The 213,714-nt window shown below is 66.6% G+C and carries 245 protein-coding genes, 1 tRNA gene and 1 riboswitch (1 of these 247 only partly in view); of the genes, 96 read left to right on the forward strand and 150 right to left on the reverse strand.

The window, feature by feature from the left end:
* From AC1RJ5_RS07265 to AC1RJ5_RS07280, 4 genes are all read right to left on the reverse strand, one after another.
* A protein-coding gene (locus AC1RJ5_RS07265; protein WP_184169491.1) for a 3-oxoacid CoA-transferase subunit B crosses the window boundary here: on the reverse strand, positions 1-645 show its 5' portion. Its footprint begins 6 nt before the window's first position; the window shows 645 of its 651 coding nt (coding positions 1-645); its start codon is at positions 643-645; its stop codon lies off the left edge, out of view.
* Positions 645-1,712, reverse strand: coding sequence for a 5'-nucleotidase, lipoprotein e(P4) family (locus AC1RJ5_RS07270; protein ID WP_493112512.1), 1,068 nt, complete (start codon positions 1,710-1,712; stop codon positions 645-647). The genes AC1RJ5_RS07265 and AC1RJ5_RS07270 overlap by 1 nt, the downstream gene beginning before the upstream one ends.
* The gene (locus AC1RJ5_RS07275; protein WP_269574477.1) at positions 1,709-2,425 is read right to left on the reverse strand and encodes a CoA transferase subunit A; all 717 of its coding nucleotides are present in this window, start codon (positions 2,423-2,425) and stop codon (positions 1,709-1,711) included. The genes AC1RJ5_RS07270 and AC1RJ5_RS07275 overlap by 4 nt, the downstream gene beginning before the upstream one ends.
* A gap of 101 nt (positions 2,426-2,526) precedes the next feature.
* The gene (locus AC1RJ5_RS07280; RefSeq protein ID WP_493112514.1) at positions 2,527-2,808 is read right to left on the reverse strand and encodes a hypothetical protein; all 282 of its coding nucleotides are present in this window, start codon (positions 2,806-2,808) and stop codon (positions 2,527-2,529) included.
* Positions 2,809-3,022: 214 nt separating this feature from the next.
* Between AC1RJ5_RS07280 and AC1RJ5_RS07285 the strand changes: the two genes are divergently transcribed.
* Together AC1RJ5_RS07285 and AC1RJ5_RS07290 are read left to right on the forward strand one after the other, a co-directional pair.
* The gene (locus AC1RJ5_RS07285; protein WP_269574476.1) at positions 3,023-3,541 is read left to right on the forward strand and encodes an outer membrane protein; all 519 of its coding nucleotides are present in this window, start codon (positions 3,023-3,025) and stop codon (positions 3,539-3,541) included.
* Positions 3,542-3,736: 195 nt separating this feature from the next.
* A complete protein-coding gene (locus tag AC1RJ5_RS07290) occupies positions 3,737-4,165 on the forward strand; it encodes a hypothetical protein (protein WP_493112517.1) in 429 nt (142 codons plus the stop codon).
* Here the strand turns inward: AC1RJ5_RS07290 and AC1RJ5_RS07295 are convergent.
* Positions 4,162-4,923 (reverse strand): glutathione S-transferase family protein, encoded by a 762-nt coding sequence (locus tag AC1RJ5_RS07295; RefSeq protein WP_493112519.1) that lies wholly within the window; start codon positions 4,921-4,923, stop codon positions 4,162-4,164. The genes AC1RJ5_RS07290 and AC1RJ5_RS07295 overlap by 4 nt on opposite strands.
* A 29-nt stretch (positions 4,924-4,952) precedes the next feature.
* Positions 4,953-5,570, reverse strand: coding sequence for an SMI1/KNR4 family protein (locus tag AC1RJ5_RS07300; RefSeq protein WP_493112521.1), 618 nt, complete (start codon positions 5,568-5,570; stop codon positions 4,953-4,955).
* Positions 5,571-5,749: 179 nt separating this feature from the next.
* On the opposite strand from AC1RJ5_RS07300, the gene AC1RJ5_RS07305 reads away from it, so the two are divergent.
* The gene (locus tag AC1RJ5_RS07305; RefSeq protein ID WP_493112523.1) at positions 5,750-7,402 is read left to right on the forward strand and encodes a thiamine pyrophosphate-binding protein; all 1,653 of its coding nucleotides are present in this window, start codon (positions 5,750-5,752) and stop codon (positions 7,400-7,402) included.
* Between the two features lie 76 nt (positions 7,403-7,478).
* Positions 7,479-7,718 carry a hypothetical protein gene (locus AC1RJ5_RS07310; protein WP_184169507.1) on the forward strand — a complete coding sequence of 80 codons (240 nt, stop codon included), beginning with the start codon at positions 7,479-7,481 and terminating at the stop codon, positions 7,716-7,718.
* A gap of 15 nt (positions 7,719-7,733) precedes the next feature.
* Here AC1RJ5_RS07310 and AC1RJ5_RS07315 read toward each other — a convergent pair whose 3' ends face one another.
* Positions 7,734-8,216 carry a winged helix-turn-helix transcriptional regulator gene (locus tag AC1RJ5_RS07315; protein ID WP_342250395.1) on the reverse strand — a complete coding sequence of 161 codons (483 nt, stop codon included), beginning with the start codon at positions 8,214-8,216 and terminating at the stop codon, positions 7,734-7,736.
* Between the two features lie 75 nt (positions 8,217-8,291).
* Between AC1RJ5_RS07315 and AC1RJ5_RS07320 the strand changes: the two genes are divergently transcribed.
* Positions 8,292-9,098: an SDR family NAD(P)-dependent oxidoreductase gene (locus tag AC1RJ5_RS07320; protein WP_493112526.1), complete on the forward strand. Its 807-nt coding sequence runs from the start codon at positions 8,292-8,294 to the stop codon at positions 9,096-9,098.
* Positions 9,099-9,195: 97 nt separating this feature from the next.
* Here AC1RJ5_RS07320 and AC1RJ5_RS07325 read toward each other — a convergent pair whose 3' ends face one another.
* Together AC1RJ5_RS07325 and AC1RJ5_RS07330 are read right to left on the reverse strand one after the other, a co-directional pair.
* Positions 9,196-9,891 (reverse strand): ankyrin repeat domain-containing protein, encoded by a 696-nt coding sequence (locus tag AC1RJ5_RS07325; RefSeq protein WP_493112528.1) that lies wholly within the window; start codon positions 9,889-9,891, stop codon positions 9,196-9,198.
* Between the two features lie 88 nt (positions 9,892-9,979).
* Positions 9,980-10,183 (reverse strand): CsbD family protein, encoded by a 204-nt coding sequence (locus AC1RJ5_RS07330; protein WP_269574468.1) that lies wholly within the window; start codon positions 10,181-10,183, stop codon positions 9,980-9,982.
* Positions 10,184-10,274: 91 nt separating this feature from the next.
* Between AC1RJ5_RS07330 and AC1RJ5_RS07335 the strand changes: the two genes are divergently transcribed.
* Entirely contained in the window at positions 10,275-10,871 is a 597-nt protein-coding gene (locus AC1RJ5_RS07335) for a class I SAM-dependent methyltransferase (RefSeq protein WP_493112530.1), read from the forward strand.
* Positions 10,872-10,967: 96 nt separating this feature from the next.
* Here AC1RJ5_RS07335 and AC1RJ5_RS07340 read toward each other — a convergent pair whose 3' ends face one another.
* Both AC1RJ5_RS07340 and thiS read right to left on the reverse strand, forming a co-directional pair.
* A complete protein-coding gene (locus AC1RJ5_RS07340) occupies positions 10,968-11,744 on the reverse strand; it encodes an alpha/beta hydrolase (protein WP_493112532.1) in 777 nt (258 codons plus the stop codon).
* Positions 11,744-12,748 (reverse strand): sulfur carrier protein ThiS, encoded by a 1,005-nt coding sequence (gene thiS / locus AC1RJ5_RS07345; protein ID WP_493112534.1) that lies wholly within the window; start codon positions 12,746-12,748, stop codon positions 11,744-11,746. The genes AC1RJ5_RS07340 and thiS overlap by 1 nt, the downstream gene beginning before the upstream one ends.
* An 80-nt stretch (positions 12,749-12,828) precedes the next feature.
* On the opposite strand from thiS, the gene aroQ reads away from it, so the two are divergent.
* The 3 genes from aroQ to accC are packed head-to-tail and all read left to right on the forward strand — an operon-like array spanning position 12,829 to position 15,145.
* The gene (gene aroQ, locus AC1RJ5_RS07350; protein ID WP_269574464.1) at positions 12,829-13,263 is read left to right on the forward strand and encodes a type II 3-dehydroquinate dehydratase; all 435 of its coding nucleotides are present in this window, start codon (positions 12,829-12,831) and stop codon (positions 13,261-13,263) included.
* Positions 13,264-13,298: 35 nt separating this feature from the next.
* On the forward strand, positions 13,299-13,784 hold the full coding sequence (gene accB, locus AC1RJ5_RS07355; RefSeq protein WP_184169532.1) for an acetyl-CoA carboxylase biotin carboxyl carrier protein: 486 nt from the start codon (positions 13,299-13,301) through the stop codon (positions 13,782-13,784).
* A gap of 5 nt (positions 13,785-13,789) precedes the next feature.
* Positions 13,790-15,145 (forward strand): acetyl-CoA carboxylase biotin carboxylase subunit, encoded by a 1,356-nt coding sequence (gene accC, locus AC1RJ5_RS07360; RefSeq protein ID WP_269574463.1) that lies wholly within the window; start codon positions 13,790-13,792, stop codon positions 15,143-15,145.
* A 35-nt stretch (positions 15,146-15,180) separates the two neighbouring features.
* Here accC and AC1RJ5_RS07365 read toward each other — a convergent pair whose 3' ends face one another.
* Complete coding sequence (locus AC1RJ5_RS07365; RefSeq protein WP_269574462.1) at positions 15,181-16,014, reverse strand: hypothetical protein; 834 nt, start codon at positions 16,012-16,014, stop codon at positions 15,181-15,183.
* 65 nt (positions 16,015-16,079) lie between these two features.
* On the opposite strand from AC1RJ5_RS07365, the gene arsC reads away from it, so the two are divergent.
* From arsC to AC1RJ5_RS07380, 3 genes are all read left to right on the forward strand, one after another.
* Complete coding sequence (arsC, locus tag AC1RJ5_RS07370) at positions 16,080-16,418, forward strand: arsenate reductase (glutaredoxin) (protein ID WP_342251606.1); 339 nt, start codon at positions 16,080-16,082, stop codon at positions 16,416-16,418.
* A 186-nt stretch (positions 16,419-16,604) separates the two neighbouring features.
* Positions 16,605-17,687, forward strand: a complete 1,083-nt coding sequence (locus tag AC1RJ5_RS07375) for a GGDEF domain-containing protein (RefSeq protein ID WP_493112538.1) — start codon at positions 16,605-16,607, stop codon at positions 17,685-17,687.
* 179 nt (positions 17,688-17,866) lie between these two features.
* Positions 17,867-18,745, forward strand: a complete 879-nt coding sequence (locus tag AC1RJ5_RS07380) for an AraC family transcriptional regulator (protein ID WP_493112540.1) — start codon at positions 17,867-17,869, stop codon at positions 18,743-18,745.
* Between the two features lie 69 nt (positions 18,746-18,814).
* On the opposite strand, the gene AC1RJ5_RS07385 is transcribed toward AC1RJ5_RS07380, so the two are convergent.
* On the reverse strand, positions 18,815-19,252 hold the full coding sequence (locus AC1RJ5_RS07385; protein WP_493112542.1) for a PAS domain-containing protein: 438 nt from the start codon (positions 19,250-19,252) through the stop codon (positions 18,815-18,817).
* Positions 19,253-19,538: 286 nt separating this feature from the next.
* Between AC1RJ5_RS07385 and purL the strand changes: the two genes are divergently transcribed.
* The 7 genes from purL (at position 19,539) to bfr (ending at position 25,486) form a co-directional block, all read left to right on the forward strand.
* Positions 19,539-21,758 (forward strand): phosphoribosylformylglycinamidine synthase subunit PurL, encoded by a 2,220-nt coding sequence (gene purL, locus AC1RJ5_RS07390; RefSeq protein ID WP_493112544.1) that lies wholly within the window; start codon positions 19,539-19,541, stop codon positions 21,756-21,758.
* Positions 21,759-21,796: 38 nt separating this feature from the next.
* Entirely contained in the window at positions 21,797-22,204 is a 408-nt protein-coding gene (locus AC1RJ5_RS07395; RefSeq protein ID WP_269574456.1) for a hypothetical protein, read from the forward strand.
* 67 nt (positions 22,205-22,271) lie between these two features.
* The gene (locus AC1RJ5_RS07400; RefSeq protein WP_342250098.1) at positions 22,272-22,943 is read left to right on the forward strand and encodes a nitroreductase family protein; all 672 of its coding nucleotides are present in this window, start codon (positions 22,272-22,274) and stop codon (positions 22,941-22,943) included.
* A 32-nt stretch (positions 22,944-22,975) separates the two neighbouring features.
* A complete protein-coding gene (locus tag AC1RJ5_RS07405) occupies positions 22,976-23,419 on the forward strand; it encodes a hypothetical protein (protein ID WP_342250097.1) in 444 nt (147 codons plus the stop codon).
* A complete protein-coding gene (locus AC1RJ5_RS07410) occupies positions 23,420-24,667 on the forward strand; it encodes a DUF418 domain-containing protein (RefSeq protein ID WP_269574453.1) in 1,248 nt (415 codons plus the stop codon).
* 56 nt (positions 24,668-24,723) lie between these two features.
* Complete coding sequence (locus AC1RJ5_RS07415) at positions 24,724-24,894, forward strand: (2Fe-2S)-binding protein (RefSeq protein WP_184169560.1); 171 nt, start codon at positions 24,724-24,726, stop codon at positions 24,892-24,894.
* Between the two features lie 109 nt (positions 24,895-25,003).
* On the forward strand, positions 25,004-25,486 hold the full coding sequence (gene bfr, locus AC1RJ5_RS07420; RefSeq protein WP_184169562.1) for a bacterioferritin: 483 nt from the start codon (positions 25,004-25,006) through the stop codon (positions 25,484-25,486).
* A 541-nt stretch (positions 25,487-26,027) separates the two neighbouring features.
* Here bfr and AC1RJ5_RS07425 read toward each other — a convergent pair.
* From AC1RJ5_RS07425 to panB, 5 genes are all read right to left on the reverse strand, one after another.
* Complete coding sequence (locus tag AC1RJ5_RS07425; protein WP_269574452.1) at positions 26,028-26,438, reverse strand: Hpt domain-containing protein; 411 nt, start codon at positions 26,436-26,438, stop codon at positions 26,028-26,030.
* A 107-nt stretch (positions 26,439-26,545) separates the two neighbouring features.
* Entirely contained in the window at positions 26,546-27,919 is a 1,374-nt protein-coding gene (gene der, locus AC1RJ5_RS07430) for a ribosome biogenesis GTPase Der (RefSeq protein WP_342250096.1), read from the reverse strand.
* Positions 27,920-28,028: 109 nt separating this feature from the next.
* Positions 28,029-29,354 (reverse strand): outer membrane protein assembly factor BamB family protein, encoded by a 1,326-nt coding sequence (locus tag AC1RJ5_RS07435; RefSeq protein ID WP_269574450.1) that lies wholly within the window; start codon positions 29,352-29,354, stop codon positions 28,029-28,031.
* Positions 29,351-30,061, reverse strand: a complete 711-nt coding sequence (locus tag AC1RJ5_RS07440) for a tetratricopeptide repeat protein (RefSeq protein WP_269574449.1) — start codon at positions 30,059-30,061, stop codon at positions 29,351-29,353. The genes AC1RJ5_RS07435 and AC1RJ5_RS07440 overlap by 4 nt, the downstream gene beginning before the upstream one ends.
* A gap of 76 nt (positions 30,062-30,137) precedes the next feature.
* Entirely contained in the window at positions 30,138-30,995 is an 858-nt protein-coding gene (gene panB / locus AC1RJ5_RS07445) for a 3-methyl-2-oxobutanoate hydroxymethyltransferase (protein ID WP_493112549.1), read from the reverse strand.
* 124 nt (positions 30,996-31,119) lie between these two features.
* Here panB and AC1RJ5_RS07450 point away from each other — a divergent pair, with 124 nt between their 5' ends.
* From AC1RJ5_RS07450 to AC1RJ5_RS07465, 4 genes are all read left to right on the forward strand, one after another.
* The gene (locus tag AC1RJ5_RS07450) at positions 31,120-31,536 is read left to right on the forward strand and encodes a hypothetical protein (RefSeq protein WP_269574447.1); all 417 of its coding nucleotides are present in this window, start codon (positions 31,120-31,122) and stop codon (positions 31,534-31,536) included.
* Positions 31,537-31,538: 2 nt separating this feature from the next.
* Positions 31,539-31,958: a hypothetical protein gene (locus AC1RJ5_RS07455; protein ID WP_184169577.1), complete on the forward strand. Its 420-nt coding sequence runs from the start codon at positions 31,539-31,541 to the stop codon at positions 31,956-31,958.
* Positions 31,951-32,163: a helix-turn-helix transcriptional regulator gene (locus AC1RJ5_RS07460; protein WP_342250094.1), complete on the forward strand. Its 213-nt coding sequence runs from the start codon at positions 31,951-31,953 to the stop codon at positions 32,161-32,163. The genes AC1RJ5_RS07455 and AC1RJ5_RS07460 overlap by 8 nt, the downstream gene beginning before the upstream one ends.
* Positions 32,164-32,251: 88 nt before the next feature.
* Positions 32,252-32,698: a surface-adhesin E family protein gene (locus AC1RJ5_RS07465; RefSeq protein ID WP_493112552.1), complete on the forward strand. Its 447-nt coding sequence runs from the start codon at positions 32,252-32,254 to the stop codon at positions 32,696-32,698.
* A gap of 56 nt (positions 32,699-32,754) precedes the next feature.
* On the opposite strand, the gene AC1RJ5_RS07470 is transcribed toward AC1RJ5_RS07465, so the two are convergent.
* Positions 32,755-33,102 (reverse strand): ArsC family reductase, encoded by a 348-nt coding sequence (locus AC1RJ5_RS07470; RefSeq protein WP_269574445.1) that lies wholly within the window; start codon positions 33,100-33,102, stop codon positions 32,755-32,757.
* A 70-nt stretch (positions 33,103-33,172) separates the two neighbouring features.
* Here AC1RJ5_RS07470 and AC1RJ5_RS07475 point away from each other — a divergent pair, with 70 nt between their 5' ends.
* Positions 33,173-33,583, forward strand: coding sequence for a DUF1801 domain-containing protein (locus AC1RJ5_RS07475; RefSeq protein WP_493112554.1), 411 nt, complete (start codon positions 33,173-33,175; stop codon positions 33,581-33,583).
* A 204-nt stretch (positions 33,584-33,787) separates the two neighbouring features.
* Here the strand turns inward: AC1RJ5_RS07475 and AC1RJ5_RS07480 are convergent, their stop codons facing one another.
* From AC1RJ5_RS07480 to rplO, 20 genes are all read right to left on the reverse strand, one after another.
* Complete coding sequence (locus AC1RJ5_RS07480; protein ID WP_493112556.1) at positions 33,788-34,198, reverse strand: GNAT family acetyltransferase; 411 nt, start codon at positions 34,196-34,198, stop codon at positions 33,788-33,790.
* Positions 34,195-34,449 carry a CBU_0592 family membrane protein gene (locus tag AC1RJ5_RS07485; RefSeq protein WP_184169594.1) on the reverse strand — a complete coding sequence of 85 codons (255 nt, stop codon included), beginning with the start codon at positions 34,447-34,449 and terminating at the stop codon, positions 34,195-34,197. Before AC1RJ5_RS07485 ends, AC1RJ5_RS07480 begins: the two co-directional genes overlap by 4 nt.
* Positions 34,446-35,078 carry a hypothetical protein gene (locus AC1RJ5_RS07490; protein ID WP_493112558.1) on the reverse strand — a complete coding sequence of 211 codons (633 nt, stop codon included), beginning with the start codon at positions 35,076-35,078 and terminating at the stop codon, positions 34,446-34,448. The genes AC1RJ5_RS07485 and AC1RJ5_RS07490 overlap by 4 nt, the downstream gene beginning before the upstream one ends.
* Positions 35,079-35,134: 56 nt before the next feature.
* Positions 35,135-35,707, reverse strand: a complete 573-nt coding sequence (locus AC1RJ5_RS07495) for a DNA-3-methyladenine glycosylase I (RefSeq protein ID WP_493112560.1) — start codon at positions 35,705-35,707, stop codon at positions 35,135-35,137.
* Positions 35,704-36,867, reverse strand: coding sequence for a winged helix-turn-helix domain-containing protein (locus tag AC1RJ5_RS07500; protein WP_493112562.1), 1,164 nt, complete (start codon positions 36,865-36,867; stop codon positions 35,704-35,706). The genes AC1RJ5_RS07495 and AC1RJ5_RS07500 overlap by 4 nt, the downstream gene beginning before the upstream one ends.
* A gap of 65 nt (positions 36,868-36,932) precedes the next feature.
* Positions 36,933-38,489: a glutamine-hydrolyzing GMP synthase gene (gene guaA, locus AC1RJ5_RS07505; RefSeq protein ID WP_269574439.1), complete on the reverse strand. Its 1,557-nt coding sequence runs from the start codon at positions 38,487-38,489 to the stop codon at positions 36,933-36,935.
* Between the two features lie 80 nt (positions 38,490-38,569).
* Entirely contained in the window at positions 38,570-39,172 is a 603-nt protein-coding gene (locus AC1RJ5_RS07510; RefSeq protein WP_269574438.1) for a hypothetical protein, read from the reverse strand.
* A gap of 66 nt (positions 39,173-39,238) precedes the next feature.
* The gene (locus AC1RJ5_RS07515) at positions 39,239-40,009 is read right to left on the reverse strand and encodes a hypothetical protein (RefSeq protein ID WP_493112565.1); all 771 of its coding nucleotides are present in this window, start codon (positions 40,007-40,009) and stop codon (positions 39,239-39,241) included.
* Between the two features lie 133 nt (positions 40,010-40,142).
* Positions 40,143-42,281, reverse strand: a complete 2,139-nt coding sequence (locus AC1RJ5_RS07520; protein WP_493112567.1) for a prolyl oligopeptidase family serine peptidase — start codon at positions 42,279-42,281, stop codon at positions 40,143-40,145.
* Positions 42,282-42,578: 297 nt separating this feature from the next.
* Positions 42,579-43,001, reverse strand: a complete 423-nt coding sequence (rplQ, locus tag AC1RJ5_RS07525; protein ID WP_184169824.1) for a 50S ribosomal protein L17 — start codon at positions 42,999-43,001, stop codon at positions 42,579-42,581.
* 171 nt (positions 43,002-43,172) lie between these two features.
* Entirely contained in the window at positions 43,173-43,775 is a 603-nt protein-coding gene (locus tag AC1RJ5_RS07530; protein WP_493112569.1) for a hypothetical protein, read from the reverse strand.
* 595 nt (positions 43,776-44,370) lie between these two features.
* Positions 44,371-45,444: a DNA-directed RNA polymerase subunit alpha gene (locus tag AC1RJ5_RS07535; protein WP_184169829.1), complete on the reverse strand. Its 1,074-nt coding sequence runs from the start codon at positions 45,442-45,444 to the stop codon at positions 44,371-44,373.
* A gap of 101 nt (positions 45,445-45,545) precedes the next feature.
* Complete coding sequence (rpsK, locus tag AC1RJ5_RS07540; RefSeq protein WP_010545745.1) at positions 45,546-45,935, reverse strand: 30S ribosomal protein S11; 390 nt, start codon at positions 45,933-45,935, stop codon at positions 45,546-45,548.
* Between the two features lie 15 nt (positions 45,936-45,950).
* Entirely contained in the window at positions 45,951-46,319 is a 369-nt protein-coding gene (gene rpsM, locus AC1RJ5_RS07545; RefSeq protein ID WP_184169832.1) for a 30S ribosomal protein S13, read from the reverse strand.
* Positions 46,320-46,725: 406 nt separating this feature from the next.
* Complete coding sequence (locus AC1RJ5_RS07550) at positions 46,726-47,412, reverse strand: response regulator transcription factor (protein WP_342250088.1); 687 nt, start codon at positions 47,410-47,412, stop codon at positions 46,726-46,728.
* A gap of 396 nt (positions 47,413-47,808) precedes the next feature.
* On the reverse strand, positions 47,809-48,324 hold the full coding sequence (locus tag AC1RJ5_RS07555) for an SRPBCC family protein (RefSeq protein WP_493112573.1): 516 nt from the start codon (positions 48,322-48,324) through the stop codon (positions 47,809-47,811).
* A 28-nt stretch (positions 48,325-48,352) separates the two neighbouring features.
* The gene (locus AC1RJ5_RS07560) at positions 48,353-49,369 is read right to left on the reverse strand and encodes a polysaccharide deacetylase family protein (RefSeq protein WP_493112575.1); all 1,017 of its coding nucleotides are present in this window, start codon (positions 49,367-49,369) and stop codon (positions 48,353-48,355) included.
* Between the two features lie 289 nt (positions 49,370-49,658).
* Complete coding sequence (locus AC1RJ5_RS07565) at positions 49,659-50,312, reverse strand: adenylate kinase (protein ID WP_269574431.1); 654 nt, start codon at positions 50,310-50,312, stop codon at positions 49,659-49,661.
* Positions 50,313-50,351: 39 nt separating this feature from the next.
* Positions 50,352-51,713 carry a preprotein translocase subunit SecY gene (gene secY, locus AC1RJ5_RS07570; RefSeq protein WP_184169846.1) on the reverse strand — a complete coding sequence of 454 codons (1,362 nt, stop codon included), beginning with the start codon at positions 51,711-51,713 and terminating at the stop codon, positions 50,352-50,354.
* A gap of 166 nt (positions 51,714-51,879) precedes the next feature.
* On the reverse strand, positions 51,880-52,431 hold the full coding sequence (gene rplO, locus AC1RJ5_RS07575) for a 50S ribosomal protein L15 (protein ID WP_184169849.1): 552 nt from the start codon (positions 52,429-52,431) through the stop codon (positions 51,880-51,882).
* Between the two features lie 166 nt (positions 52,432-52,597).
* Here rplO and AC1RJ5_RS07580 point away from each other — a divergent pair, with 166 nt between their 5' ends.
* Complete coding sequence (locus AC1RJ5_RS07580) at positions 52,598-54,289, forward strand: ATP-binding protein (RefSeq protein WP_269574430.1); 1,692 nt, start codon at positions 52,598-52,600, stop codon at positions 54,287-54,289.
* 7 nt (positions 54,290-54,296) lie between these two features.
* Here the strand turns inward: AC1RJ5_RS07580 and AC1RJ5_RS07585 are convergent, their stop codons facing one another.
* From AC1RJ5_RS07585 to rpsJ, 21 genes are all read right to left on the reverse strand, one after another.
* The gene (locus tag AC1RJ5_RS07585) at positions 54,297-54,578 is read right to left on the reverse strand and encodes a hypothetical protein (RefSeq protein WP_493112578.1); all 282 of its coding nucleotides are present in this window, start codon (positions 54,576-54,578) and stop codon (positions 54,297-54,299) included.
* A gap of 118 nt (positions 54,579-54,696) precedes the next feature.
* Positions 54,697-54,876 carry a 50S ribosomal protein L30 gene (gene rpmD, locus AC1RJ5_RS07590; protein WP_044333362.1) on the reverse strand — a complete coding sequence of 60 codons (180 nt, stop codon included), beginning with the start codon at positions 54,874-54,876 and terminating at the stop codon, positions 54,697-54,699.
* 6 nt (positions 54,877-54,882) lie between these two features.
* Complete coding sequence (gene rpsE / locus AC1RJ5_RS07595; protein WP_269574428.1) at positions 54,883-55,620, reverse strand: 30S ribosomal protein S5; 738 nt, start codon at positions 55,618-55,620, stop codon at positions 54,883-54,885.
* Positions 55,621-55,622: 2 nt separating this feature from the next.
* A complete protein-coding gene (rplR, locus tag AC1RJ5_RS07600) occupies positions 55,623-55,982 on the reverse strand; it encodes a 50S ribosomal protein L18 (RefSeq protein ID WP_184170695.1) in 360 nt (119 codons plus the stop codon).
* Complete coding sequence (rplF, locus tag AC1RJ5_RS07605; protein WP_184169861.1) at positions 55,982-56,515, reverse strand: 50S ribosomal protein L6; 534 nt, start codon at positions 56,513-56,515, stop codon at positions 55,982-55,984. Before rplF ends, rplR begins: the two co-directional genes overlap by 1 nt.
* The gene (gene rpsH, locus AC1RJ5_RS07610) at positions 56,515-56,910 is read right to left on the reverse strand and encodes a 30S ribosomal protein S8 (RefSeq protein ID WP_086128654.1); all 396 of its coding nucleotides are present in this window, start codon (positions 56,908-56,910) and stop codon (positions 56,515-56,517) included. Before rpsH ends, rplF begins: the two co-directional genes overlap by 1 nt.
* Before the next feature lie 11 nt (positions 56,911-56,921).
* A complete protein-coding gene (gene rpsN, locus AC1RJ5_RS07615) occupies positions 56,922-57,227 on the reverse strand; it encodes a 30S ribosomal protein S14 (RefSeq protein ID WP_137861460.1) in 306 nt (101 codons plus the stop codon).
* A 19-nt stretch (positions 57,228-57,246) separates the two neighbouring features.
* The gene (gene rplE, locus AC1RJ5_RS07620) at positions 57,247-57,828 is read right to left on the reverse strand and encodes a 50S ribosomal protein L5 (RefSeq protein WP_184169864.1); all 582 of its coding nucleotides are present in this window, start codon (positions 57,826-57,828) and stop codon (positions 57,247-57,249) included.
* The gene (gene rplX / locus AC1RJ5_RS07625) at positions 57,821-58,138 is read right to left on the reverse strand and encodes a 50S ribosomal protein L24 (protein ID WP_269574427.1); all 318 of its coding nucleotides are present in this window, start codon (positions 58,136-58,138) and stop codon (positions 57,821-57,823) included. The genes rplE and rplX overlap by 8 nt, the downstream gene beginning before the upstream one ends.
* Positions 58,138-58,506 (reverse strand): 50S ribosomal protein L14, encoded by a 369-nt coding sequence (gene rplN / locus AC1RJ5_RS07630; protein ID WP_086128650.1) that lies wholly within the window; start codon positions 58,504-58,506, stop codon positions 58,138-58,140. Before rplN ends, rplX begins: the two co-directional genes overlap by 1 nt.
* Positions 58,507-58,566: 60 nt before the next feature.
* Positions 58,567-58,839, reverse strand: a complete 273-nt coding sequence (rpsQ, locus tag AC1RJ5_RS07635; protein ID WP_086128649.1) for a 30S ribosomal protein S17 — start codon at positions 58,837-58,839, stop codon at positions 58,567-58,569.
* An 11-nt stretch (positions 58,840-58,850) separates the two neighbouring features.
* A complete protein-coding gene (gene rpmC, locus AC1RJ5_RS07640) occupies positions 58,851-59,054 on the reverse strand; it encodes a 50S ribosomal protein L29 (protein WP_086128648.1) in 204 nt (67 codons plus the stop codon).
* 4 nt (positions 59,055-59,058) lie between these two features.
* Entirely contained in the window at positions 59,059-59,490 is a 432-nt protein-coding gene (gene rplP / locus AC1RJ5_RS07645) for a 50S ribosomal protein L16 (RefSeq protein WP_086128647.1), read from the reverse strand.
* A gap of 15 nt (positions 59,491-59,505) precedes the next feature.
* Entirely contained in the window at positions 59,506-60,216 is a 711-nt protein-coding gene (rpsC, locus tag AC1RJ5_RS07650) for a 30S ribosomal protein S3 (protein ID WP_269574426.1), read from the reverse strand.
* Positions 60,216-60,593 carry a 50S ribosomal protein L22 gene (gene rplV, locus AC1RJ5_RS07655; protein WP_184169872.1) on the reverse strand — a complete coding sequence of 126 codons (378 nt, stop codon included), beginning with the start codon at positions 60,591-60,593 and terminating at the stop codon, positions 60,216-60,218. Before rplV ends, rpsC begins: the two co-directional genes overlap by 1 nt.
* On the reverse strand, positions 60,593-60,871 hold the full coding sequence (rpsS, locus tag AC1RJ5_RS07660) for a 30S ribosomal protein S19 (protein ID WP_269574425.1): 279 nt from the start codon (positions 60,869-60,871) through the stop codon (positions 60,593-60,595). The genes rplV and rpsS overlap by 1 nt, the downstream gene beginning before the upstream one ends.
* Positions 60,872-60,874: 3 nt before the next feature.
* Positions 60,875-61,726 carry a 50S ribosomal protein L2 gene (gene rplB, locus AC1RJ5_RS07665; protein ID WP_269574424.1) on the reverse strand — a complete coding sequence of 284 codons (852 nt, stop codon included), beginning with the start codon at positions 61,724-61,726 and terminating at the stop codon, positions 60,875-60,877.
* The gene (locus AC1RJ5_RS07670) at positions 61,726-62,046 is read right to left on the reverse strand and encodes a 50S ribosomal protein L23 (protein ID WP_184169878.1); all 321 of its coding nucleotides are present in this window, start codon (positions 62,044-62,046) and stop codon (positions 61,726-61,728) included. Before AC1RJ5_RS07670 ends, rplB begins: the two co-directional genes overlap by 1 nt.
* Positions 62,039-62,653 carry a 50S ribosomal protein L4 gene (rplD, locus tag AC1RJ5_RS07675; protein WP_184169881.1) on the reverse strand — a complete coding sequence of 205 codons (615 nt, stop codon included), beginning with the start codon at positions 62,651-62,653 and terminating at the stop codon, positions 62,039-62,041. Before rplD ends, AC1RJ5_RS07670 begins: the two co-directional genes overlap by 8 nt.
* On the reverse strand, positions 62,654-63,412 hold the full coding sequence (rplC, locus tag AC1RJ5_RS07680; RefSeq protein WP_184169884.1) for a 50S ribosomal protein L3: 759 nt from the start codon (positions 63,410-63,412) through the stop codon (positions 62,654-62,656).
* A gap of 387 nt (positions 63,413-63,799) precedes the next feature.
* Complete coding sequence (gene rpsJ / locus AC1RJ5_RS07685) at positions 63,800-64,111, reverse strand: 30S ribosomal protein S10 (protein ID WP_029936463.1); 312 nt, start codon at positions 64,109-64,111, stop codon at positions 63,800-63,802.
* A 236-nt stretch (positions 64,112-64,347) separates the two neighbouring features.
* Here rpsJ and AC1RJ5_RS07690 point away from each other — a divergent pair, with 236 nt between their 5' ends.
* Entirely contained in the window at positions 64,348-65,376 is a 1,029-nt protein-coding gene (locus AC1RJ5_RS07690) for a substrate-binding domain-containing protein (RefSeq protein WP_493112585.1), read from the forward strand.
* A gap of 379 nt (positions 65,377-65,755) precedes the next feature.
* Here AC1RJ5_RS07690 and tuf read toward each other — a convergent pair whose 3' ends face one another.
* From tuf to rpsL, 4 genes are all read right to left on the reverse strand, one after another.
* Positions 65,756-66,952: an elongation factor Tu gene (tuf, locus tag AC1RJ5_RS07695; RefSeq protein WP_269574422.1), complete on the reverse strand. Its 1,197-nt coding sequence runs from the start codon at positions 66,950-66,952 to the stop codon at positions 65,756-65,758.
* 106 nt (positions 66,953-67,058) lie between these two features.
* A complete protein-coding gene (gene fusA, locus AC1RJ5_RS07700; protein ID WP_269574421.1) occupies positions 67,059-69,152 on the reverse strand; it encodes an elongation factor G in 2,094 nt (697 codons plus the stop codon).
* Between the two features lie 101 nt (positions 69,153-69,253).
* Complete coding sequence (gene rpsG / locus AC1RJ5_RS07705; protein WP_184169897.1) at positions 69,254-69,724, reverse strand: 30S ribosomal protein S7; 471 nt, start codon at positions 69,722-69,724, stop codon at positions 69,254-69,256.
* Positions 69,725-69,787: 63 nt separating this feature from the next.
* A complete protein-coding gene (gene rpsL / locus AC1RJ5_RS07710) occupies positions 69,788-70,159 on the reverse strand; it encodes a 30S ribosomal protein S12 (protein ID WP_086129340.1) in 372 nt (123 codons plus the stop codon).
* Positions 70,160-70,429: 270 nt separating this feature from the next.
* On the opposite strand from rpsL, the gene AC1RJ5_RS07715 reads away from it, so the two are divergent.
* Positions 70,430-70,996: a hypothetical protein gene (locus AC1RJ5_RS07715; protein ID WP_342250083.1), complete on the forward strand. Its 567-nt coding sequence runs from the start codon at positions 70,430-70,432 to the stop codon at positions 70,994-70,996.
* A 5-nt stretch (positions 70,997-71,001) separates the two neighbouring features.
* Positions 71,002-71,490: a bactofilin family protein gene (locus AC1RJ5_RS07720; protein ID WP_184169905.1), complete on the forward strand. Its 489-nt coding sequence runs from the start codon at positions 71,002-71,004 to the stop codon at positions 71,488-71,490.
* Between the two features lie 70 nt (positions 71,491-71,560).
* Here the strand turns inward: AC1RJ5_RS07720 and AC1RJ5_RS07725 are convergent, their stop codons facing one another.
* On the reverse strand, positions 71,561-72,160 hold the full coding sequence (locus AC1RJ5_RS07725; protein ID WP_493112586.1) for a DUF4142 domain-containing protein: 600 nt from the start codon (positions 72,158-72,160) through the stop codon (positions 71,561-71,563).
* Positions 72,161-72,261: 101 nt separating this feature from the next.
* Between AC1RJ5_RS07725 and AC1RJ5_RS07730 the strand changes: the two genes are divergently transcribed.
* The gene (locus tag AC1RJ5_RS07730) at positions 72,262-72,717 is read left to right on the forward strand and encodes a GFA family protein (RefSeq protein WP_493112588.1); all 456 of its coding nucleotides are present in this window, start codon (positions 72,262-72,264) and stop codon (positions 72,715-72,717) included.
* 138 nt (positions 72,718-72,855) lie between these two features.
* Here AC1RJ5_RS07730 and AC1RJ5_RS07735 read toward each other — a convergent pair whose 3' ends face one another.
* From AC1RJ5_RS07735 to AC1RJ5_RS07770, 8 genes are all read right to left on the reverse strand, one after another.
* On the reverse strand, positions 72,856-74,103 hold the full coding sequence (locus tag AC1RJ5_RS07735; RefSeq protein ID WP_493112590.1) for a dienelactone hydrolase family protein: 1,248 nt from the start codon (positions 74,101-74,103) through the stop codon (positions 72,856-72,858).
* A 100-nt stretch (positions 74,104-74,203) separates the two neighbouring features.
* Positions 74,204-74,548, reverse strand: a complete 345-nt coding sequence (locus AC1RJ5_RS07740) for a DUF3140 domain-containing protein (RefSeq protein ID WP_493112592.1) — start codon at positions 74,546-74,548, stop codon at positions 74,204-74,206.
* A 75-nt stretch (positions 74,549-74,623) separates the two neighbouring features.
* Positions 74,624-76,033 carry a hypothetical protein gene (locus AC1RJ5_RS07745; protein ID WP_493112594.1) on the reverse strand — a complete coding sequence of 470 codons (1,410 nt, stop codon included), beginning with the start codon at positions 76,031-76,033 and terminating at the stop codon, positions 74,624-74,626.
* A 13-nt stretch (positions 76,034-76,046) separates the two neighbouring features.
* Complete coding sequence (locus tag AC1RJ5_RS07750) at positions 76,047-76,415, reverse strand: hypothetical protein (RefSeq protein ID WP_269574415.1); 369 nt, start codon at positions 76,413-76,415, stop codon at positions 76,047-76,049.
* A gap of 63 nt (positions 76,416-76,478) precedes the next feature.
* Positions 76,479-77,876: a dihydrolipoyl dehydrogenase gene (gene lpdA, locus AC1RJ5_RS07755; protein WP_493112596.1), complete on the reverse strand. Its 1,398-nt coding sequence runs from the start codon at positions 77,874-77,876 to the stop codon at positions 76,479-76,481.
* A gap of 41 nt (positions 77,877-77,917) precedes the next feature.
* Positions 77,918-78,316 (reverse strand): acyl-CoA thioesterase, encoded by a 399-nt coding sequence (locus AC1RJ5_RS07760; protein WP_184169929.1) that lies wholly within the window; start codon positions 78,314-78,316, stop codon positions 77,918-77,920.
* Positions 78,309-78,533 carry a hypothetical protein gene (locus AC1RJ5_RS07765; RefSeq protein ID WP_269574413.1) on the reverse strand — a complete coding sequence of 75 codons (225 nt, stop codon included), beginning with the start codon at positions 78,531-78,533 and terminating at the stop codon, positions 78,309-78,311. Before AC1RJ5_RS07765 ends, AC1RJ5_RS07760 begins: the two co-directional genes overlap by 8 nt.
* 17 nt (positions 78,534-78,550) lie before the next feature.
* Complete coding sequence (locus AC1RJ5_RS07770; RefSeq protein WP_493112599.1) at positions 78,551-79,855, reverse strand: pyruvate dehydrogenase complex dihydrolipoamide acetyltransferase; 1,305 nt, start codon at positions 79,853-79,855, stop codon at positions 78,551-78,553.
* 130 nt (positions 79,856-79,985) lie between these two features.
* Between AC1RJ5_RS07770 and AC1RJ5_RS07775 the strand changes: the two genes are divergently transcribed.
* Positions 79,986-80,441 carry a universal stress protein gene (locus tag AC1RJ5_RS07775; protein WP_493112601.1) on the forward strand — a complete coding sequence of 152 codons (456 nt, stop codon included), beginning with the start codon at positions 79,986-79,988 and terminating at the stop codon, positions 80,439-80,441.
* Positions 80,442-80,619: 178 nt separating this feature from the next.
* A complete protein-coding gene (locus AC1RJ5_RS07780; RefSeq protein WP_493112603.1) occupies positions 80,620-81,891 on the forward strand; it encodes a M20/M25/M40 family metallo-hydrolase in 1,272 nt (423 codons plus the stop codon).
* A 353-nt stretch (positions 81,892-82,244) separates the two neighbouring features.
* On the opposite strand, the gene AC1RJ5_RS07785 is transcribed toward AC1RJ5_RS07780, so the two are convergent.
* From AC1RJ5_RS07785 to AC1RJ5_RS07805, 5 genes are all read right to left on the reverse strand, one after another.
* Positions 82,245-83,264 carry an RcnB family protein gene (locus tag AC1RJ5_RS07785; RefSeq protein WP_493112605.1) on the reverse strand — a complete coding sequence of 340 codons (1,020 nt, stop codon included), beginning with the start codon at positions 83,262-83,264 and terminating at the stop codon, positions 82,245-82,247.
* A gap of 114 nt (positions 83,265-83,378) precedes the next feature.
* Positions 83,379-83,864: a GAF domain-containing protein gene (locus AC1RJ5_RS07790; RefSeq protein WP_269574408.1), complete on the reverse strand. Its 486-nt coding sequence runs from the start codon at positions 83,862-83,864 to the stop codon at positions 83,379-83,381.
* 123 nt (positions 83,865-83,987) lie between these two features.
* Complete coding sequence (arfB, locus tag AC1RJ5_RS07795; protein WP_184169950.1) at positions 83,988-84,389, reverse strand: alternative ribosome rescue aminoacyl-tRNA hydrolase ArfB; 402 nt, start codon at positions 84,387-84,389, stop codon at positions 83,988-83,990.
* Positions 84,382-85,032 (reverse strand): RluA family pseudouridine synthase, encoded by a 651-nt coding sequence (locus AC1RJ5_RS07800; RefSeq protein WP_184169952.1) that lies wholly within the window; start codon positions 85,030-85,032, stop codon positions 84,382-84,384. The genes arfB and AC1RJ5_RS07800 overlap by 8 nt, the downstream gene beginning before the upstream one ends.
* Before the next feature lie 54 nt (positions 85,033-85,086).
* On the reverse strand, positions 85,087-85,785 hold the full coding sequence (locus AC1RJ5_RS07805) for a mannan-binding protein (RefSeq protein ID WP_493112608.1): 699 nt from the start codon (positions 85,783-85,785) through the stop codon (positions 85,087-85,089).
* A 155-nt stretch (positions 85,786-85,940) separates the two neighbouring features.
* Here AC1RJ5_RS07805 and AC1RJ5_RS07810 point away from each other — a divergent pair, with 155 nt between their 5' ends.
* Positions 85,941-86,708 (forward strand): M15 family metallopeptidase, encoded by a 768-nt coding sequence (locus tag AC1RJ5_RS07810; RefSeq protein ID WP_493112610.1) that lies wholly within the window; start codon positions 85,941-85,943, stop codon positions 86,706-86,708.
* On the opposite strand, the gene wrbA is transcribed toward AC1RJ5_RS07810, so the two are convergent.
* Both wrbA and AC1RJ5_RS07820 read right to left on the reverse strand, forming a co-directional pair.
* Positions 86,639-87,265 carry an NAD(P)H:quinone oxidoreductase gene (wrbA, locus tag AC1RJ5_RS07815; protein WP_184169961.1) on the reverse strand — a complete coding sequence of 209 codons (627 nt, stop codon included), beginning with the start codon at positions 87,263-87,265 and terminating at the stop codon, positions 86,639-86,641. The two genes, AC1RJ5_RS07810 and wrbA, sit on opposite strands and share 70 nt — an antisense overlap.
* An 18-nt stretch (positions 87,266-87,283) precedes the next feature.
* Positions 87,284-87,982 (reverse strand): pirin family protein, encoded by a 699-nt coding sequence (locus AC1RJ5_RS07820; protein ID WP_493112612.1) that lies wholly within the window; start codon positions 87,980-87,982, stop codon positions 87,284-87,286.
* A gap of 99 nt (positions 87,983-88,081) precedes the next feature.
* Here AC1RJ5_RS07820 and AC1RJ5_RS07825 point away from each other — a divergent pair, with 99 nt between their 5' ends.
* Together AC1RJ5_RS07825 and ctrA are read left to right on the forward strand one after the other, a co-directional pair.
* Positions 88,082-89,014 (forward strand): LysR family transcriptional regulator, encoded by a 933-nt coding sequence (locus AC1RJ5_RS07825; RefSeq protein ID WP_269574404.1) that lies wholly within the window; start codon positions 88,082-88,084, stop codon positions 89,012-89,014.
* A 152-nt stretch (positions 89,015-89,166) separates the two neighbouring features.
* Positions 89,167-89,880 carry a response regulator transcription factor CtrA gene (gene ctrA, locus AC1RJ5_RS07830; RefSeq protein ID WP_184169970.1) on the forward strand — a complete coding sequence of 238 codons (714 nt, stop codon included), beginning with the start codon at positions 89,167-89,169 and terminating at the stop codon, positions 89,878-89,880.
* A gap of 57 nt (positions 89,881-89,937) precedes the next feature.
* Here ctrA and AC1RJ5_RS07835 read toward each other — a convergent pair whose 3' ends face one another.
* Positions 89,938-90,603, reverse strand: a complete 666-nt coding sequence (locus tag AC1RJ5_RS07835) for an HPP family protein (RefSeq protein WP_493112615.1) — start codon at positions 90,601-90,603, stop codon at positions 89,938-89,940.
* 1 nt (position 90,604) lies between these two features.
* Positions 90,605-92,260, reverse strand: a complete 1,656-nt coding sequence (locus AC1RJ5_RS07840; protein WP_493112617.1) for an amidohydrolase — start codon at positions 92,258-92,260, stop codon at positions 90,605-90,607.
* Positions 92,261-92,392: 132 nt separating this feature from the next.
* Here AC1RJ5_RS07840 and AC1RJ5_RS07845 point away from each other — a divergent pair, with 132 nt between their 5' ends.
* Together AC1RJ5_RS07845 and AC1RJ5_RS07850 are read left to right on the forward strand one after the other, a co-directional pair.
* A complete protein-coding gene (locus AC1RJ5_RS07845) occupies positions 92,393-93,637 on the forward strand; it encodes a threonine ammonia-lyase (protein WP_269574401.1) in 1,245 nt (414 codons plus the stop codon).
* A 411-nt stretch (positions 93,638-94,048) separates the two neighbouring features.
* Positions 94,049-94,834: an arginyltransferase gene (locus tag AC1RJ5_RS07850; RefSeq protein WP_184169982.1), complete on the forward strand. Its 786-nt coding sequence runs from the start codon at positions 94,049-94,051 to the stop codon at positions 94,832-94,834.
* Between the two features lie 120 nt (positions 94,835-94,954).
* On the opposite strand, the gene AC1RJ5_RS07855 is transcribed toward AC1RJ5_RS07850, so the two are convergent.
* From AC1RJ5_RS07855 to AC1RJ5_RS07875, 5 genes are all read right to left on the reverse strand, one after another.
* On the reverse strand, positions 94,955-95,767 hold the full coding sequence (locus AC1RJ5_RS07855; protein WP_493112620.1) for a transglutaminase family protein: 813 nt from the start codon (positions 95,765-95,767) through the stop codon (positions 94,955-94,957).
* Positions 95,767-96,702, reverse strand: coding sequence for an alpha-E domain-containing protein (locus AC1RJ5_RS07860; protein WP_269576581.1), 936 nt, complete (start codon positions 96,700-96,702; stop codon positions 95,767-95,769). Before AC1RJ5_RS07860 ends, AC1RJ5_RS07855 begins: the two co-directional genes overlap by 1 nt.
* Positions 96,703-96,712: 10 nt before the next feature.
* On the reverse strand, positions 96,713-98,149 hold the full coding sequence (locus tag AC1RJ5_RS07865) for a circularly permuted type 2 ATP-grasp protein (RefSeq protein ID WP_342250952.1): 1,437 nt from the start codon (positions 98,147-98,149) through the stop codon (positions 96,713-96,715).
* Positions 98,150-98,232: 83 nt separating this feature from the next.
* Positions 98,233-98,847, reverse strand: a complete 615-nt coding sequence (locus tag AC1RJ5_RS07870; RefSeq protein WP_493112622.1) for a redoxin domain-containing protein — start codon at positions 98,845-98,847, stop codon at positions 98,233-98,235.
* A 32-nt stretch (positions 98,848-98,879) separates the two neighbouring features.
* Positions 98,880-100,871, reverse strand: a complete 1,992-nt coding sequence (locus AC1RJ5_RS07875; protein ID WP_493112624.1) for a protein-disulfide reductase DsbD family protein — start codon at positions 100,869-100,871, stop codon at positions 98,880-98,882.
* 111 nt (positions 100,872-100,982) lie between these two features.
* On the opposite strand from AC1RJ5_RS07875, the gene AC1RJ5_RS07880 reads away from it, so the two are divergent.
* Positions 100,983-102,638 carry an alkaline phosphatase family protein gene (locus tag AC1RJ5_RS07880; protein ID WP_493112626.1) on the forward strand — a complete coding sequence of 552 codons (1,656 nt, stop codon included), beginning with the start codon at positions 100,983-100,985 and terminating at the stop codon, positions 102,636-102,638.
* A 142-nt stretch (positions 102,639-102,780) separates the two neighbouring features.
* Here AC1RJ5_RS07880 and AC1RJ5_RS07885 read toward each other — a convergent pair whose 3' ends face one another.
* The 8 genes from AC1RJ5_RS07885 to AC1RJ5_RS07920 all read right to left on the reverse strand — a co-directional run bounded on the left by AC1RJ5_RS07885 (position 102,781) and on the right by AC1RJ5_RS07920 (position 111,130).
* A complete protein-coding gene (locus AC1RJ5_RS07885; protein ID WP_269574395.1) occupies positions 102,781-103,716 on the reverse strand; it encodes a right-handed parallel beta-helix repeat-containing protein in 936 nt (311 codons plus the stop codon).
* Between the two features lie 87 nt (positions 103,717-103,803).
* A complete protein-coding gene (gene mmsB, locus AC1RJ5_RS07890) occupies positions 103,804-104,679 on the reverse strand; it encodes a 3-hydroxyisobutyrate dehydrogenase (protein WP_493112628.1) in 876 nt (291 codons plus the stop codon).
* A 122-nt stretch (positions 104,680-104,801) separates the two neighbouring features.
* On the reverse strand, positions 104,802-105,578 hold the full coding sequence (locus AC1RJ5_RS07895; RefSeq protein WP_493112630.1) for an enoyl-CoA hydratase: 777 nt from the start codon (positions 105,576-105,578) through the stop codon (positions 104,802-104,804).
* Positions 105,579-105,662: 84 nt separating this feature from the next.
* Positions 105,663-106,706 (reverse strand): enoyl-CoA hydratase/isomerase family protein, encoded by a 1,044-nt coding sequence (locus AC1RJ5_RS07900; protein WP_493112632.1) that lies wholly within the window; start codon positions 106,704-106,706, stop codon positions 105,663-105,665.
* The gene (locus tag AC1RJ5_RS07905) at positions 106,703-107,845 is read right to left on the reverse strand and encodes an acyl-CoA dehydrogenase family protein (protein ID WP_184170011.1); all 1,143 of its coding nucleotides are present in this window, start codon (positions 107,843-107,845) and stop codon (positions 106,703-106,705) included. The genes AC1RJ5_RS07900 and AC1RJ5_RS07905 overlap by 4 nt, the downstream gene beginning before the upstream one ends.
* Positions 107,842-108,810: a polysaccharide deacetylase family protein gene (locus tag AC1RJ5_RS07910; RefSeq protein ID WP_493112634.1), complete on the reverse strand. Its 969-nt coding sequence runs from the start codon at positions 108,808-108,810 to the stop codon at positions 107,842-107,844. Before AC1RJ5_RS07910 ends, AC1RJ5_RS07905 begins: the two co-directional genes overlap by 4 nt.
* Positions 108,811-108,908: 98 nt before the next feature.
* Entirely contained in the window at positions 108,909-110,405 is a 1,497-nt protein-coding gene (locus AC1RJ5_RS07915) for a CoA-acylating methylmalonate-semialdehyde dehydrogenase (RefSeq protein WP_493112636.1), read from the reverse strand.
* Positions 110,406-110,509: 104 nt separating this feature from the next.
* Positions 110,510-111,130, reverse strand: a complete 621-nt coding sequence (locus AC1RJ5_RS07920) for an ATP-binding cassette domain-containing protein (RefSeq protein WP_269574389.1) — start codon at positions 111,128-111,130, stop codon at positions 110,510-110,512.
* Positions 111,131-111,289: 159 nt separating this feature from the next.
* On the opposite strand from AC1RJ5_RS07920, the gene AC1RJ5_RS07925 reads away from it, so the two are divergent.
* Positions 111,290-112,594 carry a methyl-accepting chemotaxis protein gene (locus AC1RJ5_RS07925; RefSeq protein ID WP_493112638.1) on the forward strand — a complete coding sequence of 435 codons (1,305 nt, stop codon included), beginning with the start codon at positions 111,290-111,292 and terminating at the stop codon, positions 112,592-112,594.
* Here AC1RJ5_RS07925 and AC1RJ5_RS07930 read toward each other — a convergent pair.
* From AC1RJ5_RS07930 to cpdR, 3 genes are all read right to left on the reverse strand, one after another.
* Positions 112,591-113,418 carry a class I SAM-dependent methyltransferase gene (locus tag AC1RJ5_RS07930; RefSeq protein ID WP_493112640.1) on the reverse strand — a complete coding sequence of 276 codons (828 nt, stop codon included), beginning with the start codon at positions 113,416-113,418 and terminating at the stop codon, positions 112,591-112,593. The genes AC1RJ5_RS07925 and AC1RJ5_RS07930 overlap by 4 nt on opposite strands.
* Before the next feature lie 86 nt (positions 113,419-113,504).
* Positions 113,505-113,579, reverse strand: a tRNA-Val gene (locus tag AC1RJ5_RS07935).
* A gap of 69 nt (positions 113,580-113,648) precedes the next feature.
* Positions 113,649-114,023 (reverse strand): cell cycle two-component system response regulator CpdR, encoded by a 375-nt coding sequence (gene cpdR, locus AC1RJ5_RS07940; protein ID WP_269574374.1) that lies wholly within the window; start codon positions 114,021-114,023, stop codon positions 113,649-113,651.
* A 116-nt stretch (positions 114,024-114,139) separates the two neighbouring features.
* On the opposite strand from cpdR, the gene AC1RJ5_RS07945 reads away from it, so the two are divergent.
* On the forward strand, positions 114,140-114,982 hold the full coding sequence (locus AC1RJ5_RS07945; RefSeq protein ID WP_269574373.1) for an N-formylglutamate amidohydrolase: 843 nt from the start codon (positions 114,140-114,142) through the stop codon (positions 114,980-114,982).
* A gap of 3 nt (positions 114,983-114,985) precedes the next feature.
* Here the strand turns inward: AC1RJ5_RS07945 and AC1RJ5_RS07950 are convergent, their stop codons facing one another.
* The 4 genes from AC1RJ5_RS07950 to AC1RJ5_RS07965 form a co-directional block, all read right to left on the reverse strand.
* Complete coding sequence (locus AC1RJ5_RS07950) at positions 114,986-115,168, reverse strand: hypothetical protein (RefSeq protein ID WP_269574372.1); 183 nt, start codon at positions 115,166-115,168, stop codon at positions 114,986-114,988.
* A 214-nt stretch (positions 115,169-115,382) separates the two neighbouring features.
* The gene (locus tag AC1RJ5_RS07955; RefSeq protein WP_269574371.1) at positions 115,383-115,928 is read right to left on the reverse strand and encodes a cytochrome b; all 546 of its coding nucleotides are present in this window, start codon (positions 115,926-115,928) and stop codon (positions 115,383-115,385) included.
* A 2-nt stretch (positions 115,929-115,930) separates the two neighbouring features.
* Positions 115,931-116,713 (reverse strand): SapC family protein, encoded by a 783-nt coding sequence (locus AC1RJ5_RS07960; RefSeq protein WP_269574370.1) that lies wholly within the window; start codon positions 116,711-116,713, stop codon positions 115,931-115,933.
* A 52-nt stretch (positions 116,714-116,765) separates the two neighbouring features.
* Positions 116,766-118,214 (reverse strand): FAD-binding oxidoreductase, encoded by a 1,449-nt coding sequence (locus AC1RJ5_RS07965; RefSeq protein WP_269574369.1) that lies wholly within the window; start codon positions 118,212-118,214, stop codon positions 116,766-116,768.
* Between the two features lie 74 nt (positions 118,215-118,288).
* Here AC1RJ5_RS07965 and AC1RJ5_RS07970 point away from each other — a divergent pair, with 74 nt between their 5' ends.
* From AC1RJ5_RS07970 to AC1RJ5_RS07985, 4 genes are all read left to right on the forward strand, one after another.
* Complete coding sequence (locus tag AC1RJ5_RS07970) at positions 118,289-118,771, forward strand: hypothetical protein (RefSeq protein ID WP_269574368.1); 483 nt, start codon at positions 118,289-118,291, stop codon at positions 118,769-118,771.
* Positions 118,772-118,861: 90 nt separating this feature from the next.
* Positions 118,862-120,283: a DEAD/DEAH box helicase gene (locus AC1RJ5_RS07975; RefSeq protein ID WP_342250939.1), complete on the forward strand. Its 1,422-nt coding sequence runs from the start codon at positions 118,862-118,864 to the stop codon at positions 120,281-120,283.
* On the forward strand, positions 120,280-120,798 hold the full coding sequence (locus AC1RJ5_RS07980) for a thioredoxin family protein (RefSeq protein ID WP_493112645.1): 519 nt from the start codon (positions 120,280-120,282) through the stop codon (positions 120,796-120,798). Before AC1RJ5_RS07975 ends, AC1RJ5_RS07980 begins: the two co-directional genes overlap by 4 nt.
* On the forward strand, positions 120,795-120,983 hold the full coding sequence (locus AC1RJ5_RS07985; protein ID WP_269574365.1) for a DUF1289 domain-containing protein: 189 nt from the start codon (positions 120,795-120,797) through the stop codon (positions 120,981-120,983). Before AC1RJ5_RS07980 ends, AC1RJ5_RS07985 begins: the two co-directional genes overlap by 4 nt.
* A gap of 140 nt (positions 120,984-121,123) precedes the next feature.
* Here the strand turns inward: AC1RJ5_RS07985 and AC1RJ5_RS07990 are convergent, their stop codons facing one another.
* The 3 genes from AC1RJ5_RS07990 to AC1RJ5_RS08000 form a co-directional block, all read right to left on the reverse strand.
* The gene (locus AC1RJ5_RS07990; protein WP_342250936.1) at positions 121,124-121,366 is read right to left on the reverse strand and encodes a hypothetical protein; all 243 of its coding nucleotides are present in this window, start codon (positions 121,364-121,366) and stop codon (positions 121,124-121,126) included.
* A gap of 79 nt (positions 121,367-121,445) precedes the next feature.
* Entirely contained in the window at positions 121,446-122,084 is a 639-nt protein-coding gene (locus tag AC1RJ5_RS07995; protein ID WP_493112648.1) for a glutathione S-transferase family protein, read from the reverse strand.
* Between the two features lie 61 nt (positions 122,085-122,145).
* Positions 122,146-122,991 (reverse strand): dienelactone hydrolase family protein, encoded by an 846-nt coding sequence (locus AC1RJ5_RS08000; RefSeq protein WP_269574362.1) that lies wholly within the window; start codon positions 122,989-122,991, stop codon positions 122,146-122,148.
* 135 nt (positions 122,992-123,126) lie between these two features.
* Between AC1RJ5_RS08000 and AC1RJ5_RS08005 the strand changes: the two genes are divergently transcribed.
* On the forward strand, positions 123,127-123,936 hold the full coding sequence (locus AC1RJ5_RS08005) for an arylamine N-acetyltransferase family protein (protein ID WP_342250933.1): 810 nt from the start codon (positions 123,127-123,129) through the stop codon (positions 123,934-123,936).
* On the opposite strand, the gene AC1RJ5_RS08010 is transcribed toward AC1RJ5_RS08005, so the two are convergent.
* From AC1RJ5_RS08010 to AC1RJ5_RS08025, 4 genes are all read right to left on the reverse strand, one after another.
* Positions 123,933-124,625 carry a DUF1013 domain-containing protein gene (locus AC1RJ5_RS08010; RefSeq protein WP_269574360.1) on the reverse strand — a complete coding sequence of 231 codons (693 nt, stop codon included), beginning with the start codon at positions 124,623-124,625 and terminating at the stop codon, positions 123,933-123,935. The two genes, AC1RJ5_RS08005 and AC1RJ5_RS08010, sit on opposite strands and share 4 nt — an antisense overlap.
* Positions 124,626-124,777: 152 nt before the next feature.
* Positions 124,778-125,800 carry a glycosyltransferase family 4 protein gene (locus AC1RJ5_RS08015; RefSeq protein ID WP_269574359.1) on the reverse strand — a complete coding sequence of 341 codons (1,023 nt, stop codon included), beginning with the start codon at positions 125,798-125,800 and terminating at the stop codon, positions 124,778-124,780.
* Positions 125,801-125,823: 23 nt separating this feature from the next.
* Positions 125,824-126,702 carry a UDP-2,3-diacylglucosamine diphosphatase gene (locus AC1RJ5_RS08020; RefSeq protein ID WP_184170069.1) on the reverse strand — a complete coding sequence of 293 codons (879 nt, stop codon included), beginning with the start codon at positions 126,700-126,702 and terminating at the stop codon, positions 125,824-125,826.
* 127 nt (positions 126,703-126,829) lie between these two features.
* A complete protein-coding gene (locus AC1RJ5_RS08025; protein WP_269574358.1) occupies positions 126,830-127,450 on the reverse strand; it encodes a glutathione S-transferase family protein in 621 nt (206 codons plus the stop codon).
* 180 nt (positions 127,451-127,630) lie between these two features.
* Here AC1RJ5_RS08025 and AC1RJ5_RS08030 point away from each other — a divergent pair, with 180 nt between their 5' ends.
* Positions 127,631-128,089, forward strand: a complete 459-nt coding sequence (locus tag AC1RJ5_RS08030; RefSeq protein ID WP_493112652.1) for a hypothetical protein — start codon at positions 127,631-127,633, stop codon at positions 128,087-128,089.
* Positions 128,090-128,213: 124 nt separating this feature from the next.
* On the opposite strand, the gene AC1RJ5_RS08035 is transcribed toward AC1RJ5_RS08030, so the two are convergent.
* From AC1RJ5_RS08035 to AC1RJ5_RS08045, 3 genes are all read right to left on the reverse strand, one after another.
* Positions 128,214-129,920: a flotillin family protein gene (locus AC1RJ5_RS08035; protein WP_493112654.1), complete on the reverse strand. Its 1,707-nt coding sequence runs from the start codon at positions 129,918-129,920 to the stop codon at positions 128,214-128,216.
* 37 nt (positions 129,921-129,957) lie between these two features.
* The gene (locus tag AC1RJ5_RS08040) at positions 129,958-130,575 is read right to left on the reverse strand and encodes a YqiJ family protein (protein ID WP_269574355.1); all 618 of its coding nucleotides are present in this window, start codon (positions 130,573-130,575) and stop codon (positions 129,958-129,960) included.
* 270 nt (positions 130,576-130,845) lie between these two features.
* Complete coding sequence (locus AC1RJ5_RS08045) at positions 130,846-131,844, reverse strand: NAD(P)H-quinone oxidoreductase (protein ID WP_269574354.1); 999 nt, start codon at positions 131,842-131,844, stop codon at positions 130,846-130,848.
* A 77-nt stretch (positions 131,845-131,921) separates the two neighbouring features.
* On the opposite strand from AC1RJ5_RS08045, the gene AC1RJ5_RS08050 reads away from it, so the two are divergent.
* The 7 genes from AC1RJ5_RS08050 (at position 131,922) to AC1RJ5_RS08080 (ending at position 140,288) form a co-directional block, all read left to right on the forward strand.
* Positions 131,922-132,119 carry a DUF1192 domain-containing protein gene (locus AC1RJ5_RS08050; RefSeq protein ID WP_184170085.1) on the forward strand — a complete coding sequence of 66 codons (198 nt, stop codon included), beginning with the start codon at positions 131,922-131,924 and terminating at the stop codon, positions 132,117-132,119.
* Between the two features lie 140 nt (positions 132,120-132,259).
* Positions 132,260-134,581 (forward strand): ATP-dependent Clp protease ATP-binding subunit ClpA, encoded by a 2,322-nt coding sequence (gene clpA, locus AC1RJ5_RS08055; protein WP_269574353.1) that lies wholly within the window; start codon positions 132,260-132,262, stop codon positions 134,579-134,581.
* 336 nt (positions 134,582-134,917) lie between these two features.
* Positions 134,918-136,096, forward strand: coding sequence for a hypothetical protein (locus AC1RJ5_RS08060; protein WP_493112658.1), 1,179 nt, complete (start codon positions 134,918-134,920; stop codon positions 136,094-136,096).
* Positions 136,097-136,374: 278 nt separating this feature from the next.
* A complete protein-coding gene (locus AC1RJ5_RS08065; RefSeq protein WP_493112660.1) occupies positions 136,375-137,919 on the forward strand; it encodes a sensor domain-containing diguanylate cyclase in 1,545 nt (514 codons plus the stop codon).
* A 65-nt stretch (positions 137,920-137,984) separates the two neighbouring features.
* Complete coding sequence (locus tag AC1RJ5_RS08070) at positions 137,985-138,191, forward strand: hypothetical protein (protein WP_184170095.1); 207 nt, start codon at positions 137,985-137,987, stop codon at positions 138,189-138,191.
* A 31-nt stretch (positions 138,192-138,222) separates the two neighbouring features.
* Positions 138,223-139,923, forward strand: coding sequence for a long-chain-fatty-acid--CoA ligase (locus AC1RJ5_RS08075; protein WP_493112662.1), 1,701 nt, complete (start codon positions 138,223-138,225; stop codon positions 139,921-139,923).
* A complete protein-coding gene (locus AC1RJ5_RS08080) occupies positions 139,920-140,288 on the forward strand; it encodes a plastocyanin/azurin family copper-binding protein (protein ID WP_493112664.1) in 369 nt (122 codons plus the stop codon). The genes AC1RJ5_RS08075 and AC1RJ5_RS08080 overlap by 4 nt, the downstream gene beginning before the upstream one ends.
* A 42-nt stretch (positions 140,289-140,330) precedes the next feature.
* Here AC1RJ5_RS08080 and AC1RJ5_RS08085 read toward each other — a convergent pair whose 3' ends face one another.
* On the reverse strand, positions 140,331-141,716 hold the full coding sequence (locus AC1RJ5_RS08085; RefSeq protein ID WP_493112666.1) for an NAD-dependent succinate-semialdehyde dehydrogenase: 1,386 nt from the start codon (positions 141,714-141,716) through the stop codon (positions 140,331-140,333).
* A gap of 110 nt (positions 141,717-141,826) precedes the next feature.
* On the opposite strand from AC1RJ5_RS08085, the gene AC1RJ5_RS08090 reads away from it, so the two are divergent.
* Together AC1RJ5_RS08090 and AC1RJ5_RS08095 are read left to right on the forward strand one after the other, a co-directional pair.
* On the forward strand, positions 141,827-142,072 hold the full coding sequence (locus tag AC1RJ5_RS08090) for an exodeoxyribonuclease VII small subunit (RefSeq protein ID WP_184170104.1): 246 nt from the start codon (positions 141,827-141,829) through the stop codon (positions 142,070-142,072).
* Positions 142,073-142,080: 8 nt separating this feature from the next.
* Entirely contained in the window at positions 142,081-142,980 is a 900-nt protein-coding gene (locus AC1RJ5_RS08095; RefSeq protein WP_269574347.1) for a polyprenyl synthetase family protein, read from the forward strand.
* Between the two features lie 264 nt (positions 142,981-143,244).
* On the opposite strand, the gene AC1RJ5_RS08100 is transcribed toward AC1RJ5_RS08095, so the two are convergent.
* Positions 143,245-144,186 carry a hypothetical protein gene (locus AC1RJ5_RS08100; protein ID WP_493112668.1) on the reverse strand — a complete coding sequence of 314 codons (942 nt, stop codon included), beginning with the start codon at positions 144,184-144,186 and terminating at the stop codon, positions 143,245-143,247.
* On the opposite strand from AC1RJ5_RS08100, the gene coaD reads away from it, so the two are divergent.
* The 3 genes from coaD to queA are packed head-to-tail and all read left to right on the forward strand — an operon-like array spanning position 144,173 to position 146,513.
* Entirely contained in the window at positions 144,173-144,682 is a 510-nt protein-coding gene (gene coaD, locus AC1RJ5_RS08105) for a pantetheine-phosphate adenylyltransferase (protein WP_269574345.1), read from the forward strand. The two genes, AC1RJ5_RS08100 and coaD, sit on opposite strands and share 14 nt — an antisense overlap.
* 57 nt (positions 144,683-144,739) lie before the next feature.
* Entirely contained in the window at positions 144,740-145,480 is a 741-nt protein-coding gene (locus AC1RJ5_RS08110) for a peptidylprolyl isomerase (protein WP_493112671.1), read from the forward strand.
* Between the two features lie 4 nt (positions 145,481-145,484).
* Positions 145,485-146,513 carry a tRNA preQ1(34) S-adenosylmethionine ribosyltransferase-isomerase QueA gene (queA, locus tag AC1RJ5_RS08115; RefSeq protein ID WP_342250844.1) on the forward strand — a complete coding sequence of 343 codons (1,029 nt, stop codon included), beginning with the start codon at positions 145,485-145,487 and terminating at the stop codon, positions 146,511-146,513.
* Between the two features lie 21 nt (positions 146,514-146,534).
* Here the strand turns inward: queA and AC1RJ5_RS08120 are convergent, their stop codons facing one another.
* Both AC1RJ5_RS08120 and AC1RJ5_RS08125 read right to left on the reverse strand, forming a co-directional pair.
* Positions 146,535-148,922 (reverse strand): TonB-dependent receptor, encoded by a 2,388-nt coding sequence (locus AC1RJ5_RS08120; RefSeq protein WP_493112674.1) that lies wholly within the window; start codon positions 148,920-148,922, stop codon positions 146,535-146,537.
* A gap of 147 nt (positions 148,923-149,069) precedes the next feature.
* Complete coding sequence (locus tag AC1RJ5_RS08125; RefSeq protein WP_493114657.1) at positions 149,070-150,866, reverse strand: sulfotransferase family protein; 1,797 nt, start codon at positions 150,864-150,866, stop codon at positions 149,070-149,072.
* Positions 150,867-150,970: 104 nt separating this feature from the next.
* On the opposite strand from AC1RJ5_RS08125, the gene AC1RJ5_RS08130 reads away from it, so the two are divergent.
* From AC1RJ5_RS08130 to AC1RJ5_RS08150, 5 genes are all read left to right on the forward strand, one after another.
* Positions 150,971-151,510: an EF-hand domain-containing protein gene (locus tag AC1RJ5_RS08130; protein ID WP_184170125.1), complete on the forward strand. Its 540-nt coding sequence runs from the start codon at positions 150,971-150,973 to the stop codon at positions 151,508-151,510.
* Positions 151,511-151,551: 41 nt separating this feature from the next.
* Positions 151,552-152,502, forward strand: coding sequence for a cation diffusion facilitator family transporter (locus tag AC1RJ5_RS08135; protein WP_269574341.1), 951 nt, complete (start codon positions 151,552-151,554; stop codon positions 152,500-152,502).
* Positions 152,495-153,142, forward strand: a complete 648-nt coding sequence (locus AC1RJ5_RS08140; RefSeq protein WP_269574340.1) for an HAD hydrolase-like protein — start codon at positions 152,495-152,497, stop codon at positions 153,140-153,142. Before AC1RJ5_RS08135 ends, AC1RJ5_RS08140 begins: the two co-directional genes overlap by 8 nt.
* A 46-nt stretch (positions 153,143-153,188) precedes the next feature.
* Complete coding sequence (locus tag AC1RJ5_RS08145; protein WP_269574339.1) at positions 153,189-154,262, forward strand: calcium:cation antiporter; 1,074 nt, start codon at positions 153,189-153,191, stop codon at positions 154,260-154,262.
* Positions 154,263-154,401: 139 nt separating this feature from the next.
* Complete coding sequence (locus AC1RJ5_RS08150) at positions 154,402-155,334, forward strand: bifunctional helix-turn-helix transcriptional regulator/GNAT family N-acetyltransferase (protein WP_493112677.1); 933 nt, start codon at positions 154,402-154,404, stop codon at positions 155,332-155,334.
* Here the strand turns inward: AC1RJ5_RS08150 and AC1RJ5_RS08155 are convergent.
* The gene (locus AC1RJ5_RS08155; protein ID WP_269574337.1) at positions 155,303-155,620 is read right to left on the reverse strand and encodes a cupin domain-containing protein; all 318 of its coding nucleotides are present in this window, start codon (positions 155,618-155,620) and stop codon (positions 155,303-155,305) included. The genes AC1RJ5_RS08150 and AC1RJ5_RS08155 overlap by 32 nt on opposite strands.
* 45 nt (positions 155,621-155,665) lie before the next feature.
* Between AC1RJ5_RS08155 and tgt the strand changes: the two genes are divergently transcribed.
* The 3 genes from tgt (at position 155,666) to AC1RJ5_RS08170 (ending at position 158,603) form a co-directional block, all read left to right on the forward strand.
* The gene (tgt, locus tag AC1RJ5_RS08160) at positions 155,666-156,796 is read left to right on the forward strand and encodes a tRNA guanosine(34) transglycosylase Tgt (RefSeq protein ID WP_493112679.1); all 1,131 of its coding nucleotides are present in this window, start codon (positions 155,666-155,668) and stop codon (positions 156,794-156,796) included.
* 21 nt (positions 156,797-156,817) lie between these two features.
* A complete protein-coding gene (locus AC1RJ5_RS08165; RefSeq protein ID WP_269574335.1) occupies positions 156,818-157,447 on the forward strand; it encodes a cation efflux transmembrane domain-containing protein in 630 nt (209 codons plus the stop codon).
* 118 nt (positions 157,448-157,565) lie between these two features.
* Complete coding sequence (locus tag AC1RJ5_RS08170) at positions 157,566-158,603, forward strand: cell wall hydrolase (protein WP_493112681.1); 1,038 nt, start codon at positions 157,566-157,568, stop codon at positions 158,601-158,603.
* A gap of 239 nt (positions 158,604-158,842) precedes the next feature.
* Here the strand turns inward: AC1RJ5_RS08170 and AC1RJ5_RS08175 are convergent, their stop codons facing one another.
* Positions 158,843-159,217 carry a hypothetical protein gene (locus tag AC1RJ5_RS08175; RefSeq protein ID WP_269574333.1) on the reverse strand — a complete coding sequence of 125 codons (375 nt, stop codon included), beginning with the start codon at positions 159,215-159,217 and terminating at the stop codon, positions 158,843-158,845.
* Between the two features lie 237 nt (positions 159,218-159,454).
* Between AC1RJ5_RS08175 and AC1RJ5_RS08180 the strand changes: the two genes are divergently transcribed.
* Both AC1RJ5_RS08180 and AC1RJ5_RS08185 read left to right on the forward strand, forming a co-directional pair.
* Entirely contained in the window at positions 159,455-159,736 is a 282-nt protein-coding gene (locus AC1RJ5_RS08180; RefSeq protein WP_184170153.1) for a TM2 domain-containing protein, read from the forward strand.
* A gap of 69 nt (positions 159,737-159,805) precedes the next feature.
* Positions 159,806-160,621, forward strand: a complete 816-nt coding sequence (locus tag AC1RJ5_RS08185) for a hypothetical protein (RefSeq protein WP_493112684.1) — start codon at positions 159,806-159,808, stop codon at positions 160,619-160,621.
* On the opposite strand, the gene recN is transcribed toward AC1RJ5_RS08185, so the two are convergent.
* On the reverse strand, positions 160,618-162,279 hold the full coding sequence (gene recN / locus AC1RJ5_RS08190; RefSeq protein WP_493112686.1) for a DNA repair protein RecN: 1,662 nt from the start codon (positions 162,277-162,279) through the stop codon (positions 160,618-160,620). The genes AC1RJ5_RS08185 and recN overlap by 4 nt on opposite strands.
* Before the next feature lie 48 nt (positions 162,280-162,327).
* Positions 162,328-163,143, reverse strand: coding sequence for an outer membrane protein assembly factor BamD (locus tag AC1RJ5_RS08195; protein WP_184170162.1), 816 nt, complete (start codon positions 163,141-163,143; stop codon positions 162,328-162,330).
* 154 nt (positions 163,144-163,297) lie between these two features.
* On the opposite strand from AC1RJ5_RS08195, the gene AC1RJ5_RS08200 reads away from it, so the two are divergent.
* Both AC1RJ5_RS08200 and AC1RJ5_RS08205 read left to right on the forward strand, forming a co-directional pair.
* Positions 163,298-164,122 carry a class I mannose-6-phosphate isomerase gene (locus AC1RJ5_RS08200; RefSeq protein WP_342250852.1) on the forward strand — a complete coding sequence of 275 codons (825 nt, stop codon included), beginning with the start codon at positions 163,298-163,300 and terminating at the stop codon, positions 164,120-164,122.
* 95 nt (positions 164,123-164,217) lie between these two features.
* Positions 164,218-164,751, forward strand: a complete 534-nt coding sequence (locus tag AC1RJ5_RS08205) for a glycine zipper 2TM domain-containing protein (RefSeq protein ID WP_269574329.1) — start codon at positions 164,218-164,220, stop codon at positions 164,749-164,751.
* A gap of 211 nt (positions 164,752-164,962) precedes the next feature.
* Here AC1RJ5_RS08205 and AC1RJ5_RS08210 read toward each other — a convergent pair whose 3' ends face one another.
* Both AC1RJ5_RS08210 and AC1RJ5_RS08215 read right to left on the reverse strand, forming a co-directional pair.
* Complete coding sequence (locus tag AC1RJ5_RS08210) at positions 164,963-165,184, reverse strand: hypothetical protein (protein ID WP_269574328.1); 222 nt, start codon at positions 165,182-165,184, stop codon at positions 164,963-164,965.
* A gap of 46 nt (positions 165,185-165,230) precedes the next feature.
* Positions 165,231-165,824 (reverse strand): SOUL family heme-binding protein, encoded by a 594-nt coding sequence (locus AC1RJ5_RS08215; RefSeq protein WP_184170171.1) that lies wholly within the window; start codon positions 165,822-165,824, stop codon positions 165,231-165,233.
* 149 nt (positions 165,825-165,973) lie between these two features.
* On the opposite strand from AC1RJ5_RS08215, the gene AC1RJ5_RS08220 reads away from it, so the two are divergent.
* The 7 genes from AC1RJ5_RS08220 (at position 165,974) to AC1RJ5_RS08250 (ending at position 170,716) form a co-directional block, all read left to right on the forward strand.
* Positions 165,974-166,708, forward strand: coding sequence for a hypothetical protein (locus AC1RJ5_RS08220; protein WP_493112689.1), 735 nt, complete (start codon positions 165,974-165,976; stop codon positions 166,706-166,708).
* Between the two features lie 170 nt (positions 166,709-166,878).
* Positions 166,879-167,256, forward strand: a complete 378-nt coding sequence (gene crcB, locus AC1RJ5_RS08225; RefSeq protein ID WP_493112691.1) for a fluoride efflux transporter CrcB — start codon at positions 166,879-166,881, stop codon at positions 167,254-167,256.
* Positions 167,253-168,554: an RluA family pseudouridine synthase gene (locus AC1RJ5_RS08230; protein WP_269574324.1), complete on the forward strand. Its 1,302-nt coding sequence runs from the start codon at positions 167,253-167,255 to the stop codon at positions 168,552-168,554. Before crcB ends, AC1RJ5_RS08230 begins: the two co-directional genes overlap by 4 nt.
* Positions 168,554-169,156 carry an FMN-binding negative transcriptional regulator gene (locus tag AC1RJ5_RS08235; protein WP_493112693.1) on the forward strand — a complete coding sequence of 201 codons (603 nt, stop codon included), beginning with the start codon at positions 168,554-168,556 and terminating at the stop codon, positions 169,154-169,156. The genes AC1RJ5_RS08230 and AC1RJ5_RS08235 overlap by 1 nt, the downstream gene beginning before the upstream one ends.
* On the forward strand, positions 169,153-169,812 hold the full coding sequence (locus AC1RJ5_RS08240; protein ID WP_493112695.1) for an HAD-IA family hydrolase: 660 nt from the start codon (positions 169,153-169,155) through the stop codon (positions 169,810-169,812). Before AC1RJ5_RS08235 ends, AC1RJ5_RS08240 begins: the two co-directional genes overlap by 4 nt.
* Positions 169,809-170,042, forward strand: coding sequence for a hypothetical protein (locus tag AC1RJ5_RS08245; RefSeq protein ID WP_269574321.1), 234 nt, complete (start codon positions 169,809-169,811; stop codon positions 170,040-170,042). Before AC1RJ5_RS08240 ends, AC1RJ5_RS08245 begins: the two co-directional genes overlap by 4 nt.
* On the forward strand, positions 170,039-170,716 hold the full coding sequence (locus AC1RJ5_RS08250; RefSeq protein WP_269574320.1) for an ATP12 family chaperone protein: 678 nt from the start codon (positions 170,039-170,041) through the stop codon (positions 170,714-170,716). The genes AC1RJ5_RS08245 and AC1RJ5_RS08250 overlap by 4 nt, the downstream gene beginning before the upstream one ends.
* Here the strand turns inward: AC1RJ5_RS08250 and AC1RJ5_RS08255 are convergent.
* The 6 genes from AC1RJ5_RS08255 to fumC all read right to left on the reverse strand — a co-directional run bounded on the left by AC1RJ5_RS08255 (position 170,713) and on the right by fumC (position 174,307).
* Positions 170,713-171,051, reverse strand: coding sequence for a DUF1428 domain-containing protein (locus tag AC1RJ5_RS08255; protein WP_269574319.1), 339 nt, complete (start codon positions 171,049-171,051; stop codon positions 170,713-170,715). The genes AC1RJ5_RS08250 and AC1RJ5_RS08255 overlap by 4 nt on opposite strands.
* Positions 171,051-171,611, reverse strand: a complete 561-nt coding sequence (locus AC1RJ5_RS08260; RefSeq protein ID WP_493112698.1) for a hypothetical protein — start codon at positions 171,609-171,611, stop codon at positions 171,051-171,053. The genes AC1RJ5_RS08255 and AC1RJ5_RS08260 overlap by 1 nt, the downstream gene beginning before the upstream one ends.
* A 23-nt stretch (positions 171,612-171,634) precedes the next feature.
* Entirely contained in the window at positions 171,635-172,285 is a 651-nt protein-coding gene (gene gmk, locus AC1RJ5_RS08265; RefSeq protein ID WP_184170200.1) for a guanylate kinase, read from the reverse strand.
* A 36-nt stretch (positions 172,286-172,321) separates the two neighbouring features.
* Positions 172,322-172,537, reverse strand: a complete 216-nt coding sequence (locus AC1RJ5_RS08270) for a hypothetical protein (RefSeq protein ID WP_269574317.1) — start codon at positions 172,535-172,537, stop codon at positions 172,322-172,324.
* Positions 172,534-172,728 carry a hypothetical protein gene (locus tag AC1RJ5_RS08275; RefSeq protein WP_269574316.1) on the reverse strand — a complete coding sequence of 65 codons (195 nt, stop codon included), beginning with the start codon at positions 172,726-172,728 and terminating at the stop codon, positions 172,534-172,536. The genes AC1RJ5_RS08270 and AC1RJ5_RS08275 overlap by 4 nt, the downstream gene beginning before the upstream one ends.
* 190 nt (positions 172,729-172,918) lie before the next feature.
* Positions 172,919-174,307 carry a class II fumarate hydratase gene (gene fumC, locus AC1RJ5_RS08280; protein ID WP_269574315.1) on the reverse strand — a complete coding sequence of 463 codons (1,389 nt, stop codon included), beginning with the start codon at positions 174,305-174,307 and terminating at the stop codon, positions 172,919-172,921.
* A gap of 157 nt (positions 174,308-174,464) precedes the next feature.
* Here fumC and AC1RJ5_RS08285 point away from each other — a divergent pair, with 157 nt between their 5' ends.
* The gene (locus AC1RJ5_RS08285; RefSeq protein ID WP_493112700.1) at positions 174,465-175,145 is read left to right on the forward strand and encodes a PilZ domain-containing protein; all 681 of its coding nucleotides are present in this window, start codon (positions 174,465-174,467) and stop codon (positions 175,143-175,145) included.
* Positions 175,146-175,269: 124 nt separating this feature from the next.
* Here AC1RJ5_RS08285 and AC1RJ5_RS08290 read toward each other — a convergent pair whose 3' ends face one another.
* On the reverse strand, positions 175,270-175,758 hold the full coding sequence (locus AC1RJ5_RS08290; protein WP_269574313.1) for an SspB family protein: 489 nt from the start codon (positions 175,756-175,758) through the stop codon (positions 175,270-175,272).
* 71 nt (positions 175,759-175,829) lie between these two features.
* Here AC1RJ5_RS08290 and hisB point away from each other — a divergent pair, with 71 nt between their 5' ends.
* The 10 genes from hisB to AC1RJ5_RS08340 all read left to right on the forward strand — a co-directional run bounded on the left by hisB (position 175,830) and on the right by AC1RJ5_RS08340 (position 182,891).
* Positions 175,830-176,417, forward strand: coding sequence for an imidazoleglycerol-phosphate dehydratase HisB (gene hisB / locus AC1RJ5_RS08295; RefSeq protein ID WP_184170212.1), 588 nt, complete (start codon positions 175,830-175,832; stop codon positions 176,415-176,417).
* On the forward strand, positions 176,414-177,019 hold the full coding sequence (gene hisH, locus AC1RJ5_RS08300; protein ID WP_342251126.1) for an imidazole glycerol phosphate synthase subunit HisH: 606 nt from the start codon (positions 176,414-176,416) through the stop codon (positions 177,017-177,019). The genes hisB and hisH overlap by 4 nt, the downstream gene beginning before the upstream one ends.
* Positions 177,020-177,027: 8 nt before the next feature.
* Entirely contained in the window at positions 177,028-177,756 is a 729-nt protein-coding gene (gene hisA, locus AC1RJ5_RS08305) for a 1-(5-phosphoribosyl)-5-[(5-phosphoribosylamino)methylideneamino]imidazole-4-carboxamide isomerase (RefSeq protein WP_342251141.1), read from the forward strand.
* Positions 177,753-178,511, forward strand: coding sequence for an imidazole glycerol phosphate synthase subunit HisF (hisF, locus tag AC1RJ5_RS08310; protein ID WP_269574311.1), 759 nt, complete (start codon positions 177,753-177,755; stop codon positions 178,509-178,511). The genes hisA and hisF overlap by 4 nt, the downstream gene beginning before the upstream one ends.
* 53 nt (positions 178,512-178,564) lie before the next feature.
* The gene (locus AC1RJ5_RS08315) at positions 178,565-179,641 is read left to right on the forward strand and encodes a L,D-transpeptidase (RefSeq protein WP_493112704.1); all 1,077 of its coding nucleotides are present in this window, start codon (positions 178,565-178,567) and stop codon (positions 179,639-179,641) included.
* A 38-nt stretch (positions 179,642-179,679) separates the two neighbouring features.
* Positions 179,680-179,883, forward strand: a complete 204-nt coding sequence (locus tag AC1RJ5_RS08320; RefSeq protein WP_493112705.1) for a hypothetical protein — start codon at positions 179,680-179,682, stop codon at positions 179,881-179,883.
* 45 nt (positions 179,884-179,928) lie between these two features.
* A complete protein-coding gene (locus AC1RJ5_RS08325; protein ID WP_269574308.1) occupies positions 179,929-180,246 on the forward strand; it encodes a phosphoribosyl-ATP diphosphatase in 318 nt (105 codons plus the stop codon).
* A gap of 207 nt (positions 180,247-180,453) precedes the next feature.
* Positions 180,454-180,831, forward strand: coding sequence for a histidine triad nucleotide-binding protein (locus tag AC1RJ5_RS08330; RefSeq protein ID WP_493112708.1), 378 nt, complete (start codon positions 180,454-180,456; stop codon positions 180,829-180,831).
* A gap of 1 nt (position 180,832) precedes the next feature.
* Entirely contained in the window at positions 180,833-181,210 is a 378-nt protein-coding gene (locus AC1RJ5_RS08335) for a hypothetical protein (protein WP_493112710.1), read from the forward strand.
* A gap of 139 nt (positions 181,211-181,349) precedes the next feature.
* Positions 181,350-182,891, forward strand: a complete 1,542-nt coding sequence (locus AC1RJ5_RS08340) for an amino acid permease (protein ID WP_269574305.1) — start codon at positions 181,350-181,352, stop codon at positions 182,889-182,891.
* Positions 182,892-183,071: 180 nt separating this feature from the next.
* Here the strand turns inward: AC1RJ5_RS08340 and AC1RJ5_RS08345 are convergent, their stop codons facing one another.
* Complete coding sequence (locus AC1RJ5_RS08345) at positions 183,072-184,070, reverse strand: adenosine kinase (protein ID WP_269574304.1); 999 nt, start codon at positions 184,068-184,070, stop codon at positions 183,072-183,074.
* A 56-nt stretch (positions 184,071-184,126) separates the two neighbouring features.
* Here AC1RJ5_RS08345 and AC1RJ5_RS08350 point away from each other — a divergent pair, with 56 nt between their 5' ends.
* Positions 184,127-184,822, forward strand: a complete 696-nt coding sequence (locus AC1RJ5_RS08350) for an EI24 domain-containing protein (RefSeq protein ID WP_493112712.1) — start codon at positions 184,127-184,129, stop codon at positions 184,820-184,822.
* Complete coding sequence (locus AC1RJ5_RS08355; protein ID WP_493112714.1) at positions 184,819-185,205, forward strand: hypothetical protein; 387 nt, start codon at positions 184,819-184,821, stop codon at positions 185,203-185,205. The genes AC1RJ5_RS08350 and AC1RJ5_RS08355 overlap by 4 nt, the downstream gene beginning before the upstream one ends.
* Here the strand turns inward: AC1RJ5_RS08355 and queG are convergent.
* Entirely contained in the window at positions 185,183-186,253 is a 1,071-nt protein-coding gene (gene queG / locus AC1RJ5_RS08360) for a tRNA epoxyqueuosine(34) reductase QueG (protein WP_493112716.1), read from the reverse strand. The genes AC1RJ5_RS08355 and queG overlap by 23 nt on opposite strands.
* Before the next feature lie 42 nt (positions 186,254-186,295).
* Here queG and AC1RJ5_RS08365 point away from each other — a divergent pair, with 42 nt between their 5' ends.
* The 4 genes from AC1RJ5_RS08365 (at position 186,296) to msrB (ending at position 190,420) form a co-directional block, all read left to right on the forward strand.
* Positions 186,296-187,222, forward strand: a complete 927-nt coding sequence (locus AC1RJ5_RS08365) for an ABC transporter ATP-binding protein (RefSeq protein ID WP_269574300.1) — start codon at positions 186,296-186,298, stop codon at positions 187,220-187,222.
* Positions 187,219-188,451 carry an ABC transporter permease gene (locus AC1RJ5_RS08370; RefSeq protein WP_493112718.1) on the forward strand — a complete coding sequence of 411 codons (1,233 nt, stop codon included), beginning with the start codon at positions 187,219-187,221 and terminating at the stop codon, positions 188,449-188,451. The genes AC1RJ5_RS08365 and AC1RJ5_RS08370 overlap by 4 nt, the downstream gene beginning before the upstream one ends.
* A 116-nt stretch (positions 188,452-188,567) precedes the next feature.
* Positions 188,568-189,809: a cytochrome P450 gene (locus AC1RJ5_RS08375; RefSeq protein WP_269574298.1), complete on the forward strand. Its 1,242-nt coding sequence runs from the start codon at positions 188,568-188,570 to the stop codon at positions 189,807-189,809.
* A gap of 128 nt (positions 189,810-189,937) precedes the next feature.
* Positions 189,938-190,420, forward strand: a complete 483-nt coding sequence (msrB, locus tag AC1RJ5_RS08380) for a peptide-methionine (R)-S-oxide reductase MsrB (protein WP_269574297.1) — start codon at positions 189,938-189,940, stop codon at positions 190,418-190,420.
* A 93-nt stretch (positions 190,421-190,513) separates the two neighbouring features.
* On the opposite strand, the gene AC1RJ5_RS08385 is transcribed toward msrB, so the two are convergent.
* The gene (locus AC1RJ5_RS08385) at positions 190,514-191,083 is read right to left on the reverse strand and encodes a CHAP domain-containing protein (RefSeq protein ID WP_269574296.1); all 570 of its coding nucleotides are present in this window, start codon (positions 191,081-191,083) and stop codon (positions 190,514-190,516) included.
* 434 nt (positions 191,084-191,517) lie between these two features.
* Here AC1RJ5_RS08385 and AC1RJ5_RS08390 point away from each other — a divergent pair, with 434 nt between their 5' ends.
* Positions 191,518-192,069 carry a hypothetical protein gene (locus AC1RJ5_RS08390; protein ID WP_269574295.1) on the forward strand — a complete coding sequence of 184 codons (552 nt, stop codon included), beginning with the start codon at positions 191,518-191,520 and terminating at the stop codon, positions 192,067-192,069.
* A 17-nt stretch (positions 192,070-192,086) separates the two neighbouring features.
* Here AC1RJ5_RS08390 and AC1RJ5_RS08395 read toward each other — a convergent pair whose 3' ends face one another.
* The 16 genes from AC1RJ5_RS08395 to AC1RJ5_RS08470 form a co-directional block, all read right to left on the reverse strand.
* Entirely contained in the window at positions 192,087-192,821 is a 735-nt protein-coding gene (locus tag AC1RJ5_RS08395) for an extensin-like domain-containing protein (RefSeq protein WP_446746011.1), read from the reverse strand.
* Complete coding sequence (locus tag AC1RJ5_RS08400; protein ID WP_493112722.1) at positions 192,818-193,561, reverse strand: NUDIX hydrolase; 744 nt, start codon at positions 193,559-193,561, stop codon at positions 192,818-192,820. Before AC1RJ5_RS08400 ends, AC1RJ5_RS08395 begins: the two co-directional genes overlap by 4 nt.
* A gap of 127 nt (positions 193,562-193,688) precedes the next feature.
* Complete coding sequence (locus AC1RJ5_RS08405; RefSeq protein ID WP_493112724.1) at positions 193,689-194,705, reverse strand: SMP-30/gluconolactonase/LRE family protein; 1,017 nt, start codon at positions 194,703-194,705, stop codon at positions 193,689-193,691.
* A 12-nt stretch (positions 194,706-194,717) separates the two neighbouring features.
* Complete coding sequence (locus tag AC1RJ5_RS08410) at positions 194,718-195,812, reverse strand: Gfo/Idh/MocA family protein (protein WP_493114660.1); 1,095 nt, start codon at positions 195,810-195,812, stop codon at positions 194,718-194,720.
* A 410-nt stretch (positions 195,813-196,222) separates the two neighbouring features.
* Positions 196,223-197,248 (reverse strand): sulfotransferase, encoded by a 1,026-nt coding sequence (locus AC1RJ5_RS08415; RefSeq protein WP_493112726.1) that lies wholly within the window; start codon positions 197,246-197,248, stop codon positions 196,223-196,225.
* Positions 197,232-197,603 (reverse strand): hypothetical protein, encoded by a 372-nt coding sequence (locus AC1RJ5_RS08420; protein WP_342251137.1) that lies wholly within the window; start codon positions 197,601-197,603, stop codon positions 197,232-197,234. Before AC1RJ5_RS08420 ends, AC1RJ5_RS08415 begins: the two co-directional genes overlap by 17 nt.
* Positions 197,600-197,806 (reverse strand): hypothetical protein, encoded by a 207-nt coding sequence (locus tag AC1RJ5_RS08425; protein WP_269574289.1) that lies wholly within the window; start codon positions 197,804-197,806, stop codon positions 197,600-197,602. The genes AC1RJ5_RS08420 and AC1RJ5_RS08425 overlap by 4 nt, the downstream gene beginning before the upstream one ends.
* Positions 197,797-199,167 carry an arylsulfotransferase family protein gene (locus AC1RJ5_RS08430; protein WP_342251139.1) on the reverse strand — a complete coding sequence of 457 codons (1,371 nt, stop codon included), beginning with the start codon at positions 199,165-199,167 and terminating at the stop codon, positions 197,797-197,799. Before AC1RJ5_RS08430 ends, AC1RJ5_RS08425 begins: the two co-directional genes overlap by 10 nt.
* Positions 199,168-199,256: 89 nt before the next feature.
* Positions 199,257-200,588 carry a sensor histidine kinase gene (locus AC1RJ5_RS08435; RefSeq protein ID WP_269574287.1) on the reverse strand — a complete coding sequence of 444 codons (1,332 nt, stop codon included), beginning with the start codon at positions 200,586-200,588 and terminating at the stop codon, positions 199,257-199,259.
* Positions 200,585-201,310, reverse strand: coding sequence for a response regulator (locus AC1RJ5_RS08440; RefSeq protein ID WP_184170282.1), 726 nt, complete (start codon positions 201,308-201,310; stop codon positions 200,585-200,587). Before AC1RJ5_RS08440 ends, AC1RJ5_RS08435 begins: the two co-directional genes overlap by 4 nt.
* A gap of 56 nt (positions 201,311-201,366) precedes the next feature.
* Complete coding sequence (locus AC1RJ5_RS08445) at positions 201,367-201,753, reverse strand: OsmC family protein (protein ID WP_269574286.1); 387 nt, start codon at positions 201,751-201,753, stop codon at positions 201,367-201,369.
* Positions 201,754-201,935: 182 nt separating this feature from the next.
* Positions 201,936-203,342 (reverse strand): efflux transporter outer membrane subunit, encoded by a 1,407-nt coding sequence (locus tag AC1RJ5_RS08450; RefSeq protein ID WP_493112730.1) that lies wholly within the window; start codon positions 203,340-203,342, stop codon positions 201,936-201,938.
* A gap of 95 nt (positions 203,343-203,437) precedes the next feature.
* Positions 203,438-206,632, reverse strand: a complete 3,195-nt coding sequence (locus tag AC1RJ5_RS08455) for an efflux RND transporter permease subunit (RefSeq protein WP_342250785.1) — start codon at positions 206,630-206,632, stop codon at positions 203,438-203,440.
* Positions 206,633-206,706: 74 nt separating this feature from the next.
* Positions 206,707-207,981 (reverse strand): efflux RND transporter periplasmic adaptor subunit, encoded by a 1,275-nt coding sequence (locus AC1RJ5_RS08460; protein WP_184170294.1) that lies wholly within the window; start codon positions 207,979-207,981, stop codon positions 206,707-206,709.
* Entirely contained in the window at positions 207,978-208,367 is a 390-nt protein-coding gene (locus tag AC1RJ5_RS08465) for a hypothetical protein (RefSeq protein WP_184170297.1), read from the reverse strand. Before AC1RJ5_RS08465 ends, AC1RJ5_RS08460 begins: the two co-directional genes overlap by 4 nt.
* Positions 208,368-208,810: 443 nt before the next feature.
* Positions 208,811-209,422 (reverse strand): TetR/AcrR family transcriptional regulator, encoded by a 612-nt coding sequence (locus AC1RJ5_RS08470; protein WP_184170300.1) that lies wholly within the window; start codon positions 209,420-209,422, stop codon positions 208,811-208,813.
* Between the two features lie 239 nt (positions 209,423-209,661).
* Between AC1RJ5_RS08470 and AC1RJ5_RS08475 the strand changes: the two genes are divergently transcribed.
* Together AC1RJ5_RS08475 and AC1RJ5_RS08480 are read left to right on the forward strand one after the other, a co-directional pair.
* Positions 209,662-211,137, forward strand: a complete 1,476-nt coding sequence (locus AC1RJ5_RS08475; protein ID WP_493112732.1) for a PAS domain S-box protein — start codon at positions 209,662-209,664, stop codon at positions 211,135-211,137.
* Positions 211,134-211,745, forward strand: a complete 612-nt coding sequence (locus AC1RJ5_RS08480; RefSeq protein ID WP_269574282.1) for a response regulator transcription factor — start codon at positions 211,134-211,136, stop codon at positions 211,743-211,745. Before AC1RJ5_RS08475 ends, AC1RJ5_RS08480 begins: the two co-directional genes overlap by 4 nt.
* A 272-nt stretch (positions 211,746-212,017) precedes the next feature.
* Here the strand turns inward: AC1RJ5_RS08480 and AC1RJ5_RS08485 are convergent, their stop codons facing one another.
* On the reverse strand, positions 212,018-212,590 hold the full coding sequence (locus AC1RJ5_RS08485; RefSeq protein ID WP_269574281.1) for a TMEM165/GDT1 family protein: 573 nt from the start codon (positions 212,588-212,590) through the stop codon (positions 212,018-212,020).
* Positions 212,591-212,601: 11 nt separating this feature from the next.
* Positions 212,602-212,786: riboswitch (yybP-ykoY riboswitch) on the reverse strand.
* 63 nt (positions 212,787-212,849) lie between these two features.
* Positions 212,850-213,380 carry an alpha/beta hydrolase gene (locus AC1RJ5_RS08490; RefSeq protein ID WP_269574280.1) on the reverse strand — a complete coding sequence of 177 codons (531 nt, stop codon included), beginning with the start codon at positions 213,378-213,380 and terminating at the stop codon, positions 212,850-212,852.
* Positions 213,381-213,714: the final 334 nt, after the last annotated feature.

Below are 213,714 nucleotides of genomic sequence, written 5' to 3' on the forward strand. Positions count from 1 at the left end.
CGTCGCCAGCGCCACTTCGTACTTCGCGGTGGTCTTCGCCGCGACGTCTTCCTCGCTCACGCCCGGTGCCAGCTCGATCAGGCGGAAGGGCGAGCCGTGATCGGGGCGCTGGAACACCGCGAGATCGGTGATGATCATGTCGACCACATTCTTGCCGGTAAGCGGCAGGTCGCAGCTCGGCACGAACTTGGGCGCGCCATCCTTGGAGTTGTGCTCCATCACGACGATGATCTTCTTGACGCCGGCGACCAGATCCATCGCGCCGCCCATGCCCTTGATCATCTTGCCCGGGATCATCCAGTTGGCAATGTCACCGGTCTCGCTGATCTCCATCGCGCCGAGCACGGTGAGATCGATATGGCCGCCGCGGATCATCGCGAAGCTCTGCTCCGAGCCGAAATAGACCGACTGGGGCAGCTCGCTGATCGTCTGCTTGCCGGCGTTGATCAGATCGGGATCGACTTCGTCGTCAAAGGGAAACGGGCCGATGCCGAGCATGCCGTTCTCCGACTGGAGCGTCACCTCGACCCCTTCCGGGATATGGTTCGCCACCAGCGTGGGGATGCCGATGCCCAGATTGACGTAGAAGCCGTCCTGCAGCTCCTTCGCGGCGCGCGCCGCCATCTCGTCACGGGTCCAGGCCATTATTTCTTCTCCTCGGCCGGATCGGCCCATTGCTTGTCCTTGGGAAACACCTCGTCCATCCCGCCCTTGAGGCCGGAGCCGTAGACCGGGTTGGGCAGGATGAACCAGCCGCGCCCCCAGAGCGGGGCGATCAGCGTGTTGCCGGTGGTGTTGCGTCGCGCCGGCGTCGACAGGTCCCTGGCGTTGAACAGGTCGCTGAAATCACCGAGCTGGTCGCCGCCCATCGCGACGATGCAGTAGCGCTCGGCGATCTTCCAGCGCCGCTCGTCCTTGCCGCTCGGCGCACTGTCGTCGCGCAGGATCAGCGTGTCGCCCAGGGTCACCGGGCCCAGCCCGGCCTTGTTCAGCGCATCGATCGTGAAGGCCGCGGTGCTGGCCGAGCGATTGGTGTTGTAGATCACGGTGATGCCGTCGCCGCGGATCGCGGCGATCGTCTCGGCGGCGCCGGGCACGGCCTCCACCTTGTCGGCGCCGGTCTCTTCCCAGCGCGTCCAGCGGCCCTGGTCATAGCCGGGCCCACGCCTTGCCGCATCGCTTTCGAAGCCAAGGTTGAGCAGCACGGTCTCATCGACATCGAACACCACGGCAAGCGGGCGCTTGCCGCAGGTATCGAACTTGGGCGAGGTCAGGGTGGAATCGCGCGTCATCACCACCGAGCTGATCTGGCTCTTGTCGCGGCGGAAGCGCAACTCGTCATGCAGATAGCGCCACAGCGCGGCATAGGCCTGGAGGCTGAGCGCCGACGCCTCGCCCGAGCCATAGAGGAACTGCATTTCCGGCGGGACCTTGCCGGGCGCGACGGCTGCCGCGGTGGGCCCGCCGCTGGGCGGCGGCAACGCCGTCAGGCCGGTGACCTGCGCCTTCTTGCCGTCCTCGGTGACATAGACATCCCCGGCACGCGGCACGGCCTGCTTCTCGCGCTTGCTCTTCTTGCGCGCCTTGCCGTCCTGCGTGGTCTTGACCACCTGCGCACCGGCCATGAGCGGCACCGCGGCCACTGCCGCGACACAACCCGAAAGGCCGGTCGCGGCAAGCGCCAGGCCGGCTATCGCCAGGCGGCTGGTCACGCCTGCTGCGCCTCGGGGCGCGGCCGGGTGGTGCGGAACTCGATCTTCTTGTCGTAGGGCGCGCCCACGATCAGCCGCTTCACATAGATGCCGGGCAGATGGATCGCGTCATGATCCAGGCTGCCCACCGGCACCACTTCCTCCACCTCGGCGACGCAGATCCTGCCCGCGGTCGCCATCGGCTGGTTGAAGTTGCGCGCGGTCTTGCGGAAGATCAGGTTGCCGCTCTCGTCGGCCTTCCAGCCCTTGATGATCGACAGGTCGCTGCGGATGCCGCGCTCGAGGATATATTCCTCGCCGTCGAACACCTTCACTTCCTTGCCCTCGGCCACCAGCGTGCCGACGCCGGTCTTGGTGTAGAAGCCGGGGATGCCCGCCCCGCCCGCGCGGCAACGCTCGGCCAGCGTGCCCTGGGGGCAGAATTCCACTTCGAGTTCGCCCGAGAGATACTGGCGCTCGAACTCCTTGTTCTCGCCGACATAGGACGAGATCATCTTCTTCACCTGGCGGGTGCGCAGCAGTTTGCCGAGCCCCTCGCCATCGATGCCGGCATTGTTGGAAGCGATCGTCAGGTCCTTGGTGCCCGCATCGCGGATCGCGTCGATCAGCCGCTCGGGGATGCCGCACAGGCCGAACCCGCCCGCGCAGATCGTCATGCCATCGAACAGCAGCCCTTCCAGCGCTGCTTCTGCGTTGGGATAGAGCTTCTTCATCGGCGATTCTCTCCTGACTTCGCCGGGGCGATAATCCGGGCGCAGCCTGCCGGTCAAGCAAACCTGAACCGACTTTCAACTTCGTGGTGCAGCGGCGGCGCTCAGGGATCGTAGGGCCAGGGGTTGGACCGGGCGCGCGAGCCCTGGCGGATCAACTCCTCATTGGGATCGCCTTCCGTCGGGACGTACCGGCCCTGCCCTTCGTCCCAGCGCTCGGTCGGAGCACGGCTGCGGCGCTCTTCTTCCTCTTCCGCTCTGCGCCGGCTTTCGGCTGCGGTGTGCGCGTTGACCCGGCGCATCTGGCGCCACATCGCCCGCATCAGCAGGAAGGTGAGGCCAAAAACGATGGCCACCCCGGCAAAGGCTGTCAGCTGTTCCCCCATGCGGGCATGCTAGCAAGCCCGTCATGCGCCGCAAGGGCGGCGAGGCTTCTCGGCCAACCTGAACAGAACATGATCGAGAATGGCGGTGTGGCACAAAGGCAACACGCCGAAGTTGTAATTAAATTGCCATATTGCACTGCGGAATCGGAGGCCTACGTAGAGCCCCGGATGGCCATCCGAACCTGAGTAAATAAGTCCAAAGTTAGGAAATATAATGCGAATTCTCGCAGTGTCCGCGTTCGCCCTCGTGGCAGCCACCGCAACTCCCGCTTTCGCGCAGGACAGCGCCGCGCCGTTCAACGGCCCGCGCATCGAAGCCGAAGGCGGCTGGGATCACGTCGGCTCCGAGGGTGATGGCCGTTCGGGCTTCGTCTATGGCGGCGCCATCGGCTACGACAAGCAGTTCAACAACATCGTGATCGGCGCCGACGCCGAGATCACCGGCGCGACCACCAAGGAAGGTGGCGTGGAAGCCGGCCGTGACCTCTATGTCGGCGGTCGCGCAGGCTTCGTCGTCGGCGGTTCGACGCTGATCTACGGCAAGGCCGGCTACACCAATGCCCGCATCAGCGTCGGCAACGACGGCATCAACAACGACGGCTACCGTCTGGGCGCCGGCGTCGAGAAGAACTTCGGCCGCTTCTTCGGCAAGGTCGAGTATCGCTACTCGCGCTACGAGAAGATCGACCTGAACCGCGACCAGGTCGTCGCCGGCCTCGGCGTTCGCTTCTAAGCGAACCGATCAAATCCGGACAGCAAGGAGGGCCGCGCGGGCAACCGCGTGGCCCTTTTCCGTTCGGGAGATGCGGCAGGGACAAGCCCCATAACGGCCGCATGTCGGCATTGCCCGTCCCACATACTTCGGGCACGCTCCGGCCGTGCAGTTGCGCCGGCCCACCCTTTTCCGGTTCACCCTCCTGGCACTGGCTTGGCGGGCGCCCTCGGCGTCGCCTGGCTTTTGCTGCCGCCGGCAACCGCGGATGAGCGGGCGGTCCTCGAAAAGGTGGCGAAGGCACAGCCCGTAACGACCTGCCTGGCGCTCAAGACCAGGCGGCCCTCAGGCTATCACATCCCCTGGCGTGACAAGGTGAGGGACGCCGCGATCCTTCGCGCGGACGAACTTGCCCAATCCAGGGACGTGAGCCTCGCGCTCGACCTGGAAAGCCTCATCGACAATGCGCTGAAACTGGATTGCAGGACCAGGGCCACGCTTTCCACGCCAGCTTTTTCCGGGAGCTTCGCATTCGTCGAAGTGGCCGATAAAAACTCGCGCGATGCGATCGTTCTGCAAAAGAGCGGCAAGGGATGGGAGTTCGTCAGACATTATCCGGCCCCGATCCAGAGCGTGATAGTCTAGCTTCCTCCGACCGCTGGCCCATCTTCCAGCATGATCGAGCGCTGCGCCGTCCGGTCGCCATAGCTGTGCTCGGCCACTTTCGCGCCCGCCGCCTGCAGCGCCTCCGCCCGGTCCGCCGAGCGCACCCCGAAGATCGCCGCCTCAAGCGGCATCGTCCCCGCGAACGCCGGCACCGCGCGGACCCGCTCCAGCCAGTTCGCGGTTCGCGGCCAGCGTTCCGCATCTACCTCGAACCCGGCGAGCGAAGCGTTGCGGAAGAAGCAGGCATAGGTGAAATCAGCGGTGCAGACATGATCGAACAGGAAGCCCTCGCCCGGCGCCCGCGCCTCGATCCAGTCGAGCGCCTCGGGCAGGTCCTGCGTCACCGTCTTCTCGACCAGCGCATGGTCGATCTCGCGCTTCCACACATAGGGGACGATCGTCTTCTGGTAGAAGAGCCGCCAGATGATCAGGTCGCCCAGCCGGCTGTCGGCAAACTCCTCCATCCAGCGCGCCTTTGCCCGGTCGGCGGCGGCGCGCGGCATCAGCGGCGGCTCGGGCCAGCGCTCATCGACATATTCGGCGATCACCGTCGAATCGTTGAGCAGCAGATCGCCGTCGATCAGCACCGGAATCCGGCGCAAGGGACTTACCCGGGTGAATTCCTCGGTTCCGAAGAACGGCACGATCGGATCGATCTCATAGTCGACGCCCTTGTGATCAAGCGCGACGAACACCTTGCGGGCATAGGGCGAGACATGGTTGCCGATGATGAGCATGAGGCCTCCGCACTATCGCCGTTCCTGGATCAGAGCTCTATCTCGAAAAAGCGCAGCGGACCATCGCCCTCCTCCCAGACCGGCTCGCACTGGGCCGCCGCGACAAGGAATGCCGTGAGCCCCGGCGCCAGCACCTGGCGCTCGTCCTCGTCGCTGCCGATCACGATGATCTGCCCATGGCTACCGCCCGGAACCGGCGCGAGATCGACCGCATAGGCATTTCCCCCGCCATCGATCGCGAACGGAAACCAGCCGCGCCGGAAATATTCGCGCGCGACCGGCGGATCGCCCGCGCGCAGCGTGATCCATTCGTTCGGGTCGCTCTCGTCGCCCCATTCGTGGATGACGTCCACCCAGGTCCGATAATCATCGAGCGCGCGGGAGAGCGAAGCGAATTCATATCCGCCGAACAGGGGCGTCACGATCGTACCGGGCGTGGGATCGATCGGCTCATGGAAGCGCTTCTGCCCGTCCGCCCGCAGGTAGAGTTCCCGCAGGTCGTCGGGGAGGCGGAAGCCGATTTCCGCTTCCACCGCCATGATCGCCGCCCTGGTCGCCGGAGGGTTGAGCTGCGCTTCTGCGACGAAGCCGAGATCGTTCAGAAAGACGAGCCACGCATCGAACGCGGACTTGAAATCGCCAGCCATATCCGTTCCCCTTTCGTACCGTTTTCTATCGTGGGACGGGGACGCCGAACAGCATCGGACTGGGCAGAAGACTCCGGATCGGACATAGTTCGCGGCGGTTCGCGCCATTGCCGCAGCCTATACGCCGGTAACAATCGCACGGGTTGGTCTGGCCGCGCGGCCTCGCTAGACAAGGCGCCATGACCGCGAAACGTACCGGGGGCCGGATCCTCGTCGACAATCTGGTTGCGCAGGGCTGCGACCGCATCTTCCACGTGCCGGGCGAGAGCTTCCTCGCCGTGCTCGACGCGCTGCACGACACGCCGCGGATCGACGTGGTGACCTGCCGCCAGGAAGGCGGAGTCGGCTTCATGGCCTGCGCCGATGGCGCGATGACCGGCAAGCCTGGCGTCGCCTTCGTCACCCGCGGCCCGGGCGCGACCAATGCCTCGATCGGCGTGCATGTCGCGATGCAGGATTCGCAGCCGATGATCCTGTTCATCGGCGATGTCGACCGCGGCATGCGCGACCGCGAAGGCTTCCAGGAAGTCGATTTCCCCGCGATGTTCGCGCCGCTCGCAAAATGGGCGACCAAGATCGAGGACGCGCGCCGCATCCCCGAATATGTCGCCCGCGCCTATGCCGTGGCCATGTCCGGCCGACCGGGCCCGGTGGTGATCGCCCTGCCCGAGGACATGCTGTGCGACGAAGTCGAGGCTGTCGACCGGCCCGAGCTCGCCCCGCCGCTCCAGGCGCCCGACGGCTATGACCTCGACCAGATGTATGCGCTGCTGGAACAGGCCAAGCGCCCGGTCGCGATCGTCGGCGGCGCCGGCTGGGATGCCGAGACCGGCGAGGCCTTTCTCAAGTTCGCCGAGCGCATCGCCCTGCCCGTCGCCGGTGCCTTCCGCCGCCAGGACGCGATCCCCAACGCCTCGCCGGTCTGGGCCGGCAATCTGGGCTATGGCCCGAACCCGAAGCTGGTCCAGCGGATCAAGGATGCCGACCTGCTGCTGGTGGTCGGGGCACGCCTCGGCGAGGCGACCACCGACGGCTATACCTTGGTCACCCCCGATCATCCCGGCCAGACGCTGATCCACGTCCATCCGGACCCGAACGAGCTCAACCGCGTCTATCTCGCCGACCTGCCGATCTGCGCCAAACCGTTCGAGTTCGCGGCGACGCTGGCCGCCGATGAGGACGTCGAGCTTCCGAGCTTCGACGCCGAGCAGGCACATGCCGAGTGGCTCGACTGGTCCACCCCCAAGCCCCGCGACGGCGTGGCGCTCGATCTCGGCCAGTGCGTCGCGGCGATGCGCGCGGCGATGCCGGCGGACACGATCATCTGCAACGGCGCGGGCAATTTCTCGAGCTGGTGGCATCGCTACTGGCCCTATGCCGCCCACCCCTCCCAGCTCGCCCCCACTGCCGGGGCGATGGGCTATGGCGTGCCCGCGGCGGTGGCCGCGGCGATCCGCTTCCCCGATCGCACCGCGGTCGCGCTCGCCGGCGACGGCGACTTCATGATGAACGGCCAGGAGCTTGCCACCGCCGTCCAGCATGACGCCAACCTGATCGTGCTGCTGATCGACAACTCGACCTATGGCACGATCCGCATGCACCAGGAGCGCGAATACCCCACGCGCCTCTCGGGCACGACGCTGAAGAATCCGGATTTCGCCGCGCTCGCCCGCGCCTATGGCGGCTGGGCCGAGACGGTGGAGACGACCGAGCAGTTCGCCCCTGCCCTGGCCCGGGTGCTGGAGCGCGACGGCCTGCGCCTGCTCCACCTCAAGACCGATATCGAGTTCATCACCCCGGGGCTCACCGTCTCGGGCCTGCGGAGCAAATAAAGGCGGCCAGGTGCCGATTCGAAAGGTCCCTGCCCGCTATAATGCTGAAACAGGGATTCAATCGAAGAGGCATGATATGGGCTGGCGGCACCTGCACGTCGGGCGCAAGGGCGACAATCTGACCATCCAGAACCGTCAGGTCTGGAAGGAAGAATGGCGCTGGATCAACGCGGAGACCGTCCGCCTGCCCGATCCGATGGTGCCGGTCGATATCCTCTCGCACATGATCTGCGAGATCGGCCCGAAGACCCGCCCGGTCCGCTTCGCCGCCCACAAGCTGCAGAGCGACCTGTGGAGCTTCTACATCCCGGATTGATCCGGGAGCACAGCCTCAGTCCAGCAACCACGAGCGCTTCGGCGCCGCGCCGGACACCAGCGGATCGTCCGGCTGCGCCAGGCGCAGCTTCGCATCGGCCAGCGGCTTGCCGGTCAGCCGGTCGATCACCATCGGCTCGACCAGCGCATCGGTCTCCATATCGACCAGCCGGCTGGTGCCGCCTTCGCCATTGTGGCGCCGGCCCCATTCGCCGATCACGTGCAATACCGGCAGGAAATCGCGCCCGGCCTCGGTCAGCACATATTCGTCCCGCGGCGGGCGCTCGCTATAGCGCCGTTTCTCCACCAGCCCCGCCTCGCCCAGCGCGCGCAGCCGCGCGGTGAGGATGTTCGGCGCGATCTTCAGGCTCACCCGCAACTCCTCGAACCGGCGCAGGCCAAGCGAGAGATCGCGCAGGATCAGCATGCTCCACGCATCCCCGACCTTTTCCAGCCCACGGGCGACCGGGCAGCAGGTCCGATTTTTTTCTTCGCTCATATCCATTGCATAATGATAGTGACTCACTATTAAATTGCAAGCGACTCGATCTCCGGGCCGCTTCGGAGACGACCCATGACTGATTCCACCCTTGGCACCGCCCTGATCACCGGCGCTTCCACCGGCATCGGCGCCGTATATGCAGACCGGCTGGCGAAGCGCGGCCATGACCTGATCCTCGTTGCCCGCGATACCGCACGCATGCAGGCGCTGGCCGAGCGCCTCACCGCCGAGACCGGCCATACCGTCGAAGTGTTTCCCGCCGACCTCACCGATGGCGACGATCTCGACCGCGTCGCTAAGCGCCTCGCCACCGACGAAGCGATCACCCTGCTGGTCAACAATGCCGGCATGTCGCTGAACGGCGGGCTGCTCGACAATGAGGGGCCGGCGATCGAGCGGCTGATCGCACTCAACATCACCGCCCCCGCCCTGCTCGCTTCGGCCGCCGGCAAGGCGTTCAAGGCACGCGGGCGCGGTGCGATCATCAACGTCGCATCGGTGCTCGCCTTCGTGCCGGAGATGTATGACGGCACCTATTCGGGCTCCAAGGCCTTCCTGCTCAACCTGTCGCTCTCGCTCGCCGGCCAGCTCGAGCCGCTCGGCGTGCGCGTCCAGGCGGTGCTGCCCGGCGCTACCCGCACCGAGATCTGGGAGCGGTCGGGCAAGGACGTCGACAGCTTCCCGGCCGATTTCGTGATGGGCGTGGACGATCTGGTCAACGCGGCGCTGCTCGGTTTCGACCGGGGCGAGACCGTGACGATCCCGCCGCTCGCCGACGAGGGGTTGTACACCGCCTATACCGAGGCTCGCCTCGCCATGGGCCCGCACCTTTCGAAGCGCGACGTCGCGCCGCGTTATCGCGAGGTTGTGGAGGCCTGAGCGCACCACCAACCTGTTCCCCGGCGAAGGCCGGGGTCCAGGGTTGCTCCGCCGTCGCGCTTGTGGCTCTGGGCCCCGGCCTTCGCCGGGGAACAGGTCAGCGGGAGGAGAGGCTCACCAGCCCCTCGGCGATTCCCTTCCACACCGGATCGCGCTTCCGCCGCAGCAGCGCCACCGCCGTCCGCCCTTCGGCATCGGCAATATCCCCCCGCGCGCCGGCAGCCACGAACATCGCGAAATGCCCGGCCGCGCTGCCCTTCCTGAGCATCAGGTGCAGCGCGGTCCGCCCCTTGCCGTCGCGCGCATCGGGATTGGCGCCGCCATCCAGCAATTCCTCCGCCGGACCGAACTTGCTCCAGCCCACCGCCCCGAGCAGCGGCGTCTCGCCGCGGCCCGCGCCTTCCTCGATATCCGCGCCATGCGTCAGCAGCAGCCGAATCGTCGCACGATCCTCGTTCCAGGCGGCGGCGAACAGGCAGAAATCGGGATTGCAGCCACGCTTCAGCAGATATTCGGCCAGCGGATAGTTCTGGCCGCGCGCGATGGAGAACCAGAGCGGCGTGGCCCGCCATTCCCCTTCGGTGAAAGCGGCCTCGTCCAGTCCCAGGCCCAGGCCGAGCAGCAATTCCGCCATCGCGATCGGCGTGCCGGGCACCGAACAGGCCAGATGGAGCCAGTTCCGCCCCCGCTCGTCGCGGTGGCCAAGCAGGTCGGGACGCAGCGCCAGCCCCTCGCGCACCGCCTCCACCCGGTGGCCACGCACGCTTTCCGTGAGGCTGGTCTTCGAAACCATGGCCGCATCCTAAACGCGAGCACCCGCCATACAAAGAGGCCGCCCCGGTTTCCCGGAGCGGCCTCACCCGAGTATCCGCCTGGGCGGATCAGATATCGTCGCCGAGCGCGCCCTTCACCTTGCCGATGAACTGCTGGCCCTTCCCCTTGAGCTCCTGGGCCTTGCCCTCGGCATCCAGCTTGTCGTCGGCATGGGTGCGCTGCGGGTCGGCGGGATCGCCGGCCACGGCCTGCTTGGCCTTGCCCACCAGCTCGTTGACGTTGCCCTTGATCTTGTCGGTAAGTTCGCCCATGATTCCAGTCTCCTAGCCGCGGATTGGCGCTTGGCCGCGCTTGTCATCCGTCCGACTGAAACAACGGTCCGCGCTGGAAATGGGTTCCGTCATGCCTGAGCGGATTGCCGAACATTATGAAAGACATGCGCACGCGTTCGACCATGAGCGGCGCAAGCGCTTCGCCGAACGCGCCTGGCTCGACCGATTCCTGCTGGGGGTAGCGAAGGGTGCGCCGGTGCTCGATCTCGGCTGCGGGGCGGGCGAGCCGATCGCCCGCTACCTGATCGCCCATCATCATCCGGTCACCGGCGTCGATGCCTCGCACGAGATGATCGCGCTGTGCCGCACCCGCTTTCCGCGCGAGCGCTGGATTGTAGCCGATATGCGCAGCGTGCCGCTCGACACCGCCTATGGTGGGATCATCGCCTGGGACAGCGCCTTCCACCTGCCCGCCGACGACCAGCTTGCCCTGATCGCGCGTCTAGCGCCCTGGCTGGCGCCGGGTGGCACCTTGCTGTTCAACACCGGCCCGGCACGCGGCACCGCAATGGGCTGCCAGTTCGGCGAGGAGCTCTTCCACGCCAGCGCCGATCCGGCCGAATATCGCGCGGTGTTCGCGAAGACTGGCCTGTTCGAAGTCGCCTACAAGCCCGAGGACGCCGCTACCGGCGGCCGCTCGGTATGGCTGGTGCGGCGGCCGCATTAGCCCCCCCTCTATCGTCACCCCGGCCTCGAGCCGGGGTCCCGCTACCTTACCCAAGCGAAGAAGCGGGATCCCGGCGCCAGGCCGGGATGACCGAAGCTAGGGCGCCACCTTCTGCAGGAACGCCAGCACCGCCGTCCAGGCCGGCTCGGACCCGTCGGGATTCTTCGCGCGCAGCAAGGTCGAGGAACCGTGCACCCCGCCCAGCTTGGGCACGAACTGCTCCTTGGCACCGGGCACCGCGGCGAGGATGTCGCGCGCCGCGTCGATCTCGTGCCCGTCCTTGGCGGAGGTCGCGAACACCGGCACCCGCACCTTGGCCGCAGCCTTCGCCACCAGCGTCTTGTCGTCGAAATATTCGCCCGGCGAGAAGGCCATCACCGCCCGCAGCTCGGGATGCTCGGCCGCGAGCAGAAATACCAGCGATGCCGAATAGCTGCTGCCCCACAGGATCACCGGCAGCTTCTTCGCCTCGGCCCAGGCAAGCGCGGCCTCCAGATCCGGCTTCGCCGCCAGATATTCGGCCGGAGTCGCGACATGGCCCGGCTTCACGCCCACGCCCTTGGCGGTCGCGTTTCCGCCGAACAGCTCGCCGCCGGCACGCTGGTCGATCCGCAGCGAGGCATAGCCCCAGGTGGCGAGGCGCGGCGCGATCGTGGCGTATTCGTCCTTGCCCGATTCGGCCTGGTGGAAGAGCAGGATCAGCGCCTTGGGCTTCTCCACGCCGGTATGGACGCCGGCGATCTTCACGCCGTCCGCCGCGGTGAGCGTCACCGGCTCGGCCGAGATCGAGCGTGCCTCCTTGGGCACGTTGGCGGGCTTGGGATGGCAGGCCGAGAGCGCCAGCAACGCAAGCGCCGCAGCAGCGCCCCGCATCAGATCAGGCCTGCCAGCGGGCTCGACGGATCGGCATAGCGGCGCTTGGCCATGCGCCCGGCACGATAGGAAAGCCGGCCGGCTTCCACTGCCGCCTTCATCGCAGCCGCCATCAGGATCGGGTCCTTGGCCTCGGCGATCGCGGTGTTCATCAGGATGCCGTCGCAGCCCAGCTCCATGCCGATCGCGGCGTCGCTAGCGCTTCCCACGCCGGCATCGACCAGCACCGGCACCTTGGCGCCTTCCACGATCAGCCGGATCGTCACCTGGTTCTGGATGCCCAGGCCCGAGCCGATCGGCGCGCCCAGCGGCATGATCGCCACCGCGCCCGCATCCTCCAGCCGCTTGGCGGCGATCGGATCATCGACGCAATAGACCATCGGCTTGAAGCCTTCGTTCGCCAGAATTTCCGTGGCCCGGAGAGTCTCGACCATGTCCGGGTAGAGAGTCCGCGCCTCGCCCAGCACTTCGAGCTTCACCAGCTCCCAGCCGCCCGCCTCACGTGCCAGGCGCAGCGTGCGGATCGCCGATTCGGCATCGAAGCAGCCGGCGGTGTTGGGCAGGTAGGTGATCTTCTTGGGATCGATATAGTCGGTGAGCATCGGCGCGTTCGGATCGCTGACGTTCACCCGCCGCACCGCCACGGTGACGATCTCGGCGCCCGAAGCAGTCACCGCTGCCGCGTTCTGCTCGAAATCCTTGTACTTGCCGGTGCCGACGATCAGCCGCGAGCGGAAGGTCTTGCCGGCGACGCTCCACGTGTCTTCGTCCACCGGCTTGCCATGGTCGCCGCCACCGACGAAGTGGACGATCTCCAGCTCGTCGCCATCCTCGACGACCACCTGGTCCAGTGTCGAGCGCGGAACGACCTCAAGGTTGCGCTCCACCGCCAGCTTGGCGGGCACCAGGCCGAGCTCCTCGGCCAGCTGGGCGATGGTCAGGCCGGCCGTCACCCGCTTGTGCTCGCCGTTTACGGTGATGGAGACGGTGCCGTCGCTGTGCATGAACTGTCCTTGGAAATTGATCGGAAGCGCGGGCTCATATAGGGAAGCCGCTCCCGCGCCCGCAACCGAAAGGCTTGGCCTTGGCCAACACGATCTACGTCCTCAACGGTCCCAACCTGAATCTGCTGGGGCTGCGCGAGCCGGAGATCTACGGTTCGGACACGCTCGACGACATTGCCGGCCGGCTGGAAGACCGTGCCAAGGAGCTCGATCTCGAGATCGACCTGCGCCAGTCCAACCATGAGGGCCATCTGGTCGACTGGCTGCACGAGGCCCAGGCGCGCGGTGCAAAAGCCGTCTTGCTGAATGCCGGTGCCTTCACCCATACCAGCCTGGCGCTCTACGATGCGATCCGCTCGATCAGGACGCCGGTACTCGAAGTCCATCTCTCCAACCCGCTCGCCCGGGAGGAGTTTCGCCACCACAGCTATGTGGGCATGGCCGCCAAGGGAACCATCTCCGGTTTCGGGGCGCTGTCCTACATGCTTGCGCTTGAAGCCGCCGCGCTCCTCTGACAAAGGGCGCGGTTTCATCGGAAGAACGAGATCAAATGGCAGACAAGAACGACAAGGCGGGCGCCATGCAGGTTGATATCGAGCTGGTGCGCCAGCTCGCCGCAGTGCTCGACGAAACCAATCTGACCGAAATCGAGGTCGAGGACGCCGACCGCAAGGTCCGCGTCGCCCGCACCGTGCAGGCTGCGCCCGCGATCATGCAGGCGCCGATGGCCGCGCCCGTGGCCGCCCCGGTTGCCGCGCCCGCCGCTGCGGCTCCGGCCGCCGAAGCCGCGCCGGTCGCCGCGCTCAACGCCGTCAAGTCGCCGATGGTCGGCACCGCCTATCTCGCGCCGAACCCGGAAGCCGCGAACTTCATCGCAGTCGGCCAGTCGGTGAAGGCCGGCGACACGCTGCTGATCATCGAGGCGATGAAGGTGATGAACCCGATCCACGCCACCTCGGCCGGCACGGTCAAGGCGATCCTGGTCGACAACGGCCAGCCGGTCGAGTTCGACCAGCCCCTCGTGGTGGTCGAGTAAGCGCCTTGCCCGAGATCAAGAAGCTCCTGATCGCAAATCGCGGCGAGATCGCGCTGCGCATCCATCGTGCCTGCCACGAGATGGGCATCAAGACCGTCGCGGTGCACTCCACCGCCGATTCGGACGCGATGCATGTCCGCCTCGCCGACGAGGCGATCTGCATCGGGCCGCCGGCTGCCGCCGAGAGCTATCTGAAGATCGACCGGATCATCGCCGCGGCGGAGATCTCGGGCGCGGATGCGATCCACCCGGGCTATGGCTTCCTCTCGGAGAACGCCAAGTTCGCCGAGATCGTCGAGGCGCACGGCATCATCTTCGTCGGCCCCAAGCCCGAGCATATCCGCACCATGGGCGACAAGATCGAGGCGAAGCGCACCGCCGGCGCGCTCGGCCTGCCGCTCGTCCCTGGCTCGGACGGCGCGATCAGCGATGTCGAGGAAGCCAAGAAGATCGCGGAAGCCGCCGGCTATCCGGTGATCATCAAGGCCGCGTCGGGCGGCGGCGGCCGCGGCATGAAGGTCGTGACCAACCCGGCCGATCTCGAAGCGCAGATGCTCCAGGCGGGCAGCGAGGCCAAGGCCGCCTTCGGCGACGCCACCGTCTATCTCGAAAAGTATCTCGGCAACCCGCGCCACATCGAAGTGCAGGTGTTCGGCGACGGCAATGGCAACGCCATCCACCTCGGCGAGCGCGACTGCTCGCTCCAGCGCCGCCACCAGAAGGTGCTCGAGGAAGCCCCCTCGCCCGTCCTCTCGTCCGAGGAGCGCGAGCGCATCGGCGGGATCTGCGCCAGGGCGATGGCCGACATGGGCTATCGCGGCGCCGGCACGATCGAGTTCCTGTGGGAAAATGGCGAGTTCTACTTCATCGAGATGAACACCCGCCTGCAGGTGGAGCATCCGGTGACCGAGGCGATCACCGGCCTCGATCTCGTCCGCGAGCAGATCCGCGTCGCCGAGGGCCATGGCCTGACGCTGCGCCAGGAGGACGTCGTCTTCCGCGGCCATGCGATCGAGTGCCGCATCAACGCCGAGGACCCGCGCACCTTCGCCCCCTCGCCGGGCCTGGTGAAGGGCTATCACGCGCCGGGCGGCATGAACGTCCGCGTCGATTCGGGCCTCTACGCCGGCTACAAGGTGCCGCCCTATTACGACTCGATGATCGCCAAGCTGATCGTCTACGGCACCACCCGCCAGGGCGCGCTGCGCCGCCTGCGCCGGGCGCTGGAGGAGTTCGTGATCGACGGGATGAAGACCACCATCCCGCTCCACCAGGCGCTGCTCGACGACCCCGAGTTCCAGAAGGGCGAGTACACGATCAAGTGGCTCGAAGAGTGGCTGGCACGCCAGGACGAGGCCTGATCCCATCCGGGATCAGGTCCGCCTGAAAGGATTCGTTACAAGTAGATCATCATCCCCATCGCTCGATTTCGGAACGTCATCGACGCCCGAACGCCGGACTTTACCGAAGCCGACTGAATGAGAAGAGATTTACTGGTATCGAATCCCATCAATTGTAGAGAGAAGCCAAAAATCTCGATTCGCCCCGGCCCGGCATCGACAGTAACTGCCGTCGGAACCGACAAAGGGCCTTCAGTCCGATCATAATCAAACCAAAAGGCAATATTGGAAGACTGGCCAGCAATCTTTGCCCGCTTGCCGCCCCAGCGCAGGTCGGCCTCCCCTGCCGGCCCCTCGTGATAGTCAACTGGCGAATAAGAAATTGGTGATGGCAGCGCCTCAATTTGCTTATGCCGTACCCCAATCACATTTCCCTTCTTACTCACGGCCATGCCGTCGGGATTGATCGAGGTGAACGCGACTTTCTGAATTCCGTCGAATTTTCCGTCGGCATTGCTGTCGATTAGGCAGGCCCCAGCCATGCCGATTCCGCTTGCGCGCAAAGGCACGCAATAGCGCCCGCTACGATTCTCGGTTGCGATTAGCACCACACCCCGGCGCAATGGCGCGCTTGGGTCGATGGACGCGCGCATAGCTAAATCGCTATTTAGCCCAACGTCTTCATCCAGCTTAATCGCAAAGGGGGCATAGGTCTTCAATTTGAGGATCGAATCTCCAGCGTGCACTGATCGCACAGCAATGTCCGCAGTTTCGACTGCTTCGACGATCACAAACCCTTCGGGCGCTTGCTGCGCTGACGCTGGACTAATAAAATTCAGCCCCCACACGACCAGGACGGCTGCCACAAGACCAAAGTGAATTTCTCGCATAGCCCCCCTCAAACCCAACGATTGGTATCACAACTTCTTCGTTTCAAGACAATCAAGGCACAAGCATGAAGGCCACGATCTACCACAATCCCCGCTGCTCCAAGTCACGCGAGGCGCTGGCGATCCTGAACGAGACGCCGGGCATCGAGGTCGAGATCATCGAGTATCTCAAGACCCCGCCGAGCCGCGACACGCTGAAGGACCTCTATGCCCGCGCCGGCATGACCCCGCGCGAAGGCCTGCGCATCGCCGAGGACGCCGCCAAGCCGCTCAAGGGCGCGGACGACGACACCATCCTCGATGCGATGGCCGCAAACCCGATCCTGATCGAGCGCCCGCTGGTCGTCACCGAGAAGGGCGTTCGCCTCGGCCGCCCGCCGGAGAATATCCGATCCATCCTATAATTTTCGGCCCGGACGCCCGGTTATCCACGGCTTTCCGAGCTTTGGTGGCCTGAAAATTAACGATCCGCCGCGTAGCATTCTCGTCGAAACGGGGGTGGAAATGCCGGTAAGGTTCAGGAATTACAGGAAAGGTCCGAAACGGGAGGCCGTGCGACTCAGCACCGGCCGAATTGGCGAGTCGCGGGCATGAACGCGCCTGTCTCGCTCCATTCCCCGCTCGACCGCCTCACCTCCTGGTTCCGGCGCAGCGACGGCACCGAATCCGATCGGGTCGCGCAGTATCGCCTGCGCTACGAGCAGGTCGGCGCCCTGCTGTTTCAATATGGTCTCGAGCCGACCACGACCAATTTCGACTTCGCCAGCCGCTTCCTCGACGGCAATGATACCGCGCTGATCCAGGCGGCCCAGACGGTTCTCGAATTCAAGGGCAAGCTCAGCGACCGCGACGTGGAGCGGATCGTCGAGCGCTGCACGCCCAACGACACGCCCGACAAGCTCGACAAGCTCACCCGCCAGCTCGAGGCCAAGGTTGCCGAATGCCTTGGCGCCGTCGGCGATGCCTCGGCTTCGACCAGTGCCTATTCGACCGCGCTCGGCGAAGCCGCCGGGCAGATGGAGAAGGAGCCGGCCGAGGCCTATCGCCGCCTGCTCGCCGCAACGCTCGACGTCGCCGAGACCACACGGCGGATCGGCGGCCGGCTGGAGAGCACCCGCGAGGACACCAAGCGGCTGCGCGCCGATCTCCAGCGCGCGGTGCGCGAGGCGGAAGAGGATCACCTCACCTGCCTGCCCAATCGCCGCGGCTTCTTCACCCGGATGGAAGAGGCGCTGGCCCGCACCGACGCCGCGCCCTTCGCGCTGGCGCTGTGCGACATCGACAATTTCAAGGCGATCAACGACCGCCACGGCCACCAGACCGGCGACCGGGTGCTCCGCTTCGTCGGCCGCACGCTGAGCGAGTTCCTCGGTCGCCGGGTGACGGTCGGCCGCTATGGCGGCGAGGAGTTCATCTGCCTGTTCGAAGGCAGCGATGCCGAGGATGCGGCAGACACGCTCGACGCCTGCCGCGCCAGGCTGCGCGAACGGATGCTGCGCGACCAGACCACCGACATGCCGATCGGCCGGATCAGCTTCTCCGCCGGCGTCACCACGGTCACCGGCGATCCAAGCGAAGCGCTGCGCATCGCCGACGAACTCCTCTATGCGGCCAAGCACGCCGGCAAGGATCGGGTGGTCACCTCCACCAGCGCGATCGCCTCGGCGGCCTGACCCTGACAGCTCCCCGGCGAAAGCCGGGGCCCAGGGTCACAAGCGACACGGCATAGAAACCCTGGGCCCCGGCGTTCGCCGGGGAACGGCGCTTTTCCAAAGCCCCCCAACTCCGCAAGAACCGTCAGGCGCCCCACCACCCCTTGCGGCATCCCCTCCCCTCAGGGAGACCAGGAACCGTGAAGCCAGACGCAAGCCAGCACTATCTCGCCCGGATGGGCCGCGTGCTCGATCATATCGACGCGCATCTCGACGCCGATCTCGGCACCGGGGCGCTGGCGCGCGTCGCGGCCTTCTCGCCCTTCCATTTCCACCGCCAGTTCGCCGAACTCTTCGGGATCAGCGTCCACCGCTATGTCCAGCTCGCCCGCCTGAAACGGGCCTCGCTCGCCCTCGCCTACCGGAAGCAAAGCGTGCTCGACATCGCGCTCGACTCCGGATTCGGCGGGCCTGAGGCCTTTGCGCGCGCGTTCCGGCAGCGGATCGGACAAAGCCCGAGCGAATTCCGTGCCGGCCCGGAATGGGCTCCCTGGAACGCGGCCCTCGCGCCGCTCGAACAGGCAAGGAGCCAGCACATGACGCCCACCTTCACCGATGCCGATGTCACCATCATCGATTTCCCCGACACGCCGGTCGCACTGGTCGAACATCACGGCGATCCCGTCGCGATCGGCGACACGATCCGCCGCTTCATCGACTGGCGCCGCGCCAATGGCCTGCCGCCGGCGAAGAGCGCGACCTTCAACATCCTGCACAATGATCCGGAAAGCGTGCCGGCCGAGGATTACCGGCTCGACATCGCCTGCGCGGCGAACCGCGTCGCGCCCAATCATGCCGGCGTCACCGAAGGCCTGATCCCTGCCGGCCGCTGCGCCCTGATCCGGATGACGGGCCCGGGCGACAATCTCCGCCCCGCCGCCCACTTCCTCTACGCCGACTGGCTCCCGCGCAGCGGCGAGGAACTGCGCGACTTCCCGATGTTCGCGCAAAGGGTGAAGTTCTTTCCGGACGTGCCGGCCAGCGAGGCCGTGACGGACGTGTTCCTGCCCTTGAATTAGCCGCCCCCGGTAACCGTCCTTCCCGCCTTCGCGGGGAGGACGACGAAAGAGATGCGCGTTAGCCCAACTTCACTGCTTCAAATGGGTGATGTCCTGCTTGAGCCCGTACAGATACGCCGCCCGACCATCGCGGACCTCGACGTCGGCGGTAATCCGCATCCAGCGCGCCTCTCCATTCGGGCGCCGGATTTCGGCCTCGAAGGTGAAGCTCCCGCAGGTCGCGATCGCGTCATCGCGTAGTCGCTTGAGCTCCGCCTGCGATTCGGCGCTGTACATCGCCACCGCGTCTTCACGACGCAGCGGCACGTCCGGTGGCAGCCCGAATATCTCGAACACCCCGGGCGTCCAGCGCAGCGAATCGTCGGAAAGGTCGCATTCCCAGGCGGCAGGCATCGGGGCGAGCACGCCGGGCGCTTCGTCGGGCACGACATGCAGCCCGTTCGCCCAGCCCATCGGCACGCGGCCCGATGCCGGCTCCGCTACCCGATCTATCCAGTGACGCGACAAGCTACCACCCGAGATCCTGCTCCCTATGTCCCTTTGCTACGCCTGTAGTGGTTAATGTCCAGTCCCATCGAACAGCGACGAATCGGTCTTTTAATGTAGGATTCCATCTGCTTGGCTGCCCGGCGATGCCGATCCGCCTCTCCTCCCCCGCTACGCTGCCCGCCAATCCGGTGCCGATGTTTTCCGGCGCCGCGCACCCGCGTTGGGGATTCAAGAGATTCAACATTTCTGCTTCCGCCCCGCTCGGGGGTGACGCGGGCGAACACCCTCGCTATGGGCTGCGCCCATGAGCCAGATCACCCCCGAAACCGTCGCCGAACACGGCTTCACTCCCGAAGAATATGAGCGCGTGCTCAAGGCAATGGGCCGCGAGCCCAACCTTACCGAGCTGGGCATCTTCTCGGTGATGTGGTCCGAGCATTGCAGCTACAAGTCTAGCCGCATCCACCTCAAGAAGCTGCCGACCACCGGCCCCCAGGTCATCTGCGGCCCGGGCGAGAATGCCGGCGTGGTCGATATCGGCGATGGCCAGGCGGCGATCTTCAAGATGGAGAGCCACAACCACCCGTCCTACATCGAGCCCTATCAGGGCGCGGCGACCGGGGTGGGCGGCATCCTGCGCGACGTCTTCACCATGGGCGCGCGCCCGATCGCCAACATGAACGCGCTGCGCTTCGGCCGGCCGGATCACCCCAAGATGAAGCACCTCATCGCCGGCGTGGTCCATGGCATCGGCGGCTATGGCAATTGCGTGGGCGTCCCCACCGTCGGCGGCGAGGTCAATTTCCACAAGGCGTATGACGGCAACATCCTCGTCAATGCGATGACGGTCGGCATCGCCGATACCGACAAGATCTTCTATTCGGCCGCGAGCGGCGTGGGTAACCCCATCGTCTATGTCGGCTCGAAGACCGGCCGCGACGGCATCCACGGCGCGACCATGGCCTCGGCCGATTTCGGCGAGGACAGCGAGGAGAAGCGCCCCACCGTCCAGGTCGGCGATCCCTTCACCGAGAAGCTGCTGATCGAAGCATGCCTCGAACTGATGTCATCGGACGCCATCGTCGCGATCCAGGACATGGGTGCCGCCGGCCTCACCTCCTCGTCGGTCGAGATGGCCAGCAAGGGCGGGGTCGGCATCGAGCTGATCATGGACGATGTCCCCCAGCGCGAAACCGGCATGACGCCGTACGAGATGATGCTGTCGGAGAGCCAGGAGCGCATGCTCATGGTGCTCAAGCCCGGCCGCGAAGCCTTTGCCGAAGCGATCTTCCGCAAGTGGGAGCTCGATTTCGCCGTCATCGGCCACGTCACCGATACCGGCCGCATGGTGCTCAAGTGGAAGGGCGACACCGTCGCCGACATTCCGCTCGCTCCGCTCGCCGACGAAGCGCCGCTCTATGACCGTCCGCATGTGCCGACGCCGAAGCCGGCCGAGCTGGCGAACGTGCCGGAGAGCGTGGATCCGGCCGCGGACCTGCTCAAGCTGGTCGGCACCCCCGACCTCGCCTCGCGTCGCTGGATCTGGGAACAATATGACCACATGGTCGGCGCCGACACCACGCAGCGCCCGGGCGGCGATGCCGCAGTGGTCCGCGTCCATGGCTCGGGCAAGGGCCTGGCGATCACCACCGACTGCACGCCGCGCTATTGCTTCGCCGACCCGGTCGAAGGCGGCAAGCAGGCCATTGCGGAGGCATGGCGCAACCTCTCGGCAGTCGGCGCGACGCCGCTCGCCGTGACCAACTGCCTCAACTTCGCCAATCCGCAGCGCCTGGAGATCATGGGCCAGATCGTCGGCTGCCTCGAGGGCATGTCGGAAGCCTGCATCGCGCTCGACTTCCCGATCGTCTCGGGCAACGTCTCGCTCTACAACGAGTCCAAGGCCACCGGCGGCGGCTCGGCGATCCTGCCGACCCCGGCGATCGGCGCGATCGGCCTGCTCAAGGACTACAGCAAGAGCGCGACGATCGCGTTCAAGGGCACCGGCGACATCATCCTCGCCGTGGGCGAGCGCTCGGGCCATCTCGGCCAGTCGATCTGGCTGCGCGAGCTGCATGGCCGCGAGGAAGGCCCCGCCCCGGCGGTCGACCTGATGATGGAGCGCCGCACCGGCGCCTTCATCCGTTCGGCGATCAACACCGGCTGCATCACCGCCTGCCATGACGTCGCCGATGGCGGCCTCGCCGTGGCGCTCGCCGAAATGGCGATGGCCTCGGGCATCGGCGCGATCATCGACCAGCCCCAGCCGTTCGGGATTGCGGGCTCGTTCTTCGGCGAGGACCAGGGCCTGTATGTGGTCACGGTGCGCGACGAATCGCTCGCCGACTTCCTGGTCGCCGCCGACAAGGCCGGTCTTGCGGCCGACCCGATCGGTCGCACGATCAAGGACCGGATCATCTTCGAGCTGGAAGAAGGCGATTTCTGCGTGAGCTTGACCGATCTCAAGGCGGCGCACGAAGCTTTCTTCCCAGAACTGATGGGGGAAGACGCCGCCCTGGCATGAGGTGACGCGCCGGGCCGGCAATGGAAGGAGGTCGTTCGATGACCGAAGGCTATTCCGGCACGCCGCTCGCCCAGAAGCTGGGGTTGAAGCCGGGCATGCGCAGCTGGTTCTGCGGCATGCCCGACAGCGTCCGCGACGAGATCGATCCCGAAGCGCTGGGGATCGAGGAATATGAAGTCGCCTGCACCGGGCTGCAGGCCGCGCACCTCTTCGTCACCGAACGGGCGAAGCTGGAGCGGGAACTGGACGCGCTGCTGGCGCTGATCGAGCGCAACGGCTTCATCTGGGTATCCTGGCCCAAAAAGGCCGCGAAGGTGGAAACCGACATCACCGAGGACGTGATCCGCGAGGTCGCGCTGCCCAAGGGACTGGTCGATGTGAAGGTGTGCGCGGTCGATCCCGTCTGGTCCGGCCTCAAACTGATGATCCGCAAGGAAAATCGCTGAGGACCTAGGGAAGAATCCTTAGTGCCCGCCGGAGGGCACCGGTGACATGCTGCGGTCAGGGATTCCTATGACCGAGCATGAAGCGCTGCCCTGGCAGCCCTATCCGGAACTGAGCGACGAATCGCGGATCGAGCGAGCCCGGGCCTTCCTCGCGGAAATGGCCACACGCCGCAGCTGCCGCGCCTTCAGCGATTCGCCCGTGCCCCGCGAAGTGATCGAGGCAGCGCTCCGGGCCGCCGGTTCCGCCCCCAGCGGCGCCAACCGCCAGCCCTGGCATTTCTGCGCCATCGAGGCTCCCGAGGCCAAGGCGGCGATCCGCGTCGCGGTAGAGGAGGAAGAGCGGCATTTCTATTCGGGACGTGCGCCGGCCAACTGGATCAACGCGGTCCGCCCGCTCGGCACCGGCGCCGACAAGCCCTATCTCGAGGTCGCGCCGTGGCTGATCGCGATCTTCGCCCAGCGCCATGCCACCGAAGAAGAAGAGCGCCTCCGCAACTATTATGTCGTCGAGAGCGTCTGCATCGCCGCCGGTCTGCTGCTCGCAACGCTCCATGCCGCGGGCATCGCCACCCTGGTCCACACGCCGCACCCGATGCGCTTTCTCAACCTCGTCTGCCGCCGGCCGGACAATGAGCGCCCGGTAATGCTGATCGTCGTCGGCCATCCCGCGCCGGGCGCCACCATGCCTGCCAATGTGATCAGCAAGAAGCCGCTGGAGGAGATCAGCTCCTGGCTGTAGCGTCCTGCGCAGAACGCGGCAGGGGACGAGGCATGGCAAGGGCTGGACAGCGCATTCTGGTCGCGACGCTGGTCGCCGGCACGCTCGACATCGCCGCGGCGGCGTTGCTCGCGATCCAGGCCGGGCGCACGCCCGACAAGATGCTGCGCGGCGTTGCCAGTGGACCGTTCCCAGATGCGGTCCATTGGGGCCTTGGCGGGGCTGCGCTGGGCCTGCTTGTTCATTTCGCGATCATGGCGGTGATGGCCGCCGTCTATATCCTTGCTGCTGATCGGCTGCCCGTGCTCAAGGCGCAGCGCCTGCTGGCCGGCATCCTTTATGGCATAGCCACCTGGGCGGTGATGAACCTGGTCGTGCTGCCGCTGCGCTGGCCCACTGTCTTCCCGCATCTCGACCTGCAGAGCGTCGCTACCCAACTCTTCTGCCATATCGTGCTGGTCGGCTTGCCCATCGCGCTGATCGCGGCGCGGCGCTGAATGAACCGCCCCGCCGGCAGCGCCCGGCTTGCCTCGCTGGATACGGTCCGCGGTGTGGCGGTGCTGGGCATATTGCTGCTCAACATCCTGTCCTTCGCGATGCCCGAGGCCGCCTATTTCAACCCGCGCGCCTATGGCGGCTGGCACAGCGCCGACCTTGCCACCTGGGCGGTCAACTTCATCCTGTTCGACGGGAAGATGCGCGGGCTGTTCTCGTTCCTGTTCGGCGCATCGACCCTGCTGGTGATCGAGCGAGCCGAAGCCGGCGGGCTAAGCCCTGCCGAGGTCCATTACCGGCGCATGGCCTGGCTGCTGGTCTTCGGCATCGCCCATCTGTTCCTCGTCTGGCACGGGGACATCCTGGCCCATTATGCGCTGGTGGGCATGATCGCCTTTGCGATGCGGGACATGCCGGTTTCGCGGCTGATCATCCTTGGCATCCTGCTGGGCCTGGCAGGGGCGGTGCTGTTTGCGACGATCCCTTTGGGTATCGTCGCGGCGATGGGGAGGGATTCGAACCCTCAGGCGCTCCATGACTATAGTCTCATGTTCGGGGTGCCGAACGCGGCCGATATCGCGCGGGAACTGGCGCTGCACCGGGGCGGCTACGGCCCGATCCTGCTCGACCGGCTGCAGCATGACAGCGGCGCGCTGACCGGGCAGCTGATCTTCTTCGGGCCCGAGACCCTCGCCTATATGCTCTTCGGCATGGCGGCGCTGCGCAGCGGCATGCTGCGCGGCGAATGGGCCCCGGCACGCTATCGCCGCTGGCTCGTCGCCTGCTGGAGCATCGCGCTGCCCGCCTATGCGCTGCTGGCCTGGTGGCAATGGGCATCGGCCTTCGACATCCGCGTGGTCGCCGCGATGATGCCGCTGACCGCGCTGGCCCGCCCGCCGATGATCGCCGGCTGGATCTGCCTGATCCTGCTCCTCGCCCGCCCCGGCGGCCGGCTGACCGCCCGGCTGGCGGCGGCGGGGCGCATGGCCTTCACCAACTATCTCGTTACCAGCCTGATCTGCACCACGCTCTTCTACGGCTATGGCCTGGGCTGGTACGGCCATCTGAGCCGCTGGCAGCTCTACCCCGTAGTTTTCGGGATCTGGGCAGCGATCCTGACCTGGTCCAGTCTCTGGCTCCACGCCTTCCGATTCGGCCCGTTCGAATGGCTGTGGCGCAGCCTTGCGCGCTGGGAGCTGCAGCCGCTCCGCAACACCAGCCTACGTAATAATGCGACTGCCTCGCAATAGTCTTGCGAATCAGTGTCAATAGCCCTAGATCACCCGCAGCGAGTTGCGAGGGTTCGATGGTCGTTTGCGTTTGCAATGCTCTGCGGGAACGGGAAGTGCGCGAAGCCGCGCGTGGCGGCGCAACCAGCGCATGCCAGGCCTATCGGGCGCTCGGCTGCCAGGCCAAGTGCGGACAATGCGTGCCATTCGCACGTGAGATCATCGCCGAGGAACGTGCTGCTGCGTAACAGTCGCAACAGCCAAAAACCGCAGAAATCCGCCATTTTTTGACTGTTAAACGCGGCCGTCCGCGCCTATTCTGCTGCCCGAAATTCAATCAGAAAACAGGTGGCAGCAATGAAGGGCGACCCCAAGGTCCTCGACTATCTCAACGAGGCGCTCAAGAACGAGCTCACCGCGATCAACCAGTATTGGCTGCACTATCGCCTGCTCGACAATTGGGGCGTGACCAAGCTCGCCGAGCTGGAGCGCCACGAATCGATCGACGAGATGAAGCACGCCGACAAGCTGGCCGAGCGCATCCTGTTCCTTGACGGCCTGCCCAATTTCCAGCTGCTCGGCCGGCTGCGCATCGGCGAGACGGTGGAAGAGATCCTCAAGGCCGACCTGGCGATCGAGATGGAAGCCATCCCGCTGCTGCGCGACGCGATCCAGCATTGCGAGAGCGTGCGCGACTATGTCTCGCGCGACCTGTTCGCCTATATCCTCGACAGCGAGGAAGAGCATGTCGACACGCTGGAGAAGCAGTTCGACATGATCGCCCGCATGGGCCTGGAGAACTATATCCAGCTCAACAGCAAGCCTGTCGAAGGCAGCTGAGCCGCATCGGCATCAGGCATTCGGAGCCGGGCCCTTTCCCAAGGGTCCGGCTTTTTCGTATCCGGCACCGGACACGGTTGTTGCTCAACGGCGTCAAGGAGCGGCCGGCGATCCGGCTGGGGCGAGCGAAGCAGGCGAAATCCTACATTGCAAGGCGGGTTGGGTGCGGAGCGCCTGCCCCGGGGGAGCGGAATGTGGATTCCCAGCCCGCGCCCGTGGGCACGGAAATCAGCCCCAGGCTGGTGGCGGGGTAATCCGCGAGCGATGTCGCGCGTGGCACGCTACCCCTCCACCACCAGCTTCGCTGGCGGTCCCCCTCCCCCTCCGGGGGAGGATGGTGGTGCCAGCACCAAGAAGCACTGCGATCCGGCCCTCGCGGGGATGACGACAGTAGCGCGGCGATGTCGGTGGGTGGGTTCAGGCGCCCTCGCCAGTGCCCGAGACTGGGCCCCGGCCTTGGCCGGGGAACCGGAAGGAAGCTGCCGCGCGAAGAAGCCTCACGAAATCCCGGCGGCCGGCGGGATAACGCGAACGGGCAGCCTCAGCCCGCGAGCGAGCGGCGGCCGAAGACCGGGCGGCGTTCCACCAGCGGATTGGATTCGCGCTCAAGCAGCGCGAGCGTGGCTTCGAAGAGCGGGCGCAGCGCCACGACATGTTCGAGGACATTGGTGGGCGTATCCTGGCGCTCGACGCAGGAGCGCGCGGCCATCTCGATCGTCTCGGCCAGATCGGCCAGCGGATCGGCGCCGAACTGGCGCGCCTCGCCCTTGAGCGTGTGCGCGGGAATCACCATCGACGCGGCATTGTTCGCGCGCATGGCTTCCTCGATCCGCGCGACCGACTTCACGCCGTCTTCGCGGAAATAGCCGAGAATCCGCACGAAATTGGCGCCGAGCTCGGTCCGCGCCTGCGAAAAACTGTCCCAGTTCACCAGCTGCTCGCTGCCGGTCATCGCTTCATTCCCCTACTCCGCACCCCAGAGCACGGGAGGAGATTAAAGCCGGTTCGTAAACACAGGGTTGATTTAGGCTAAGGGTCGTTACGGAAGCGTCTGGATTCTCAACCCTTATCGCGATCGAACGGGTTCTTCGGCGCACGCAGATTGAGCCGCACCGGCACCGCCCCGAAATCAAACTCCTTGCGCAAGCCGTTGATCAGATAGCGCTGGTAGCTCATCGGCAGCAGATCGACCCGCGTGCCGAACAGCACGAACGTCGGCGGGCGCGTCTTGTTCTGCGTGACGTAGCGCGGCTTGATCCGCTTGCCGCCGGGCGCGGGCGGCGGGTTCGCTTCGATCGCGCGCTCGAACCAGCGATTGAGCTGACCGGTCGAGACGCGGCGCGACCAGGATTCACGCGTCTTGAAGGCGACGTCGATCATCGTGTCGAGGCCCTTGCCGGTCACCGCGGACACGGTGAGCAGCGGCACACCCTTCACCTGGGCGAGACCTTCGTCGAGCGCCTTCTTCACGCCGTTGAACAGGCTGGAGGCATCTTCGGCCACATCCCACTTGTTAAGCACGATGATCAGCGCGCGCCCTTCCTGGAGCACACGATCGGCGATCTTGAGGTCCTGGACTTCCAGCCCGCGCGTCGCATCGAGCAGCAGCACCACGACTTCGGCGAAGTCGATCGCGCGCAGCGTGTCCATCACGGAGAGCTTCTCCAGCTTCTCCTCGACCTTCGCCTTCTTGCGCATGCCGGCGGTGTCGATCAGGCGGACCCGGCGCATATTGCCGTCGAAATCCTCCCATTCCCAATCGACCGAGATCGAATCACGGGTGATCCCCGCCTCCGGCCCGGTGATCATCCGGTCCTCGCCGAGCAGACGGTTGACCAGAGTCGACTTGCCGGCGTTCGGACGGCCGACGATCGCCAGCTTGAGCGGGGCGTTGGGGTTGTCGGGATCTTCCTCCTCGACTTCCTCCTCGCCCTCCCGCTCGACGTGCGGCAACAGCGCCTCGAACAGGTCGGCCAGGCCTTCGCCATGCTCGGCGGAGAGCTGGACGGGCTCGCCGAAGCCGAGCGCCATCGCCTCGATCACGCCGGTTTCGCCTGCGCGGCCCTCGGCCTTGTTGGCGACGAGGATGATCGGCCGGTCGGTCGAGCGCAGCCAGCGGGCGATCTCCTCGTCGAGCGGTGTCACACCGGCGCGGGCATCGACCAGAAACAGCGCGACATCGGCGTCCTGCACCGCTGCCTCGGTCTGCTGGCGCATGCGGCCGGGCAGCGTCGCCGCGTCCTCGTCCTCATAGCCGGCGGTATCGAAGATGCGGAACTCGAGCCCGAGCAGGTTCGCCTCGCCCTCGCGGCGATCGCGGGTCACGCCCGGCTGATCGTCGACCAGCGCGAGCCGCTTGCCGACGAGCCGGTTGAACAGCGTCGATTTGCCGACATTCGGCCGGCCGATAATGGCGACGGTGGGCAATGGCATGGCGTTGAAACTCTTGTCGGCGTGGTTCGATCAGAAAGAAGCAGCTTGGCCCAAAAAGCAACGGGCGAGGTCTTGCGACCCCGCCCGCCTGCCATGGCCGGGACAGATATCAGCGGAACGCGGTGAGGCGGCCCTTCTCGTCCAGAACGTAGAGGGTGTTGTTCACCACCACCGGCTGCAGCGAGATCGGATCCTTGAGATCGATCGTCGAGCTGATGCTGCCATCGGCGGGCGAGACGAACACCAGCTCGCCGCGGGTGTTGCCCAGGATCAGCTTTCCGCCGGCGAGGACCGGGCCGACCCAGCTATAGGGGTTCTTCGGCTTCTTGGCGTTCTTGTAGAGCTTGAGCTGCGAGATCCAGCGGACCTTGCCGCTGGTGCGCGACAGGCAGAGCAGGCGCGCATCGTCGGTGACCACGAACAGCCACTCGCCCGCCACCCAGGGGGTGGAGATGCCGGCGATGTTCTGTTCCCACATGCGGTTGCCGGTGGCGATGTCCATCGCGACCATGCGGCCGCCCTGGCCCACGGCGTAGACGCGGCCCTGATCGATCACCGGCTCGGCATCGATGTCCGACAGCGACGAGACCGAGGTGGTCATGCTGCTGCGCGACAGCACGTCGCTCCACAGCTGGCGGCCATTCTCGTAGCGATAGGCGTTGAGCTCACCCGAGGAGAAGCCCGCGACCAGCGTGCCCTGGGCCGAAGCCGGGGCAGCGACGCCGAACACGCCCTGGGTCTCGAGGCTGGCCGATGCGGTCCAGCTGACGTCACCATTCTCCTGCTTCATCGCGAAGAGCTGGTTGTCCTGGGTGACGACATAGAGATTGTCGTTGGCCAGCGTCGGCGCGCCGCGCAGCGGGCCGCCCGGGCGCTTGCGCCACACCTCGGTGCCGTCGGCGACGTTGAGCGACACGACATCGCCCAGGCCGTTGGTGGCGAAGACATGCTCGCCCGCGACGCTGACGCCGCCGCCGAAGCGCGCGGTCTTGTTGCCCTCGGCCTTCACGGTCGCGGCGGTCCACAGCTCGTTGCCGCTGTCGGCGGACATCGCATGGACGACACCGTCGGTGTCCATCACGAACAGCTTGCCGCCCGCGATCACCGGCGACGCGGCGAGGCGCTCGCGCTTCGAGGTCTTGGCGACCTGCTTGCTCCAGACGCGCGACGGCGAGGCCGAAAGCGCGAGATGGCCCATCGACTTGGCGGCGTTGCCGCCCGGCTGCGTCCAGTCCTCGTTCACGGCCGCTTCGGGCACGAGCACGTCGACATTGGCCAGCGACTTGTCGCTGGTGATGTCGTTCTCGGACATCAGGATGGGAACGCGCTCGCCGAGCACGGGCGTCTTCTTGCCGCCCGATCCCTTGAAGACCCCGCAGCCGCTAACCAGCGCGAGTGCCGCAAGGGCCCCAGCCACCCTCAGCTTATTGTTCATTTAGCCTGCTTTTCCTTCGACTGATCGAGGACGTCGATCCCCAATACGCTCGCCAGCTGAACCGCGCGTTGCCGCGTCGTATCCGGCACGTTCTCGCCCCCCTGGGCAATCTGCTGGAGCAGCTGGCCGGCCTCGGCCCGCTTGCCCAGCTTGATCTGTGCGGCCGCCACCATCTCGCCGGCGCTGCCGAACCAGGCCGAATCCGGCTTGGCGAGCGCCTGGAGGCGCGAGACCACCACGTCCGGCTTCAGCGTGTCATACTCGACCGTGGTCTGGCGGAGCAGCGCATAGTCGCGATAGGGCTTGGCGAAGCCGCTGTTGCTGGCGACGGTCGCGAACTTGGCGGCGGCGCCCTTCAGGTCCTTCTTCTGGACGAGGAGGTTGCCCTCGACGATCGCCGACATGGCGGCGAAGCCGTTGGTGCCGCTGGCGGCCAGCTTGGCGAGCTCGGGCGCTGCCTTGTCGCCCTGGTTCTGCTCGATCTGGCGGAGCGCCGCGTCATATTGCTCGCCCTTCTGGCCAGCCGCGGAATCGCTCTGGTGCTGCCAGAACAGGAAGCCGCCGAGCGCCGCGAAGGCGATGACGATGCCGCCGATGATCAGCCGCCCATATTTCTGCCAGATGCCAAGCACCTGCGAGCGGCGATATTCCTCGTCGACTTCGCGCAGGAAGGCTTCGTCTGTCGTGCCGGAGGGGGGAAGCGCCAAAATCTACCTCATGCGTCTCTTGCGGGCGCGGACCTATAGCCGCGCCGTGCGGGAATCGATAGCGCTCGGTAGCCCGTCAATCCCGCGGCGCATAGACCTGATCGGGTCCCGGAAAGGACCGCGACCGAACATCGGCGGCATAGGTTTCAACCGCGGCGGAAATACGGCCAGCCAGATCGTCATATTTCTTCACGAAACGGGCGGTGCGCTCGAACATGCCGAGCATGTCGTCGATGACGAGGACCTGGCCGTCGCATTCGGCCGAGGCGCCGATGCCGATCACCGGGCAGGAGACAGCGGCGGTGATCTCCTTCGCCAGCGTCTCGACCACGCCCTCGACGACGATGCCGAAGGCGCCGGCGACGGCGATGGCGCGGGCATCGTCGATGATCTGGGCGTGCTCGGCATTGCTGCGGCCGCGCGCGCCATAGCCGCCGAGCGCGTTGACCGCCTGGGGCGTGAGGCCGACATGGCCGACCACTGGAATGCCGCGCTTCGTCAGGAACTCGACCGTGGGGGCAAGCGTCTCGCCACCTTCGAGCTTGACGCCGGCGGCGCCGGTTTCGGCGAGGACGCGCGAGGCCGAGGCGAAGGCCTGTTCGGGGCTGCCCTCATAGCTGCCGAACGGCATGTCGACGATCACCAGCGAATGCCAGCTGCCGCGCACCACCGCGGCACCGTGCGCGATCATCATGTCGAGCGTGACCGGCAGCGTCGACGGCAGGCCGTAGATCACCTGGGCCAGGCTGTCCCCGACCAGCAGCACGTCGCAATGCGGATCGAGCAGCTGCGCCATCCGCGTGGTGTAGGCGGTCAGCATCACGATCGGGTCCTTGCCCTTGCGATCGCGGATGGCGGGAACGGTCAGGCGCTTCATCGGCGCCGGGGTCGGGTTAGCGCGGCTCGTGGCCGTGTCCATCGTGACGTGCGACATGCCGAGCTCTCTAGCCGCTCCGAACCGCGCCCGCCAGCACCGAGCGGCATGCAAGTTCGCCGCGCTTGACTCAATGTTATATATTTCTAACATAAGGTCATGTGATTCGAACTTGAGGTGAAGAATGCCATTCAAGGAAAAGATCGCCTGGATCTCGGTGGTCACCACGATCCTGGTGTGGGGCGGCTATTTCGGCTTCGGACTGGCGACCGGCTGGCAGATGCACGGCATGGTCTATGTCACGGGCTTTGTCGGCGCGGTGATCGTCCAGACGATCCTGGTGGTGGTGGCGAGCATCGTCACCGCCGCGCTTGCCCCCCGCGACGCCAGCGCGGGCAGCGACGAGCGCGACCGCGACATCGCCCGGCGCTCCTATGCCTTCGCCTATCCGGTGCTGCTGACCCTGGTCCTGTGCGTCGCGGCGAGCATGCACTTCGGCGTCAGCAAGATCGGCATGGCCTATGGGATCATGGGCGCGATCGTGATCGCCGAGATCGTCCACTATGCCGCGCAGATCGCCGGCTATCGCCGGGGATATTGAGCATGGCCTATCGCGAAAAGACCGCCTGGCTGACGCTGATCTGCATGATCGTGGCGTACGGCATCTACTTCCCGATGATGGCGCTCCGGGACACACAGCCCACGCTGTTCGACATCCTCTGGGCCTTCGGCATCATCGCCGGGCTGCAGGCAGTGGCGGTGATCATCGGCAGCATCGTCCTCGCCATCCAGACCGAGCCGACCGCGCGCCGCGCCGACGAGCGCGACAAGGCGATCGCCCGGCGCGGCGCCTCGGCCGGCTTCTATGTGCTGATGGCCGGCACGATCCTGGTCGGCGTGGTGATGCCCTTCACCGAACCGGCGCCCAAGATCGTCAACACCACCCTGCTCGCGCTCGTCATCGCGCAGGCGGTGAGCCTGGTCCTGGTCCTCATGAGCTATCGGAGGGGCTGGCATGGCTAAGGGACGCGTCATCAACCAGGTCCGCACGCTGCGCTTCCTCGCCGGCGAGATGACCCAGGCCGAGCTGGGCGACAGGATCGGCCTTACCCGCCAGACCGTGGCGGCGATCGAACAGGGCAAATATTCGCCGACGCTCGAGGCAGCATTCCGCATCGCCCAGGTATTCGGCAAGCCGCTGGAGGAAGTATTCAGCTGGGAGGAATAGGCTTCAGCTACCCATTTTGGCAGAGCCGGCACTTGCACGGATCGGCAACCACGCTAGCGTGGTTGCCACCAGATTGGGGGGAATCAGGATGCGTCTCGCACTGCTCGCGCTTGCCGCGCTCATTACACCGCATGCGGCCTCGGCCCAGTCCTGGCGCCTCGCCGCCTATTCGAACCAGGCGCCGCAAATGGCCTATTTCGTCGACGTCGATTCGGTGCGCCGCAATGGCAACGTCGTGACGTTCAAGCAGCAGACCATCTACGAGACGACCAGCCCGACGCGCGACTTCGACCGCTCGATGCTCACCCGCCAGGCCGACTGCTCGGCGATGACCTCGTTCATGCGCGACAGCAGCTTCTATGTGCGCGGCACCTATCTGGACACCGAGGCCGGCCCCAGCGACCCGACGCTCGCCAAGCCGGGCACCGTGCTGCTGACCATGCTCAACACGGTGTGCGGCCGCGGCGACTATTTCTCGCCGGTGGTCGCCAATCCGGAAATCTGGGTGCTCGAGAAGTTCCGCAAGGGCTTTTGAGCGTCAGCTGTTCCCCGGCGAAAGCCGGGAAAGCCGTTTACCGTGTGCGCCTGCCCTTACAGCAGCGTCCTGGCGTAGATCTCCGGCTTGAAGCCGACCAGCACACCGCCCGGATATTCGAGCACCGGCCGCTTGATCATCGAAGGCTGGGCCAGCATCAGCGCCGCCGCCTTGCCGGCATCGATTCCCTCGCGATCGGCATCGGGCAGCTTGCGGAAGGTGGTGCCGGCCCGGTTGAGCAGCACTTCCCAGCCGACCATCCCGCTCCAGCGCGCCAGCCGCGCGGCATCCACGCCCTGCGTCTTGTAGTCGTGAAAGGCGAACGGGATGCCATGCTCGTCGAGCCAGGTCCGCGCCTTCTTGATCGTGTCGCAATTCTTGATGCCGTACATGGTGATGGTCATTGCGCGCTTTCCTGATCGGGTCTGATATCCCCATATTGCCTGGACCAGGGAGCACAAGCGGAGGTGCGGCATGCGCGACGTAAAGCTGCTGGCGGGCGGCAACCCGCAGATCCCCAAGGGCGAGGGCGATGCGCCGGTGCAGGCCTATCTCGCCGCGATGCCGGGCTGGAAGCAGCGGATCGGACGCACGGTCGATGCCTTGGTGACGACCACCCTGCCCGGCGTGCGCAAGGCCGTGAAGTGGAACTCGCCCTTCTATGGCGCGGCGGACCAGGAAGGCTGGTTCCTGTCGTTCCATTGCTTCGACCGCTATGTGAAGCTGACCTTCTTCCGCGGGACCTCGCTCGATCCGGTGCCGCCGGGGCCGTCGAAGCAGAAGGATGTGCGGTATCTCGACATCCGCGAGGAGGATGCGATCGACGAGGCGCTGCTGGCGGCATGGTTCCGGCAGGCGAGCGCTTTGCCGGGGGAGAGGCTGTAGGATGTAGCCTGTGCTCTCCCCGTCATCCCCGCGAAGGCGGGGATCCATTGTCGCTGAAGAGAATGAGACTCACGCCGGTCAGCCAGAATGGATCCCCGCCTTCGCGGGGATGACAGAGGTAGGCGCGAGGACAGAGGTAGGTGCGAGGACGGAGGTAGGTGCGAGGACGGAGGTAAGTGTGGGAATGACGAAGGGTAGGTTTTCCTAGTCCTTCAGGAACCGCCCCAGCGTGACCACGCCCTGCGGCTCCAGCCCCAGCGCGGCGTAGAAGTCCAGCGCCTCGGCATTGGTGTCGCGCACCATCAGCTGGATCTTGGGGCAGCCGCGGGCACGCAGCCAGTCTTCCGCCGCCGACATCAGCTGCCGGCCGAGACCGGTGCGGCGGGCGCTTTCCGCCACGGCGAGATAATAGACCCAGCCGCGATGGCCATCGTCGCCGATCATCACGCTGCCGATAACCCCGCCCTCGCCTTCCGCGAGCAGCACGATCGAGGTCTCGCCTGCCAGCGCCCGGGCAAAATCCTGCGCGGGATCGTTCCAGGGCCGGGTGAGCCCGCAGGCATGCCACAGCGCGATCACCGCATCGGCATCCGCGATCAGAGCTTCGCGGGTCATGCCGGCTTCCGGGCGATGCGCCACAACGTCACGCCGCCGATCAGCAGCCACACCACGTTGAGCGCGGCCGAGGGAATCGCGCCGTTCCATCCGCTGTTGACGATGAAGCAGGCCGCGCCGGCGACGTTCATCCATTGATAGAGGCGCGACTGGCCGGTCACCTTGCCCGAGGAGAGCAGCAGATAGGCCACGAGGATCAGTCCGGCGCCGGTCCAGCCGACGACCTCGATCAGCACCCGCTCGACAGTCATCGCGCGATGCAGGTCGTGCCGGCCCAGAGATTGGTGACCTTGCCATCGGGCGCGGGCGTGCTGAGCAGGCCGGAAAGCCCGCCCATCATGAATTCATTGCCGATCGAGGTCTCGCCGACATCGACTGCGCTGCCGGACGCTTCCAGCTCCTTGCGGGTAGTGCCGATGCCGACGCCATTGCCGGTGGTGAACTTGCCGTTCTCGCGCCCGTCCAGATCCCAGCCGGCGAACTTGCCGTCGTCGAAATAGAGCGACAGGCCGTTGCGGAAGGCGGCATAGCCCAGCGCGCCGGCGCCGCAATCCTGGTTGACGGCTTCCTCGATCGGGCTGCCCAGCGCGGCGCTGATCATCTTCACCGCTTCCGCCTTGGCCATGCCGAATCCGACATGGCGCGAAGAGCCATTGGGCAGGACCAGGGTCAGTTCGTCCGGCGCGAGATTGACGCCCACCCCTGCCGCTTCCTCGCTGGCATTGGCGATATTCACCTCGGGCGGCGCGGAGGGGACGATGATCTCGGCCTCGTTCGCCGCGGCGTTGTTGGTGACGGGCTTCTCCGCCTCGGGCGAGCAGGCGGCGAGCAGCCCCAGCGCGGTGAGCGCGGCCGGCAGCAGCTTGATCGTCATCGTCATTCCCCCATCCCGATACAGCGCCATTGTCCCATTATCGCCGGTCGCCCGCAATGATTTCAGGCAAGCGCGGCGACGGGTTCGCGGCGAAAACAGCCGAGTTGATGATCGTTGACCAGCCCGACTGCCTGCATCCAGGCATAGACGATCGTCGGGCCGACGAACTTGAAGCCGCGGCGCTTCAATTCCTTCGAGATCTCTTCGGACAATGGCGTGGTCGCGACGAAGCCGTGGCCGGGGCGCTGGATCGGCTTGCCGTCCACGAACGCCCAGCAGAACGCGGCGAAATCCTCGCCGCGATCGCGCATCTCGCACCAGATCCGCGCGCCCTTGATCGTCGCCTCGATCTTGGCGCGGGCGCGGACGATGCCGGGATTGGCCATCAGCCGCTCGACATCCCCGGGCCCGAAGGCGGCGACCTTCACCGGATCGAAGCCGGCAAAGGCTTCGCGGAACGCCTCGCGCTTGCGCAGGATGACGATCCAGGCGAGCCCGGCCTGGAAACCTTCCAGCATCAGCGTTTCCCACAGCTCGCGGGAATCGCGGACGGGCACGCCCCATTCGGCATCGTGATAAATGCGATTGAGCGGATCGCCGGCCGCCCAGGCGCAGCGCTGCGGTTCGTCGGTCATTGGCTTCCCCTGATTGTCTCGCCGATTCGCACCTCGCCGAGCCCGAGCCAGCCGGCCATGCGCGCCAGCTCGACCGCCAGCCGCTCAAGCGTGTCGGGCGGCGCGTCCGGCTCCAGCGTGATCCGATGGGCGAGCAGCCGCCCGGCCTGACGATCGGCCTTGAGGTCGACGCGCGCGGTCAACGCCTCGTCCTGCAGGAAGGGCAGCACGAAATAGCCGTGCGTGCGCTTGTCGGCAGGGACGTAGATCTCGATCCGGTAGCGGAAGCCGAACAGCCTTTCGGTACGGCTTCGTTCCCAGATCAGCGGATCGAAGGGCGCGAGCAGCGCATCGCCGCGCACCCGGCGGGGCAGTTTCGCATCGCGGTGGAGCCAGGCCTTCTGGCTCCAGCCCTGCACCGCCACCGGGACCAGCACGCCTTCCTCCTCCAGCTCTGGGATGGCGTGGTTCGCTTCCTCGGGCTTCAAGCGGAAATAGTCGCGCAGATCGGTCGCGGTGGCGACGCCGAGCGCGCGGGCGCTGCGCTCGATCAGCGCGCGCTGGGCGGTGGCGGCATCGGGCGTAGGCAGATCGAAGACGGCGCGGGGGATCACCCGCTCGCTCAGGTCATAGACGCGCTCGAAACTGCCGCGCCGCGTCGCCGTGGTGATCTGGCCGGACCAGAACAGCCATTCGAGCGCGAGCTTGGCTTCGCTCCACTCCCACCAGCCGCTCTTGCTGCTGCCATTCTCGAAATCGGAAGCGGCCAGCGGCCCTTCCGCGGCGATGCGGTCGAGCACCGCCTTCGCCTCATGATTGCGCTCCTGCGCGAACAGGCGGAGATGACGCCAGCCGATCTCGCCGCGCTCGGCCCGGGCCATGCGCCAGCGGAAATGGGGGTGAAGGTCGATCGGCAGCAGCGAGGCTTCGTGCGCCCAATATTCGAACAGCCGGCGGCTGCGCTTCGGGCCCCAGGCATCGCGCTCGAGCAGCATGCGATCATAGCTGCCGAGCCGGGAGAAGGCGGGCAGATAATGCATCCGCGCCAGCACGTTGACGCTGTCGATCTGGTGGAGCCCCAGCCGCTCGACCGTGCGGCGGAGGTGCGGCGCGCCCACCGTTTCCGGATGGCGCGCGCCGAAACCCTGGGCCGCGAGGAAGATGCGACGCGCCTGCTTCAACGATAGGCTCGTCACTATTCCCCCTCCAGGCACTCGCGGAACATAACGAGTACCTTAGCGGGTTTTTATTCCCATTCAATCGTGCCGGGCGGCTTCGACGTATAGTCGTAGGTCACCCGGTTCACGCCGCGCACTTCGTTGACGATGCGGGTCGAGACGCGGGGCAGGAAGCCGGCAGGGAACTCGAAGGCCTCGGCGGTCATGCCGTCGATCGAAGTGACCGCACGCAGCGCCAGCACCGAATCATAGGTGCGGCCATCGCCCATCACGCCGACCGACCGGACCGGCGTCAGCACCGCGAAGGCCTGCCAGATCGTGTCGTAGAGACCGGCGTTGCGGATCTCCTCGAGATAGATCGCGTCGGCCTTGCGCAGGATGTCGCAGCGCTCCTTGGTGACTTCGCCCGGGATGCGGATGGCGAGGCCCGGCCCCGGAAAGGGGTGACGGCCGACGAACGCCTGGGGCAGGCCCAGCTCGCGGCCGAGCGCACGGACTTCGTCCTTGAACAGCTCGCGCAGCGGCTCGACGAGCTTCATGTTCATCCGCTCGGGCAGGCCGCCGACATTGTGGTGGCTCTTGATCGTCACCGACGGGCCGCCGGTGAAGCTGACGCTCTCGATCACGTCTGGATAGAGCGTGCCCTGGGCAAGGAAATCGGCGCCGCCGATCTTCTTCGCCTCTTCCTCGAACACGTCGATGAAGGTCTTGCCGATGAACTTGCGCTTGGCCTCGGGATCGGTGACCCCGGCCAGGCCGTTCAGGAACAGCGCCTCGGCATCCACATGGACGAGCGGGATATTGTAGCTGTTGCGGAACAGGCTGACGACCTGCTCGGCCTCGCCCGAGCGCATCAGGCCGTGATCGACGAACACGCAGGTCAGCTGGTCGCCGATCGCCTCGTGGATCAGCACCGCGGCAACCGCGCTGTCGACACCGCCCGACAGGCCGCAGATCACCTTGCCGCTGCCGACCTGGGCGCGGATCTCGTTGATCTTGGTCTGGCGGAACTCGGCCATCGTCCAGTCGCCGGTCAGGCCGCAGACATGGCGGACGAAGTTGGCGAGCAGCTTGGCGCCGTCGGGCGTGTGGACCACTTCGGGGTGGAACTGCATCGCATAGTAGCGACGGTCGTCATCGGCGATCACCGCGAAGGGCGCGCCCGAGCTGTGGGCGACCGGGCGGAAGCCGGGGGCGAGGTTGGTCACCTTGTCGCCATGGCTCATCCACACCTGGTGGGTCTCGCCTTCGTGCCACATGCCGTCGAACAGCACGCAGCCATCGTCGATGTCGATGAAGGCACGGCCGAACTCGCCGCTGTCGCCCAGCTGCACCGTGCCGCCGAGCTGGTGCATCATCACCTGCTGGCCGTAGCAGATACCGAGCACCGGCAGGCCGGAGTCGAAGATCTCCTGCGGCACGCGCGGGCTGCCGTCTTCGAGCACCGAGGCCGGCGATCCCGAGAGGATGATGCCCTTGGGCTTCATCCGGGCGAACGCCTCTCCGGCGGTGGTGAAGGGAGCGATCTCGCTATAGACCCCCGCCTCGCGCACGCGGCGCGCGATCAGCTGGGTTACCTGGCTGCCGAAATCGACGATGAGGATGGAATCTGCATGCTGGTCCATGCCCAGCGCGCTTAGCCAGAAGCAGCGCCGGGGGGAAGGCCGGGCGCGAGATTATTCTTCGCGCCCTCCCCCGTTCCGCTTCAGAGCGACTGCAGCCCCTCGATCGTCACGATCGGATCGCTGCCCCGGCGCAGCGCGCAGCGGAAGCCGTGGCTCTGCTTCGTGGTGTCGCGGTAGCTGGCGGCGAGCTCGACCTGACCCTTGATCACCCAGCTCTTGCCGTTCCACACCGTGCTGGTGACGTTCGAGACGCGGGCGAGCCGGGCATAGCGCTCGCCAAGGCTCTCGGCTTCCATCGCGCAGCGATCCGCCGCGGCGTCTTCGTCGTACAGCCCGTCGAAGCGCGCCGAATCGGGTGCCGGCATCTCGGCGATGGGACCGCTGCCCGGCTGGGGTGCCTCGCCATAGCGGCTGTCGGCGACGGGGCCGGTATCGATCGGCACGCGATCCTCGGGGGGAGGCGCGTCCTCGAGCGCCTCGACCGGGCGCGGCTTCTTCTTGCCGCTGGAGACGAGCGCGAGCAGGCCGCCGACCACGAGCCCGCCGACGATCGCGTCGCCGACATCGAACTTGTCCTCGTGATGCTTGCGCTCGGGGCGCCAGCGCTGGGCCTGGGCGGGCATCGCCATGCCGACGATCGCAACCACGGCGATCGCGCCGCCTCCGAGCTTCAGAACACCCATCGCCGCCTCCGTTGCTTTTGTGGAACGAAATCTAAATCCACCAATCTGTCAGGTGGCTGAATGACATCAATCAGGACGCGGGTGGCGCAACACGACCAACCTGGTGATTTCAACATGCAGCGAGCCACCCGAGACTTGCCAGATCCTGGCTTCGACATCGTCCTTGCCGACGAACCTGTAGCAGGTCGCCCCTTCCTCCGTCGCGCAATTCCACATGCTTTCGAGCGGGCGCGCGACGAATGCCGACAATGCTTCGACGCAGGAGCCGGTGGCAGTATCGCAGCGGGGGAGCTTCCCGGCCTGCGCTTCGGCTGCCGCACGCCGGAGCAGGGCATGGCCTTCGCGTGCCGCCTCCTCGCTCACCGCGCGGAAGAAGCGCGGATCGTCCTGCCCAAGCCTCGCGCAGGGGCCGTTCCATTTGTCGTCGAACACGTCCCCCCGCTCTTCCGGCAGCAAGGAGAGCACCAGGAACCGCTTGCTGCTCTCCAGGCCATAGGCACGCATTGGCGTGACCGCATCGGCATCGCGCAGCAGGCCCTGCGTCGGCGCCAGCTTCATCACCACCACATCCATACGACAGAGGCCGGAAGTGCCGAACGCACCGGCGGGATAGGGTGTGGTGACGAGGCGCTCGCCCGTGAGCGGCTGGGTTGGCTGCGTCGGGCTGCGGCGATCGGCCTTGCGGAAGAGGCCCCATAGCTGGTCCCGCAACTGCGCGTCGGTGATCGAGGGATCCTGCTGCCGGACTTTTGCCTTGGAGATAGTCTGCTGGGCACTTGCCGGCACCGGTAACATCAGCGCTGCCAGCACCAACATCGCATAGGCCCGAATACGCATCACCCCTCCCGAACACCGGCTCTGCCCAGACATAGGAGCCGTGCCCATCGGGCGATATCGAATGTTCGGCATTCGCGCCGAATTGGATGCGAACGCGGCGCCATCCCAAAGTCAGGAGGGCGCCGCGTGCCGGTTACTTGCTCTTGATCTCCAGCCCGGTCCACTTGGCCGTGAAGGCATAGAGGTCGGAAGCTTCCTCGATGATCTTGTCGGTCGGCTTGCCGGCGCCGTGGCCGGCGCGCGTCTCGATGCGCACGAGATGCGGCTTGTCACCGATATCCGCATGCTGGATCGCGGCCGTGTACTTGAACGTGTGCCCCGGCACGACGCGGTCGTCGGTATCCGCCGTGGTCGCCAGGATCGCCGGATAGGCTACACCCGACTTAACATTGTGGTACGGCGAATAGGCATAGAGCGTCTTGAAATCGGCTTCCTTCGACGGATAGCCATAATCATCGACCCAGTAGCGCCCGGCCGTGAACCGGTCGAAGCGCAGCATGTCCATCACGCCCACCGCCGGCAGTGCCGCGGCGAACAGGTCGGGGCGCTGGTTGACCACCGCGCCCACCAGAAGCCCACCGTTCGAGCCGCCCTGGATCGCCAGCTGGTTCTTGCCGGTGATGCCTTCCTTGATGAGATACTCGCCCGCGCCGATGAAATCGTCGAACACGTTCTGCTTGTTCGCCAGGCGCCCGCCGTCATGCCACGCCTTGCCATACTCGCCGCCGCCACGGATGTTGGCGAGGACGAACACGCCGCCCTGCTCCATCCAGGCGATCCGCGAGGCGGAGAAGCTGGGCGTGTACGAGACGTTGAAGCCGCCATAACCCCAGAGCAGGGTAGGCGCCGGGCCGGTGGTGGTCTTCTTGCGGACGATGAACATCGGCACCTTGGTGCCGTCCTTCGACGCGAAGAAGCGCTGCTCGACCCTATAGTCCTCCGGCTTGAACAGCAGCTTGGGCTGGGCCCAGGGCGTGCTGGCGCCGGTCGCCATGTCGTAGCGGTAAATAGTGGTGGGCTCGTTGAAGCTCGTGAAGGCGTAGAAAGTCTCGGGATCGTCCGGCTCGCCGCCAAAGCCCGATGCGGTGCCGACGCCCGGCAGCTTGACCGCGCCCAGCGCCTCGCCGTCCAGAGTGAAACGGCGCACTTCGGTCTTGGCGTCGACCAGATAGCTGGTGACCAGCTTGCCACCGACGATCGCGGCGCCTTCCAGCGTCGCCTTGTCCTCGGGGACCAGATCGGTGGTGGCGAGGTCGGCGGAAGCCACGTCCATCGTCACGATCTTGTGCTTCGGAGCGCCCTTGTTGGTAACCCAGTAGAACTTGCTGCCGATATTGCCGGCCAGACCCCAGCTGTTCTCCAGCGCGGGGATCAGCACCCGCGGCTTCATCGCCGGATCCTTCAGGTCGATCAGCGAGATCCGGTACCGATCATCGGTGCCCTCGCTGGTGGTGACCACCATCCAGCGGCCGTCATCGGTTACCTGGGCATAGTGGCTCCACTTGGGATGGTCCGGCGTCTCGTAGACCAGCCTGTCCTCGCTCTCGGCCGTGCCGAGCTTGTGGAAATAGACCTTGTGGTTCTCGTTCAGCGCCTGAAACTTGGCATCGGCGGCCACATCCGGATAGCGCGAATAATAGAAGCCGCTGCCGTCCTTCGCCCAGGAGGCGCTCAGCGTGAACTTCATGCCATGGACGGTGTCAGGCAGTTCCTTGCCGGTGGCGACATCGAGCACCTTGGCGAAGCGCCAGTCGGTGCCGCCGTCCTGCACGGCGTAGAGCAGATACTTGCCATCGTCCGAAGGCGCCCATTCGGAAAGTGCCGTGGCGCCATCCTTCGACCAGCCATTGGGATCGATCAGCACGCGGCCCTGGCCATCCAGCGTATCGCGCACGAACAGCACCGCCTGGTTCTGCAGGCCGCTATTGTGCATGTAGAAATAGCGGCCGCCCTTCTTCTGCGGCGCGCCGAACCGCTCATAGTCGAACAGCTGCTTGATCCGCGCCTTGAACCAGTCGCGCCCGGGCAGCGTGGCGAGATAGGCACCCGTCACCTTGTTCTCGGCATCGACCCATGCGGCGACTTCCTTGTCGTTGCGCACGTCATTCTCGAGCCAGCGATACGGATCGGCGACCTTCACCCCGAACTGTTCCTCCACCACATCGACGCGGCGGGTTTCGGGATAGGCAAGCTTGGTCACTTTGGTCTCCGGCTGAGTCTGGGCGAATGCGGGGGTGGCAAGGAGCAACGGCAGGATGAGAGCGCGGCGCAAGGGAACCTCCGATTGGGGGGAATGCGTCCTAGGCTAACGCCCCGCCGCGATCGCTCAAGCGAAACCGACCACCGACGTCTCCGAAACGGCCCAGATCAGCGCGCCCAGCACCGGCGCGAGCGCCATGCCGGCCGAAAGCCAGGCGCTCATGTTGGATTGGGAATGGTTCCTGTTCATTCCCCGGATATGGGGATCGGAACGCCTGCGGAAGGAGTGCAGGAAAACTTGTGGGGCTGAAACGAAAAGGGCGGCCGCACTTGGTGCGACCGCCCTTCCCTATCTCGATATCGAGGCCGATCAGGCGACGGCGTCGAAGTCGTCGTCGACGAGCACCGGGCCCGAGTCCTGGCCCTTGGCCGAGACGTCGCGATCGACGAACTCGATGATCGCCATCGGCGACGCGTCCGAAGCGCGCGGGCCGGTCTTGATGATGCGGGTGTAGCCGCCGTTGCGGTCGGCATAGCGCGACGCCAGGACGTCGAACAGCTTCACCAGCTGCGCATCGTCGAGCAGGCGGGCATGCGCCAGACGACGGTTCGACAGGCCACCCTTCTTGGCGAGGGTGATCAGCTTTTCGACGTAGGGGCGCAGTTCCTTCGCCTTGGCGAGGGTGGTGGTGATCTGCTCGTGCTTGATCAGAGCGGCGCTCTGGTTGCGGAACAGGGCCGCACGATGGGCCGAGGTACGCTGCAGCTTACGGCCGCCAACGCGATGACGCATTGTCTTCTTCCTTCAGTTCGTCTGGGGGCCGTTTCAGGTACCCCAAGCCAGGCGGTGCTAATCGGGCCACCGCCCAAAACCCGTGTGCGAATTTCGCGAAGGGGCGCCCAAAGCGGATTCGGGGCCGAGAGTCAAGGGCGGGGACGAAACTCCGCCCGCAAAAGGCCGTCGCTAGCTCGTCGACTTCGCCGCTCCGACCGGTGCCAGCACCTTAATCTCATATACCCGGTCAATGTAGAGATAGAAGAAGAACATAGAGGCGACGAGAACGAACAGCCCAATGATCGACGAGCTGATCTCGACCCCGTCGAAGCCGAATTTCAGCCTGCTCATTCCAGCCGGGGCGACGGGATTCTCCCCGGAAACTCCGCCAGCTTCGGAGGCACCTCCCCCATCATTGCCGGTTCCAGTCGGCCCGCTCTTTCGGAATTGCAGATAACTCATATAGATACCGCTCAGGACGGTCAGCATCACGAAGATGCCGATGACGATATCGGTCACGCTCTGCTTGTAGAACGAAAACATGCGGTGCTGGTCTTCCTTGACCGCCTGGTCGATCTGCGCCCGGCGATACCGCAAATCCTCCGCATAGAGCGCTGTCGTGATGCGAGCGCGCTCTGCATCCTCCTTCGATACCACTGGCGGCGGTTCGCCCTCTTGCGCACGCACCGGCATCGTGGCGGTACACGACATCGCCAACGCCAGCGCAGGCCCGAGCCACTTCACTCCCGTCAAGGCCGCCTTGGCCTGCAGACTTGTCGATCCGGTAGCCATTCCCCTCCCCTTGCAGCACAAGCGCCAGGCGTGCTCGAATTGCGCAGATCGGCCTGGGTTCCCTGCCCGACCTGCGTGCAGCCGCTGCACGCCAGCAGAAACGGGATGAGCGTTCGGCGCATCACTTTCTGCGGAGCGTCAGGGAGTAGCGCCGGACCTTGCACGTAGCGGTGACGGGATCCCATTCACGGCCCTGCGCCGCACAAAGGCCGGCTGCGGACAATGTCGGCCGCGGCAACGCCGGCAGCGGCGCAGAGCCCTGGGTCCCACCGCCGATAGTGCTGGCGTTGCAGCCCACGCAATTGGGCAGATTCCGCAGACCCCGTACAAGATCACCGGGAAGAGCCCGCCCCGTCTCGCCCCGCACCTGCGCAGCCGCGGCACCACTGGACGCCAGCAAGGTGATTGCTGCAATCAGGCGAATGCCCTGACCGAAAACGGCTCAGCCCTCCCCCATATTCAGGCACGCATTTCTATCAGAAGCCATGCGCCCGGAACAGCGCCGGGGCGGAGATCCAACGATAATGAAGCAAATAGCAAAAAGGGCCGCCACAAGGGCGACCCTTTCCGATGTCTATTCAGGAAGTAACGGGCCTTAGCCCATGATTTCCTGCTCGAGCTTCTTGGCCATCTCTTCGATGTTCTCAGGCGGCCAGCCCGGGATTTCCATGCCGAGACGGAGACCCATCGACGACAGGACTTCCTTGATCTCGTTGAGCGACTTGCGGCCGAAGTTCGGCGTGCGCAGCATCTCGGCTTCGGTCTTCTGGACCAGATCGCCGATATAGATGATGTTGTCGTTCTTGAGGCAGTTGGCCGAGCGGACCGAAAGCTCCAGCTCGTCGACCTTCTTCAGCAGGTAACGGTTGATCTGCGACGCGTCGCCCGAACCGGTGTCCGCAGCGCCGCCGGCAGCCGGAGCGGCCATGCCGATCGGAGCCGAGCGGGTGATCGCCGAATCGTCGAAGTGGACGAACAGCGCCAGCTGGTCCTGGAGGATGCGCGCGGCATAGGCCACGGCGTCTTCCGGGGTGATCGTGCCATCGGTCTCGATCGACAGCGTGAGCTTGTCGTAGTCGAGCTCCTGGCCGACGCGGGTGTTCTCGACCTTGTACGAAACCTGGCGAACCGGGCTGTACAGCGCGTCGATCGGGATCAGGCCGATCGGAGCATCCGCCGGACGGTTCGACGCGGCGGGGACATAGCCCTTACCGGTGTCGGCGGTCAGCTCCATGTTGAGCGTCGCGCCGTCGTCGAGGTGGCAGATGACGAGATCGGGGTTCATCACCTCGATGTCGCCCGAGACGGCGATGTCGCCGGCCTTCACCTCAGCCGGGCCGGTGGCCGAAAGCTGGAGGCGCTTCGGGCCTTCGCCCTGCATCTTGAGCGCGATCTGCTTCACGTTGAGGACGATGTCCGTCACGTCCTCGCGCACGCCTGCCAGCGAGCTGAACTCGTGGAGGACGTTCTCGATCTTGATCGAGGTGACCGCGGCACCCTGCAGCGAAGAGAGCAGCACGCGGCGCAGCGCGTTGCCGAGCGTCAGGCCGAAACCACGCTCCAGCGGCTCCGCTACGAAGGTCGACTTGCGCTTGGGATCGCCACCGGGCTTCTTCTCGAGGCCGTTGGGCTTCTTGAGTTCCTGCCAGTTCTTAGCGTTGACCGACACGGGCTTTCCTCATGTTGGGCAGGCTGGGGTGTGCCTGCCAGAAATATACTGCAAAGGCCGCGGGCCCACCCCTGGGCCCACGGCGAACGCAGGGTTGCCGCTTAGACGCGACGACGCTTCGACGGACGAACGCCGTTGTGCGGGATCGGCGTCACGTCACGGATCGACGTGATCTGGAAGCCGACCGCCTGCAGCGCACGAAGCGCCGACTCACGGCCCGAACCCGGACCCTTCACTTCCACCTCGAGGGTGCGCACGCCGTGCTCGGCGGCCTTGCGGCCTGCGTCCTCGGCGGCGACCTGGGCAGCGTACGGGGTCGACTTGCGCGAGCCCTTGAAGCCCATCATGCCGGCCGACGACCACGAGATGGCGTTGCCCTGAGCATCCGTGATGGTGATCATGGTGTTGTTGAAGCTGGCGTTCACATGGGCGACGCCGGCGGTGATGTTCTTGCGTTCGCGACGGCGAATGCGCTGCGGTTCACGTGCCATTGTTAGAGCCCTCCCTTACTTCTTCTTGCCGGCGATCGGCTTGGCCTTGCCCTTGCGGGTGCGCGCATTGGTGTGCGTGCGCTGGCCACGGACCGGGAGGCCCTTACGATGACGGAGGCCGCGATAGCAGGCCAGGTCCATCAGACGCTTGATGTTCATCGCGGTCTGGCGACGCAGGTCGCCTTCCACGGTGTAGCCGGCGTCGATCGCTTCGCGGATCTGCAGCACTTCCTGGTCCGAAAGGTCCTGGACGCGGCGCTCGGCGGCGATGTTCAGCTTGGCGGTGATCTCCTTGGCCTTGGCCGCGCCAATGCCGTGGATATACTGCAGCGCGATAACGACGCGCTTGTTGGTCGGGATGTTTACACCCGCAATACGTGCCATGGAATTTGTTCTCCCAGCTCCACGGGGTGCCGCATGGCAGCTCACACCCCATCTCGTAGCGTTTACTCCCGAAATGCAGTGGCACGACGAACACGCCTAGGCGCCGCCGTGATACCGATCTTTCGGAAGATGCGCGACATATGCGTCCGCCCGCGCTGAGTCAAGCGCTGCGGGAAAGGCTTTCGCCGGAACGCGGTTCATACACCATCCCGCCCCCCTCGCCAAGCAGTCCACTCGATCCCCTCCGGGCCGGTATATTCAACCGGGCGGTTGAACGATTCATTGAATCTCTTGATACTCCACGCATACGCGTAAAGCGCCGCCCCTCTCCTTCCAGAGAGCAGGCGAAATCCTATTTTGCAAGGCGAAGAATCCTCCCCTCCCTTCCAGGGAGGGGGATCAGGACTCACACCGCGGCGAGCCGATATCCCGCCCCGCGCACCGTGTGGAGGATCGGCGGCTCGCTCTCCTCGAGCTTGCGGCGCAGGCGGCCGATATGGACGTCGACGACGTTCGAGCCCGGATCGAAGCGGCAGTTCCACACATGCTCAAGCATCATCGTGCGGGTTACGACCTCGCCGGCGTGGCGGGCGAGATATTCGAGCAGGTGGAATTCGCGCGCGACCAGCGGCACCGGGCGACCGGCGCGGACCACGGTCCGACTGAGCAGATCGATATCGAGATCGCCGACGATGATCCGCGTCGCCTTGGCATCCGATTCGGCACGATCGGCACGGCGCAGCAGCGCGGCGATGCGCGCGCGCAGCTCGGCAAAGGAAAAGGGCTTGGCCAGATAATCGTCGGCGCCGGCGGCCAGGCCGCCGACCTTGTCGTCGACAGTGCCGAGCGCGGAGAGCATGATTGCCGGAGTGCGCAGGCCCTGGCGGCGCAGCGCATCGAGCATTGCCAGCCCGTCGATGCCGGGAAGCATGCGATCGAAGATCCAGAGATCGAAACGCCCCTGCCCGGCGCGGGCAAGGCCGGCATGGCCATCGACGCAGATTTCGATTTCGAAACCAGCCTCGCCGAGGCCCTTGGCAATCAGCTCGGCAGCGGCCGCATCATCCTCGACGATCAGGATCTGGTGGGTCACTTCCATCCTCCGCACCCCCGCAAAGGGCTGCCGGCAAGAGGGTGGCCGGCGAACAAGGGGGTGTCCGCCGGCCGAGACGTCGATGCCAGGGCAGCATCGGCGACTTCAATACGCAGCACGATTTCCGAAAGCTCTTCCCGGCAGGCCCTGGTCCGACAGGGGCAATCGCCGGAGCGGGGCCGCGGCGAAGATCACGGGACGGATCCGCCGGGCCGGGAAGAGCAACCGGGGAAACCGTGTGCGGTTACCTCTGATGCGTGGTCGGCGGGGGCTGCCGGCCATGGGCTCCTGATAGCCGCCGGCCCCGCCCCCGGCGGTGACCGGAGCATGACAAAACCGTAATGTTGGACGGTCGATCCAATCCTCCCCGAGCTTGCTGGGGGAGGAATTGAAGAGTCAGCGCTCCGCTGCGGCCTTGAGCCCGGCGACTTGCGCGGCGAGGACGCCGTCCACCGGTGCGGCGATCCTGCCCAGCCCGGGCGCGCCGGCCACGGCATATTCGAACGTCACCGCCGTCGACTTGCCGTCCGCCCCGGGCGTCAGCGTCACCGTCATCACCGCGCTGGCCGGCATTGCCTGGAGCGGACCGAGACCGCCGGTCAGACGCAGCATCTCGCCGGGCGCCGCATAGACGACCCGCATATGCTCGACCCCACCGCCCTTGGGCAGCTTCTCGCACCAGCAGCCGCCGGGGCGCGGGTCGAGCGACAGGTTCGCGGCGCTGCCCGACCAGGTGTGATCCTTGTTCCACCAGAGTGATGGCGCGACCAGCGTCGCCCAGACCTTGGCGGCGGGCGCGGCGACCGTAAGCTTCTCGGTGACGGTGAAGCTGGTTTCGGTGGACGCCGTGACTTCGGCAGCAGCGGGCGACGCAGCAACGAATGCCAGGGCGACGAGCGAATGAGCCTTCATGTTCCCCTCCCACGATGTGGCGGGGCGATCATAGCGCGCAGAGCAGCATTCCAGAAGCTGCGGCGACACGGCGCGGAATCCCGGTTTCGACCCGGTCCGCAAGCGTTCGCGCCAGCGAGAGATAATGCAGCGTGCCGTCCAGATAGGCCTGGAAGCTGGCCATCGGCACATGCTGCGCATCGACGAACCGGCGCAGCGCATAGGGGTTCGCCCCCGGCGCGTTGAGCCCTTCGGAAACCAGCGTGGCCGACCGGACCCCGCTGGCCGCGAGCAGGGCGGGTGCCGAAGGGTGGAAAGTGCCGCTGGGATAGCAGAAATGCTCGGCGGCCGCCCCGCCGGTGGCGGCGCGCAACGCAGCGCGGTTCGCCTCGATCTCGGGTACCAGCTGCCCGATACGCCCGGCGACATCGATATGGCGGTGGGTGTGGAGCTGGATGTCGAGCCCGCGGGCATGCGCGTCGGCCAGCGCGTCCGGCCCCATCAGGTGGAACTGGCGACAGGCGAGCCAAGCTTCCCCCACCCCCAGCGCCCGGCCATAGGCACGCAGCGCATCGAGCCGATCGGCGTCGGGCAGCGCCTCGATCCGGCGGATCGTCGCGGTGCGGTTCTGGTCCGTCCGGCCCGAGGCGGCGACCAGATAGTCGACCGCGACATTCACCACCGGCAGGTCGCGCTCGGCATACCAGGTAGTGGCGTAGAGCGTTGCCGGCAGGCGGTGCGCCTCGAGCACCGGCAGCATGTGGCTGTGGGTGGAGGCCCAGCCATCGTCGATCGTGAGGACCACCGCGCCGGGCGGCAAGCGATCGGCCGCAAGCCGCTCGACCGCCTCGCCGAGCGGCAACACCGGGCGCCCCGAGCGGGCGAGCCGGGCCATGCGATCGGCGAACAGCGCGGGCGTCATGAACAGGCAATTGCCATGCGGGGCGCCGGGAGCCAGCCACAGGCCGTGATAGCAGAGGATGCGCAGCTGCGACGCGGTGGCGCGGCGGGCGAGCGCGGACAGTCCGGCAAGGCCGGCGAGCTTCAATGCGGCGCGCTTGGGCATGATTACGATCCCCCACCCGGCGGGCCGCCGGAGCAGGGGAAGCGTGTCACTGCAGGTTTAAGCAGGGGTTAGGGCAACAATATATTACAATGGGTTGGACTTCAGTTCCCCGGCGAAGGCCGGGGCCCAGTTGCAATGTCGGCCGAGAGCTCCGACCGCCCTAACCAACTGCGCCGAGACTGGGCCCCTGCCTTCGCCGGGGAACTGCCAGTAGTTAGGCCGAAACGGAAAAAGGCCGGGCATCATGCCCGGCCTTTTCCAATTCCCGGCCCCTCACACGGAGGGGTACTCAGGCCTTGGCGTCGAGGATCGCGTCGATCTGCGCGCCGACCTCGGCGATGTCGGCCATGCCGTCGACCTTCCGCACCAGGCCCTTGGCCTCGTAGAAGGGCAGGATCGGCGCGGTCTTGGCGCGATACTCGGCCATGCGGGTGCGCACGGTCTCGGCATTGTCGTCCGGACGGCGCTTGAACTCGTGATGACCGCACACGTCGCAAGTGCCCTCGACCTTGGGCAGCTTGAACTTGTCGTGATAGCCCTCACCGCAGTTCGCGCAGGTGAAGCGCCCCTCGACACGCTCGACCAGCGCATCCTCGTTCACTTCGAGCTCGATCACGAAATCGAGCTTGCGGCCACGCTCCGAAAGCAGCGCGTCGAGCGATTCCGCCTGGGCGGCGGTGCGCGGATAGCCATCGAAGATCGCGCCGTTCAGCGTGTCTTCCATGTCGAGGCGCTCGCCGATGATCCCCGAGACGATCGCGTCCGACACCAGTTCGCCGGCATCCATCACGGCCTTGGCCTGGAGCCCGACGGGCGAACCCGCCTTGACCGCGGCGCGCAGCATGTCCCCAGTGGAAAGCTGCACCATGCCGCGCTCTTGCTCGAGCCGCTTCGCCTGGGTGCCCTTGCCGGCTCCCGGCGGGCCCAACAGGATGATATTCACTAAGCCTATCCCCTCAGTATCGGCCAGTATGGGTCGCGCTTAACGCGCGCGACCCTTGAGCTTCGCCTTCTTGATCAGATCGCCATACTGGTGCGCCAGCAGGTGCGACTGGATCTGCGTCACCGTGTCCATCGTCACGTTGACGACGATGAGCAGGCTGGTGCCGCCCATCAGGAACGGAATGCTCATCGACGAGAACACCGCTTCAGGAACGAGGCAGATGATCGTCAGATAGGCAGCGCCGATCACGGTGATGCGGGTGAGCACGTAATCGAAGTACAGCTCGGTGTTCTTGCCGGGGCGGATGCCCGGGATGAACCCGCCATAGCGCTTCAGGTTCTCGGCGGTCTCCTCCGGATTGAACACCACGGCGGTGTAGAAGAAGGAGAAGAAGACGATGCCGAGGCCGTAGAGCGTCATGTACACCGGCGAGCCGTGGCGCAGCCAGGTGTTCAGGTTGATGATCAGGTCGCTCCACCAGTTCTCGCCCGCGGTCATGTTGCCGGCGAACTGGGTGACGGTCAGCGGCAGCAGCAGCAGCGACGAGGCGAAGATCGGCGGGATCACGCCGGCGGTGTTCAGCTTGAGCGGCAGGTGGCTGCGCTCGGCCTGGACGCCGCGCGCGGTCTGGCGCTTCGGATACTGGATCAGGATGCGGCGCTGGGCACGCTCCATGAAGCAGATGAACAGCACCAGCGCGGCAACGCCGACGATGATGAAGATCAGGCGCAGCGGATCGATCGAGCCGGTGCGGCCGCTCTCGAACAGCTGGACAAGCGTGGTGGGCAGGCGGGCAACGATGCCGGCCATGATGATCAGCGAGATGCCGTTGCCGATGCCACGATTGGTGATCTGCTCACCGATCCACATCAGGAACATGGTGCCGCCGATCAGCGAGACCACCGCGCCGATGCGGAAGATGAAGCCCGGTTCGACGACCGGCTGCAGCCCCTGGCTTGCACCGAAGGTCTCGAGGCCGACGGCGATGAAATAGCCCTGCACCGCGGTCAGCGCCACCGTGCCGTAGCGGGTGTACTGGTTGAGGCGCTTGCGGCCGCTCTCGCCTTCCTTCTTGATCGCGTTGAGCTGCGGCGACAGCGACGTCGCCAGCTGCACCACGATCGAGGCGGTGATGTAGGGCATCACGCCGAGCGCGACGATCGACATGCGGTTGAGCGCGCCGCCGGTGAAGTTGTTGAAGAAGTCGAGCACGCCGCCCTGGGTCTGCTGCGCGAGCAGGTTGAGCTGGGTGGGGTCGACGCCCGGCAGGGGCACGTAGCTCAGCATGCGGAAGACGATCAGCGCGCCGAGGGTGAACCACAGACGCTTCTTGAGATCGGTCGCCTTGGCGAACTTCGCCAGGTTGATGCTGGAAGCAAGTTGATCGGAGGCGGAGGCCATAATGTATTAGGTCCCGGAAACAGAAACGGCGGATGAGCGTTTCCGCCCTCCGCCGCTCATATAGGGTGTCCAACCCTTTGGGCAATCTGTCCCTGCCCACAGGCTGGGGACAAGTTGCGGAACGGCGTATGCTGGGCCCCGGCGCGACGGCCGGGGAGCAGCAGTTTTACGCCTTGGCGGCAGCCTTCTTGGCTTCCTTGTCCGCGGCGCGCGTCTTCTGCACGACGCGATACTTGGCCTTGGCCTTCTCGGCGGCCGGCACGATCTCGGGGATCGTCACGGTGCCACCGGCCTTCTGGACCGCCTCGATCGCGCCCTTCGACGCGCCGGCAACGGTGAAGTTCAGCTTGGCCTTGAGCTCGCCCTTGCCGAGCAGGCGCACGCCGTCCTTGCCGCCACGGGTCAGGCCCGCCGCGTTCAGCTCGGCCTGGGTCAGGTCGGTCGCGGTCAGCTTGCCCGAGTCGATCGCCTTCTGGATCGCGCCCAGGTTCACCTCGGCATAGTCCTTGGCGAAGATGTTGTTGAAGCCGCGCTTCGGGATGCGCATGTGGAGCGGCATCTGACCGCCCTCGAACCCGTTGATCGAGACACCCTCACGGCTCTTCTGACCCTTGACGCCGCGGCCGCCGGTCTTGCCCTTGCCCGAGCCGATGCCGCGGCCGACGCGGATCTTGCGGTGGCGGGCGCCCTGGTTGTCGGTGAGTTCGTTAAGCTTCATGATATGCACTCGCTTTCGCTTTTGTCGCGCGTTGAAAGGAAGCGGGGCCCATAGCGGCGCAGGCCGGACTTGTCACCCCTGTTTTCACCGGACTAGCCAGCATCGGGGCCGGGCCGTAGGAAATCGGGCTTGCCGCCCATCCGGCCGGCAGATCACGGTGCAGGCGATGAAGAGTTTCTGGGCCATTTTGCGTCAGCCCGCCGCACGGATCGTGGTGGCGGCCGCCCTGTCCTTCGTCATCATCTCGTGGATCGCGGTCATCTGGCAGATTCGCGAGGACGCGGCCACCGCCATCCAGTCCGCCTCCCGGGAGAATCGCAGCCGCGTCGTCGCATTCGAGCAATATGTTCGGCGCACGCTCGAACTGGCGGACCTGGCCACCGAGTATCTCGGCGAGCGCTATGGCGGCCGGATCGACCAGGGCGACAGCACCCGGCCCAACCTGATCACCCTGCCTAGCTATTTCCGCCCGATGATCACCGGCGCGGAGATCGCCGATCGCGACGGCAATATCCGCTTCACCACCAAGCCTACCGGCCCGATCAACGTGAAGGACAAGCGGGTGTTTCGCGAGTTGCTGGCGGCCCCAGGCATCGCCCGCGCGATCTCCAATCCCAGCGAAGCGCTCAATTCCAAGGGGGCCGTGCTGCTGATCGCCCGTTCGTGGCGCGATGCGAAGGGGGCGTTCGCCGGCGCCGTGGCGGTCGATATCCCGACCGACCGGTTCGTCGATTTCAACGCCGGCCTGCGCTACCGGCCCGACGACCTGATCTCGATCATCTCGCTGCGCGGCATGACGCTGGCACGCCGTGAGGGCGAAACCGTCAGCTGGGGCCAGGACCTCAAGGGCAAGGAGGTGATGCGGCAGCAGATGGCCCACCCCGATGGCGAATATTGGGGTCCTAGCGCGATCGACGGCAAGCGCCGGCTGTTCAGCCACCAGCGGCTGGCCAGCTACCCGATCTTCGTCACCTCGGGCATTGGCGAGCATGATATCCTCGGCCCGGCACAGCAGCGCGCCCGCTGGTTCCTGGTGCTGGTCAGCGCGCTGACCCTGGTCGTCGGGGCGCTGCTCGCGCTCTATTTCCGCCACGTCCTCAAGCAGCAGCAGGCGCGACGCCGTTTCGACGTGATCCGCGACGAGTTCGCCCACAGCGCGCGGGTCTCGTCGCTGAGCGAGATGGCCGGCGGGCTGGCGCATGAGCTCAACCAGCCCCTGGCCGCCGCATCGAACTTCCTCTCGGTCGGCGAGCTGATGCTGAAGGGCGACGGCAGCCGCGAGGCGGCGCTGCTCCAGGTCCGCCAGGCACGCAGCCAGATCACCCGCGCCGGGGACATCATCCGCCGCATCCGCGACTATCTGGCCAAGGGCAGCGCCGACCTGCGCATCGAAGCGATCGACGATGTGATCAACGATGCCATCGAGCTGGCACGCGGGGCCAAGGTCGCCCCTTCGGCGCGGATCACCTACTCCAGCGCTCAGCCCGCCGCGCGGGCGCTGATCGACCGGGTCCAGATCCAGCAGGTCCTGGTCAACCTGATCCGCAATGCCGAGGAAGCCATGGCCTCGCTCCCGCCCGAGCAGCGCGCGATCCGGATCAGCTGCGCGGTCGCCTCGGACGAGTTCCTGCGCATCTGCGTGGAGGATACCGGCCCCGGCATCCCCGACGCGGTGTTCGGCAAGTTCAACATGCCCTTCATCTCGACCAAGGCCGACAAGGGCCTGGGCATCGGCCTGTCGATCTGCCGCAGCATCATCGAAGTGCATGGCGGCGAGTTCAAGGCGGAGAACCTGACCCGCGGCGCGATGATCTGCTTCACGGTACCGAGGGACCCGACGCTGATGGCGGTTGCCTGAGGCCTAATCATGCCCCGCGTAAGAGGGCACTCAGGCAAAGCATGAACCCAAAGGCAGCGACCAGGGTCGAGGCCAAGATCACGCGCGCCGGAACATTGCCCCTGATCGCACGATGCCCGAGGGCAACGGTGCCCGCGATCAGTAACAGGGGAACAACCAGCAGCGCGACCACGCCATGGTCCAATACCGCACGGACGTAGAGGCCGTAGCTGAACAACTCGCGCAGCCCCGCTGCGAGGAAGATCAGCCACAACAGGCTTCCCAGAGCCGCCAGCAGAAAGGGCTTCATCCGACAACCCTAACCCGCCCCTCCGAGGCGGCAAGCCGTGCCCTTGGGCACACAAAGGAAAAGGGGCGGTAGTTGCCTACCGCCCCTTCTCGATTTTGCTGCGAGATGCGCGAAGGGCTTAGCCCTCGAGCACCTTCACCATGTGCGGCAGCTTGCGGATCATGCCACGGACTTCCGGGCTGTCCTCGAGCTCGCTGACCTTGTGCATCTTGTTGAGGCCCAGGCCGATCAGCGTCGCGCGCTGATCCTTGGTGCGGCGGATCGGCGAACCGATCTGCTGGATCTTGATCTTCGCCATGATCGATTACTCCGCGATAGCCGCAGCGTCCGCCTCGGCGGTCTGCGAACCGCCGCGGCCGAGCAGGTCGGCGATCTTCTTGCCGCGGCGCTGCGCAACGCTCTTCGGCGAGGTCTGCTCGCCGAGCGCTTCGAAGGTGGCGCGGATCATGTTGTAGGGATTCGAAGTGCCGACCGACTTGGTCACCACATCGGCAACACCCAGCGATTCGAAGACGGCGCGCATCGGACCGCCGGCGATGATGCCGGTACCCTGCGGCGCCGAGCGCACATAGACGCGGCCGGCACCGAAGTGGCCAGCACCGTCATGGTGCAGCGTGCGGCCTTCCTTGAGCGGAACGCGCAGCATCTTCTTCTTCGCCGAAGCGGTCGCCTTCGAGATGGCTTCCGGCACTTCGCGCGCCTTGCCATGACCGAAGCCGACACGGCCCTTGCCGTCGCCCACGACGACCAGCGCCGCGAAGCCGAAGCGCTTGCCGCCCTTGACGGTCTTCGAGACGCGGTTGATGTGAACCAGCTTCTCGATCAGCTCCTCGCCACCGTCCTCGGCGTTCTGGCCACGACGGTCGTCGCGACGACCGCGGTTGCCGTCACGGCCGCCACGGCCACGATCACCACCGCCACCGGGGCCGCCACGGCCACGGCCGCGGCCACGGCCCTGCTGCTCCTGGGGAGCACCGGCACCGGCGTCCTGGGCTTCGAAGCCCGCGCCCTCTGCGGGCGCCTGGTTGTTTTCGTCAGCCATTCTCAGAACTCCAGCCCGCTCTCACGAGCGGCATCGGCCAGCGCCTTGACGCGGCCATGATAGAGGAAGCCACCACGGTCGAACACGACCTGGGTGATGCCGGCTGCCTTGGCAGCCTCGGCAACACGCTTGCCGACGTCCTGCGCGGCCTCGATGGTCGCGCCGGTCTTGCCGCGCACGTCCTTGTCGAGGGTGGAGGCAGCCGCGACGGTCTTGCCGGCGGCATCGTCGATCACCTGGGCATAGATATGCTTGCCCGAGCGATGGATCGAAAGACGCGGACGACCACCGGCACGCGCACGAAGCGCAGTACGGTTGCGGCGACGACGCTTCGCGAAAAGCGAGAGACCCTTGGTGCTGATCACTTCTTCTTCCCTTCCTTACGGAAGATGAACTCGCCGTCGTACTTGATGCCCTTGCCCTTGTACGGCTCAGGCTTCCGCCAGCGGCGAATCTCGGCCGCAATCTGGCCGACCTTCTGCTTGTCGATGCCCGAGATCTCGACCGTGGTCTGGTCCGGGGTCTTGATCTCGATGCCTTCCGGCACGTCGATGTTCACGTCGTGCGAATAGCCGAGCTGGAGCTTGAGCACCTTGCCCTGCGCAGCCGCACGGTAACCGACGCCGGTGATCAGCAGCTTCTTCGAGAAGCCGGTGGTCACGCCGGTGACGAGGTTCTGCACCAGGGTACGCTGCATGCCCCAGAAGGCACGGGCGCGCTTGGTGTCGTTCGCCGGCTGCACCGAGATGCCGCCTTCGACGAGCTCATAGCTGATCAGATCAGCCTTCGGGATCGACAGAGTGCCCTTGGGGCCCTTCACCGAGACCTGGTCGCCGTCCAGCGTGGCGGTGACGCCAGCGGGGATGGTGACCGGCTTCTTACCGATGCGGCTCATTAGAACACCTCCGCCAGCACTTCGCCGCCGACATTCTGCTCGCGCGCTTCCGCGTCCGAGAGAACGCCGCGAGGCGTCGAGACGATCGTGATGCCCAGGCCGTTGCGAACGCGGGGAAGCTCCTGGCTGCCCGAGTAGACGCGGCGGCCCGGCTTCGAGATGCGCGCGACGTGCTTGATCGCCGGCTGGCCCTCGAAATACTTCAGCTCGATGCGGATGCCCGCTGCGGGGCCCATCTGCTCTTCGCTGTAGCCACGGATGTAGCCTTCGCGCTGGAGCACATCGAGAACGCGCGCACGCAGCTTGCTCGCCGGCGTAAGGACAGAATCCTTGCGGGCGCGCTGGCCGTTGCGGATGCGGGTGAGCATATCACCCAGGGGATCGGTCACTGCCATCTTCGTGATCCTTACCAGCTCGACTTGGTAACGCCGGGGATGAGGCCCTTGTTGGCCAGATCACGCAGCATCACACGAGCGAGACGGAACTTGCGGTAGTAACCGCGGGGGCGACCGGTGAGCTCGCACCGGTTGCGAATGCGGGTCGGGTTGCCGTTGCGCGGCAGCTCGGCCATCTTGAGACGCGCGATGAGACGCTCGGTCTCATCGAGGCTCTCGTCATTCGCGATCGCCTTCAGCTTCGCATACTTGCCGGCGTACTTCTTCACCAGCAGCTTGCGACGCTCGTTCTTATTCACGGAACTCAGTTTCGCCATGACTTAAGTTCTCTTTCCTTTACGCGGCCTTGGCTTCGCCGTCCGCATCCTGCGGGAACGGGAAACCGAAGAGACGGAGAAGCTCGCGAGCTTCCTCGTCGGTCTTCGCGGTGGTGGTCACGATCACGTCCATGCCGCGGATCTTGTCGACCTTATCGTAGCTGATTTCCGGGAAGATCAGCTGCTCCTTGAGACCGCAGGCATAGTTGCCACGGCCGTCGAACGACTTCGGGTTGAGGCCACGGAAGTCGCGAACGCGCGGCAGCGCGATCGTGATGAAGCGGTCGAGGAACTCGTACATGCGCTCGCGGCGAAGGGTGACCTTCGCGCCGATCGGCATGCCCTCGCGCAGCTTGAACTGCGCGATCGACTTCTTCGCCTTGGTGATCACCGGCTTCTGGCCCGCGATCAGCTCCATTTCAGAAGCGGCCTGATCGACCTTCTTCTTGTCCTGGGTGGCTTCGCCGACGCCCATGTTGAGCACGATCTTCTCGATCTTCGGCACTTCCATGACGTTCTTGTAACCGAACTTCTCGGTCATCGCCTTGGCGATGGTCTCGTCATAGAGCTTGCGCATGCGCGGCGTGTAGGAATCAGCCATTGATGACCTCCCCGGTCTTGACGGCGACGCGAACCTTCTTGCCGTCACGCTCCTCGAAGCGGACGCGCGTCGGCTTGCCGTCCTTGGTCACGTGCGCGACCTTGGAGACCGCCAGCGGCGCTTCCGAACGCTCCAGGCCACCCTGCGGGTTGGTCTGGCTCGGCTTGCGGTGACGCACGGCGACGTTCACGCCCGACACGACAACCTTGCCCTCCTTGGGGAGAGCCTTGACGACTTCGCCGGTACGGCCCTTGTCCTTGCCGGACAGTACGACGACCTGGTCGCCCTTCTTGATCTTGGCAGCAGCCATCACAGCACCTCGGGGGCGAGCGAAATGATCTTCATGAAGCCCTTCGAGCGCAGCTCGCGGACCACCGGGCCAAAGATACGGGTGCCGATCGGCTCCTCGTTCTTGTTGACCAGGACGGCAGCATTGCCGTCGAAGCGAATGACCGAGCCATCGGCGCGGCGGACGTCCTTGGCGGTGCGGACGATGACGGCGCGGTGCACGTCACCCTTCTTCACCTTACCGCGGGGAGCAGCTTCCTTGATGCTGACGACGATGACGTCGCCCACGGAGGCGAAGCGACGCTTCGATCCGCCCAGCACCTTGATGCACTGCACCCGCTTCGCGCCGCTGTTGTCAGCGACGTCGAGATTGGACTGCATCTGGATCATCGATCCGGTTCCTTCTCGTTTGGCCTTCCGGGACCTGCCCGGGGGTTCCAGTTAAAAAGATTAGGCGGCGGCGTCCGACTTGGTCGGGGTCGCGTGGGTGTTCACCCGCTCGATCACCTTCCAGGTCTTCAGCTTGGAGATCGGCGCAGTCTCTTCGATGCGCACGGTCTCGCCGGCCTTGTACTCGTTGCCCTCGTCATGGGCATGATACTTCTTCGAGCGACGGATGATCTTGCCGTAGAGCGGGTGCTTCACCTTACGCTCCACGAGCACGACGACCGTCTTGTCGCCCTTGTCGGAAACCACGTTCCCGGTCAGCACGCGCTTCGGCATGGTCTCGTTCCTTACTTCGCAGCCGAGCGCGAGCGCTCGTTCTGCAGCGTCTTGATGCGGGCGATGTCACGACGGACCTCGCGAACGCGGCTCGGCTTCTCGAGCTGGCTGGTCGCGGCCTGGAAGCGGAGGTTGAACGCCTCGCGCTTCAGGTTGCCGAGCTCTTCGCTCAGCTGGTCTTCGGTCTTCGCACGAAGATCGGTAGCCTTGGTCATTCTATCAACCCTCCAGGTGCGAGGTATCGCCGAGGCGAGCCACGACCTTGACCTTGATCGGCAGCTTCATCGCCGCGCGCTCGAAAGCTTCAGCAGCGAGCGGACCCGGCACGCCGTCCAGCTCGAACAGGATACGGCCCGGCTTGACGCGGGCGACCCAGAACTCCGGCGAACCCTTGCCCGAGCCCATGCGGACTTCGGCGGGCTTGGACGACACGGGGACGTCCGGGAAGATGCGGATCCAGAGACGGCCCTGGCGCTTGATGTGACGGGTGATCGCGCGGCGAGCCGCTTCGATCTGGCGGGCGGTGATCCGCTCCGGCTCCATCGCCTTCAGGCCATACGACCCGAAGTTCAGCGCAGTGCCACCCTTGGCGTCGCCATGGATGCGGCCCTTGAAGGCCTTGCGGAACTTGGTGCGCTTCGGTTGCAGCATTGTTCTGTCCTACCCTTAGCGACGGTGGTCGTCGCGCGCCGGGCGAACGCCCGTCGTCTGCGACTCCAGGTTGAGGCGATCGGTCGCCATCGGATCGTGGCCGAGGATCTCGCCCTTGAAGATCCACACCTTCACGCCGCAGACGCCATAGGCGGTGTGCGCTTCGGCAGTGGCGTGATCGATGTTCGCGCGCAGCGTGTGCAGCGGAACGCGACCTTCGCGATACCATTCCGAACGGGCGATCTCGGCGCCGCCGAGACGGCCACCGCAGTTGATCCGGATGCCTTCGGCACCGAGGCGCATGGCCGACTGCACCGCACGCTTCATGGCGCGGCGGAAGGCGATACGACGCTCGAGCTGGTCAGCGATGCCCTGGGCGACGAGCTTGGCGTCGACTTCCGGCTTGCGGATCTCGACGATGTTCAGGCTCACGTCGCTCGAGGTCATCGAGGACAGCGTCTTGCGCAGCTTCTCGATGTCCGAGCCCTTCTTGCCGATGATGACACCGGGACGGGCAGCGTAGATCGAAACGCGGCACAGCTTGGCCGGACGCTCGATCACCACCTTCGAGATTGCGGCCTGGGGCAGCGTCTCGAGGATGTACTTGCGGATCTTGAGGTCCTCCATGAGAAGGCGGCCGTAATCGGCGCCTTCGGCGAACCAGCGGCTGTCCCAGGTACGGTTGACCTGGAGGCGGAGGCCGATCGGGTTGCTCTTGTGACCCATTATGCTTCTTCCTGCTCGCGGACGACGATGCGAAGACGGCTGAACGGCTTCAGGATGCGGGTGGACTTGCCACGGCCGCGGGTCGCGAAGCGCTTCATCGTGATCGACTTGCCGACCGAAGCCTCGGCGACGACGAGCGCGTCGACGTCGAGGTTATGGTTGTTTTCCGCGTTGGCGATCGCCGAGGCGAGAACCTTGCGGGCGTCCACTGCCATCGCCTTGGTCGAGAACTGAAGGATGTTCAGCGCGTCCTCGGCCTTCTTGCCGCGGATGAGACCGGCGACGAGGTTCAGCTTCTGGGCCGAACCGCGGATCTGCGTGGCGACGGCAAGGGCTTCCTTGTCACCGACCTTGCGGGGAGCCTGGGGCTTCGACATTAGCGCTTACCCTTCTTGTCGGCGGCGTGGCCCGGGAAGTACCGGGTCGGCGCGAACTCGCCGAGCTTCATGCCAACCATGTCCTCGTTGACCGAGACCGGCACGAACTTGCGGCCATTGTAGACGTTGAACGTCAGGCCGACGAAATCCGGCAGGATCGTCGAGCGGCGCGACCAGGTCTTGATCGGACCGGCGCGGGTGCCCTGCTCCTGCGCGGTCTGCGCCTTCTTGAGCAGGTGGAGGTCCACGAACGGACCCTTCCAAACGGAGCGAGCCATGGGTTAGCCCTTCTTCTTCGCGTGACGGCTGCGGATGATCATCTTGTCCGTCGCCTTGTTGTGGCGGGTGCGCGCACCCTTGGTCGGCTTGCCCCACGGGGTGACCGGATGACGGCCGCCCGAGGTCCGGCCTTCACCACCGCCGTGCGGGTGGTCGACCGGGTTCTTCGCAACACCGCGGGTCAGCGGGCGGATGCCCTTCCAGCGGTTACGGCCAGCCTTGCCGAGGTTGGTGTTCTGGTTGTCCGGGTTGGACACCGCACCAACGGTCGCCATGCAGTTGCCGTGGATGTAGCGCTGCTCGCCCGAGTTCAGGCGAACGATGACCATGCCGCGGTCACGACCGACGACCTGGACATAGGTGCCTGCCGAACGGGCGATCTGGCCACCCTTGCCCGGCTTCATCTCCACGTTGTGGACGATGGTGCCGACCGGCATCTGGCCCAGCTCCATGGCGTTGCCCGGCTTCACGTCGGTCTTCTTGCCGGCGATCACCTTGTCGCCAACGGCGAGGCGCTGCGGCGCGATGATGTAGGCGACGCGATCCTTGCCGGCTTCGTCGGCGCCGTAGTTCACGAGCGCGATGAAGGCGGTGCGGTTCGGGTCATACTCGATCCGCTCGACAGTGCCCTCGACGTCCCACAGGCGGCGCTTGAAATCGATGATACGATAGCGCTGCTTGTGGCCGCCCGCGATGCCGCGCGAGGTCACATGGCCCTTGTTGTTGCGGCCGCCGGTCTTGGTCTTGCCCTCGGTCAGAGCCTTGACCGGACGACCCTTGTACAGGGCCGAACGGTCGATCAGGATCAGGCCGCGGACGCCAGGCGACGTCGGATTGTAATTCTTGAGTGCCATTACGAATTGACCCCCGAGGTCACGTCGATCTGCTCACCGTCGGCGAGGGTCACGATAGCCTTCTTGATGTCCGAGCGCTGGTAGGGCGCACCCTTCCACTTCTTGGTCTTGCCCTTCTGGACGATCGTGTTGACGCCAGTCACCTTGACCTTCCAGATCGCCTCGACGGCGGCCTTGATCTCGGGCTTGGTGGCGTCGCCGGCGACCTTGAACACAACGGCGTTGTGCTCGGAGACCAGGGTCGACTTCTCGGTGATGTGCGGCGCGACAATCACGTCATAGTGACGGTTGTCGATCGCGGCTGCCTGCTTCTTAGCCATTGAAGCGCGCCTCCAGCTTCTCGACGGCAGCGCGGGTCAGGACCAGCGTGTCGTGCTTCAGGATGTCATAGACGTTGGCGCCGACCGCCGGGAGGACGTTGACGCCCACCAGGTTGCGGGCCGCGAGGAAGCCGTTGCCGGCCTCGCCGTCGATCACCAGCGCGGTCTTGCCGGTGCCGAGCTTGGCGAACTGCGCCTTGAGCTCTGCGGTCTTGGCGGTGCCGAAGGCGTCGAGGACGACCAGCGAACCTGCCTTGGCATGGCTGCTGAGCGCCATCTTCAGGCCGAGCGCGCGGATCTTCTTGTTCAGCGACGGATTGAAGTCGCGAACGCGGGCGCCGTGCGCCTTACCACCGCCGATGAACACCGGAGCGCGGCGATCGCCGTGACGGGCGGTACCGCCGCCCTTCTGGCGACCGAACTTCTTGCCCGAGCGGGCGACGTCAGCACGCTCGCGAGTGCCGCGCGCGGTGGCGCGACGCTTCTCGAGCTGCCAGGTGACGACGCGGTGCAGGATGTCGGCGCGCGGCTCGACACCGAAGACGGTGTCGTTGAGCTCGATGTCGCCCGATGCCTTGGCGTCGAGGGTTTGAACCTTGACCTTCACTTAGCCCTCCTGGCCTTCGGTCGCCTCAGGAGCCTCGGTCACTTCGGCCGGAGTCTCCGCGGGGGCGGTGTCGTTGTTGTTGGCGACCGACTTGATGCCGGCCGGGAACGGCGCTTCGGCAGGACGGGCGACCTTGACGGCGTCCTTGACGAACAGCCAGCCACCCTTCGAGCCAGGGACCGAGCCCTTGACGAAGATCAGGCCGCGCTCGACGTCGGTGCCGACGATCTCGAGATTCTGCTGGGTGCGGAACTTGTCACCCATGTGGCCGGCCATCTTCTTGTTCTTGAAGACCTTGCCCGGATCCTGGCGCTGACCGGTCGAACCGAGCGAGCGGTGCGAGACCGAGACGCCGTGGGTGGCGCGCAGACCGCCGAAGCCCCAACGCTTCATGCCGCCGGCGAAGCCCTTGCCCTGGGTCTTGCCCTGGATGTCGACGAACTGGCCGGCGACATAGTGGTCGGCCGAGATCTCGGCGCCCACTTCGAGCAGGCCGTCCGCGTCGACGCGGAACTCATGGACGACAGCCTTGGGCTCGACTTCGGCCTTGCCGAAGTGGCCGCGCTGCGGCTTGGCGACATTCTTGCTCTTCGCCGTGCCGGCGCCGAGCTGGACGGCAGTGTAACCGTCACGATCCTTTTCGCGGACGGAGACGACCTGAACGCCTTCGAGGGCCAGGACGGTGACGGGCACGTGGCGGCCGTCGTCCTGGAACAGGCGGGTCATCCCCAACTTCTTCGCGATCACGCCAGTGCGCATGACCAGTTGCTCCTATGCATAGGCACCCGAGGGGGAATTCCCACGGGTGCGTGCTTCAGCCCGAAAATATGATGCGAGCCCCCGTCCGGGCTGAACCCCCTCCCGAAGGAAGAGGCGACGGGGGACGCAGGCCCGGTTCTCCGAAGAGGCCGGCGGTATCCCTATCGCGATGCGAGTGCGCCCGTGGCGCCCTCCGGTTCCTTGCGTTGGATCAGATCGACCCGGTGGAGGAACCTGGCGAATCCCCCTCAGGGGAATCGCGAATCTCGTGTGGAGGCGCGCCTTTACGTCAGCAGCGCTTCCCTGTCCACCCCCTCACCTGCATTCCTGCGAAGGATGCGGCGGGACGTGAAAAGACCCCCGCTTTCGCAGGGGTCTCTGACTGGCTCAGGCCAGCTTGATCTCGACGTCGACGCCGGCGGCGAGGTCGAGCTTCATCAGCGCGTCCACGGTCTGCGGGGTCGGCTGCACGATGTCGAGCATGCGCTTGTAGGTGCGCACTTCGAACTGCTCGCGCGACTTCTTGTCGATGTGCGGGCCACGGTTGACCGTGAACTTCTCGATCTTCGTCGGAAGCGGGATCGGGCCACGGATGAGAGCGCCGGTACGGCGGGCAGTGTCGGCGATGTCGCCGGTCGCCTGGTCGAGCACTCGATGATCGAACGCCTTCAGGCGAATACGGATATTCTGCGTTTCCATGTCCCTACCAATGCGAAAGAGCGGGCCCCGCTGAACGAGGCTCTTGCTGTATGTGTGAACCGAAGGCGCGGCCCCTACAGGCAGAGGCGATTCGGGTCAAGGGGCGCGGCGGATTTTGATCGCCTGCGATGCCCCGCCCTCGCCGGCCAGGCCCGCGTCATGCCCCGGTAACGCAGCTCGGCAACAAGCCCGGATGGGCGCGCGTGCCCTGCGCCTTTGTGTCGTAGGGGAAAGAGATGCTTAGGAGAACCTCTGCCGTCACGCTGGCAGCCCTGCTGCTCGCTTCGTGCAACACCAGCCCATCGGCGATCACCGCTACCGGCTCCGCCACCGTATTCCCGTTCACCAGGGCCGTCGGCGAGGCGTTCGTCAAGAAGGACAAGAAGCAGCCGATGCCGGAGATCGCCGCGGTGGGCACCGGCGAGGGCGCGCGGGCCTTCTGCAAGCCGGTGAACGGCAAGGCGCCCGACCTGCTCGACGCGTCGCGCCGCATGACCCGCGTCGAATTCAACGCCTGCAACGCGGCCGGCGCCGGCGACATCCTCGAGATCCGGATCGGCCTCGACGGCCTCGCGCTGGCGGGATCGGTGCAGGGGCCGAAGCTGGAGCTGACCAGCCAGGACATCTATCTGGCGCTCGCGGCCAATCCGCGCGGCAAGCCCAATACCGCCAGGACCTGGCACGATGTAAATGCCGGGCTGCCCGCCATTCCGATCCTGGTACTGGGTCACCCGAAGGGCAGCGGCACGCGCGAGATGTTCGAGGCATTGATCCTGCGCGTCGGCTGCCTGGCGGCGATGCCCCAGGCGAGCGAGCTGCTGAAGAGCCCCGACCCTTCGCAGTTCGACGTCGCCTGCCAGCGCGTGCGCACCGATGGCGCCTATGTCGACAAGGGCGAGGACGATGCCGAGATCGTCTCCGCGCTCAAGCAGAACCCGAACGCCCTCGGCCTGTTCGGCTATGCCCGGCTGGAGCAGAACGCCGCCGCGCTGCGCGGCGTGCCGATCGACGGGATCACACCGGACGCCAAGACCATCTCCGGCGGCCAGTATCCCGGTGCCCGCACGCTGTTCCTCTATGTCCGCAAGGCGCGCCTCAAGGAACTGCCGGCACTCAAGGACTTCCTGAAGCTCTATCTGCAGATGGCAGCGCCGGGCGGCCCGCTGACCGCGATCGGTCTGGTCGCCCTGCCGGACGGCACGCGCAAGAAGGCAGCCGAAGCGCTGGAGAACGAGTATCCGCTGGAGGCGAGCGAGCTCTCCTGAGGCAGGTAGGTGTGCCCCTTCCTGCGCGGGAGGGGTGCACAAAGGGCCGGTATGCAGGAGGCAACCTACGCGGAGCGCCCCACCCTTTCTGCTCCGTCATCCCCGCGAAGGCGGGGATGACGCCGGACCGTAGCATCAGCTCGCCGGCTTCTCGCCATCCAACCTCCAGTTCCCCGGCGAAGGCCGGGGCCCAGCTGCAATGTCGATCGCGAGGCTCCCGCGCCATCGATAGTGCGCCGATCCTGGGCCCCGGCCTTCGCCGGGGAACTGCGGGGCTCAAGGCACCCACCAGCCTTTCCTTGCACGCGATACCCAAACGAAAAGGCCCGGCCTCCTTTCGGAGACCGGGCCCTTCGAACTCTACCCTAAAGGGTGAAGCTTACTTCTGGATCTCGGCAACGACGCCTGCACCCACGGTGCGGCCGCCTTCGCGGATCGTGAAGCGCTGACCGACGTCCATAGCGATCGGAGCGATCAGCTTGATGCCGAGAGCGACGTTGTCGCCCGGCATCACCATCTCGGTGCCTTCCGGCAGCTCGATCGTGCCGGTCACGTCCGTGGTACGGAAGTAGAACTGCGGACGATAGTTGGCGAAGAACGGCGTGTGACGGCCACCTTCGTCCTTCGACAGCACGTACACTTCCGACTTGAAGTCGGTGTGCGGCTTGATCGAACCCGGCTTGGCCAGAACCTGGCCACGCTCGACTTCGTCACGGCCGACGCCGCGGATCAGCGCGCCGATGTTGTCGCCTGCACGACCTTCGTCGAGCAGCTTGCGGAACATTTCCACGCCGGTGACGGTGGTCTTGCGGACCGACTCCTGGATGCCGACGATCTCGACTTCCTCACCAACCTTGACGATGCCGGTCTCGACGCGGCCGGTCACCACGGTGCCGCGGCCCGAGATCGAGAACACGTCTTCGATCGGCATCATGAACGGCTGATCGACCGGACGCTCCGGCTGCGGGATCGACTCGTCGACGGCGGCCATGAGAGCCAGGATCGCGTCCTTGCCGAGCTTGTCGTCCGAGCCCGAGAGAGCGGCGGTAGCCGAACCACGGATGATCGGAATGTTGTCGCCGTCGAACTCACGACGGGACAGCTCTTCGCGGATTTCCATCTCGACGAGCTCGAGGATTTCCTCGTCCTCGACCAGGTCGACCTTGTTCAGGAAGACGACCATGGTCGGCACGCCGACCTGGCGAGCGAGCAGGATGTGCTCCTTGGTCTGCGGCATCGGGCCGTCGGTGGCGGCGACCACGAGGATCGCACCGTCCATCTGCGCGGCGCCGGTGATCATGTTCTTCACATAGTCGGCGTGGCCCGGGCAATCGACGTGCGCATAGTGACGCTTGTCGGTCTCGTACTCGACGTGCGCGGTCGAGATGGTGATGCCGCGCTCGCGCTCTTCCGGAGCCTTGTCGATGTTGGCGAAGTCGACGGCGGCGTTACCCGCAACGTTCTCTGCCAGGACCTTGGTGATAGCGGCCGTCAGCGAGGTCTTGCCGTGGTCGACGTGACCGATGGTGCCGATGTTGAGGTGCGGCTTGTTCCGCTCAAACTTTGCCTTCGCCATTGTTTTCCTACCTTCTGATCTCTGATTCCGCGCCGCCAGGGGATTCGCCGGAAGGCGGCCCCATAGCGGCTGTTTTCAAGTTACGCCAGCCCAAGCGCTAAGCGCGTCAGGCGAGCTTCGCCTTCACTTCGTCTGCCACGTTCGGCGGCACTTCGTCATAGTGCGAGAACTGCATCGAGTACTGCGCACGACCCTGGGTGAACGAGCGGAGCTGGTTCACGTAACCGAACATGTTCGCCAGCGGCACCATGGCATCGACGGTCTGCGCGTTGCCGCGGCTGTCGGTGCCCTGGATCTGACCACGGCGGCTGTTGATGTCGCCGATGACGTCGCCGAGATAGTCCTCGGGGGTCACGACTTCCACCTTCATCACCGGCTCGAGCAGCTTGATGCCGGACTTCTGGGCCGCTTCGCGCATTGCGGCGCGGGCGGTGATTTCGAAGGCCAGCGCCGACGAGTCGACGTCGTGGTACGCACCGTCATAGAGCAGCACTTCGAAGTCGATGATCGGGAAGCCGACCAGCGAACCCGTCTCGGCGGTCTCGCGGAAGCCCTTCTCGATCGCCGGGATGTACTCCTTCGGGATGTTGCCGCCCTTGACTTCGTCCTTGAAGACGAAGCCCGAACCGCGCTCGCCCGGAGTCAGCTTGACCTTGACGCGGCCGAACTGACCGGTGCCGCCCGACTGCTTCTTGTGCGTGTAGTCGATGTCCACCGGCTTCGCGAGATACTCGCGATACGCCACCTGCGGCGCGCCGACATTCGCCTCGACCTTGAACTCGCGCTTCATGCGGTCGACCAGGATCTCGAGATGGAGCTCGCCCATGCCCTTGATGATGGTCTGGCCCGACTCGTGGTCGGTCGAAACGCGGAACGAGGGATCCTCGGCGGCCAGACGGTTCAGGGCGAGGCCCATCTTCTCCTGGTCGGCCTTGGTCTTCGGCTCCACCGACAGCTCGATAACCGGCTCCGGGAACTCCATGCGCTCCAGGATGATCGGGTTCGCGGTGTCGCACAGCGTATCGCCGGTCGTGGTCTCCTTGAGGCCCGCGATCGCGACGATGTCGCCAGCGCGTGCTTCATCGATGTCCTCACGCGAGTTCGCGTGCATTAGGAGCATACGGCCGATCTTCTCCTTCTTGTCCTTCACCGAGTTCAGATACTGACCCTTGGTGAGGGTGCCCGAGTAGATGCGGGCGAAGGTGAGCGAGCCGACGAACGGATCGTTCATGATCTTGAACGCGAGCAGCGAAAGCGGCGCGGTGTCCGAGGCCGGACGCGAATCCGGGGTCTCGCCGTCGAGCTTCACGCCCTGCACGTCGGGAATGTCCAGCGGCGAAGGCAGATAGTCGACAACGGCGTCGAGCAGGGGCTGCACGCCCTTGTTCTTGAACGCCGAACCGCAGACGATCGGCACGAACGACATGGCAAGCGTACCCTTGCGGATCAGCTTCTTCAGGTCGGCGACCGAAGGCTCGTTGCCCTCGAGATACGCTTCCATCAGGGCGTCGTCCTGCTCGACGGCCATCTCGATCAGGTCGCTGCGATACTTGGCGGCCTTTTCCTTCAGGTCATCGGGGATGTCCTGATATTCGAACTTCGCGCCCAGGCTCTCTTCGAGCCAGATGATCGCGCGGTTCTCGACCAGGTCCACCAGGCCCTTGAAGCCGCCCTCGATGCCGATCGGCAGATACAGCACGGCCGGACGCGCGCCCAGGCGCTCGACGATCGAGTCGACGCAGAAATAGAAGTTCGCACCGGTGCGATCGAGCTTGTTGACGAAGCACATGCGCGGCACGCCGTACTTGTCGGCCTGGCGCCACACGGTTTCCGACTGCGGCTCAACGCCGGCAACGCCGTCGAAGCACGCCACGGCACCGTCGAGCACGCGGAGCGAACGCTCGACTTCGATGGTGAAGTCGACGTGGCCCGGGGTGTCGATGATGTTGATCAGGTGCTCTTCACCCTTGCCCTCTTCCGCGCGCCACTTGCAGGTGGTCGCAGCCGAGGTGATCGTGATGCCACGCTCCTGCTCCTGCTCCATCCAGTCCATCGTCGCGGTGCCTTCGTGCACTTCGCCGATCTTGTAGGACTTGCCGGTGTAGTAGAGGATGCGCTCGGTCGTCGTCGTCTTGCCGGCGTCGATGTGCGCCATGATGCCGATATTGCGGTAACGCTCGAGCGGATGGCTGCGGGCCATGACCTGGTTTCCTTAAGGATGTGGGGAGCCGGACGATCCAGCTCCCCGATATGTAGGAACGAAAATTTCCAGCGCCAGACGTGCCGGCGCTGGAGAAAGACTTACCAGCGGTAGTGGCTGAAGGCGCGGTTCGCCTCGGCCATACGGTGGGTGTCTTCGCGCTTCTTCACCGCGTTGCCGCGGTTGTTCGAGGCGTCCAGCAGCTCGCCCGAAAGGCGTGCCGACATGGTGTTCTCGCTGCGATTGCGGGCCGAAGTGATCAGCCAGCGGATCGCGAGGGCCTGCGCACGCTCCGGACGAACTTCAACCGGCACCTGGTAGGTCGCACCGCCGACGCGGCGGCTGCGGACTTCGATGCCCGGCTTGATGTTGTTCAGCGCGTCATGGAACACGCCGATCGGATCGCGCTTGGCGCGAGTCTCGACGGTTTCCAGGGCCGAATAGACGATGCCCTCGGCAACGGACTTCTTACCGTCCAGCATGACCGAGTTCATGAACTTCGAGAGAACGATATCACCGAACTTGGGATCCGGCAGGATTTCGCGCTTCTCTGGGCGACGACGACGAGCCATCTTGAATTTCCTTCTAAAACTTCAGCCGATCCGGAACCTGTCCGGGGCTTACTATGGCTGTGATTACTTGGGACGCTTGGCGCCGTACTTCGAACGCGACTGGCGACGATCCTTGACGCCCTGCGTATCGAGCACGCCGCGCAGGACGTGGTAGCGCACGCCGGGAAGATCGCGGACACGGCCGCCGCGGATCAGAACAACCGAGTGCTCCTGAAGGTTGTGACCTTCGCCCGGGATGTAGCTGATGACTTCGCGCTGGTTGGTCAGGCGGACCTTGGCAACCTTGCGGAGCGCCGAGTTCGGCTTCTTCGGGGTCGTCGTATAGACGCGGGTGCAGACGCCGCGCTTCTGCGGGTTCTGCTCCATCGCAGGGACCTTCGACTTGGTCTTCTGCAGTTCGCGGCCCTTGCGGACCAGCTGGTTAATCGTCGGCATGAAGCCCTTCACCTTATGTTACCGGCCGTGGCCGGCGGTTACTTTGCTGGAACCCTGTGTTTGAGAATACGAAAAGGCCCCGGGTGTACTCGACCCCCCGGGCCATTGCGTCTCCAGCAACGTTCAGCTCTTGCCCCGCAAGGAATCGCGACCGGACGTGCCGGTCCCTTGTGGGACGGGGGCGCCTATAGCGATGGGGGGCTGACGGGTCAACTGAGTCGGCCGGCGGGATAACAGAGCGTCAACCAGTGCCGGGCTAGAGCCCAGAAGATGGTTCGTTACGCATCCCGATTCAACCCCTTGGTGGCAGCTCTTGCCGCGCTGATCGCGACTCTGCTGCTCGGCGGGGTCGGGCCGGTGCTGTCGGGCCCCGCCTCGCTGCTTTCCTGGGAGCTGTTCGGGCTGGCGATCACCGGGGGAACCGGGTTCCTGGCCTGGCATCTGGCACAGCTGACCGCCCTGCCCCCGGGCTCGCGGGTGAAGGCCGCCCTGCCCGCCACGCTGCTGCCGCTGGTCGTGCTGCCGCAGGTTGGCGCCGCCGCGCTGCTGGTGCCCGCCGCGCTCGGCTTCGCATTGCTGCCTCGCGAGCGATTCGCCGGGCCGCTGGCGCTTGCGGGAACGCTCGCGGCCCTGGGCGCGGGACCCATCCCGCAGCTCGTCGCCGGCGTAACGATGCTCGGCGCAGCGTGGCTTTGCCGCGCCCGTTGCCCGGCCGCGAACGACAATCCCTCTCTGGAACGCTCGCCGCGCTTTCGCCCCCGCTTTTGGCCGATGTCGGCTTCCCTGCGTTATGCTAGAGGTATCGCAAGGGATTCGGGTTCCGAATTTGGGGAGTAGCGTGGATGTTCAACAGCAATAATCGTGGTCGCGATCGGGATGAGCGTCCGGCAATGCCGCCGGCCCCGCCGCAGCAGAGCAGCGGAAACGGCAAGCGCGGCATGTTCTCGGTGATCGGTCCGGACGTGACGGTGACCGGCAATGTCTCCGCCACCGCCGACCTGCATATCGACGGCCGCATCGAGGGCGATGTCCATTGCGGCAGCCTGGCCCAGGGCGCCGAGAGCCAGATCTTCGGCAACGTCACTGCCGAGACCGCCCGCCTTGCCGGCGCGATCGAAGGCACGGTGCGCGTGCGCCAGCTCACCATCGAGCGTTCGGCCAAGATCACCGGCGATGTCGAATATGAGAACATCACGATCGAGAATGGCGGCCATATCGACGGTCGCCTGAAGCATATGAGCACCGTCCAGGCAGCGGCTCCGGCAGCGCCGGCGGGGCCCCGCCCGGTCGAGGCTGCGCCCTCGCCCTTCGCGGCGGCGGCGAACGAATAAGCCCACCGGCTTTTCGCGGGACATAAGGGGCGCGCTTCCCGGGGGGGGGGGAGCGCGCCCCTTTCGCGTTCTAGAGCCCGCGTATCTTGTCGAGATGCTGCTGGACGACCGGCGCGATCTCGGCGGCGAAGACCTTGAGCTGCGGCACCGTGCCGTTCTTCGCATAGTCCTGCACCGCCGCCAGCGTCTTCTCGTGCGCCACGACCTGCTGCGCCTTGTAGGCAGTGTCGAAATCCGCGCCGGTGGTGTCGCGCAGCGTGGCGAGATTGGCTTCCTGCTCGGCGCTGAGCTTCGCGTTCGGCACGATCGCCGGCGTCGCCTTCGCCCCGGCGGCCTTGAGCTTGGCAGTGGACCCGGTGTGGGCGGTGACCATCATCCCGCCGAAATCCTTGAGCGCCTGCGTGCTCGCCTTCTGCGCCGCAAGCTTGCCCGCCGCGACTTCATAGGCATCGCTGGCACCGGCGGTGTCGGCGAAGGTCTGACCGGTCATCACCGCAGCGCCGCTTGCCTCGTTGAGCGCACCGGTGGCGGCATTGGCATCGATGCTGTTCTCGGGGATGATCGTGTCGGTCGCGACGATATTGTCCACCGTGGTCACCGGTTCGCTGCCGCCACAGGCGCCCAACGCGAACGCCGGCCCCAGGCCGAACGCGAAGAAGTATCTGTTCATGCAGGCATCCTCCTGTTCTTTTGGAGGAAAGTAACGCGGGCCTGAGGGCGCCGTTCCGGCTAGGACGGCGCAATGCGACGAATCGAGACAGGAGCAGGGGAATGACCGACTGGACCCAGGCACACGAGGGGGGATGCCGTTGCGGCCAGCTGCGCTTCCAAGTGACGGCCGCCCCCTTCCTCACCAGCGCCTGCCACTGCACCGGCTGCCAGAAGATGACCGGCAGCGCCTTCTCGCTCACCCTGACCGTGCCGGCGGACGCCTTTGAAGTAACGCAGGGCGTGCCGGTGATCGGCGGCCTGCACGGCCCGGTCGCGCATCACTTCCATTGCGACCATTGCAAGAGCTGGGTGTTCACCCGCGCCGAGGGTGTCGACTGGTTCGTCAATGTCCGCACGACGATGCTCGACACGCCGGACGACGCGCGGCCGTTCCTCGAGACCTGGACCGACGAGAAGCTCCCCTGGGTCGAGACCGGCGCGAAGCGCAGCTATGCAGGCAACCCGGACTGGAATGACTGGGATGCGCTTACGAAGGAGTATGCGGCGGGGCTATAGCGCCCCGTGCTCGCGCCATGTCAGACCTTGTAGTTCCCCGGCGAAAGCCGGGGTCCAAGGTAACAAGCGAGACGGAAGAGAAACCCTGGGCCCCGGCTTTCGCCGGGGAGCAGCTACATCAGCCACCACCAGGCAGCCTCACCCCAGCTTGAGCATCGCCGTTGCCGCCGAAGTCAGGTCCGCCCGCTCCCGTATAGACTGCTCGATCGCCAGCCCGGTCCGCGCGACCTTGCCCGAATAGGCGGTGCGCCCGTTGACGATCACCTTAACCGGGCGATCGAGATTGAGCAGATGGTCGGACAGGCGCAGCGTCGTGCCCGCCGGCACGGCGCCGGTGAGCGTGATGGTCTGGCCCTCGACGGACGCGGTGATCGTGTCGCCGGCCTTGGCCGCCGCCGCATCGGGAATGTGCAGCCAGTAGAAGCGGTCATGCGTGACATCGTCCTGGAGCCACACGATGCGCTTCGGCCAGGGATCGCGGGTGAAGCCGGCCATCCAGGGCAGCGCCTCGGCGTCCTTGCGGTTCATCCAGTGCGGCAGCCCCGGATAGATGCGCGACATATGGACATAGCCGGCCGGATCGGCGGCATGCAGCCGGTCGAGCTCGGCGGTCTTGTCGGCGGCGATCTTGTTGCGGTCATAGGCGGCATCGGCGCCGCCCATGAAGATCGCGAAGGGCAGGTTGCGCAGGCCGAGCACCGAGGATTCATTCGGGTGGCCCGCCATCATCGCGGCGGCGGCGAAGCGGTCCGCCATCCGCGGGGCAAGCTGCCACACGCCGTCGCCGCCCGCCGAATAGCCCATCAGATAGACGCGGTTGGGATCGACGCCGTTGATCGCGACCTGCGCGTCGATCAGCTGCTGGAACAGCGGATCGATATGCCCTTCGTGCCAGAGGTTCCAGGTATCGGTCGGCGCGCGCGGGGCAAGATAGATGCCCTCGGCCGGCTCATAGAGGCGGATCTGGTTGCGCCATTGCTGGTCGTTCACCGCCGGCTCGGCATTGCCGCCGCCATGCATCGAGATCCACAGGCTGCGCTTGCCCGGCGCGGCATTGCCGAAGGTCTTGCTTTCCCATTTCAGCGTCTTGTCACCGATGGTGATCTGCTTGGCGGCAACCGCTTCGGCGGCACTGGCCGAGACGGCGCGCATGCGCTCGGCACCCAGCAGGGCAAGCGCCCGATCGGCATCGGTACGGTTCAGCGGACGGGCCAGCGCAGGATCGTTCAGTGAGCGCTCGGCTTCCGGCTTCGCCAGCCAGGCCTCGATGCCCGCGACCGGCGCTGCCGCGGGGACATTGCGCGCCACGACCGGCGCCATGGGAACAACGAGCGCCGGGGTCAGCGCAGTGGCGGCGAGGAGGATGCGGATCGCGATGCTGGACATGCCGCCACCCTAATCGCGGGACAGCACATGTCTATACCATAAATATGACCACGTTAGTACCAAAGCACGTGGCTTGCGCGCGCCCTATTGCTCGATCGGCCTATTCCTTCATGGGGTCGTGCCCCCAGTTCATCAGCGAATAGCGCCAGCGCGAGGTGGGGATGCGATAATCCTCATGCGGGCCCTGGGCGCGGTGGCGGGCGACGAAGCCGATCACCTTGCGCATATGGGCATAGTCGCCGCCGTCGAGGTCTTCCTTGTCGGTCCGCAGGATACCGACGATGCGCCGCCCCGAAGCATGGCCGATGCTCTCCGCGCCATCGCGCTTCTGACCAACCTTTCGACTCTCCGCCGTCTCGAGCCATTCCTCTATTTCGGTCGGGGCCATGTTCACCACTTCATGGAATTTGCGCCACACTGTTTCGTGGTCGTCGCGTTCTGCCAACCCGCTTCTCCGTTATCGTCATGTTACCCATGCGTAACGGTTAGCCCTATCGCGGAGTTTCCTCGGGCGGGGATTTTATCCAGCCGCATCGGTGTAAGTTTCCCCCACTGGCGGCAGCATAAGCCGCGCCGCAAGCCCGCTCCCGCCGACCAGCAGCATCACAGCCAGCGCAATGCCCAGCCCGCGCCGGGGCAGCCCGGCACCCGCCACCAGTGCGATCGCCAGCCCGGTCGCGAGCATCGCCCAGAGGTGATAGCGATAATCGGCCGCAACGCTGATCACCAGGAAGGCGAGCTCGGTCAGCACCGCGGACAGGGCCAGCGTCGTGGCCAGCCGGCTGCGCGCATCGTCGCGGCGCCAGGCCAGCGCGGCCACCGCCAGCGCCCCCAACAGCCAGAGGATCGGCGCGCCGAGCGGGCTTTCGGCCAGCCCGCCCGCCAGCCGCTGGAAGGGCTCGATCCGCGGGGAAGGCGAACCGAGGCCCAGCGTGTTCGGCTCGCTGCCCGCCTGCGGCTCGGCGAGCGGGTAGCGCCACGGCACCAGCCAGCGCATCGTCGCGTTCCAATGCGCCAGCCGATGCGCGGCATAGGCCAGCGGGTGGCGGGCGATCGTGCCGACCCAGACGCCGGTCAGCTTGCCGCCCGGCGCCGCCCGTGCCAGCCCGTCCGCGACGAAATCGCAGCGATCGCCCAGCGGATCCCAGAGCAGCGGCCGGATGCAGCCTTGCGCCTCGGCCCTTTGCCATGTCGATGCCGGCAGCACCGGCACCGCCCCGGCTCCGGCATGATGCGCGATACCCGCCAGGTCGTAGATCGGCAGCGAACGCCCGACATCGCTGGGCTGCGCGCGCAGCAGGCCGTGGTTGACCAGGGGCATCGCGGCCAGCACGGCGATCATCGCCACCAGCATCAGCGCCCCGTGCCGCACCGGCCGCCACGCGCCGGTACCCAGCAGCCCGAAGGCAAGCGGCACCGTGGCGAACACCGCGTTGATCCGCACCAGCGTGGCGTAGAGCAGGAGCAATATGACCAGCGCGGCCGCCCAGCGCGGCATGGGCCGATCCCGCAACTGCCACCAGCAGGCGATCCCGACCGCGGCGAGCAGCGCCCCCGCCATCTGGCCGTCCTTGAGCACCGCGACCTGCCAGCCCGCGATCGGTGGCCAGATGCCGAGCAGCAGCACCGCCCCCGCGGCAATCCGGGCGCCCTGCCGGGCCAGTGCGGCGGCGACCAGCCCGAGCCCGGTCCAGTAGAGCAGCATCTGCAGCAGGAACATCGGCGCCTGGCCGGCCCAGCCCAGTCCGTGGAACAGCGACCAGAGCCGGGCCATCGCCGGCGGGTGCCAGTCGTCATAGCGCTCCGAGAGCAGCTGCTGATACTGGTTGAGGCTGTCGAACATCGCGACGCCCGGCCAGAACAGCGCGAGCATGACAAGGCAGAGAAGAAGCGCGGCGAGCGCCGCCCGGATCGCGGGCGACACGCGCATCAAACCAGTGCCCCTAGCTGATCTTGCGGCCGAACACCGGGCGCGGCGCATCCTCGGCGTGCGGGATCTCGGCGCTGCCCTGCCCGGCAGCCTTGCGGGCCAGATAGCGAGCGAGCGCGGCATCGGCGTCGAAGGCCGGCTCCTCCGGCAGATCGATGCCCTTGCCCGGGTTGGGGCCGCGCGGCGTGATGGTCAGCTTGAGCAGGCGGATGACCAGCGGGATGCAGAACAGCAACCCGATCGCGCCGAGCCCGAGCACGGTCGGCCCCAGGCCGGAGGCCAGCGGTCCCTCGCTCCAGCCGCTGAAGCCGGTGAAATAGAAGAGCAGCCCGCCGATATAGACGAGGGGCAGCAGCGAAAGGATCAGCTTGAAGGCACGCATGCCGAATCTCCCACCAGTTCCGGGGAACATGGCAGGAGATCTCCAACAAAGCGTGAAGGCCGCTTAGATGTGCAGCGCGCGGCCGTAGGCGCCGAGGACCGCCTCGTGCATCGTCTCGCTGATCGTCGGGTGCGGGAACACCGTCTCCATCAGCTCGGCCTCGGTGGTCTCCAGCGTCTTGCCGATCGTGTAGCCCTGGATCATCTCGGTCACTTCCGCGCCGATCATGTGCGCACCGAGCAGCTCGCCGGTCTTGGCGTCGAACACCGTCTTCACGAAGCCCTCGGCCTCGCCCAGCGCGATCGCCTTGCCGTTGCCGATGAAGGGGAAGTTGCCGACCTTCACTTCATAGCCGGCTTCCTTGGCCTTGGCCTCGGTGAGGCCGACCGACGCGATCTGCGGGTGGCAATAGGTGCAGCCCGGGATGTTGCGGACGTCCATCGCGTGCGGATGCTTGCCGGCAATCGCCTCGACCGCGATCACGCCCTCATGGCTTGCCTTGTGGGCGAGGAACGGCGGCGCGGTGACGTCGCCGATCGCATAGAGGCCGGCGACATTGGTCTTGCACGTCGCGTCGGTGATGATGTGGCCACGCTCGGTCTTCACGCCCAGCGTCTCGAGGCCGATATTCTCGGTGTTCGGCACGATGCCGACCGCGACGATGACGTGGCTGAACTCCTCGACGGTGACCTTGCCGTCCTTGCCCTTGATCGAAGCCTTCACGCCCGTGCCGGTCACGTCGATCTTCTCGACACCGGTCGCGGTGCGAATGTCCATGCCCTGCTTCTTGAACTGCTTCTCGAGATGCGCGGAGACGTCCTTGTCTTCCACCGGCACGATCCGGTCGAGCATCTCGACGATGGTCACCTTGGCGCCCATGTCGTTGTAGAAGCTGGCGAACTCGACACCGATCGCGCCCGAGCCGATCACGAGCAGCTTGGTCGGCATCTCGGGCGGGGTCATCGCGGTGCGATACGTCCAGATGCGCTTGCCGTCGGCCTTGGCGAACGGAAGATCACGGGCGCGGGCGCCGGTGGCGACGATGATGTTCTTCGCCTCGATATCGGTCTTCTTGCCGTCCTCGGCGGTCACGGTCAGCTTGCCCGGCGCGGTCAGCACGCCGGTGCCGAAGTGCACCGCGATCTTGTTCTTCTTCATCAAGTGCGTGACGCCCTGGTTGAGCTGCTTGGCGACGCCGCGCGAGCGCTTCACCACCGCTTCCAGGTCGGCGCTGATCTTCTCCGCGACCAGCCCGTAATCCTTGGCGTGCTGCATGTAATGGAAGATCTCGGACGAGCGGAGCAGCGCCTTGGTGGGGATGCAGCCCCAGTTGAGGCAGATGCCGCCCAGCAGCTCGCGCTCGACGATCGCCGTCTTGAGGCCCAGCTGCGCGGCGCGGATCGCCGCCACATAACCGCCGGGGCCCGAACCGAGCACGATCACGTCATAGGTGTCAGCCAAGGGAGGAATCCTTCAATTGGGTTTGTGTGGATATAGGGGCCTCAGCCCGCATTTTCATCGAGCGGCCGGGGCCGCTTGTTCGCGTCCACCGCGACGAAGACGAACTGCGCCTGGGTGACCAGGCAGCTCTCTTCCGAATGCCGGGCACGGCGCCAGGACTGGACTTCGATCGTCATCGAGGTGCGGCCGACCTTGACGATCTCGGCATAGACCGAGACTTCGTCGCCGACCGATACCGGCGCGTGGAACTTCATGCCCTCGACCGCGACGGTCACGGCCCGCCCGCGCGAATGGCGCGCGGCGACCAGCCCGGCGGCCAGATCCATCTGGCCCATCAGCCAGCCGCCGAAGATGTCGCCATAGGCATTGGCGTCGGCCGGCATGGTGCTGACGCGAATCGCCGGCTGGGTCTTCGGCTGCTCGGCGCCCTGCTCAACCATCGACGCGCGGCTCCGTGCCCGCCAGCTTCGCCTTGTCGGCCGCGAACGCCTTGCGCACCGGGCCGATGCCCATCAGCACCACCGCGATCATGCAGGCATAGCCGACCAGCCAGATGTCCCCGGTCGCGCGCGGATAGGACCAGGCCGCCGCCGCGGAAATCAACGCCGCGGCGATCAACCCGATCACGATATGCACCACTTCGATCAGCACGCGCATCGGCGCAGCCCTCCGGTTCAGGCGATCATCCCGAAGGGATTCTCGACCAGCTCCTTGAAGATCTTCATCATCTCGGCACCGTCGGCACCGTCGATGGCGCGGTGATCGAAGCTGCCGGTCGCCGACATCACGGTGGCCACGCCCAGCGCGTCATCGACGATGTACGGACGCTTCTCGCCCGCGCCGATCGCCATGATCATGCCCTGCGGCGGATTGATCACCGCTTCGAACTGCTTGATGCCGAACATGCCCATGTTCGAGAGCGACGCGGTGCCGCCCTGATATTCTTCCGGCTTCAGCTTGCCTTCGCGGGCACGGCCGGCAAGATCCTTCATCTCCGCCGAGATCGCCGAGACCGCCTTGTTGGCGGCGTCGCGGATGATCGGGGTGATGAGGCCGGTCGGAGTCGAGACCGCGACCGACACGTCCGCGCGGCTGTACTTGATCAGCTGCTCACCGGTGTAGGTGACGTTGCACTTCGGTGCCTGGGCCAGCGCCACGCCGAGCGCCTTGATCAGCAGGTCGTTGACCGACAGCTTCACGCCGCGGGCATCGAGCGCCTTGTTCAGGTCGCCGCGCAGCTTGAGCAGCGCATCGAGGCGAATGTCGACCGTGAGGTAGATGTGCGGGACGGTCTGCTTCGACTCGGTGAGACGGCGCGCGATCGTCTTGCGGATGTTCGAGAGCTTCTCGGCCTCGTGCGGGATCGATTCGTCCCACCAGACCGGCTTGTGCTCGGCCGGGGCGGCAGCGGCAGCCGGAGCAGCCGAGGGAGCAGCCGAAGCGGCCGGTGCAGCGGCAGCCGGCGCGGCGCCGGGCTTGGCGCCCTCGACGTCCGCCTTGACGATTCGGCCGTTCGGACCCGAACCGGCGACACCCGACAGGTCGACGCCCTTTTCGGCGGCGATACGCTTGGCGAGCGGGCTGGCCTTCACGCGGTCGCCCGAAGCGGCCTGGGCCTGGGCGGGTGCCGGAGTCGGCGCGGGCGCGGCGGCCGGAGTCGGCGCCGGAGCGGCGGCAGCGGCTGGAGCCGGGGCAGCTGCCGGGGCCGGCGCAGCCGCGGCGGTCGAGGCGTCCTCGCCCTCACCGGCGATGATCGCGATCACGGTGCCGACCTTCACATTGTCGGTACCCTCGGCGACGAGGATCTTGGCGATCACGCCCTCGTCCACCGCTTCGAATTCCATGGTGGCCTTGTCGGTCTCGATCTCGGCCATGAGGTCGCCGGACTTCACCGTATCGCCCTCCTTCACGAGCCACTTGGCGAGGGTACCCTCTTCCATGGTGGGGGAAAGCGCAGGCATCTTGATTTCGATCGACATGAAGGTTCCCGTCGTTGGAGCCCTGAACAGGTTCGGGCCCTCTTTGCGCCGCCCCCGCCCCGGGTCAAGAGACGCGCTTGCAGGAAATGACGCTACGGGGCACGTAACGCACGACCAAGAGGATCATTCCATGCGCACCTATCTGGTGGTGATCGACGAGAGCCCGGAGGCGGAAATCGCCCTGCGCTTCGCCGCACGCCGCGCCGTGAAGACCGGCGGCAACGTCGAAATCCTGGCGCTGATTCCCAAGCCCGACTTCGTCCAATGGGGCGGCGTGATGGCCACGATCGAGGAAGAAGCCCGCGAACGCGCCGAGGCACTGGTCGCCCGCGCGGCCGGAACCCTGTTCGCCGAATCGGGGCTCCAGCCCTCGATCACGGTGCGCGAAGGCGACGGACCGAAGATCGTCCACGAGATGATCGCCGCCAATCGCGACATCGCCGCGCTGGTGCTCGGTGCCGCGGCGAGTGGCCCGCCGGGACCTATGGTGACGCACTTTTCCGGCTCGGACGCCGGCAAGCTGCCGGTGCCGCTGATGGTGATTCCGGGCGGGCTCGACATGGACGCGATCGACCGGCTGAGTTGAATACTGATCGGAGCGATGCCCTCTAATTCGTCACCCCGGCCTTGCGCCGGGGTCCACCGAGAGGCGAACCACGGACAAGAGGCTCAAGTGCATCCGGTGCGGCGCAGTGGGCCCCGGCACAAGGCCGGGGTGACGGGGTGATTGACCACCCCCAAATCCCCCGCCACTCTCCACGGCCATGCGCATCCTCGCCCTCGCTCCGCTCACCCTGATCGCCCTCCCCGCCCAGGCCCAGGAAAAGCCGGACCCGGCAAAACTCAAGGCGTCGGTCGAGAAGCTGGTGAGCTTCGGCACCCGCCACACGCTCTCGGATCCCGACAATCCCACGCGTGGCATCGGCGCCGCCCGGCGCTGGTTCGCCACCGAGCTCGCGCGCCTCGGCGACCAGTGCAATTGCATCGAGGTGGCGAACATCGCCCGTGGCTTCACCGGCGATCGCGCGCCGAACGGCGTTCAGATCGTCGATGTGCTCGGCTTCCAGGCCGGCACCGATCCCAAGCGAGTCGTCATCGTGATGGGCCATATCGACAGCCGCGTCACCGACGTGATGAACGCCACCGCCGACGCGCCCGGCGCCAATGACGACGCCTCGGGCGTCGCGCTGGTGCTGGAGGCCGCACGCATCCTGTCGAAGCAGAAATTCCGCGCGACCATCGTCTATGCCGCGCTCTCCGGCGAGGAACAGGGCCTGTTCGGCGGGCAGCTGCTCGCCGAGACGGCGAAGGAGCGCGGCTGGACGGTCACCGCGGTGCTCAACAACGACATCGTCGGCAACACCGTCGGCACCGACGGCCGCAAGGTCGCGGACCGGGTGCGCGTCTTCTCCGAGACGTTCGGCGAGAATGACGAACCCAAGACACTGAAAGGCCTGCGCGCGGATGGCGGCGAGGATGACGGCCCCTCGCGCGCGCTCGCCAAGGCGGTCGACCAGGTTGCCGGCACCATCCCGGGCGGGCTCGACGCCTTCCTGGTCCGCCGCCCGGACCGGTTCGGGCGCGGCGGCGACCATACGCCGTTCAACAAGCTCGGCTATCCGGCAATCCGCTTCTCGGTAGGCATCGAGAATTACGACGCCCAGCATCAGGACCTCGTCCCCGGCAAGGGCGACACGGTCGACAAGATGGACTTCCCCTATCTCGCCAAGGTCACCGCGGTGAACGTCGCGACGATCCGCCGCCTCGCCGCGGCACCGGCCGCGCCGGACAAGGTGACGATCGGCGGCGCGCTCGCGTCGGATACTTCGGTGAAATGGGCAGCGGTGCCCGGCGCGGTGAAGTACCGCATCCACTGGCGCCGCGCCGATGCGCGTGACTGGACCGACCATCTCGACGTGACCGGCACCGAGGCGAGCCTGAAGGGCGTGATCGTCGACGACAGCTTTGTCGGCGTGTCGTCGATCGGCGCGGACGGGGCGGAGAGCCTGGTGACGTTCGGGGGACGCGGACGCTAAATCCCTTCCCACCGTCACCCTGAACTTGTTTCAGGGTCCAAGGTTGGGCCGGGCGACAGCCTCTTCCATCGAGCGATGTCGCCCGCCGCACCTTGGATGCTGAAACGAGTTCAGCATGACGGAGGTAGAGGTACGGCCTTGCAATGTAGGATTTCGCCTGCTGGGCTGGCGCAGCCGGATCACCGCCCGGCCGCTCTTTGACCCGGCAGGAAGAATAGGATCACGCTCGCGCAACTATGTTGCGAGATGCGGCGCATTCCCGTGGAGAAGGTCAAAATTGCGGGCCCGAAAACCCGCTCTTGGCCTGTACTTCGTGTACTTTGGCGAGTCGCGCCCGATGCGCTGCTGGAGCCTCAGCGGCAGCCGCAGACGCAGCACTTCACCGGCGCGCGGTAGCGCCGCGCCGGCGCCTTGCGTACCACACGGCGCGCGGCCGAGCGGACATAGGTCGCGCGGCTCTCGATCACTTCCTCGGTCACCGTGGTGGTGGTCGTGGTCGCGCCCGGGATGACGATCACGGTCGTGCCGACCGGCGCGCCATAATAGGCCGCGCCGGCCTGGTAGCCGCCGCCATAATAGGCCTGGCCCGAGCCGTAATAGCCCTGGACCTGTGCCGCCGGCGGTGCACCGATCGCACCAGCCGGCGGCAGACTCCCCCTGGAGTAACCGTCATAATAATCGTTCGGGTCGACGGGCTGGATCGGCTCGCGATAGCCGGCGCCCGTGCTCGAATAGCTGTAGGAACTGGAATAGCTGCCGCCCGAATCGGCCCAGGCGCCGGCGTCATAACCGTCGTCCCAGCCGATGCCGCTCACCGAATCCCAAACGTCGCCGCGGCCGTCGACCAGCACGGCGTCGTCATAATAGCGCACCCAGAAATAGCCGTAGGGCGGCGCGGCCAGGCCCCAGCTCAGATAGTCCGGGATGCGGAAGCCGCTGCCCATCCAGTAATTGGGCAGGTGATGGCCACGGCCCATGCGGCGATAGGCGTTCCAGCCGCCGGGCGCCTGCGCACCGGCATACCAGCGGCCGTCGATCCGGTTGCCCCAGCGATTGCCGGCATGCTGGCTGTTCTTGACCGGGCCCCGCGCCGGCAATGCCATCCAGCGGCCATTCTGCCAGACGCGCGGTCCCGCAGTCGGCACGCCGGGGCCGCCATGCACGACCGGCGGCGTATTCGGCATGTGCGGCGTATTGGGCGAGACGCGCGGGGGCGGCGGCATCGGCACGTTGCGGCCATAGCTGCCGCCGGGTGCCGGGATCGGCCCGCCGCTGCCACCCCAGCTCGGTCCGGGGGACGTCACCTGCGCGGCCGCCGGCAGGGTTGCCAGCAGCGCCGTGGCCATCAGGGCCGGCTTGATCAGGTGACGCATATTGAACTCCTTCGCCATGCCGGAGCCCGCGTTGCTCCCATGGTTGACGAAGAATTAAACCCCGCGCGGGGGCGGCGCCACTTTTGCCTATGCTTAACGGAGTCCCAATCCGGGTCAGCCGACCAGGCGGGGACCGAGAATCCGCATCAGCGCCTCGCAACCCGCCGCGTCGCCGGCATCGAACCGTGCCGGATTGGGGCTGTCGAGGTCGAGCACGCCGATCAGTTCGCCTTGCACGACGATCGGCACCACCAGCTCGGAACGGCTCGCCGCGTCGCAGGCGATATGGCCGGGAAAGGCATGGACATCCTCGACCAGCTGGGTCTCGCGCGTCGTGGCGGCGGCACCGCACACGCCCTTGCCGAACGGGATGCGGATGCAGGCGGCCTTGCCCTGGAACGGACCGAGCACCAGCTCGTCGTTGACGTTGCGATAGAAGCCCGCCCAGTTGAGGTCGGGCAGATACTGCCAGATCAGCGCCGAGACATTCGCCATGTTGGCGATCGCATCGGGCTCGTCGGCGGTCAGCGAATCGAGCGCCGCGGCGAGGTCGCGGTAGAGCTCGGTCTTGTCGGTGGTTTCGATGTCGAAGGCGTACATGGCGAGCCATATAGCAAGCCCCTCCCCTTCAGGGGAGGGGTTGGGGGTGGGGGATTTCTCGAAGAGACATCGCTTGCGGCACCGCCCCGCCCCAACCCCTCCCCCGAGGAGGAGGGGCTAGAGTTAGTCCAGCCGGACCTTGCCCCGCCCGGCCTTGACCTGGCTCCGCCCCTTCTTCTCGTCCACCCGCCGGGCCTTGGCCGCCTTGCTCGGCTTGGTCTTGATCCGCTTCGCGTCGCGCTCATGCGCCTTCTGGATCAGCTCCAGCACCCGCTCGCGGGCATCGGCGCGATTGGCTTCCTGGGTACGGAACTTGCGGGCGGTGATCACCAGCTCGCCGCCGCTGGTCAGCTTGGTGCCGGCGAGCACCTTGAGCTTCTGATAGGCATAGGGCGCCAGCCCAAGCCGGAACACGTCGATCCGCAGCTGCACCGCGGTCGCCACCTTGTTGACGTTCTGCCCGCCCGGCCCGGTCGAGGCGAGGAACTTCTCTTCGACGATCGCCTCGTCGGGGATCTCAGCCACGGCCGAAGCCGAGATTGTGGAAGCGCACCGGCAGCGGCGCGGTGGCGTGGATATCGTCCTTGCCCTCGCGCGGCACGGTGAGCTCGATCGCATGGAGCATCATCGCCGGCCCGCCCCGGCCATAGACCGGATCGCCAAGCACCGGCACGCCCAGCCCCTCGGCGGCATGCACGCGGATCTGATGGGTGCGGCCGGTCTCGGGATAGAAGGCGACCAGGCTCTTGCCGCCCTTGCGCTCCATCACCTTGTAGCGGGTGATCGAGGGCTTGCCCTTGGGATCGCCGACCATCCGCCAGCCTTCCTCGCGGGTGGAGACCTTGGACAGCGCCAGGTCGATCGTGCCGCTGTCCTCCTTGGGCTCGCCGTCGAGGATGGCGAGATAGCGCTTTGCCACTGCCCCGGCCTCGAAGGCCTGGGAGAAGCGCTTCATCGCCTTGGGGTTGCGGGCGAGCAACAGGCAGCCACTGGTGTCGCGGTCCAGCCGATGGACCGGGACCGGCAGGCGCTGGAAGCCGAAGGTGAGCTGGTCGAGCAGGTCCTCGAGGCTCTCGCTCCGGTCCCGTGGGCGATCTACCGGCAAGCCGGCGGGCTTGTCGATCACCAGAGCTTCGCCATCGATGAAGAGCACGCGATCCTTGAACATCGCCCGCCCATGCCACCGCCAGCGCCGAAGCGCCAGCGGTGGTGCAGGCTTCGATCAGCGCTGGAAGCGGATCGAGCAGACCGACTGGCGGCCCTGGACAGTGGTGCGCCAGTTGCCGGTCCACTCGCCGCGCATGTTACGGGCGGTGTCGCGGCACTTGGTCTCGGCGTCGCGCTGGTTCCAGATCGCGCCGACTTCGATGTCGCGGATCACGCCGCCAGAACCCCAGCCGCCGCCATTGCCGCCGCCCGGACGATCCCAGTTACCGCCACCGCCGCCGGGGCGATCCCAGTTGCCACCGCCCCCCGGGCGACCGCCACCGGGACGGCCCCATCCGCCTTCACCCCAGCCGCCACTGTCGCCCCAGCCATTGGAGCGGCGCGGATCGAGATCGGTGATGCGATAGAGCAGGCGCGGGCCGCCGGAGCGCGGAATGCCCGAGATCACGCCACCGCGCAGGTCGAGCCGGACGCGGGCGCCGCGCGAGGGATCGTAGAGGTTGACCGCGTCGCGGTTGCGGTTGGTCTCGTCGAAGCGGTGGATCAGCGTGCCGTCATCGGCGAACTCGACCCAGCGGCCAGGACGCGTCTCGACAAAGGCGCCGCCGCCGCTGTGGCGGACACGGCCGACATTGTTGCCGTCAACCCGCTGCATCGCGGCGGGCGCGGCCGGCTTGGACGCCGGAGCAGCCGATGCGGCGGTGCCGGCCAGCAACGCGGCGGACAAGGCGAGGCAGGAAATTCTTGCGAGCATGGTTCATTCTCCCCTGGCTGCAACTTAGGGTCGATATTTGACCCGATCGAGACAGCTGCGCAACGATTCAGAAATGCGCTTGGTTGCGTGACCCTTTTCGCTTGAACGGCGTTTGAACGACGATGCCCTTTTCCGGCAGCGTCGTGAGGTTGCTTATGCGTCTTTCGGCCCTGATCCTGCTCTCGCTCGCGCCCCTGGCGGCGCACGCCGAGGAAGACGTGCCGGCGCCGCCAGCCACCGCATCGGCAACCCGGCTGTTCAACCATCTTCCCTATGGCGAGCTGGAAGCCGCGGCGCTGCTGCCCGTCCCCAGCCTGCCGGGATGCATGATGGCGCGCGATGCGGTGTTCGATGTCGAGCGCCTGCTTTCCGCCGCGCGCGCCGAAGGGATAGAGCTTGGCGCGATCTCGTGCTTCCGTTCGATCCAGCACCAGCGCCGGGTGTTCTGCGCCGGCGCGGGCAATTGCGACGCTGTGGCGGCGCTGCGGGCGCGCTTCGTCGCCCCGCCGGGCTATAGCGAGCATGCCACCGGCTACGCGATCGACTTCGTCCAGAGGGGCGGCGATTGCCGGGCGGTCGAGCAATGCTTTGCGCTTACGCCGGGCGGGCAATGGCTGATGCGCCGCGCGCCCGAATTTGGCTTCGAGCTATCCTTTCCGGCCGGCAACAAGCAGGGCGTGGGCTGGGAGCCCTGGCACTGGCGCTGGGTCGGCGCATCCGCCGCCCGCGCCCGCTTCGCACCGGCCCGGGCGAGCTTTCCCGCTTTGCCCGCCGTGCCGCGCGCAGATACGAAAACGGCGGCTGGACCATTCGTCCAGCCGCCGTCCGGCGAAACCGCGCCAGGAGGGGGGAATTACGCGGTTTCGGTCTCGCGGTGGGGAGCCGCGATCTTGTTGGCCAGCTCGGCGACCTTGCGGCCCTGATAACGGGCACCTTCAAGCTCGACTTCGCTGGGCAGGCGGCTGCCGTCGCCGTCGGCGATGGTGGTCGCGCCATAGGGCGAGCCGCCCTTCACTTCGTTCACGCCGCCCTGGCCCTGGAAGCCATAGTCGAGGCCGACGACGGTGAGGCCGAAGTGCAGCAGGTTGGTGATGATCGAGAAGAGCGTCGTCTCCTGGCCGCCATGCTGGGTGGCGGTCGAGGTGAAGGCACCACCGACCTTGCCGTTCAGCAGGCCCTGGTACCAGACGCCGCCGGCACGATCCCAGAAGCTCGCCATCTGGCTCGACATGCGGCCGAACCGGGTCGGCGAGCCGACGAGGATGCCGTCGTAATTGGCGAGCTCGTTGACGTCCTCGAGCACGGGATGGCTGTGATCGGCGACGAAGCCGGCGGCCTGCGCCACTTCGAACGGCGCGGTCTCGGGCACGCGGCGGACATCCACCTCGGCGCCGGTGCTGCGAGCGCCTTCGGCAACGGCGTCAGCCATCTTCGCGAGGTGGCCATAGGACGAGTAGTAGAGAACGAGAATCTTGGACATGGTTGCTTCCCTTCCTTGTTATTCGCTGTCGACCAGGACGATTTCGGCGTCCTCGATCGCGGTGATGGTGTAGATCTTGCCGCTGCTCAGGGCGGCGCCATCGCGGGCATCCACCCGCTCGCCGTCAATCTCGATCGAGCCGATGGCGGGCACCAGATAGGCATGGCGTTCGTCGCCCACTTCGTGGGTGACGCTCTCGCCGGCCTTCAGCGTCGCGCCCAGCACCCGGGCATTGGCCCGGATCGGCAGCGCGTCATTGTCGTCGGCAAAACCGCTCGCCAGGGTGACGAACCTGCCCGAGCGATCGCCCTTGGGGAAAGGCTTGGCGCCCCAGCTCGGCTGGCCGCCCCGCTCGCGCGGCATGATCCAGATCTGGAAGATGCGCGTGGTCTCGGGCTCGAGGTTGTACTCGGCGTGGCGCACGCCGCTGCCGGCGCTCATCACCTGGACATCGCCGGCCGAGGTACGGCCCTTGTTGCCCATCGAGTCCTGGTGGGTGATAGCACCCGAGCGGACATAGGTGATGATCTCCATGTCCTGGTGCGGATGCGGCGGGAAGCCGCTGTTGGCGCCGATCTCGTCGTCGTTCCAGACGCGCAGCGCGCCCCAGTTCATGCGGTTCGGATCGTAATAGTCCGCGAAGCTGAAATGATGCCGCGCGTTCAGCCAGCCATGATCTGCATGGCCGAGACTGGCAAAGGGTCGTTTGTCGATCATGGGGTGTGAACCTCCTGTGTTGAGCAGGAAGATAGGGCGGCGGATCACGCCGTAAATGGAAACGTAGGAAACCAATCGTTTCCGTGATAGGCATGCGGAATGAAGCTACCTGACTTCGAGGCCTGGGCCGTTTTCGCCGCGGTGGTCGAACACCGTTCCTTCTCCGGCGCCGCCGATGCGCTGGCGGTTTCCAAGGCAACCGTATCGAAGGCGATCACCCGGCTCGAGAGCCGGCTGGGCACCACCCTGTTCCACCGCACCTCGCGCCGTCTGACGCTTACCGACAGCGGCCGCAGCCTGGCCGAGAACGCTCAGCGCATCCTGAGCGAAGGACAGGCGGCGGAAGAGGCGGCCTTTGAATCGGCGAGCGCGCCCGCGGGGCTGGTCCGCGTCGCGGCACCCCTCACCTTCGGCATCCGGCACCTCGCGCCGATCCTTTCGGACTTCATGGTGCTCCACCCGGCGATCAAGATTGACCTGCGCCTGTCCGACGCGTTCATCGACATCGTCGGCGAGGGGATCGACATCGCGCTGCGCATCGCCGAGCTGCCAGACAGCTCGCTGCGCGCCCGGCGGCTGGGCCCGGTGACCACGCATATCGTCGGCGCGCCCGAATATTTCGACAGGGCCGGCCGCCCGCGCCACCCGGCCGACCTCGCCCACCATGCCTGCTTCGTCTACACCAACACCGCGACGCCGGAGCTCTGGCGCTTCCGCAAGGCGGGAGGCGAGGAAGCCGCGGTGCGCGTCGACGGACCCATCCGCACCGACAGCGGCGACGCGATGATCCCGGCCTTGTGCAAGGGCCTCGGCGTCGCCCGCCTGCCCGAATTCCTGATCGGCGACGAACTGCGCAGCGGCAAGCTCGAGGCCGTACTCGAGGACTGGTCGGTCAGCGCAGCCGCGCTGCATTTGTTAACGCCGCCCGGCACGCTGCGCCCCGCCCGCGTGGAAGCGTTAATAAATTATCTCGATCAGCATCTGCGGAAGGTCTGCCCCTCTATAAGGGACTCGACTCTGATGGCGAGCTGAGTCCGCGTGTAGGTAGATTCCCTACGACTCGTGGACTCAGGCCGGTTAGGAAGAAATTAACCTTTTGCCTTCAGACACGCTTAGGTTAATGAATCGTCCGAGGCATGCCTTTCATTGGGGCAAGGCAGCCTGCGGGCAAGGGGACTTTGACGATGCGCGTGCTGTTGATCGAAGACGAGCCGAGCACTGCCAAGGCGATCGAGCTGATGCTCACGACCGAGGGCTTTAACGTCTATACGACGGACCTCGGCGAGGAGGGCTTGGACCTGGCCAAGCTCTATGACTACGACATCATCCTGCTCGACCTGAACCTGCCCGACATGCACGGGTATGACGTTCTGAAGAAGGTCCGGGTCGCCCGCGTGCAGACGCCGGTGCTGATCCTGTCGGGCATCAACGAAATGGACAGCAAGGTGCGTTCGTTCGGCTTCGGTGCCGACGACTACGTGACCAAGCCCTTCCACCGCGAAGAGCTGGTCGCCCGCATCCATGCGGTCGTCCGCCGCTCGAAGGGCCACAGCCAGTCGGTCATCCGCACCGGCAAGCTGGCGGTCAATCTCGACGCGAAGACGGTCGAGGTCGATGGTGCCCGCGTGCACCTGACCGGCAAGGAATATGCGATGCTGGAGCTGCTCTCGCTCCGCAAGGGCACGACGCTCACCAAGGAAATGTTCCTCAACCACCTCTATGGTGGCATGGACGAACCCGAGCTCAAGATCATCGACGTGTTCATCTGCAAGCTGCGCAAGAAGCTCAGCATGGCCTGCGAGGGCGACAACTATATCGAGACCGTCTGGGGCCGCGGCTATGTGCTGCGCGAGCCGGACGGCGCCGAGGAGCAGGAGCCGATCTCGGCGGTTGCCTGACGACAAGTTCTACGGGGGTAGAAGAGGCCGCGGTCCGCAAGGATCGCGGCCTTTCCTTTATCTGCGTCCCCGCCTTGCGATGGCATGGCGCTCCGCAGCCTCAAGCAACGCCGCCAGGTCCTCGCGGCTGACGTCGAAGCTCTCATGCGCCTCCGCCAGCGCGGCGTCGATATCCTCGGGCTGGATACGCGGATGGGCGGGCGCGGGTACCGGACGATGCGGATAGCTGTGGCCGGAGAAGCGGTGGAAGACGATACCGGTCAGCACGAGCAGCAGCGCGTTGAGCCCCATCGGCACCAACGCGAAACCGATCCCCTGGTCGAGCACCGCCGAGCCGAGCACGGCGAGCAGCGCGCAGGCACCGCCGGGCGGGTGCAGGCAGCGCAGCAGCGACATCAGCACGATCGCCAGCCCGACCGCCAGACCGGCGGCGATCGCGCCATGGCCGAACAGGGCGGCGACGGCGAAACCGACAAGGGTGGAGATCGCGCAACCACCGACGACCGGCCAGGGCTGGGCGAGCGGACTGGCGGGCACGGCAAAGACAAGGACCGCCGAGGCGCCGATCGGCGCGGCGAGCAGCAAGGCCGCATGGCTGCCGACCGACAGCGCCGCGACCCAGCCGGTCAGCCCTATGCCCAGCATCGCGCCGAGCGCCGCGATCAGCCGCTCGCGCCAATTGGCGCCCGCGAGCAGGCGCAGCTTCAGCAACGCCGTCGCCATGCTACTTCTTCACATAGACCCGCGCGCCGCCCACCCAGGTCTCCAGCACCTGGGTGCCGCGCAGGTCGGCCGGCGAGGCGAGCATCGGATCGCGATCGACGATGATGAAATCGGCGCGCATGCCGGGCGCAAGCCGCCCAATCAGGGTCTCGGCAAAGCCAGCCCAGGCAGCACCGGTGGTGAAGCCCGCCCAGCCCTGCTCCCGGGTCACCGCTTCCTCGATCCGCCAGCCGCCGAAGGGCTGGCCATTGGCGTCGGTGCGGGTGAAGCTCACCGCCCAGCCTGCCCAGGGATCGGGGCTCTCGACCGGATAGTCGGACCCGAAGGCGATATGCGTACCGTCCTTGAGCATCGTCTTCCAGGCATAGGCACCGGCGAGCCGCTCCGGCCCCAGCCGCGCCTCGGCCATCTTCATGTCGCTGGTCTGGTGGACCGGCTGCATAGAGGCGATCACGCCCAGCTTGGCGAAGCGCGGCAGATCCTTGGGATCGACGATCTGGGCATGCTCGATCCGCCAGCGGCGATCGTCCTTGAACGTGTCCGACAGCACCTCGACCGCGTCGAGCACCTGGCTGTTGGCGCGATCGCCGATCGCGTGGACGGCGATCTGGAAATTGTCCATCGCGCCGCGCGTCATCAGGTTGAGCAACTGGTCGTCGGTGAGGAAGCCCAGCCCCTTCTGCCCCGGCGCATCGCTGTAATCGGCCTTGAGCCAGGCGCCGCGGCTGCCCAGCGCGCCATCGGCATAGAGCTTGATCCCGCCCATGCGCAGCTTGTCGCCATAGAGCCAGGGCGTCGGCCCTTGCCCCGCCACCTGCAGCGCGGTCTCGACACCGTGCGCATAGCTCATGATCCGCATGCGGAGCTGGCCGATATCGGCGATGCGGCGATAGGTCAGCCAGTCATCGGTGGTAGTGCCCATGTCGGCGCTGGCGGTGATGCCGAGCGAGAGCAGCTTGTCCTGCGCGGCGAGGAAGGCGGCGTTGCGCTCGCGCGGGGTGGGCTTGGGGATGAACTTGTCGACCAGCCCCATCGCGCCATCGACGAACACGCCGGCGGGCGCGCCCTTGGCATCGCGCTCGATGCGGCCGCCATTGGTGTCCTTGTTCGCGGCGGTGACGCCGGCGATCTGGATCGCCCGGCTGTTCGCCCAGGCGGCATGGCCATCGACCCGCTCGAGCCATACCGGCCGGTCGCTCACCACCTTGTCGAGTTCCGCCGCGGTCGGGAAGCGGCCGAGCTTCCAGGTCTCCTGGTTCCAGCCGCCGCCGAGGATCCACTTGGTCGGGTTGGCATCGGCATAGGCCTTGATCCTGGCCAGCGCCTCTTCGAGCGAAGTCGTCGCCGAGAGATCGAGCAGCATCAACTGCGAGCCCAGGCCCATGACATGGCCATGCCCATCGATCATGCCGGGCAGCAGCGTCTTGCCCCCCATGTCGATTTTCCATTCGACCTGCTTCGGCCGCTTGTCCTCGCGCTTGAGGATCTGGGTGATCTTGCCGTCGCGGTTGAACAATATGCCGGTGAAGCGGACGACATCGCCCTTCTCGTCCAGCGTCATGCCGTTGACGTTGTCGACCAGACCGTCCGCCAGGGCGGCAACGGGCGCGAGAAGGAGGGCGAGCGCGGCGACCGGCCGCAGGAGGCGCTTCAGCATGGGCAGGGCATAGGGCCAGTTCCGCATGCGCGCCAGATGCAGGAACCGGCCGCCATCGATACCTGCCGCGCATGCCCTGAAAAGATAAGCAATGTTCCCCCTGGCACGGAGATCGTCTAGGCGGGCTGCACTATGGCAACCAAGACCCTCCCGGCGAACGCGCCGCTCCCCGTTTCGATCGATGACGTCCGTGCAGCGCAGGCGCGCATTGCGGGCCAGATCGTGCGGACGCCGACGCTGGTGAGCAAGACGCTGTCGGACCTGACCGGCGCCACCGTCTATCTCAAGTTCGAGAACCTGCAGTTCACCGCCGCTTACAAGGAACGCGGCGCGCTCAACACCCTGCTCCAGCTCGACGAGGCGGCGCGCGCCAAGGGCGTGATCGCGGCGTCGGCCGGCAATCATGCCCAGGGCCTCGCCTATCACGCCAACCGGCTGGGCATCCCCAGCACGATCGTGATGCCGAAGAACACGCCGATCGTGAAGGTCACCCAGACCGAGGGCCACGGCGCCAATGTGATCCTGGAAGGCGAGACCTTCGATGCCGCCTATGCGCACAGCCGCAAGCTGGAGGCCGAGAAGGGCTATACCTTCGTCCATCCCTTCGACGATCCCCGCATCATCGCCGGCCAGGGCACGGTCGCGCTCGAGATGCTCGAGGACGTGCCGGAGATCGACACGCTGGTGATCCCGATCGGCGGCGGCGGCCTGATCTCGGGCTGCTCGACCGTAGCCAAGTCGGAAGGCCGCGACATCGAAGTGATCGGCGTCCAGGCCGAGCTCTACCCCTCGATGTACAACCGCGTGCACCACACCGACATGCCCTGCGCCGGCGATACGCTGGCCGAGGGCATCGCAGTGAAGGAGCCGGGCGGCATCACCGCCAGGCTGGTCGAGGCGCTGGTCGACGACATCGTGCTGGTCAGCGAGCGGCGGCTCGAGGAATCGGTGAGCCTGCTGCTCCAGATCGAGAAGACCGTGGTCGAAGGCGCCGGCGCCGCCGGCCTGGCCGCCCTGCTCTCCGAGCCGCAGCGCTTCAAGGGCAAGACCGTGGGCATCATCCTGTGCGGCGGCAATATCGACCCGCGCCTGCTCGCCTATGTGCTGCTGCGCGACCTCGCCCGCTCGGGCCGGATGGCGCGGCTGCGCATCCGCCTGCAGGACCGGCCGGGCGCGCTGTTCCGGGTGGCGCAGATCTTCGACCAGCTCTCGGTCAACATCCTCGAGCTGTCGCACCAGCGTATCTTCACCAACCTCCCCGCCAAGGGCCTGAGCCTGGACGTGGAGTGCGAGACGCGCGACCGCGATCATCTGGAGCGGCTGATGACCGCGCTGCGCCGGGCTCAGTACGAGGTGCAGCTGGTCGAGCTGGCCTAGCGGCGTCCAAAGTACACGAAGTACAGGCCAAGAACGGGTTCCGCCGCCCCAGGCGGGTGGCGGAATCCTATTCCATAACCAACCGCCATGCCGCGCCCTGCAAATCGCGCCCCGACGCGACTCCGCAGGAGTCCGCGAGTCGCGTCAAACCGACGAAGCGAATCACACGCGCGACGAACTGAGTCGTCGCTGGATTCACACGATTCGCCGATTCCGATACAAAGCCCGCACAGCCAAATTTTCCATTTTCGGCAGCGCGTTGCGCGGCCCGATGGTTAACGTCACCGCTCTCCGCCGGAATGGTGAATCGTTAACTCTCTTTCATGGTAAAGCAGCTTTTCATCCTTCGAGAACCGCAGCATAGTTGCCTCATCGGCCGGACGTAGCGGCCAGAGCAAAGGGGCATCAGGGGTGACTGCACTTTCCCGTTTTCCGCGGTTCTTCGTGACGAGCCCCTCGCCCTGCCCCTATCTGCCGGGCCGCCAGGAGCGGAAGATCTTCACCGAATTGTCGGGATTGCATGCGGGCGAGCTGAACGATGCGCTGGGCCGCATCGGCTTCCGCCGGAGCCAGTCGGTCGCCTATCGCCCGAGCTGCGCGGGCTGCACCGCCTGCGTCTCGGTCCGCGTCGTCGCCGACGAGTTCCAGCCCAACGCCACCCAGCGCAAGCTGCTGCGCCGCCACTCGGACCTGGAAATCACCGCCTGCAAGCCCTGGGCGACCGAGGAGCAGTTCGCGCTGCTCCACCGCTATCTGAGCGCCCGCCATCCGGGCGGCGGCATGGCGACGATGGACGAGAACGACTATGCCGACATGGTCGAGCAGTCGCCGGTCAGCTCCTATGTGATCGAATATCGCGAGCCCTCGGTGAATGGCGAGCGCGGCCGGCTGGTCGGCGCCTGCATCACCGACCAGCAGGCCGATGGCCTGTCGATGATCTACAGCTTCTTCCTGGCCGATGACGAAAGCCGCCCGGGCCTGGGCAATTTCATCATCATGGAGCACATCCTGCGCAGCCAGGCCGCCGGCCTGCCCTATGTCTATCTCGGCTATTGGGTGAAGGGCAGCGAGCGCATGGCGTACAAGACGCGCTATCGCCCGATGGAAGCGCTCGGCCCCAATGGCTGGACCCTGCTGGAGGACGAGGACATGGCGATCGCCATGCCGGTGCCGGCGAACGCGGCGGCCTTCGCCTGATCTCTGACCTTGATCCCAGCTGTTCCCCGGCGAAAGCCGGGGCCCAGGCTTTCTCTGCCGTCTCGCTTGTGACCCTGGGCCCCGGCTTTCGCCGGGGAACGGTTTAGGGGAACGCCCGGCCTATTCCTCAACCCCGAGCTGATCGACGTGCAGGTCCACGTCGAGCTGTTCCTGTCCGTGCCCGATCCGCATGCCGCCGGTGGCCGCCGCACTGCTCGCGTCGAGCCCGATCGCGACGCGGACATAGCTCTCGTCGGGGCTGAGCCCCGTCGACGGATCGAAGCCGACCCAGCCGAGGCCCTCGACATAAGCCTCCGTCCAGGCGTGGGGCGCCGAACGCGCCGCCTCTTCCGCGCGATAGCCCGAGACATAGCGCGCCGGCACCGACAGGCCCCGCGCCGCGGCGATGAACATCTGGGCGACGTCGCGCGAGCTGACCTTGCGGCTGCCCTCAAAGGCCTTGGCCGCGGTGCAGCCGGCATCGGGCAGATCGGGCACGCAGGGGAAGCGCCCGCGCAGCGCGGCATTGAGCCGGTGAAGCTGCTCGAGCCCGTCACTGCCCGTGCCGATACTATCCGACGCAAAGGCAAACAGCGCGTCGCTGGACTTGGTGCGCGGGGTGGTGCGCAGATAGAAGAGCGGCGGCAGCGGCTCCATGCTGCCACGGATCACGCCACTGGACTCGCTGGTGAGCACTTCACCGGTGACGGTGATATCGAGTTCCTCAAGCGGCCCTTCGGCATAGAGCATCGTCACGGAATTTCCGAAGCCGTCGGTCGCGTCGCGCAGGCGGGCGTCGCAATCCACCCCGACCAGCCAGCTCACCACCGTCTGGTCCTGCGTGTCGCAGGGGGTGAGGCGCAGCATCTGGACCACGCGCGCCTGGGGCTCGCTGAACCGGTAATGCGTCCTGTGTTCGATCGCGATCCGCATCAGATGAACCTGAACTGCCGGGCGATCGCGCCGTCGAGCAGGGCATTCTCGCTCACAAATGCTTCGAGATGCTCGTGCAGGCCGGAGACGATCACGTCATGGGTCTTGGTTTTCTGAAGCCGCGCCATGCGGGCGCGGGCCATGCGATCGGCCTCGCCCTGCAGCCCGGTGCGCTTGGCCAGCGCATTGAGCAAAGCGACGACTTCCTCGATGCACGCGGCCAGGCTGCGCGGCAGCTCGGCACGGCTGATCAGCAGGTCGATCACATTGGCGGGCTGGAGCCCGTCATTGTAGAGCCAGCGATAGGCGTTCACGGCGGAGACGGTCTGCAGGATCGTGTTCCACTGGTCCCGGTCGACCACGCCGCCCACTTCCTCGTCCGCCGGCAGCAGCAGGTGATATTTCACATCGACCAGCCGGGCGGTGTTGTCCGCGCGCTCGATCGCGGCGCCGAGCTGGATCAGCAGGGTCGCTTCGTTGCGCATCATCCGGTGGGTTGCGCCTTCGAAGCCGCGCGTCTCGCCCTTGACCTGTTCGAGCAGGCTGAGCGTCGCCGTCGAGCCCCCGGTGGTCTGGCGGTTCTGGAAGAGCAGCCAGGCGCGGTTGATCGCGGTCCAGGCCTCGCGGGTGAGCGCGGTACGCACGGCACGGGCATTGTTGCGCGCCATGTCGAGGCAGCGGACGATCGAGCCGGGATGGCTGTCGTCGAGCGTGAGGAAGCGCGCGACGTTCTGCTGGTTGATGTCCAGCCCGGTCGCGGCGAATGCCTCGTCGGTATAGGTCACGGCGAGTGCGCTCTGCCATGCCGCCTCGCCGGCCGGACGGGTGGAGAGCGCGTCGAGACGGATCGTAGCCTCGACCAGCCGGGCGATGAAGTCGGCGCGCTCGAGATAGCGGCCAAGCCAGTAGAGCGCGGCGGCGGTGCGGGAGAGCATCAGCATCGCGTCATGCTCCGTCGTCGAGCAGCACGAAGCTGTCCTTGGTGCCGCCGCCCTGGCTGGAATTGACCACCAGCGAGCCTTCGCGAAGGGCCACCCGGGTGAGCCCGCCCGGCGCCACGCGGACGCCGTCGCTGCCGGTGAGGACGAACGGGCGGAAATCGACATGGCGCGGGGCCAGCCCCTGCTCGACCAACGTCGGCACGGTGGAGAGCGCCAGCGTCGGCTGCGCGATATAGCGATGCGGCTCGGCGATCAGCGCGGCGCGGAACTCCTCGATCTGCTGCTTCGTCGCGGTCGGGCCGACGAGCATGCCGTAGCCGCCCGATCCGTCGACCAGCTTCACCACCAGATCGGCGAGGTTATCGAGGACGTATTTCAGCGCCTGCGGCTCGCGGCACCGGTACGTCTCGACATTGGGCAGCTTGGCCTCCCCGCCCGAATAGAAGCGGACGATCTCGGGCATGTAGCTGTAGATTGCCTTGTCGTCGGCGATGCCGTTGCCCGGCGCGTTGAGGATCGCGACGTTGCCGGCGCGGTATGCCGCCATGATGCCGGGCACGCCGAGCATCGAATCCGGGCGGAAGACCAGCGGATCGAGGAAATCATCGTCGATGCGGCGATAGATGACGTCGACCTTCACCCGGCCGGCGATCGTCTGCATCCAGACGACATCGTCATCGACCACCAGGTCTGCCGCCTCGACCAGCTCGACGCCCATCGAGTCCGCCAGGAAACTATGCTCGTAATAGGCCGAGTTGAAATGGCCCGGGGTCAGCACGACGCAGACCGGGCGAGGATTGTTGCCCGGCGCCACCGACTGCATGGTCCGCAGCAGCATGTCCGGATAACTGTCCACCGGCGCCACCCGGAAATCGCGGAACAGCTCGGGGCAAAGCCGGATCATCGCCTCGCGATTCTCCAGCATGTACGACACGCCGGAGGGGGTGCGGGCATTGTCCTCCAGCACATAAAACTGGTCCGGACCGGTGCGAACCAGGTCGATCCCGCAGATATGCGCCCAGACGCCGTGCGGCGGGCGGACACCGTCCACCTCGGCGCGGAACTGGTCGTTGAGATAGATCAGCTCGGGCGGGATGATGCCCTCTTTCAGGATCCGCCGCTCGCCGTAAATGTCCTCGAGAAAGGCGTTGATCGCCTCCACACGCTGGACCAGCCCTTCCGAAAGCCGCTGCCATTCGCCGGCGAGGAACACGCGCGGGACGATGTCGAACGGGATGATCCGCTCCGCCGCGTCGCTGTCGCCATAGACGGCGAAGGTGATGCCCAGCTGGCGGAATGCGGCTTCGGCGGATTGCTGGCGGCGCTGCAGCTCCGCAGCCTCCGTATCGACCAGCCATTGCGAAAGCGCAGCAAACTCGGCGCGCGGACGCTCAGGCCCGCCATGCCCCCAGATTTCGTCGAACGCCCCCGCTGCCGCCATGCGCCTCCCAAGTGCCGGAAAGACCGACAAGTTCCATGCTGCAACGCTTTGTTGCGTTGCACAAGGGGGCAGACGCTATGCCGTCAGCTCGCGTATTTGACGCTGCAGCCATAGGGCCGCGTCTCGGGCACCGATACCGGCTTGCCCGCCCGCATCTCGGCCAGCGCCGCCAGCACATGGTTGCGGGCGCCCGCGATGTCCGCGACATCGGCGGTCGGCTTGTCGTCGATCCCGCCCTTGTAGGCGAGCTGGCCCTTGCCATCGATGATGTAGAGGTGCGGCGTCGTCTTGGCGCCATAGCCCTTGCCGACCAGTCCCTTGGGATCGAGCAGATAAGCGGTGGGCTTCGCCTTGGCGCCGGCGACGAACTTCTGCGCTTCCGGCCCGCTCATATTGCCCTGCTGGCCGGGCGCGCTCGAATTGATCGTCAGCCACACCACGCCCTGCGCCGTCGCCGCGGCCTGGGTCTTCTGCATGTTGCCGCTGCCATAATGCTTCTTCACGAAGGGGCAGCCGGGGTTGTTCCACTCGAGCACCACCGTCCTGCCGCGATACTGGCTGAGGTCGACGACCTTGCCGTGCATTTCCAGGGCGCGGAAATTGGGGACGGCCTTGGCGACATCGGGCTCGGCCAGCAGCGGGGCGGCGACCAGGGCGGCGGCGGCGATTGCGGTTCCGAACAGGACAGGACGAGTCATGGTTGCGCTCCTCTTCTGGTCCCCCGCCCCTATTATTTCCCGGCGGCCAGGTCCTGCAGCATGCCCTGGGTAAGGATCTGGGGCAGGACTCGCGGCTCGGCCTCGCCGGGCTTGTACCACAGATAGAGCGGCACGCCCGCACGATTGTGCCGTTCGATGAAGCGGCCGAGCACGGGATCGCCATCGGTCCAGTCGCCGACCAGCACGGTGACCTTGTTGTCGGCCAACGCCCTTTCGACGGCTTCGGTCTCGATCACCGCCTTCTCGTTGACCTTGCAGGTGAGGCACCAGTCGGCGGTGAAATAGGCGAAGACCGGCTTGCCCTGCGCGGTCAGCTCGGCAAGCCGCGCCTCGCTGAACTTCTCCCCGCCGGATACCGTCCTGGTCTCCGCGGGTGCGGCCCGGACCCATGCGATGGAGCTGATAGCGATTAGCAATAGCGCCGCCGCCGGCAGCCAGGCGAGCGCCTTGCCCCGCCGCTGGCGCAGGCCCGTCCACCACAGGCCGAGCGTCGCGAGCAGCGCCGCGGCGAGGCCGAGCGTCATGCCCGATACGCCCGCCTGCTTGCCCAGCACCCAGGCGAGCGCCAGCGCGGTGAGGAACATCGGCACCGACAGGATACGCCGCAGCGTCTCCATCCAGGCGCCCGGCCTGGGCAGAAGGCGGCGGAGCGGCGGGATGAAACCGAGCAGCAGGAAGGGCAGCGCGATGCCGAGCCCGAGCCCGCCGAACACCGCAAGCGCCGCCGGCCAGGGCAGCACCAGCGCCGCGCCGAGCGCCGCGCCCATGAACGGCCCGGTGCAGGGCGTCGCGACGAACGCCGCGAGCGCGCCGGTCATGAAGGCGCCGCCGGTGCCCTTCGACGCGGCACGATTGACGAAGCCGGGGGCCGACAGCTCGAACAGCCCGGCAAGGTTGAACGAGATGCCGGTGACGAGCAGCAGCAGCACCAGGATCACGCGCGGATCCTGCAGCTGGAACGCCCAGCCGAGCGTCGCCCCGCCGGCCCTGAGCGCGAGCAGCGCCCCGCCCAGCGCCAGGCAGACCAGCACCACGCCGGCGGTATAGGCCAAAGCCTCGGCGCGCGGGCTGCCGCCCTCGGCATTGGCCTTGGCGAGGCTCAGCGCCTTGAGGCTGAGGATCGGAAAGACGCAGGGCATGATGTTGAGGATCAGGCCGCCCAGCACCGCGCCGAGAAAGGCGAGCACCGCGCCGCTCCATGGCAGCTGCGCAGCCGGCGCGGCTGCGCTGGCCGGCGGTACGGTGCCGGGCACGGCCTTCACCCAGAAGCCCTGCTTGCCGAAGGCCAGCAGCCCCTCGATCGGCCCCACCGACTTCAGACCCGCGGTATCGACGACCACCCGGTCGCCGTCGCGCACCACCTTCTGGGCAGCGGCATAGTCGAAGGCGCCGTGGGTGGCGGGGAAGAAATAGCCCTCGCCTTCCGTCCTGGCGGCGGCGGGGAACGGCACGGCGAGGCGCAGCGCCTTGCCCTGCACCTGATAGGTCCCCTCGGCACCCAGCGGCTTGGGCAATACCGCGCGCCAGGCATCGAACTGGGCGCGGCGATCGGGCGAGACGCTGCCGTCGCCGATCTGGAGGTCGGTCGCCAGGTCCGCCTTGCCCGGCACGCAGATCGCATCGGTGCAGACCAGGTAGTTGAGCTTCACCCGCACCGGGAAGGCGCCCTTGGCATCGGCCGGGATCTTGAGCGTCACCAGCGGCGCGAACGGCCCCTCATACACATAGTTCATCAGGCCCGCGATCGTCAGCCGCTGCGGCACCGGATAGCGGAACTCGCCGGTGGTCGCGCCCTTGGGCAGCGTCCATTCTGCACGCGCCGGCAGACCGGCATCGCCGGGGTTGAGCCAATAGGCGTGCCAGCCCTTCTCGGGCACCGAAGCGAAGGCCAGCATGACCTCGCTGCCGGGCGCGGGATGGTCGCTTTCGGCGAGCAGTGCGATCTTCACATGCTGCTCGCCCGGCGGCTGGGCTATCGCCACGCCGGAAAACAACCACAGCATCAACGCCATCAATCCGAAACGAACCGCCGTCATGGAGCGTCCTTGCCGTGGAAGAGCTGTTGGCCCAATAGCATCACGGCAGGATTTGCACACGCCGGAGGTGGCCCAAGCATGAAGTCGTTCCGTCCGCTCGCGGCAGCAGCCGCGCTGCTCGCCGCATCCCCGCTCGCCGCGCAGGAGACGCCGCCGACCCAGACCGTGCCCGCCGAAGCGCCGCGCGCCGCGCCATCGCTCGTCGTGGTGATCTCGGTCGACCAGTTCTCGGCCGATCTGTTCGCGGAATATCGCGCGCAGTTCAGCTCGGGCCTGGCCCGGCTGATGACCGGCGCGGTCTTCCCCTCCGGCTATCAGAGCCATGCGGCGACCGAGACCTGCCCGGGCCACTCGACGATCCTGACCGGCGATCATCCGTCGAAGACCGGCATCATCGCCAATGACTGGACCGATTTCAACGCGCCGCGCGAGGACAAGACGGTCTATTGCGCCGAGGACGAGAGCGTCCCCGGCAGCAACTCGAACAACTACACCGTCTCGGACAAGCATCTGAAGGTGCCGACGCTGGGCGAGTGGATGAAGCTTGCCGATCCGGCGAGCCGCGTCGTCTCGGTGGCGGGCAAGGACCGCGCCGCGGTGATGATGGGCGGCCACAAGACCGACGAGATCTGGTGGTGGAACGGCAAGGCGTTCGTCTCCTATGCCGGCCGCGCCGAGCCGGCGATGGTCACCCGCATGAACGCGAACGTGACCAAGCGGATCAACGAAGCGCAGGGGCCGCTTGACCTGCCGCCCTTCTGCCAGGCTCGCAGCCGTGCCTTCCAGCTCAACCCGACCCGCAGTGCCGGCGCCGGCCGCTTCGCGCGCGCCGCGGGCAACAGCACCGCCTTCCGCGCCTCGCCCGAGTTCGACGAGGCGATCGTGGCGACCGCCGCCGGCCTCGCCAGCGACATGAAGCTCGGCCAGTCGGGCCATACCGACCTGCTGATCGTCGGCGCCTCGGCCACCGACTATGTCGGCCACACGCTGGGCACCGAAGGCAGCGAGATGTGCCTGCAGCTGCTCTCGCTCGACCAGACCCTGGGCAAGCTGTTCGCCGTGCTCGACAAGACCGGCGTCGACTATGCCGTAGCGCTGACCGCCGACCATGGCGGCCACGACTTCCCCGAGCGCAACCGCGAGCACGCCGCGCCGATGGCCGCACGCGTCTCCAAGGAGCTGAGCGCGAAGGCGATGGGTCTGGCGATCGGCCAGGCGCTGGGCATCAAGGGCCCGGTGCTGGTCGGCGGCAATTCGGGCGACGTCTGGTTCTCGCCCGACCTGAGCAAGGCGGACCGCGTCCGCGTGCAGGCCGAGGCGATCAAGCGCTACATGGCCAATCCGCAGGTCGAAGCCGTGTTCACCCGCGCCCAGATCGCGGCGACGCCGATCGTCCACACCCCGCCCGAGACCTGGACCCTGCTCGAGCGCGCCCGTGCCTCGTACGATCCGCAGCGCTCGGGCGACCTGGTGATCGCGCTCAAGCCGCGCGTCACCCCGATCGCCGGCACCGAGGGCGGCTCGATCGCCACCCATGGCAGCTTCTGGGACTATGATCGCCGCGTGCCGATCCTGTTCTGGCGCAAGGGCATGACCGGCTTCGAGCAGCCGCTGTCGGTGGAGACCGTGGACATCGCCCCGACGCTGGCGGCGCTGATCCATGTGCCGGTGCCGGTGGAGATCGACGGCCGCTGTCTCGACCTGGATGCCGGCCAGGGCGATAGCTGCAAGTGAAATGAAGAAGGGCTCGCGAGGTTCGCGAGCCCTTTCCTTTTCTGCTCCGTCACCCTGAACTTGTTTCAGGGTCCAACGCACCTCAGGCGATATGGCTCGTGGAGCGTTGGATGCTGAAACAAGTTCAGCATGACGTTTCGATTTACCGCCGCCGCTCGAAGATGCGGATGCCTGGCCCCAGGTCGTTCTGCCCGAGCGGTCCCACCTGCCCGGTGAAGTCCGCCACGAACGCCGGATTGCCCGGGGCGCCCGGTGCCAGTGTCGCGGTATTCCCTTCGATGCGCAGGCCCGTCGACGGATAGGTCCGTCCCTCCGCCGCGACCACGATCAGGCCCGAGCTGTTCTCCTTGCGCGGCCCCTGGACGAAGGTGTTGCCGGCGATCAGCCCGGTGCCGCCCTCGCTCAGGTCGATCATGTAGTTGGTCTTGTTGCCCTTCGAATCATCGAAGCTGTTGCCGGTGATCGTCACCCGGCGCGCGCGCAGCTTGACGTAATGGCCGCCGGTGCCGCGCTCGAAGCGCGAATTGGTGACGACCACGTCGCCGTCCACCGCCAGATAGATCGAATGGCTGCAATTCTCGGTCTCGCACTGGCCGAGGCCGGCGAAGGTCGTGTGATCGATCGTGATCCGGTGCACCGTCTCGTGACCGCCGCCGAGAATGCCTTCCTGGCTGTCGAGGAACATCGAGTTGGTGACGGTCAGGTCGCCCATCTCGATGCGGATGCCGGCGCCATTGCCGTCGGGCACCGAGAAGCCGCGAAAGACGATACCATCGACCACCGATCCGCGACCGCGCAGCACGAAGGCGGCCTTTTCCTCGCACACCTGGTTCTCGAAGATCGCGGTGCCGGGCTGGACCGCCTTGAAGGTGATCTTGCCGCCGGTCTGCACCGTGCAGTCATGATAGGTGCCGGGCGCGATCAGGATCGTCGCCGTGCCGTCGCGCACGGCATTCACCGCATCATCGAGCTTGGCAAAGCCCTGCCCGGTCTCGGCGATCACGAAGGGCGCGCGCTGCTGCTGGGCGGCGGCGGGCGCGGCGATGAGCACGAGGGCGGCGAGGATCGGCATGCGCATGTACAGGGTATGCGCCGGGAGGCGTTAAATCTCCCCTTATCGTCATCCCGGCTTTCGCCGGGATGACGGTTGAGGGCGAGGTAACGGCTATTTGAGCGTCTTGATGATGCCCGAGAAGTCGAGACCGGCGCCGTCGCCGTCGACGAACGCCTGGTAGAGTTCCTCCGCCCGGGTTCCCATCGGCACGTTCGCGCCGACGCTCGCCGCCGCCTCCAAAGCCAGCTTGAGGTCCTTGAGCATCAGCGGTGCCGCGAACCCGCCCTGATAGTCGCGATCGGCCGGGCTTTCGGGACCGACGCCGGGGACAGGGCAGTAGCTCGTCATCGACCAGCTCTGGCCCGAACTGACCGAGGCGATGTCGTAGAAGCGCTGGGCGTCGAGCCCCAGTTTCTCCGCCAGCGCAAAGGCTTCGCAGGTGGCAACCATCGTCGCGCCGAGGATCATGTTGTTGCAGATCTTCGCGCCCTGTCCCGCCCCGCTGGCACCGGCATGGATCACTGCCTTGCCCATGTCCGCCAGGAACGGCTCGGCGCGGCCGAACGCCTGTTCGGTGCCGCCGACCATGAAGGTGAGCGTGCCGGCGTTGGCCGCGGCGATCCCGCCCGAGACCGGCGCATCGACTGCCATCAGTCCCCGCGCGGTCGCCGCCTCGGCCACGCGGCGAGCAGTGTCGACGTCGATCGTCGAGCAGTCGATCAGGATCGCGCCGGGTGCGGCATGATCGAGCAGTACGTCGGCATAGGTGGCTTCCACATGCTTGCCGGCGGGCAGCATGGTGATCACCGCCTCGGCTCCGTCCACCGCCTCGACGGCGCTGGCAGCAGGCAGGCAGCCCGCTGCCCTGGCCTTGTCGAGCGCATCCTGGCTCAGGTCAAAGGCGCGGACGTCATGCCCCTTCCTCGCAAGGTTCGCGGCCATGCCGCCACCCATATTGCCCAGGCCGATAAATGCTACGCGTGCCACTTGGTCTTCCTCTCTCTAAATTCGTCATCCCGTCCCGGCGCAGGCCGGGGCGGGATCTCGTGCGGCTCTTTTCCTGCCTTCTCCTGAGACCCCGGCTTTCGCCGGGGTGACGACTATATCCTTTACTTCCCGGTCCAGTTCCCCGGGCGCTTCTCGACGAACGCCGTCATGCCTTCCTTCTGGTCGGCGGTGCCGAACAGCGCGTGGAACAGCCGGCGCTCGAAGGCGACGCCCTGGGCCAGGCTGGTTTCAAAGGCGGCGTTGACCATCTCCTTGTTGGCCAGCACCGCGAGCGGCGCCATCGAGGCGATCGCCTGAGCCGTCTTCACCGCTTCCTCGACCAGCTCCGCAGCCGGCAGGATGCGGCTGACCAGCCCGGCGCGCTCGGCCTCGGCCGCGTCCATCATCCGGCCAGTGAGGCACATCTCCATCGCCTTGGCCTTGCCGACGGCACGCGTAAGCCGCTGCGAGCCACCCATGCCGGGCGAGACCGCGAGCTTGATCTCGGGCTGGCCGAACTTGGCGTTATCCCCGGCCAGGATGAAATCGCACATCATCGCCAGCTCGCAGCCGCCGCCCAGCGCATAGCCGGAAACCGCGGCGATGATCGGCTTGCGGGTGCGGGTGAACACGTCCCAGCCGGCGAAGAAGTCATGACCGTACATGTCGGCAAAGCCCTGGGCCTGCATCTCCTTGATGTCGGCGCCGGCGGCAAAGGCCTTCTCGCTGCCGGTGATAACCGCGCAGCCCTGTGACGCATCGGCGTCAAACGCCTTCATCGCGTCGAGCAGCTCGGACAGGATCTGGCTGTTGAGCGCATTGAGCGCCTGCGGCCGGTTGAGAGTGACGAGCGTCGCGGCACCGCGCTGCTCGACGAGGATGGTTTCGTAATTGGCCACTTTGCTACTCCGTCATTCCCGCGAAGGCGGGAATCCATTCTTCCCGCAGATGATAATGGATCCCCGCCTTCGCGGGGATGACGATTAGAGAGGCGCCCATGCTTCGCCTTCCGGCAGCGGCGCGAAGATCGCATCGAGCATCGCGTCGCTGACGCCCTCGAGCGTAGCCGGCTTCCATTGCGGCGCATTGTCCTTGTCGACAATCAGCGCACGAACGCCCTCGATGAAGTCATGGCTCTGCGCGACGCGGCCGCCAATGGCGTATTCCTGTGCCATCTCGTCCGCAAAGCTGGCCTTCGCACGGCCTTCCCGGACGAGGCGGAGCGAGACCTTCATGGATTGCGGCGACTTGGTACGCAGCGTCGCGAGCTGGGCAGCAGCCCATTCGCCGCCATCGGCCTCGAGCGCGGAGAATACACCCTCCACCGTATCGGCAGCGAAGAGGCGATCGATCGCCTCACGGTGGGCGGCGATGCGCGGCTCCGGCGCCGGGATCGCCAGTTCTGCCAGGATCGCTTCAACCGCTGCCGGATCCCCCGCTATGCGTGCCTTGGCCTCTTCCAGTGCCTCGGCGGGCAGATAATGGCTGGCGAGGCCGAGCGCGACACACTCGGCGCCGTCGAGCCGGCGGCCGGTCAGCGCCAGATACTCGCCGGTCTTCCCGGGCAGGCGCGACAGATACCAGCCGCCGCCCACGTCCGGGAACAGGCCGATCCCGGTCTCGGGCATGGCGAACTTGGTGTTCTCGGTCGCGACGCGGTATTTCGCAGGCTGCGAGATACCGACGCCGCCGCCCATGGTGATGCCGTCCATGAACGCCACGATCGGCTTTTCGCAGGTGAACATCGCATGGTTGAGCTGGTACTCGGTGCGGAAGAATTCCCGCGCCGCAACGCCGTCGCTTGCGCCACTCTCGGCGATCATGCGGATATCGCCGCCGGCACAGAAACCCCTGCCCTCGGCATGATCGACCAGCACGATCCCGATCGCCGGATCATCGCGCCATGCCGCCAGGGCTTCGAGCATCGCTGCGCACATGCCGGTGTTGAGTGCGTGGATCGCCTTGGGCCGGTTGAGCCGGATGCGGCCAGCCTTGCCTTCGGTCTGGATCAGAACATCGTCGGTCACTGGCGGGTAAGCTCCCGGCCGACGATCATCCGCATCACCTGGTTGGTGCCCTCGAGGATCGAGTGGACGCGCAGGTCGCGCCAGAAGCGCTCGATCGGATAGTCCATCAGATAGCCATAGCCGCCATGCAGCTGGAGCGCGCGATCGACCACCGAGCTGCCGGTGTCGGTGGCGAAGCGCTTGGCCATCGCGGCGAACTTGGTCTTGTCGGGCGCGCCCGCGGTTACCTTGGCGGCGGCGAGATAGAGGAGCGCGCGGGCGGCCTCGAGTTCGGTCGCCATGTCGGCCAGCACGAACTGGGTGTTCTGGAAGTCCGCGATCGGCTTGCCGAACTGCTGGCGGTCCTTGGTGTACTTCACTGCCTCGTCGAGGCAGCGCTGGGCGCCGCCAAGCGAGCAGGCGCCGATGTTGAGGCGGCCACCGTCCAGCCCCATCATCGCGAAGCGGAAACCTTCGCCCTCGCCACCGACGCGGTTCGAGACCGGCACGCGGACATCCTCGAACGTCACCTGGCGCGTCGGCTGCGAATGCCAGCCGAGCTTGCGCTCATTGGCGCCGAAGGACACGCCCGGCATGTCCTTCTCGATCACCAGGCAGGAAATGCCCTTGGGGCCTTCCTCGCCGGTGCGGACCATGGTGACGTAGATCTCGTTCTCGCCGGCACCCGAGATGAACTGCTTCGATCCATTGACGACATAATGATCGCCGTCGCGCACCGCCCGCGTCTTGAGCGCGGCGGCATCCGAGCCCGATGACGGCTCGGTCAGGCAATAGCTCGCGATCCGCTCCATCGTGATCAGCGACGGGAGGTACTTCGCCTTGAGCTCGGCGCTGGCGAAGGTGTCGATCATCCAGCTCGCCATGTTGTGGATCGAGATGAACGCGCTGGTCGAGGGGCAGCCATAGGCCATCGCTTCCATGATCAGCGCTGCCTCGAGCCGGCCGAGGCCGATGCCGCCGCTTTCCTCCGAGACGTAGATCGAAGCGAAGCCCAGCTCGGCCGCCGCCTTGATCGTGTCGCGCGGGAAGATGTGCTTCTCGTCCCACTCCGCCGCATGCGGGGTGATCGCATCGGCAGTGAATTTCCGCGCCATCTCCTGGATGGCGAGCTGGTCGTCGGTAAGGTCGAACTGGGTCATTGTGCTTTCTCGTGCAGCACCCGCTCGGCAAAGAGCGGGTTGGCGATCTTCAGGTCATTGCGGTCGTAATAGCGGGGCGGCGGGATCTTCTTCTCCCAGGCCATCTGCTCGGTCAGCGTGCCGTTGGTCCAGGGCACCTCGGGCATCGCCAGGTAGATCGGATCGGCATAGGCCAGGTCCGGCGTGATGATCTCCCAGCCGTCGCGGCGCAGCGCGTCGATCAGGTCGCCGATGAACAGCGCGGCGATGTCGGTCTCGTGGAGCAGCATCACATGCGCGGGCGAGCGGCCGATCGTCTTGATCGCCAGCTCGTCGGCGAAGTCGGCGGCTTTCACATGGCTCTCGACATAGAGATCGCGCAGGCCCTCCATGTCGATCGTCTTGCCCGCCTTCTTCGCCGCGATCGTCAGTCCCTCGATATTCCAGTCAGACGCCTCGGCAGTGACATGGCCGTTGCGGATGCCGCGTGCGGCCAGGCCGGCGCGGACGGCGGCGACCTTGGCCTTGTCCGGCCCGCCTTCGTCGAGGAAGGGGAAGCGCAGCCAGCGCCGCGAATTGGGCTGCTTGTCCAGCCAGGCCTGCGCCTTGCCGACCTGGTCGAGGAACTCCTCGGCGCTCACCTTGGACAGATGCGGGTGCAGCCAGGTGTGGTTGGCAAGCACATTGCCCGCGGCGACATAGGCACGGATGCGGCGCATCGCGGCCTTGCCCGCGGCGCCATTGTCGATCCGGCCCGGATTGAGGAACAGCGCGACCTGGCTGACCCCGCGCGAGCGCAGCACCGCGATCAGCTTGCGCGTGCGCTCGTCCTCGCTGAGGAAGGCGCCGGCACCGCGCGGCACATCGTCGAAGCTGAATGCGATCCGCTTGGCCGCCGCCTGCACGGGCTGCGCGCCGGCGTTCGACACCGGATCGGCCCGCACGGCCAGCATCAGCGCGCCGATGAATAGCAGCAGCCGGATCATTCGCTTCTCCCCTTCGAGGACGGCACCAGCCTAACCGATCCGGCACCCGCCTGTCGCGCCACAAGGGCACGGCCTGCGTCCCGGATCGGCGCGGCCGATCAGCCCATCGTCGGGATGATGAAGGCGCTGTCGCCCGTACCGCCGCCATCGGGCCAGCGCTGGGTGATCGTCTTCACCTTGGTCCAGAACTTCACGCCTTCCATGCCGTGCTGGTTGGTGTCGCCGAAGGCCGAGCGCTTCCAGCCGCCAAAGGTGTGATAGGCGACCGGTACCGGGATCGGCACGTTGATGCCGACCATGCCGACATTGACGCGCGCGGCGAACTCGCGGGCCGCGTGGCCGTTGCGCGTGAAGATGGCGACGCCGTTGCCGTACTGGTGATCGCTCGGCAGCCTGAGCGCGGTCTCGAAGTCCGGTGCGCGGACGATCTGGAGCACGGGTCCGAAAATCTCTTCCTTGTACGCCTGCATGTCCGGCGTGACGCGGTCGAACAGGCTCGGGCCGATGAAGAAGCCCTGTTCATGGCCCTGGAGCTGGAAGCCGCGGCCATCGACGACGAGCTCGGCGCCTTCATCGACGCCGGTCTGGATCCAGTTCTCCACGCGCTGCTTGTGCGCGGCATTCACGACCGGGCCGTAATGCGCCTCGGCATCGGTGCTGACACCAACACGCAGCGCCTCGATCGCCGGGATCAGCTTCTCGCGCAGCGCATCGGCGGTCTTGTCGCCGACCGGGACGACCACCGGCAGTGCCATGCAGCGCTCGCCGGCCGAGCCGAAGGCGGCGCCGGAGAGATCGGCGACGACCTGGTCGAGATCGGCATCGGGCATGACGATGCCGTGGTTCTTCGCGCCGCCCATCGCCTGGACGCGCTTCCCGGCCTCGACGCCGCGGCGATAGACATAATGGGCGATGTCCGACGAGCCGACGAAGCTCACCGCCGAGATCGCCGGATGGTCGAGGATCGCGTCGACCATTTCCTTGTCGCCGTGCACGACCTGGAGGATGCCCTCGGGCGCGCCCGCTTCAAGCATCAGCTCGGCAAGGCGAACCGGCACGCTGGGATCGCGCTCGGAGGGCTTGAGGATGAAGGCATTGCCGCAGGCGATGGCGACGCCGAACATCCACATCGGGATCATCGCCGGGAAGTTGAACGGGGTGATTCCCGCGCCGATGCCGAGCGGCTGGCGCATCGAATAGACGTCGATGCCGGGGCCCGCGCCCTGAGTGTACTCGCCCTTGAGGACATGCGGGATGCCGCAGGCGAACTCGATCACCTCCAGGCCGCGCTGGATATCGCCCTTGGCATCGGCGATCACCTTGCCATGCTCGGAGCTGAGCAGGTGCGCCAGATCGTCCATGTTCTTCTCGACCAGCGCCTTGAAGGCGAACATCACGCGGGCGCGGCGCTGCGGGTTGGTCGCGGCCCAGCCGGGCTGGGCGGCCTGGGCGGCGGCGATCGCCTTGTCGAGATCGGCCTGGCCGCCGAGCTGGACCTGCGCCTGTACCTGGCCGGTATTCGGGTTGAACACCTCGCCGGTCCGGGCACCCGCGCCGCCGTTATGGCCGACGATGACATGGTCGATGTTACGCACCATATTTCTCCTGCTTCGGGCTCTTGCGGCCCGACTCACTGTGTAATTTAATTACGCAGTGGCACAAGAAACAGTCGCTGTCACGCGCCGCTCGACGGGGCGCCTCACTGGGTGGCGAAGCCGATCGGCACGGGGAGGAGCCGGCCATTGGCATCGCCAATCACCATCACCTCGATCCCGAATGCCTGGCGCAGATTCCGGTGCTCCAGCACTTCGCGCGCCGGTCCGAAACCAAGCATGCGCCCCTGGCCGAGCAGCAGCACGTCATCGGCGAGTCGGGCAGCGAGCACGGGATCGGCGAGCGTCACCACCACGCCCATCCCCTGCTGCGCGGCAGCTCGCAGCTGGCCGATCCGGGCGAACTGGGTAACCGGGTCGAGCATGCTCAGCGGATCCGCGGCAAACAGCCAGCTCGGCCTTGCTCCGATCGCATCGGCGAGATCGACGGGGCCCCTGCCGAACAGTCCGCGCCGGCCCTCTCCCAGCAACATGAACGCCGCGGCGCGCTCCCCCTTGGTGAAGCGTCCGATCAGCCGCCCGCCCAGCCGGATCTGGCCGGCATCGAGATCGACTCGTCCGGCGAGCGCGCGCAGCAGCAGCGCCTTGCCGGCGCCCGCGCCGCCCAGCACCACCGTCACCCGGCCGGGTTCAAGCACTGCCTCGACGCCGTCGATCACGCGCTGGTCACCGTGGCTGAGCGCCAGATTTTCGATGCTGAACTTCATGGCCTCCCCCTAGCCAGCGGCGGATGACGCCATGGTTACAGCCACGCCCACGATTTTTCGCAAGAAATCGCCCGTAACCCGCGAAAAAATGCGCATTGTCTCGGTACTGTAACGCTAGGCTAAGTGGGCATTTACCAAGTGCCTCCTATCCGGCAGCCAATGTCTCTTGCCGATCCCCCTGCGCCCCGCGGCACCTGGCTCACCGAGCGCGAGCTCAACCCGCCATTGCTCACGCTGACCGACACGATGTGGCGGGCCGCCGAACTGTTCGGCGGCGACCCCGAGCTGCGCCTCGTCGCGATCGTCGACGCGCAGGAGCGCCCGCTCGGCGCGATCTTCGAGAAGGACGTGCGGCGGCTGCTGCTCAATCCCTTCGGCCACGCGCTGATGCGGAACCCGTCCTACGGCGCTGCGGTATCGCGCTATGTCCGCGCCTGCCCGGTCGCCGAAATGAGCGACGACATGGGCCGGCTGATGGAGAGCTATCGCGCGTCCGGCGGCAGCGAAGGCATGATCCTGGTCCGGAATGGCCGGGTGCAGGCGACGGTGAACAACCGCCGCCTCGTCCATCTCGCCGCGGAACGCGAAGTCGCGGTGGCGCGGGCACAGGTCGAGCGCGCCGCGCGGATCGAAGCGGCGAGCAGGCGCTTCGAGGCACAGGTCGAGGCCCTGTCGCGCGACATGGGCACGCTCTCGACCGAACTCGAGAAGGGCGCGCTCGCGACCGCCGACCGGGCCAGTGGAGTCGGCGACCGTGCCGTCGCCGTCGCGACCGCCGCCTCGCAGACCAGCGACAACATGGCCGAGATCGCCGCGCGCGGCCGCGACCTGGCCGGCGCACTTGCCGGCATCGCCCACAATACCAGCGACGCGCGCCTCGCGGCCTCCGCGGTCTCCCAGCTGGTCGAGACCGGCAGTGCGCGTACCCGCGACCTGCTCCACTCCGCTCAGTCGATCGATTCGGTGATCGGGCTGATCAGCGACATCGCCCGGCAGGTGAACCTGCTCGCGCTCAACGCCACGATCGAGGCGGCGCGTGCGGGCGAGTCGGGGCGCGGCTTCACCGTGGTCGCCAATGAAGTGAAGCAGCTCTCCACTCAGACCGGCATCGCGGCGGACCGGATCACTGCCCATGTCCGCGAGATTCGCGGCGGGATCGACGAAGTCGCCGCGGGCCATGAGCGGGTCGAGCAGGCGATCGGCGCGATGGCTACCCTGGCCGATGCCGTGGAGGGCGCAGTCGCCCGGCAGGAAGAAGCGACACGGACGATCGCCCGCAACGTGGATGAAGCCGTGCATGCCAGCACGGGCATCCAGCGCGATATCGAGGCGATCGGCGGCACCTCGCTCGACGCCTCGAGCCAGGCCCGGGCGATGCGCGAAGTGGCGGTTCGGCTGCATGACGGCGCGGATGCGCTGTCGGGCCAGGTCCATGCCTTCCTCGCGGAGCTGCGCGTTGCCTAGCCCCTGGCGGTGACGATCTCGACACGGGCTGGCATGCGGACCCGACCGTCCTCCATATGCCTCGCACAGACCTCGGTCAGGCGGGCATGCGCCCGTTCGCGCACCTCTTCGGGCGCATCCGCCAGCGGCGCGGCCATCGACGATGATGCGAGCAGGAAGGCCGCAGCGGCAGCGGGGGTGTCACCCGGCACCGGCAGCGAGCAATGCACGGTGCGACTCGCGGCATCGCGGAACCCCGCCCCTTCGAGCAGCGCGATCAGCTTCGCGGGATCGCCATAGCGACAGGGACCCGGCGCGTCGGGATCGCTCGCCGCCACGTCCATCACGGAGGCGATCGTCCCGCGGAGCTGCGCCATGAAGCCGACCTCGGCGGCCGGGCCCCACACGGCAAAGGCAAGCTGCCCGCCGGGCGCGAGCCAGTGACGCAGATTGGCGAAGGCGGCAGCGGGGTCCTCGAAGAACATCACGCCGAAGCGCGAGGCGAGCCGTTCGAACGGGCTATCGGGCCGGTATCGCGAAACATCGGCCTCGACGAAGCGCGCGACGTCGCCCGCACGAGCCGTGGCGGCGGCGACCAGATCCGGCGAAATGTCGAAGCCGGTGATCTCGCTGCCTGCCGGCACGGCGGCGGCAATGGCGCGGGTGGTGCCGCCCCCGCCACAGGCGATCTCGCCGATCCGGCAAGGCGCATCGAGAGCCAGCGCTTCGACGAACGGCACGTCGATGGGCGCCAGCAGCGCCTCCATCCCGTCCAGCTTGTCCCGCCACAGCGCGCCGCGTCCACTCGCCCAGTCATAGCCAGACTCGGAAAAGGTTTTCTGCATGGGGCGAGGATGCGCCAAAGCGGCACGCGGCGCCAGCGCGGACAAAGAAAAAGCCGCCAAGTCATTGACCTGGCGGCTCTTCTATATGGTGGGCGCGGCAAGGATTGAACTTGCGACCCCTGCGATGTCAACACAGTGCTCTACCACTGAGCTACGCGCCCATTGGCCTGTCGGCCGAAACGGGAAGCGGGCCTCTAGCGGGACTTTTCGAACCGCGCAAGCACCCTAATTCAATTAAATCCGGCATTCTCCGCTTCGAACAACCGATCGACCTCGAGAACGAGGTCGCGCAGATGGAAGGGCTTGGAGAGGACCTTGGCCTGCGGCACCTGCTTGCCGGCCTTGAGCGTGACCGCCGCAAAGCCGGTGATGAACATGACCCGCATGTCCGGCGCGATCTCGCTCGCCTTCTGGGCCAGTTCGATCCCGTCCATCTCGGGCATCACGATGTCGGTGAGCAGCAGGTCGAAACGCTCGGACTCGAGCAGCGGCATCGCCGCCGTGCCGCGATCGACCGCACTGACCGCATATCCCGAGCGCTCGAGCGCCCGGGTAAGGTATTCCCGCATCACGCGGTCATCCTCGGCCAGCAGAATTCGGATCATGTTTCCCCACTCGAAATCAACAGGGCTCCTCCTATACCGAAAGCCCTTAAGATTTTGCGCCCTTATCCTATCCCACGGCATTGCGGCGAGGCCAAGGCGCGCATAGTCATGGCGTCGTGACTGAAGCGACCTTCGTCCGCCATGGCCCCGCCGAGCCGCTGAGCCCGGTGATCCTGTCGGTGCCGCATGCCGGACGCGACTATCCCGAGGCGCTGCGCGGCGCGATCCGCGTCCCGCTCGTTGCGCTGCGCGCGCTGGAGGATCGCCATGCCGATGCGATCGCCCTTGCCGCCCGCCGCGACGAGACGCTGTTCGTCGCCACCCGTGCCCGTGCCTGGATCGATCTCAACCGCGCCGAGCATGAGCGCGACCCCCGGCTGGACGACGGCGCCTGGCCGCACGGCGCGCCGCTTTCCGCCAAGATCCGCTCCGGGCTGGGGCTGGTGCCGCGCCGGGCGGGCAGCGCGGGCGACATCTGGCAGCGCCGCCTGACCGCCGACGAGGTGCAGCAGCGGATACATGCCGATCACCGCCCCTGGCACGCCGCCATCGAAGCGGCACTGACCGCGGCGCGCGTCCGTTTCGGCGTGGCGGTGCTGCTTGATGTGCATTCGATGCCCTCGCTCGGTGCCCCGGGCATCGCGGCCCGGCTGGTGCCAGGCGATCGCTTCGGCAAGTCGGCCGCGGCACGCTTCCTCGGCCGGATCGAGGGCGTGGCGCGGGCGCATGGCGTGCGGACCGCGGCCAACACCCCCTATTCGGGCGGGCATATCCTTGAGCGCCACGGCAATCCGCGACGCGGCATCCACGCGATCCAGCTGGAGTTCGACCGGTCGCTCTATCTCGATTCGATGCTCGACCAGCCAGGGCCGGGGCTCGAAGCTGTGGTGCGGCTGCTGCGCGACATCATCGATGCGGTTGCCGACGAGGCGCTGCCGGGCGCGATCGCGGCGGAATAACGCTCAATCGCGGCGCGCGATCTCCGCTTCAAGCCAGTGGATGCGCTTGTGCCACTGCTTGGCAGCCTTCGCTCCCTCGACAATCGCCAGCCGGCTGTGCGCACGCGCGAGTTCGGCCTCCAGCGCAGCAAGGCTGAGCGCCGCCAGTTCGTCGTCACGGTGCGGAACCCCGGATCGCTTGCCCATGCGACCAGTCTGCCGCGCGTCGAGGGCCGGGGCAACGGCACATAAAAAACCACCTCGTGGTTACCCACGAGGTGGCCAAGGTTCAGGGAGGAGACACGCCCGAGGGCGTGCCGTACGGCTTCGCGAAAGGGGGGACACGACGCCGTACAAGACCAAATATAATTGGGGGGTCGATTAGTTCAAGGGGCTGCGGGCGAACGTTCTCGCAGAAAGATCAACCGTTTCGGCGGATCCCGGGCAGCATGCGCGCGAGCACCTGGTCGCGGAGCAGGAAATGGTGCCGCAGCGCCGCGGCGATGTGGATCACCACCAGCGCCGCCATCAGATAGCCGAGCAGCTCATGCGCCTCGTGCGCATTGTGCGCCACGGCGGGCGTTGCCGGCAGCACCGGAATCTCGAACAGGCCGAACCAGTTCACCGGGCGCGGCTTCTCCGGATTGGAGGAAAGCAGCCAGCCGCTGATCGGCAGGATCAGCATCAGCGCATAGAGGATGAAGTGGACAATGTGCGCCGTCGCCTTTTCCCAGGCGGGCAACAGCTCGGGCAGATGCGGCGGCTTGTGGGTGAATCGCCAGGCGATCCGGCCCAGCGTGAGCGCCAGCACGGCCATGCCGAGCGACTTGTGCAGCGGCATCACGCCCCACGCCCGCGGCATCGCGTCGTGGAACAGGCCGATGATCAGGTTGACGAGGATGAGCGCGGCAATCGACCAGTGGAAGGCGATCGCCCCCCGGCTGTATCGATCGCCGCGCTCGATCATTCTCAGGCGGTCGGCTGCACGAGCTGCGGCTCGGGCATCTTGCCCTGGCGCAGCTGGCGGCCGAAGATGTCGCGCATCAGGCCCAGCGAGAAGAGGTGGGCGTAGATGAGCGGCAGCATGCCGTTCTGCACGATCTTGCGCAGCTGGTCGCCGCGCAGCTCGTTGAGCTTGTTCTCGTCGATCATCATGAAGCCGCGATAGACGAAGGGCTGAGCCGCGCCGTCCGGCTGGATGGTGACTTCACCGTCGATCAGCAGGTCGAGTTCCTTGAGCTCCTTCATGAACTGGCCGGTGCGGGCGCCGGCCTGCTCGAACTGCTCGTTGAACTGAAGGATGTTCTTGGTGGTCTCGCTCGGTTCGCCGTCGACGAACAGGGCCTCGCCTTCCTCGAACGCACCCACGGTGTCCGTGGTCGGGTCGAAGCAGAGCGACAGCTCGTCGCTGTCCGGGCGCAGGCGCGCCAGCAGATACGGATAGCGGCGGATATAGGCCGGGACGTAGAAGTTCGGCTCGTTGAGCGAACCATCTTCGTCGAAGAAGGTATTGATGCCTTCGTTCAGGCCCATCAGTGCAAGCGGCACCGGCTCTTCGCCCTGCGAGAAGACGATCGGCATGAAACGCTGCACCAGCGGGAATTCCTCGACGGTGACGGGAACCGCGTGCTGCTTCGCAAGGAACGGCGCCTTGTCGGCCGAGCGAATCTTGAAATCGGCGTGCTGCTGGCTCGAAAGCGGCTGCAGGTCATTGTAAAACAGAGGCAGCGACTGCTGCGGGGCGGAAGCCATCCTAAATCTCCTGGGAACAAAATGCTGGTATCTGGAATCCCGATTGGCGGGTCTATGGGTTGTCAGCCTCGGGCGCAAGCACCACCAGCTTGCCCGGATTGAGGATTCCGCGGGGATCCAGTGCCATTTTGATCGCCTTTAGTGCCGCGATGCGCTGCGGCGGGCTCAAACGCACCAGTTCGTCACGCTTCATCTGGCCGATGCCATGCTCGGCCGAGATCGATCCGCCTTCGGCCACCACCATGTCATAGACGAAGCGGCTCACCGCCTTGCCGTCCCCCGCATACCAGCTGTCGCGATCGACGCCGGCGGGCGCACGGACGTGGAAATGGACATTGCCGTCGCCCAGATGCCCGAAGCCGGTGGCGGTCACGCCGGGAAAGCGGCGCTCGGCCGCCTCCGCAGCCTCGATCATGAAGCGCGGCATCTTGTCGACCGGCACCGAGATGTCGTGCTGCATCGCCGGGCCGAGTGCCCGCTCGGCCTCGGAGATCGAATCGCGGATGTGCCAGAAAGCCTCGACCTGCGCCTCGCTCGACGAGATCACCGCATCCTCGGCAAGCCCGCTCTCGAATACCGGCTCGAGCAGCTGCCCAAGCAGCGCGGCGGGAGGTTCCGCACCGGCTTCGGTGGCGACCGATTCGATCAGCACGTGCCAGGCATGTTCACCGGCGAGCGGCGAGCGGGTGCCCGGAATATGATCCAGGACATGCCGCAGGATCTCGCCGGGGATGATCTCGAAGCTTTCGATCGTGTTGGTCCGTGCCTCCATCAGACGCAGCATCCGGAGCGCATCCTCCGGGCTCGCGACACCTACCCACGCGGCCGCGCGCTCGAGAATCGCCGGATGGAGCTGCAGCGTCGCGGCGGTGACGATGCCGATCGTCCCCTCCGCCCCGATCAGCAGCTGGGTGAGGTCATAGCCGCGATTGTCCTTCTTGAGCGGCGTCAGCCCCTCATAGATAGAGCCATCGGGCAGCACTGCCTCCAGCCCCGCGACCAGGTGTCGCATGTTGCCGAAGCGCAGGACCTGGGTGCCGCCGGCATTGGTGGAGACCAGCCCGCCGATCGTGGCGCTGCCCTTGGCGCCCAGCGTCAGCGGGAAGCGGCGCCCCTGTTCCAACGCGGCATTGTGGAAGTTGGCCAGGATCACCCCAGCCTCGACCACCGCGACATTGCCTACCGGATCGATCGAGCGGATCATGTTCATCCGGCGGGTAGAGAGCAGCAGCGCCGATCCGTCCTCGGACGGGGTCGCGCCGCCGACCATGCCGGTATTGCCGCCCTGGGGCACGATCTTCACGCCGAGTTCGCCGGCAAGCCGGATGATTTCCGCCACTTCCGCGGTCGATCCCGGCGAGAGCAGAGCCGGTGCACTGCCGTGATAGCGGCCGCGCCAGTCCGATTCCCAGGGCGCGATTTCCTGGGCGTCCGTGGTGACCGCCTTGGCGCCAAAGCGCTCCAAAACGGTATCGACGAGCTGCTGCTGCGCTGGTGTCATGGCATTTTTGGGCTAGCACGATGGCCGGCAGTTCATCCACTGTTCAAACCTGGGTCGTACATAACAAACACGAAATGCCGAATCCGTTTTCCGTCGCCTCCAGCCTGCTGCTCGTCGTCGCCGCTCCCGCAGCGGCGCCTGCAGGCGCGCCCGACTGGGATGCGGTGCGGGTGGCGTTCCAGCAGGACCAGCAGCAGCAACAGCAGCAACGGGTGACGATCCAGGTGCCGCGCGTCACCATCACCAGCAGCGCCACCATCGTGGTGCGCCGCGCCCCGCGCGTGATCGAGAAAAAGACCAAGGACTGCGTGAAGGTCCAGGACATTGCAGGCTTCGCCGGCGTCAACACGCAGGAAAGCGTCGATCTGGTGCTGCGCGACGGCTCGCTGCTGCGTGCCAAACTGGGCCGCAATTGCCCGGCGCTCGGCTTCTACAACGGCTTCTATGTGAAGACGAACAAGGACCAGAAGATCTGCGCCGGCCGCGATTCGATCCGCACCCGCGCGGGCCGCTCCTGCGACGTAGAGGCCTTCAAGACGCTGGAATTGGCACGTTAAGCGCCTCAGCGCTTGACTTTCCTCACCAAATCCGCAAGCGCGTGAAGGCTTCGCGCGTGGGTCAGCCACGCCGATTTTCCGGAAAATTGCATGAGCTTTGCCGATCTCGGCCTTTCTGACGAACTTCTGCGCGCAGTGACTGACGCGGGCTATACCGAGCCCACGCCCATTCAGCGCCAGGCCATTCCAAGCGTGCTGATGGGCAAGGACCTTGTCGGCATCGCCCAGACGGGCACGGGCAAAACCGCCGCATTCGTGCTGCCGATGATCGACATCCTCGGCGAAGGGCGCACCCGCGCGCTGATGCCGCGCTCGCTCATCCTCGAGCCGACGCGCGAGCTCGCTGCCCAGGTCGCCGAGAATTTCGAGAAGTACGGCACCCACCACAAGCTCTCCATGGCCCTGCTGATCGGCGGCGTGCAGATGGGCGACCAGGTGAAGGCGCTGGAAAAGGGCGTCGACGTCCTCATCGCCACGCCGGGCCGGCTGATGGACCTGTTCGGCCGCGGCAAGATCCTGCTCACCGGCTGCAGCCTGCTGGTGATCGACGAGGCCGACCGGATGCTCGACATGGGGTTCATCCCCGATATCGAGGAAATCTGCACCAAGCTGCCCAAGCAGCGCCAGACCCTGCTCTTCTCGGCAACGATGCCGCCGGTCATCAAGAAGCTGGCGGACAAGTTCCTGAACGATCCCAAGCGGATCGAGGTCGCCCGTCCGGCGACCACCAACACCAACATCACTCAGCGCATCGTCGAGACCACCTCGATGAAGAAGCGCGAGACGCTGCGCCAGCTGCTCGAGGCGGACAACGTCCAGACCGCGATCATCTTCTGCAACCGCAAGACCACGGTGCGCGAGCTCAACAAGAGCCTGCAGCGCCACCGCTTCCGCTCGGCCGAGATCCATGGCGACATGGAACAGCCGCAGCGCCTTGCCGAGCTCGACCGGTTCAAGAAGGGTGACGTGAACATCCTCGTCGCCTCCGACGTCGCGGCGCGCGGGCTCGACATCAAGGGCGTCAGCCACGTCTTCAACTTCGACGCGCCCTGGCATCCGGACGATTATGTCCACCGCATCGGCCGCACCGGCCGCGGCGGCGCCACCGGCACAGCCTATACGCTGGTCGCGCCGGACGATGCCGAGAACATCGCCAATATCGAGAAGCTCACCGGCCACAAGATCGAGCGCGTGCGGCTGAAGAACCCGGCTGCCGCCGCCGAGGGCGACGAGGTGCGCGAGGAAGCGCCGCGCGGCCGCCGCCGCAAGGCCGAGGACGAGAAGAAGCCCGCGCGCGGCAAGAAGGCCGAGCCGAAGCGCGAGGAAACGCGTCGCGACGAGCCCCGCCGGGAAGAGCCGCGCCGCGAGGAATTCCGCCGTGAAAGCCGCGACGAGCAGCCCCGCCGCGATCGTGGGCGCGACCGCCGCCGCGACGAGCGCGACGATGGTCCGGACGATGGCTGGAACGGCCCGATCCCGGACTTCCTGAACTACACGCTCGCCGCCGAATGATTCGCCGCACCGGGCTGCTGCTCGCGCTGACCGCGCTGGCGCTGCCCGGCACTGCCCTTTCGCAAACGGTGGCAGCGCCCCGGCTCAAGGCGCGCACGCTCGCCCAGCTACCGCTGCCCCTGCCCGCGCCTTATGATCCATCGCGCGATTCCGGGAGGGACGTGGACGCTGCGCTCGCTCGCGCGAAGAAGTCCGGCAAACCGCTGCTCATCGATTTCGGCGCCAACTGGTGCGTTGATTGCCGGGTTCTGGCCGGCGTGCTCGAATTGCCCGAGATGCGCAGCTGGATCGCCAGCCATTTCGAGCTGGTCCAGGTCGATATCGGCGAGTTCGCCCGCAATCTCGACATGCCCCGCCGCTTCGGCGCTGCCTCGCTCGAGGCCGTTCCCGCGATCCTGGTGGTCGACCCGCGCACCGGCCGCCTGCGCAACCGCGACGACATTCTCGGCCTGGGGGATGCGCGCCTCCTGCAGCCCCAGCAAATGGCCGACTGGCTGGCGCGCTGGACGCGATGATCGAATATGTCCCGATCATCGAGAGCCCCTGCATCGGGCTCTGCACGATGGACGGTGCCACCGGCTGGTGCCTCGGCTGCGGCCGCACGATCGACGAGATCGCGCGCTGGGGCTCGACCGACCAGGCCGACCGCGACGCGGTGATGGCCGAATTGCCGGCCCGGATGGAACAGCTTGAGCGCTAGGCCGCATCAAAACCTGAATCCCACTAGTTCGCCGTTCCCGGCGAAGGCCGGTGCCCGGGTTGAGCGCGCTATCGACGGTGCCGAAGCCTCTCGAACGACATTGCAACTGGGCCCCGGCCTTTGCCGGGAAACTGAAGGAACTACGCCTCCACGCTGCTCGCCACGCCTTGCGCCTGGTTGCGATTGGCGCACTGGCCCGCGATCAGCAGCAGGACCAGCACGAGCGCCAGGTTCAGCGGCCAGCGCACGAAGCCGACATCGCGCTTCCTTGCCAATCGCTTGCCGAAGAACACCCCCAGCGCGATCATTCCGCCATATACCAGAAGGTACCCGATAACGGTTCCGGCCAGGCGGCCGGCATCATAGGCTGCCGAGTGGTCCACTCCGCCCTCCCCCATTTTCCGTCAGTTTGTGAACGCATGCCTCCGGCGCGTCACATGCTGCACGCGCCGGAGAGAACAGTCAGGCCGGCGCTTTGGCCGCTTCCAGTTCCGCCACCAGCGCATCGTCCTTGGCGCTGGCGCGCTGATACGCTTCCCGGCTGCTCAGCCGACCGAAATAGTCCAGAAAGGCATCGCGCTTCGGCAGCGTGCCGAACATCGTGCCCCAGCCCACCGCCGAGCCAACATAGATGTCCGCCGCGGTAAAGCGATCACCGGCGATATAGGGATGCGCCGACACCGCCTTCTCCAGCACATCGACGGCCAGGTCGTAATTGCCATAGCCGAACATCCGGCCCTGATCGGCCGATGGCTCGAACTTGGCGAAGTTGTTGGTCACCGCCTGCTCGACCGGGCCTGCCGCGAAGAACAGCCAGCGATAATAGTCCGCCCGCGCCTCCGCCGTGGGCGCCAGCCCTGCCTCGGGGAACGCCTCGGCCAGATAGGCGCAGATCGCCGCGCATTCGGTGACGACCCGGCCCTTGTGGACGATCGCCGGCACCTTTCCCATCGGGTTGATGCCGAGATAGTCCTCGCCCTTCATCGTCGTGCCATATTCGACGACCTGTGTTTCATAGGCGGCACCCGCCTCTTCCAGCGCCCAGCGGGCAATCCGCCCGCGCGACTGGGGATGGGTGTAGAAGATCAGTTCGTCTGCCATGGCCTGCCTCCGAATCGTCAGAACATAACGTGAACTCACATTGACCGGCCGTCAAGCCGCCTCAGAGCGTGACGAAGGTCGCCAGCAACCGGTCCCAGGCGCGATTGGCCTCGGCGGCGTTGTAGACCTGGCTGTCCGGCGGGCACCAGCCGTGCATCGTGCCCTTGTAGACCTCGATCTCGGCGGGGAGCTTCGCGGCGGCGAACGCGGCGCGCAGCTTGTCCTTGTCGCCGGGCGCGCGGCCGTCGTCATTCTCGGCAATGGCGATCAGGAAGCGCGCCTTCATCGTTGGGACGAGCGCGAGCAGCCCGTCCGCCGCGAGCCCGCCGCCATGGAAGGTCGCCGCGCCGCGCACCCGGGCGGGCGACACGGCCGCGGTGAGCATCACCAGCGGCCCGCCCATGCAATAGCCGGTGGTGCCGATGCCGCGCTTCCTGTCGACTTCCTTCTGGCCATCGACCCAGGCGATGAACGCCGCCGCATCGCGCTGAGCCGCCTCATTGGTGAGCAGCGCGCGCCACGGCCCCACCTTGGCCTTGAGTGCATCGTCGAAGCCCTGACCGGGCGTGACGAACGGCGTCTTGGTCGAGCGGTAGAACTGGTTGACCGTCAGCACCGCATAGCCCGACTGCGCGAGCCGGTCGGCCATCTGGCGGAAGGCCGGGCGCAGGCCGAAAATGTCCGGCCACACGATCACCGCGGGATGCTTGCCCTTGGCCGGTGCGACGAAATAGGCATCGCAGCTGCCGTCCGGCGTGACGATGGTGACGTCGCGGCCCTTGATCTCCGCCGCGTTGGCGGGAACCGGCAACAGCGCGACCACTCCGGCCGCAGCCGCGCCCGCGCCGAATTCGCGCCGGGTCATCAGGAAGTCGGCGTTGTCGGCGGCGGTCAGGTCGTCACACATGGGATCCCTCCAGGATGCGCGCCCGGCCGTCCCGAGTCGCGGACGCGAGGCTACACGCCCCGCCCCGTCCTGCCGAGGCTCGACAGCGCACCCCGCCCGCTGCCATGCTCTCTGCCTGCAAGGGGGAGGCAGCACATGGATCTTCAGGCCTATTTAGCGCGTACCGGCCAGCCGCAGCCGACCACGCCGGACCGCATCACGCTCACCCAGCTGATGCAGGCCCATCTCGCTGCCTTCCCGTTCGAGAATCTCGACGTGCAGCTCGGCACGCCCATCTCGATCGATCCGGACGCGATCTTCGACAAGCTGGTGACGCGCCGGCGCGGCGGCTGGTGCTTCGAGCAGAACGGGCTGTTCGGCCGCGTCCTGGAGGCGCTGGGCTATGACGTCCGCCGCATCTCCGCCGGCGTGATGCGGCACGTGATCGGCGAGATGTCACTGGGCAACCATCTCGCGCTGCTGGTCAGGCTGGAAGGCCGGCTATGGCTGGTCGATGTCGGCTTCGGCGGCAGCCAGGCGGCACCCCTGCCCTTCGAAGCAGGAAACGCGCAATTCGCGCCCTATGCGGTGGCGCTGCGCGAAGTGGATGGCTGGTGGCGCTTCGAGGAGCGCTATGGCGAGGGCGATCCGTTCAGCTACGATTTCAGCGACGCGCCCGCCGACGAGGCGCTGTTCGCCCAGCGCTGCGCCGAGCTGCAGGTCGCGCCGCAATCGCCCTTCGTCCAGAACCTCGTGGTCCAGCAGCGCCGCGGCGACACCCACAGCATATTGCGCGGGCGCGTCCTCATCACGCGCGGCCCCGAGGGCGAGACGAGCGAGACCCTCCAGAACGCAGAAGCGCTGGTCGAGCGGCTCGACCAGCGCTTCGGTTTGGCGGTGCCGGAGGCGGCGGGGCTATGGGACGCGATCTGCGCCCGCCACGCCGCCCTGTTCCCGGACGCTTAGTTGCTGTTGTTGGTGCGGAACAGCGTCTCGGCGGTGTGCTCGATCGGCGCGGCCGGCGCGTCGTCGCCATGGCCTTCGGCTTCGCGGGCCGCGGCGGTGCGCTCGGCACGGAGCTGCTCGATCAGCGCTTCGCGGTCGCCCTCGAGGCGAGTATCGACCTGTGCCTCGATGCCGGCGGCCTTGGCGGCCTTGGCGACCAGCGCGTCGAGCTCGCGCTGCGAAGTGAGACCCAGCGTCACCGGGTCCTTCGGCACGATATTGGCGATGTTCCAATGGCTGCGGTCGCGAATCGCGGCGATGGTGGTGCGGGTGGTGCCGATCAGCTTGCCGATCGCGCCGTCCGAGATCTCCGGATGGTTGCGCAGGATCCAGGCGATGCCATCCGGCTTGTCCTGGCGCTTCGACACCGGGGTGTAGCGCGGGCCCTTGGTGCGGCGGACCTGCTCGGGGCCCTTGAGCATCTTGAGGACGTAGTTCGGGTCCTTCTGGCCCTTCTCGATCTCGTCCATCGTCAGCTCGTGCGCACGGACCGGATCGCGGCCGGTGAGCTTGGTCGCGGCGGTATCATCGGCGATCGCCTGGACCTCGAGGATGTGCAGGCCGCAGAACTCCGCGATCTGATCGAACGAGAGCGAAGTGTTGTCGACCAGCCAGGAAGCGGTCGCATGCGGCATCAGCGGCTGGGCCACTTTTCGTCTCCAGAAATAGAAAGGGCCACCCTTCACGGGTGGCCTGTCACGGGCCCGACTTAATGCGAGAAGTCGCGAAGAGCAAGAAAAAGGGGGCGGGATGCGCAGGCAGTACGCCCATAATTGCCCCCGGGATGACGATTATTGCGTGCTCAGGCCGCCGCCCGCTCCCCATGCATCGGATGCAGCGCATTGAGGAACTGGCGCGCGCTGGCTTCCCAGGTGAAGGTCCGGCCATAGGCGGCGCAGGCCGCGCGATCCCGGGTCAGCGCGATGCCGATCGCCTTGGTCAGGTCGGCGTCCATCGCGCCGGTCTCCGGCGTCAGCACATCGATGGGCCCGGTGACCGGATAGCCCGCGACCGGCACGCCGCAGGCCAGCGCCTCGATCATCACCAGCCCGAACGTGTCGGTCTTGCTCGGGAAGACGAAGACGTCGGCGGCGGCATAGGCGGATGCGAGCTCGGGGCCGAACATCGGGCCCAGGAACTTCGCTTCCGGGAAGCGTGCCTGAAGCGAGGCGCGGGCCGGGCCGTCGCCCACCACGACCTTGGTGCCCGGATGCGAGGTCTTCAGGAAGGCCTCGATATTCTTCTCGATCGCGACCCGACCGACATAGAGCTGCACCGGCCCTTCCAGCCCCTGCATCGCCGGATGCGGCGCGATGCCCGGGTGGAAGTTCGCCAGGTCCACGCCGCGGCCCCAATGCTTCACATGGGACAGGCCATGGTCGATCAGCGACTGGCGGATCGAGGGGGTGGAGGCCAGGATCGCCTGGCTCGGCGCGTGGAACCACTTGATGTAGCGCCAGATCCATTCGGCCGGCACGCCGGAGCGCGCCGAGACATAGTCCGGGAACTGGGTGTGGTACGCCGTGGTGAACGGCATGTCGTGGCGGATGCACCAGCGCCGCGCGGCAACGCAGAGCGGCCCTTCGGTCGCCAGGTGGATCGCCGTCGGATTGAATTCCTCCAGCATCGCCCCGACGCTGGCGACCCGGGCGAGCGCCAGCCGGATCTCCGGATAGGTCGGGCACGGCAGCGAATAGAAGAGATCGGGCGAGATCACGATGACCTTGTGGCCCTGCTTTTCCAGCACCGCGCGCACCGATTGCAGCGTGCGCACGACTCCGTTCACCTGGGGCTCCCAAGCGTCTGTCACTATGGCTATCCGCACGGGTCCGACCTCCGTTGCCGCCGTCACGCAGCCGCCAGTCTGACCCCGGACGCTAGTTCGCTTTCGCGCTTCGCCATCTCTTCGGCCCAATGGAGAATTTCCATCGTACCGTCGTAATGCTCCACGAGCGCGGTGCAACCCTCCACCCAATCGCCGTCATTGTAATAGGCGATGCCTTCGATGTCGCGCATCTCGGCCGTGTGGATATGTCCGGCGATCACGCCGTCGACTCCCCGCGCACCGGCTTCGTGCGCGACGATCTCTTCGAACTTGGAAATGAACTCGACTGCGTTCTTCACCTTGGCCTTGGCGTATTTGCTCAGCGACCAATAGGGCATGTCGAGCATGCGGCGGACGCGGTTCACCAGCCGGTTGAGGCCCATCATCATCTCGTAGGCGGCATCGCCCAGATGCGCGAGCCAGCGGTGCGACATGGTGATCGCGTCGAACTCGTCGCCGTGCAGCACGAGCAGGCGGCGGCCGTCGGCGGTGGTGTGGATCGCCTGGCGGCGGATATGCACGCCGCCGAAGTTCAGGCCCGAGAACTGGCGGAACATCTCGTCATGGTTGCCCGGGATATAGACGATCTCGGTGCCGCGCTTGGCGCGCTTCAGGAAGCGCCAGACGATGTCGTTGTGCGAATCGGGCCAGTAGAAGCGCTTCTTGAGCGCCCAGCCGTCGAGGATGTCGCCGACGAGGTACATCACGTCACAATCGACATGATCGAGGAAGTCGATGAGCATCTCGGCATTGCAGCCGCGCGTGCCGAGATGGACGTCGCTGATCCAGACCGTGCGGTAGCGCTTGCGCTCGGTGACCGCCTTTTCGGGGATCGACGGAGTCGAAGCGTGGAAGTCCGCGAGATGCTGTGTGTCGAACGGAAGCCTCGTGATCGTGGCCATTTAACCAGCCCTGCAAATGCCCTTGCCTGGACCGGGTAAATGGCCGCGGAATATTACATTTCGAATCGTTTCGACTTCACGCGGATGTCATAGAACTATGCATAATGGGCCGCTTCCGCTCGTCGAATCAGGCGGTTATCGGAATATGCCGCGGATGGGCAGCGACCCGGTCGATCCAGGCGCGCACATTCGGATAGGCCTGCAGGCTGAACCCGCCATCCTCCGCGACATGGGTATAGGCATAGAGCGCGATGTCGGCGAGCGTCAGCCGGTCGATCACGAACCAGTCGCGCGTCTCGAGATGCTCGTCCATCAGCGCCAGCGCCGCCTCGCCCGCCGCCTGCTTGCCCGGCAGATTCGCCTGCTGGACCGCGCTCAGCTGGTCGAAGCCCACCCATTTCGCCCAGAAGCGCAAGGTCGCGACATTGGGCTCGTGGTTATATTGCTCCCAGAACAGCCAGCGCAGCATGTCCGCCCGCTCGAACCGGTCGTGCGGGATCAGGTCGCTGCCATCGGCCAGGTAGAAGCAGGCTGCATTGCTCTCGGGCAGGAAATCCTCGCCGACCTGCAGCGTCGGGATCCGGCCATTGGCGTTGACCCGCGCGAGGAACTCGGGCGTCCGCGTCTCGCCCTGCATGATGTCGTACTCGCGGCGCTCCAGCTTCAGCCCGAGATGCGCGGCGGTCAGCCGGATCTTGTAGCAATTGCCCGAGGCGGCATATTCGTGAAGCACCAGTGCGGCCATCATTCCCTCCCTTTGCCCAGCCCCTTTCGAGCGCTCGCGCATCCCGGGTCCAACAAATTGCGCGCGCCCAATCATAAGCCCAGCTGATCGATTCGCACGCCCCTCGGGGCAATACGCCTACGCAATGGCCCCTAGGCCCGCTCCGCCCTCTATAAACCGAAATGGGGACAATGGAGACGCCGCGTGCACGGCCTGGACAGCATCAGACAGGAACATCGCGAACTGCTTCGCCTCACCGAAGCCGTGATGGAGGCCGCCGGCGCGATCGAACCCAGCTTCGACAAGATCGCCGCCGCGCGACACGCGCTCGGCCAGGCCGGCAGCCGCCATGTCATCGGCAAGCTGTCGACGATCACCCAGGCGCTCCAGGCCAGCGCCGACCCCGCCCACCTTGCGCTCGGCCGCCGCTTCACCGACGAGCTTATGACGCTGCGCCAGAGCGCCAGCGAGCATTACGGGCTGTGGACGATGGCCCGGGTGAAGGAAGACCCGCGCGAGTTCCGCATGGCGGTGCGCAGCCAGTATCGCGCGCTCAAGGCGCGGGTCGACTGGGAAGAGGCCGAAGTCTTCCCCGTCGTCGCCCGGCTGCTCGCCGCGCCGGCGGCGATGCCGGTGCAGCATCGCGCCACCGGGATCAGATAAGCCCGTTCGCCGCGCGCCAGCGCACCGTCCGGCGGTGCCACAGCCAGATCGCCGGTCCCAATTCCATAGCCCCTCCACCAAGGTGCCCGATCCCAAACGCGCGCACCGGAGACGATGGAAATATCTACCCGCCCGAACGCGCCTTTCGCCCGCCGGAGGCCGCCGGCTTGTCGTCCTCATCGTCGGACGAAGCCGCCACGATGTTCTTCGTGCCCAGGTCCGCCGCTCCCGCGACCAGCCCGTCAAGCGTGCCGCCGTCAAAGCCCAGCTCGCGCATCAGCCCGTCGATCACCGGTGCCTGCGCGCGGTAGCGCAGCGCCGCGGCGACCGCCGAATTGGCGAGGTTGCGATCGCCTTCCCCGCCCGTATCGGCGACGCCGGCCGCACCTCCACGCCCGGTGATGCCGTCGACCTGGACGATCTTGATCGAATCGATCGCCTCCAGCGGCTTGGAGGCTTCGCGGATCACTTCGGGCAGCACCTTGAGCAGCGCCAGCTTGGTCTGCAGCGACATGGTCTCGGACGAGAGCAGGTTCGCCGCCTCGTTGATCGCGCGCTGGCCGGCGGCTTCCACTTCGAAGCGCACCCGGTCCGCCTCGGCCTTGAGCTTGGCGGCTTCCGCCTCGCCCTCTGCCTGGAGGCGGGCCGCTTCGGCGCGATCGGACGCGGCCTGCTTCTCGGCCTCGGCCTGCACCTTGATGCCGATCGCGGCGCGCTCGGCCTCACGCGCGGCGTCGATCAGCTCGATCCGCTTCTGGCGCTCGGCAACTTCGGCCTCGCGGGCGGTGCCGACGCGTTCCTCGGCAACCACCGCCTCGGCGCGCGCCTTGTCCGCCTCTGCCCGGGCCTGGCTTTCCTCGCGGCTCTTGTTCTGCACCGCGATCTGCTGCTCCTGCCGGGCGAGTTCGAGCGCCTGGTCCTGCGCGATCTTGGCCTGCTGCACCGCGCGGTCCGCCTCGATCTGCTGGCTATCGACCAGCTTCTTGGCCTCGATCCGTGCCTGGTCGGATTCCTGCTGACGCAGCGACTGCTCGCGCGCGACTTCGGCGGCCTGCACGGCGCGGCGCATCTCGACTTCGCGCTCCTGCTCCAGCCGGGCGAACTCGGTATCGCGGCTGATCAGGAAGCTCTGACGCGCCGCCTCGAGATTCTTGGTCTCGATCTGCACGCGCGTGTCCTGCTCGATGTCGTTGCGCGCCTTCTTGCGCAGCTCGATCTGCTCGGTGAGCTTGGTCAGACCCTCGGCGTCGAACGCGTTGTTGGCGTTGAAATGCTCGATCGAGGTCTGGTCGAGCCCGGTCAGCGACACCGATTCGAGCTCAAGGCCGTTCATCGCGAGGTCGACCGACGAGACCTGCTGCACCTTCTGCACGAAATCGGCGCGCTGCTCGTGGAGCTGCGCCATGGTCATGCCCGCCGCGACCGAGCGCAGCGCGTCGACGAACTTGCCCTCGACCAGTTCCTTGAGCGCATCGGGGTTCATCGTGCGCATGCCCAGCGTCTGCGCGGCGATCGCGATTGCCTGGGCATCGGGGCGGACGCGGACATAGAATTCCGCCTTCACATCGATGCGCAGCCGGTCGAGCGTGATCAGCGCGTCCATGTTCTTGCGCTCCACCGCGAGGCGCACGGTGTTCATGTTCACCGGCATCGTCTCATGGAACACCGGCAGGACGAGCGCGCCGCCGTTGATCACCACTTTCTCGCCGCCAAAGCCCGTGCGGACGAAGCCGATCTCCTTCGAGGCGCGCTTGTAGAGCCGCGCCAGCGTGAGGCCGAGGATCAGCAGCGCGAACAGCGCGATGCCGGCATAGATCAGATACGGAATCATCGAAGTGGCTCCTGCGGGCACGATCGCGTTCATGGGGTCACCCATCCAGACGTGGTAAGTGGAAATCGCCGCGCGAAATCGCGCGGAAGCATTCGCCTTCGCGACGGACGAGCAGCACGCGCTCGCCTTCCTCGAAGACCTGGCCGGCATTGTCGGGCTCGACCATGATGTAGTGGACCTGGCCGTGATGGTCCTCGGCGCGGGCGCGGGCCGGAGAACCGGTGCTGGCGCGGCCGGTGACGATCTGCGCGCTGGTGCCGACCAGCACGTCGAGCGGCACGGCGGTAGTGAAGTCGCGCGGCAGGATCGGCGCCAGCAGGCGCGCGGCAAGGCCCGTGACCGGCAGCGCGGCAATTCCGACCAGCGGCACCGCGGCGACGGTCGAGAGCGGCTCGCCGGTCCAGTCGCGCAGCAGCTGCTGCAGCGCCAGCCCGCCGATCCCGAAGATCGCCAGGAAGACCACGATCAGCATCAGCAGCGGCAGACGCCCGACGCCGAGCCAGGAAAGGAAATCGAAGTGGAGGTCGCCTTCGACGTGCAGGTCGGAATCGACGTCGTGACCGAAGCCGATCACCTGCACCAGGCCGATGAGCAGCATCAGCAATACCGCGACGACGAACGCGAAATTCCCCTCCGCGAGAAGAAACGCAAGCACCCTGGATCCCCCGATTCGAAGGGGGATGCTAGTTGCCGGAAACTCGTTTCCCTAGCGAAATCGGAACCGTTTCAGGGGGCTAGGGTGGCTTTCCTCCAGGATTCCCGGAGAGGAGCGAAAGCCATCCCTCTCCGTCGTCATCCCCGCGAAGGCGGGGATCCATTGCCGCAGGTGGCAATGGGACTCACGACCGTCAGCCGGAATGGATTCCCGCCTTCGCGGGAATGACAGGCTTGGGAGCTGGTAGGCAGCGTCGGGAAAAGCCGCGCCCTACCCCACCGTCAGCACGATCTTCCCGACATGATCCCCCGCTTCCATCCGGGCATGCGCACCGGCCGCATCGGCCAGGGGGAAGGTCTTGTCGATCACCGGCTTCAGCCTGCCCTCCGCCACGAACGGCCACACCGTGCGGTGGATCTCGTCGGCGAGCAGGCTCTTGAACTCCACCGAGCGCGGGCGGAGCGTCGATCCGGTCAGCGTCAGCCGCTTGCGCATGATCTCGAAGAGCGGGATCGTCGCCTGCAGCCCGCCCTGCACCGCGATCGAGACGTGCCGACCGTCCTCGGCCAGGCACTGGAGGTTGCGCGGCACATAGTCGCCGCCCACCATGTCGAGCACGATGTTCACGCCCTTGCCGCCGGTGATCTCCTTCACCCGCGCGACGAAATCCTCGGTCTTGTAGTTGATCGCGTGATCCGCACCGATCCGCTTCGCAGCTTCGCACTTCTCGTCCGATCCGGCGGTGACGATGATCGTCAGCCCGAACAGGTTGGCGAGATGGATGGCCATCGTGCCGATGCCGCTGGTGCCGCCGTGGACCAGGATCCAGTCGCCATCCACGGCATAGGCGCGCTCGAACACGTTGCTCCACACGGTGAACAGCGTCTCGGGAATCGCCGCGGCCTCGACCATCGAGATCGCCGGCGGAACCGGCAGGCACTGGCCGACCGGCGCGACCGCGTATTCGGCATAGGCCCCGCCCGTGATCAGCGCGCAGACCGGCGTGCCGATCACTTCGCCGGGTACGCCCTCGCCGAGCGCGACTACCTTGCCCGCGATCTCCATGCCCAGGATCGAGGGGGCGCCAGGCGGCGGCGGGTACATGCCCTTGCGCTGCATCACCTCGGGACGGTTCACCCCGGCGGCGGCGACCTTGACCAGCACTTCGCCCGGCCCCGGCTGCGGTATGGGGCGCGACACCGGCACCAGTACCTCGGGCCCGCCGGGCGCCTCGGGATCGATTGCCAGCATCGTTTCCGGAAGAGCCATTGCCGTGTCGCTTTCGAACGCAGGAGAAACCGTTGGCCTTATTGACATCGGCCCTGCCAGGGTCAACGCTGCCTCCCATGGACGCCGACGAAAATCTTCCGCGTCGCAAGGACGACCTCGTCGCCCAGCTCGGACGCCAGGACCTCGATCCCCTTTCGGTTGAGGAACTTAGCGAGCGCATTGCGATGCTAGAGGCCGAGATAGATCGGACTCGAACCAAAATTTCACGCGCCATTAACCACCGCGCAAGCGCGGACGCTCTATTTAGGAAATGAGCGTGACGGCACCGGAGATGGGGCGAAACGCCATTCTACTCCGGTGCGGGGCCGCTGCGCTTGATGCGGGGCCCATGCCTCCCGACATAAGGGGAGACAGGGGCCGCGTATCCTTTTCGGCCCACAGGAGTTGTAGCTGAATGCCTAGTTTCGCCTCCGCCCTCGAATCGACCCTCCACAAGGCGCTCGAAGCCGCGAGCTCGCGACGCCATGAATATGCCACGCTCGAGCATCTGCTGCTCGCGCTCGTCGACGACGAGCATGCGAGCAAGGTGATGAGCGCGTGCGGGGTAGATCTGGGCGAACTCAAGAATACCGTCGCGCACTATCTCGATACCGAGCTTGAAGCACTCAAGGTCGATCAGGCGACCGATCCGTCGCCGACCAGCGGCTTCCAGCGCGTCGTCCAGCGCGCGATCCTCCACGTCCAGTCCTCGGGCCGCGACGAAGTGACCGGCGCGAACGTGCTCGTCGCGCTGTTCAGCGAGCGCGAGAGCTATGCCGTCTATTTCCTGCAGCAGCAGGACATGAGCCGCCTCGACGCGGTGAGCTATATCTCGCACGGCGTCGGCAAGGGCGGCACCGGCAGCACCGAATCGACTCCGCCCAAGGGCGCTGCGGACGAGGACAAGTCGTCCAAGCAGGAGACCAAGTCGGGCAAGGGCGAGAGCGCGCTCAAGCAGTTCACCGTCGATCTCAACGAGAAGGCGAAGAACGGCAAGGTCGATCCGCTGATCGGCCGCGGTCCCGAAGTCGATCGCACGATCCAGATCCTGTGCCGCCGCTCGAAGAACAACCCGCTCTATGTGGGCGATCCGGGCGTGGGCAAGACCGCGATCGCGGAAGGCCTGGCGCGCAAGATCGTCGAGGGCGAAGTGCCCGACGTGCTCAAGGAAGCGGTGATCTACTCGCTCGACATGGGCGCGCTGCTCGCCGGCACCCGCTATCGCGGTGACTTCGAGGAGCGCCTGAAGCAGGTCGTCAACGAGCTGGAGAAGCTGCCCCACGCGGTCCTCTTCATCGACGAGATCCACACCGTGATCGGTGCCGGCGCCACCAGCGGCGGCGCGATGGACGCGTCGAACCTGCTCAAGCCGGCACTGTCGGGCGGCTCGATCCGCTGCATCGGCTCGACGACCTACAAGGAGTTCCGCAACCACTTCGAGAAGGACCGGGCGCTGCTCCGTCGCTTCCAGAAGATCGACGTGAACGAGCCGACGGTGGAGGACACGATCAAGATCCTCGCCGGCCTGCGCTCGGCGTTCGAGGACCATCACCACCTCAAGTACACCCCCGACGCGATCAAGTCGGCGGTGGAGCTTTCGGCGCGCTACATCAACGACCGCAAGCTGCCGGACAAGGCGATCGACGTGATCGACGAGGCCGGCGCGATGCAGATGCTGGTACCGCCCTCGAAGCGCAAGAAAACGATCACGCCCAAGGAAATCGAGCAGGTCATCGCGACCATGGCTCGAATCCCTCCGAAGAGCGTGTCCACCGACGACACAAAAACGCTCGCGAACCTGGAAACGGATCTCAAGCGGGTGGTGTTCGGCCAGGACAAGGCGATCGAGGTGCTGTCCTCGGCGATCAAGCTCAGCCGTGCGGGCCTGCGCGATCCGGACAAGCCGATCGGCAACTACCTGTTCTCGGGCCCGACCGGCGTCGGCAAGACCGAGGTGGCGAAGCAGCTCGCCGAGCTGCTCGGCATCCCGCTCCAGCGCTTCGACATGTCCGAATATATGGAGCGCCACAGCGTCTCGCGCCTGATCGGTGCCCCTCCGGGCTATGTCGGCTATGATCAGGGCGGCCTGCTCACCGACGCGGTCGACCAGCAGCCCCATTCGGTGCTCCTGCTCGACGAGATCGAGAAGGCGCATCCGGACCTGTTCAACATCCTGCTGCAGGTGATGGACAACGGCAAGCTGACCGATCACCACGGCAAGACGGTCGATTTCCGCAATGTGATCCTGATCATGACCACGAATGCGGGCGCGTCGGACATGGCCAAGGAGTCGATCGGCTTCGGCGAGATGAGCCGCGACGACGTTCAGGAAGAGGCGGTGAAGAAGCTCTTCACCCCCGAATTCCGCAACCGTCTCGATGCGATCGTGCCGTTCGACTATCTGCCGCCGGCAGTGGTCACCCGGGTGGTCGACAAGTTCATCCTCCAGCTCGAGCTGCAGCTGGCGGATCGCGGCGTCCACATCCAGCTCGACGAGGCGGCCAAGAACTGGCTCACCGAGCGCGGCTACGACAAGCTTTATGGTGCGCGCCCGATGGGCCGCCTCATCCAGGAGAAGATCAAGCAGCCGCTGGCCGAGGAGCTGTTGTTCGGCAAGCTCGTCCATGGCGGCGAGGTCAATGTGAAGCTCAAGGACAATGCCCTGAGCTTCCAGGTCACGCAGGCCGCGCCCAAGCCGAAAAAGGGCAAGAAGGAAGCCGCCAAGGCGTCCAAGTAAGCCATCGATCAAGCCAATGTGCGGGCCGGGAGGAAACTCCCGGCCCGTTTCGTTTTGCCCGGAGCCGCTTCTGCGATAGTCTCTCCGTCGCGCCAGAATGCACTCTGGTCGCCGGAAGAGCGTTGCTCGTCGTACGCGACATGACCACGCCGCTTCGCGTGCATAGCCGGGCCGCCGCCACTCCCCAGGCCGAGGGTTCGATCGGCACGGGGACATAACCGGCGACTATGGTTGATGTGTAATATACGAATAACACACCCTTGCAATTTCGTTCCGATGTCGTAAGGGGCGCTCGCGTTTTCGGGTCGCAGCCATGGTTTTCCAGGGAGAATCCGAATGCGACCGAAGATAATGAAGATGTTGGGTGCCGGCACGGCGCTGGCGGGACTGCTCGCCGCGGGCTCGGTTGTCGCCCAGACCAGCGAGACCGCGCCCGAGGCGCGTTACGTTATGGATATCGGCACCACAGCCGGGATGATGGGCCAGGGCGACAGCCGCGAGATGGTGCTGCGCCTCGGCTCGCGCCTGCCCGCCACCGGTGGCGCGCCCAAGGCCGATCACTTCCTGCCCGAGGGCATGCGCATGGGCGCTTCCGTGCCGCTCGTCACGCCGGAGCCGAACAAGCCGGCCAAGGAAGAATATAAGTTCGACCGCCCCAAGGGCCGCATGCTGATCTACTGGGGCTGTGGCGCGCATGTCGGCCCGGGCCAGCCTGTGATCATCGACTTCGCCAAGGTCGCCAAGGGCCAGGTGCCGCCCGACCTATTCGCCGCCGGCATTCCGGCCGAACTCGGCCCCCGCCCCGGCAACAGCCGCACCTATGGCGATTGGCCGAACGGCAAGGGCAATGCCCAGGTGCGCGGCAATTCCTCGCTGATCGGCCAGCACCGGATCGCGGGCAATTACAGCCCCGAGATCAGTTTCGCGCTGAACCAGGACTTCATGAGCGCCCCGCGCGTGAAGGCCGGCCAGGCGGCCGATGGATCGATCCCGCTCAACTGGGGCCAGGTGCCTTTGGCGACCGGCTATTATGCCTGGGCGATGGGCACCGGCGATCGCAAGGACGGCGACATGGTGTGGTGGGCTTCGTCCGCCACGCGCCAGTTCGGCGGCGACCTGTGGAGCTGGCTGTCGCCGGCGACGGTCAACCGGCTGATCGGTCAGAAGGTGGTGATGCCGGCAACACAGACGAGCTGCACCATCCCCACCGAGGTGAAGGCCGCTGCCGGCGAAATGATGATGGGCTTCCTCTATGCCTATGGTCCGGAAGCGAACTTCGCGTTCCCGGAACGGCCCAAGGATCCCAAGATCGCCTGGCGCCCGAAATGGATCGCCAAGGCGCGCTATCGCTCGATGGCCAATTTCATGACCGGCATGCCCGACATGGGCGACGCAATGCGCGGTCAGATGCCTGCAAACCAGGACGGCCAGCCCGAGCAGCCGAAGCCCAAGCCCTGCAAGCCCAAGCTGGGTGGCCTGCTCAAGCGCGCCGCCGGCCTGGGCGGCGGCTGCTGAACGCTTTTACGGTTCCCTAGGGAGCGGGGGCGGCAGCGTATCGCCGTCCCCGCCAAGCCGCTGCGACAAATAGCGTGCGGCTAAGGAGAATCCCGTAAATCTTTACGGGTTGTTTGTCATGTTGGGCGTAGGCCGTCCCCATGCCGGGGGTGCGCCTTTTCCACCTTGTTCTCCTGTGCGGTGTGTTTGCCCTTCTGCTGAGCATCGCGCCGCCCGCGCACGCACAGCCACCCTCGACGGGCGACCTGCAAGTCTGTTTGTTGCGCGATACCGGGGGGATGAACCCGGCCGAACTCGTCCGCCATCCCGAACGCTTCGATTGCACTACCAAGCAGTACAAGCTTGGTCCGGGCAATTACTGGGCGCTCTCCCAGCCGATCAACGCCGTCTCCACCCCCGAACGGCCCCTGGTGATCAACTTCGCCAGCCTTTGGCAGCAGCAGCTCTCGGCGCAGCTCTTCTACGCGGACGGCCATGTTCATGGCTATCGGACCGATGCGCGCGGCATCACCCCGCTGATCCAGCTCGGCGCGCTCGCCGCCCTGCCGGTGCCGCCGTCAAAGGCCCCCCTCACCCGCGTGCTCTGGCATGTCGAGGGCGCCGCCAATGTCCGCGGTGTGCTGCTCGGCGCGGAGATCAGCGACACGCATCGGATCGCCACGACCAACCTCGCCATGGCCGCGCTCTACACCGGGTTCGCCGGGATGTGCCTGGCGCTGATCGTCTATAATTTCGCGCTGTGGTGCGCGATGCGCTACCGCTTCCAGCTCCATTACTGTGCGCTGCTTACCGTGCTGATCGGCTATGGCCTGTCCTCCTCGGGCGCGATGGCCTGGTTCTGGCCGGACATGGTCAACAACGACCGGCTGCGCTTCAACTATCTGTTCCTGGGCCTGGCCGGCGGCGCCGCGGCACTGTTCACCCTCAGCTTCTTCGAGATGAAGATCCGCTCGCGCCGGCTCGACATCTATACGCGCCTGGTCGCCACCGCCGTGCCGCTGTCCGGCATCATCGTGTTCCTGTTCGGCGCGATCGATCTCCGCCTGGCCGACATGTTCTACACGCTGACCATCCTCGGCCTGATCTCGATCGTGGTGCCGACGCTCTGGTACGCCTGGATGCAGCGCTCGCATTTCCTGTGGCTGTTCGCCCTCGCCTGGAGCGCCCCGGTCGTGCTCGCGATGATGCGCGTCCTCGCCAATCTCCATGTGCTGCCGTGGAGCTTCTGGCTCGACAATTCGACGATCGTATCGATGATGTTCGAAGCGCTCGTCTCGGCGCTGGCCGTCGCCTATCGCATCAAGTTCCTGCGCGACGAGCGGGATGAGGCGATCACCCGCGAAGTGCTCGCGCGCCGCCTTGCCGATACCGATCCGCTCACCGGCCTGCTCAATCGCCGCGCCTTCCTCGACCAGGCGCTCGGTCGCCCGGGCGAACAACAATTGCTGATTGTCGATATCGACCATTTCAAGCGCGTCAACGAGACGCTCGGCCATGACGGCGGCGACGAGGTGCTGCGCCTGTTCGCCCGCACGCTGCGCTCCGCCACGCCGGCGGATTCGCTGGTCGCCCGGCTGGGCGGCGAGGAATTCGCGCTGCTTTCGCACAGCGGCACCCCGATCGAGCCCGAGCAGCTGCTCAACAAGCTCCGCCAGACGCGCATGCCCTTCGACCTCAAGGTCACCGCCAGCATCGGCGCCTGTACCGGCCCGCTCGCCGACGACAAGAACTGGAAGGCGCTCTATCGCTGCGCCGACATCGCCCTGTTCGAGGCCAAGTCGGCCGGCCGGGACCGCGCCAGAGCCCGCCGCGAAGCGGCCTGATCCCGACACCGCGAAGGCGCCTGATTCGCTTGCCCGGATGCGGCTTCGGGCGTATGCGGGTAACCATGTCGGGACGAGCCAGAAAGATCGCTTTCGGGGCGCTAGCTGCGCTTGCACTGCTCGCCGTCGCTTCCCCCAATCGCCGCGCCGACATCGCCCTCCACATGCACCGCGTGGACGATCTCGCGCCGCAGCGGATCGAGGCCGTCGTCGATATCGGGATCTTCGCGATTTCCGTGCTCGTTACGTGGAGCAAGCGGCTTACGACTTGACCCCCACAAAGGCTTGCTTACACCAGTGTCAATGACTGACCCCGAACAGATCTGGCGTACCGCGTATCGTCACCCGGGTGCATGGGACACCCAGTTCCCGCCCCAATCCATGGTCGAGCTGTTCGAGGCTAGCGCCCGCGCCCATCCGCAGGCGCCCCTGCTCGATTTCATGGGCCGGCACTACAGCTATGGCGAGACGCTAGACGGCGTGAACCGCGTCGCCTGCGGGCTCAAGGCACTGGGATATGGCCCGGGCGACCGCATCGGGCTCTTCCTGCCCAACGTCCCGCATTACGTCGCCGCCTATTACGGCATCCTCAAGCTCGGCGCGACGGTGGTGAACTTCTCGCCGCTCTACACGGTCGAGGAGCTGAGCCACCAGGTCGCCGATTCGGGCACGAGGCTGCTCTTCACCATCTCCGCCTCGGCGCTGCTGCCGACCGCGCTCAAAGTGCTCGAGCAGAGCGCGCTCGAGCGGCTGGTGGTCGGATCGGTCGCCGGCGCCCTGCCCCCGGCCAAGTCCTTCTTCTACAGGCTGTTCAAGAGCGCGGAAGTCACCGAGCGCCCGCATGACGAGCGGATCATCGCCTTCTCGAAACTGATCGCCAATGACGGCGCCTGCGACGCGCCCAGCATCGATCCCGAGAAGGACGTCGCGCTGATCCAGTATACCGGCGGCACCACCGGCACGCCCAAGGGCGCGGTGCTGACCCACCAGAACCTGTCGGCCAATGCCCGCCAGGTCGCCCGGCTCGATCCGGAAATGGCCACCGCCAAGGACAGGATCCTCGGTGTCCTCCCCTTCTTCCACGTCTTCGCCAATACCTGCGTGCTCAACCGCACCGTGGTCACCGGCGGCGAGATCGTGATGCTGCCGCGCTTCAACGCCAAGCAGGCGCTGGCCGAGCTGCGCCGCACCCGCCCGCGCTCGCTGCCCGGCGTCCCGACCATGTACCAGGCTCTGCTCGACGCGCCCGGCATGAAGCCGGATGACTTCAAGTCGCTGCGCTTCTGCATCTCGGGCGGCGCGCCCCTGCCCGCCCAGCTCAAGGAAGAATGGGAGCGGGTCACGGGCGCCCGGGTGATCGAGGGCTATGGCCTGTCGGAAAGCTCGGGCGTGGTCTCGACCAATCCCTATACCGAGCTCAACAAGCCCGGCACGATCGGCCAGCCGATCCAGGGCACCCGTGTCCGCCTGGTCGACAAGGAAGACCCAACGCGTCCTCCGCCCGAGGGCGAGCCCGGCGAGATCGTCGTCCACGGCCCGCAGATCATGCAGGGCTATTGGAACCGTCCCGAGGCCGATGCCGAGGTGTTCGTCAGCGTCGAGGGCGAGCCGCACTGGCTGCGCACCGGCGATGTCGGGCTGATCGACGAGGACGGCTATATCCAGATCGTCGACCGGCTGAAGGACATGATCGCGGTCGGCGGGTTCAAGGTGTTCCCCAGCCAGATCGAGGCGGTGCTCTACCAGAACCCGGCCGTGAAGGAGGCGCTCGTGATCGGCCTGCCCGATCCCTATCATGGCGAGATGCCGCACGCCTATGTGACGCTGGACGAGGACGCCACGCCGATCACCGGCGCCGCGCTGGCCCAGTGGGTCAACGCCCGCGTCGGCAAGCATGAGCGCGTCGCCGAAGTGATGGTGCGCGAGAGCCTGCCCAAGACGATGGTCGGCAAGCTCAGCCGCAAGGACCTGCTCAACGAAGTACGCTCGGAGCAGCAGGGATGAGGGCGTCGCTGGCCGTGCTGGCTCTGGCCCTCACGGCGGCGGCCCCGGCCTCGGAGCAGCGGATCGACGTCGCGCTCTCCAGCTTCACGTTCACGCCATCGACCATCACGCTGGTGCACGGCCAGGCCTATGTGCTGCACCTGACCAGCAGCGGCGGGCACAATTTCGCGGCCAGGGACTTCTTCGCCGCCGCCACGATCGCGCCGGCGGACCGGGCGAAGATCCGGGACGGCAAGATCGAGCTCGACAGCGGTGACGCGGTCGACCTGCACTTCACCGCGCCCAGGGCCGGCACCTACCCGATCAAGTGCACCCACCTGCTCCACGCAAGCTTCGGGATGACGGGCAAGTTCGTGGTTTCGTAACCCAATAGGCCCCTCCCCCATGGGGGAGGGGCTAAGAAGGTTCTAATCCCCCGCCACCACATTCTTCCCGAACATCACCGCCTTCAGGTTCATGAACTCGTGCAGCCCCCAGGGGCCGAGCTCGCGGCCATGGCCCGACAGCTTCACGCCTCCGAACGGCGCCTCGGGCGTCGAGGCGAGCAGCGAGTTCACTGCGGTCATGCCGGCCTGGATATCGCGCGCGAAGCGCTCGATCTCATCCTCGTCCTGCGTCCACACAGAGGAGCCCAGCCCGTAGGGGACGTCATTGGCCAGTGCGATCGCCGCATCGATATCGGCAACCTTGTAGACCGCAGCCACGGGTCCGAAGACTTCCTCCTTCGCCACGTCGCTCTCGGGATCCATGTCGGTCAGCACGCCGGCGGTCATCCAGGCGCCGTCGCGCTCGATCTTCTCCGCCCCGAAGCGAAGGGTCGCGCCTTCGGCCACCGCACGCTCGACCTGCTCCAGTACCGTATCGCGCTGGGCCACGCTGGAAAGCGGGCCCATGCCGGTGTCCTTCTCCATCGGATCGCCGATCTTCAGCGCCTTCATGCCGCCCTCGAACTTCTCCAGGAACGCGTCATAGACATCGGCGTGCACGATCATCCGCTTGGCGCAGATGCAGCTCTGCCCGGCATTCTGGGTGCGCGCCGTCACCGCGGTCTTCGCCGCCAGGTCGAGATCGGCCGAGGGCATCACGATCAGCGGATCGGAGCCACCCAGCTCGAGCACCACCTTCTTGAGCGCGCGGCCGGCCGCCTGCGCCACCTGCATGCCCGCGCCTTCGCTGCCGGTCAGCGTCACTGCCACCACCCGCTTGTCGGCGATGATCGCGGCCACCTTGTCGGACTTGATGGGCAGGTTCTGGAACAGCCCGTCGGGCGCGCCGGCAGCGCTCATCATCTGCTGGATCAGCGCCGCGCAGCCCTGCACGTTCGAGGCGTGCTTCAGCAGACCGACATTACCCGCCATGATCGTCGGCGCGAGGAAGCGGATCACCTGCCAATAGGGGAAGTTCCACGGCATCACCGCCAGCACCGGCCCCATCGGCAGCCAGCGTGCCACGGCATGGCCGCCGCCGGCAGTCTGCACCGTGGTCGGCTCGAGATAGCCGGGCCCCGCCTTGGCATAATGGCGGAAGCCGCTGATGCACTTCTCCACCTCGGCGATCGCGCTCGCCAGCGTCTTGCCCATCTCGCGCGTCGCGGTCTCGGCAAGATGCCGCTTGTTGGCTTCCCAGGCGTCAGCGATCTTGCCCAGCAATTCGGTGCGCTGCTCCAGCGACGAATCGCGCCACGACCGAAACCCTGCCTCGGCCCGGGCCAGCGCCGTCTCGATCCCGTCCGCGTCCAGCTCCGGATAGGTTTCGATCGTCTCTCCGGTGGCGGGATTGATGCTGGTGAACATGGGCAAGTCTCCTTCAGCCGAGGTAACGCGGAGCTAGGGTGGAGGATGCCCGGTTGCAATCATACCGAGGCAGGTTGCCATCCAGCCCCGGCCCGGCGCATAGCGGGCGCATGGCAGAAGAAGCGGACGTAACTGCGCTCTCGTTCGAGGAAGCGCTGAAGGAACTGGAGCGCATCGTCGCTCGACTGGAGAGCGGCGAGGCCCAGCTCCAGGAAGCGATCGATCTCTATGAGCGCGGCGATCGGCTGCGCCGGCAATGCGCCGCGCGGCTCGATGCCGCCCAGGCGCGGATCGAGGCGATCCGCACCGATGCGGAAGGCCGCGCCGCCGCCACCGCGCCGTTCAACGCCGGCTGACCCGACCCATGGCGCACGCCTCCCTCGCGCTCCAGGGGGCGCTCAAGCAGGTCTCGGCGGAGATGGACCGCCAGTTCGATCTGCTGCTCGCCGTGCCCGGTGATCCGCGCAAGGGGCTCTACGAGGCGATGCGCCACGCGGCGATCGGCGGCGGCAAGCGGCTGCGCCCGCTGCTCGTCTCGGCCACGGCCCAGCTGTTCGGCGTCGACCGGACCTGCATCGCGCGCACCGCGCTCGCGCTCGAATGCATCCATGTCTATTCGCTGATCCACGACGATCTGCCCGCAATGGACGATGACGACATGCGCCGCGGCAAGCCGACGGTGCACAAGGCATTCGACGAAGCCACCGCGATCCTGGCGGGCGACTGCCTGCACGCGCTCGCCTTCGAAGTGATCGCCGACGAGAAGACCCATTCCGATCCGTTCGTGCGCATCGAGCTGTCGGGTACGCTCGCGGTCGCTGCCGGTCCGGCCGGCATGGCGGGTGGCCAGATGATGGACCTGGAAGCCGAGAAATCGAGCTTCGACCTCGCCACCGTCACGCGGCTCCAGGCGATGAAGACCGGTGCGCTGATCAGCTGCGCGGTGGAGAGCGGCGCGATCCTCGGCCGCGTGCCGATCGAGGGCCGCACGGGCCTGCGCGGCTATGCCCGAGACGTCGGCCTCGCCTTCCAGATCGCCGACGACATCCTCGATGCCGAGGGCGACGAAGCTTTGGTCGGCAAGAAGCTCCAGAAGGATGGCGAGGCGGGCAAGGAAACCTTCCTCTCCCTCCTCGGACTGGAACGCGCCCGGGAACAGGCCCGCATGCTGGTCGACCAGGCGATCGAGCACCTCAAGCCCTATGGCGCCGAAGCCGACCTGCTGCGCGACATCGCCCGGTACACGCTCGAACGGGATCGCTAGTCCCTTTCCTTGATTCCCCTCCCTGCAAGGGAGGCGAGAAGATGCTCCTTGCAATGTAGGATTTCGCCTGCTTGCCTCCCGCAGCCGGGCTACCACCCGGCCGCTCTTTGACCCGGTAGGAAAATAGGATCACGCCCAAGCAACAATGTTGCGAGACGCACCGCGTTACCGAGAAAACAGGGAAAATAGCGCGCCAAAAACCCGCTCTTGGCCTGTACTTTGTGTACTTTCGCGAGTCGCAGCCACCGCGCTGTAGGACGCGGCTCACCCGATACTGGCAACCCGGAACACCGTGGGGTTCCCGCCCTCGCGCACCACCGTCCCGCTCGCAATATGGGACTTGCCTTCGCTCAGCCCGTCCAGCGCCGCACTGCCCTCGCCCACCGGCAGCATCACCCCATGAAACCCGGCCGGCCGCGCATACCATTGCCCGCCGATGCTCAGCAGCGTCGCCTGTGTATCTTCTGGCGCAGCGGAAATAGCCCTGTTCGGCTCGAATTGCGTTGCTATCGCTTCCGCCACCTCAGTCTCAACAGCGCGCTGGGCTGCTATCATTCGATCTAAGACCTCGGTCTGATCGGAGAGAATGAACCCGCCGCCGCTGCGCACCCGCTTCGGCGCGTCGAACAGCTGGTCGATCCGCTCGGCCTGCAGGCTCTCGATATAGATGATCGTGTTATTGTCGCCCTTCACATAGAGCTTGGCGTGCGAGGCCTGCTTGCGGACGATCGGCCCGGCGAGCGACGTCAGGAAGGTCCGCACCGAGGCCGAGATCTGCGCGACCTGCCCGCCGCTCGCGTTCATCACCGTCTCCAGCGCCACCGCCACGGTCTGCAGGAAGCCGCCGAACAGTGCGCGCTGGTCGTACAGGTCGAGCAAGGTCTTGCCGAGGTCAAACCAGGCATGGAGGCTGGCGATCTCCACCCGGATGATCTCCAGGCCATGGCGGTTCTGCCCGTCCCGCGTCTCCTGGGCGAAGGCATTGGCCAGCCGCTCGATCGCCGTGCCCGAGGTCCGCGCATCGGCTGCGTCGTAATAGCCGATCTCGAGCACCAGCACCGCATTGTCACGCACATCGTCGATCATCGCCGCAGGCTGGCCGAAAGCCCGGCGTGCCGCAAGCGCGCAGCCGGTCTTGACTTGGCTTCGCACCCGCAGCACGTCCGGGTTCGATCCTGCGACGAGGTACAGCATGACCACCCGCACCGGCGTCTATCCCGGCACCTTCGATCCCATCACGCTTGGCCATATGGACATCATCCGCCGCGGCGCGAAGCTGGTCGACCGGCTCGTCATCGGCGTCACCACCAACCCTTCGAAGAACCCGATGTTCAGCGTCGAGGAGCGGATGGAGATGGTGAAGCGCGAGGTCGAGGGGATCGCCGGCGAGATTCATGTCGTCAGCTTCGATTCGCTGCTGATGGACTTTGCCGAGCGCGAAGGCGCCGGCATGATCGTCCGCGGTCTGCGCGCCGTCGCCGACTTCGAATACGAATATCAGATGGCCGGCATGAACCAGCAGCTGAACAGCAAGATCGAGACGGTCTTCCTGATGGCCGATGTCTCGCTGCAGCCGATCGCCAGCCGGCTGGTCAAGGAGATCGCCCTCTATGGCGGCGACATCCGCAAGTTCGTGTCACCCGCGGTTAATGACGAGATGGTTACCCGGATCGCGACGATCGGTCGCAAAGGGAGTGGTTGAGCCCGCGCGATTGGGCTAGAGCGGCCAGTCGAGAATGGGTTTGGAGTGGGGAAGTTAATGCGTTTCGTTGCCGCGCTGGCCGCTTCGGCCTTGATGATGTTTGCCACCCCTGCCCTCGCCCAGGGCGGCGGCAAGGCCCCCAAGCCGGTCGCTGAGCCGCTCAAGGGCGTAAGCGCCGCGGATGTGAACAGCATCTATCCCGCTGTCGTCCCCGCCGATCCGGCCGAGACCTGGGTGCTCGACCTGTCGACCGGCGGCCGCGTGCTGATCCGCCTGCGTCCCGATGCTGCGCCCAAGATGGTCGAGCGCATCAAGACGCTTACCCGCCGCCACTTCTATGACGGCCTGAACTTCCATCGCGTCGTCGATGCCCCCTATTTCATGGCGCAGGGCGGCGATCCCAAGGGCGATGGCACCGGCGATTCGGACCTGCCCAACGTGCCGGCCGAGTTCAACAACCTGCCGCACGTCCGCGGCACCGTCGCCGCCGCCCGCCGCGGCGCGCCGGAAAACGCCACGCCCGAGCAGAAGACCGACGCGGAGAACAGCGCGAACAGCCAGTTCTACATCATGATGGCCCCGAAGCTCGCCTTCGACCACGATTATACCGTGTTCGGCCGCGTCACCGCCGGTATGGAGTGGATCGACAAGATCGAGCGCGGCGAGCCGCCGGCGAACCCGACCAAGATCGTCCACGCCTATATCCTTTCCGACAACCCGCCGCCTTATGCGAACCTTGCAGCCGACGCCCCCAAGGCGCTGCCGCCGGGCGAGGTGAAGGCGACGCTACCGCAATAATCCGGTGAACGTCGACCTTTTCGATTTCGAGCTGCCGAACGACCGTATCGCGCTGCGCCCCGCGGCCCCGCGCGACACGGCGCGTTTGCTCGTGCTCGACGGCCCCGAGGCCACGCGCGACCTCCATGTCCGCGACCTGCCCGGCCAGCTGCGCGCCGGCGATTGCCTGGTTTTCAACGACACCCGGGTGATCCCCGCCCAGCTCGAGGGCACAAGGGGCGAGGCGAAGATCGGCGCCACCCTCCACAAGCGCGAGGGACCGCGCCGCTGGCGCGCCTTCATCCGCAACGCCAAGCGGCTGCGCGACGGCGACACGGTCGATTTCGGCAATGGCGTGCTCGCCACCGCCGGCGACCGCGCCGAGGATGGCAGCTTCGCGCTCGATTTCCACGGCGACGAGCCGGTCGAGCTGCTGCTCGAGCGCTGCGGCCGCATGCCGCTGCCGCCCTATATCGCATCCAAGCGCCCGACCGACGCCCAGGACGCCGACGATTACCAGACGATGTTCGCCAACGAGCCGGGCGCCGTCGCCGCCCCCACCGCGGCGCTGCACTTCACGCCGGATCTGCTTGCTGCGCTCGCCGCCGCCGGGGTCGGCCACACCACGCTGACCCTCCATGTCGGCGCGGGCACCTTCCTGCCGGTCAAGGCCGAGGACACCGCGGACCACAAGATGCACGCCGAATGGGGCCGCATCGACCAGGCCACCGCAGACCACCTCAACGCCGTCCGCGCAAAGGGCGGCCGGGTGATCGCGGTCGGCACCACCAGCCTGCGCCTGATCGAGAGCGCCGCCGGCGACGACAAGATCATCCGCGCGTTCGAAGGCGACACCGCGATCTTCATCACCCCCGGCTACCGCTTCAAGGGAATCGACGGCCTGGTGACCAACTTCCACCTGCCGCGCTCGACGCTGTTCATGCTGGTTTCTGCCCTGATGGGGCTCGACCGGATGCAGGCTGCATATGCCCATGCCATCGCCGATCACTATCGCTTCTACAGCTACGGGGACGCCTCGCTGCTGTTGCCGTGAGGCGCCCCGTGCCGTGCCGCGTCAGAAACGCTGGCCGAACTTGATCCCGAAATATTGCGGCTTGGTCGGATAGAGCCGCGCATAGGGTGCGCAAAGGCTCGGCGCGCAGGTGATGTTCTTGCTCAGGATGCCCCGCTCGTCGAAGGCGTTCTGGATGAACGCCTCGATCGAGAAATTCGCGAAGCGGTAGCCGGCCGAGAAGTCGACCGTGGTGAACTGGTCCGTGTTGCCGAGCGCCGCATTGCCGTCCGGCGTCAGGTACGAGGTCGTGCCGCTCTGATGGTTCAGATTGCCCTGCAGGAAGGCTTTATCCGCGCCGAGCAGGAATTCGTAGCGCGCACCGAGGTTGAACTTGACCTTGGGGGTAACCGGCAGTCGCGTGCCCTTGGGCGCGAATACCTGGCCGCCATTGGCCGGATCGCAGCCATTGACCTGGTCGCAGAAGGGCTGGGTCAGCTTCGCATCGACATAGGTGCCCGAGCCGGTGAAGGTCAGCCCGCGCATCGGTGACCAGCTGATATCGCCCTCGAAGCCGCGCGAGCGCGCCTTGCCCGCATTCACCGTGTAGAAGATGCCGAGCACGCCGGGCAGGCTGTACTGGACGTCCTTCCACTCTTCCCAGAACAGCGCCGCGTTGAAGGTCAGGTGGCGATCGAACCAGCTCGTCTTCCAGCCGATCTCGTAGTTGATGAGCGTATCCGCCTTGTATGCCGGGATGTCCTGCAGCTGGCCGAGCGCGAACGCGTCACGGTTGTTGCCGCCCGGGCGGAAGCCGGTCGAGTAGGTGGCGTAGAGCAGCTTGTCCGGGCTCGGCTTCCAGGTGAGCGTCGCCTTGTGCGTCTCGCCGCGCTCGACATATTTCTTGTCGATGTTCGGACATTCCTGGACCGTGGTCCCCGTGCACCCGAACAGCGTGACCTGGCGATCGAACGCGCCATAGCCGCCCGAGAAGCCGTTCAGCGTGTTGTTGGCGATGAAGCCGCGGATGCCGGCGAGCAGCGTGAGGTTCGGCAGGATGTCGAACTCCGCCTCGCCGAACGCGGCATAGTCGCGGTCGACGCGGTGGATGGTGGTGAAATAGACATCGTCGGGGCCGCCGCCCGGCACCGGCGGGCTGAACGGGTTCACCGCGGTGCTGACGCCCGGCAGAATATATTCGGCGATGCGATCGTCGATCTGGTGCTGCGCGAACAGGCCGGCGGTCAGGCGGAAGCGGTTCTTCGCCGGCGAGCTGATCCGCAGCTCGTTCGCCCATTTCTTGTAGCGATCATAGCCGCGTACCGCCTGGCTGGGATCGATGTCCTGCCCCGATGCCGTCTTGTAGTAATTGTAATCGGCATAGGTGTCGTAGGCGACGCTGAAATAGGAATAGTCGGAGGTGTTGTCGACGACGCGGTGGAACCAGGAGCCGGTGTAGGTCAGGTCCCAGTTGCTGATCTGCCCCTTGATCGTCAGCGAGGCGAGATACCATTCGTCGCGATTGTGGCTCTCGATGAAATCGTGGTTCTTGAGGTCGCCGACGCGCGGATCGAACAGGAACTGGCCGCCCGCTTCCTGGTGCTGGTAGATGATGCCCGGCGTCACCGTCCAGCTGTCGGAAAGGTCGATACCGAGCGCGGCGCGGCCGCCATAGGTCTCGACGTCGTTATAGTCGTCCTTGACCAGGTCGTTGTTGTTGATGGTCAGCGGTGCGTCGACGACATTGCCCAGCCCGTCGGTGTGCGGGCGGTTATAGGTGCGCGTGCCCGGCGTGTTGTCGATATAGCCGCCTTCATGCTCGAAGAAGCCCGAGGCGCGGAAGGCGATCGTCTCGCTGATCGGGATGTTGATGAAGCCTTCGACCTGGCCGCCGAAATCGCCCTTGCCGAACTTGGATACCTGCACGTCATAGCCCGCCTCGAAGCCGGCGGTGCTCGGCTTGTTGGTGATGATGCGCAGCGTGCCCGACAGCGAGCTCGCGCCGTAGAGCGTGCCCTGCGGCCCCGCCAGCGCCTCGACCCGGGCCAGGTCATAGGCATGGAGATCGACCGAGCCATAGATGGTGGTCACCGGCACATCGTCGATATAGAGGCCGGCGCCCGGCAACGGCCCTGAGGCGAGACCGTCGCCGCCCGTCGCGATGCCGCGGAAATAGAGCTGCGAGGCACCCGGTCCGAACGACTGGTAGCTGACGCTCGGCAGCAGCTTCACATAGTCGTCGAAGCTGGAGACGTGGTTCTCCTCGAGCTTGGCCGGGCTCAAGGCAGTGATGCTGATCGGAACGTCCTGCAGACTGGCTTCGCGCTTGGTGGCGGTAACGACGATCTCGTTGGGATCGCGATAGCCCGTCGTGTCCTGTTTCTCCGGCGTTTCCGCCGGCGTGGACGGCGCTTGCTGCGCCGCAGCAACACCGCTGAATCCTGTGAGCATGGTACTTGCGAAAAGGAACTGCGCAACCCGCGTCGAACGCATAACGGCCTCCCCTTAGCTAAGATCGGGAAGGCTGTTATTACAAACCTGTGAAGTCAAGCAGGTGCTGAACTATGCGAATTAAGTTCGCGCTGCATTGCAAAAATGTCACGGTCGCGGAACGTCCGGATAGGCCGTGAGAACGGGCCCGAGCGCCCCCTCGATCGGGCCGAGCCAGGGCGCGAAATGCTGCCATTGCTCCATCCCCTCGCGGAAGATCGGGCGACGAACCTGCTCCGAGGAAGCGGTGCGCACCGCGCGCTCGGTCTTGTGGAAGTCCAGGCAGCCAGGCTCGAAGTCCAGCCCGGCAGCGGCGAGCAGCGCGCGCACCTGCGCCTCGGTGTCCTCGACCATGCGCTCATAGATCACCCGGTGGACTCGACCCGGCAGCGCCGCGTCGATCCCGGCCATCGCGCGGACATAGTCGGCATAATAGCGGCCGATCTCGGTCAGGTCGTAGGAGAAGGCCTGGCCATGCGCGAAATGCTGCTTGAACAGCGAGAAGCCGCAGCTGAGCGGATGGCGCCGCGCATCGATGATCGTCGCATTGGGCAGGATCAGCTGGATCAGCCCGGCATAGAGCCAGTTGTTCGGCATCTTGTCGACGAAGCGCGGGGTGCCCGCCTTGCGCTGCACCCGGGTGCGATCGAGATATTCCGCCCCCCAGGCGGCGGCGGTCTCCGCGTCGAGCTCGGCGAGCCCGCCCGGCCCCAGCCTTCCCGCGAGCATGGCGATGTCGGGCAGCTCCATCGTGCCTTCCACCTGGCTGTGGCTGGCGAGGATCTGCTCAACCAGCGTCGATCCGGCGCGCGGCAGCGAGACGACGAAGATCGGATCCCCGGCCTGGGACCCCCAGCCGGCCCGCGTAGCAAAGAACGCCGCATCCTGCGTCGCCAGCTGGCGATCGACCAGCGCGCTGGTCTCATCCGCATCATAATGGATCATCGCCCGGCGCAGACGATTGCCTTCGGCATAGTGTGCGAAGCTCCCGGCATAATGACCGGCATCCTCTTCCGCCTTGCCCAGCGCGAAATGGAGGTGAAAGCGGTCGTCATGGCTGATCGCATCGTCGGCCAGCGCACCGCGCATCGCATCGGCATCCGCAGCCGTGAAGCGATACGTCTTGAGGTTGGCGAGGCTCCACCAGCTGCCGCCCAGACCCGGTTCCAGCTCGATGCTGCGGCGATAGGCCTCGATGCTCTCGGCCTGCTCGCCCACCGTCTTCAGCGCATGGCCCAGGCTCATCCACACCTTGGCCTGGCGCGGATGCTCGGCAAGGATCGTGCGGTACAGCTCCACCGCCAGATCATAGTCGCCGCTGCGGCCCAGGATCGCCGCCTTGAGGATATCGTTGCTCGGATCCTCCGGCGCCTCGGCGATCAGCGAATCGATCTCGGCCAGCGCGTCCTCGGGCCGGCCATGCCGGTGGAGGACCAGCGCGAGATTATGCCGTGCCGCGGCGAAGCCCGGCGCCAGCTCGAGTGCGCGGCGCAGCAGGGTCTCGGCATCGCGCCAGCGCCCCAGCCGCCCGGCCAGCTCGGCCATCATCCGGATCGCGGCAACGTCAGTAGGCTGGGCATGGAGCCGGCCGCGCAATCGCATCTCGGCCCGGTCGAGCGCCCCCTGCGCCAGTGCCGCCGCCGCGTCGATCAGCTCGGGATCGGATACCGAGAGCGAGACCGCGCGAAGATGCGCCGCGCCGCCCGCGCCGGCATCCCCCGCCGCATGCCAGAGATTGCCGATCGCCCGCCACGCGCCGGGCTGGGGCGGATCAAGCGCTTCGGCCTGGCGCAGCGCGCGGGCGGCGGCATCGCGCTCTCCCGCTTCGATCGCCGCCTTCGCCGCATCCAGCCGCGCCCGCACTTCGCTCACACGCTTCCCCCGCCGAACCTGCACCGCGATCATGCGACGCACGGGCGTGGTCCGCAACGCCCCACCTTCGCCACGGATTGCGCCTTGGGTGGCAAGCGCGGTAGCGGTCCTCGTTATCGCGATTCGGAAGGGTTCCCATGCGTTTGTTGTTTGCGCTCGCGGCGTTGATCGCGACTCCCGCCTTTGCGCAGGCCGCCCATGCCCAGGATCGCGTCGGCATCCCGATGCCGCCGGCGAATACTGCCAACCCGATCGGCACCAGCACGCGCGAGCAGCCCGCCTTCACTGTGATCGCCGAGCCCGTGGCGATGATGATCGCCGCCTTCGACGCGGACGGTGACGGCAAGGTCACCCGCGCCGAATTCGATGCCGGCCTGAAACGCAGCTTCGATGCGATCGACACCCGCCACCAGGGCTGGCTCGGCTATATCGCCTATTCGGACTGGCAGGAGCGCTGGATGGGCGATCGCAACACCGTGCCCAGCCCCTTCGAAGTCGATCGCGACGGCGACAACAAGATCACCTTCGCCGAGATCGCCGAGCGCTTCGACCTGCTCTTCACTCGCTTCGATGCCGACAAGAACGGCGTGCTGGAGCGCAAAGAACTCGTCACCATCCGCCCGCAGATGCCGCCTCCCGGCGCAGGACGTGGAAAGAAGGGCCGCGGCCCGAACTGATGTCCTAGCATCACATGCAGCGACTTAGCTAAAGCGAGTCCATGGCCGCGCACGATCACAACCACAGCCACAACGGACATGCACATCACGGCCATGGGCACAGCCATGCGCCCGCGGATTTCGGCCGTGCCTTCGCCATCGGCACCGCGCTGAACCTCGCCTTCGTGCTGGTCGAGGGCGCGGCGGGCTTCCTGACCCATTCGATGGCGTTGCTGGCCGATGCCGGGCACAATCTGTCCGACGTGCTTGGCCTGCTGATCGCCTGGGGCGGTGCCGAACTGGCCAAGCGCCCCGCCTCGCCACGCTTCACCTATGGCCTGCGCGGCTCGTCGATCCTGGCGGCGCTCGCCAATGCTGTGCTGCTGTTCGTCGCAGTCGGCGCGATCCTGCTCGAGACGATCCAGCGCCTGTCCGAACCGCGCGACGTGCCGGGCATGACGGTGATGCTCGTCGCCGGCGCCGGCATCGTCGTCAACCTGGCGACCGCCCTGCTCTTCGCCAGCGGCCGCAAGGGCGACGTCAACATCCGCGGCGCCTATCTCCACATGGCGGCGGATGCCGCGGTCTCGGCCGGCGTGGTGATCGCCGGCGCGCTGATCCTGTTCACCGGCGCCGACTGGATCGACCCCGCGATCAGCCTGGTCATCGTGGGCGTGATCCTTTGGAGCAGCTGGGGGCTCTTCACCGAATCGCTGACCATGGCGCTGCAGGCCGTTCCCAAGGGCATCGATTCCGCCGCGGTCGAAGCCGCGCTCGCCTCGATGCCCGGCGTGACGCGCGTCCATGATCTCCATATCTGGCCGATGAGCACCACCGAGGCCGCGCTCACCGCACATCTCGTCATGCCGGACGGCCATCCCGGCGATGCTTTCCTGATCGCGCTGCAACATCGGCTGGCGCACGACTTCAGGATCGATCATACGACCGTTCAGATCGAATTGGGGGACGGGGCGGAATGTCGGATGCATGGGAGTGGACACGCGCATGAGTGACGCGTCGCCCATTCGGCTGGTCATCTTCGATTTCGACGGCACGCTTTCCGACAGCGGCGACTGGTTCCTGTCTGTCGTCGACGAGCTTGCGCGCAAGTTCCGCTTCCGCACGGTCGCGGAGCACGAAGTCGACATGCTGCGCAACAAGAGTTCGCGCGATGTGATCGAGTTCCTCGGCATCTCGAAGTGGAAGCTGCCGCTGATCGCCCGCCATGTGCGCCGCCTGGTCGGCCGCAATGCGCACCAGATCGAGCTGTTCCCGGGAACCCCCGACCTGCTCGAGCAGATCGCCGCCACCGGCGTGAAGATCGCACTGGTCACGTCGAACGCCGAAGCCAATGCGCGCAAGATCCTGGGCCCGGTCCATGCCGCCCGGATCGATTTCTTCGCCTGCGGCTCGTCACTGTTCGGCAAGGCACCCAAGTTCCGCCGCGTGCTCAGGAAGATGGGCGTGAAGCCGCACGAGGTGCTGGCGATCGGCGACGAGACCCGCGATGTCGATGCCGCCCGCGAAGTCGGCATGCGCGCCGGATCGGTACTGTGGGGCTATGCCGCCGAGGAGCTGCTCGCCGCGATGGAGCCCGACGTGATGTTCCGCACCCCGCAGGACATCATCGACTATGTGTCCGCCAGCCGCTGAGGCCCGTTTCGGTTGAACGCATTCCCCCGACCTGTAAGGTACGGACATGGAACGTTTGCGTTGGACCTGGATCTGGCTCCCCCCCTTCGCGGGTGCGCTGAGCCTCCTTTTCGGCAGCTCCTTCACGCTCCCGCCGCTGCTGCTCGGCACCGTGCTGATCGCCACCGTGCTGGCCGCCGTCCATCATGCCGAGCTGATCGCGCACAAGATGGGCGAGCCGTTCGGCACCTTCCTGCTCGCCCTCGCCGTCACGGTGATCGAGGTCGGGCTGATCCTCACCCTGATGCTGCAGGGCAAGGCCGGCGCCGAGACGCTGGCACGCGACACCGTATTCTCGGCGGTGATGATCATCCTCAACGGCCTGCTCGGCGCGTTCATCCTGTTCGGCGCGCTGCGCCACCATGAGCAGAGCTTCCAGCAGGTCGGCGTCAGCGCCTCGCTGGCGACGCTCTGCACGCTCACCGTGCTGACGCTGGTGCTGCCCAATTTCCTCGCGTCCGAGCACGGCCCCTATTACGCGCCGTCGCAGCTCGCCTTTGTCGCGATCGTGTCGCTGCTGCTCTACCTCACCTTCGTGATGGTGCAGACGGTGCGCCACCGGGGCTATTTCCTGCCGCCCGGCGGGGAAACCGAAGACCCCGAAGCGCATGCTCCGCCGCCCAGCGACAAGCAGACGGCGCTGTCGGGCGTGCTGCTCGTCGCCTGCCTGGTCGAGGTGGTGCTGCTCGCCAAGGCGCTGGCACCGGCGATCGAGGAAGGCGTCGCCTCGGCCGGCGCACCGCACGCCGTGGTCGGCGTAGTGATCGCCGCGCTGGTCCTGCTCCCGGAAAGTGTCGCCGCGGTGCGCGCCGCGATGGCCAACCGGCTGCAGACCAGCCTCAACCTCGCGCTCGGCTCCGCGCTGGCGACGATCGGCCTCACCATTCCGGCGGTGGCGATGCTGTCGCTGGTCCAGGACCTGCCCCTGGCGCTCGGCCTCGATTCCAAGGGCATCGTGCTGCTGTCGCTGACCCTGCTGGTGACCACCCAGTCGCTCGCCACTGCCCGCACCACGGTGCTGCAGGGCGTGGTGCACCTCGTCATCTTCGGGGTGTTCGTCTTTACTACCCTGGTCCCCTAGGCGCGCAAAAGGGACGCTTCCGTTTGCGTCTTCACCCCGGCCTTGAGCCGGGGTCCCGCTTCTTCTTCGGTGGCGCAGCGCCGGTTTCGTTGCACCGACATAGTTGACTCAATCAACTATGTCGGTGCAGATTGCCCGCATGGATCAGGCCATCGAACAATTCCGCGCCTTCAACCGGGCGCATACCCGCTTCGCGGCGGTGCTGGCGCCGCGCTACATGGACAGCGAGATGGGCGTGGCCGAAGCACGCCTCCTCTACGAGATCGCCGCGCGGCATCCGGTCCTCGCCACCGAATTGCAGGACGCGCTCGACCTCGATGCCGGCTATGTCAGCCGCGCGGTCAAGCGGTTCGAGGATCGCGGCTGGATCGCGCGCGAACGCGGCGAGGAGGATGCCCGCCAGCGCCCGATCGTCCTGCTACCCGCCGGCCGCACCGCCTTTGACGCGCTCGACGACACGACTCGCGCCCACAGCCGCCGCCAGCTCGAATCCCTCGGCCCCACCGCCGCCGCCACGCTCGGCCACCATCTCGCGGCGGCGCGCGCATTGATCGAAGGTGGGGCGGGAAGCTGGGAGATCCGCACGCTGCGCCCGGGCGACATGGGTGCGATCGCGAGCCGCCAGGCGATCCTCTATGCCGAAAATTATGGCTGGGAGCGTCCGATGGAGCTGCTGCTCAACGACGTGACCACCAGCTTCCTGCGCGACTTCCAGCCGGGCCGCGAGCAATGCTGGGTCGCCGAGCGCGGCGGTGAGATGCTCGGATCGGTGATGCTCGCCGATGGCGGCGACAGCGTTGCCAAGCTTCGCCTGCTCTATGTCGAAAGCCATGCCCGCGGCCTTGGCATCGGCGAAGCGCTGGTCCGTAGCTGCATCGAATTCGCGCGCCAGGCGGGCTATCAGCGGCTCGAGCTATGGACCCACACCATCCTCACCAGCGCCCGGCGCATCTATGCCGCGCATGGCTTCGAGCTGGTCAGCAGCGAAGTCCACACCCGGTTCGGCGAACCGCTGATGGGCGAGACCTGGTCGCTCGACCTCAGCCCAAATGCACCGCCAGCCACACCGTAGGCCGATCCTCGGCCGTCCAGGTCACCCAATGACGCTTCCCAGCGGCGATCAGCAGGTGATCGCCCGGGCGTAGCGTGACCGCCTCTCCCTCCTCGAGCCGCAGCCCGGCCACGCCTTCGAGCAGCAGCACCCATTCGTCCCAGTCCTGCACCATCGGCGCATCCTCGGGCGTCGCCTGCCCCTGCGAGACGATCCGCTCGATGCGGACGCCCGGACGGCGCAGCAGCTCGGTGAACACTTCGTCGGCGCTGGCATCGGGCAGGTCGGCGAGGAGGTTGCTGGTCATCCCCTCCCGTTGCGCTCCTCCGCCAAAGGGGGCAAGGCCCTGCGCATGTCCCGTTTCGAGTTCACCATCCACGCCACCGACGGCAAGGCGCGCCTTGGCACCATCGCCATGCAGCGCGGCGATATCCGCACGCCCGCCTTCATGCCGGTCGGCACCGCCGCCACCGTCAAGGCGATGAGGCCGCAGGACGTGCGCGCCGCCGGCGCCGACATCATCCTCGGCAACACCTATCACCTGATGCTGCGCCCCGGCGCCGAGCGCGTCGCCCGGCTCGGCGGCCTGCACAAGTTCATGCACTGGGATCGCCCGATCCTCACCGATTCGGGCGGCTATCAGGTGATGAGCCTGTCCGACCTGACCACCCGCAGCGAGGAAGGCGTCGCCTTCAAGTCGCACCTCGACGGCACCCGCCACATGCTTTCGCCGGAGCGCTCGATCGAGATCCAGCGCCTGCTCGGCAGTTCGATCACCATGGCGTTCGACGAGCTCGTCCCCACCACTTCGACCCGCGAAGTCCAGGCCGCTGCGATGGAGCGATCGATGCGCTGGGCGAAGCGCAGCCGCGACGCCTTCTTCGCCGCCGAGGAGCATGCCGAGCACAATGCGATCTTCGGCATCCAGCAGGGCGCACTCGACGAGGGGCTGCGCAAATACTCCGCCGACGCGCTGCTCGATGTCGGGTTCGACGGCTATGCCGTGGGCGGCCTCGCGGTTGGCGAGGGCCAGGAAGCGATGTTCGGCGTGCTCGACTATGCGCCCGGCCAGCTCGATGCGAGCAAGCCGCGTTACCTGATGGGCGTAGGCAAGCCCGACGACATCGTCGGCGCGGTCGAGCGCGGCATCGACATGTTCGATTGCGTGCTGCCCACCCGCTCGGGGCGTACCGGCCAGGCCTTCACCCGCACCGGCCCGATCAACATCCGCAACGCCAAGTTCGCCGAGGACCAGGGCCCGCTCGATCCCGCCTGCCCGTGCCCGGTCTGCGGCACCTGGAGCCGCGCCTATCTCCATCATCTCGTCCGCGCCGGCGAGATTCTCGGCGCGATGCTGATGACCGAGCACAATATCTGGTTCTACCAGGTGCTGATGCAGGACCTGCGCGAGGCCATTGGCGAAGGCCGGCTTACCGAGTTCGCCAACGGGTTCCGCGCTTCCTATTACAGCACCAAGGCCTAGGCTGGCCGCGGGAGGTTCGACATGGCCGAACATTGCTGCTCCGCGAAGGGAAAGGAACTTGAGCGCCTCGCCGTCCAGGCCGAGCAGCGCCGGGTGCTCACCATCGTGCTGGCGATCAACGCGACGATGTTCTTCCTCGAGTTCGGAGCCGGCGTGATCGCCGGCTCCGCGGCGCTGATGGCCGATGCGGTCGACATGCTCGGCGACGCGCTGGTCTATGGGCTCAGCCTCTATGCACTGGCCCGCAGCGACCGGTGGAAGGGTGGCGCGGCGTTGGCCAAGGGCGTGTTCATCCTCGCCTTCGGGATCGGCATCCTGATCGACATCGCGATCAAGCTGCGGAGCGGCATCCCGCCCTCCTCCACGCTGATGCTCGGCTTCGGTACGCTGGCGCTGGCCGCAAATCTGCTTTGCCTGCGGCTGCTGTGGCGCTTCCGCGCGCAGGACGTGAACATGGCCAGCACCTTCGAATGCTCACGCAACGACGTGGTGTCGAACATCGGTGTGCTGGTAGCGGCGGGCGGCGTTGCGATCTTTGCCTCGCCTTGGCCAGACATACTGGTGGGCGCAGCCATCGCTGCCCTTTTCCTGCGTTCGGCATTCGGCGTGATCCGCAGCGCGCTGCCAGTGCTGCGCACCTCACATGGTTAAAATTACCTTTACCATCAAGTGTTTCGCCATAGGACATGGGAAAATCCGGGGGCGCGGGGGGGCCCGAAATCGACTATAGCCACGCCCGGGCAAGGGGCCCGTACGGGGTTGGGCACGCGTGTTCTGGCGGCGTTTCTCGAAGATGCAGGCGCGGGGGATCGCAGCGGCAATCGTCGCGTCGCTGATCGGCGCAGGCTTCTCCGCCCAGGCGCTCGCCCCCGACACCAAGCCCAAGGCGGATCCCAAGCCGGTGGCCGTCGGCTATGAAGCCGAGGATCATTTCCCAGGCGCCGCCTTCTATTATGCCGTCGATGACGATGCCGCAGTGAGCGCGGGTACGACCGGCACTACCGCGCTTCCCGACATGCCGATCCCCGCCGATGCGCTCGACACACCGGTCGACGGATCGATCCAGCCCGCCCTGCCCTTCCACCTCGCCGGCAGCGGCGTGGACAAGGCGCGTGCGCTCCAATGCCTGACCACCGCGATCTATTACGAAGCCGCCAACGAGCCGAGCGACGGCCAGCGCGCGGTGGCGCAGGTTATCCTCAACCGCGTGCGCCACCCCGCCTTTCCAGCCACGGTGTGCGGCGTGGTGTTCCAGGGATCGGAGAAGCGCGGCTGCCAGTTCAGCTTCGCCTGTGACGGCGCCATGGCCCGCGCGCCGATGCGCTCGGCCTGGGACCGCGCCGCCAGGGTCGCCGCCGCCGCGCTTTCCGGCCAGGTGTTTGGCGCGGTGGGCGAGGCGACGCACTATCACACCTATGCCGTTACCCCGTCCTGGAACCGCAGCCTGGTGATGACCGGGGTGTTCGGCGCGCATTTCTTCCATCGCTGGAAGGGCTGGTGGGGCACCGCCGCCGCCTTCCGCCAGGCCTATCGGGGCGGCGAGCCCCTGCCCCAGCCGCATGCCCGGATCGACCTGGCCGATGCGATAGCACCGGTCGTACCGGTGCCTGCAATGGCAACGGCGCTGCCGGCCAAGCCATCCGCCCCGATCGCCACCCCGCGCGAGACGATCCAGCCGGCCTATGCCCAGAGCGGCACGCCGCTCGGCGGCTATGTGCCCAAGGCCGTGCCGAGCACATCGCCAATGGACCAGGGCGAGTCGCAGATCCTCGACAAGTGGAAGGACAGCGGCAAGCCGCTGCGCTGAGTGGGTGGACAACTCACCCTTCACCGTCATGCTGAACTTGGTTCAGCATCCAAACCTTCTCCGGCGATATCGTTCGTGGATAGTTGGACCCTGAAATAAGTTCAGGGTGACGCCAGGCCTTGATGGCCTCGGCTCTGAACATCGCCGCCGCTCCCCAAACGGCAACGGGCCCCGCCTTACGGCGGAGCCCGTCCTGTCAGGTTCCCCCCAGGGGGTCGGGAAGGGGAAGCCGCTAGCCTTTACCAGCGACGGCCGGGGCCGCGATGGTCGTTGCGATCGTGCTTCTCGATCCGGATGCGCGCCGAAAGCGCATCGAAGCGGCGGTCCAGGTCACGGCGCTCGGCCAGCGTCAGGCCGGGGCGCGAGCGGCGATACTGGGCCTCAAGCCGGTTCAGGCTGGCGAACTCGGCACGGAGGCGAGCCGCCTCGCTGCGGCTCAGCGCGCCCGAACGCACGCCCTGGTTGATACGGGCCTCGAGGTTCGCCTGGCGGCCATTGATCGACTGCCATGCCTGGAAGGCGGGCGCCGGATGCGGTGCGGCCATCGCGGCGGTCATCGGAACAGCCGAAACGGCGATGCCAAGGCCGGCGAGCATCAGGGTGAACTTCTTCATGTCTACGCTCCTCTTCAAAAACCGGGCCGTCCCTGCGGCCTGGAACCTTTATGGGGACCGCCTGTCGCATGCCTGTCCCGATCCCCGCGCTTTTGTGTCGCAAGCTGTCGCGCGGCCGCGGGTTCCGTTCAGGTTCGGGGAAGCGAGTCCCTCTCGCGGCGACCGGAGCGTCGGCGGAATCGATTGACGCGCCGGTCGCTTGCCCTAGATTCCTCGCAAGTATCTCGGGGGATTGGGATGTCGCTTTCGATTGCCGAACTGACGCTGGTCGAGCAGCGCGTAACCAACGACGCGCCCAGCATCGCGGTCGCCTATCTCTTCTGGCTGTTCCTGTGGTTCGTCAGTGCCCACCGCTTCTATCTGGGCCGACCGGTGTCGGCGATCCTCCAGATCCTGTCCTATTTCGTGGTGATCGGCTTCGTCTGGTTGCTGATCGACCTGTTCCTGATCCCTGGCATGATCCGCGAGAAGAAGGACGAGATCCGCCACGAGATGATGCGCCGGCTGGCTACGGCCTGACACCCGCGCGGCGTTGACGCGGCCAATATCTGCGATACTGCGCAGGCTTCCTGAGGGGGAAGCCACCACATGCCGTATCGCCATGCCCATTGGTATCTGCTTGCGATCTTTCCGCTAGCGGCGCTGGCCTTCTGGCCCGGCTATCTCTCAACGATCGGCACCGCGCCGCTGCAGATGCATGCACATGGCATCACCGCTACGCTGTGGCTGGCGCTGCTCGTCGCGCAGAGCTGGCTGATTCATTCCGGCAACAATGCACTGCACCGCACCCTGGGCGCGGCCAGCCTGGCGCTGTTCCCGCTGTTCCTGGCCGGCGGATCGATGATCTTCCTCGGCATGGCGCAGCGCTTCGCCGATCCGCCCTCGCCCTTCTACACCATGTACGCGCCCGGCCTGGCCTGGATCGACATGATCTCGGTCGCTGCCTTTGCCTGGTGCTATTATTCGGCGCTGCGCACCCGGCGGACCGTGCAGTTCCACGCGCGCTACATGCTGGCGACCGTGATCTTCCTGCTGCCGCCGATCCTCGGCCGTCTGGCCCCGATCCTGCCGCCGCTGTCGATCAACGGCCCTGCCGACTTCTGGAAGCTGGGCATCGGCTTCCAGCTCGGCAATGCGATCACCGCCGCGATCGCCTTCAGCCTGGCGCTCGGCAGCGCACGGCACGGCCATCCCTTCTTCGTCGCGGGGGCTGCGACCGTGCTGGGGGGCGTGTTATTCCAGTTCGTCGGCCCGATGGCGGCGTGGCGGCACCTGTTGGTGGAATTTGCCGTGCTGCCGCCCCTGCCGCTTGCGCTGGCGGCGGGGATTGCGGGGGTGAGCATTGCCGCGGCCGGCTGGATGGCCGGACGCGCACCGCATCTGCCGGAGGTTGCGGCCGCCTAGGCGGCGATCAGCCGCTCGGCCTGGGCGCGTGCCTCGTCGGTGATCTCGGCGCCCGACAGCATCCGCGCGATCTCCTCGCGGCGCTCCCCGGCACCCAGCGGCGTCACTCCGGTGCGGGTGACCGTCCCGTCATGGCTCTTGGCGATCAGGAGATGCTGCGCACCCCGTGCCGCCACCTGCGGGCTATGCGTCACCACCAGCACCTGCGCGGTATCTGCCAGCCGCGCCAGCCGCTCGCCGATCGCACTCGCCACCGCTCCGCCGACACCGCGATCGATCTCGTCGAAGATCAAAGTCCGCGCCCCGCCTTCCTCGGCCAGCGCCACCTTCATCGCCAGGATGAAGCGCGACAGCTCGCCGCCCGAAGCGATCTTGACCAAAGGTGCGAAGGGCGCGCCCGGGTTGGTCGATACTTCAAACTCGACCCGGTCCATGCCGAAGCTCGACCAGTTCGCCTCGTCCTGCGGCTCGACCATGGTGCGGAAGCGCGCTGCGTCGAGCTTTAGCGGCTTGAGTTCGGTCATCACCGCCGCATCGAGCCGCGCCGCGGCCAGCGCACGCTTGGCCGAGAGCGTCTTCGCGGCATCGGCATAGGCGGCGTGCGTCTCGTGCACCGCCGCTTCCAGCTTCGCGATCCCCGCTCCACCGCTCTGCACGCGGTCCAGTCGCCCGGCCAGTTCCTCGAGCAGGGCCGGCAGCGCATCCGGCTGCACCCGATGCTTGCGCGCCTGCCCGCGCAGCTCGAACAGCCGTGCTTCGTCTGCTTCCAGCGCGGCGGGATCATAGGCCAGCGCCTCGGCGGCGACGTCCACCCGGTCCTGCGCCTCGGCCGCCTCGGTGATCGCGCGGTCGATCGCGGCCAGCGCCTCGGCCAGTGCCTCATGGTCGCCGGCAATCCGCTCTAGCACCCGCGCCGCCTGGCGCAGCTGGCTCAGCCCGCCTTCGGAGCCATCGAGCAACTCGGCAATGCCCTGTAGCTCGCTGGCGATCTTCTCGCCGCGCTGCATCGAGGCACGCCGCTCGGCGAGCATTTCCTCCTCGCCTGCTTCGGGCGCCAGCGCGCGCAGCTCGCCCACGGCATGTTCGAGCCACTCACGGTCACGCTCGGCGACGTCCTGCTCGGCCCGCGCCACCGCCAGCGCCGCCTCGGCATCGCGCCACGCTTTGTGCGCGATCGCCACCGGGCCCACCTCGCAGCGCCCGAACGCATCGAGTAGCGCCCGGTGCCCGCGCGGATTCAACATGCCGCGGTCGTCATGCTGGCCATGGATCTCGACCAGATGCGGCGCCAGCTCGCGCAACAGCCCCGCCGAAGCCGGCTGGTCGTTGAGGAACGCCCGGCTGCCGCCATCCGCCTTGACGATACGCCGCACGATCAGCGGCTCGCCCGGCTCCAGCTCCAAGCCATTCTGGTGGAAGATATTGGCGACTTCGCCGTCCCGCGCCGGCGCCTCGAAGCTAGCCGTCACCACGGCTTGCGCAGCGCCGTTCCGCACCAGCCCGGTCTCGCCGCGCGCGCCGAGCGCCAGGCCCAACGCGTCGAGCAGGATCGACTTGCCCGCCCCGGTCTCGCCGGTGAGCACGCCAAGGCCGGCGCCGAACTCCAGGTCCAGCGCCTCGATCAGGACGACGTCGCGAATAGCCAGCGCAGTAAGCATGCGCCCGCTCCTATCGCAGGAACTTAACGAGAACGAAAGCCCCGAGCATCAGCTCGCGGGCTTGGTCGCCGCCTGGGCCTGCTGCACCTTGCCCTTGTTTTCCTGCATCAGCTTGTAGGCGTGGCTATACCAGTCGGTGCCCGGATAGTTGGCGCCGAGCACGGCCGCGGCCTTCTCGGCTTCCTCCGGCACACCGAGCGCCAGATAGCTCTCGGTCAGGCGCATCAGCGCCTCGGGCACGTGGGTAGTGGTCTGATACTGATCGACCACGGTGCGGAAGCGCAGCGTCGCCGAGAGCCACTGGCCACGCGTCTCGTAGAAGCGGCCGATCTCCATTTCCTTGCCGGCCAGGTGGTCGCGGACAAGGTCGATCTTCAGGCGCGCATCGGCGGCGTATTTGGTGTTCGGGTAGCGGCGGGTCAGCTCGCCCAGCGAATCGAGTGCCTGCTGCGTGATCTTCTGGTCGCGCTGCACGTCGCTGATCTGCTCGTAATAGCTCAGGCCGATCAGATAATAGGCGTAGGGCGCGTCGCGGTTGCCCGGATGCACCGCCAGGAAGCGCTGTGCCGACGAAATGGATTCGGTGTAGTCGCGGTTCAGATAATAGCTGAACGCGCCCATCAGCTGCGCGCGGCGCGCCCAGACCGAATAGGGGTGCTGACGCTCGACTTCGTCGAACAGCGCGGCGGCCAGCTTGTACTGGTGCTGGTCGAGCTTCTGCTTGGCGGTGGAATAGAGCGTGCCGACGTCGCGCGCGACATAGGGAAGGTCCTTGCCGCCACTCTTCTTGGCGCAACCGGCCATCGAGAGCGCGAGAACCGGAAGCAGGGAGAGCGCAAGCGCGCGAGTGGTGGAAGTACGCATGGGCGGGGGTCTTAGCGCGGTCCCGTGGCTTCAAACAATCCTTTTCGCGGCGTCATTGTGTCATTGCCGGAGCCACCCATAATCAGCAATTGCGGCGGGAGCCTCGAGGGGGCATGCGCGTTCCGATACAGAACCGTTTTTCACGAGGGAAATTGTGACCGCTACCCTGCTTGCCACCCATCGCGTCGAGAAGCCCTGGGGTCGCCACACCCTGTGGCCGGGCTTCGCCGATCCCGCCGCCGATGGCGAGCCGGTCGGCGAGATCTGGTTCCAGACGCCGGGCAACAGCGCGCCCGATCTGCTGATCAAATACCTGTTCACCAGCGAGAAGCTGTCGGTCCAGGTCCACCCGACCGACGAGCAGGCTCAGGCCGTGGGCCTGCCGCGTGGCAAGGACGAATGCTGGGTGATCCTGGCCGCCGAACCCGATTCGACGATCGCGCTGGGCACCAAGGCGCCGGTCGACCACGAGACGCTGCGCGCCGCCGCGCTCGACGGCTCGATCGAACACCTGCTCGACTGGAAGCCGGTCAAGGCCGGCGACTTCTTCTATTCGGGCTCGGGCACGATCCACGCGATCGGTGCAGGGATCACGCTGGTCGAGGTGCAGCAGAACAGCGAGACCACCTATCGCCTCTATGATTATGGCCGTCCGCGCGAGCTGCATCTCGACCAGGGCGTCGCCGTTTCGGATGCGGTGCCGTACGTGCCGCACCCGATGCCGGGCCGCGTGAGCGATGACCGCAATATCCTGGTCGAAGGCCCCAAGTTCGTGCTCGAGCGTTGGGAAGGCGGCCACCGCACCTTCACTGTACCCGAGGGCACCACCGGCTGGCTGATCCCGCTGCGCGGCGAAGGCGTCGTCGACGGCGTGGCGTTCGAGGCCGGCCAGTGCCTCACGGTAGAGGGCAGCGCCGATCTCCACGCCGAGGTCGGCAGCGACCTGCTCTTCGCCTATCCGGGCGAAACGCGCATCTGATCCATGGCTCCCGCGTGAACGGGAAGTAGTTTCCCGTTCACGCAACCGCTCTCCGCCCGGCACGTTGGTTGCCCGGGAAAACAAGGAGAGATTCCATGCGTATCCTTTTCGCCGCCGCGGTTGCCGCGGCCGCCCTCGCGACGCCTGCCGCCGCCCAGGGCTGGAACGAGCGCGAGGCGCGCGCCGATTGCCGCCACGACCTGCGCAATTCGGACAGCCGGGGCGAGTATCGCCGCGAGCTGCGCGACTGCCGCCGCGACATCAATAATGCCCAGCGTCGCGACGATCGCGAATGGCGCCGCGATTATCGTCGCTATCGCAACTACGACTATAACCGCCTGCCCCCAGGCGAGCGCTATTACAACCCGGGCGACTATTATCGCGACGGCCGCTATTATCGCGAGCGCCGCCTGAGCCGGAACGACCGCATCTATCGCGGCAATGACGGGCGTTACTATTGCCGCCGCTCGGATGGCACGACCGGCCTGATCGTGGGCGGCGTCGCCGGCGGTCTGCTCGGTAACGCGCTGTCGAACGGCCGCAACGCCACGCTCGGCACGCTGCTCGGCGCGGCCGCGGGTGCAGCGCTCGGCTCGTCGGTCGACCGCGGCGAGGTTCGCTGCCGCTAAGCAACGTGCTTGCCACGCAGGCAGAGAGGGGCCCGGTGGAAACGCCGGGCCCTTTTGCGTGCTCCCTCGTCACCCCGGCCTTGTGCCGGGGTCCACCGGGAGGCGAATGCCGGCCAAGAAGCTGGAACGCAGGACACGAGGCACCGTGGATCCCGGCACAAGGCCGGGGTGACGGATGGAGCGAAGGCCCGCGCCTCCCGCCTCTACGAAATCAGAAGATGAAGCCGCCCAGCCAGAGGCGAAGGAAGCCGACGCCGGCCACGACGATGTTGAGGTTGCGCCCCGAATTCGAGTCCGAAAGCGCGCCAAGCGCCAGTCCGACCACGGCGATCGGAATCACCAGATAGTTGAGCCACCCGAGCAGCGGAATCAGGGCGATCAGCATCAGCGGCAGGGCAATGATGCCCACGAGGATCGAGAGCAGGTTCAGCATGTGCGAAGCTATACCCTATCGCGAGTGTGTTATCAACATACAACAGTCAGGCAGCAAGCGGGATCAGGATCTCCGTCCTGCGCAGCACCGCCGGGGTGAAGGGCGAGTTGTAGAAGGCATGTTCCACCGGCCCCGCCGCGCTCAGCCCGTTGCGCCCGATCCAGGCGCGAAGCTCGGCCTCATGCGCATCGAACGCGCCTTCGCTGTCCACCCCGGCAAAGCGCAATGCGGCGATACGCCGGGCAGGCAGCTTGCGCAGCCGGACGCCAGCCTCCGGATCGGGCAGGCTCTCGATCGCCACATCAGCGGGCATCAGGAAACGCGTGCGCCATCCGCGCCCGTCCTCGTCGCCATCGGAGAGCACCGGCACGGTCATCGGCAGCCGACCGCCACCGCGGTCCTTGCCGAACACATAATCGGCCAGCCGGGTGAAGCCGACCGACAGCGCCGCCTGGCGGAGCCCCGGCACCACCACTTCGGCGACAAGCAGGCCAGGATAGTCGCGTACGCTGATCGCGCCGTCGCGCGTCACGGTGCTGAACCGGGCTTCTTCCTCAGGCTTGTGGAGCAGCACATATCCGACACCGGCAGCAACGGCGGCGGCCACGCCGGCGCCGATCATCTTCGCGTTGAGCTGCATGCATAACCCTTCGATCGTTCGGCCAAATACGCACACGATCCGTCCGGGGTTCCGCTTATGGTTAACGCGGCTGTGGATGGAAATCCAGCTTCCCAAAGCCTTCCTTAACCCTCCTTCGGCATAACCTCGCGCCAAAGGAGCGTGTGAAGATGGCCCGCCGCGTTAATGTCCTGTTGCTTGCCCTGCCCCTCGCGCTTGCGGGATGCGGCAATAATGGCAGCCTGGGCGATGTTTCGGATACCGAGAGCGGCAATGCCGCCGATCCGGCGCTGGCCAGCGCGCTGCAGGGCCAGATCATGGTCGATCCCCAGCTCGGCCGTCAGGCCAATGGCGACGCGATCCGCCCGCCCGCCCAGCCCTATTCGGGCGGCGTGCCCAACGACAATGTCGCGGCGAACGGCAGCAAGATCGACAATGGCCAGCTGCTCAAGACCCCCGCCCCGACCCAGGCGACCAAGGATTGCACCCAGTGCTCTGCCGCGCGCGATGCGGTCACGCTCGGCGGTCTCGCCGCCCGCCAGAAGGATCCGAAGAGCAACCAGTGCGCCGCCTCGCTGCAATATGCAGCTGGCTGGGCGCAGCGCCTGCCGAAGGACCTGCCGCTCTATCCCCAGGCCCGCGTCACCGAAGCCGCCGGCAGCACCGCCGGCCAGTGCCAGCTGCGCGTGGTGAGCTTCTCCTCGCCCCAGCCGATGCAGGTGATGCTTGACTGGTACTACACCAAGGCGATCCGCGGCGGGTACACCGGCGAACACCAAGTCGACGGCAAGGAGCACATCCTGGGCGGCACCCGCGACAAGGATGGCGGGGCGTACGTCCTGTTCCTGACCACCCGCCCCGATGGCGGCACGGACATCGACATGGTCACCAACAACGGGATCTAAGCCCGCTGTTCAAAGCACATCGTCACCCTGAACCTGTTTCAGGGCCCAACGTGCCTCAAGCAACATCGCCGGGGGAAAGTTGGATGCTGAAACAAGTTCAGCATGACGAAGTGGACAGGGTGATCAACAGCAAGGTTCCCCTCTCCCCGATTCCGCGCTAACCGCTGCGGATGCCCCCCATCCTCCTCGTCATGCTCGGCGGCGCCTTCGGTTCCGCGGCGCGCTATCTTACCGGCAAGCTCACGTTCGGCTGGTTCGGGCCGGACTATCCGTGGGGAACGCTGGCCGTGAACCTGATCGGCGGCTTCCTGATGGGCATGCTCGCCGGCACGCTTGCGAAGATCGGCCAGGGCGGCGAGCAGTGGCGCCTGCTGATCGGCGTCGGTCTGCTTGGCGGCTACACGACTTTCTCTGCCTTCACCCTCGACCTGATGAACATGATCGAGCGCGGCGACTATGGCATGGGGCTGGGCTATATCCTTGCCTCCGTGGTCGGTTCCGCCCTCGCGCTGTTCGCCGGCCTCAGCATTTTGCGAGCCCTTCCATGACAGACGCCGTCCGCCAGTTCACCGTCAAGCCCGATGACGACGGCATCCGCCTCGATCGCTGGTTCAAGCGGCACCTGCCCGATACCAGCTTCAACCTGGTCTCCCGCTGGGCGCGCACCGGTCAGCTGCGCATCGACGGCGCGCGCGCCAAGCCCGGCGACCATGTCGCGATGGGCCAGGTCATCCGCGTCCCTCCGGCCGAGGCGCCGGCGCCGGACAAGCCCGGCCGTCCGAAGCGCGTGCGCGTCGTCAATCTGAGTGAGGAGCAGATCGATTTCGCCCGCTCGATGGTGATCCACCAGGACGATGCGGCATTCGTGCTCAACAAGCCCCCCGGCCTCGCCACCCAGGGCGGCACCAAGACCACCGAGCATGTCGATGAGCTGCTCGATGCGCTCCAGTACGACATGGAGAGCCGGCCCAAGCTCGTCCACCGGCTCGACAAGGATACGTCGGGCGCGCTGCTCGTCGCCCGCACCGCCCGCGCGGCGGCGGCCTTCTCGAAGAGCTTCTCCAGCCGCACCGCGCGCAAGGTCTATTGGGCGCTGATCGTCGGCGTGCCGAGCATCGAGGACGGCATGATCGAGCTGCCGATCGGCAAGCAGCCGGGCACCGGCGGCGAGAAGATGCATGTCGACGAGAAGGAGGGCTCGCCCGCCCGCACCCGCTACCGGGTGATCGCGCGCGCCGGCAATCATGCCGCCTGGGTCGAGCTCCAGCCCTTTACCGGGCGCACTCACCAGCTGCGCGTCCACATGGCGGCGATCGGCTTCCCGATCGTCGGCGACGGCAAATATGGCGGGGCCGAAGCCTTCCTGACGGGCGGTATCAGCCGCAAGATGCATCTCCACGCCCGCCGCCTCCGCGTCGATCATCCCGATGGTGAGCGGATCGACGTGCGCGCATCGCTACCGCACCATTTCGCCGAATCGCTGCGTACGCTCGGCTTCGAGGAAGCGGAGGGCGATGCGCTCCACCTCGATGACGGTCCGCCGCCGATGACGAAGGAACAGCTCAAGGCCAATGCCCGCGCGCATGCCAAGTCGGTGCGCAAGGAGCGTCGAGGCGAGCGGCGCGGCCGCGGCGAAGGCCCGACCGGCGACAAGCCCGCACCCCGCAGCGGCGGCAAGCCGAGCACCCGCAAGGCGCCCGCGGCCAAGCCCGGTAGCGCCAAGCCCGGCGCGCGCAAGCCCGCCACCGGCAAGCCCGCAGGCAAGCCCGGCGCCCGGCCCGGCCCGCGCAGTGGTGGTGGTGCGAAGCCCGGCGGCGGACGCAGCGGCCCGCCGCGGAGCCGCTGATGCACCCGCATCCGGCCTTCCGCTGGGAAGACCGCCCGGCGATCCGCGATCTGGTCCGCGACATCGGCTTCGGCGCGCTTTTCGCATCGACGCCCGAGGGTCCACGCGTCGCGCATGTCCCGGTGGTCTGGCTCGACGACGATACGCTCGCCTTCCACGTCTCGCGCGGCAACCGCATCGCGAAGCATCTCGACGGCGCCACCGCCCTGTTCAGCCTGCAGGGGCCGGACGCCTATGTCAGCCCCGACTGGTACGACATGGGCCCGGACGAAGTCTCGACCTGGAGCTATGTCGCGGTCGAGCTTGAGGGGAACGTCTCCCGCATGGACGATGCCGGGCTGCTCGAACATCTCGACGCGCTTGCGCACGAGCAGGAGCGCCGCCTCGCACCCAAGCCCGAATGGAAGCGCGACAAGGTCGATCCCGCGAAGATCGCCAAGATGGTGACTGCGATCACCGGCTATCGGCTGCAGGTCCAGGCGTGGCGCGGCACGCTCAAGCTCGGCCAGAACAAGCCCGATGCCGCCCGCCTCGCCGCCGCCGATGCGCTTGAGGCCCTGGGCCGCCGCGCGATGGCCGCGCTGATGCGGGGCGCGAAATGAATCGCCTCGCCGTATTCGATTGCGACGGCACACTCGTCGATTCGCAGGCCAATATCTGCCGCGCGATGGAAGCGACCTTCGCCGCGCACCGGCTCGATCCGCCCGATCGGAACGCCATCCGCCGCATCGTCGGGCTCAGCCTGGTTCCCGCCATCGCGCAGTTGCTGCCCGAGGCCGATCCAGCACTGCACGAAGCGATGGCCGAGGAGTACAAGCGCGCCTTCCACGCGATGCGGGCGAGCGCCGCGCTCGATCCCGAACCGCTCTACGACGGCATCCTCGAGACGATCGAAGCGCTCGACGCCGCCGGCTGGCTGCTCGGCGTCGCCACCGGCAAGTCGGATCGCGGGCTGCACCTGATCCTCGAGCATCACGGCATCCGGCACCGCTTCACCACGCTGCAAACCGCCGATCGCCATCCGTCCAAGCCGCACCCCGCGATGCTCGAGCTTGCCATCGCCGAGGCCGGTGCCGCGCCCGAGACCACGGCGATGATCGGTGACACCAGCTTCGACATGGCGATGGCCCGTGCCGCTGGCACGCATGCGCTTGGTGTGCTATGGGGATACCACACATCCGAGGAGCTGCTCGGCGCCGGCGCCCATGGGCTCGCCGACCACGCCAGCCAGCTCTTCGCGCATCTGGAGCGGATATGACCGAGGCCGAGCAGCTGGCGCGCAAGCGCTATTACATGATCGTCGCGCTCAACATGCTCGGCACCGCCGGCGCGGTGCTCGGCCTGCTGATCGCCGGGCGCGCGCAGAATTACGGCGTCACCGTGTTCGGGGGTGCCATCCTGCTCGCCTCGCTCTATTTCATGGCGGTGGTGCCGCGCTTCCTTGCCCGGCGCTGGAAGACCCCCGTGGAGGCAACACCCGAAGCATGAAGCGTTTCTGGAAGGAAGTTACCGTCGAGAATGGCCAGGTGGCACTCGACGGCAAGCCGGTGCGCACGCCGGGTCGCGCGCCCCTCGCCCTGCCGACTCCCGCGCTTGCCGAAGCGGTGGCCGAGGAATGGCGCGCGGTGGGCGAGACGATCGATCCCCGCGCGATGCCGCTCACCGGCCTCGCCAATGCCGCGATCGACCGGATAGCGCCCGACACCGCGACCTTCGCCGCCGGCCTCGCCGCCTATGGGGAAAGCGACCTGCTCTATTACCGGGCCGAGGATCCCATCCAGCTGGTCGAGCGCCAGGCCGAGGCCTGGGACCCGCTGCTCGACTGGGCGCGCGGCCGCTATGATGTGCATTTCGAGACCACCGCCGGCGTGATGCACAAGCCCCAGCCCGAAGCCACGCTCGCCCGGCTGTCCGAAGCGGTGCACGCGCTCGACGCCTTCCGCCTCGCCGGCCTGTCGCCGGTGGTGACGGTCAGCGGCACGCTGGTCGGCGCGCTGGCCCTGCTCAAGGGCGCGGTCGAAGCCGAGACCCTGTGGCAAGCCGCGCATGTCGACGAGCTGTGGCAGGCCGAACTGTGGGGCGAGGACGCGCTTGCGCTCGAAGCCCGCGAGAACCGCCGCGCGGAGTTCATGGCGGGGGTGAAGTTCCTCGGGCTGCTCTAAAGCTCCCGGAAGCACCCCAGGATCAGCCGCCTGGCATCGAAGGGAATCTCTCCCTCCACCTCCAGGCTGCCGTCTGCGTGCATCGCCTCCTCGGCGGCATCGAGCGTCGCCTTGTCGGGCCAGACCTGCCAGGAGATGACGATCTTCTCCCCCGGCTCGGCCGCTACCGCCTTGCGGAAGTCGGTCACCGAGCCGTCGGGCACGAAATCCTCCCAGGCCTCGGTGATCGACACGCAGCCATGCGCCTTGAAGATCGCCGCGCCCCGCTCGGCCCATGCACGATAGGCCTCGCGCTTCGCCTCCGGCACCGGGATCACCAGTGCGCAGATATACATCAGGCGCTCGTCGGCACCGGCCGCGGCAGCGCCCAGGCGAGCACCGCCCCCGCCGCGACCCAGCTCGCCACGTCGCTGATCCACAGATAGGTGAAATAGCCCCAGGGCGCGTGGTTGAAGATCGGCTGGCCGAGATCCGAATAGGCGGTCACCGCCACCGCGATGATCGCGACCAGCTTCAGCCGATCGGCAAAGTCCAGGCTCGCTGCCACCAGGCGCAGCGCGAAGCCCGCGACCAGCACGCAGACTATGGCGAGGATCAGCCCGCCGAACAACGCGCTCGCGTCGAACGCCGCGAAGCCATGCTGGTTGAACAGGATCATCGCCACCGGTCCCTGGCCGTAGAGCGCGGTGCCTGCGGGCGTATAGGGCCAGGGCACCGGATAGGCGCCGGTGCCGAGGGGCCCGAGATGTTGCGCCAGCGCCGCATGAAGCGCCGCGCTCGCGGCATCGTCAGTCTTGGAAAGCGCGAGCAGGCTGAGGGGCGTACCCCAGAAGATGAAGCCCACCAGCCACATTGCGAGCCCACCAAGGACTCCGCCGAGCAACAGTCTAGCCATCATAACCTCCCCCGTTGGGAAGGTTACTTCATCAACCCGCGGATGAATCCGATCAAGCCCGTCTGGCGCGAGCGCTTGAGCCGCTCGGCGTTCAGGATCGTGTGGACCGAGCGGTAGCATTGGTCGACATCGTCATTGACCAGCACATAGTCATAGCCGTCCCAGTGGCTGACTTCGGCGGCCGCGCGCGCCATGCGGGCGTCGATCACTTCGATCGAGTCGGTCGCGCGATTGACCAGCCGCTGGCGCAGTTCGACGAAGGACGGCGGCAGGATGAACACGCGGACCACATCGCCGCCGGCCAGCTGGAACAGCTGCTGCGCGCCCTGCCAGTCGATGTCGAACAGCACGTCGCGGCCCGAGTCGAGGATCTCCTCCACCGTCGAGCGCAGCGTGCCGTAGCGGTGGTTGAACACATGCGCCCATTCGAGGAACTCATGGTTGTTCGCGATTTCGCGGAACCGCTCGAGATCGACGAAATGATAGTCGACGCCGTCCACTTCCCCCGGCCGCATCGCGCGGGTGGTGACGGAAACGGACATCTGGAGATGCTCGTCGGCGGCAAGCAGCTTGCGCGCGATCGTCGACTTGCCGGCGCCGGAAGGCGAGGACAGCACGAACAATACGCCGCGTCGCTTGAATCCGTGCGGGTCGGTCTCGGTGGAATGGGGCATGGGTGCCTTTGGCGTGGGAGTCGCTCCCCCGTCAAGCTAGGACCGGACGTAACGGACCTTCCGTTTCGGGAAAATCAGCCGCCAGACGAAGCGCAACACCAGGAAAAGTGCCGCCAGCACCCAGCCGACCGGCCCCATCCGCACCAGCAGCCGCTCGACGCCGAGGCCGATCAGCGCCCCCTTCACGCCGCCCTTGCCATCCGAGCGGTCGATCCGGTTGCCGATAAAGGCGGCGAGCAGCTTGCCGATCATGCGGCTTCCTGTCGGCCCCTGGTGAAGTGGTGATAGGCATAGGCCGCGCCGCCGATCACGATCGCGGCGGGCACGATCTTCTTCGCCGCCTTCCAGGTCAGCACCCCGGCGATCGCGCCGAGCGTCCCGCCCTCACCGTCCGCACGGTCGATGCGGTTGCCGATCCAGCCTGCGATTGCGTCCCCGATCATGGTTGCTCCGTCGTAAGTGGTTACGAAGAGCAAGCGATTGAGAAGGGCTGAAGTTCCCCTCCCTGGAAGGGAGGGGGCAGGGGTGGGTAGAATGCTCGCGATACGGAAAGGGCCTGGCGATACGGCTCCGTATCGCCAGGCCCCTACCCACCCCTCGATCCCCTCCCTTGCAGGGAGGGGAAGCGGGAAATTACCGCCCGATCATCGTCTCGGGACGCACATACTGGTCGAACGTCGCCTCATCGACGAGGCCCAGCGCCAGCCCGCTTTCCTTGAGCGTCAGGCCCTTCTCGTGCGCGTTCTTCGCGATCTTGGCGGCGTTGTCATAGCCGATCGCCGGCGCCAGCGCGGTCACCAGCATCAGCGAGCGGTCGACCAGTGCCTTGATCTGCGACTCGTTCGCCTCGATCCCGTCGACGCAGCGCTCGGCGAAGCTCGTCATGCCGATGGACAGCAGCGAGATCGAGCGCAGCACGTTCGCGCCGATCAGCGGCATGAACACGTTGAGCTCGAAATGGCCCTGCATGCCGCCGACGGTCACCGCCTGGTTGTTGCCGATCACCTGCGCCGCGACCATCGTCAGCGATTCGCACTGGGTCGGGTTGACCTTGCCCGGCATGATCGAGCTGCCCGGCTCGTTCGCCGGCAGCGACAGCTCGCCCAGGCCCGAGCGCGGGCCCGAACCGAGGAAGCGGATGTCGTTGGCGATCTTGTTGAGCGCCACCGCCAGCGTGTTCAGCGCGCCCGAGAAGAAGACCAGGCCATCCTTGGCCGCCAGCTGCTCGAACTTGTTCGGTGCCGGCTCGAACTGCTGGCCGGCAATGTCGGTGATCGCCGCCGACATGTCCTCGGCCCAGCCCTCCGGCGCGTTGAGCCCGGTGCCGACCGCGGTGCCGCCGATCGCCAGCTTGCGCAGGTTGCCGTTCAGCGCGCCTTCGATCCGCGCCTTGCAGCTGATCAGCTGCGCCGCATAGCCGCCGAATTCCTGGCCGAGCGTCAGCGGGGTCGCGTCCTGGGTGTGGGTGCGGCCGATCTTGATGATGTGGTCCCAGGCCTCGGCCTTGGCGGTCAGCGAGGCGGTCAGCTGGTCGAGCGCCGGGATCAGCGTCTTGTAGGTCGCGATCACTGCCGCGACGTGCAGCGCGGTCGGGAAGCTGTCGTTCGACGACTGGCTCATATTGACGTGATCGTTCGGGTGCACCGGCGACTTGCCGCCCTTGGTGCCCGCCAGCACGAAGTTCGCGCGGCCGGCGATCACTTCGTTGACGTTCATATTGGTCTGGGTACCTGAGCCGGTCTGCCAGATCACCAGCGGGAACTGGTCGTCCAGGTCGCCCGCGACGATCTCCTGCGCCGCCGCCTCGATCGCGTCGGCGATCTTGGCGTCCATGCCGTGCTTGCGGTTCACCCGCGCCGCGGCCTGCTTCACGATCGCCTGGGCGTGGACGATGCCCAGCGGCATGCGTTCCATCGCGCCGAACGGGAAGTTCTCGATCGAACGCTGGGTCTGGGCGCCCCAATAGGCGTCGGCGGGGACTTCGATTGCGCCAATCGAGTCGGTTTCGGTGCGAGTGGTCACACGGTGCCTTTCATTCTGGATCCGCCTTTCGCGGAGTCGCGGCGGCTCTAGCCCCTTGCCCACCGCGATTCCAGCACCCCCGCGCAGGTGTCTGGCAGCACAGGAATTTTGAGCGCCGTTAACCAACTATCCAAATCTGGCTTCTTACAATGGACTCATGCACGCCGGCGCACATCTTCCCTCTTCCAACGGATCGCAGGAGCGCGCGCCGCGCAAGAACCTGTTCCTGGCGGCCGCGATCGAAGCGGATGCGCTCAAGGTGCAGGTCCGCATCCGCAATCTTTCCGAAGGCGGCGCGATGCTCGATGGCGCCGTGCTGCCGCGCACCGGCACCCACCTGGTGCTGCGCCGCGCCGAGATCGAGATGCCCGCCCGCGTAGTCTGGCAGGGTGAGGGCCGCTGCGGCGTCGCCTTCGATCACAGTGCCGTCACCGTCGACGAATGGATCTCCGGCAACCGCATCGCCAGCTTCGACGGCTATCGCGGCCAGGCACGGGTCGACGCGATCCAGGACGCGGTGCGCAGCGGCGCCGCGCTGCCCGCCGAGCCCGCCCCGCCGCCGGCCGCGCCCGCCATGGCCGATCTCGGCCAGCGGCTGGTCGAGGAAGTCTTCCATGTCCGCGAGCTGCTCGACAGCCTGGGCGAACGGCTGGTCGAGGACCCGCACGTCATCGCCCAGCATCTCGAGGCGCTGCAGAATCTCGATCGCGCCAGCCAGATCCTCGAGCATCTCGGTTCGATCCTCAGCGCGGAGGATCCCGGCGCCGCGGCCCAGGCGGTGGCGATGCAGGACCTGCGCGCCCGCCTGATGCGCCCGTCGAGCGCGAACGACGGCTAACAACCACCTTGGTTCCCCGGCGAAAGCCGGGGCCCGGGTCACAAGCGACACGACAGAGAAACCCTGGGCCCCGGCTTTCGCCGGGGAACACCATTGTCAGGGAAACGACGCGCCGACGCGCGCCCTACTTCTTCCGCTTGAAGTCCACCGAGACGACGTTCGAGCCGTCCTCGACCGGCTTTGCCGCCGGGCCGTCATTCTCCGCTTCCTCATGCTGCGGATCGGGCTCGTCGCCATTTTCGGCCGCCTGGAAGCGCAGCTCGAAGTTCACCGCCGGATCGTGGAAGCCGGTGATCGCCGAGAAGGGGATGTTGAGCATCGCCGGGATCTGATTGAAGCTCAGCCCCACCGAGAACTTGTTGTCGTCCACCTTCAGGTCCCAGAATCGGTGCTGCAGGACGATGGTCATCTCGTCCGGGAACCGATCGATCAGCCGCTGCGGGATGTCGACACCCGGCGCATGCGTCTTGAAGGTGATGTAAAAATGATGCCCGCCGGGCAGGTTGCCGCCCGAATCGGCAACCGAGCCGAGCACGCGGCCGACGACTGCGCGCAGGGCCTCCTGCACGATCTCATCATAGGGAATCAGGCTATCGGGCACGTTGCCGGTCATGCCCCTTGGGTAGCGCCTGCCGCCGCACGGTCAAGATTGCATGCGCGGCAAGCTTCGTTATGGGGGTCGCGATGCGCACCGCCACCGTAAGCCGCAAGACGAGCGAGACCGCCGTCGACGTCACCGTCAACCTGGACGGGACGGGAGCCTATTCCATCTCCACGGGAATCGGCTTCTTCGATCACATGCTCGAGCAGCTCAGCCGCCATTCGCTGATCGATCTCGACGTGAAGACGGTGGGCGACCTCCATATCGACCAGCACCACACGGTGGAGGATACCGGCCTCGCGATCGGCGAAGCGATCCTCAAGGCGCTCGGCGACAAGAAGGGCATCCGCCGCTACGCCGATGCGCTGTCGCCGATGGACGAGACGCTCACCCGCGTCGCCATCGACATTTCCGGTCGCCCCTATCTCGTCTGGAAGACCGAATTCTCGCAAAAGCGACTCGGCGAGATGGACACCGAGATGTTCGAGCACTGGTTCCACAGCTTCGCCCAGACCGCCGGCCTGACGCTGCACGTCGAGACGCTGTACGGCACCAACAACCACCATATCGCCGAAGCCGCATTCAAGGGCCTCGCCCGGGCGTTGCGCGAAGCGGTCGAGATCGATCCGCGCAAGGCAGGCGTGGTCCCTTCGACCAAGGGCGTACTGTGAGTGCCGTCGCGCTGATCGACTACGGCGCGGGCAATCTCTATTCCGTCCACAACGCGCTGAAGGCCGCCGGCGCGACCGATATCGCCGTCACCGCCGACCCCGAGGCCGTGCTGAACGCCGACCGCGTCGTGCTGCCCGGTGTCGGCGCCTTCGGGGCATGCGCGGCCGGGCTGCGCAACATCCCCGGCATGGTCGAAGCGCTGAATACCCGGGTCCGCGCCCAGGGCGCCCCCTTCCTCGGCGTCTGCGTCGGCATGCAGCTGATGGGCGATGCCGGCGAGGAGATGGGCACCCATCCCGGCCTCGGCTGGATCCCCGGCACGGTCCGCGCCATCGCGCCCGCCCCCGGCGTCCATGTCCCGCACATGGGCTGGAACGACGTGATCCCCGCCTCCCCGCACCCGCTGATCGAGCCGGGCGAGGCCTATTTCCTCCACAGCTTCGCCTTCACCGGCGAGGACGTGATCGCCACCACCGATCATGGCGGCCCGGTCACCGCGGCGATCGGCCGCGACAACATGATCGGCGTCCAGTTCCACCCCGAAAAGAGCCAGCGCTACGGCATCGCGCTGGTCGAAAGGTTCCTCCAGTGGCGTCCGTAGAAACCGGCCTGATCATCTTCCCCGCGATCGACCTCAAGGGCGGCCAGGTCGTCCGCCTGGCCGAAGGCGATATGGATCGCGCCACCGTCTATGGCGACAATCCCGCCGCCCAGGCCGAGCTCTTCGCCGAGGCCGGCGCCGAATGGCTGCATGTGGTGGACCTGGACGGCGCCTTTGCCGGCGAATCGGTCAACGGCGCTGCCGTCGCCTCGATCCTCGAGAGCGGCTTTGGCGGCCATATCCAGCTCGGCGGCGGCATCCGCAACCGCGAGTCGATCGACCGCTGGCTCGATCTCGGCGTGAAGCGCGTGGTGATCGGCACCGCGGCGCTGGAGAATCCCGAACTGGTCAAGGCAGCCGCCCGCGACAATCCCGGCCGCATCGTCGTCGCCGTCGATGCGCGCGACGGCATGGTCGCCACCCATGGCTGGGCCGATGTGTCGGATGTCTCGGTGGTCGATCTCGCCCGCCGCTTCGAGGATGCCGGCGTCGCCGCGCTCCTCTTCACCGATGTCGGCCGCGACGGCTTGCTCAAGGGCTGCAATGTAGAGGCGACCGTGGCGCTCGCCCGCGCCGTCGCGATCCCCGTGATCGCCAGCGGCGGCGTCACCGACATCGCCGACATCCACGCGCTCCGCCCCCACGTCGCGGACGGCGTCGAGGGCGTGATCACCGGTCGCGCGCTCTATGACGGCCGGCTCGACCTGAAATGGGCGATCGAGGTGGGCAAGGCATGACCGTCCGCGCCCGCGTCATTCCCTGTCTCGACGTCGCCAATGGCCGCGTGGTCAAGGGCGTCAACTTCGTCGACCTGGTCGATGCCGGCGATCCGGTGGAACAGGCCCGCGCCTATGACGCGGCCGGGGCCGACGAGCTCTGCTTCCTCGACATCACCGCATCCCACGAGGCCCGCGGCACGATCCTCGACGTGGTCCGCCGCACCGCCGAGGTCTGCTTCATGCCGCTCACCGTCGGCGGCGGCGTGCGCAGTGTCGAGGATGCCCGCGCGCTGCTCCTCGCCGGCGCCGACAAGGTCGCGGTCAACTCCGCCGCCGTCTCGCGCCCCGAAGTGGTGGCGGAGATCGCCGAGAAGATGGGCAGCCAGTGCGTCGTCGCCTCGGTCGATGCGCGCCGCACCGCGAATGGCTGGGAAGTCTTCACGCATGGCGGCCGCAAGCCGACCGGCATCGACGCGGTCACCCACGCCCTCGCCCTCGCCCATCTCGGCGCCGGCGAGCTGCTGATCACCTCGATGGACCGCGACGGCACCAAGGACGGCTACGACCTCGAGCTGATCCGCACGATCGCCGACCAGGTGACCGTGCCCGTGGTCGCAAGCGGAGGCGTCGGCAACCTCCAGCACCTGGTCGACGGCATCACCCAGGGCCATGCCAGCGCCGTGCTCGCCGCCTCGATCTTCCATTTCGGCGAGGCGAGCATCGCCGACGCGCATGCCGCGCTGGCCGCGGCGGGCATCCCCGTCCGGTCTTAATTTGTTAGCAATCTCGGCTAAACTCGCATCGCCCACCCCGGGCATGCGAGGAGATGCCGCATGTTCAAGCCTCTGTTCTTCGCCGCCGCCCGCCGGAACGAGACCGCGAAATACACGCTCACCGTGAGCGTGCGCTGATGCGGGCACTGGCCTTCACCGCCGCGTTGCCCCTGCTCTGGGCCAGCCCCGCGCTCGCCCAGGGGGCCAAGGCCAGCTCCCCCGTCGAGTTCGCCCGCGACGTCGCGCAGCTCAAGCCCGGCGAATGGGTCTGGGCGCCCGAAGTCGCGCCGGCCGGACCGATCCTCGTCTATGTCGATCTCTCCGCCCAGCGCGCTACCGTTTACCGCAACGGCGTCCGCATCGCGGTGAGCACCGTCTCCTCGGGCAAGGCGGGACACGAGACGCCCACCGGCGTGTTCACCGTGCTCCAGAAGGACGCGAAGCACCGCTCGAGCAAGTACAACAACGCCCCCATGCCCTTCACCCAGCGCCTGACCTGGGACGGCATCGCGCTGCACGCCGGGGGATTGCCCGGCTATCCCGAGAGCCATGGCTGCGTGCACCTGCCCTATGACTTCGCCAGGGCGCTGTTCGCCGAGACCAGCCTGGGCGTGACCGTGGTGGTCGAGGGCAATGCCGCAGACCATATCGAAACCACCGAGGCCAGCCTGCTCGCCCCGCTCGACGCGAAGGGCAAGCCCCTTGCCGGCCAGCCGCTCTCCGACAGCCAGCAATATCGCTGGCAGCCCGAGCGGTCGCCCGCCGGCCCGCTCACCATCATCGTCTCGAAGAGCGACCAGCGCATCGTCGTGCTGCGCGGCGGTGTCGAGATCGGCCGCAGCGCCGCCCATATCGACGACAGCGATCCCGGCTCGCACGTCATCACCCTTACCCATGGGCCAGACGGCGCGGATTATTGGGTCTATGTCGGCCTGCCCGGCCACAGCGAGGATGCCGGCCGCACCCTCGACGAAGCGACCCGCAACCGCGTGCGCATGCCCCGCGCCTTCTACGAGGCGGTGAAGGCCGAGCTCGTCCCAGGCGCCACTATCCTCGTCACCCAGTCCGGCGTCGGCGCCGAACCGGGCAAGCGGATCACGATCATGGACGCGGTGAACCCCGCGCCCTGATTAACATTCTGTCGGGACTTTTCTGCCAGTATCGCCGCATGCGCATCGCTCTCCTGCCCCTGGCCCTGCTCGCCGCGATCCCGGCGCTCGCCGCCGACGAGCCGCCGCACACTGGCCGCGCCGGCACGCGCTCGATGCCCGAGCTTTCGGACCTGGCGCTCGCCGCCTGCGCCGCCGGTGGCATCTGGTTCGTCCGCCGCCAGCTGCGCGCCCGCTTCCGCAAGACATCGCCCAAAGACTGACGGCGCAGGATTGACAGCAGCGCCTGCCTCCCGCAGCCGGAAACCATGGCCGATATGCTCGACACGCTGGAACAGACGATCCGCGCCCGCCGCGGCGCCGATCCCTCGACTTCCTATGTGGCGAAGCTCACCCATCGCGGCCGCGCCAAGATCGCGCAGAAGCTGGGCGAGGAAGCTACCGAGACGGTGATCGCCGCGATCCAGGATGATCGCGAGGAGCTCACCAAGGAAGCCGCCGACCTCGTCTTCCACCTGATCGTGCTGCTCGCCGATGCCGGCCTCGGCCTGGACGATGTCCGCGCCGAGCTCGCCCGTCGCGAAGGTGTTTCGGGTATCGAGGAAAAGGCGAGCCGCACCATCTAAGGTGAGAATACAGGCAAGCCCTGGAATACCGCCGTCATCCCCGCGAAGGCGGGCATTCTGGCTGACCTTGATGAGTCCCATTCTCCGCAGCGGCAATGGATCTCCGCCTTCGCGGGGATGACGATGAGAAGATCGAGTCCCAACCGACCATCTTCCCGGCTTCCGCCGGCATGACGGTTTGCTATTGGGTTGGAAAAGGAGCCGCGCATGCCCATCGACGCCACCCAGCCCTATGACGACCAGAACATCTTCGCGAAGATCCTGCGCGGCGAGATCCCGTCGAAGAAGGTCTTCGAGAACGAATTCGCCCTCGCCTTCCACGACATCAATCCGCAGGCGCCGCACCATATCCTGGTGATCCCCAAGGGCCCGTACGTCTCGTGGGACGATTTCTCGGCCCGGGCGAGCGAGGCGGAGATCGCCGGCTTCGTCCGCGCGGTGGGCCAGGTCGCGCGCGACGCCGGCTTCGTCGCGCCGGGCTACCGGCTGCTCGCCAATACCGGGCTCGACGCCCATCAGGAGGTGCCGCACCTCCATGTGCACATCTTCGCCGGCAAGCCGCTCGGCCCGATGCTGGCGCGCTGAGATGCGACGCACGGCGATACGGGTTCTCGCCGTGGTCGCCGTGGTCGCCGTGCTGCTCGTCATTGCCGGCGGCGCGGCCGCGTTCACCTGGCCGGAGATCCGCTTCCTGCTCGTGTCGAAGCAGGATCAGCCTTTCGTCGATCTTACCTACCGGCGCGCGGGGAGCCTGGGCGGAGCGCCCTTCGGCACGCCTTCCAGCGGCAAGCCGGATCCGCGTTTCGAGGCCCGGTGGAGGGAAAGCCATTATCCGGTGGTTCGACGCGAGCTGGCTCAGGTCTGTGTCACCCTGCACGCAAGGCAATCGCTCGGCGCCCTCTACGAGTCCTGCTTCGACGCGCGCACCCGTGCGCCTCTGCGGGAAACGATAATCGCTTTCTAGCCCCACCACTCGCCGCTTTCGTGCGCGAAAGCTGGGCTTTGGTCTACTAAAGCATTGCCTCCCCCGGTTTTGCGGCTAGGCTCCGCGCTTTCATCCAAACGGGGCGGCGGGATCAGCCCGCCGTAGAGGGGACCATCCAATGATCTTCGGGCGCGTAAAGCCACTCGATGCCATCCTCGCCACCGCCGAGAAAAAATCGCTCCACCGTTCGCTGGGAGCTTTTCAGCTCACCATGCTCGGCATCGGCGCGGTGATCGGCACCGGCATTTTCGTTCTCACCGCCGAAGCCGCGCAAAAGGCCGGCCCTGGCATGATGGTTAGCTTCATCATCGCCGGCGTGGTCTGCGCCTTCGCAGCCCTTTGCTACGCCGAGATGGCGTCGATGGTCCCGGTCTCGGGTTCCGCCTACACCTATAGCTATGCCGTGATGGGCGAGCTGATCGCCTGGATGGTCGGCTGGGCCCTCATCCTCGAATATGCGGTAGCCGCGGGCGCGGTCTCGGTCGGCTGGTCCGGCTATGTGATCGGCCTGATCGAGCATACCTTCCATGTCGACATACCCGCCTCGCTGGTCACCGGACCGTTCGATGGCGGCCTGATCAACCTGCCCGCGATGCTGATCGCCGCGCTGGTCACCTGGCTGCTGGTCATCGGCACCAAGGAGAGCGCCACGGTCAACGCCATCCTGGTCGCGATCAAGATCACCGCGCTCACCGTGTTCATCATCCTGGCCGTGCCGGTGATGAACAGCGCGCAGTTCTCGCCCTTCGCGCCGACCGGCGTCATCGGCGTCTCGATGGCGGCGGCGTCGATCTTCTTCGCCTATGTCGGCTTCGACGCGGTCTCGACCGCGGCCGAAGAGACCAAGAACCCGCAGCGCAACATGCCGATCGGCCTGATCGGCTCGCTCGCCATCTGCACCATCTTCTACCTGCTCGTCGCCGCCGGCGTGATCGGTGCCCCGGGTCTCAGCACCCAGCCGGTTACCGACGCGATGGGCCATGCGCTCGAGCCGGGCAGCCGCGAACTGGCCGCCCAGTGCGCCAGCCGCGCCGCCGAAGGCTTCAAGGACGTGGTCTGCTCGAAGGAAGCCCTGGCCTTCACCCTGCGTGAAATCGGCTGGCCGCAGATCGGCAACCTGCTCGGCCTCGCCGCCGGCCTGGCGCTGCCTTCGGTCATCCTGATGATGATGTTCGGCCAGACCCGCATCTTCTTCGTGATGAGCCGCGACGGCCTGCTCCCCGCCGCCTTCTCGAAGATCCACCCGAAGTTCAACACCCCGCACGTGATCACGATCATCACGGGTATCGCGGTGGCGCTGTTCGCGGCCTTCTTCCCGGTCGGCCAGCTCGCCAACATCTCCAACTCGGGCACACTGTTCGCGTTCGCCGCGGTGTCGATCGCGGTGATGGTGATCCGCAAGACCGACCCGACCCGCAAGCGCCCGTTCAAGACGCCGTTCGTGTTCATCACGGCGCCGATCGCGATCCTGGGCTGCCTCTATCTGTTCATCAGCCTCGATCACAAGAGCATCATCCTCTTCCTGATCTGGGCAGCGGTCGGCCTGCTCGTCTATTTCGGCTACAGCCGTTCGCGCAGCCATGTTGGCCGCGGCATCGTCGATGTGTCCGAGCATCAGGCCTATGAGGAACTGGACCCGCCGGTCCCCGGCACCCACTAAGGGCGCCGGTTTCCAGGCAAAGAGAAAGGGCCGGAGGAGCGATCCTCCGGCCCTTTTTCTATCTGAAGCCCCTCCCCTTCAGGGGAGGGGTTTGGGGTGGGGCAGTGTCTCACAGAGACCAAGCCCGCGGAGAGTCCCCCCTCCCCAACTCCTCCCCTGAAGGAGAGGGGCCTTTAAGGCTCAGCCCAGCTTCTCTGCCGCCAGTGCCTTGAGGTCCACCTCGGCGCGTGCGCCATAGTGCTGGATGATCTCGGCGGCGCACAGCGCGCCCAGGCGCAGCGAGTCCTTCACCGAGCGGCCCTGGGCCTGGCCGTGGAGGAAGCCGGCGGCGAAGCTGTCGCCGGCGCCGGTGGTGTCGACCAGCTTGGCGATCGGCTCGGCCGGAACCTCGACGCGCTCCTCGCCGACCAGCGCCATCGCGCCGTTCTCGCTGCGGGTGACGACCAGCACCGGCACCTTGCCGTGGATGTGCTGCACCGCCGCCTCGAACTCCTCATGCTGGCACAGCGCCAGCAGCTCGTTCTCGTTGGCAAACAGGATGTCGATCATCCCGTCCTCGATCAGCTTGCGGAAATCGTCGCCATGGCGCGAGATGCAGAACACGTCCGACAGCGTGAAGGCGACCTTGCGGCCATTGGCGCGCGCGATCTCGATCGCCTTGCGCATCGCGGCGCGCGGTTCTTCCGGATCCCAGAGATAGCCTTCGAGGTACAGGATCGCGCCGCTGGCGATCAGCGTCTCGTCCAGCGCCGAGGCCGGCAGGAACTGCGAGGCGCCCAGGAAGGTGTTCATCGTGCGCTGGCCGTCCGGCGTCACGAAGATCAGGCAGCGTGCGGTGGTCGGCTGGCCGGGGCGGACTTCGGTGTCGAAATGCACGCCCGCGGCGCGCAGGTCGTGCGCGAAGACTTCACCGAGCTGGTCGTCGGCGACCTGGCCGATAAAGGCGGTCTTGCTGCCCAGCGCGGCGAGGCCGGCCACGGTGTTGCTCGCCGAGCCGCCCGAAACCTCGCGGCCCGGGCCCATCTTGGCATAGAGCGCATCGGCTTCTTCGGGCGAGAACATGAGCTGCATCGAGCCCTTGGCCACGCCGATCTCCTCGATGAAGCTGTCCTCGGCCTGGGCGAGGATGTCGACGATCGCGTTGCCGATGGCGACGACGTCATAGGTGGGGCTGGTCAAACGAATGCTCCAAAAAGATTGCGTCGTCGCCGTAGAGACGGGCAAAGGATAGCGCAATGATTCACGCCTTCTTCCTGTCCTTGGGCCAGCTGTTCGACCGGCCGATACTGGCGGTCTTCGTGAAATCGGTGCTGTTGACCCTGGTCCTGTTCGCCGCGGCGAGCGTCGGCCTGTGGTTCGGCATGCACGCGCTTGCCGACTGGATCGCCGGATGGATGGGCGGCTGGAGCGGATCGGACGCCTTTGCCGATATCGGCACGATCGTGCTGGTGGTCTTCTTCCACTGGCTGATGTTCCGCGCGATCGCCGTCGCCGTGATCGGCGTCTTCGCCGACGAAGTCGTCGCCGCGGTCGAGAAGAAGCATTATCCCGGCGCGCATGCCCAGGCGATCGACGTGCCGCTCGGTCGTTCGATCGCGATGGGCCTCGGCTCGGCGGTGCGGCTGATCGCGATCAACCTGCTGCTCTCGCCGCTCTACCTGATCCTGCTGGTCACCGGCGTGGGCACCGCGCTCGCCTTCTTCCTGGTGAATAGCTGGCTGCTCGGCCGAGACCTGGGCGACATGGTCGCCGCCCGCCACATGCCGCGCGGCGACCTGCGCCGCTGGCGCGGGCGAACCAGCATGAGCCGCTTCGCGCTCGGCGCCGTGGGCACCGGGCTTCTGCTCGTCCCGATCCTGAACCTGGTCGCCCCGGTGCTGGGAGCCGCGATGGCCACCCATGCATTTCACCGCGGGAGGCGGGCATCATGAAGAAACTCATCCTTATCACCACCCTGGCGCTGGGCGCGTGCGGCGAAGGCGGCGTGATCCCGCCGCCGCGCGCCGGCTATGTGCCGGTGCCGAGCGCCCGGCCGACGCCGAGCACCGCGCCGATGCCGGCCAACCTCGCGGCGATCCAGGGCGCCACCGCCCCGCGCCTGATCGCCCGCTTCGGCAAGCCCCAGCTCGACGTCAGCGAGGGCACCGCCCGCAAGCTGCAATTCTCCGGGCCGATCTGCGTGCTCGACACCTATCTCTACCCGCAGAGCCGCGGCGAGCCGGTGGTCACCCATGTCGATGCCCGCCAGCGCGACGGCCGCCCGATCGACGAAGCCAGCTGCGTCGCGGCGCTTAGCGGGGGGCGCGCGCGCTAGCTTCCGGAGCGAGCTTCCCCAAGGCCCATTCCGCCGCTTCGCGCACCGTCTCGTCGGCATCCCCCAGCAACGCCCGCACCGGCGCGACCAGCGCGGCATCCCCGCTGTTCCCCGCCGCGATCAGGCAGTTGCGCATCATCCGGTTGCGCCCGATCCGCTTGATCGGCGAGCCCGAGAAGACCTCGCGGAACCCCGCGTCGTCCAGCGCCAGCAGGTCCGCGAGCGCCGGCGCGGTCAGCTCGGCGCGCGAGGTGAAGGCCAGGTTGGCCTGCGCCGCATGGGCGAACTTGTTCCACGGGCATACCGCCAGGCAATCGTCGCAGCCATAGATGCGGTTGCCGATGCCTTCGCGGAATTCCTCCGGGATCGGCCCCTTGTGCTCGATCGTCAGGTACGAGATGCAGCGCCGCGCATCGAGCGTGTAGGGCGCCGGAAAGGCATCGGTCGGGCACGCCGTCTGGCACGCATCGCAGCTGCCGCAGGTGGTTCGCACCGGCCCATCGGGTTCCAGCTCCAAAGTGGTGTAGATAGCGCCCAGGAACAGCCAGCTTCCATGCGAACGGCTCACCAGGTTGGTATGCTTCCCCTGCCACCCCAACCCCGCCGCTTCCGCAAGGGGTTTCTCCATCACCGGCGCGGTGTCAACGAACACCTTGAGCTCGGCCCCCGGCGCCTCGGCGACCAGCCAGCGCCCCAGCTCCTTGAGCCGGCGCTTCATCACATCGTGATAGTCCTGCCCCTGGGCATAGATGGAGATTCGCCCGATCCCGCCATGCCCGGCCAGCGCCAGCGGATCGCGCGCCGGGGCATAGCTCATGCCGAGCGAGATCACCGACTTCACTTCCGGCCACAGCCCGGCCGGCCGCTCGCGGTGATGCGCGCGCTCCTCCATCCACAGCATCGAGCCGTGGCGCCCCTCCTCCAGCCATTGCCGCAGCCGCTCGGCGGTCTTCGGCGCGGCATCGGCGCGCGCGATCCCGCAGGCCCCGAACCCGATTTCCTCGGCTTTGGCCTTTATTAGGGCTTCAAGTGGCTTGTGCGTTTCCACGCGGACCCGCTACCACCAAAGCCACAACGGAGGGACTCTCATTTGACGAGCGAATTGGCCGTAAGCGCCCGGGGGCTGGTCAAATATTTCGGGGATCGTCGCGTCGTCGACGGAGTCGACATCGCCGTGCCCAAGGGCCTCGTCTATGGCGTGCTCGGCCCGAACGGCGCCGGCAAGACCACGACGCTGCGCATGCTGCTCGGTATCATCGAGCCCGACCAGGGCCAGCGCTCGATGCTCGGCTACAGCCATCCGCGCGACGCCAGCGACCTGGTCGGCTATCTCCCCGAGGAGCGCGGCCTCTATCCCAACATGAAGTGCCGCGAGGCGATCGCCTTCATGGGCGCCCTGCGCGGCCTGCCCTGGGCGACCGGGCGCAAGCGCGCCGACACGCTGATGGACAATGCCGGCCTCGGCCATGCCAAGGACGAGAAGATCCGCAAGCTCTCCAAGGGCATGGCCCAGCTCGTCCAGCTGCTCGGCTCGGTGGTCCACGAGCCCGACCTGCTCGTCCTCGACGAACCTTTTTCCGGTCTCGATCCGGTCAACCAGGAAAAGCTCGAGAAGCTGATCCGCGCCGAGCGCGATCGCGGCGCGACCATCCTGTTCTCGACGCACGTCATGGCCCATGCCGAGCGCCTCTGCGACCATCTCTCGATCATCGCCGGCGGCAAGGTCCGCTTCGAAGGCACGGTCAACCAGGCCCGGGCGATGCTGCCGATGAAGGCGCACTACACCCCGCACCACAATGTCGAGGGCGCCGCCAGCCTGCTCCCCGCCGATGCCTTCCGCGAAGGCGATGGCTGGCGCTTCACCCTGCCGGAAAGCGGGATCGAGGCACTGCTCGTCAAGCTGATCGACGGCGGCTACGGCGTATCCGGCCTGGCGATCGAGCGGCCCGGTCTGCACGACGCGTTCGTCAGGATCGTCGGCGCCGATGCCCTCAAGGACGAGGAGGAAGCGGCATGAGCAAGTTCGCGCGCATGCTACGCCAGGCGTTCACCGTCGCCCGTCGCGATTTCACCGCAACCGTCTTCACTCCCACCTTCCTGCTCTTCCTGCTCGCGCCGGTGCTGATGATCGGCTTCGGCGCGGTCGGCGGGATCGGCGCCCAGTCGATCGTCGGCGATGATTCGCAGATGAAGATGGTGGTGATCGCCCCGCCCGCCCAGGCGCCAACCCTGATCGAGACCGACCAGCAGCTCCGCAGCCTCTTCCCCAAGAAGAGCGAGCTCGCCCCGCCACCGCTGACGATCGAGGCGCCCACCGCCGATCCGGCGACCCAGGCCCGCGCCTATTTCGACAGCGACAAGTTCGATGCCGCCGCCGTGCTCTACGGCCCGCTCGACAAGCCGGAGATCCTCTACGCCCGTCGTGGCTGGACCGAGGCGCAGTACCTCACCCAGCTCGCCGAGCAGAGCCTGCGCGCGCAGAAGCTCGGCAAGGCCGAACCGATCGCCACCGTCACCCAGACGGTCGTCCAGCGCGGCCAGGGCTCGCCCACCGGGCGCGGCCAGGCCGCCTCGATCGGCGTGTTCGCGATCTTCTTCCTCACCCTGTTCCTGTCGGGCCAGGCCGTCGGCACCATGGCCGAGGAGCGCTCGAACAAGGTGATCGAGATCCTCGCTGCCGCCGTCCCGCTCGAAAGCGTGTTCTTCGGCAAGCTGATCGGCATGTTCGGCGCCGCAGTGCTGTTCGTGCTGTTCTGGGCGACTGTCCTCATCAACGCGACCCGGTTGCTCCCGCCCGAAGTCGCCGGCAGCTTCCCCAGCCTGATCGCGGCGATCGGCGCGCCGACCTACGCGTTCCTGTTCATCGCCTATTTCACCATGTCCTACATGCTGCTCGGCGCCACCTTCCTCAGCATCGGCGCGCTCACCTCCACCCAGCGCGAACTGCAGATGCTGTCGCTGCCGATCACCATCTTCCAGATGATGATGTTCGGCCTGGCGCTCGCCGCCGCGAATCGTCCGGGCAACTGGGTCGAGACCGTGGCGCAGATCTTCCCGTTCAGCTCACCCTTCACGATGATCGGCCTGGCCGGCAGCTCGCCGGTGCTCTGGCCGCATCTGCTCGCGCTCGCCTGGCAGGCGCTGTGGGTTGCGATCATCATCACCGTCGGCGCCCGCCTGTTTCGCCGCGGCGTGCTCAAGTCGGGCAGCCCCAAGCGCCGCTCGAAGATCGAGGCGACGGCGTAGCAAGCTGCAAATCCCCCTCCCTTTCAGGGAGGGGAGTGTCGCACCCCCTATCACCTCTCACTATTGACACTTCTGTCAATTAGGTATTCCCTCTCCGAAAAGGCAGGAGAGGCAGCATGGCTACGCTTGCGACGGAAACCGCGGCACCCGGCAGCATGAGCGTCGATCCGCTCGACGTCAGCCGCCCCGAGCTCTACCGCGACGACACCTGGCACGAGCCCTTCCGCGAGCTGCGTGCCCGCGGCGGCATCCATTATACCGAGCAGAGCGCCTTCGGCCCCTTCTGGTCGATCACCACCTACAAGCCGCTGGTGCAGGTCGAGTCGCTGCCCGACATCTTCTCGTCCGAGGCCGGCGGCATCACCATCGCCGACATGGCGGAGGGTGACATCAAGATGCCGATGTTCATCGCGATGGACCGGCCAAAGCACACCGACCAGCGCCGCACCGTCGCCCCCGCCTTCACGCCGAGCGAGATGGTGCGGATGACCGACAATATCCGGATGCGCACTGCCGAAATCCTCGATTCGCTGCCGGTGGGCCAGGAATTCGACTGGGTCGACCGGGTCTCGATCGAGCTGACCACCCAGATGCTCGCGCTGCTGTTCGACTTCCCCTGGGAAGAGCGCCGCAAGCTCACCTACTGGTCCGACTGGGCCGGCGATATCGAGATCGCCAAGGATCCGGTCCGCAAGGAGGAGCGCCGCCAGATCCTGTTCGAATGCGCCGCCTATTTCGGCAATCTCTGGCAGGGCAAGGTCGGCAAGGAGCCGACCCCCGACCTGATCTCGATGATGATCCATTCGGACGCGATGAATCACATGGACCAGATGGAGTTCCTCGGAAACCTCATCCTGTTGATCGTCGGCGGCAACGACACCACGCGCAATTCGATGAGCGCCTATGCCTGGGGGCTCAACCAGTTCCCCGAGGAGCGCGCCAAGCTCGAGGCCAATCCCGGCCTGATCGGCAATGCCACGCAGGAGATCATCCGCTGGCAGACCCCGCTCTCGCACATGCGCCGCACCGCGACCCAGGATACCGAGCTCGACGGCCACAAGATCCGCGAGGGCGACAAGCTCGGCCTCTGGTACATCTCGGCCAATCGCGACGAGAGCGTCTTCGCGGATGCCGACAGCATCATCGTCGACCGCGAAAATGCCCGCCGCCACCTCGCCTTCGGCCACGGCATCCACCGCTGCGTCGGCGCCCGCCTGGCCGAGTTGCAGATCGGCGTGCTGATGGAGGAAATGGCGAAGCGCCGCCTGCGCGTGAACGTAACCGGCGAACCCGAGCGCGTCGCCGCCTGCTTCGTCCACGGCTACAAGAAGATGGCGGTGGAGCTGAGCCACTATTGAGCCATTGTCGTCATCCCGGCGAAAGCCGGGATCTCAGGCGAAGGCGCGATACGGCACGAGATCCCGGCTTTCGCCGGGATGACGATGTGGGGCTGGACGCGGGCCCACGCCCTCCCCACATCCCTTCCATGGAAACCAACCGCCGCAGCTTCCTCACGATCGCCGGCCTCGGCGCCCTGACCGCAGCCTGTGGCGGAACGCCCGCAGAGGCGGCGCAGAAATTCCCGTTCACGCTCAGCGATGCCGAATGGCGCAAGCGGCTCAGCCCCGCCGCCTATCGCGTGCTCCGCCAGGGCGCGACCGAATACGCCTATTCCAGCCCGCTCAACAAGGAACACCGCGCCGGCACCTTCACCTGCGCCGGCTGCGCGCTGCCCTTGTTCAGCTCGACGACCAAGTTCGACAGCGGCACCGGCTGGCCGAGCTTCTGGCAGCCGCTACCCAACGCGGTGGTCACCCGCGGTGATAACACGCTCGGCATGAGCCGCACCGAGGTCCTCTGCCGCCGCTGCGGCGGGCATCTCGGCCATGTCTTCGACGACGGCCCCCGCCCCACCGGCAAGCGCTACTGCATGAACGGCGTCGCGCTCGCATTCGTGGCAAAGGGGTAGCCCCTTCTATTCTCCTCCCTGGAAGGGAGGGGAGTAAAAACGAAAAAGCCCGGCAGTGCCGGGCTTTTCCAATTCCGATCCTCACCGACCAGATCAGCCCGCGTCGGGCATCTCGTTCTTGGCGTCGGCGATCACGTCGCTCATGTCGAGGTCGAGCGACGGCTTGAAGTCGTCTTCGTCGAAGTCGCGCGGCGCGCCGCCCGAATAGATGAAGCCGTTGACCGGATAGACCGAGGTGCCGAGGCCACCGACCGGCGCGAACCACACCTTCACTTCGCTCCAGTCGCCCGCTGCCGACACGTCCACGGCGCGGACGTTGCGCTCGATGCCGCCCGCGCGCGACCAGTTGGCATGGGTGAGCAGGACTTCGCGGTCGCTGACGATCTGGCTGACCATCGCGACATGGCCGAGCGGCATCTTGCCGGTGCGCTGGAACGACATCACCGCGCCGACCTTCGGGGCTTCGCCGCGCTGGTAGCGGCCGGCGGCCTGGCTCCACCAGGTCCAGGCGTTGCCGTGGATGTTCACGCCCGAGATCTCACGGGCATAGGGCGCGCACTGCCAGAAGGTACGGCCCTTGGCCGAAGCCGCCTGCGGGGCGGCCATCATCAGGGTGCAAACAGCCATCAGCGCAAAACGCGCTGCGAGAACACGGAAATTCATGGACCCCCCGGTCAGGAAGCAGTCAGATGTTGAGTGCGACTGACCAGATCATAGGACGTAAGTATAGGCCTGCGGTTCACCGATCCGACGAACCGTTGCGACGAGCCGATGACTTGCAGATGAACGGCGATTCCGGGGGAACTTTGCCCCTGTCCGCGCCCCTCCATGCCCCCGCAGCAGCGAAGGCCGCCCCGTCCGGCCTCCGTACGAACCCCGATCCGGATACGTCCCGAATGGGCAATATCCTGTCGCAAGGCCATCAGGTGGCGTGGTTTTCCACAAGCGCCCCTTCGGTTCATCGCATCGATGTTGCGCTGCGGAATCACTTGGTCTCCTATAATGAACAGGGGACGACGGCAGGTTAAGCGGCCCGTTAACCATATGGGCGCATGATCTGCTTTGGAGGGTCACGATTGGGGTGGGAGTTTTGAACGATGGGAGCACGAGCTAAACCGGCAGAAGGCGCGATGACGCTGGCCGAAATGAAGGAATTCGCGGGTTTCAGCGCCGCCACGCAGCGCTACATCCGCCGCTCGCTCGATATCGGGCTCGAGCGGGAAGACGCGATGCTCCGCTGGTCGCGCGACGTGGTCGAAGCCGCCAGCATCCGCGCCCAGGCCCATATCTATGAGCGCCTCCAGGAAGTCCGCGCGCTGATCCCCGACGACAGCGACCTCGATTCGATCGAGCCGTTCCTGTCGCCGCTGATCGCGATCGCCGCGTTCGACCTCAGCCAGGGCCGCCTCACCAGCTTCTCGGCCTTCCGCTTCCTCTACGAGCGGCTGATCGGCGCCGAAGTGCGCCCCTGGCTGCCCTCGGCCTTCTGCGCCGCCGCCGCCCTGCCGCACCTCCACCCGGACCTGCGCCGCAAGCTGCTCCAGTCGATCAGCGAAGCCGCCGCAACCGCCTCGGGCTGGTCGAACCGCCAGCCGAGCTTCTACCCGGCCTGGGTGGAGAAGGTGGACTCGGCCGCACTGCCGAACTGATATTCCGGCGGGCTTGCCTAGCGGCAGGCCCGCCACCCCATCTCGCCGCGCTCGGCCTCGTCGAGATGCAGGTGATCGCGGTGCGCCGCGTTATAGTCCGGCGAGAGCACCGTCGAGAACAGCTTGCACGCCCCGCCGCGCACCTCGCGCAGGAACGCCGCCTTCTCGCCGCCCTCGCCCCAGTCCTTGAGCACGCTGATCCGCGTCCCGTCCGCCAGCCGGAACCCCGCCACGTCGAGCGCATCCGCCGTCGCATGCTCGCTCCAGTCGCCCGCGCTGCGCCCGTACATCCGCCGGCACGAATAGCTGCCGAGATGCTCGATCTGCGCCACCTGCACCCCGAAATGCTTCTGCGCCGCCGGCTGGACGATCTCCCATTCCCACAGCGACAGCGCCGCCGCGACCGGGCAGGAAGTGCCGAGATTGGCCGGGCTCATCGCGATCCCGCGCGAGCCGCCCGGCGTCAATCGCACGCCGTCGCTATACCCGCAGGCAGGATCGCTCCCCTTCACTTCGGGCAGCGCGGTGTAGCGCACGCCCGCCGAGCGCAGCAGCACCCGGCATTCGGCATAATCGTCGCTCAGTCCCGCCAGCTTGCGCCCGGTGAACACCCCGATCGGCTGGCTCAGGTCGAGCCGCGTCCAGGGCAGGTCCTGCGGCCGCCCGCGCAGTACCGCCCAGCCGAGGAACAGCCCGAACAGCAGCAGCGCCGCCAGGATCGTCCAGCCGATCGCCCGGCGCACCCGCCTCAAATGCGAACCGCGTCTTCCAGCCGCTGCGAAGTGATCGGATAGCCGAAGTCGTCGGGGATGCAGAGCCGCCGCTCGCCGTCCCGCTCCTCGATCCACGGCGTCACGGTGCGGATCGGATGCGCCCGCGCGTGGGCCACCGCTTCGTCGTAGCTCGCGTACAGCGCCAGCCGGTCGAGGTTGCGCCGGGTCGGGAAGATGATGTGCGCCTCGCCCCGGTCCGCCGCGTCGAGCACCGCCCGGGCGCTCGCCCAGAACACCCGGACATTCTCGTTGCCGTCGACCAAAGGCTCGGCACCCTTCGGCGCCCGCGCCAGATAGAAGCGCGTGTCGAACACCTTGTGGTGCACCCCCGCCGGCAGCCAGCGCGAGAAGGGCACCAGCGCGTCGAGGTCGAGCGCCGCGCCCGCCTCGTCAAGCAATTCCCCCATCGCCTCCCCGGCATAGAGCCGGTCGCGCAGCGCCAGCATGTCGCCCGCCGGCGCCAGGCCCACCGCGACACCCGCTTCCTCCAGCGTCTCGCGGATCGCCCCGATCCGCGCGGCATTCTCGTCGACATCCCCCGCATGCAGCGCCGCCAGCGCGAAATCGCCCGGATCGACCCGCCCGCCGGGAAACACCAGCGCCCCGCCGGCAAACGACATCGCCGCCGCCCGCTCGACCATCAGCAGCTCGGGCGGCCCGTGCTCGGCCTCGCGCATCACGATCACGGTCGCCGCGGGAATCGCCTGTTCGTCGGTCATGGAGGAGAGTTTAGGGCGCGCTGGCGCAAATTACATCGTCATGCTGAACTTGTTTCAGCATCCAACCCACCCCCAGCGATACCGCCCGTGGAAAGTTGGACCCTGAAACAAGTTCAGGGTGACGGAGCTACCAGCCCGCCACCTTCAACCGCACCTTCACCACCATGTCCGACGACGTGATGAACAGCGTCTTCCCATCCTCGCCGAAGCAGCAATTCGCCGCCGCCTTGCCGGTGGAGATCACGCCCAGCTTCCTGCCGTCGGGTGCGATCACCCAGATCCCGCCCGGCCCGCTGGCGAACAGATGGCCGCTCTTCGCCACCTTCATCCCGTCGGGCAGCCCCGGCAGCTTCCTGGCCACCTCGGCCGAGAAATCGACGAACGGCACCAGCTCGGTGCTCGCCGAGCCATCCGCCGCCAGCTCGCAGGTGAAGATCTTCGCCGCATCGGGATCGGACTGGCTCACATAGAGCCGGTCGAATCCCGGCGAGATGCCGATCCCGTTCGGCCGCTTCAGGCTCTTGTCGATCAGCGACACGTCGCTGCCGTCCGCATTCACCCGGTAGACCCCGTTGAACGCCAGCTGCTTGAGCGGCGATTCATCGCCTTCGCTCAGGCCATAGGGCGGATCGGTGAAATAGATCATCCCGTCCCGCCCGATCACCAGATCGTTGCAGCTGTTGAACTTCTTCCCCTCATATTCGCCGACGACGGTCGTCTTCTTCTTCGTCGCCAGGTCGACCCGCGCGATCGCCCGGGTGCCCGAATCGGCCATCAGCAGCGCGCCCGTGCCGTCCAGGATCATCCCGTTCGATCCCGCCTCGCGCACCCCCGCCGGGATCGGTCCGGCCAGCCCCGAAGGCTTGAGGAACGGCTTCGCGCCCTCCCCCGCCTTCCAGCGATAGGCGATGTTCATCGGCACGTCGGAGAAGAGCAGATAGCGGCCCTTCTTCACCCACACCGGCCCCTCGGCCCATTTGAATCCGCTCGCGACAACCTCGATCGGACTGTCCACATCGATCAGCGCGTCGAGCCCCGGATCGAGCCGGGTGATGCGCCCGACCGCCTGGCCCAGCGCCACACCGGGCAGGAAAGGCAAGGCAGCCATGCCGGCCAGCAGGCTGCGGCGGGTCGTCTCGATCATCATTCTACTCCGTCACGCGAGCTGAATTGCCCGCCCCTCGCGCGCCGATCGATAGATCGCCTCGATCAGCCGCATGTCGCGCAAGCCTTCCTCGCCCGACGCCCGCAGGGGTATGCCGCTGAGCACGCTTTCCGCAAGATGATCGAGCTGCGCGACGAACTGGTTCTTGGCGGGCGGCGGCAGCATGACCTGCTCGGTCTTGCCGTTCGCCCGCGCCCACATCTGGTGCCCCTCATAGGATGTGGCCGGCTCCATCCCCACCCAGCCCTTGGTCCCGCTCACCCGGAAGGCGTTATGGCCGGAGGAATAGCTCGACACGCAATTGGCGATCACGCCCGAGGGGAAGCGCATCTGCCAGTCGATCCGATCCTCGACATTCTTGAAGCGCGGGTCGCTGCGGTCGGTGAACTCCATCGCGCTGACCGCCACCGGCTCCTCGCCGGCCAGGTAGCGCGCCGCGTTCAGGCTGTAGATGCCGATGTCCATCATCGATCCGCCGCCGGAGAAGGGCCGGTCGAGCCGCCACTGGTTGGGCTGGGCATAAAAGCCATGCTCGGCGGTGATCAGCGTCGGCCGCCCGACGAACCCGGTCTTCACCAGCTCGACCGCGCGGAGGTTGTACGGCTCGAAATGGCAGCGATAGCCGATCATCAGCTTGCGCTTGGCCTTGTTCGCCGCCGCGATCATCGCCTCGGCCTCGGCCGCTGAGACCGCCATCGGCTTCTCGCACAGCACATGCTTGCCGGCCTGGCTGGCGCGGATCGAATATTCCGCATGCAGGCTGTTGGGCAGCACGACATAGACTAGGTCGATGTCGGGATTGTCCTTGATCCGGTCGTAGCTCTTGTAGTCGTACCAGTGCGTTCTGGGCACGCCGTACTGCGCGCCGAACTTCTCGAGCTTGGCCGGCGTGCCGCTCACCAGCGCCTTCAGCTCGGCGAACTCGCAATCCTTGATCCGCGGCAGGATCTGGTTGGTCGCGTAATTGCCCAGGCCGACGATCGCATAGCCCAGCTTGCGCTTGCCCTGCGCCCAGGCCGGCAGGCCCGCCACGCCCGTAATCAGCCCCGCGCCGATGCCACCCAGCACCGTGCGCCGTGTTCCCATGATCGTCATTGCCCGGTTCCCTCTCCGACTGGCGAATGCCCAAGCCCGGCGCCGGCACGTCATCCGCCGGTCGCTCCGCGTTAGCGCTATCATGGATGGCGGGAGGCGCCTAGGCAGCTACGACTTTGGTCGCATGACCGGGCGCCAAAACTCCTCCCGTCACCCCGGCCTTGAGCCGGGGTCCCGCTGCCTTGCCCGGCGGAAGAAGAAGCGGGATCCCGGCTCAAGGCCGGGATGACGAAAGTGAAGCGATTCCAGCCAGCTCCAAATCCTCTCCCGGAGGGCGAGGGGGACCGCAGGCGCAGCCGGTGGTGGAGGGGTAGCGCGCCCCAAGCATCACAGCCCGTGGAGAATACCCCTCCACCAGCCTGCGGCTGGTCCCCCTCCCCATCCGGGGGAGGATTTGAAGCTCAACCAAACACCCCCCGGAACCGCGCATGCAGCCGCGCATGCGTCTCGCCCGCCCGCGCCAGCAGCCCGGCATCCGCCACCGCTTCCCGCAAATCCGGCGCCCGCAGCGCGGAGGGGTCGATCGGCGCCTCGACCATTACCGCCAGCCGCGGCCCATAGACCCGCGGCGCCGCGCACAGCGCATCATAGTCCAGGAAGAATTGCCGCTCCTGCACCGCCGCCGGCGCCGCCAGCAGCGCGCGGTGCACCGCGTCCCACAGCTTCAGCCAGTAATCGACATGGCCGGCATCCTCGCCCGGCTCGGGCGCGCCGTCGAAGCGGAAGGGCCGCTGGTCGGCGCCGAACTCGTGATGCCCCAGCCAGCTCATGAACCGGCGCCGGAACGGGTCCTCCGCCGCCAGCGCCACCGCGCGCCGGTGCTGCGTCAACAGCGACAGCGCCTGTTGCAACGGTTCGCGGAACGGATGGAGCAGAACCGCGTCGGGGAAGCTGCTCGCCAGCCCCTCCAGCCGCAGGATATTGTTATTGTTCTTAGATAGATAGCGTGTGCCGCCCTGGCTCAGCAGGACCAGACGCATATAGTCACGGAACGCAGCAAGCGTCGGCTTTTCCGGGGCGATCGGCAGCAATTCGCGACGCTTCAGGTAGCGATTGCCCTCGAACGCGCGCCAGAAAACCTCCTCGATCGCCTCCGGGCTATCGAGATCATGGGTCAAACCGTCGCCATGGCCGCGCTCCCGGGCCTCGACATGCCGCTTGCCGCCGAGCCACGCCCAGCTGTTGGGCGCAAGTGGAAACGGAAGTTGGCGATAGGCCGGGGCGGCAAAGTCCCCGCCGGCATGCAACAGCCGGGTGAGGATCGAGGTGCCGGCGCGCGCCAGCCCGGCGATGAACACCGGTCGCCTGATCTCCAGCGTTTTCAGCCGCTTGCCATGGAGCGCCCGCTCGATGTCGAACGTCGCTTCGAGCAGTGCGGGCGAGCCCAGGGCGATGCGGTGGAGGAGCTTGTCAGCGCGCCCGTACACGGCGAACCTGCCAGCGCAGCGCCGCATAGCCGAGGGTGAGCGGCATCAGTGCCAACTTCGACGTCCAGTCCGTCCGGAAGGCGTCAACTTCGGGCAGCAAGGCGTTCAGAGCGAGCAGACCCAGAAGCGGCGAAGCGGTCGCCACCAGCAGGCCGCCGGCACGGACCGAGTGCATGAACATCCGCCCCGAAAGGATACGCAGCGCCCGCTCCTTGCCCCATTCGGAAACGCCCCTCCTGGCAAGCAGCCGCATGGCATGCTGGCTGCAGGCGGCAAGCTCCTGAAAAGCCGGGACAAGCGGCAGCGCGCGGGCCAGTTCGAGCACCGCGATGATGGCTAGGAAGGCGAGGATCACCGGGCACGCCCGCGGATGCGGCGGACCAGTCGCTTGACCGGGTACCAGACGACCGAGACGATCGCGAGCAGGATCGAGCCGATCAGCCCGAAGGCAACGCCGATCGCGCCCAGGCCAAGTCCGGGGCCGGTATAGGCCTGGGCGGCCAGCGGTGCCGTAAGGGCGAGCGCAAGCGACAGGAAACGAAGGGTTTTTATGAGCATTTTGCAGTCACCGTAGCTTGAATGGCCGGGCCATCGGTGGTGGGATCGAGGTAGCGCGCCCAGCTAAGGGCCATGCGCCGCTCGGCGGAATCGGCGGAGATGTACCGCCAGCGAAGGTCGCCCCCGGGGGACATGCGGACGAGGCGGCCCTGCTCGGTCTCCTCGATCATCGCATCGCCGCCCGGCAGCGGCGTGCCGCGGCCCTGGGCGCGCGTGGCGATCCGGTTGGCGGCGAAGCCGCGCTCCCAGGGCGAGCTGGTGTCGCCGCTCGAAAGATCGTGGACCAGCAAGCGGTTATGCCCGTTCACCCGCTCGTCGGGATAGCCCATCAGCGTGTTGTTATCGAACACCGAGATGCGGTGGTCGTCGAGGATGCTGACGTCGTGCTGGAAGCGCCACGGGCCGATCTTCCACCACAGGATCCTGCCGGTCTCGGGCCGGTAGAGCGCGATCAGCGACAGGTTGCGCAGGCTCAGGAACAGGTCGCCCTTCTTCCAGAAGCGTCCGTCCGCCATCGCCGGCTGGATGTCGTTGAGATGGAAGGGATCCTGCACATAGGGCCGCCCCCGCCACAGCCGGGCGAGGCCGTTGCGCTCGAGAATCTCGGCGATGCGGTCGACCTGCAGCAGCGCGCCCTCGGGCGAGACCTTGGCGACGCTGTCGTCCCAGAAATCGGCCTTCACCCCCGGCTCGCGCGGCACCGGGTAGCGATAGGGCACCCAGAGGTTGCCGTCCGGCCCCTGCTCGGTCGAATGGGTGAAGATGCCGTCCAGCGACCAGAGCAGCTTGCCGCAGGCGTCGTAGCGGGCGAGCGGCGAGCTGTCGTGCAGCACCAGGCTGCCGTCGGCGAGCAGCAGCGGGTGCATCAGCCGGTTGCGCGCGGCGTCCTTGTCGCGGTGCACATCGGTGAGTTCGGAGGCGAATTTCGACCGTGCATTGGCCGCGTCCACATCAGGCACGAAAGTGTGCACGGCCTGCCCGTCGGAGAGGCGCAGGAGCTGGACGACCGAGCGTTTGCGCTTGGGATCGAAGGGCGAGATCAGTGCATAGCCGCTGTCGGTGAAGCCCGGATCGCGGGTGAAACCGCCCGGAAGCTTCTCGTAGCTGCCGCCGAAATAGGGTGCAGGGCTCTTGAACATGCCCTTGATCGTGTCGGGCACCCGCGCCACCGCGATCGCCGCCCGCCCGACCGCGCCCGACTTCTCCCAGCCATCGACGATCGCACCCATGCCGATCGCCGCAAGCGGCAAGAGCAGCAGTACCAGGACGAGGCTCCACAGCGGCACCGGTCGCGCCAGCGCGCGCTCGAGCACATTGGTCTCGCCCTTGATTTCAATGTCTAAACTTCGATCCTGCCCCATGAACCCTCACAGCATGTGAAGGAGTTCGACGGGATCGATGTCGGGGTGATTTCGCTTCTTCGCAGAAACGTTTCCGGTCTGTGGCCGTACTAGACGGGCAGCGTCACCACCGCGGAAAGTCCGCCCTCTTCGCGGTTGCGCACGGTCAGGTCGCCGCCATGCGCGCGGGCGACGGCGCGGGCGCTGGCCAGCCCCAGCCCGATCCCGCCGGTATCCCGGTTGCGCGAGCGCTCTCCGCGGAAAAAGGGCTCGAACACGCGGTCCAGATCCTCGGGCGCGACGCCCGGGCCGTCGTCGCGCACCTCGATCACCGCCTGGCCGTCGGCCTGCCCCAGCGACACCTCGGCGCTGCCGGCGTATTTGATCGCGTTGGTGACAAGATTGTTGAGCATCGCCTTGAGCGCGGGGGAATTCCCCTCCACCACCACCGGCTCGCCCGGCGTCAGCGTCACCGGTTCGCCGCGGTCGCTCATGTCGTCGGTTACCGTCTCGGCGAGCGAGCGCAGGTCGAGCGGCTTGCGGACCCCCTGCTTGGTTGTGTCGCGCAGATAGGAGAGCGTCGCGGAGATCATCGCCTCCATGTCGCGGATATCGCCCTCGCAGGCCCTGCGCAGGTCGTCGGGCGCCGCCTCAAGCCGCAGCCCCAGCCGCATCAGCGGCGTACGCAAATCATGCGCGACGGCACCGACCACGGTCGCGCGATCATCGACATAGCGGTTGAGCCGCGCCTGCATCCGGTTGAACGCGGCGGCAGCATCCGCGATCTCGGTGGGCCCGTCGATCGCGATCGGCGCGGCGCGCGGGTCGCGGCCCAGCCGCTCGGCGGCGGCGGCAAAGGCGCCGATCGGCTTGGCGATCCGGTGCGCCAGCGCCCAGGCGAAGGGCGCCACGGCCGCCGCCGAGACGATCAGCCACCACAGCACGAACCAGCGCCACGGCTCGAACGCCGAGCCGGTGGTGACAGTGACCCACTGGCCATCCGCCCCGCGATAGCCGGCGGTGAAGTCCCCCGTGATGATGACGTCACGCGCCGATTGCACCGTGGCCGGCGGCACCGGGCGCGGCACGCTGGCCCGGTCATAGGTCTTCTCGCGCGTCAGGATCGGGGTTGGGAAGCTGATGAGAACGCGCTCGACCGGCACGTTCATCGCCTTGGCCATGGCGATCTCGGTACGTTCGCCACGCGGGTTCCAGGGCTGCTCGATAAAGTGATCGGACTTGGAGACCGAGAAATCGTCGTCGATCAGCTTGTTCTGCAACGCATCGACCGCCTGGCCGACCGTGTAGAGCTTGGCCGTCGGAGTCTGCACCGCGATCAGCAGGGCGAAATTCATCAGCTGCGTCACCGCGACGCAGACAACCATCAGCGCGAAGATCCGCAGGAACAGCGGCGATCCCGCCGCCCTGCCGCGCAATGTCACGCGCGCACGACCTTCGGCACGAACAGATAGCCTTCGTTGCGGACGGTGCGGATGATCTCGTCCCCGCCCGAGCGCAGCTTGCGGCGCAGGCGGCTGACCTGCACGTCGATCGCGCGGTCATAGGCGTCCGAATCCGGTCCACGCGCCGCGGCAAGCAGCGCCTCGCGGCTCAGCACCCGGCGCGGCCGCTCGATGAACACGCGCAGCACCGCGAACTCGCCATCGGTCAAGCCGACGAGCACGCCGTTCGGATCGAACAGCTCATGGCTGCCCAGGTCGATCCGCCAGCCCTCGAAGGTATAGACGTCACCGCTCTCGCTGGTGACCACCGCGCCGCGCTTGCGCAGCGCCGCGCGCACCGTGGCGAGGATCTCGCGCGGGCTGCACGGCTTGGGAAGATAGTGTCCGGCGCCGACCTCGAGGCCGAGGATGCGGTCCTGCTCCTCGCCGAGCGCGCTCAGGAAGATGATCTCGGGCCCGTCGGTGCGGGCGATGCGGCGGCAGGCCGAAAGCCCGTCCTCACCCGGCATCATCACGTCGAGGATCACGAGATCGACCGGCGTGCGCGCCAGGATCTGGTCCATGTCGCGGGTGCTGGAAGCCGTCTCGACGCGGTAGCCGCGCGAGCCGAGGCTGTTCGCCAGCAGCATGCGGATGTCACGGTCGTCGTCTACGACGAGCAGGGTCGCCGAATCGTCCTGAGGAGTCGCGGTAGCAAGCATGTTGCGGCTTCTACGACAAATTGCGTCCGGGATGTTGCGCGAAATTGTAACAAGATTTACCCGAGCCGTGTTTCGATCGGAACGCCCCGTTTCAGGGTGAGCGTAACCGGCGTCTTTTCCGCGATTTCGGCAAGACGGGCATTCTGTTCGGCATCGGTTCCGGTGATCGTCAGCACGCGCTCGATGTTGAGCGTCTCGCCCTGTCCGTGGAGGAACAGCGCGACGTCGATCTCCTCGACCGTCCAGCCCTTGCGCTCGGCATACATGCGCAAAGTGATCGCGGTGCAGGCAGCCAGCGAGCCCAGCAGCAGCTCATAGGGCGCCGGCCCGGTGTCACCGCCGCCGCGCGCCTCCGGCTCGTCGGCGGTGAGCGCGTGCGTGCCGAAATCGATTGCGGTAGCATAGGGCGCGCCGCGCCCGATCTTTGCATGAGCCTGGGTCATGGGCAGGAGACTAGCGGCTCTGCGAGGCCGCACAATGCCCATACGGGTGAGGCGCTCCCGCTGAACCATCTCCCCTGCCCCCAAAACCGTCATCCCCGCGCTGGCGGGGATCCAGAGTCAAAGGCGCTGTCCTTCCCGGCTCTGGATCCCTGCCTGCGCGGGGATGACAAATAAAGGGAGCGTCAGCTCTTCTGCCAGCCGCCACCCAATGCGCGGAACAGGTCGACCTGCGTCTCGGCGATGAACGCATCGGCCTGGGCCAGCGCCGCCTCGGCATCCGCGAACGTCCGTTCGGCATCGAGCAGCGCCAGCGAGTCGATATCGCCTTCGCGCTGGCGGGCCCGGGCGATGTTGACCGCCGCTTCCGCTTCGTTGCGCGCCGCCTGAAGCGCGGTGCGCCGCTCGAGTGCATGGCCATAGGCTGAAAGCGCCGTCTCGGTTTCCTGCAGCGCGTTGAGCACGGTGCCGTCAAAGGTGGCGAGCGCGACCTTGGTATCGGCCTCGGCACCCGCGACCCGCGCACGCGCCGGACCCGGGTTCACCGCCCAGTTGAGCAGCCCGCCGACCAGCCAGCGCAGCGGCCCCGCGCCGAACACGTCGCCGAAATCGGTGCCGGTCGAGCCGCCCGAAGCGCCGAGCGTGATGCGCGGATAGAGGTCCGCGGTCGCCACGCCGATCCGCGCGGTGGCGGCGGCAAGACGACGCTCGGCGGCGCGGATGTCCGGACGACGCGCCAGCAGCGCGGCACCGTCGCCAACCGGGATCGGCTGGCTGAGGCGCAGCGTGGTGTTGCGCTCGCCCACCACCGCCGGCAGCTCGGCCGGGGTGCGGCCGGTCAGCGTGGCAAGCCGGAACAGCGCCGCATCGCGGGCCGCCTTGAGCGCCGGCACATCGGCCTCGCGCTGGTTGCGCAGCGCGCCGATCCGAGCGGTATCGAGCCGGGTCGCGAGGCCGACACCACGGCGGCGTTCGGTCAGTTCGATCGACTGGTCGAGCAGCTGGACGATATGCTCGGCCACGCCCAGCCGCTCGGCGGAGGAAGTCGCATCGGCATAGGCTCGCGCCGTCTCGGCGGCGACGATCACGCGGACGGCATCGGCATCCGCTTCCGCCGCGCCGACATCGCCGCGCGCCGCTTCGGTGCCCCGGCTCAGCCGACCGAACAGGTCCGCCTCATAGCTGACGCTCAGCCCGGCATCGATCTGCCAGTCGTTGAGCGGCATGCTCGGCTGGCGCTGCCCCTCGGGAAGCCGGCCGTAATTGGCGCCGGCGCCCAGGGTCGCCTGGGGCAGCTGATTGGCCTTGGCGCCGCGCAATGTCGCGCGGGCCTTCTCGATCCGCGCCACGGCGATGCGGATATCGGTGTTGGCGGCGAGCGCGTCGGAAACGAGCTGGTCGAGCACCGGGTCGTTATAGAGCCGCCACCAGTCGCCCTGGACGGGCGCGACGGTGACTGCGGGATTGGCCGCGACGAAATTGCCCGCGGCGGTCTGCGGCGGCGTCGGCGCGACATAATTCGGACCGGCGGCGCAGGCGGCGAGCGCCAGTGCCGAAGCGGTTGCGAGGAAAATACGATAGGTCATTTTCATTCCTCCGCCTGCTCCCCGGCGAAAGCCGGGGCCCAGGGTTACAGAGCGAGATCGTTCGTGGCTCTGGCCCCCGGCTTTCGCCGGGGAACCAGGACTTATTCCGCCGGCACCAGCTCGGGTGCATGGCCCCCTTCGTCATGCGCCTTCCGGTTGCCGCGCATCCTGGCGATGCGGTCCCCGAGTGCGCGGCACACGACGTAGAAGGTCGGGGTGAACAGCAGGCCGAAGGCAGTCACGCCCATCATCCCGAAGAACACCGCAGTACCGAGCGCCTGGCGGAGCTCCGCACCCGCACCGCTCGCGATCAGCAGCGGCACGGCGCCGAGGATGAAGGCGAACGACGTCATCAGGATCGGACGCAGGCGGTCACGCGCGGCACGCACTGCCGCCTCGACCGGGCTCAGGCCATCCTGCTCCTCGGCCTGCTTGGCGAACTCGACCACGAGGATCGCGTTCTTCGCCGCCAGCGCGATCAGCACGACCAGGCCGATCTGGGTCAGGACGTTATTGTCCATGCCCCTGAGGTTCACGCCGGCCATTGCCGCGAGCAGACACATCGGCACGATCAGGATGATCGCCAGCGGCATGGTCAGGCTCTCATATTGCGCCGCCAGCACCAGGAAGACGAACACCACGGCCAGGGCGAAGACGAGACCCGCGGTGCTGCCGGCCATCTTCTGCTGGAAGGCAATGCCGGTCCATTCGGCGTCATAACCAGGAGGCAGCTCACTCGCGAGCTTCTCCATCGTGTCGAGCGAGGCGCCCGAGCTGTAGCCCGGAGCGGTATCGCCATCCACTTCGACCGCCGGGAACAGGTTGTAGCGCGTCACGCGGTACGGACCGGTCTTGTTCTCGAAGGTCGACACCGAACCGATCGGCACCATCGCGCCACTGTTCGAACGGGTCTTGAGGTTGGCGATATCCGCCTCGGTCGAACGGAACGGTGCGTCAGCCTGCGCGGTCACGCGATAGGTGCGGCCGAGCATGTTGAAGTCGTTCACGAAGGCCGAGCCGAGATAGACGTTCAGCGCCTCGAACACCCGCTCCGGGGGCACGCCGAGCATGTCCGCCTTGCGACGGTCGATATCGGCGAACACGCGCGGGGTGGCGGTGTTGTAGAAGGTGTAGATCTGCTTCAGGCCGGGAGTCTGGTTGGCCTGGCCGATCAGCCCGAACGCGGTCTTGCCCAGTTCGTCATAGCCATGCTCGGCGCGGTCCTCGATCATCATCCGGTAGCCACCGGCCGAGCCGATGCCCTGGATGACGGGCGGGGGGACGACGAGCAGCATAGCCTCGTTGATATCGGCAGTGCGCTTGCGCGCCTCGCCCATGATGTCCTCGATGCTGACGCCCAGCTTCTTGCGCTCCTCGAAGGAGAGCAGCGGGACATAGGCGGCGGCCGAGTTCGGGGCGAGCGTCTGCGACGGGCCGTCGAAGCCGGCGAGCATGACCGAGCCCTTCACGCCCGGGATCGGCAGGATGCGGGCGACGACCTTGCGCATCACTTCGTCCGTACGCTCGAGCGACGAGCCCGGCGGCAGCTGGATGACGGTGAGGAAGTAGCCCTGGTCCTGCTGCGGGATGAAGCCGACCGGCGTCACCCAGAACATGCCCACGGTGGCGGCGATCAGGCCGACATAGGTGAGCATCATCCGCTTCGGACGGGTTACGAGCACCTGGGTGAGCTTGGCATAGCCGACGCTCATCCGCTCGAAGCCGGTGTTGAACGCATCGGCGCCGCGCTTGAACAGGCGCCCGATCGGGCCCTTGGCCTCGCCCTCGTGATGCTTGAGCAGCACCGCCGCCATTGCCGGCGAGAGGGTGAGCGAGACGAGCAGCGAGATCGCGGTCGCGGCCGAGATCGTCACGGCGAACTGCTTGTAGAAAGCGCCCGACAGACCGTTGAGGAACAGGGTCGGCAGGAACACCGCGAGCAGCACCAGCACGATCGCAACGAGCGCGCCGGAGACTTCGTCCATCGAGGTCTTCGCCGCCTGGAGCGGCGTCATGCCCCGCGCCAGGTTGCGCTCGACATTCTCGACCACGACGATCGCGTCGTCGACGACGATGCCGATCGCCAGCACCAGGCCGAACAGCGAGAGGTTGTTGAGCGAGTAGCCGAGCGGCAGCAGCACCGCCATCGTGCCGATCAGCGAGACCGGGATGGCGAGCACCGGGATGATCGCCGCGCGCCACTTCTGGAGGAAGACGATGACCACCAGCACGACGAGCAGGATTGCCTCGCCCAGCGTGTGATAGACCGCGTCGATCGACTGCGAGATGAACTCGGTCGGGTTGTAGATGACGCGATATTCCAGTCCCTTGGGGAAGTTCTTGGACATCAGCTTCAACTGGTCCTGCACCGCGTTGGCAGCGGCGAGGGCGTTGGAGCCCGGGCGCTGGAAGACGGCGAGGATCACGGTCGGCTTGTTCGAGAGATAGGTGTTGGACGAATAGTCCGCCGCACCCAGTTCGACGCGCGCCACATCGCTCACCCGCACCTGGTGCCCATCGGCATCGGTACGGATCACGACCTGGCCGAACTGCGCCGGGTCCTTCAGACGGCCCTGCGTCTCGATGTTGAGCTGGAAGGCATTGCCGGTCGGGGTCGAGCCCGGCTGGCCGAGCGTGCCGGCGGCAACCTGGACGTTCTGCGCGCGCAGCGCCTGGACGATGTCGCCTGCGGTCAGGTTGAGCGCGGCGGCCCGGCCCGGATCGATCCACACGCGCATCGCATAGTCGCGCGCACCGAACATGCGCACGTCACCCACGCCTTCGACACGGGCAAGGCGGTCCTTCACCTGCGTGAGCGCGTAGTTCGAGATGTACTCGCGATCGACCGAGTTGTCCGGCGAGATCAGGTTGACCACCAGCAGGAAGTCCGGCGTGGTCTTGCGCGTCACGACGCCAAGGCGCTGCACTTCCTCGGGAAGCCGCGGAATGGCGACCGCGACGCGGTTCTGCACCAGCACCTGCGCCGCATCCAGGTTGGTCCCGGACTTGAAGGTGACGGTGATGGTGACGTTGCCGTCACCGGTCGACTGCGACGACTGGTAGAGCATGTCGTCGACGCCGTTGATCTCCTGCTCGATCGGCGCGGCCACGGTTTCCGCGACCGTCTCTGCCGAGGCGCCCGGATAGGAAGCGGTGACCGTCACCGTCGGCGGGACGATGTCGGGATATTGGGAAATCGGCAGCGCCAGATAGGCGATCGCGCCGATGATCGTGATGATCACCGCGATCACAGCCGCGAAGATCGGGCGCGTGATGAAGAACCGTGAGAGGCGCATCGGGCCACTCCTCGTGAATTGAGTTCGGAAAAAGGGTCAGCCGCCGGCCCCTGGGGAGAGCCGGCGGCTGATGGTCAACGGGCGAAGGTAGCTTCGCCGGTGACCGGCGCCGTGAGGGCCGGCGCCTGACTGGTTGCGGTGGGCTCGATCTTGCCGGCCTTGGGGGTCACCTTGCCCCCGGGCTGCGCGAACTGGGTGCCCGAGATCACGACCTTGTCCTGGGCGGTCAGGCCCGAGCGGACGACACGTAGGCCGTCGACCACGGGACCGAGCGTCACCGGCTTCGGTGCGACCGTGCCGTCCTTGCCGACGACCAGCACCAGCTTGCGGGCCTGGTCGGTCTGGATCGCGGCATCGGGCACCATCAGCGCCTGGGTGGTGCCGCCGGCCGAGAGGCGCATGTTGCCGAACATGCCGGGCGTCAGGAACATGCCCGGGTTGCTCAGCACCGCGCGCCCGCGGATCGTGCCCGACTTGGGATCGAGGCCGTTATCGGTGAAGTCGAGCTTGCCCTTCCACTTGTAGTCGGTCTCGTCCTGGAGACGGATCTCCACCGGCGATTCCTGGGCACCCGCTTCCTTCGCGCGCTTGGTCTTGAGGAACAGCGCCTCGGAACCGTCGAAGGTGAAGTAGATCGGATCGAGCGCGTTGATCGTGGTCAGCAGCGAACCGCCCTGCCCCTCGCCCGCGGCGACCAGGTTGCCCGGATCGACGCGGCGGTCCGAGATGCGGCCGGCGATCGGCGCGCGGACCTGGGTGAACTCCATATCGAGCGCGCGGCTGCGCACCCGGGCCTGGGCGGCCGACACCGCCGCACCGGCGGCGCGGACACGTGCCTGGAGCCGCTCGACATCGCTCTTCGACACCGCTTCCACGGAGACCAGCCGCTCGGCGCGGCCCAGGTCGGAACGGGCAAGCGCGAGATCGCTCTCGGCGCTGGCCAGCCCGGCGCGTGCCTCGGCAAGCGCTGCGGCGAAGGGGCGCTGGTCGATCGTGAAGAGCAGCTGGCCCTTCTGGACGATCGCGCCGTCGGTGAAGTGGACGCCGGTGATCGCACCCGAGACGCGCGGACGCACCTCGACGGCGCGGCTCGGCTCGAAGCGGCCGACATAGTCGTCCCACTCGTTAATGTCGCGGGCGAGCGGCGCCGACACGGTCACCACCGGCGGCGGCGGTGCTGCCATCGCGGCGGGTGCGTCCTTGCTGGCAATGCCCAGCCCGGCGGCGACGAGCACCACCGGGATCGCGACCAGGCTGCCGCGCTGCCACAGCGGCATGCGGCGGATACGGTCCGAGACGCCCGGCTTGTTGTCACCGGTCTCGGTTTCGATGCGCGAGATCATGTTCATTGGAATCGCTTCCCCTGATTCAGGGCTGCACGGCCACGGCTGATGGAGGCGAGCAGCGTTTCATATTGGTCGGGCGTGAAGCCCGCTTCGTGAAAGGCGCGGATCTCGTGGCGCGGCAGGGCATAGCCCTTGTGCCAGGCGAGCACTGCGACGCGCCGCAGCGCCTCCAGCTTCTGATCCGCCAGTTTCGGATTGGGGCTCTCTCCCCCGAAGATCATGCCCAGCGCCATCGACAGGCGCCCGGGTTTCTCCAGCGAGGCAAGCCGGTCGTGCTGCGCGATCGCCACGACCTGCCATTCGAGCGCGGAGAAGCCGCTGACCGGAAGCACATCTGCGGGCGCCGCGACCGGGCTGCCCTGGAGCTCCGAAAAGTTGAGATAGGCCATCATCTTTCCTCCTGCGTGTTGCCCGGCGGAAGGCAAAAACCTCCCCGTGCCGCGCGGAACCCCTTCCGCCGGCATTTCCGGTCATCCCCAACCGGCACGAGACGGGGCTGTCGCGCAGACGCATGTGTCTGCGGCGCACCGGCTCGGTCCTGTCCAAATTTCAGCGCTGCTGGAGTTTCGGGGCGGGGCCCCAGCCCCATTCCCTCGCTTCGGCAACTTCCCTCATTTCTATACTGACTGGTATAGAAATCGTGCTGCGTTGCGTCAAGGGCTTTTTATACTGGTCGGTACTTTTTGTCGAGCTAGGGGTGAAAAAAGTTCCAGATCCGCCCGAGCCCTTTCCCGTCATCCCGGCGAAAGCCGGGATCTCAGGCGATGGCAGGAAAAGAGCCGCACGAGATCCCGGCTTTCGCCGGGATGACGGCCTTCTCTTCCGCTTGCGCTTATTTGCTCGGCCAGCAGGCCAGGCTGGTGTCGATCAGCTTCTTCAGGTCGACGCACGACGTCCCGCTGCCGGCCTGCAGCGCGATGCCCTGCAGGAGGGCGAACAGATAAGCGGTCAGGCCGATCACATCGGTATCCGCCGGAAGGTCACCCTCGGCCTTCGCACGCTCGAACCGGTCGATCAGGCTCTGCTTCACGATCGCCCCGCGCGCGAGCACCTCGGCGCGGATCGACTCGGCTTCGGTGCCGCAGGCCACCGAATTGATCACGCCCATGCATCCCTTGGGGTCGCAGGTGCTCATCTGCATCTCGAGCGCGCCGGTCAGCAGTCGCTCGGCCACTCCGCGCGCGGTCGGCGCGTCGAGCGCCTTGCCCATATAATCGAGCTTTTCACGCTGATAGAGGTCGAGGGTCTTCTTGAAGAGCGCTTCCTTGTTGCCGAACGCCGCATACAGGCTCGGCCGGGTGATCCCCATCGCCTCGGTCAGATCGCTCAGCGAGGCACCCTCATAACCCTTGGTCCAGAAGACGCGCAGCGCCGAGGTCAACGCCGAGTCGGTGTCGAATTCGCGGGGGCGGCCCTTGGTGGGCTGGCAGGCGGTGATTTCCATAATGACCGGTACATAATAGCAAAAGCGCAAAAAGCCAATGCCTTGCCGCATGCTCCGGTTCCAGCCCCCTGAACCACTGTATTTTCACGGGTGTGAACTTATCGGCGGGCAGTATTAGGCGGATGTAATGGTTAACTCTGGCCGACTCGCCAATTGTCGAACGTATCGTGCGCTTGCTCCGCAAGTAGCCGATGCACGCGATCAATATAGGTGGAGATCGGCGGTCATCGGAGCCTGAGATGAGAGCTGGGGCGCTCTATCGAGGACTGGACCGGTACGGTATAACCTTGCTGGCGGTGACAATCGCATGCGGGCTTCGCGCCCTGATCGATCCCTGGACCGATGACCGGCCCTATTATCTGATCTTCCTCCTGCCGATACTCGTCGCAGCGATCCTGTGCGGGCTCCTCCCCGGCCTGCTGGCGGTGCTGTTGTCGCTGGTCGCGGAGAACCTCGTTCGCCCCGCGCAAGGAGATTTCCCCGATCTCCTGCTGTTCCTGCTCGCGTCCGGGCTCCTGCTTCTTTTCGTCAGCTGGTTCCGGACCGGCCGCGGCACGACGCGTCCGCCGACGGATTCGCAGCAGGAAACCGAGCGCCAGCTCAAGGCGAGCGTCAATCAGTTCCGCTCGGTGCTCGCCACCGTGCCCGACGCGATGATCGTGATCGACGATCGCGCGCACATCCTGTCCTTCAGCGCGGCGGCCGAGCGGCTGTTCGGCTTCAGCGAGGCCGAAGTCGTCGGCACCAACATCAACCGGCTGATGCCCAACCCCGATCGCGAGCGGCATGACGACTATATCGCCCGCTATCTGACGACCGGCGAGCGCCGCGTGATCGGCCGCGGCCGCACCGTGATCGGCCAGCGGCGTGACGGCTCGACCTTTCCGATGGAGCTCTCGGTCGGTGAAGCGATCACCGATGGCGACCGGGTGTTCACCGGATTCATCCGCGATCTGACCGAGAAGCAGAAGGCCGAGGACCGGATCGAGCAGCTGCGCGGCGAACTGGTCCATGCCGCGCGTGTCAGCGCGATGGGCACCATGGCTTCCACCCTGGCGCACGAGCTCAACCAGCCGATCACCGCGGTGGTCAACTATGTCCGTGGCGCCGGCAATCTGATGCGCGGCAACGAGAGCCCTGACCTGTCGGTGATCCAGCACGCGCTCGACGAAGCGACCAACGAAGCGATGCGCGCAGGCGGGATCGTCCGGCGCCTGCGCGAATTCGTGGCACGCGGCGACAGCGAGAAGAGCGTCGAGGACCTCGATGCGCTGGTCGAGGAGGCCGCCAAGCTCGCGCTGATCGGCGCACGCGAACGCGGCGTCGACTCCTTCTTCGAAATCGATCCCGCCAGCTCGGTCGTGCTGGTCGACAAGATCCAGACGCAGCAGGTGCTGATCAACCTGATGCGCAATGCCGTGGATGCGATGTCCGCATCGCCGATCCGGCGCCTCACCATATCGAGCAGGGCCGAGCCGAACGGCTATGTCCGCGTCACCGTGGCCGACACCGGCACGGGCATCGCCCCCGATATCGCGGAGAATCTCTTCCGCGCCTTCAACAGCAGCAAGGACGGCGGAATGGGGCTTGGCCTCTCCATCTGCCGCACCATCGTAGAGGCCAATGGCGGAAAGATCTGGATGGAGGCCTGCCCCGGCGGCGGCACTGCATTCCACTTCACGCTTATCCGCATGGAAACGGAGCAGTCCGAATGAATGACCGCCGGCTGGTACACATCATCGACGACGAGGACAGCGTCAGGAACTCGATCGGGTTCATGCTGCAGACGACGGGCTATTCCGTGCGCACCTGGCCTTCCGGCGTCGCCTTTCTGCGCGAGCTGCGCAATGTCGAGCCCGGCTGCATCCTGCTCGACATACGCATGCCGGAGATGGACGGGCTGCAGGTGCAGCACCAGCTCAACGAGCGCGGCGTGACCATGCCCGTTATCGTGCTTACCGGGCATGGCGACGTGACGATCGCGGTGAAGGCGATGCGCAACGGCGCCTTCGATTTCCTCGAGAAGCCGTTCGAGGCCGATCAGCTGCTCTCGGCGATCGAGAACGGGTTCGAGCGTGCCAACGAAGCGAACAGCGCCACCCGCACCGATGCCGCGCGCACCCAGCTCGCCAGCCTTTCGGCGCGCGAGCGCGAAGTGCTCGACGGGCTCGCCGCCGGCTTCCCGAACAAGACCATCGCCTATGATCTCGGCATCTCGCCGCGCACGGTGGAAGTCCACCGCGCGAACCTGATGCAGAAGCTCGGCGCGCGCAGCCTGTCCGAGGCACTGCGCGTCACCTTCACTGCGGAGATGGGCGCCTAGGCTGCTACGGATGCCGCTTTCGGTTCCCCGGCGAAGGCCGGGGAACGCGCACGACATCCTTGCAATGTAGGATTTCGCCTGCTGCGATCGAGCGGCCAGCCCATGGCAGGCCGCTCTTTGACCCCGGTAAAAAATAGGATCACGCACACGCAACAATGTTGCGAGAGGCGGCCGGTTACCGAGGAAATGGGGAAAATAGTGGCCCGCAAAACCCACTCTTGGCCTGTACTTTGTGTACTTTCGCGAGTCGGCGCACCTGCGGTGTTGGAGCCCTAGAACCAGCCCGCCGTCTCGCCGAGCATCCAGATGCCGGCGGCGAGGAACAGCACCGCGGCAATGCCGTGGACCAGCCTGAGCGGCACCCGCTGCAGCAGCGCATTGCCCAGGAACACCGCCGGGACATTGGCCAGCATCATGCCCAGCGTGGTACCCGCCGTGACCGCCCAGACATTGTGGAAGCGCGCGCCCAGCGCCACGGTCGCCAGCTGGGTCTTGTCGCCCATCTCGACCACGAAGAAGGCGATCGCAGTCGTCAGGAATGCGCCGAACCGCGCCGGCTTGTCCTCCAGGTCGTCGATCTTGTCGGGGATCAGCGTCCACAGGCCCATGGCGATGAACGACGCGGCGATCAGGTAGCGGAACCAGGTGCCCTGCAGCAGCTGCGCCGCTTCGGAGCCGACCAGCGCGGCGAGGAAGTGGTTGGCCAACGTCGCCGCCAGGATGCCGAGGATGATCGGCACCGGCTTCTTGAAGCGCGTGGCGAGCAGGATGGCGAGCAGCTGGGTCTTGTCGCCGATCTCGGCGAGCGCGACGAGCGCAGTGGAGCTGAACAGGGCTTCGAACAAGGGAATACTCCGGGCCGGACGGAGACGAAATCCAACGACATCGCACCTCCCCGCCCGGCTGGAGCGGAGATGCGACGCCATTGGTCTCGCCCGAACGGTGCTCCCGTCCCTCCCGCGCCATGGCCTCTCGACCAAGTATGTTGACGCGGGAGCCCGCGCGATTTGCGCGGCTGGCTACTCCCCAAATAGCGAGTTGCTGCGTGAAGCAGCACAGCGCGGCCCCTACGGCACGCGCCTGCCGAAATCCAGCATTTTGTGTTCAGCCCGCCAGGCTGAGCAGTCGATGCTCCGTGCCGGGCTCCTCGCCCGGCTCCCCGCGCAGCGAAGCCAGCAGATCGCTGATCGAGCGCACCGGCGAGGAATCGAGGAAGCGACTGCCCCAGTCCCGCGCCAGCGCCGCAGCGTCCGCCCCGGTGTCGGCCAGGATCGAGGGAAAGGCGATACGCAGCCTGGGACCGGCGAACAGCTGGTCCGGTGATGCCGTCACCGCCGATCCAAGCGGCCGGACGAAAACGGCGCCCGCCACCTTCTCGACATAGGAAGCCGGCGACAGCCGCGCCCACCAGGTCACCGCAAAACAGCCAATGCCATGTGCGACCAGGATCACGGGGCGCTCGGTAAGCCGCACCGCCTCGTCGAGGCGCGCCGCCCACAGGTTGCGCCCGCCACCACCGGCGCCAAGCTCGATGATCTGACCGGCATGGGCAAGCAGGCCACGCGCGGGTCGGTCGGCACGATCATAGATCGTCAGGGTCGGAAGCGACGAATCGAAGAGGCCATTCTCGGGCATTCGGTATCTCCCTTGATAAGGGGAAAGCACGCTCAACGAGTCGCCAGCGTATTCCTACTGTACCGCTATGCAATTCGCCCTGCGCCAGAATGAGTGCGCCGCGCGCCGAAATCGCATGGTACCGCTTACATGCTCTCGACCCGCCCCGCCCCGGCGGTCGGATTTCATCGCAACACGCTCCGACTCGGACGCTTATGGCGCGATCCGGCGCGCCTCGCCCCGCAGCGTCGCCCGCGTGCCTGTTCTCCAATCCGGAGGCGGCGCAGCGGGGCAGGCTGCAGGCAAATGCCTGGACGATCGGGTCGGCAGGGGTTCTCAACGGAATTGACCGAGC

The sequence above is a fragment of the Sphingomonas sp. GW822-FHT03G08 genome, assembly GCF_058801135.1.

Excerpts from the sequence above, each read along its gene's own strand:
- AC1RJ5_RS07275 (WP_269574477.1), bottom strand. The coding sequence starts at position 2,425 with ATGAAGAAGCTCTATCCCAACGCAGAAGCAGCGCTGGAAGGGCTGCTG.
- AC1RJ5_RS07280 (WP_493112514.1), bottom strand. The coding sequence starts at position 2,808 with ATGGGGGAACAGCTGACAGCCTTTGCCGGGGTGGCCATCGTTTTTGGC.
- AC1RJ5_RS07285 (WP_269574476.1), top strand. The coding sequence starts at position 3,023 with ATGCGAATTCTCGCAGTGTCCGCGTTCGCCCTCGTGGCAGCCACCGCA.
- AC1RJ5_RS07295 (WP_493112519.1), bottom strand. The coding sequence starts at position 4,923 with ATGCTCATCATCGGCAACCATGTCTCGCCCTATGCCCGCAAGGTGTTC.
- AC1RJ5_RS07300 (WP_493112521.1), bottom strand. The coding sequence starts at position 5,570 with ATGGCTGGCGATTTCAAGTCCGCGTTCGATGCGTGGCTCGTCTTTCTG.
- AC1RJ5_RS07305 (WP_493112523.1), top strand. The coding sequence starts at position 5,750 with ATGACCGCGAAACGTACCGGGGGCCGGATCCTCGTCGACAATCTGGTT.
- AC1RJ5_RS07310 (WP_184169507.1), top strand. The coding sequence starts at position 7,479 with ATGGGCTGGCGGCACCTGCACGTCGGGCGCAAGGGCGACAATCTGACC.
- AC1RJ5_RS07315 (WP_342250395.1), bottom strand. The coding sequence starts at position 8,216 with ATGAGCGAAGAAAAAAATCGGACCTGCTGCCCGGTCGCCCGTGGGCTG.
- AC1RJ5_RS07320 (WP_493112526.1), top strand. The coding sequence starts at position 8,292 with ATGACTGATTCCACCCTTGGCACCGCCCTGATCACCGGCGCTTCCACC.
- AC1RJ5_RS07325 (WP_493112528.1), bottom strand. The coding sequence starts at position 9,891 with ATGGTTTCGAAGACCAGCCTCACGGAAAGCGTGCGTGGCCACCGGGTG.
- AC1RJ5_RS07330 (WP_269574468.1), bottom strand. The coding sequence starts at position 10,183 with ATGGGCGAACTTACCGACAAGATCAAGGGCAACGTCAACGAGCTGGTG.
- AC1RJ5_RS07335 (WP_493112530.1), top strand. The coding sequence starts at position 10,275 with ATGCCTGAGCGGATTGCCGAACATTATGAAAGACATGCGCACGCGTTC.
- AC1RJ5_RS07340 (WP_493112532.1), bottom strand. The coding sequence starts at position 11,744 with ATGCGGGGCGCTGCTGCGGCGCTTGCGTTGCTGGCGCTCTCGGCCTGC.
- thiS (WP_493112534.1), bottom strand. The coding sequence starts at position 12,748 with ATGCACAGCGACGGCACCGTCTCCATCACCGTAAACGGCGAGCACAAG.
- accB (WP_184169532.1), top strand. The coding sequence starts at position 13,299 with ATGGCAGACAAGAACGACAAGGCGGGCGCCATGCAGGTTGATATCGAG.
- AC1RJ5_RS07365 (WP_269574462.1), bottom strand. The coding sequence starts at position 16,014 with ATGCGAGAAATTCACTTTGGTCTTGTGGCAGCCGTCCTGGTCGTGTGG.
- arsC (WP_342251606.1), top strand. The coding sequence starts at position 16,080 with ATGAAGGCCACGATCTACCACAATCCCCGCTGCTCCAAGTCACGCGAG.
- AC1RJ5_RS07375 (WP_493112538.1), top strand. The coding sequence starts at position 16,605 with ATGAACGCGCCTGTCTCGCTCCATTCCCCGCTCGACCGCCTCACCTCC.
- purL (WP_493112544.1), top strand. The coding sequence starts at position 19,539 with ATGAGCCAGATCACCCCCGAAACCGTCGCCGAACACGGCTTCACTCCC.
- AC1RJ5_RS07395 (WP_269574456.1), top strand. The coding sequence starts at position 21,797 with ATGACCGAAGGCTATTCCGGCACGCCGCTCGCCCAGAAGCTGGGGTTG.
- AC1RJ5_RS07400 (WP_342250098.1), top strand. The coding sequence starts at position 22,272 with ATGACCGAGCATGAAGCGCTGCCCTGGCAGCCCTATCCGGAACTGAGC.
- AC1RJ5_RS07405 (WP_342250097.1), top strand. The coding sequence starts at position 22,976 with ATGGCAAGGGCTGGACAGCGCATTCTGGTCGCGACGCTGGTCGCCGGC.
- AC1RJ5_RS07410 (WP_269574453.1), top strand. The coding sequence starts at position 23,420 with ATGAACCGCCCCGCCGGCAGCGCCCGGCTTGCCTCGCTGGATACGGTC.
- AC1RJ5_RS07415 (WP_184169560.1), top strand. The coding sequence starts at position 24,724 with ATGGTCGTTTGCGTTTGCAATGCTCTGCGGGAACGGGAAGTGCGCGAA.
- bfr (WP_184169562.1), top strand. The coding sequence starts at position 25,004 with ATGAAGGGCGACCCCAAGGTCCTCGACTATCTCAACGAGGCGCTCAAG.
- AC1RJ5_RS07425 (WP_269574452.1), bottom strand. The coding sequence starts at position 26,438 with ATGACCGGCAGCGAGCAGCTGGTGAACTGGGACAGTTTTTCGCAGGCG.
- der (WP_342250096.1), bottom strand. The coding sequence starts at position 27,919 with ATGCCATTGCCCACCGTCGCCATTATCGGCCGGCCGAATGTCGGCAAA.
- AC1RJ5_RS07435 (WP_269574450.1), bottom strand. The coding sequence starts at position 29,354 with ATGAACAATAAGCTGAGGGTGGCTGGGGCCCTTGCGGCACTCGCGCTG.
- panB (WP_493112549.1), bottom strand. The coding sequence starts at position 30,995 with ATGTCGCACGTCACGATGGACACGGCCACGAGCCGCGCTAACCCGACC.
- AC1RJ5_RS07450 (WP_269574447.1), top strand. The coding sequence starts at position 31,120 with ATGCCATTCAAGGAAAAGATCGCCTGGATCTCGGTGGTCACCACGATC.
- AC1RJ5_RS07455 (WP_184169577.1), top strand. The coding sequence starts at position 31,539 with ATGGCCTATCGCGAAAAGACCGCCTGGCTGACGCTGATCTGCATGATC.
- AC1RJ5_RS07460 (WP_342250094.1), top strand. The coding sequence starts at position 31,951 with ATGGCTAAGGGACGCGTCATCAACCAGGTCCGCACGCTGCGCTTCCTC.
- AC1RJ5_RS07465 (WP_493112552.1), top strand. The coding sequence starts at position 32,252 with ATGCGTCTCGCACTGCTCGCGCTTGCCGCGCTCATTACACCGCATGCG.
- AC1RJ5_RS07470 (WP_269574445.1), bottom strand. The coding sequence starts at position 33,102 with ATGACCATCACCATGTACGGCATCAAGAATTGCGACACGATCAAGAAG.
- AC1RJ5_RS07475 (WP_493112554.1), top strand. The coding sequence starts at position 33,173 with ATGCGCGACGTAAAGCTGCTGGCGGGCGGCAACCCGCAGATCCCCAAG.
- AC1RJ5_RS07480 (WP_493112556.1), bottom strand. The coding sequence starts at position 34,198 with ATGACCCGCGAAGCTCTGATCGCGGATGCCGATGCGGTGATCGCGCTG.
- AC1RJ5_RS07485 (WP_184169594.1), bottom strand. The coding sequence starts at position 34,449 with ATGACTGTCGAGCGGGTGCTGATCGAGGTCGTCGGCTGGACCGGCGCC.
- AC1RJ5_RS07490 (WP_493112558.1), bottom strand. The coding sequence starts at position 35,078 with ATGACGATGACGATCAAGCTGCTGCCGGCCGCGCTCACCGCGCTGGGG.
- AC1RJ5_RS07495 (WP_493112560.1), bottom strand. The coding sequence starts at position 35,707 with ATGACCGACGAACCGCAGCGCTGCGCCTGGGCGGCCGGCGATCCGCTC.
- guaA (WP_269574439.1), bottom strand. The coding sequence starts at position 38,489 with ATGGACCAGCATGCAGATTCCATCCTCATCGTCGATTTCGGCAGCCAG.
- AC1RJ5_RS07510 (WP_269574438.1), bottom strand. The coding sequence starts at position 39,172 with ATGGGTGTTCTGAAGCTCGGAGGCGGCGCGATCGCCGTGGTTGCGATC.
- AC1RJ5_RS07515 (WP_493112565.1), bottom strand. The coding sequence starts at position 40,009 with ATGCGTATTCGGGCCTATGCGATGTTGGTGCTGGCAGCGCTGATGTTA.
- rplQ (WP_184169824.1), bottom strand. The coding sequence starts at position 43,001 with ATGCGTCATCGCGTTGGCGGCCGTAAGCTGCAGCGTACCTCGGCCCAT.
- AC1RJ5_RS07530 (WP_493112569.1), bottom strand. The coding sequence starts at position 43,775 with ATGGCTACCGGATCGACAAGTCTGCAGGCCAAGGCGGCCTTGACGGGA.
- rpsK (WP_010545745.1), bottom strand. The coding sequence starts at position 45,935 with ATGGCACGTGAACCGCAGCGCATTCGCCGTCGCGAACGCAAGAACATC.
- rpsM (WP_184169832.1), bottom strand. The coding sequence starts at position 46,319 with ATGGCACGTATTGCGGGTGTAAACATCCCGACCAACAAGCGCGTCGTT.
- AC1RJ5_RS07555 (WP_493112573.1), bottom strand. The coding sequence starts at position 48,324 with ATGAAGGCTCATTCGCTCGTCGCCCTGGCATTCGTTGCTGCGTCGCCC.
- AC1RJ5_RS07560 (WP_493112575.1), bottom strand. The coding sequence starts at position 49,369 with ATGCCCAAGCGCGCCGCATTGAAGCTCGCCGGCCTTGCCGGACTGTCC.
- secY (WP_184169846.1), bottom strand. The coding sequence starts at position 51,713 with ATGGCCTCCGCCTCCGATCAACTTGCTTCCAGCATCAACCTGGCGAAG.
- rplO (WP_184169849.1), bottom strand. The coding sequence starts at position 52,431 with ATGAAGCTTAACGAACTCACCGACAACCAGGGCGCCCGCCACCGCAAG.
- AC1RJ5_RS07580 (WP_269574430.1), top strand. The coding sequence starts at position 52,598 with ATGAAGAGTTTCTGGGCCATTTTGCGTCAGCCCGCCGCACGGATCGTG.
- AC1RJ5_RS07585 (WP_493112578.1), bottom strand. The coding sequence starts at position 54,578 with ATGAAGCCCTTTCTGCTGGCGGCTCTGGGAAGCCTGTTGTGGCTGATC.
- rpmD (WP_044333362.1), bottom strand. The coding sequence starts at position 54,876 with ATGGCGAAGATCAAGATCCAGCAGATCGGTTCGCCGATCCGCCGCACC.
- rpsE (WP_269574428.1), bottom strand. The coding sequence starts at position 55,620 with ATGGCTGACGAAAACAACCAGGCGCCCGCAGAGGGCGCGGGCTTCGAA.
- rplF (WP_184169861.1), bottom strand. The coding sequence starts at position 56,515 with ATGAGCCGCATCGGTAAGAAGCCGGTCACCATCCCCGCTGGCGTCACC.
- rpsH (WP_086128654.1), bottom strand. The coding sequence starts at position 56,910 with ATGGCAGTGACCGATCCCCTGGGTGATATGCTCACCCGCATCCGCAAC.
- rpsN (WP_137861460.1), bottom strand. The coding sequence starts at position 57,227 with ATGGCGAAACTGAGTTCCGTGAATAAGAACGAGCGTCGCAAGCTGCTG.
- rplE (WP_184169864.1), bottom strand. The coding sequence starts at position 57,828 with ATGGCTGATTCCTACACGCCGCGCATGCGCAAGCTCTATGACGAGACC.
- rplX (WP_269574427.1), bottom strand. The coding sequence starts at position 58,138 with ATGGCTGCTGCCAAGATCAAGAAGGGCGACCAGGTCGTCGTACTGTCC.
- rplN (WP_086128650.1), bottom strand. The coding sequence starts at position 58,506 with ATGATCCAGATGCAGTCCAATCTCGACGTCGCTGACAACAGCGGCGCG.
- rpsQ (WP_086128649.1), bottom strand. The coding sequence starts at position 58,839 with ATGCCGAAGCGCGTGCTGACCGGGAACGTGGTTTCCGACAAGGGCGAC.
- rpmC (WP_086128648.1), bottom strand. The coding sequence starts at position 59,054 with ATGACCAAGGCTACCGATCTTCGTGCGAAGACCGAAGACCAGCTGAGC.
- rplP (WP_086128647.1), bottom strand. The coding sequence starts at position 59,490 with ATGCTGCAACCGAAGCGCACCAAGTTCCGCAAGGCCTTCAAGGGCCGC.
- rpsC (WP_269574426.1), bottom strand. The coding sequence starts at position 60,216 with ATGGGTCACAAGAGCAACCCGATCGGCCTCCGCCTCCAGGTCAACCGT.
- rplV (WP_184169872.1), bottom strand. The coding sequence starts at position 60,593 with ATGTCGAAGCCCCAGGCTCCCCGCAAGGTCGGTGACAAGGAAGCCCTT.
- rpsS (WP_269574425.1), bottom strand. The coding sequence starts at position 60,871 with ATGGCTCGCTCCGTTTGGAAGGGTCCGTTCGTGGACCTCCACCTGCTC.
- rplB (WP_269574424.1), bottom strand. The coding sequence starts at position 61,726 with ATGGCACTCAAGAATTACAATCCGACGTCGCCTGGCGTCCGCGGCCTG.
- AC1RJ5_RS07670 (WP_184169878.1), bottom strand. The coding sequence starts at position 62,046 with ATGGCTAAGAAGCAGGCAGCCGCGATCGACAACCGTCACTATGACGTG.
- rplC (WP_184169884.1), bottom strand. The coding sequence starts at position 63,412 with ATGCGCACTGGCGTGATCGCGAAGAAGTTGGGGATGACCCGCCTGTTC.
- rpsJ (WP_029936463.1), bottom strand. The coding sequence starts at position 64,111 with ATGGAAACGCAGAATATCCGTATTCGCCTGAAGGCGTTCGATCATCGA.
- AC1RJ5_RS07690 (WP_493112585.1), top strand. The coding sequence starts at position 64,348 with ATGCTTAGGAGAACCTCTGCCGTCACGCTGGCAGCCCTGCTGCTCGCT.
- tuf (WP_269574422.1), bottom strand. The coding sequence starts at position 66,952 with ATGGCGAAGGCAAAGTTTGAGCGGAACAAGCCGCACCTCAACATCGGC.
- fusA (WP_269574421.1), bottom strand. The coding sequence starts at position 69,152 with ATGGCCCGCAGCCATCCGCTCGAGCGTTACCGCAATATCGGCATCATG.
- rpsG (WP_184169897.1), bottom strand. The coding sequence starts at position 69,724 with ATGGCTCGTCGTCGTCGCCCAGAGAAGCGCGAAATCCTGCCGGATCCC.
- rpsL (WP_086129340.1), bottom strand. The coding sequence starts at position 70,159 with ATGCCGACGATTAACCAGCTGGTCCGCAAGGGCCGCGAACTGCAGAAG.
- AC1RJ5_RS07715 (WP_342250083.1), top strand. The coding sequence starts at position 70,430 with ATGGTTCGTTACGCATCCCGATTCAACCCCTTGGTGGCAGCTCTTGCC.
- AC1RJ5_RS07720 (WP_184169905.1), top strand. The coding sequence starts at position 71,002 with ATGTTCAACAGCAATAATCGTGGTCGCGATCGGGATGAGCGTCCGGCA.
- AC1RJ5_RS07725 (WP_493112586.1), bottom strand. The coding sequence starts at position 72,160 with ATGAACAGATACTTCTTCGCGTTCGGCCTGGGGCCGGCGTTCGCGTTG.
- AC1RJ5_RS07730 (WP_493112588.1), top strand. The coding sequence starts at position 72,262 with ATGACCGACTGGACCCAGGCACACGAGGGGGGATGCCGTTGCGGCCAG.
- AC1RJ5_RS07735 (WP_493112590.1), bottom strand. The coding sequence starts at position 74,103 with ATGTCCAGCATCGCGATCCGCATCCTCCTCGCCGCCACTGCGCTGACC.
- AC1RJ5_RS07745 (WP_493112594.1), bottom strand. The coding sequence starts at position 76,033 with ATGCGCGTGTCGCCCGCGATCCGGGCGGCGCTCGCCGCGCTTCTTCTC.
- AC1RJ5_RS07750 (WP_269574415.1), bottom strand. The coding sequence starts at position 76,415 with ATGCGTGCCTTCAAGCTGATCCTTTCGCTGCTGCCCCTCGTCTATATC.
- AC1RJ5_RS07760 (WP_184169929.1), bottom strand. The coding sequence starts at position 78,316 with ATGGTTGAGCAGGGCGCCGAGCAGCCGAAGACCCAGCCGGCGATTCGC.
- AC1RJ5_RS07765 (WP_269574413.1), bottom strand. The coding sequence starts at position 78,533 with ATGCGCGTGCTGATCGAAGTGGTGCATATCGTGATCGGGTTGATCGCC.
- AC1RJ5_RS07770 (WP_493112599.1), bottom strand. The coding sequence starts at position 79,855 with ATGTCGATCGAAATCAAGATGCCTGCGCTTTCCCCCACCATGGAAGAG.
- AC1RJ5_RS07775 (WP_493112601.1), top strand. The coding sequence starts at position 79,986 with ATGCGCACCTATCTGGTGGTGATCGACGAGAGCCCGGAGGCGGAAATC.
- AC1RJ5_RS07780 (WP_493112603.1), top strand. The coding sequence starts at position 80,620 with ATGCGCATCCTCGCCCTCGCTCCGCTCACCCTGATCGCCCTCCCCGCC.
- AC1RJ5_RS07785 (WP_493112605.1), bottom strand. The coding sequence starts at position 83,264 with ATGCGTCACCTGATCAAGCCGGCCCTGATGGCCACGGCGCTGCTGGCA.
- AC1RJ5_RS07790 (WP_269574408.1), bottom strand. The coding sequence starts at position 83,864 with ATGTACGCCTTCGACATCGAAACCACCGACAAGACCGAGCTCTACCGC.
- AC1RJ5_RS07800 (WP_184169952.1), bottom strand. The coding sequence starts at position 85,032 with ATGTTCAAGGATCGCGTGCTCTTCATCGATGGCGAAGCTCTGGTGATC.
- AC1RJ5_RS07805 (WP_493112608.1), bottom strand. The coding sequence starts at position 85,785 with ATGCTCGCAAGAATTTCCTGCCTCGCCTTGTCCGCCGCGTTGCTGGCC.
- AC1RJ5_RS07810 (WP_493112610.1), top strand. The coding sequence starts at position 85,941 with ATGCGTCTTTCGGCCCTGATCCTGCTCTCGCTCGCGCCCCTGGCGGCG.
- wrbA (WP_184169961.1), bottom strand. The coding sequence starts at position 87,265 with ATGTCCAAGATTCTCGTTCTCTACTACTCGTCCTATGGCCACCTCGCG.
- AC1RJ5_RS07820 (WP_493112612.1), bottom strand. The coding sequence starts at position 87,982 with ATGATCGACAAACGACCCTTTGCCAGTCTCGGCCATGCAGATCATGGC.
- AC1RJ5_RS07825 (WP_269574404.1), top strand. The coding sequence starts at position 88,082 with ATGAAGCTACCTGACTTCGAGGCCTGGGCCGTTTTCGCCGCGGTGGTC.
- ctrA (WP_184169970.1), top strand. The coding sequence starts at position 89,167 with ATGCGCGTGCTGTTGATCGAAGACGAGCCGAGCACTGCCAAGGCGATC.
- AC1RJ5_RS07835 (WP_493112615.1), bottom strand. The coding sequence starts at position 90,603 with ATGGCGACGGCGTTGCTGAAGCTGCGCCTGCTCGCGGGCGCCAATTGG.
- AC1RJ5_RS07840 (WP_493112617.1), bottom strand. The coding sequence starts at position 92,260 with ATGCTGAAGCGCCTCCTGCGGCCGGTCGCCGCGCTCGCCCTCCTTCTC.
- AC1RJ5_RS07845 (WP_269574401.1), top strand. The coding sequence starts at position 92,393 with ATGGCAACCAAGACCCTCCCGGCGAACGCGCCGCTCCCCGTTTCGATC.
- AC1RJ5_RS07855 (WP_493112620.1), bottom strand. The coding sequence starts at position 95,767 with ATGCGGATCGCGATCGAACACAGGACGCATTACCGGTTCAGCGAGCCC.
- AC1RJ5_RS07860 (WP_269576581.1), bottom strand. The coding sequence starts at position 96,702 with ATGCTCTCCCGCACCGCCGCCGCGCTCTACTGGCTTGGCCGCTATCTC.
- AC1RJ5_RS07865 (WP_342250952.1), bottom strand. The coding sequence starts at position 98,149 with ATGGCGGCAGCGGGGGCGTTCGACGAAATCTGGGGGCATGGCGGGCCT.
- AC1RJ5_RS07870 (WP_493112622.1), bottom strand. The coding sequence starts at position 98,847 with ATGACTCGTCCTGTCCTGTTCGGAACCGCAATCGCCGCCGCCGCCCTG.
- AC1RJ5_RS07875 (WP_493112624.1), bottom strand. The coding sequence starts at position 100,871 with ATGCTGTGGTTGTTTTCCGGCGTGGCGATAGCCCAGCCGCCGGGCGAG.
- AC1RJ5_RS07880 (WP_493112626.1), top strand. The coding sequence starts at position 100,983 with ATGAAGTCGTTCCGTCCGCTCGCGGCAGCAGCCGCGCTGCTCGCCGCA.
- AC1RJ5_RS07885 (WP_269574395.1), bottom strand. The coding sequence starts at position 103,716 with ATGCGCATGCCGATCCTCGCCGCCCTCGTGCTCATCGCCGCGCCCGCC.
- AC1RJ5_RS07905 (WP_184170011.1), bottom strand. The coding sequence starts at position 107,845 with ATGACCCAGTTCGACCTTACCGACGACCAGCTCGCCATCCAGGAGATG.
- AC1RJ5_RS07910 (WP_493112634.1), bottom strand. The coding sequence starts at position 108,810 with ATGATCCGGCTGCTGCTATTCATCGGCGCGCTGATGCTGGCCGTGCGG.
- AC1RJ5_RS07920 (WP_269574389.1), bottom strand. The coding sequence starts at position 111,130 with ATGAAGTTCAGCATCGAAAATCTGGCGCTCAGCCACGGTGACCAGCGC.
- AC1RJ5_RS07925 (WP_493112638.1), top strand. The coding sequence starts at position 111,290 with ATGTCTCTTGCCGATCCCCCTGCGCCCCGCGGCACCTGGCTCACCGAG.
- AC1RJ5_RS07930 (WP_493112640.1), bottom strand. The coding sequence starts at position 113,418 with ATGCAGAAAACCTTTTCCGAGTCTGGCTATGACTGGGCGAGTGGACGC.
- cpdR (WP_269574374.1), bottom strand. The coding sequence starts at position 114,023 with ATGATCCGAATTCTGCTGGCCGAGGATGACCGCGTGATGCGGGAATAC.
- AC1RJ5_RS07950 (WP_269574372.1), bottom strand. The coding sequence starts at position 115,168 with ATGGGCAAGCGATCCGGGGTTCCGCACCGTGACGACGAACTGGCGGCG.
- AC1RJ5_RS07955 (WP_269574371.1), bottom strand. The coding sequence starts at position 115,928 with ATGATCGAGCGCGGCGATCGATACAGCCGGGGGGCGATCGCCTTCCAC.
- AC1RJ5_RS07960 (WP_269574370.1), bottom strand. The coding sequence starts at position 116,713 with ATGGCTTCCGCCCCGCAGCAGTCGCTGCCTCTGTTTTACAATGACCTG.
- AC1RJ5_RS07965 (WP_269574369.1), bottom strand. The coding sequence starts at position 118,214 with ATGACACCAGCGCAGCAGCAGCTCGTCGATACCGTTTTGGAGCGCTTT.
- AC1RJ5_RS07970 (WP_269574368.1), top strand. The coding sequence starts at position 118,289 with ATGCCGAATCCGTTTTCCGTCGCCTCCAGCCTGCTGCTCGTCGTCGCC.
- AC1RJ5_RS07975 (WP_342250939.1), top strand. The coding sequence starts at position 118,862 with ATGAGCTTTGCCGATCTCGGCCTTTCTGACGAACTTCTGCGCGCAGTG.
- AC1RJ5_RS07980 (WP_493112645.1), top strand. The coding sequence starts at position 120,280 with ATGATTCGCCGCACCGGGCTGCTGCTCGCGCTGACCGCGCTGGCGCTG.
- AC1RJ5_RS07985 (WP_269574365.1), top strand. The coding sequence starts at position 120,795 with ATGATCGAATATGTCCCGATCATCGAGAGCCCCTGCATCGGGCTCTGC.
- AC1RJ5_RS07995 (WP_493112648.1), bottom strand. The coding sequence starts at position 122,084 with ATGGCAGACGAACTGATCTTCTACACCCATCCCCAGTCGCGCGGGCGG.
- AC1RJ5_RS08000 (WP_269574362.1), bottom strand. The coding sequence starts at position 122,991 with ATGTGTGACGACCTGACCGCCGCCGACAACGCCGACTTCCTGATGACC.
- AC1RJ5_RS08005 (WP_342250933.1), top strand. The coding sequence starts at position 123,127 with ATGGATCTTCAGGCCTATTTAGCGCGTACCGGCCAGCCGCAGCCGACC.
- AC1RJ5_RS08020 (WP_184170069.1), bottom strand. The coding sequence starts at position 126,702 with ATGGCCACGATCACGAGGCTTCCGTTCGACACACAGCATCTCGCGGAC.
- AC1RJ5_RS08025 (WP_269574358.1), bottom strand. The coding sequence starts at position 127,450 with ATGATGGCCGCACTGGTGCTTCACGAATATGCCGCCTCGGGCAATTGC.
- AC1RJ5_RS08035 (WP_493112654.1), bottom strand. The coding sequence starts at position 129,920 with ATGATTCCGTATCTGATCTATGCCGGCATCGCGCTGTTCGCGCTGCTG.
- AC1RJ5_RS08045 (WP_269574354.1), bottom strand. The coding sequence starts at position 131,844 with ATGGCTCTTCCGGAAACGATGCTGGCAATCGATCCCGAGGCGCCCGGC.
- AC1RJ5_RS08050 (WP_184170085.1), top strand. The coding sequence starts at position 131,922 with ATGGACGCCGACGAAAATCTTCCGCGTCGCAAGGACGACCTCGTCGCC.
- clpA (WP_269574353.1), top strand. The coding sequence starts at position 132,260 with ATGCCTAGTTTCGCCTCCGCCCTCGAATCGACCCTCCACAAGGCGCTC.
- AC1RJ5_RS08060 (WP_493112658.1), top strand. The coding sequence starts at position 134,918 with ATGCGACCGAAGATAATGAAGATGTTGGGTGCCGGCACGGCGCTGGCG.
- AC1RJ5_RS08065 (WP_493112660.1), top strand. The coding sequence starts at position 136,375 with ATGAACCCGGCCGAACTCGTCCGCCATCCCGAACGCTTCGATTGCACT.
- AC1RJ5_RS08070 (WP_184170095.1), top strand. The coding sequence starts at position 137,985 with ATGTCGGGACGAGCCAGAAAGATCGCTTTCGGGGCGCTAGCTGCGCTT.
- AC1RJ5_RS08075 (WP_493112662.1), top strand. The coding sequence starts at position 138,223 with ATGACTGACCCCGAACAGATCTGGCGTACCGCGTATCGTCACCCGGGT.
- AC1RJ5_RS08080 (WP_493112664.1), top strand. The coding sequence starts at position 139,920 with ATGAGGGCGTCGCTGGCCGTGCTGGCTCTGGCCCTCACGGCGGCGGCC.
- AC1RJ5_RS08085 (WP_493112666.1), bottom strand. The coding sequence starts at position 141,716 with ATGTTCACCAGCATCAATCCCGCCACCGGAGAGACGATCGAAACCTAT.
- AC1RJ5_RS08090 (WP_184170104.1), top strand. The coding sequence starts at position 141,827 with ATGGCAGAAGAAGCGGACGTAACTGCGCTCTCGTTCGAGGAAGCGCTG.
- AC1RJ5_RS08095 (WP_269574347.1), top strand. The coding sequence starts at position 142,081 with ATGGCGCACGCCTCCCTCGCGCTCCAGGGGGCGCTCAAGCAGGTCTCG.
- coaD (WP_269574345.1), top strand. The coding sequence starts at position 144,173 with ATGACCACCCGCACCGGCGTCTATCCCGGCACCTTCGATCCCATCACG.
- AC1RJ5_RS08110 (WP_493112671.1), top strand. The coding sequence starts at position 144,740 with ATGCGTTTCGTTGCCGCGCTGGCCGCTTCGGCCTTGATGATGTTTGCC.
- AC1RJ5_RS08120 (WP_493112674.1), bottom strand. The coding sequence starts at position 148,922 with ATGCTCACAGGATTCAGCGGTGTTGCTGCGGCGCAGCAAGCGCCGTCC.
- AC1RJ5_RS08125 (WP_493114657.1), bottom strand. The coding sequence starts at position 150,866 with ATGATCGCGGTGCAGGTTCGGCGGGGGAAGCGTGTGAGCGAAGTGCGG.
- AC1RJ5_RS08130 (WP_184170125.1), top strand. The coding sequence starts at position 150,971 with ATGCGTTTGTTGTTTGCGCTCGCGGCGTTGATCGCGACTCCCGCCTTT.
- AC1RJ5_RS08135 (WP_269574341.1), top strand. The coding sequence starts at position 151,552 with ATGGCCGCGCACGATCACAACCACAGCCACAACGGACATGCACATCAC.
- AC1RJ5_RS08140 (WP_269574340.1), top strand. The coding sequence starts at position 152,495 with ATGAGTGACGCGTCGCCCATTCGGCTGGTCATCTTCGATTTCGACGGC.
- AC1RJ5_RS08145 (WP_269574339.1), top strand. The coding sequence starts at position 153,189 with ATGGAACGTTTGCGTTGGACCTGGATCTGGCTCCCCCCCTTCGCGGGT.
- AC1RJ5_RS08150 (WP_493112677.1), top strand. The coding sequence starts at position 154,402 with ATGGATCAGGCCATCGAACAATTCCGCGCCTTCAACCGGGCGCATACC.
- AC1RJ5_RS08155 (WP_269574337.1), bottom strand. The coding sequence starts at position 155,620 with ATGACCAGCAACCTCCTCGCCGACCTGCCCGATGCCAGCGCCGACGAA.
- tgt (WP_493112679.1), top strand. The coding sequence starts at position 155,666 with ATGTCCCGTTTCGAGTTCACCATCCACGCCACCGACGGCAAGGCGCGC.
- AC1RJ5_RS08165 (WP_269574335.1), top strand. The coding sequence starts at position 156,818 with ATGGCCGAACATTGCTGCTCCGCGAAGGGAAAGGAACTTGAGCGCCTC.
- AC1RJ5_RS08175 (WP_269574333.1), bottom strand. The coding sequence starts at position 159,217 with ATGAAGAAGTTCACCCTGATGCTCGCCGGCCTTGGCATCGCCGTTTCG.
- AC1RJ5_RS08180 (WP_184170153.1), top strand. The coding sequence starts at position 159,455 with ATGTCGCTTTCGATTGCCGAACTGACGCTGGTCGAGCAGCGCGTAACC.
- AC1RJ5_RS08185 (WP_493112684.1), top strand. The coding sequence starts at position 159,806 with ATGCCGTATCGCCATGCCCATTGGTATCTGCTTGCGATCTTTCCGCTA.
- recN (WP_493112686.1), bottom strand. The coding sequence starts at position 162,279 with ATGCTTACTGCGCTGGCTATTCGCGACGTCGTCCTGATCGAGGCGCTG.
- AC1RJ5_RS08195 (WP_184170162.1), bottom strand. The coding sequence starts at position 163,143 with ATGCGTACTTCCACCACTCGCGCGCTTGCGCTCTCCCTGCTTCCGGTT.
- AC1RJ5_RS08205 (WP_269574329.1), top strand. The coding sequence starts at position 164,218 with ATGCGTATCCTTTTCGCCGCCGCGGTTGCCGCGGCCGCCCTCGCGACG.
- AC1RJ5_RS08210 (WP_269574328.1), bottom strand. The coding sequence starts at position 165,184 with ATGCTGAACCTGCTCTCGATCCTCGTGGGCATCATTGCCCTGCCGCTG.
- AC1RJ5_RS08215 (WP_184170171.1), bottom strand. The coding sequence starts at position 165,824 with ATGCAGCTCAACGCGAAGATGATCGGCGCCGGCGTGGCCGCCGCCGTT.
- AC1RJ5_RS08220 (WP_493112689.1), top strand. The coding sequence starts at position 165,974 with ATGGCCCGCCGCGTTAATGTCCTGTTGCTTGCCCTGCCCCTCGCGCTT.
- crcB (WP_493112691.1), top strand. The coding sequence starts at position 166,879 with ATGCCCCCCATCCTCCTCGTCATGCTCGGCGGCGCCTTCGGTTCCGCG.
- AC1RJ5_RS08230 (WP_269574324.1), top strand. The coding sequence starts at position 167,253 with ATGACAGACGCCGTCCGCCAGTTCACCGTCAAGCCCGATGACGACGGC.
- AC1RJ5_RS08235 (WP_493112693.1), top strand. The coding sequence starts at position 168,554 with ATGCACCCGCATCCGGCCTTCCGCTGGGAAGACCGCCCGGCGATCCGC.
- AC1RJ5_RS08240 (WP_493112695.1), top strand. The coding sequence starts at position 169,153 with ATGAATCGCCTCGCCGTATTCGATTGCGACGGCACACTCGTCGATTCG.
- AC1RJ5_RS08245 (WP_269574321.1), top strand. The coding sequence starts at position 169,809 with ATGACCGAGGCCGAGCAGCTGGCGCGCAAGCGCTATTACATGATCGTC.
- AC1RJ5_RS08250 (WP_269574320.1), top strand. The coding sequence starts at position 170,039 with ATGAAGCGTTTCTGGAAGGAAGTTACCGTCGAGAATGGCCAGGTGGCA.
- AC1RJ5_RS08255 (WP_269574319.1), bottom strand. The coding sequence starts at position 171,051 with ATGTATATCTGCGCACTGGTGATCCCGGTGCCGGAGGCGAAGCGCGAG.
- AC1RJ5_RS08260 (WP_493112698.1), bottom strand. The coding sequence starts at position 171,611 with ATGGCTAGACTGTTGCTCGGCGGAGTCCTTGGTGGGCTCGCAATGTGG.
- gmk (WP_184170200.1), bottom strand. The coding sequence starts at position 172,285 with ATGCCCCATTCCACCGAGACCGACCCGCACGGATTCAAGCGACGCGGC.
- AC1RJ5_RS08270 (WP_269574317.1), bottom strand. The coding sequence starts at position 172,537 with ATGATCGGCAAGCTGCTCGCCGCCTTTATCGGCAACCGGATCGACCGC.
- AC1RJ5_RS08275 (WP_269574316.1), bottom strand. The coding sequence starts at position 172,728 with ATGATCGGGGACGCAATCGCAGGCTGGATCGGCAACCGCATCGACCGT.
- AC1RJ5_RS08285 (WP_493112700.1), top strand. The coding sequence starts at position 174,465 with ATGCACGCCGGCGCACATCTTCCCTCTTCCAACGGATCGCAGGAGCGC.
- AC1RJ5_RS08290 (WP_269574313.1), bottom strand. The coding sequence starts at position 175,758 with ATGACCGGCAACGTGCCCGATAGCCTGATTCCCTATGATGAGATCGTG.
- hisB (WP_184170212.1), top strand. The coding sequence starts at position 175,830 with ATGCGCACCGCCACCGTAAGCCGCAAGACGAGCGAGACCGCCGTCGAC.
- hisF (WP_269574311.1), top strand. The coding sequence starts at position 177,753 with ATGACCGTCCGCGCCCGCGTCATTCCCTGTCTCGACGTCGCCAATGGC.
- AC1RJ5_RS08315 (WP_493112704.1), top strand. The coding sequence starts at position 178,565 with ATGCCGCATGTTCAAGCCTCTGTTCTTCGCCGCCGCCCGCCGGAACGA.
- AC1RJ5_RS08320 (WP_493112705.1), top strand. The coding sequence starts at position 179,680 with ATGCGCATCGCTCTCCTGCCCCTGGCCCTGCTCGCCGCGATCCCGGCG.
- AC1RJ5_RS08325 (WP_269574308.1), top strand. The coding sequence starts at position 179,929 with ATGGCCGATATGCTCGACACGCTGGAACAGACGATCCGCGCCCGCCGC.
- AC1RJ5_RS08330 (WP_493112708.1), top strand. The coding sequence starts at position 180,454 with ATGCCCATCGACGCCACCCAGCCCTATGACGACCAGAACATCTTCGCG.
- AC1RJ5_RS08335 (WP_493112710.1), top strand. The coding sequence starts at position 180,833 with ATGCGACGCACGGCGATACGGGTTCTCGCCGTGGTCGCCGTGGTCGCC.
- AC1RJ5_RS08340 (WP_269574305.1), top strand. The coding sequence starts at position 181,350 with ATGATCTTCGGGCGCGTAAAGCCACTCGATGCCATCCTCGCCACCGCC.
- AC1RJ5_RS08350 (WP_493112712.1), top strand. The coding sequence starts at position 184,127 with ATGATTCACGCCTTCTTCCTGTCCTTGGGCCAGCTGTTCGACCGGCCG.
- AC1RJ5_RS08355 (WP_493112714.1), top strand. The coding sequence starts at position 184,819 with ATGAAGAAACTCATCCTTATCACCACCCTGGCGCTGGGCGCGTGCGGC.
- AC1RJ5_RS08370 (WP_493112718.1), top strand. The coding sequence starts at position 187,219 with ATGAGCAAGTTCGCGCGCATGCTACGCCAGGCGTTCACCGTCGCCCGT.
- AC1RJ5_RS08375 (WP_269574298.1), top strand. The coding sequence starts at position 188,568 with ATGGCTACGCTTGCGACGGAAACCGCGGCACCCGGCAGCATGAGCGTC.
- msrB (WP_269574297.1), top strand. The coding sequence starts at position 189,938 with ATGGAAACCAACCGCCGCAGCTTCCTCACGATCGCCGGCCTCGGCGCC.
- AC1RJ5_RS08385 (WP_269574296.1), bottom strand. The coding sequence starts at position 191,083 with ATGAATTTCCGTGTTCTCGCAGCGCGTTTTGCGCTGATGGCTGTTTGC.
- AC1RJ5_RS08390 (WP_269574295.1), top strand. The coding sequence starts at position 191,518 with ATGGGAGCACGAGCTAAACCGGCAGAAGGCGCGATGACGCTGGCCGAA.
- AC1RJ5_RS08400 (WP_493112722.1), bottom strand. The coding sequence starts at position 193,561 with ATGACCGACGAACAGGCGATTCCCGCGGCGACCGTGATCGTGATGCGC.
- AC1RJ5_RS08405 (WP_493112724.1), bottom strand. The coding sequence starts at position 194,705 with ATGATCGAGACGACCCGCCGCAGCCTGCTGGCCGGCATGGCTGCCTTG.
- AC1RJ5_RS08410 (WP_493114660.1), bottom strand. The coding sequence starts at position 195,812 with ATGGGAACACGGCGCACGGTGCTGGGTGGCATCGGCGCGGGGCTGATT.
- AC1RJ5_RS08425 (WP_269574289.1), bottom strand. The coding sequence starts at position 197,806 with ATGCTCATAAAAACCCTTCGTTTCCTGTCGCTTGCGCTCGCCCTTACG.
- AC1RJ5_RS08430 (WP_342251139.1), bottom strand. The coding sequence starts at position 199,167 with ATGGGGCAGGATCGAAGTTTAGACATTGAAATCAAGGGCGAGACCAAT.
- AC1RJ5_RS08440 (WP_184170282.1), bottom strand. The coding sequence starts at position 201,310 with ATGCTTGCTACCGCGACTCCTCAGGACGATTCGGCGACCCTGCTCGTC.
- AC1RJ5_RS08445 (WP_269574286.1), bottom strand. The coding sequence starts at position 201,753 with ATGACCCAGGCTCATGCAAAGATCGGGCGCGGCGCGCCCTATGCTACC.
- AC1RJ5_RS08450 (WP_493112730.1), bottom strand. The coding sequence starts at position 203,342 with ATGAAAATGACCTATCGTATTTTCCTCGCAACCGCTTCGGCACTGGCG.
- AC1RJ5_RS08455 (WP_342250785.1), bottom strand. The coding sequence starts at position 206,632 with ATGCGCCTCTCACGGTTCTTCATCACGCGCCCGATCTTCGCGGCTGTG.
- AC1RJ5_RS08460 (WP_184170294.1), bottom strand. The coding sequence starts at position 207,981 with ATGAACATGATCTCGCGCATCGAAACCGAGACCGGTGACAACAAGCCG.
- AC1RJ5_RS08465 (WP_184170297.1), bottom strand. The coding sequence starts at position 208,367 with ATGGCCTATCTCAACTTTTCGGAGCTCCAGGGCAGCCCGGTCGCGGCG.
- AC1RJ5_RS08470 (WP_184170300.1), bottom strand. The coding sequence starts at position 209,422 with ATGGAAATCACCGCCTGCCAGCCCACCAAGGGCCGCCCCCGCGAATTC.
- AC1RJ5_RS08475 (WP_493112732.1), top strand. The coding sequence starts at position 209,662 with ATGAGAGCTGGGGCGCTCTATCGAGGACTGGACCGGTACGGTATAACC.
- AC1RJ5_RS08480 (WP_269574282.1), top strand. The coding sequence starts at position 211,134 with ATGAATGACCGCCGGCTGGTACACATCATCGACGACGAGGACAGCGTC.
- AC1RJ5_RS08490 (WP_269574280.1), bottom strand. The coding sequence starts at position 213,380 with ATGCCCGAGAATGGCCTCTTCGATTCGTCGCTTCCGACCCTGACGATC.